The 220,638-nt window shown below is 70.8% G+C and carries 181 protein-coding genes and 2 pseudogenes (1 of these 183 only partly in view); 99 read left to right on the top strand and 84 right to left on the bottom strand.

The genetic code is table 11. The features are described from left to right. A partial coding sequence (locus tag BM393_RS11405; RefSeq protein ID WP_217648420.1) for an RHS repeat domain-containing protein occupies positions 1-1,677 on the top strand: 1,677 nt, incomplete at its 5' end. A gap of 582 nt (positions 1,678-2,259) precedes the next feature. Beyond that, the gene (locus tag BM393_RS11400; RefSeq protein WP_141225299.1) at positions 2,260-2,553 is read left to right on the top strand and encodes a hypothetical protein; all 294 of its coding nucleotides are present in this window, start codon (positions 2,260-2,262) and stop codon (positions 2,551-2,553) included. A 9-nt stretch (positions 2,554-2,562) separates the two neighbouring features. Here BM393_RS11400 and BM393_RS26130 read toward each other — a convergent pair whose 3' ends face one another. Further along, the gene (locus tag BM393_RS26130; protein ID WP_254783348.1) at positions 2,563-3,120 is read right to left on the bottom strand and encodes a hypothetical protein; all 558 of its coding nucleotides are present in this window, start codon (positions 3,118-3,120) and stop codon (positions 2,563-2,565) included. Here BM393_RS26130 and BM393_RS11390 point away from each other — a divergent pair. Continuing rightward, positions 3,119-3,424, top strand: a complete 306-nt coding sequence (locus tag BM393_RS11390) for a YMGG-like glycine zipper-containing protein (protein WP_091724871.1) — start codon at positions 3,119-3,121, stop codon at positions 3,422-3,424. The genes BM393_RS26130 and BM393_RS11390 overlap by 2 nt on opposite strands. Positions 3,425-3,495: 71 nt before the next feature. On the opposite strand, the gene BM393_RS11385 is transcribed toward BM393_RS11390, so the two are convergent. Further along, positions 3,496-4,269 (bottom strand): SDR family oxidoreductase, encoded by a 774-nt coding sequence (locus BM393_RS11385; protein ID WP_091724870.1) that lies wholly within the window; start codon positions 4,267-4,269, stop codon positions 3,496-3,498. Between the two features lie 111 nt (positions 4,270-4,380). Between BM393_RS11385 and BM393_RS11380 the strand changes: the two genes are divergently transcribed. After that, positions 4,381-5,310 carry a LysR family transcriptional regulator gene (locus BM393_RS11380; protein ID WP_091724869.1) on the top strand — a complete coding sequence of 310 codons (930 nt, stop codon included), beginning with the start codon at positions 4,381-4,383 and terminating at the stop codon, positions 5,308-5,310. A gap of 71 nt (positions 5,311-5,381) precedes the next feature. Here the strand turns inward: BM393_RS11380 and BM393_RS11375 are convergent, their stop codons facing one another. Beyond that, positions 5,382-5,711 (bottom strand): DUF4148 domain-containing protein, encoded by a 330-nt coding sequence (locus BM393_RS11375; RefSeq protein ID WP_091724868.1) that lies wholly within the window; start codon positions 5,709-5,711, stop codon positions 5,382-5,384. Positions 5,712-5,961: 250 nt separating this feature from the next. On the opposite strand from BM393_RS11375, the gene BM393_RS11370 reads away from it, so the two are divergent. Further along, a complete protein-coding gene (locus tag BM393_RS11370) occupies positions 5,962-6,762 on the top strand; it encodes a DUF4239 domain-containing protein (RefSeq protein ID WP_091724867.1) in 801 nt (266 codons plus the stop codon). Positions 6,763-6,778: 16 nt separating this feature from the next. Here BM393_RS11370 and BM393_RS11365 read toward each other — a convergent pair whose 3' ends face one another. Beyond that, positions 6,779-7,333: a GNAT family N-acetyltransferase gene (locus BM393_RS11365; protein ID WP_091724866.1), complete on the bottom strand. Its 555-nt coding sequence runs from the start codon at positions 7,331-7,333 to the stop codon at positions 6,779-6,781. 87 nt (positions 7,334-7,420) lie between these two features. Between BM393_RS11365 and bluB the strand changes: the two genes are divergently transcribed. The 3 genes from bluB to BM393_RS11350 all read left to right on the top strand — a co-directional run bounded on the left by bluB (position 7,421) and on the right by BM393_RS11350 (position 9,608). After that, complete coding sequence (gene bluB / locus BM393_RS11360) at positions 7,421-8,146, top strand: 5,6-dimethylbenzimidazole synthase (RefSeq protein WP_091725358.1); 726 nt, start codon at positions 7,421-7,423, stop codon at positions 8,144-8,146. A gap of 123 nt (positions 8,147-8,269) precedes the next feature. After that, complete coding sequence (locus tag BM393_RS11355) at positions 8,270-8,677, top strand: hypothetical protein (RefSeq protein WP_091724865.1); 408 nt, start codon at positions 8,270-8,272, stop codon at positions 8,675-8,677. 142 nt (positions 8,678-8,819) lie between these two features. Next, entirely contained in the window at positions 8,820-9,608 is a 789-nt protein-coding gene (locus BM393_RS11350) for a MipA/OmpV family protein (RefSeq protein WP_217648419.1), read from the top strand. A 108-nt stretch (positions 9,609-9,716) separates the two neighbouring features. Here the strand turns inward: BM393_RS11350 and BM393_RS11345 are convergent, their stop codons facing one another. Further along, complete coding sequence (locus BM393_RS11345; protein ID WP_091724863.1) at positions 9,717-10,748, bottom strand: LysR family transcriptional regulator; 1,032 nt, start codon at positions 10,746-10,748, stop codon at positions 9,717-9,719. A 70-nt stretch (positions 10,749-10,818) separates the two neighbouring features. Between BM393_RS11345 and BM393_RS26125 the strand changes: the two are divergent. Both BM393_RS26125 and BM393_RS11335 read left to right on the top strand, forming a co-directional pair. Then, positions 10,819-12,222, top strand: a pseudogene (locus BM393_RS26125) (acyclic terpene utilization AtuA family protein); the annotation flags it as partial. A 659-nt stretch (positions 12,223-12,881) separates the two neighbouring features. Continuing rightward, entirely contained in the window at positions 12,882-13,889 is a 1,008-nt protein-coding gene (locus BM393_RS11335; protein WP_091724861.1) for a tripartite tricarboxylate transporter substrate binding protein, read from the top strand. Between the two features lie 33 nt (positions 13,890-13,922). Here BM393_RS11335 and BM393_RS11330 read toward each other — a convergent pair whose 3' ends face one another. After that, positions 13,923-14,966, bottom strand: a complete 1,044-nt coding sequence (locus tag BM393_RS11330; protein ID WP_091724860.1) for a GAF domain-containing protein — start codon at positions 14,964-14,966, stop codon at positions 13,923-13,925. 189 nt (positions 14,967-15,155) lie between these two features. Beyond that, positions 15,156-17,399, bottom strand: a complete 2,244-nt coding sequence (locus BM393_RS11325) for a TonB-dependent siderophore receptor (protein ID WP_091724859.1) — start codon at positions 17,397-17,399, stop codon at positions 15,156-15,158. A gap of 266 nt (positions 17,400-17,665) precedes the next feature. Here BM393_RS11325 and BM393_RS11320 point away from each other — a divergent pair, with 266 nt between their 5' ends. Continuing rightward, positions 17,666-18,145: a VOC family protein gene (locus BM393_RS11320; protein ID WP_091724858.1), complete on the top strand. Its 480-nt coding sequence runs from the start codon at positions 17,666-17,668 to the stop codon at positions 18,143-18,145. A 137-nt stretch (positions 18,146-18,282) separates the two neighbouring features. Beyond that, positions 18,283-20,148, top strand: a complete 1,866-nt coding sequence (locus BM393_RS11315) for a GDSL-type esterase/lipase family protein (protein WP_175538291.1) — start codon at positions 18,283-18,285, stop codon at positions 20,146-20,148. Positions 20,149-20,223: 75 nt separating this feature from the next. Here the strand turns inward: BM393_RS11315 and BM393_RS11310 are convergent, their stop codons facing one another. Both BM393_RS11310 and BM393_RS11305 read right to left on the bottom strand, forming a co-directional pair. After that, positions 20,224-20,970: a response regulator gene (locus tag BM393_RS11310; RefSeq protein WP_254783346.1), complete on the bottom strand. Its 747-nt coding sequence runs from the start codon at positions 20,968-20,970 to the stop codon at positions 20,224-20,226. Beyond that, complete coding sequence (locus BM393_RS11305; protein ID WP_091724856.1) at positions 20,963-22,354, bottom strand: ATP-binding protein; 1,392 nt, start codon at positions 22,352-22,354, stop codon at positions 20,963-20,965. The genes BM393_RS11310 and BM393_RS11305 overlap by 8 nt, the downstream gene beginning before the upstream one ends. A 144-nt stretch (positions 22,355-22,498) precedes the next feature. Between BM393_RS11305 and BM393_RS11300 the strand changes: the two genes are divergently transcribed. The 8 genes from BM393_RS11300 to BM393_RS11265 all read left to right on the top strand — a co-directional run bounded on the left by BM393_RS11300 (position 22,499) and on the right by BM393_RS11265 (position 35,930). Further along, the gene (locus BM393_RS11300; RefSeq protein ID WP_175538290.1) at positions 22,499-23,803 is read left to right on the top strand and encodes an efflux RND transporter periplasmic adaptor subunit; all 1,305 of its coding nucleotides are present in this window, start codon (positions 22,499-22,501) and stop codon (positions 23,801-23,803) included. Then, positions 23,803-27,009, top strand: coding sequence for an efflux RND transporter permease subunit (locus tag BM393_RS11295; RefSeq protein ID WP_091724855.1), 3,207 nt, complete (start codon positions 23,803-23,805; stop codon positions 27,007-27,009). Before BM393_RS11300 ends, BM393_RS11295 begins: the two co-directional genes overlap by 1 nt. A gap of 17 nt (positions 27,010-27,026) precedes the next feature. Then, a complete protein-coding gene (locus BM393_RS11290) occupies positions 27,027-28,490 on the top strand; it encodes an efflux transporter outer membrane subunit (RefSeq protein WP_175538289.1) in 1,464 nt (487 codons plus the stop codon). 166 nt (positions 28,491-28,656) lie between these two features. After that, a complete protein-coding gene (locus BM393_RS11285; protein ID WP_175538288.1) occupies positions 28,657-30,732 on the top strand; it encodes a S9 family peptidase in 2,076 nt (691 codons plus the stop codon). 281 nt (positions 30,733-31,013) lie between these two features. Continuing rightward, positions 31,014-32,240 carry an MFS transporter gene (locus BM393_RS11280; protein ID WP_091724852.1) on the top strand — a complete coding sequence of 409 codons (1,227 nt, stop codon included), beginning with the start codon at positions 31,014-31,016 and terminating at the stop codon, positions 32,238-32,240. A 56-nt stretch (positions 32,241-32,296) separates the two neighbouring features. After that, positions 32,297-32,908, top strand: coding sequence for a GNAT family N-acetyltransferase (locus tag BM393_RS11275; RefSeq protein WP_141225298.1), 612 nt, complete (start codon positions 32,297-32,299; stop codon positions 32,906-32,908). 117 nt (positions 32,909-33,025) lie between these two features. Then, a complete protein-coding gene (locus BM393_RS11270) occupies positions 33,026-33,451 on the top strand; it encodes a DUF1828 domain-containing protein (protein WP_091724850.1) in 426 nt (141 codons plus the stop codon). An 85-nt stretch (positions 33,452-33,536) separates the two neighbouring features. Continuing rightward, complete coding sequence (locus BM393_RS11265) at positions 33,537-35,930, top strand: TonB-dependent siderophore receptor (protein ID WP_091724849.1); 2,394 nt, start codon at positions 33,537-33,539, stop codon at positions 35,928-35,930. Positions 35,931-35,973: 43 nt separating this feature from the next. Here the strand turns inward: BM393_RS11265 and BM393_RS11260 are convergent, their stop codons facing one another. Both BM393_RS11260 and BM393_RS11255 read right to left on the bottom strand, forming a co-directional pair. Beyond that, complete coding sequence (locus tag BM393_RS11260; RefSeq protein ID WP_091724848.1) at positions 35,974-36,717, bottom strand: response regulator transcription factor; 744 nt, start codon at positions 36,715-36,717, stop codon at positions 35,974-35,976. Between the two features lie 82 nt (positions 36,718-36,799). Continuing rightward, positions 36,800-37,777: an NADPH:quinone oxidoreductase family protein gene (locus tag BM393_RS11255; protein WP_091724847.1), complete on the bottom strand. Its 978-nt coding sequence runs from the start codon at positions 37,775-37,777 to the stop codon at positions 36,800-36,802. Between the two features lie 107 nt (positions 37,778-37,884). Here BM393_RS11255 and surE point away from each other — a divergent pair, with 107 nt between their 5' ends. The 9 genes from surE to BM393_RS11210 all read left to right on the top strand — a co-directional run bounded on the left by surE (position 37,885) and on the right by BM393_RS11210 (position 50,445). Beyond that, on the top strand, positions 37,885-38,640 hold the full coding sequence (gene surE / locus BM393_RS11250) for a 5'/3'-nucleotidase SurE (protein WP_091724846.1): 756 nt from the start codon (positions 37,885-37,887) through the stop codon (positions 38,638-38,640). Beyond that, positions 38,637-39,482 (top strand): protein-L-isoaspartate(D-aspartate) O-methyltransferase, encoded by an 846-nt coding sequence (locus BM393_RS11245; RefSeq protein ID WP_091724845.1) that lies wholly within the window; start codon positions 38,637-38,639, stop codon positions 39,480-39,482. Before surE ends, BM393_RS11245 begins: the two co-directional genes overlap by 4 nt. Positions 39,483-39,537: 55 nt before the next feature. Further along, on the top strand, positions 39,538-40,419 hold the full coding sequence (locus BM393_RS11240) for a peptidoglycan DD-metalloendopeptidase family protein (RefSeq protein WP_091724844.1): 882 nt from the start codon (positions 39,538-39,540) through the stop codon (positions 40,417-40,419). A gap of 24 nt (positions 40,420-40,443) precedes the next feature. After that, on the top strand, positions 40,444-41,577 hold the full coding sequence (gene rpoS / locus BM393_RS11235) for an RNA polymerase sigma factor RpoS (protein ID WP_091724843.1): 1,134 nt from the start codon (positions 40,444-40,446) through the stop codon (positions 41,575-41,577). Between the two features lie 55 nt (positions 41,578-41,632). Then, a complete protein-coding gene (gene rlmD, locus BM393_RS11230) occupies positions 41,633-43,099 on the top strand; it encodes a 23S rRNA (uracil(1939)-C(5))-methyltransferase RlmD (protein WP_091724842.1) in 1,467 nt (488 codons plus the stop codon). A 101-nt stretch (positions 43,100-43,200) separates the two neighbouring features. Then, positions 43,201-44,310 (top strand): chorismate synthase, encoded by a 1,110-nt coding sequence (gene aroC / locus BM393_RS11225; RefSeq protein WP_091724841.1) that lies wholly within the window; start codon positions 43,201-43,203, stop codon positions 44,308-44,310. A gap of 56 nt (positions 44,311-44,366) precedes the next feature. Further along, entirely contained in the window at positions 44,367-45,596 is a 1,230-nt protein-coding gene (locus tag BM393_RS11220; protein ID WP_091724840.1) for an MFS transporter, read from the top strand. Positions 45,597-45,864: 268 nt separating this feature from the next. Further along, positions 45,865-47,019 (top strand): efflux RND transporter periplasmic adaptor subunit, encoded by a 1,155-nt coding sequence (locus tag BM393_RS11215; RefSeq protein WP_091725350.1) that lies wholly within the window; start codon positions 45,865-45,867, stop codon positions 47,017-47,019. A gap of 153 nt (positions 47,020-47,172) precedes the next feature. Next, on the top strand, positions 47,173-50,445 hold the full coding sequence (locus BM393_RS11210) for an efflux RND transporter permease subunit (protein ID WP_091724839.1): 3,273 nt from the start codon (positions 47,173-47,175) through the stop codon (positions 50,443-50,445). Between the two features lie 88 nt (positions 50,446-50,533). Here the strand turns inward: BM393_RS11210 and BM393_RS11205 are convergent, their stop codons facing one another. Further along, positions 50,534-51,556, bottom strand: a complete 1,023-nt coding sequence (locus tag BM393_RS11205; RefSeq protein ID WP_091724838.1) for a LacI family DNA-binding transcriptional regulator — start codon at positions 51,554-51,556, stop codon at positions 50,534-50,536. Positions 51,557-51,903: 347 nt separating this feature from the next. On the opposite strand from BM393_RS11205, the gene BM393_RS11200 reads away from it, so the two are divergent. The 5 genes from BM393_RS11200 to BM393_RS11180 all read left to right on the top strand — a co-directional run bounded on the left by BM393_RS11200 (position 51,904) and on the right by BM393_RS11180 (position 56,743). Beyond that, positions 51,904-52,398 carry a gluconokinase gene (locus BM393_RS11200; RefSeq protein ID WP_091724837.1) on the top strand — a complete coding sequence of 165 codons (495 nt, stop codon included), beginning with the start codon at positions 51,904-51,906 and terminating at the stop codon, positions 52,396-52,398. After that, positions 52,395-52,934 (top strand): TRAP transporter small permease, encoded by a 540-nt coding sequence (locus tag BM393_RS11195; protein WP_091724836.1) that lies wholly within the window; start codon positions 52,395-52,397, stop codon positions 52,932-52,934. The genes BM393_RS11200 and BM393_RS11195 overlap by 4 nt, the downstream gene beginning before the upstream one ends. A gap of 18 nt (positions 52,935-52,952) precedes the next feature. Further along, on the top strand, positions 52,953-54,245 hold the full coding sequence (locus tag BM393_RS11190) for a TRAP transporter large permease (RefSeq protein ID WP_091724835.1): 1,293 nt from the start codon (positions 52,953-52,955) through the stop codon (positions 54,243-54,245). 53 nt (positions 54,246-54,298) lie between these two features. Continuing rightward, on the top strand, positions 54,299-55,339 hold the full coding sequence (locus BM393_RS11185; RefSeq protein ID WP_091724834.1) for a TRAP transporter substrate-binding protein: 1,041 nt from the start codon (positions 54,299-54,301) through the stop codon (positions 55,337-55,339). 120 nt (positions 55,340-55,459) lie between these two features. Beyond that, the gene (locus BM393_RS11180; RefSeq protein WP_254783342.1) at positions 55,460-56,743 is read left to right on the top strand and encodes a patatin-like phospholipase family protein; all 1,284 of its coding nucleotides are present in this window, start codon (positions 55,460-55,462) and stop codon (positions 56,741-56,743) included. 103 nt (positions 56,744-56,846) lie between these two features. Here the strand turns inward: BM393_RS11180 and BM393_RS11175 are convergent, their stop codons facing one another. Continuing rightward, complete coding sequence (locus tag BM393_RS11175; protein ID WP_141225297.1) at positions 56,847-57,071, bottom strand: hypothetical protein; 225 nt, start codon at positions 57,069-57,071, stop codon at positions 56,847-56,849. Between the two features lie 429 nt (positions 57,072-57,500). Between BM393_RS11175 and BM393_RS11170 the strand changes: the two genes are divergently transcribed. Further along, positions 57,501-59,984 carry a glycosyl hydrolase family 95 catalytic domain-containing protein gene (locus BM393_RS11170; protein WP_217648418.1) on the top strand — a complete coding sequence of 828 codons (2,484 nt, stop codon included), beginning with the start codon at positions 57,501-57,503 and terminating at the stop codon, positions 59,982-59,984. 87 nt (positions 59,985-60,071) lie between these two features. On the opposite strand, the gene BM393_RS11165 is transcribed toward BM393_RS11170, so the two are convergent. The 7 genes from BM393_RS11165 to BM393_RS11135 all read right to left on the bottom strand — a co-directional run bounded on the left by BM393_RS11165 (position 60,072) and on the right by BM393_RS11135 (position 80,235). Beyond that, the gene (locus tag BM393_RS11165) at positions 60,072-61,640 is read right to left on the bottom strand and encodes a methyl-accepting chemotaxis protein (RefSeq protein WP_091724830.1); all 1,569 of its coding nucleotides are present in this window, start codon (positions 61,638-61,640) and stop codon (positions 60,072-60,074) included. Positions 61,641-61,751: 111 nt separating this feature from the next. Beyond that, the gene (locus BM393_RS11160) at positions 61,752-62,759 is read right to left on the bottom strand and encodes a hypothetical protein (protein ID WP_091724829.1); all 1,008 of its coding nucleotides are present in this window, start codon (positions 62,757-62,759) and stop codon (positions 61,752-61,754) included. 61 nt (positions 62,760-62,820) lie between these two features. Beyond that, entirely contained in the window at positions 62,821-63,582 is a 762-nt protein-coding gene (locus BM393_RS11155) for a DUF5672 family protein (RefSeq protein ID WP_091724828.1), read from the bottom strand. Position 63,583: 1 nt separating this feature from the next. Continuing rightward, complete coding sequence (locus BM393_RS11150) at positions 63,584-64,738, bottom strand: glycosyltransferase (protein WP_091724827.1); 1,155 nt, start codon at positions 64,736-64,738, stop codon at positions 63,584-63,586. 79 nt (positions 64,739-64,817) lie between these two features. Then, positions 64,818-69,362 carry a hypothetical protein gene (locus BM393_RS25735; protein ID WP_091724826.1) on the bottom strand — a complete coding sequence of 1,515 codons (4,545 nt, stop codon included), beginning with the start codon at positions 69,360-69,362 and terminating at the stop codon, positions 64,818-64,820. A gap of 125 nt (positions 69,363-69,487) precedes the next feature. Beyond that, entirely contained in the window at positions 69,488-78,943 is a 9,456-nt protein-coding gene (locus tag BM393_RS11140; RefSeq protein WP_091724825.1) for a hypothetical protein, read from the bottom strand. A 614-nt stretch (positions 78,944-79,557) separates the two neighbouring features. Further along, the gene (locus tag BM393_RS11135; RefSeq protein WP_091724824.1) at positions 79,558-80,235 is read right to left on the bottom strand and encodes a GntR family transcriptional regulator; all 678 of its coding nucleotides are present in this window, start codon (positions 80,233-80,235) and stop codon (positions 79,558-79,560) included. Positions 80,236-80,315: 80 nt separating this feature from the next. Between BM393_RS11135 and scpA the strand changes: the two genes are divergently transcribed. Genes scpA through BM393_RS11110 form a run of 5 tightly spaced genes read left to right on the top strand, consistent with a single transcriptional unit; the run spans position 80,316 to position 87,792 of the window. Next, positions 80,316-82,523: a methylmalonyl-CoA mutase gene (gene scpA / locus BM393_RS11130; protein ID WP_091725348.1), complete on the top strand. Its 2,208-nt coding sequence runs from the start codon at positions 80,316-80,318 to the stop codon at positions 82,521-82,523. A gap of 53 nt (positions 82,524-82,576) precedes the next feature. Then, on the top strand, positions 82,577-83,608 hold the full coding sequence (gene meaB, locus BM393_RS11125) for a methylmalonyl Co-A mutase-associated GTPase MeaB (protein WP_256382278.1): 1,032 nt from the start codon (positions 82,577-82,579) through the stop codon (positions 83,606-83,608). Further along, positions 83,601-85,133 (top strand): acyl-CoA carboxylase subunit beta, encoded by a 1,533-nt coding sequence (locus tag BM393_RS11120; RefSeq protein ID WP_091724823.1) that lies wholly within the window; start codon positions 83,601-83,603, stop codon positions 85,131-85,133. Before meaB ends, BM393_RS11120 begins: the two co-directional genes overlap by 8 nt. A gap of 23 nt (positions 85,134-85,156) precedes the next feature. Beyond that, positions 85,157-87,250: an acetyl-CoA carboxylase biotin carboxylase subunit gene (gene accC / locus BM393_RS11115; RefSeq protein ID WP_091724822.1), complete on the top strand. Its 2,094-nt coding sequence runs from the start codon at positions 85,157-85,159 to the stop codon at positions 87,248-87,250. 29 nt (positions 87,251-87,279) lie between these two features. After that, on the top strand, positions 87,280-87,792 hold the full coding sequence (locus BM393_RS11110) for a VOC family protein (protein ID WP_091724821.1): 513 nt from the start codon (positions 87,280-87,282) through the stop codon (positions 87,790-87,792). A gap of 40 nt (positions 87,793-87,832) precedes the next feature. Here the strand turns inward: BM393_RS11110 and BM393_RS11105 are convergent, their stop codons facing one another. After that, positions 87,833-88,267 (bottom strand): response regulator, encoded by a 435-nt coding sequence (locus BM393_RS11105; RefSeq protein ID WP_091724820.1) that lies wholly within the window; start codon positions 88,265-88,267, stop codon positions 87,833-87,835. A gap of 64 nt (positions 88,268-88,331) precedes the next feature. After that, positions 88,332-88,724: a FlxA-like family protein gene (locus tag BM393_RS11100; RefSeq protein WP_175538287.1), complete on the bottom strand. Its 393-nt coding sequence runs from the start codon at positions 88,722-88,724 to the stop codon at positions 88,332-88,334. A gap of 133 nt (positions 88,725-88,857) precedes the next feature. Between BM393_RS11100 and BM393_RS11095 the strand changes: the two genes are divergently transcribed. Next, the gene (locus BM393_RS11095; RefSeq protein WP_091724818.1) at positions 88,858-89,646 is read left to right on the top strand and encodes an inositol monophosphatase; all 789 of its coding nucleotides are present in this window, start codon (positions 88,858-88,860) and stop codon (positions 89,644-89,646) included. A 59-nt stretch (positions 89,647-89,705) separates the two neighbouring features. After that, complete coding sequence (locus tag BM393_RS11090; protein ID WP_091724817.1) at positions 89,706-91,196, top strand: MFS transporter; 1,491 nt, start codon at positions 89,706-89,708, stop codon at positions 91,194-91,196. 13 nt (positions 91,197-91,209) lie between these two features. Here BM393_RS11090 and BM393_RS11085 read toward each other — a convergent pair whose 3' ends face one another. Further along, positions 91,210-92,139: a hypothetical protein gene (locus BM393_RS11085; protein WP_091724816.1), complete on the bottom strand. Its 930-nt coding sequence runs from the start codon at positions 92,137-92,139 to the stop codon at positions 91,210-91,212. Continuing rightward, entirely contained in the window at positions 92,132-93,208 is a 1,077-nt protein-coding gene (locus BM393_RS11080; protein ID WP_091724815.1) for a glycosyltransferase, read from the bottom strand. The genes BM393_RS11085 and BM393_RS11080 overlap by 8 nt, the downstream gene beginning before the upstream one ends. 389 nt (positions 93,209-93,597) lie before the next feature. Here BM393_RS11080 and BM393_RS11075 point away from each other — a divergent pair, with 389 nt between their 5' ends. Further along, a complete protein-coding gene (locus BM393_RS11075) occupies positions 93,598-94,791 on the top strand; it encodes an efflux RND transporter periplasmic adaptor subunit (RefSeq protein ID WP_091724814.1) in 1,194 nt (397 codons plus the stop codon). Positions 94,792-94,821: 30 nt separating this feature from the next. After that, positions 94,822-98,055 carry an efflux RND transporter permease subunit gene (locus tag BM393_RS11070; protein ID WP_091724813.1) on the top strand — a complete coding sequence of 1,078 codons (3,234 nt, stop codon included), beginning with the start codon at positions 94,822-94,824 and terminating at the stop codon, positions 98,053-98,055. 6 nt (positions 98,056-98,061) lie between these two features. Here BM393_RS11070 and BM393_RS11065 read toward each other — a convergent pair whose 3' ends face one another. The 3 genes from BM393_RS11065 to BM393_RS11055 form a co-directional block, all read right to left on the bottom strand. Beyond that, positions 98,062-101,268, bottom strand: a complete 3,207-nt coding sequence (locus BM393_RS11065; protein WP_175538286.1) for a sensor histidine kinase — start codon at positions 101,266-101,268, stop codon at positions 98,062-98,064. 190 nt (positions 101,269-101,458) lie between these two features. After that, a complete protein-coding gene (locus BM393_RS11060; RefSeq protein WP_091724811.1) occupies positions 101,459-102,871 on the bottom strand; it encodes an FAD-binding oxidoreductase in 1,413 nt (470 codons plus the stop codon). Continuing rightward, the gene (locus BM393_RS11055; protein WP_091724810.1) at positions 102,868-103,311 is read right to left on the bottom strand and encodes a DUF2069 domain-containing protein; all 444 of its coding nucleotides are present in this window, start codon (positions 103,309-103,311) and stop codon (positions 102,868-102,870) included. The genes BM393_RS11060 and BM393_RS11055 overlap by 4 nt, the downstream gene beginning before the upstream one ends. 57 nt (positions 103,312-103,368) lie before the next feature. Here BM393_RS11055 and BM393_RS11050 point away from each other — a divergent pair, with 57 nt between their 5' ends. Then, entirely contained in the window at positions 103,369-104,643 is a 1,275-nt protein-coding gene (locus tag BM393_RS11050; protein WP_254783340.1) for a YihY family inner membrane protein, read from the top strand. On the opposite strand, the gene BM393_RS11045 is transcribed toward BM393_RS11050, so the two are convergent. Together BM393_RS11045 and BM393_RS11040 are read right to left on the bottom strand one after the other, a co-directional pair. Next, positions 104,627-104,947: a hypothetical protein gene (locus tag BM393_RS11045; RefSeq protein ID WP_091724808.1), complete on the bottom strand. Its 321-nt coding sequence runs from the start codon at positions 104,945-104,947 to the stop codon at positions 104,627-104,629. The genes BM393_RS11050 and BM393_RS11045 overlap by 17 nt on opposite strands. 110 nt (positions 104,948-105,057) lie before the next feature. Beyond that, on the bottom strand, positions 105,058-105,636 hold the full coding sequence (locus BM393_RS11040) for a helix-turn-helix domain-containing protein (RefSeq protein WP_091724807.1): 579 nt from the start codon (positions 105,634-105,636) through the stop codon (positions 105,058-105,060). 130 nt (positions 105,637-105,766) lie between these two features. On the opposite strand from BM393_RS11040, the gene kbl reads away from it, so the two are divergent. From kbl to BM393_RS11025, 3 genes are read left to right on the top strand one after another with little or no spacing between them, the layout of a single operon-like run. Then, positions 105,767-106,984 (top strand): glycine C-acetyltransferase, encoded by a 1,218-nt coding sequence (gene kbl, locus BM393_RS11035; protein ID WP_091724806.1) that lies wholly within the window; start codon positions 105,767-105,769, stop codon positions 106,982-106,984. 21 nt (positions 106,985-107,005) lie between these two features. Continuing rightward, positions 107,006-107,983, top strand: coding sequence for an NAD-dependent epimerase/dehydratase family protein (locus BM393_RS11030; protein ID WP_091724805.1), 978 nt, complete (start codon positions 107,006-107,008; stop codon positions 107,981-107,983). A gap of 42 nt (positions 107,984-108,025) precedes the next feature. After that, a complete protein-coding gene (locus tag BM393_RS11025; protein WP_091724804.1) occupies positions 108,026-108,760 on the top strand; it encodes a hypothetical protein in 735 nt (244 codons plus the stop codon). 61 nt (positions 108,761-108,821) lie between these two features. Here BM393_RS11025 and BM393_RS11020 read toward each other — a convergent pair whose 3' ends face one another. The 3 genes from BM393_RS11020 to BM393_RS11010 form a co-directional block, all read right to left on the bottom strand. Continuing rightward, positions 108,822-109,181 carry a DUF962 domain-containing protein gene (locus BM393_RS11020; RefSeq protein ID WP_091724803.1) on the bottom strand — a complete coding sequence of 120 codons (360 nt, stop codon included), beginning with the start codon at positions 109,179-109,181 and terminating at the stop codon, positions 108,822-108,824. A 62-nt stretch (positions 109,182-109,243) separates the two neighbouring features. Further along, positions 109,244-110,065 (bottom strand): alpha/beta fold hydrolase, encoded by an 822-nt coding sequence (locus tag BM393_RS11015; RefSeq protein ID WP_091725342.1) that lies wholly within the window; start codon positions 110,063-110,065, stop codon positions 109,244-109,246. 5 nt (positions 110,066-110,070) lie between these two features. Continuing rightward, complete coding sequence (locus BM393_RS11010; protein ID WP_091724802.1) at positions 110,071-111,384, bottom strand: O-acetylhomoserine aminocarboxypropyltransferase; 1,314 nt, start codon at positions 111,382-111,384, stop codon at positions 110,071-110,073. A 100-nt stretch (positions 111,385-111,484) separates the two neighbouring features. Here BM393_RS11010 and BM393_RS11005 point away from each other — a divergent pair, with 100 nt between their 5' ends. Beyond that, entirely contained in the window at positions 111,485-111,940 is a 456-nt protein-coding gene (locus BM393_RS11005) for a CBS domain-containing protein (RefSeq protein WP_091724801.1), read from the top strand. A 270-nt stretch (positions 111,941-112,210) separates the two neighbouring features. On the opposite strand, the gene BM393_RS11000 is transcribed toward BM393_RS11005, so the two are convergent. Beyond that, a complete protein-coding gene (locus BM393_RS11000; RefSeq protein ID WP_091724800.1) occupies positions 112,211-112,552 on the bottom strand; it encodes a PRC-barrel domain-containing protein in 342 nt (113 codons plus the stop codon). A 153-nt stretch (positions 112,553-112,705) separates the two neighbouring features. Between BM393_RS11000 and BM393_RS10995 the strand changes: the two genes are divergently transcribed. The 6 genes from BM393_RS10995 to BM393_RS10970 all read left to right on the top strand — a co-directional run bounded on the left by BM393_RS10995 (position 112,706) and on the right by BM393_RS10970 (position 119,897). Beyond that, positions 112,706-113,620: a YihY/virulence factor BrkB family protein gene (locus BM393_RS10995; protein WP_175538285.1), complete on the top strand. Its 915-nt coding sequence runs from the start codon at positions 112,706-112,708 to the stop codon at positions 113,618-113,620. Positions 113,621-113,820: 200 nt separating this feature from the next. After that, positions 113,821-115,050 carry a hypothetical protein gene (locus BM393_RS10990; RefSeq protein ID WP_091724799.1) on the top strand — a complete coding sequence of 410 codons (1,230 nt, stop codon included), beginning with the start codon at positions 113,821-113,823 and terminating at the stop codon, positions 115,048-115,050. A 142-nt stretch (positions 115,051-115,192) separates the two neighbouring features. Continuing rightward, entirely contained in the window at positions 115,193-116,251 is a 1,059-nt protein-coding gene (locus BM393_RS10985; protein WP_091724798.1) for a glycosyltransferase family 9 protein, read from the top strand. A 260-nt stretch (positions 116,252-116,511) separates the two neighbouring features. After that, on the top strand, positions 116,512-116,859 hold the full coding sequence (locus BM393_RS10980) for a hypothetical protein (RefSeq protein WP_141225295.1): 348 nt from the start codon (positions 116,512-116,514) through the stop codon (positions 116,857-116,859). Positions 116,860-117,121: 262 nt separating this feature from the next. Beyond that, positions 117,122-118,597, top strand: coding sequence for a sigma-54 dependent transcriptional regulator (locus BM393_RS10975; protein WP_091724796.1), 1,476 nt, complete (start codon positions 117,122-117,124; stop codon positions 118,595-118,597). A gap of 79 nt (positions 118,598-118,676) precedes the next feature. Then, positions 118,677-119,897: a DNA topoisomerase IB gene (locus BM393_RS10970; RefSeq protein ID WP_091724795.1), complete on the top strand. Its 1,221-nt coding sequence runs from the start codon at positions 118,677-118,679 to the stop codon at positions 119,895-119,897. 52 nt (positions 119,898-119,949) lie between these two features. Here the strand turns inward: BM393_RS10970 and BM393_RS26120 are convergent. Continuing rightward, positions 119,950-120,435, bottom strand: a pseudogene (locus BM393_RS26120) (D-glycero-alpha-D-manno-heptose-1,7-bisphosphate 7-phosphatase); the annotation flags it as partial. Positions 120,436-120,520: 85 nt separating this feature from the next. Next, a complete protein-coding gene (locus tag BM393_RS10960) occupies positions 120,521-121,051 on the bottom strand; it encodes a response regulator (protein ID WP_091724793.1) in 531 nt (176 codons plus the stop codon). 253 nt (positions 121,052-121,304) lie between these two features. Between BM393_RS10960 and BM393_RS10955 the strand changes: the two genes are divergently transcribed. The 4 genes from BM393_RS10955 to BM393_RS10940 all read left to right on the top strand — a co-directional run bounded on the left by BM393_RS10955 (position 121,305) and on the right by BM393_RS10940 (position 123,454). Then, positions 121,305-121,808: a hypothetical protein gene (locus BM393_RS10955; protein WP_091724792.1), complete on the top strand. Its 504-nt coding sequence runs from the start codon at positions 121,305-121,307 to the stop codon at positions 121,806-121,808. 108 nt (positions 121,809-121,916) lie between these two features. Beyond that, entirely contained in the window at positions 121,917-122,282 is a 366-nt protein-coding gene (locus tag BM393_RS10950) for a YqjD family protein (RefSeq protein ID WP_091724791.1), read from the top strand. Between the two features lie 13 nt (positions 122,283-122,295). Continuing rightward, positions 122,296-122,838, top strand: a complete 543-nt coding sequence (locus BM393_RS10945) for a hypothetical protein (protein WP_091724790.1) — start codon at positions 122,296-122,298, stop codon at positions 122,836-122,838. Further along, on the top strand, positions 122,813-123,454 hold the full coding sequence (locus BM393_RS10940; RefSeq protein WP_091724789.1) for a hypothetical protein: 642 nt from the start codon (positions 122,813-122,815) through the stop codon (positions 123,452-123,454). The genes BM393_RS10945 and BM393_RS10940 overlap by 26 nt, the downstream gene beginning before the upstream one ends. A gap of 51 nt (positions 123,455-123,505) precedes the next feature. Here BM393_RS10940 and BM393_RS10935 read toward each other — a convergent pair whose 3' ends face one another. The 3 genes from BM393_RS10935 to BM393_RS10925 all read right to left on the bottom strand — a co-directional run bounded on the left by BM393_RS10935 (position 123,506) and on the right by BM393_RS10925 (position 127,693). After that, a complete protein-coding gene (locus tag BM393_RS10935) occupies positions 123,506-123,964 on the bottom strand; it encodes a PA2169 family four-helix-bundle protein (protein WP_091724788.1) in 459 nt (152 codons plus the stop codon). Positions 123,965-124,008: 44 nt separating this feature from the next. Then, the gene (locus BM393_RS10930; RefSeq protein WP_091724787.1) at positions 124,009-126,360 is read right to left on the bottom strand and encodes an ATP-binding protein; all 2,352 of its coding nucleotides are present in this window, start codon (positions 126,358-126,360) and stop codon (positions 124,009-124,011) included. Positions 126,361-126,439: 79 nt separating this feature from the next. After that, positions 126,440-127,693, bottom strand: a complete 1,254-nt coding sequence (locus tag BM393_RS10925) for an AI-2E family transporter (protein WP_175538284.1) — start codon at positions 127,691-127,693, stop codon at positions 126,440-126,442. A 537-nt stretch (positions 127,694-128,230) separates the two neighbouring features. Between BM393_RS10925 and rpoN the strand changes: the two genes are divergently transcribed. Next, positions 128,231-129,634: an RNA polymerase factor sigma-54 gene (gene rpoN, locus BM393_RS10920; RefSeq protein WP_233218126.1), complete on the top strand. Its 1,404-nt coding sequence runs from the start codon at positions 128,231-128,233 to the stop codon at positions 129,632-129,634. Between the two features lie 117 nt (positions 129,635-129,751). On the opposite strand, the gene BM393_RS10915 is transcribed toward rpoN, so the two are convergent. Next, positions 129,752-130,108 carry a hypothetical protein gene (locus tag BM393_RS10915; protein WP_091724784.1) on the bottom strand — a complete coding sequence of 119 codons (357 nt, stop codon included), beginning with the start codon at positions 130,106-130,108 and terminating at the stop codon, positions 129,752-129,754. 83 nt (positions 130,109-130,191) lie between these two features. Here BM393_RS10915 and BM393_RS10910 point away from each other — a divergent pair, with 83 nt between their 5' ends. Beyond that, the gene (locus BM393_RS10910) at positions 130,192-131,313 is read left to right on the top strand and encodes a mechanosensitive ion channel family protein (RefSeq protein WP_091724783.1); all 1,122 of its coding nucleotides are present in this window, start codon (positions 130,192-130,194) and stop codon (positions 131,311-131,313) included. A gap of 172 nt (positions 131,314-131,485) precedes the next feature. Here BM393_RS10910 and otsB read toward each other — a convergent pair whose 3' ends face one another. From otsB to BM393_RS25730, 4 genes are all read right to left on the bottom strand, one after another. Beyond that, positions 131,486-132,271, bottom strand: a complete 786-nt coding sequence (otsB, locus tag BM393_RS10905; RefSeq protein ID WP_091724782.1) for a trehalose-phosphatase — start codon at positions 132,269-132,271, stop codon at positions 131,486-131,488. After that, on the bottom strand, positions 132,268-134,559 hold the full coding sequence (locus BM393_RS10900) for a trehalose-6-phosphate synthase (protein WP_091724781.1): 2,292 nt from the start codon (positions 134,557-134,559) through the stop codon (positions 132,268-132,270). Before BM393_RS10900 ends, otsB begins: the two co-directional genes overlap by 4 nt. Next, the gene (locus BM393_RS10895) at positions 134,556-135,122 is read right to left on the bottom strand and encodes a hypothetical protein (RefSeq protein ID WP_141225294.1); all 567 of its coding nucleotides are present in this window, start codon (positions 135,120-135,122) and stop codon (positions 134,556-134,558) included. The genes BM393_RS10900 and BM393_RS10895 overlap by 4 nt, the downstream gene beginning before the upstream one ends. A 126-nt stretch (positions 135,123-135,248) precedes the next feature. Then, positions 135,249-135,461 (bottom strand): hypothetical protein, encoded by a 213-nt coding sequence (locus BM393_RS25730; RefSeq protein ID WP_175538128.1) that lies wholly within the window; start codon positions 135,459-135,461, stop codon positions 135,249-135,251. Positions 135,462-135,599: 138 nt separating this feature from the next. Here BM393_RS25730 and BM393_RS10890 point away from each other — a divergent pair, with 138 nt between their 5' ends. The 3 genes from BM393_RS10890 to BM393_RS10880 all read left to right on the top strand — a co-directional run bounded on the left by BM393_RS10890 (position 135,600) and on the right by BM393_RS10880 (position 138,003). After that, positions 135,600-136,592 carry an SDR family oxidoreductase gene (locus BM393_RS10890; RefSeq protein ID WP_217648416.1) on the top strand — a complete coding sequence of 331 codons (993 nt, stop codon included), beginning with the start codon at positions 135,600-135,602 and terminating at the stop codon, positions 136,590-136,592. Between the two features lie 206 nt (positions 136,593-136,798). Continuing rightward, a complete protein-coding gene (locus BM393_RS10885; RefSeq protein WP_091724778.1) occupies positions 136,799-137,443 on the top strand; it encodes a PAS domain-containing protein in 645 nt (214 codons plus the stop codon). Further along, on the top strand, positions 137,440-138,003 hold the full coding sequence (locus BM393_RS10880; RefSeq protein ID WP_091724777.1) for a hemerythrin domain-containing protein: 564 nt from the start codon (positions 137,440-137,442) through the stop codon (positions 138,001-138,003). The genes BM393_RS10885 and BM393_RS10880 overlap by 4 nt, the downstream gene beginning before the upstream one ends. Positions 138,004-138,016: 13 nt before the next feature. Here the strand turns inward: BM393_RS10880 and BM393_RS10875 are convergent, their stop codons facing one another. The 3 genes from BM393_RS10875 to BM393_RS10865 all read right to left on the bottom strand — a co-directional run bounded on the left by BM393_RS10875 (position 138,017) and on the right by BM393_RS10865 (position 141,409). Next, positions 138,017-139,510, bottom strand: coding sequence for a type II toxin-antitoxin system HipA family toxin (locus tag BM393_RS10875; protein ID WP_091724776.1), 1,494 nt, complete (start codon positions 139,508-139,510; stop codon positions 138,017-138,019). Further along, entirely contained in the window at positions 139,507-139,827 is a 321-nt protein-coding gene (locus BM393_RS10870; protein ID WP_091724775.1) for a helix-turn-helix transcriptional regulator, read from the bottom strand. The genes BM393_RS10875 and BM393_RS10870 overlap by 4 nt, the downstream gene beginning before the upstream one ends. 160 nt (positions 139,828-139,987) lie before the next feature. Further along, positions 139,988-141,409: a sorbosone dehydrogenase family protein gene (locus tag BM393_RS10865; protein ID WP_091724774.1), complete on the bottom strand. Its 1,422-nt coding sequence runs from the start codon at positions 141,407-141,409 to the stop codon at positions 139,988-139,990. A 182-nt stretch (positions 141,410-141,591) separates the two neighbouring features. Between BM393_RS10865 and BM393_RS10860 the strand changes: the two genes are divergently transcribed. Next, entirely contained in the window at positions 141,592-143,724 is a 2,133-nt protein-coding gene (locus BM393_RS10860; RefSeq protein ID WP_091724773.1) for a TonB-dependent receptor domain-containing protein, read from the top strand. A 24-nt stretch (positions 143,725-143,748) separates the two neighbouring features. Here BM393_RS10860 and BM393_RS10855 read toward each other — a convergent pair whose 3' ends face one another. From BM393_RS10855 to BM393_RS10830, 6 genes are all read right to left on the bottom strand, one after another. Further along, positions 143,749-145,743 carry a response regulator gene (locus tag BM393_RS10855; protein WP_091724772.1) on the bottom strand — a complete coding sequence of 665 codons (1,995 nt, stop codon included), beginning with the start codon at positions 145,741-145,743 and terminating at the stop codon, positions 143,749-143,751. Beyond that, positions 145,740-146,681 (bottom strand): sensor histidine kinase KdpD, encoded by a 942-nt coding sequence (locus BM393_RS10850; RefSeq protein WP_091725340.1) that lies wholly within the window; start codon positions 146,679-146,681, stop codon positions 145,740-145,742. The genes BM393_RS10855 and BM393_RS10850 overlap by 4 nt, the downstream gene beginning before the upstream one ends. Positions 146,682-146,753: 72 nt before the next feature. Further along, positions 146,754-147,794, bottom strand: coding sequence for a SpoIIE family protein phosphatase (locus BM393_RS10845; protein WP_091724771.1), 1,041 nt, complete (start codon positions 147,792-147,794; stop codon positions 146,754-146,756). Positions 147,795-147,796: 2 nt separating this feature from the next. Then, entirely contained in the window at positions 147,797-148,243 is a 447-nt protein-coding gene (locus BM393_RS10840) for an anti-sigma regulatory factor (protein ID WP_091724770.1), read from the bottom strand. Beyond that, positions 148,191-148,625 (bottom strand): STAS domain-containing protein, encoded by a 435-nt coding sequence (locus BM393_RS10835; RefSeq protein WP_091724769.1) that lies wholly within the window; start codon positions 148,623-148,625, stop codon positions 148,191-148,193. The genes BM393_RS10840 and BM393_RS10835 overlap by 53 nt, the downstream gene beginning before the upstream one ends. Beyond that, the gene (locus BM393_RS10830) at positions 148,622-149,512 is read right to left on the bottom strand and encodes an STAS domain-containing protein (protein WP_091724768.1); all 891 of its coding nucleotides are present in this window, start codon (positions 149,510-149,512) and stop codon (positions 148,622-148,624) included. The genes BM393_RS10835 and BM393_RS10830 overlap by 4 nt, the downstream gene beginning before the upstream one ends. Positions 149,513-149,718: 206 nt before the next feature. On the opposite strand from BM393_RS10830, the gene BM393_RS10825 reads away from it, so the two are divergent. From BM393_RS10825 to BM393_RS10805, 5 genes are all read left to right on the top strand, one after another. Then, positions 149,719-150,816 (top strand): response regulator, encoded by a 1,098-nt coding sequence (locus BM393_RS10825; protein WP_175538283.1) that lies wholly within the window; start codon positions 149,719-149,721, stop codon positions 150,814-150,816. A gap of 149 nt (positions 150,817-150,965) precedes the next feature. Next, positions 150,966-151,757, top strand: coding sequence for a beta/gamma crystallin-related protein (locus BM393_RS10820; RefSeq protein ID WP_254783339.1), 792 nt, complete (start codon positions 150,966-150,968; stop codon positions 151,755-151,757). 111 nt (positions 151,758-151,868) lie between these two features. Continuing rightward, entirely contained in the window at positions 151,869-155,459 is a 3,591-nt protein-coding gene (locus tag BM393_RS10815) for a response regulator (protein ID WP_091724766.1), read from the top strand. A gap of 13 nt (positions 155,460-155,472) precedes the next feature. Beyond that, on the top strand, positions 155,473-156,303 hold the full coding sequence (locus tag BM393_RS10810) for a protein-glutamate O-methyltransferase CheR (protein WP_091724765.1): 831 nt from the start codon (positions 155,473-155,475) through the stop codon (positions 156,301-156,303). 166 nt (positions 156,304-156,469) lie between these two features. After that, complete coding sequence (locus BM393_RS10805; protein ID WP_091724764.1) at positions 156,470-156,856, top strand: hypothetical protein; 387 nt, start codon at positions 156,470-156,472, stop codon at positions 156,854-156,856. A 281-nt stretch (positions 156,857-157,137) separates the two neighbouring features. On the opposite strand, the gene BM393_RS10800 is transcribed toward BM393_RS10805, so the two are convergent. Continuing rightward, positions 157,138-157,437 (bottom strand): hypothetical protein, encoded by a 300-nt coding sequence (locus BM393_RS10800; RefSeq protein ID WP_091724763.1) that lies wholly within the window; start codon positions 157,435-157,437, stop codon positions 157,138-157,140. Between the two features lie 469 nt (positions 157,438-157,906). On the opposite strand from BM393_RS10800, the gene pepA reads away from it, so the two are divergent. Then, positions 157,907-158,707, top strand: a complete 801-nt coding sequence (gene pepA, locus BM393_RS25725) for a flocculation-associated PEP-CTERM protein PepA (protein WP_175538282.1) — start codon at positions 157,907-157,909, stop codon at positions 158,705-158,707. A 214-nt stretch (positions 158,708-158,921) separates the two neighbouring features. On the opposite strand, the gene BM393_RS10790 is transcribed toward pepA, so the two are convergent. Next, complete coding sequence (locus BM393_RS10790) at positions 158,922-159,713, bottom strand: Crp/Fnr family transcriptional regulator (RefSeq protein WP_091724761.1); 792 nt, start codon at positions 159,711-159,713, stop codon at positions 158,922-158,924. Between the two features lie 269 nt (positions 159,714-159,982). Here BM393_RS10790 and BM393_RS10785 point away from each other — a divergent pair, with 269 nt between their 5' ends. Then, positions 159,983-160,936 (top strand): DUF4886 domain-containing protein, encoded by a 954-nt coding sequence (locus BM393_RS10785; RefSeq protein WP_091724760.1) that lies wholly within the window; start codon positions 159,983-159,985, stop codon positions 160,934-160,936. Here the strand turns inward: BM393_RS10785 and BM393_RS10780 are convergent. After that, positions 160,909-161,601 (bottom strand): heavy metal response regulator transcription factor, encoded by a 693-nt coding sequence (locus tag BM393_RS10780; protein WP_091724759.1) that lies wholly within the window; start codon positions 161,599-161,601, stop codon positions 160,909-160,911. The genes BM393_RS10785 and BM393_RS10780 overlap by 28 nt on opposite strands. A 95-nt stretch (positions 161,602-161,696) precedes the next feature. On the opposite strand from BM393_RS10780, the gene BM393_RS10775 reads away from it, so the two are divergent. Further along, positions 161,697-163,982 carry an ATP-binding protein gene (locus BM393_RS10775; RefSeq protein WP_091724758.1) on the top strand — a complete coding sequence of 762 codons (2,286 nt, stop codon included), beginning with the start codon at positions 161,697-161,699 and terminating at the stop codon, positions 163,980-163,982. Here the strand turns inward: BM393_RS10775 and paoC are convergent. From paoC to BM393_RS10710, 13 genes are all read right to left on the bottom strand, one after another. After that, entirely contained in the window at positions 163,957-166,179 is a 2,223-nt protein-coding gene (gene paoC / locus BM393_RS10770; RefSeq protein WP_091724757.1) for an aldehyde oxidoreductase molybdenum-binding subunit PaoC, read from the bottom strand. The two genes, BM393_RS10775 and paoC, sit on opposite strands and share 26 nt — an antisense overlap. After that, positions 166,176-167,144, bottom strand: a complete 969-nt coding sequence (locus tag BM393_RS10765; protein ID WP_091724756.1) for a xanthine dehydrogenase family protein subunit M — start codon at positions 167,142-167,144, stop codon at positions 166,176-166,178. The genes paoC and BM393_RS10765 overlap by 4 nt, the downstream gene beginning before the upstream one ends. Further along, positions 167,141-167,881, bottom strand: a complete 741-nt coding sequence (gene paoA, locus BM393_RS10760; RefSeq protein ID WP_091724755.1) for an aldehyde dehydrogenase iron-sulfur subunit PaoA — start codon at positions 167,879-167,881, stop codon at positions 167,141-167,143. The genes BM393_RS10765 and paoA overlap by 4 nt, the downstream gene beginning before the upstream one ends. 97 nt (positions 167,882-167,978) lie before the next feature. Further along, positions 167,979-168,161 (bottom strand): DUF3606 domain-containing protein, encoded by a 183-nt coding sequence (locus tag BM393_RS10755; RefSeq protein ID WP_091724754.1) that lies wholly within the window; start codon positions 168,159-168,161, stop codon positions 167,979-167,981. A gap of 87 nt (positions 168,162-168,248) precedes the next feature. Then, positions 168,249-170,375 carry a diguanylate cyclase domain-containing protein gene (locus BM393_RS10750; RefSeq protein WP_091724753.1) on the bottom strand — a complete coding sequence of 709 codons (2,127 nt, stop codon included), beginning with the start codon at positions 170,373-170,375 and terminating at the stop codon, positions 168,249-168,251. 65 nt (positions 170,376-170,440) lie between these two features. Next, on the bottom strand, positions 170,441-171,400 hold the full coding sequence (locus tag BM393_RS10745; protein WP_091724752.1) for a Gfo/Idh/MocA family oxidoreductase: 960 nt from the start codon (positions 171,398-171,400) through the stop codon (positions 170,441-170,443). Between the two features lie 53 nt (positions 171,401-171,453). After that, positions 171,454-172,350: a class III extradiol dioxygenase subunit beta gene (locus BM393_RS10740; RefSeq protein ID WP_091724751.1), complete on the bottom strand. Its 897-nt coding sequence runs from the start codon at positions 172,348-172,350 to the stop codon at positions 171,454-171,456. Continuing rightward, the gene (gene ligA, locus BM393_RS10735) at positions 172,347-172,808 is read right to left on the bottom strand and encodes a protocatechuate 4,5-dioxygenase subunit alpha (protein ID WP_091725334.1); all 462 of its coding nucleotides are present in this window, start codon (positions 172,806-172,808) and stop codon (positions 172,347-172,349) included. The genes BM393_RS10740 and ligA overlap by 4 nt, the downstream gene beginning before the upstream one ends. A 59-nt stretch (positions 172,809-172,867) precedes the next feature. Then, complete coding sequence (locus tag BM393_RS10730) at positions 172,868-173,806, bottom strand: amidohydrolase family protein (protein ID WP_091724750.1); 939 nt, start codon at positions 173,804-173,806, stop codon at positions 172,868-172,870. 68 nt (positions 173,807-173,874) lie between these two features. Then, the gene (locus tag BM393_RS10725; protein WP_091724749.1) at positions 173,875-174,846 is read right to left on the bottom strand and encodes an NAD(P)-dependent oxidoreductase; all 972 of its coding nucleotides are present in this window, start codon (positions 174,844-174,846) and stop codon (positions 173,875-173,877) included. 1 nt (position 174,847) lies between these two features. After that, positions 174,848-175,885, bottom strand: coding sequence for a tripartite tricarboxylate transporter substrate binding protein (locus BM393_RS10720; RefSeq protein WP_091724748.1), 1,038 nt, complete (start codon positions 175,883-175,885; stop codon positions 174,848-174,850). A gap of 188 nt (positions 175,886-176,073) precedes the next feature. Next, positions 176,074-176,757 (bottom strand): 4-carboxy-4-hydroxy-2-oxoadipate aldolase/oxaloacetate decarboxylase, encoded by a 684-nt coding sequence (gene ligK / locus BM393_RS10715; protein ID WP_091724747.1) that lies wholly within the window; start codon positions 176,755-176,757, stop codon positions 176,074-176,076. Positions 176,758-176,807: 50 nt separating this feature from the next. Continuing rightward, positions 176,808-177,503 carry a substrate-binding domain-containing protein gene (locus BM393_RS10710; protein WP_254783337.1) on the bottom strand — a complete coding sequence of 232 codons (696 nt, stop codon included), beginning with the start codon at positions 177,501-177,503 and terminating at the stop codon, positions 176,808-176,810. A 165-nt stretch (positions 177,504-177,668) separates the two neighbouring features. Here BM393_RS10710 and BM393_RS10705 point away from each other — a divergent pair, with 165 nt between their 5' ends. After that, on the top strand, positions 177,669-178,580 hold the full coding sequence (locus BM393_RS10705; RefSeq protein ID WP_091724745.1) for a LysR family transcriptional regulator: 912 nt from the start codon (positions 177,669-177,671) through the stop codon (positions 178,578-178,580). Here BM393_RS10705 and BM393_RS10700 read toward each other — a convergent pair. Together BM393_RS10700 and BM393_RS25720 are read right to left on the bottom strand one after the other, a co-directional pair. Continuing rightward, positions 178,528-179,052 carry a GNAT family N-acetyltransferase gene (locus BM393_RS10700; RefSeq protein ID WP_091724744.1) on the bottom strand — a complete coding sequence of 175 codons (525 nt, stop codon included), beginning with the start codon at positions 179,050-179,052 and terminating at the stop codon, positions 178,528-178,530. The two genes, BM393_RS10705 and BM393_RS10700, sit on opposite strands and share 53 nt — an antisense overlap. Next, positions 179,040-179,390 (bottom strand): DUF1778 domain-containing protein, encoded by a 351-nt coding sequence (locus BM393_RS25720; protein ID WP_217648415.1) that lies wholly within the window; start codon positions 179,388-179,390, stop codon positions 179,040-179,042. The genes BM393_RS10700 and BM393_RS25720 overlap by 13 nt, the downstream gene beginning before the upstream one ends. A 323-nt stretch (positions 179,391-179,713) precedes the next feature. Between BM393_RS25720 and BM393_RS10690 the strand changes: the two genes are divergently transcribed. Then, a complete protein-coding gene (locus BM393_RS10690; RefSeq protein WP_091725332.1) occupies positions 179,714-179,869 on the top strand; it encodes a DUF3309 family protein in 156 nt (51 codons plus the stop codon). An 85-nt stretch (positions 179,870-179,954) separates the two neighbouring features. Here BM393_RS10690 and BM393_RS10685 read toward each other — a convergent pair whose 3' ends face one another. After that, positions 179,955-181,274: a 3-oxoacyl-ACP reductase gene (locus BM393_RS10685; RefSeq protein WP_091724742.1), complete on the bottom strand. Its 1,320-nt coding sequence runs from the start codon at positions 181,272-181,274 to the stop codon at positions 179,955-179,957. After that, positions 181,271-182,176 carry an ATP-binding protein gene (locus BM393_RS10680; RefSeq protein WP_091724741.1) on the bottom strand — a complete coding sequence of 302 codons (906 nt, stop codon included), beginning with the start codon at positions 182,174-182,176 and terminating at the stop codon, positions 181,271-181,273. Before BM393_RS10680 ends, BM393_RS10685 begins: the two co-directional genes overlap by 4 nt. A 137-nt stretch (positions 182,177-182,313) precedes the next feature. Between BM393_RS10680 and BM393_RS25245 the strand changes: the two genes are divergently transcribed. Beyond that, a complete protein-coding gene (locus tag BM393_RS25245) occupies positions 182,314-182,760 on the top strand; it encodes a DUF4148 domain-containing protein (RefSeq protein ID WP_175538280.1) in 447 nt (148 codons plus the stop codon). Positions 182,761-182,950: 190 nt separating this feature from the next. On the opposite strand, the gene BM393_RS10665 is transcribed toward BM393_RS25245, so the two are convergent. Continuing rightward, on the bottom strand, positions 182,951-184,003 hold the full coding sequence (locus BM393_RS10665; RefSeq protein ID WP_091724740.1) for an alpha/beta fold hydrolase: 1,053 nt from the start codon (positions 184,001-184,003) through the stop codon (positions 182,951-182,953). A 256-nt stretch (positions 184,004-184,259) separates the two neighbouring features. Between BM393_RS10665 and BM393_RS10660 the strand changes: the two genes are divergently transcribed. From BM393_RS10660 to BM393_RS10630, 7 genes are all read left to right on the top strand, one after another. Further along, on the top strand, positions 184,260-185,369 hold the full coding sequence (locus BM393_RS10660) for a beta family protein (RefSeq protein ID WP_091724739.1): 1,110 nt from the start codon (positions 184,260-184,262) through the stop codon (positions 185,367-185,369). Beyond that, entirely contained in the window at positions 185,339-185,719 is a 381-nt protein-coding gene (locus tag BM393_RS10655; protein ID WP_091724738.1) for a DUF2946 family protein, read from the top strand. Before BM393_RS10660 ends, BM393_RS10655 begins: the two co-directional genes overlap by 31 nt. A 135-nt stretch (positions 185,720-185,854) precedes the next feature. Then, positions 185,855-187,231, top strand: coding sequence for a TolC family protein (locus tag BM393_RS10650; RefSeq protein WP_091724737.1), 1,377 nt, complete (start codon positions 185,855-185,857; stop codon positions 187,229-187,231). A gap of 8 nt (positions 187,232-187,239) precedes the next feature. Next, positions 187,240-188,526 carry an efflux RND transporter periplasmic adaptor subunit gene (locus BM393_RS10645; RefSeq protein ID WP_091724736.1) on the top strand — a complete coding sequence of 429 codons (1,287 nt, stop codon included), beginning with the start codon at positions 187,240-187,242 and terminating at the stop codon, positions 188,524-188,526. 10 nt (positions 188,527-188,536) lie between these two features. Beyond that, positions 188,537-191,725 carry an efflux RND transporter permease subunit gene (locus tag BM393_RS10640; protein ID WP_091724735.1) on the top strand — a complete coding sequence of 1,063 codons (3,189 nt, stop codon included), beginning with the start codon at positions 188,537-188,539 and terminating at the stop codon, positions 191,723-191,725. A gap of 177 nt (positions 191,726-191,902) precedes the next feature. Beyond that, positions 191,903-192,124, top strand: a complete 222-nt coding sequence (locus BM393_RS10635; protein WP_091724734.1) for an AbrB/MazE/SpoVT family DNA-binding domain-containing protein — start codon at positions 191,903-191,905, stop codon at positions 192,122-192,124. An 83-nt stretch (positions 192,125-192,207) separates the two neighbouring features. Next, positions 192,208-192,435: a hypothetical protein gene (locus tag BM393_RS10630; protein ID WP_141225292.1), complete on the top strand. Its 228-nt coding sequence runs from the start codon at positions 192,208-192,210 to the stop codon at positions 192,433-192,435. Positions 192,436-192,492: 57 nt separating this feature from the next. Here the strand turns inward: BM393_RS10630 and BM393_RS10625 are convergent, their stop codons facing one another. The 3 genes from BM393_RS10625 to BM393_RS10615 are packed head-to-tail and all read right to left on the bottom strand — an operon-like array spanning position 192,493 to position 195,268. Beyond that, a complete protein-coding gene (locus tag BM393_RS10625; protein ID WP_091724732.1) occupies positions 192,493-193,548 on the bottom strand; it encodes an aldose epimerase family protein in 1,056 nt (351 codons plus the stop codon). After that, positions 193,545-194,519 (bottom strand): SMP-30/gluconolactonase/LRE family protein, encoded by a 975-nt coding sequence (locus tag BM393_RS10620; protein WP_091724731.1) that lies wholly within the window; start codon positions 194,517-194,519, stop codon positions 193,545-193,547. The genes BM393_RS10625 and BM393_RS10620 overlap by 4 nt, the downstream gene beginning before the upstream one ends. Continuing rightward, on the bottom strand, positions 194,516-195,268 hold the full coding sequence (locus BM393_RS10615) for an SDR family NAD(P)-dependent oxidoreductase (RefSeq protein WP_091724730.1): 753 nt from the start codon (positions 195,266-195,268) through the stop codon (positions 194,516-194,518). Before BM393_RS10615 ends, BM393_RS10620 begins: the two co-directional genes overlap by 4 nt. Positions 195,269-195,451: 183 nt before the next feature. Between BM393_RS10615 and BM393_RS10610 the strand changes: the two genes are divergently transcribed. From BM393_RS10610 to BM393_RS10560, 11 genes are all read left to right on the top strand, one after another. Beyond that, positions 195,452-196,381 carry a dihydrodipicolinate synthase family protein gene (locus BM393_RS10610; RefSeq protein ID WP_091724729.1) on the top strand — a complete coding sequence of 310 codons (930 nt, stop codon included), beginning with the start codon at positions 195,452-195,454 and terminating at the stop codon, positions 196,379-196,381. 92 nt (positions 196,382-196,473) lie between these two features. Further along, positions 196,474-197,922, top strand: a complete 1,449-nt coding sequence (locus BM393_RS10605) for an aldehyde dehydrogenase family protein (protein ID WP_091724728.1) — start codon at positions 196,474-196,476, stop codon at positions 197,920-197,922. A 107-nt stretch (positions 197,923-198,029) separates the two neighbouring features. Continuing rightward, complete coding sequence (locus BM393_RS10600; RefSeq protein ID WP_175538279.1) at positions 198,030-198,974, top strand: arabinan endo-1,5-alpha-L-arabinosidase; 945 nt, start codon at positions 198,030-198,032, stop codon at positions 198,972-198,974. A gap of 71 nt (positions 198,975-199,045) precedes the next feature. Next, complete coding sequence (locus tag BM393_RS10595) at positions 199,046-200,137, top strand: ABC transporter ATP-binding protein (RefSeq protein ID WP_091724726.1); 1,092 nt, start codon at positions 199,046-199,048, stop codon at positions 200,135-200,137. Continuing rightward, positions 200,134-201,048: a carbohydrate ABC transporter permease gene (locus BM393_RS10590; RefSeq protein WP_091724725.1), complete on the top strand. Its 915-nt coding sequence runs from the start codon at positions 200,134-200,136 to the stop codon at positions 201,046-201,048. Before BM393_RS10595 ends, BM393_RS10590 begins: the two co-directional genes overlap by 4 nt. Beyond that, positions 201,045-201,881, top strand: a complete 837-nt coding sequence (locus tag BM393_RS10585; protein ID WP_091724724.1) for a carbohydrate ABC transporter permease — start codon at positions 201,045-201,047, stop codon at positions 201,879-201,881. Before BM393_RS10590 ends, BM393_RS10585 begins: the two co-directional genes overlap by 4 nt. 194 nt (positions 201,882-202,075) lie before the next feature. After that, positions 202,076-203,389: an extracellular solute-binding protein gene (locus BM393_RS10580; protein WP_175538278.1), complete on the top strand. Its 1,314-nt coding sequence runs from the start codon at positions 202,076-202,078 to the stop codon at positions 203,387-203,389. Position 203,390: 1 nt separating this feature from the next. Continuing rightward, positions 203,391-205,010, top strand: coding sequence for an alpha-N-arabinofuranosidase (locus tag BM393_RS10575; RefSeq protein ID WP_091724722.1), 1,620 nt, complete (start codon positions 203,391-203,393; stop codon positions 205,008-205,010). Between the two features lie 51 nt (positions 205,011-205,061). Further along, positions 205,062-206,015, top strand: a complete 954-nt coding sequence (locus BM393_RS10570) for a family 43 glycosylhydrolase (protein ID WP_091724721.1) — start codon at positions 205,062-205,064, stop codon at positions 206,013-206,015. 132 nt (positions 206,016-206,147) lie between these two features. Then, entirely contained in the window at positions 206,148-206,909 is a 762-nt protein-coding gene (locus tag BM393_RS10565) for a FadR/GntR family transcriptional regulator (RefSeq protein WP_091724720.1), read from the top strand. A gap of 14 nt (positions 206,910-206,923) precedes the next feature. Continuing rightward, positions 206,924-207,874, top strand: a complete 951-nt coding sequence (locus BM393_RS10560) for a LysR family transcriptional regulator (RefSeq protein ID WP_091724719.1) — start codon at positions 206,924-206,926, stop codon at positions 207,872-207,874. 21 nt (positions 207,875-207,895) lie between these two features. Here the strand turns inward: BM393_RS10560 and BM393_RS10555 are convergent, their stop codons facing one another. From BM393_RS10555 to BM393_RS10535, 5 genes are all read right to left on the bottom strand, one after another. After that, a complete protein-coding gene (locus BM393_RS10555) occupies positions 207,896-208,885 on the bottom strand; it encodes a glycoside hydrolase family 43 protein (protein WP_091724718.1) in 990 nt (329 codons plus the stop codon). 37 nt (positions 208,886-208,922) lie between these two features. Further along, positions 208,923-209,906 carry a galactofuranose ABC transporter, permease protein YjfF gene (yjfF, locus tag BM393_RS10550; protein WP_091724717.1) on the bottom strand — a complete coding sequence of 328 codons (984 nt, stop codon included), beginning with the start codon at positions 209,904-209,906 and terminating at the stop codon, positions 208,923-208,925. Continuing rightward, positions 209,903-210,886, bottom strand: coding sequence for an ABC transporter permease (locus BM393_RS10545; RefSeq protein ID WP_091724716.1), 984 nt, complete (start codon positions 210,884-210,886; stop codon positions 209,903-209,905). The genes yjfF and BM393_RS10545 overlap by 4 nt, the downstream gene beginning before the upstream one ends. Before the next feature lie 201 nt (positions 210,887-211,087). Continuing rightward, positions 211,088-212,608 (bottom strand): sugar ABC transporter ATP-binding protein, encoded by a 1,521-nt coding sequence (locus BM393_RS10540; RefSeq protein WP_091724715.1) that lies wholly within the window; start codon positions 212,606-212,608, stop codon positions 211,088-211,090. Then, positions 212,608-213,582 carry an ABC transporter substrate-binding protein gene (locus tag BM393_RS10535; protein ID WP_091724714.1) on the bottom strand — a complete coding sequence of 325 codons (975 nt, stop codon included), beginning with the start codon at positions 213,580-213,582 and terminating at the stop codon, positions 212,608-212,610. Before BM393_RS10535 ends, BM393_RS10540 begins: the two co-directional genes overlap by 1 nt. Before the next feature lie 355 nt (positions 213,583-213,937). On the opposite strand from BM393_RS10535, the gene BM393_RS10530 reads away from it, so the two are divergent. After that, positions 213,938-214,372 (top strand): DUF1801 domain-containing protein, encoded by a 435-nt coding sequence (locus tag BM393_RS10530; RefSeq protein WP_091724713.1) that lies wholly within the window; start codon positions 213,938-213,940, stop codon positions 214,370-214,372. Between the two features lie 23 nt (positions 214,373-214,395). Here the strand turns inward: BM393_RS10530 and BM393_RS10525 are convergent, their stop codons facing one another. Further along, positions 214,396-215,349 (bottom strand): aromatic alcohol reductase, encoded by a 954-nt coding sequence (locus BM393_RS10525; protein WP_091725327.1) that lies wholly within the window; start codon positions 215,347-215,349, stop codon positions 214,396-214,398. 92 nt (positions 215,350-215,441) lie between these two features. On the opposite strand from BM393_RS10525, the gene BM393_RS10520 reads away from it, so the two are divergent. Next, positions 215,442-215,855 (top strand): helix-turn-helix domain-containing protein, encoded by a 414-nt coding sequence (locus tag BM393_RS10520; RefSeq protein WP_091724712.1) that lies wholly within the window; start codon positions 215,442-215,444, stop codon positions 215,853-215,855. Between the two features lie 14 nt (positions 215,856-215,869). Here BM393_RS10520 and BM393_RS10515 read toward each other — a convergent pair whose 3' ends face one another. Next, positions 215,870-216,781, bottom strand: coding sequence for a pyridoxal-phosphate dependent enzyme (locus tag BM393_RS10515; protein WP_091724711.1), 912 nt, complete (start codon positions 216,779-216,781; stop codon positions 215,870-215,872). 60 nt (positions 216,782-216,841) lie between these two features. Between BM393_RS10515 and BM393_RS10510 the strand changes: the two genes are divergently transcribed. Continuing rightward, complete coding sequence (locus BM393_RS10510; RefSeq protein ID WP_091724710.1) at positions 216,842-217,474, top strand: N-methyl-D-aspartate receptor NMDAR2C subunit; 633 nt, start codon at positions 216,842-216,844, stop codon at positions 217,472-217,474. 29 nt (positions 217,475-217,503) lie between these two features. Here BM393_RS10510 and BM393_RS10505 read toward each other — a convergent pair whose 3' ends face one another. Beyond that, the gene (locus BM393_RS10505) at positions 217,504-217,965 is read right to left on the bottom strand and encodes a carboxymuconolactone decarboxylase family protein (RefSeq protein WP_091724709.1); all 462 of its coding nucleotides are present in this window, start codon (positions 217,963-217,965) and stop codon (positions 217,504-217,506) included. Between the two features lie 268 nt (positions 217,966-218,233). On the opposite strand from BM393_RS10505, the gene BM393_RS10500 reads away from it, so the two are divergent. After that, complete coding sequence (locus BM393_RS10500) at positions 218,234-219,685, top strand: PLP-dependent aminotransferase family protein (protein ID WP_091724708.1); 1,452 nt, start codon at positions 218,234-218,236, stop codon at positions 219,683-219,685. 86 nt (positions 219,686-219,771) lie between these two features. Next, positions 219,772-220,638, top strand: partial view of a DUF4126 family protein gene (locus BM393_RS10495; RefSeq protein WP_091724707.1) — the 5' portion only. The gene runs 252 nt beyond the window's last position; 867 of the gene's 1,119 nt are visible here — the first part of the coding sequence; its start codon is at positions 219,772-219,774; the stop codon falls past the right edge of the window.

The raw sequence follows: 220,638 nt of genomic DNA, 5'->3' as shown, positions 1-220,638 counted from the left end.
CTGCCGGTCAGCATGAGCCTGGCCAAGGACGCCTCGAGCGCCGCGCAGCCGCTGATCAGCGGCATCCAGTTCGAGCCCTTCGGCGGCGTGCGCAGCTGGCAGATGCAGATGAACAGCGGCACGAAGCTGCAGGAGCGGGTGTACGACGCCTACGGCCGCCTGGTCCGTTATCCGCTGGGCGCCGTCGTCCGCGACATCACCTACGACGCGGCTGACCGGATCGTCAGCTACACGCACCTGGATGCGAGTACCGGTGAAGCCACCGCCGCCGCGCAGGCGATGAACCAGAGCTTCGGTTATGACGAGCTGGGGCGGCTGACCAGCATCGTCACGCCGGCCAACTCCTGGACCATCGGCTACGACGCCAACGGCAACCGGACCAGCGTCAAGCTCAACGCCACGACGCGGACCTACACGACGGCCAGCACCAGCAACCGGCTCACCAGCGTCGCCAATCCCACGCGCAGCTTCGGCTACGACGCGGCGGGCAACACGCTCAGCGACACGGGCCTGGCGTACACCACGACGATCCGACTGGACAACCGGCTGGGCACGCTCACCAAAAACGGCCTGACGACGACCTACCAGTACGACGCCGGTGGGCAGCGAGTGCACAAGGAGCACAGCGCGGGGCTGAGGGACTTCGCGTACGACCAAGAAGGGCATCTCCTGGGGGAGTACAACGCCTCGGGCGTGGTGCAGGAGTTCGTCTGGCTGGGCGACACGCCCGTGGCGGTGATCGTTGGCTCCGTGGCGTCACCGCTGCCGCTGCTCGCGTACGCGGATCACCTGAACGCACCGCGCGTGCTCATCGACAAGACCGAAGCCGCGCGCTGGCGCTGGATCAGCGAGCCCTTCGGCACGACGCAGCCGGAGCAGGCGCCGGCGGGCCTCTCACCGATCACGTTCAACCTGCGCTTTCCCGGGCAGTACTATGACAGCGAGTCCGGGTTGAACTACAACTACTTCCGGGACTATGACGGGACGACGGGGAGGTATGTTCAAAGTGATCCTATTGGGTTGACGGGAGGTGTCAATACATATGGTTACGCGAATGGAAACCCACTGACTTTTTACGACCCGTATGGCCTGTGGGGCACCGATGGCGTGTACGACGCCATCTACAACATGACTGGTGGCTGGGAGCCGTCGCAGGGGCTGGTTGATTTTGGCGGTGGATTCGGTGACGTTGTGACGTTCGGAATATCGAGACAACTTCGACGCGTTATGGACATCAATAGTGTCAATCGCTGCTCGAAATGGTACGCCGCCGGTGAAGTCTCTGGCGTTGTGGCTTCCATTGCGGTTGGTAATGCTGCTGGTACTCGAGCATTTGCACGCAATATTAGTCCCAATGGAGGAAGTAACTTCTCGCATAGCCTATTCTCCAGAAAGTTTCTCAAGCGAGCGGGTAGTTCGCCGGCAAACTGGATGAACAAGACTGGCAATCGCATGAATGGTGACTACATTCCCACCACGGGGGGGAGACCAGATCTTCATGACCTCATGGATGCCACAGCAGCCGGAATCGGCATGAATGCCGCGCAGCGCGCGAAATATATTCCGTGGCCTGCTTGGCGGAGGCTAATTAATCGTATGCCATACACCCCTGGGGCCGCTATTTATGGAGTGGCATCCATGACATTTAATGAAACGGATTGCACTTGTGAGGAATAGCTCGGAACATCAGTGGCTGGGAAGGCTCAAAAACTTCTTTGGCCTATTTAATTTGACGGAGTTCGAGGCACGGTTGCTTGATTTTTTATGCGAATCCGTGGATGTGGACATGCGAGGTGTCTTGCTTGACCAAATTGCGCGCTTCAATTTTGTTAATCGCGTGCTGGACGCAAATGAGCCGAGACTTGCCTATGGATTCACCGACTTTTATTATAAGAAATTTAATAAACTGCGGCCCTTCCCAAGGTTGTTGCCAGGTCTTGAGGGGATGGAAGAGCATATAATATTTAAGTGTGTTGCGATTGACGAGGGTGGCGTGATAATAAATTGTTCCTTTATTGCTGTTCGGGGGGCCTTGTTCGAGATCCAATATAGGTCTCCCCAAAGGCGCTGGCAGCCAACCGGAATTTACTCACTGAGGGCGGATTGATTGGCATGCCTTTCGCGTTGGGCGCTGTGTCCCGTCGATGTGAACGGCGCCGACCCGCTGATCTGTCGATCCGTCACGCGCCCCCGCCGGCATGACCATTGCCCCTCCAATCTGCCGGCGAAGTTGCCGGCGTGCTCAACATGGAGATCACCATGGCCCAGCAACCCAACACGAAGTCATCGCCGCAACCCCAGGGCGGTTCCAGCCAGCAGAACCAGCATCAGCAGGGGCAGCAAGGGCAGCAGAACCAGCCTGGCGGGCAGCAGGGCGGCGGCTCGCAAGGCCAGCGCCAGCAGTCCCAGCAGAGCCAGTCCGGCGGTCAGCAGGGACAGCTGAACCAGCGTTCGCAGCAGCCGTCCAGCCAGCAGTCGCCCGGCAGCCAGCGCAACCAGGCGTCCCGTGACGACCGCAGTGAGGACAGCGATTCCTCCCGCGAGGACCGCTGACCCTCGTTCTCAATGATGGGCCGCGCGCGCCGCCGCATTGCGCTTGCGGGTCGCCGCGGCCTTCTTCGCGGAGGCTGAGCGCTCCGCCGCCGTGCGGCTCGCCGCGGCCTTGCCGCCCAGGCGCCCGCCCTTGCGCGAGGGCTCGTGGTTCTCGGCCTGGCCGCGGCCCGAGCCCGACTTCTTGCCGCCGCCCGTTTCCTTGTTGACCGTGGCCCAGGCGCGCCGTTCGGCTTCGTCCTTGGGCACGCCGCGATGCTCATAGCCGCTTTCGATGTGCTCGGCCTGACGCTTCTGCTTGTCCGTGTAGGAGGATTTGTCTCCGCGAGGCATGGCGATCTCCTGAAGTGGGATACCCAGGCGCGGCAATCGCCGTACCGCCGCCGCTCGTTGCTTCTCGCTACGCCTTGCCGCCCGTGCCGTTCCGGCTACTGCCGCCGACAGGGCATGCCCCTTGCCGCTCATGGCGTGATGCATCAGTCGCGCGCTGCCCTCCGCCGCGCGATGAGGCGGTGGTCTCGTCGCGCCGGAGGAGGGCGGACGAACATCACCCTTCAGGAGACTTCTCATGAATACCTCCCCCTTCAGCACCGCTGCGCTGGTCATCGCCTGCGCGGCCTTGAGCGTCGGTTGCGCTTCCGACCGGCAGCAGCGTCGTGACGACGCGCGCAATGCGGCCGTGGGCGCGGTGGGCGGCGCCGTCATCGGCGCCGCGACCGGCGGCAACGCCCTCACGGGCGCGGCGGTCGGCGCGGTCGCCGGGGCGCTCATCGGGCGGCTGGTCGTCGACGGCCGCGAGCGCCAGGTCTACTCGGATGGCCAGGGCGGCCGCTACTGGGTCGACGAGGACGGCCGGCGCCATACGGTTCGTTGATCCGTCGGACCGACGGTCCGGCGGTCCGGCGGTCCGTCGACTTGTCGATCTCTTGACTGGCGCCCTCGGCCTCAGGCGGCGAATCCGCCGTCGATCAGCAGGTCGGCGCCGGTGACGAACCCGGCTTCCGGTCCGGCCAGATAGGCCACCATCGCCGCGATCTCGTCCGCCTTGGCGTGACGCGGCACGGCCATCAGGCCATGCAGGCCGGCGCCGAAATCCGTGTCGGCCGGGTTCATGTCGGTGTCGACCGGCCCCGGCGCCACGTTGTTCACCGTGATGCCGCGCGGCCCCAGGTCGCGCGCCATGCCCTTGACCAGGCCGATCAGCGCCGACTTGCTCATCGCATACGCCGCGCCGCCGGCGAAGGGCATGCGCTGCGCGTTGGTGCTGCCGATGTTGATGATCCGGCCGCCTTCGCGCATGTGCCGGGCGGCCGCCTGCGAGGCCACGAAGACAGAGCGCACGTTGACCGCCAGCGTGCGGTCGAAGTCCGCCAGCGAGAAGTCTTCCGTCGGCGCGACGTACAGCACACCGGCGCTGTTGACCAGGATGTCGAGGCGGCCGAAGCGCTCGGCCACGCCGTCGATCGCGGCCGCCAGGGCCGGCGCGTCGGTGGCGTCCGCCTTGATGGCGACCGCCCGGCCGCCCGCGGCCTGGATTTCTTCCGCCAGCGCCTCGGCCGCGATCGCCGAGGACGCATAACCGATCGCGACCGTGGCGCCCTCGCGCGCCAGCCGGCGCGCCGACGCGGCGCCGATGCCGCGCGAACCACCGTGGATGAAAGCGACCTTGCCGGCCAGCGGCGTGGAGGTGGAAGCGGAGGTGGAAGTCGAGGTGCTCATGGCGTCGTCCTTATGAAAAGGGAGTTGGGATGAACGAAGTCTGGTCGCTGCCACCTGATTCCGGTAGTCTCGGAACGGGTCGTTCAGCTTCAACCATTCCTATCGAATCCCATGTCCACCGAACTTCGCAGCCACCTGGACGCCTTCATCGCCGCGGCGGACGACGGCAGCTTCTCCGCAGCCGCGCGCCGCCTGGGACTGACGCCCGCGGCCGTCAGCAAGAGCGTGGCCCAGTTCGAGGCTCGCCTGGGCGTGCGCCTGTTCCAGCGCAGCACGCGACGGCTGGCGCTGACGACCGACGGCGAGCGCTTGTATGGCCAGGTCCGGCTGCCATGGGCGGAGATCGGCGATGCGCTGACCGACCTGCGGCAGGGGGCCGGCAAGCCGGCCGGCACGCTGAAGGTCGCGCTGGCCTACACCGTGGGGCGCGAGTACTTCGTGCCGATGATGGAGAGCTTCGTCCGGCGCTATCCGGACGTGGTGCCCGACCTGCATTTCGACAACCGGCAGGTGGACCTCGTCGCCGAGGGCTTCGACGTCGCGATCGGCGGTGGCATCGAGCTGACCGATGCCTTGATCGCGCGCGAGCTGGCGCGCTTGCGCATCGTGCTGGTGGCCTCGCCGGGCTACCTGGCGGCGCATCCGGCGCCGACGCATCCCTCGGAGCTGGCGCGTCATCGCGGTCTGCTGCGCCGCTCGCTGGGTTCGGGGCGGCTGCTGCCGTGGGCCTTGAAGAGCCGCGCCGGCGAGGAGGTCGTGGCCAGCGTGCGGCCGGTGATGGTGCTGGACGATCCCGAGGCGCTGGCGCGCGCGGCGGCCAGCGGCATGGGCATCGCCATGCTGCCGCGGCCGCATGCCCTGCCGCTGCTGGAGCGGGGCGAGCTGGTGCGCGTGCTGCCCGACTGGTCCGCGGATTCGCGGCCGCTGTCCATCTACTACACCAGCCGCAAGCTGGTGCCGGCCAAGGTGCGGGTGTTCGTCGACCACGTCATCGAGGAATTCCGCACGCGGGGTCACGCCGAGCGCTTCGCCGCCGGCTGAACGCGAGGCGGCGAGGCGGCGAGGCGGCAGGGCACTGGCCTGCCGAGGCCGCGGATCGTCGCGGCCGGGGATCAGCGGGCCGCGACGCCGTCGGTGGCGGCGCCCTTGGCGTCCTTGGCGGCGAAGCGCTGCACGAGCTCGGCGTACTTGGGCGAAGCCTTCAGCGCCGCGTAGCGGGCCTCGGCCTGGGCGCGCTGGCCGGCGTTCAGCGCGAAGTCCTCGGTGCGGTCGACAGCGGCCAGGCCGGACTCGCGATAGATCGCCAGGTCGGCCAGCACTTCGGCGCGGCTCTTCTGACTCGGGGTGATGGGGTCCAGGTGGCTGTAGCTCTGCGCGAAGGCCGGCACGGCGGCGGTCGACAGGGCGATCAGGGCGGAGGCGATCAGGGTCTTGGCATTCATGATGGTGTCCTTCCAGGAGAGCGGTGGATCGGGGTGTCGTCGTTCGGTTCGCTGTTGCGTTTGCCGATGGACGAAGAGTAGGCAGTGCCCCGGATCGCATAAATGGCGGACTCCGGAATGTGCCGTTGTGCATGGCGCAACAATCGCCGCCCTCCGTCATTTGTCCCCGCCGCTTCCGCCGATTGCCGATGGCCGCGAGCGCGCGGCATTCCTACGCTGAAGGCCATCACCATCCTTCGCGAGGGACACCATGCCGCTGTGGCTCTATCACCTGCCGGTCTGGCAGTTCGGATCCTTGCTGCTCGCCGGCTGGATCATCCCGGCGCTCGCCAGCTTCGAGCTGGTGCACCGCCTGTGGAAGCCGCGCTTCGATGACACGGACAAGGGCCTGGCCCTGACGCTGCTGGCGCTGGTGGCCACGCTGAACTCGCTGCTGCTGGCCTTCTGCGCGGTGTCCGTGTGGGAGTCCTTCCGCAGCGCCGACTCCGCGGTCAGCAACGAGGCGGTGACCTTGAGTGCGCTGTCCCGCGACCTGGCCGTGATGGGCACGCCGCCGGCGCTCGAGGCGCGCGAGCGGGTCCGCGCGTACACGCGGTCCATCCTCGACGAGGAGTGGCAGGACATGCAGGGCACGCCCGGCGGCACCGGCACGGCCGGCGGCGGCCTGCACGTCAACCGCATCTTCCGCGCCGTGCAGCGCATCGAGCCGGGCAGCGCGGCCCAGCAGGCACTGCTGCACGAGATCTGGGCCCGCACCAACGACATGCTGAAGTTCCGGCGCGAACGGGTCAGCGCCAGCGAGTCGACCGTGCCGGCATCGCTCTGGTTCGTCGTGATCGCGGGCGGCGTCATGTCGCTGATCCCGCTGCTGGTGCTGCCGGCCACGGCGTTCAACCGGGCCGCGGTGATCTTCCTGTCCTTCTCGACCGGGCTGGTGTTCTTCTTCATCGCCCAGATGGACCGGCCCTTCGTCGGCGACCTGAGCATCAGCCCGCGGCCCTACGAGCGGACGCTGTCGGGCATGGAGAGCTGGGACCAGGGGCCGCGCTGATCGGCCCGGGCCGATGTCAGTCCGCGGCCGGGCGCCGGAACACGAGGTCGCCGTCGTCGTAGGTCAGCAGCGGTGGCGCGGTCGCCGGATCCATCGGCACATAACCGCAGCGCGTCAGCAGGCGGGCGCTGCGCGCGTTCTCCGGCAGCGTGGTCGCCCAGCATGCGACGCCCGGACTGACGCGGGCGATTTCCTCGTGGAGCCACCGCAGGCCTTCGGTCGCGTGGCCGCGGCCCCAGTGCGCGGTCCCCAGCAGGAACGCGACTTCCGCGATGCCGTCGTGGACCGTCGCTTCCAGTCGGCCGATGAGCTCGCCGGTCGCCGCCAGGCGCATCGCGTAGTTGAGCCAGCGCTGGTCGGCATGGTCGTCGGGCGGTCCGGCCAGGGCCCGGCGCAGGCCGAGCGCGACCAGCGCCGGGGAGTCCGGCAATCCGCCGATGTGCTGGTAGACGCGCTCGTCCCACAGCAGCGCGGCCATCGCGTCGAGGTCGGTGTCGATGAGCGGCGACAGGCGCAGCGGGCCGCGCAGGGTCGACGCGGTGGACTCGGGCGATGGCGGTGAAACGGGCATTCGGGAAAAGACGCAAGCCGGGACCGGCAGCGCGGATTTGTCAAAGCGGCCGACAGTATGGCTCGCGCGCCGGCCGACAATCGCGGCATGACTCCGCCGTCCTCCGCCGATTCGCCGCGCCACTCGAGCTCTTCCCCGACTTCATCCGCGACCCCGACCGCCGCGCCGGACCCGCAGCATCGTTTCGACGACGTCGAGCGCGCCGCCGTCTATCGCGCGATCGCCTTGCGTCGCGACATGCGCCACTTCACGCCGTCCGCGCCTTTGCCCGACGAGCAGCTCGAGCGCCTGTTGCAGGCGGCGCATGCCGCGCCGTCGGTCGGGCTGATGCAGCCCTGGCGATTCATGCGGCTGAGCACGACCGCGTGGCGCGAGCGCCTGATGCCCATCGTCGAGGCGGAGCGCCGGCGCACCGCGCAGGCGCTCGGCGAGCGCGGCGCGGAGTTCCTGCGGCTCAAGGTCGAAGGCCTGCGCGACTGCGCCGAGCTGCTGGCCATCGTGCTGGCGCCGGACGACGGCACCGTCTTCGGCCGCCTGAGCCTGCCGCGCGAGATGGCCTGGTGCTCCGCGGCCTGCGCGGTCCAGAACCTGTGGCTCGCAGCGCGGGCGGAGCACCTGGGCCTGGGCTGGGTCTCGATGTTCGACCCCGCGGCGCTGCGCCAGGCGCTGGCCCTGCCCGAGGGCGCGGAGCCGCTGGGCCTGCTGTGCCTCGGCCCAGTCCCCGACTTCTACGAGCAGCCGATGCTCGAGGCCACCGGCTGGCGCCAGGCACGGCCGCTGCGCGAGATGCTGATGGAGCCGCCGGCGCCCTGAGGCGCCGGCCCGAGCCTGCTGCGAAGCCGTCCGCCGAGCGTTCTGCCAAGCGTCTGCCAAAGGGGACAGGCGCCGCGCCGCAAGCCCCTGTAGGCTTGCGCCTTCCCATGACTGGACGGCCCCATGACCACTGATACCTGCCAGCAGCTGCGCCGCGCGCTGCTCGACCTCCACCGCGCGCTGGTCGACCTGGAGCGCGGCGACTTCGAGAAACAGCATGGTCCGCAGAGCGCGGGCGAGTTCCTGCAGGTGATGGCCTTCAGCGAGGACATGCGCTGGCTGGAGCCGCTGAGCCGGCTGATCACCATGCTGGACGAAGCCATCGACGGTGCCGCCGACGCGGCCGCCACGCCGCGCGCGGTGGCGCAGCGTGCGCGCGACCTGCTGGGACTGGATCGCGACAGCGCCGATCCGTTCAAGCAGCGGTATGCGCAGCGCTTCGACCAGTCGCCGCCGCTGGTGCATGCGCATACGGCAGCCATCGCGGCGCTCAAGGCGGTGGGGACGGTCGCGCCGGGCCCGCGCGCGTGATCGTTGGTAAGTGCGCAGTAAGACGTGCCCTTCGAGGATGCGGCCTCCTTTCACCGCCCTCTCGGGAACCCTCATGCTCACGCAGAAACGACTCCTCTCGCTCGCCCGATCGCTTGCAGATCCGCACGTTCGCACGGCGCTGTTGCGCGCCTCCCTGTCCTCCGCCGCGGTGATCTGCGCCGCGGCCCCGTCGGGTGTGCTGGCGGCGGGGCCCGGCGGTCCGGCGGGCCAGGAGGGCGAGTCGTCCTCCTGGGGCCTGGGCGTGGGCGTGGTGAGCACCCAGAAGGCCTACAAGGACATCGACCGCGAGAACAGGGCGCTGCCGATGATCCAGTACGAGAATCGCTGGGTGCGCGTCTTCGGTCCGGGCCTCACGGTGAAGCTGCCGCGCTGGCAGGTCGCGCCGGGCCACCAGGTCGACTTCGGCCTCGTGGCCAAGTGGGACGGCAGCGGCTACGAGGCCGGCGACGCGCCCATCCTGAACGGCATGGCCGAGCGCAAGGGCGGCCTGTGGGCCGGCGCGAAGGCGAGCTGGAAGAGCGACATCGCCGAGCTGGGCGCCGAGTGGACCGCCGATGCCTCCGGCCACAGCAAGGGCCAGCGCCTGGCGCTGACGCTGGAGCGCTCCTGGCGCCTGGGCCAGCACGTCATGCTGACGCCGCGCCTGGGGGCGCAGTGGGTCGACAAGAAATACGTCGACTACTACTACGGCGTCCGCGCGAGCGAGGTCACCGCGGCGCGGGCCGCCTACCAGGGCAAGTCGACCGTCAACGGCGAGCTGGGCCTGCGCGGCACCTACCTGTTCAATCCGAAGAACGCGGTCTTCGTCGACGTCGGCGTGACGAGCCTGGGCAGCGGCATCAAGGACAGCCCGCTGGTGGATGGCTCGACCGAGAATCGCGTCTTCGTCGGCTACCTGTACCGCTTCTGATGCCGCGCCGCGCGCGACCGGGGGCCGGGCGTCAACCCGCATCGATCGCCGAGGCGCATGGCTGGACGCTGTCGGCAGAGCCCGAGGATCCCGGCCTGCGCCTGGTCGTCACCCGCGCCGGCCCGGCGTTGCCGTAGCCGGCCCGACGGTCATGCGGGCGGGCACCGAAGCCGGCGCTGCATGCACCGTGATGCCCGGCTGGCGCGGTCCCTCGCCGGCCCAGCGCCAGAGCGACTGCGCCATCGCCTCGGCCGCCGCCGAGAGCGCGCGGTCGCGGCGGCGGATCAGGTAGATGTGGCGCTGCAATCCGGTCTCGGCGATCGGGCGGGCGACCAGGTCCGCATGGGCGAAGTGGAACAGCGTCAGCGCCGGCACCAGCGTCACGCCCAGTCCGGCGACCACCATGCCGGCCACCGAGCTCAGCTGCTCGAGAGTCAGTACCGGGGTCAGCGGCCGGCCCGGCAGCGCCGCGTCCAGCGCCTGCCGCACGCTGCTGTGCCGCGCCAGGCCGATGAGCGGCTGGCCTTCGAGCTCGGCCAGCGACGGCCTCCGGCGGCGTGCCAGCGGATGGTCGCGCCGGCAGACCAGGAAGAAGACATCCGACAGGAAGGGCTCCACGGACAGCTCCGGCGCGGTGGCGCGCAGCGCGGCGAGCGCCAGATCGGCGCGGCCGGAGCGCACCCGCTCCACGCAGCTTTCCGACAGCACGTCGGCCAGGTCCAGCTCGATGCCGGGATAGGTGCGGCGGAAGGCCGCGAGGTGCGGCGGCAGCCAGCCCGCCGCCAGCGCCGGCAATGCGGCCAGCGCCACCCGGCCGCGGCGCCGCGCGACGTGGTCGCGCAGGTCGTCGGCCGCGAGCCGCATGTCCTGCAGCAGGCGCCGGGCTGGTTCCAGGAAGAGGGCGCCTTCGGCGGTGGGCTCGACCGTGCGCGTGGTCCGGTCGAACAGCCGCGCGCCCAGGCCGTCCTCCAGCGTCCGGATCAGCGCGCTGAAGGCCGGCTGCGACAGATGGCAACGCGCGGCCGCGCGGGTGAAGCTGCGTTCCTCCGCCAGCGCGACAAAGGCCGCGAGCTGTCGGGCTGACAGGTTGGCCAGCGGAAAATCCGGCGCGGAGGGCGAGAGCGGGTCGGGCTGATTCATTGGCAATCTCGATGAATGAATCCAAACAATCGAATTCTCCGATAAGGCCCGCACGACTAGAGTCGCCCACATGGACACCCGCCAGGACACGACCAGCGCCACCGATCCGACACTCTCGACCGTCGCGACCTCCGACGCTGGTGGCTTGCTGGTCGGTTGCGCGGCGGGCTTTTCCGGGGACCGCACCGACGCCGCCCGGCCGGTGGTGGACACCTTGATCCGGCTCGGTGGTCCTGCCGTGCTGATCTTCGAGACGCTGGCCGAGCGCACGCTCGCGCTGGCTCAACTCGCGCGCCAACGGGATCCGGAGGCCGGCTACGAGCCGCTGCTGGATGAGATGCTGCGGCCGGTGCTCGCCGACTGCCTGGCGCATCGCATCCCGATCGTCGGCAACTTCGGCGCGGCGAATCCGCCTGCGGCGGCCCGACGGGTGGCCGCGATCGCGGCCGAGCTCGGCCTGCGCCCGCCGGTCGTGGCGGTGGTGGCCGGTGATGCCTTGGTGTCGCCGGACCAGCGCGCGCGGCTCGCCGCGGCGCTCAAGGAGGACGGCCCGCCGCTGCCCGACGGCGCCATCGCCAGCGCCAATGTCTATCTCGGTGCCGAAGGCATCGCCGAGGCCTTGTGGCGTGGCGCTGACGTCGTGGTCACGGGGCGGGTGGCCGATCCGTCGCTGACCGTGGGGCCGGCGCTCGCGCATTTCGGCTGGGCGCTGGATGACTGGGACCGGCTGGCCGGCGCGACGATGGCCGGTCACCTGCTCGAGTGCGGCGCCCAGGTCTGCGGCGGTTATTACGCCGATCCGGGCTTCAAGGACGTGCCGGACCTCAGCCGCGTCGGATTCCCGATCGCGAGGATCGACGCCGACGGCGCCTGCACGATCTTCAAGGCCGATGGCACGGGTGGTCGCCTCGACACGCACACGGTCAAGGAGCAGCTGCTGTATGAGCTGCACGATCCGGCTGCCTACCTGACGCCGGATGTCGTCGCCGACATCAGCGCCGCGAGCGTGACGCCGGTTGGCCCGGACGCGGTGCGCTTGGCTGGTGTGCGGGGTCATCCGCGCCCGGCGACCTTCAAGGCCAATGTCTTCTTCGCCAACGGCTGGTTGGCGGAGGGTGAGATTTCCTATGCGGGACCCGGTGCCGAGGCGCGCGCGCGGCTCGCCGGCGAGGTGCTGCGGGCGCGATTGGATGCACGCGACCGGCAGGGCCCGTTGCGGATCGACCTGATTGGAGTGACGAGCGTGCTCGGCGACGACGCTGGCGATGCCTTGCGGCGGCGCGCGGCGGGCGACGCCAGCGATGTGCGCCTGCGTGTCGCCGCGAACCATCCCGACCGTGCCGGAGCCGACCGCCTGACCCGCGAGGTCACCGCGCTCTACACCTGTGGTCCTGCGGGCGGCGGCGGCGTCCGCACGAATCTTCGGCCGCGCCTCGGCCTGCGTTCCTGCCTGTTCCCCCGAGAACATGCCCCCGCCACCGTCACGCTGTCTTCCGATGGCAACGAGGGCGCCGTCACGCAGTCTCCCGATGGCCACGAGGGCGTGATCACGCGGTCTTCCGATGGCAGCGAGGGTGTGATCACGCGGTCTTCCGCTGGCAGCGAGGGAGGGTGGGGCCGGAATGGGGCTTGGGGGTCCAGGAGGGATCCCCCATGCCCCGTGGAGAGCCCGCGCTTGGCCTCCCGACCGACGACGGCCTCCGCAACGCCTGCGGCACACACAGCACACCCAGCACCGGAGCCCTCAACCCCCACCCGTCAAGTCGAACTCCGCGCCGCCGCTCACGGCCGCACCGGCGACAAGGGTGACCGTTCCAACATCAGCGTGATCGCCTGGCACCCGGCGCTGTATCCGCTGCTGGTCGATCAACTGACCGAAGATGCTGTCGCGCGCCAGTTTGCGTCCCGCCGCCCGACGCGGGTGACGCGCCACCTGTTGCCGCGCCTGGGCGCGATCAACTTCGTGCTGGATGGCGTGCTCGACGGTGGCGTCAATGATGCGCTGAACCTGGACAGCCACGGCAAGGCCTTGTCCTTCGTCGTGCTGGCGATGCCGCTGATGGTGCCTGAGACACTGGTCCCGTGGCTGCGAGGCCCGGGCATGGATCACAACGAGACGATGGAGACTGCTTGATGACTGTCTTGAAACCGACGACCCGCCGCCGGGCGGTGTTGGTCGCCGCTTGCGCCGCATGCGCCGCGACCCTCGCATGGACCAGCCTCGCGCAGGCGCAGACCGCCGCCGCGGCCTATCCGAGCAAGCCGATCACGCTGCTCGTGCCCTTCGCCGCCGCCAGCGCGACGGACCAGTTGGCGCGGGCGCTGGGCCAGGCGATCACCGAGCAGACGCGGATCGCCGTCGTCGTCGACAACAAGGCCGGCGCCAGCGGCATGATCGCGGCGCAGCAGGTCGCGCGCGCCGCGCCCGACGGCTACACGGTGCTGATCGCCACCAACACCACGCAGGCCGCCAATCCGCATCTCTTCCGCAAGCTGTCCTACGACCCGGTCAAGGACTTCGCGCCGGTCACCGGCCTGGGCAAGGGCGGCCAGGTGATGGTGGTCAAGGCCGACGGCCCGTACCGCAGCGTCGCCGATGTCATCGCGCGCGCCAGGCGCGAGCCGGGCAAGGTCAGCTTCGGCAGCGGCAGCGCCTCCAGCCGCGTCGCCGGCGAGCAGTTCCAGCAGCTGTCCCACACGCAGCTGCTGCACGTGCCCTACAAGAGCAATCCGCCCGCGTTGACCGACCTGATCGGCGGCCAGGTCGATTTCATGATCACCGACACGGCCACCGGCCTGCCGCAGATCAAGGCCGGCAAGGTGCGGGCGCTGGGTTTCTCGATGACGCGCCGCTCGCCGCTGCTGCCCGATGTGCCGACGCTCGACGAGGCCGGCGTCAAGGGCTACGACATGAGCTACTGGTTCGCCGCCTACGTGCCGGCGGGCACGCCCGCGCCGGTCGTCCAGCGCCTGCACGAGCTGCTCGGCGCGGCGCTGCGCAGCGCGCCGGCGAAGGCCTTCTTCGAGAGCGCCGGCGTCGATGCGTGGTCCAGCACGCCGGAAGAGCTGCGCGCCTTCCAGGAAACCGAGACGCGCAAGTGGGGCCAGATCATCAAGGCCGCCGGCATCGAGCCGGAGTGAGGCGAGGCGATGGGCGCGCCGATCGCGGCGCCCTCAGCGCGCTGGCGCCTGCTCCGGCCATCCCGGGCCGGGCAGATGCTGCAGCTCCAGGCTGATGATCAGGCAGCAGGGCCGTCCCATGTACTCGAGCGGCTCCGCGTTGAGCACCGCCGGATGGATGGCGCCGGCGGCGTCGCGCAGCCGCACCACCATGTCGGTCACGCGGCCCTGCGTGCCCAGCACGCGGTAGAAGACATCGCGGTCCTCGGCGATCACGCCGTAGGCATGCGAGGCGGTGGTCGTGCCGGCCACCTCCTGCACCGTCTTGCCGTAGCGCCGGCACAGCGCCTGGTTGGCCTCGACGATGCGGCGGTCCTCCACCGACACGATCGCCATCGGCACTGGCGCGGCGTCGAAGAGGCGCTGGAAGCGGTCCCGCCCGGCCTCGATCTCGCGCAGCGCGGCCTCGCGCGCGCGGCGACTGTCCACGCTGTCAAGCGCGAACGACAGGTCCGCGCCGAGTTCCTCGAGCCGCGCCATCAGCTCGTCATCGAAGAAGTCGGGCACGCGCGCGCACAGCATCAGCGCGCCGGCGACCTCGCCCGCGCGGCGGATCGGGATCCAGGCGATCGCCCGGATGCCCTGGGCGACGGCCTCCTCGCGCCAGCGGCCGGCCTGCGCGTCCAGCACGTAGTTGTTGCTGACGGCGCTGCGGCCGTCGCGCAGCACGCGCGCGGTGTAGGTGCCCTGGACCTCCGGAAGGCGCAGGTCCAGCGGGTCCGGCACGTTGCGCAGCACCTGCGCCGCCGGGCCGGCGAAGGCCACGCGGTGCGCCAGCTCGCCGTCGCGCAGGTAGACGGCGGCCAGGGCGGCGTCACCGGCATCGACGCAGATCTGGCAGGCCTCGTGGAAGAGGGCGCGTTCATCGTCGATGCGCAGCACCAGGCGATTCGCACGCGCCATCGTGAGCAGCACGCGGCCCATGCGTTCGGCCTGAGCCAGCGCCGCACGGTGTGCACGGCGCTGACGCGCGAGCCCCCACAGCAGGCCCGCGATGCAGGCCGCCATCAGCAGGACGAGGAGTGACGCTGCACTCATGGGATTCCTTCGGAAGCGGGCAGGGCGGGCGACCGCCACCGGTGATTCACCGGCTCGCGGTCGCCCGTCGAGTATCCCTGTCCGTTCCCGGTGCGCGGCATCCGCGCGTCACCCGATCCCGGGATGGACGCGCGTGGCGGCCGGGTGGCCTGCCGCCGCGCAGAGGAGGCGCCCGCCGCCGAAGCCGCCTCAGTACGCGAGCCGCAGCGAGACCGAGTAGTTGGCCGGCGCGCCGTAGTAGGTGTTGTCGTACTGGTCCAGCACGAAGTACTTGCGGTCCAGGAGGTTGTTGCCGTTGAGCTGCACCGACACCTTGGGCGAGACCTGGTAGCGCGCCATCAGCGACAGGTTGGTCACGCTGCCCTGGCGCAGCGTCGTGCCGCCGCTGGGCGTGCCGACGGCCGCCGAGCTGGACGACTGCCAGTTGACACCGCCGCCCAGCGTCAGGCCGGGCACCCAGCGGGCCGCGTCCCAGGTCGCGAACAGCCGCACCATCGTGCTCGGGATGAAGGTGCGGATGGTCTGGTCGTCGCCGTCCTTGGTGATGTAGCGCGTCCAGCCCAGCGAGGCCTGCACGCCGTCGACCACCCGGCCCGACAGCTCGAACTCGAAGCCGCGGGTGCGTGTGCCGTCGATGGCCTGCGAGGCGGTGGTGCCGTCCGGCAGCAGCACCGGCGCGCCGGTCACCGGGTCGAGCACCGGCGCGGCGACGTTGTCCTGCTTGGTCTTGAACAGCGTCAGCGAGGTGTTCAGGCGCTTGTTGAAGTGCTCGCCCTTGATGCCGACCTCCACCGAGTTGCCGTCCATCGGGTCGAGGTAATGGCCGTTGACGTCGCGGCTGCTCTGCGGCTTGAAGATGCCGGTGTAGCTGGTGAACACCGAGAGCTCGGGCAGCACGTCCCACACCAGGCCGGCGTAGGGGATGGCCTTGGTGTAGTCGTACTTGGACGTCGTCGGCGAGTCGTAGACGTAGAAGGAATCGATCTTCCAGCGGCCGTAGCGCGACCCGCCGATCAGCTTGAGCGAGTCCGTCAGCGACAGCCGCGCGGCCGCGTAGACCGCGTCCTGGTCGGTCTTGATGTTGTTCAGCGGGGTGGGATCGGCCCAGGCGGGTTCCGGGTAGCTGCCGTTCCATTCGAAGAAGTTGCCCACCGGGGCCAGGTCGCCGGCCACGGCCTGCTCCGTGCCGGTGTTCTTCGCGCGCGAGCCGTTGTAGCCGAGGACCAGCTCGTGCTGGCGGCCCAGCAGCTCGAAGGGGCCGGAGGCGTGGACGTCGAGCGCGGTCTCGGTGATCTTGCCCTTGCTGCGGTAGGCCCAGGGCGCCAGTCCTTCGCCAGTCGTCGGATCCGGCCAGCCCGAGACGTAGAACAGCTTGACGTCCTCCTTGTAGACGCGGCGGCTCAGCGACGACCGCAGCGTCCAGCCGTTGCCGAACTGGTGGCGCAGCTCGCCGAAGACGGTCTGCGTCTTGCGGTCCCAGTAGGACCAGTCCGGCGCCGTGGTCACCGAGGTCGGCCAGTCGGCCTGCGTGCCGTCGGAGAAGAACTTCGGGAACGAACCCCAGGTGTTGCCGCGCGGCTTGTTCTCCAGGTACTCGAAGCCGGCGGACACGCGCGTGGCCGGCGTCAGGTCCGCGTCGACCACGCCGTAGAGCACGTTGCGGCGCTTGTGATAGAGGTCCTGGTAGTTGTCGGTGCTCTCGACCACCGCGACGCCGCGGGCGCGGATGCGGCCGTCGGCGGTCAGCGGGGTGGAGGCGTCGAGTTCCGCGCGGCGGTTGCTCCAGGAGCCGGCGGTCAGCTTCAGCGACGCGGTGGTCGTGCGGCTGTCCGCGTGCTTGCGCACCAGGTTGATCGACGCCGCCGGATTGCCGGGGCCCGTCATCAGGCCGGTGGCGCCGCGCACGACCTCGATGCGGTCGTACAGCGCGGTGTCCAGGGTCTCGTCCACCGACCCGGTGCTGAAGTTGGTGTGGGCGGGCACGCCGTCGTGCATCAGGGTGTCGACGAGGAAGCCGCGTGCGTAGAACAGGACGCGCTCGGTGTCGTAGGCGTTGGAGTAGACGCCGGGCGTCACGTCCAGCACCTGCCGCAGCGAGGTCAGGTTCTGGTCGTCCAGGCGCTGCCGCGTCATGACCGTGATCGACTGCGGCGTCTCGCGCGGCGACAGCGTCAGCTTGGTCGCCGAGGCGGTCTCGGAGGCGGCATATCCTTCGGCGCGCTGTCCGCTGACGGTCACCGGGGCGATGGTGACGGGCTTGTCGGCGTCATCGGCGGGCGCGGCCGAGGCCGTCGAGGCGGCGGCGCCAGCGGCCGACCCTTGGGCGGCGACGGCCGCCGCGAACAGGGACGCCGCCGCGGCGATGCCGGCATGGCGGAAGCTCGAACGCGCAGCAGGACGCCGGACCAGGCGCGGGAGGGATCGGATTCGCATGGCAACAGGAGGCCTCGCCAGCCTTGTCGGCCGGCAGGCGTCAGGAAATGGGGAAGTTGTTGATAGTAGTTCCTATTTGAGAACATTCTCATTTGGAGCGTGCGCAGCGCGTGACGAGGCGTGCGAGCTGTTGTCGAAATGGCACGCGGCCGCTCGTCGTGGGGGAGGAGACGAGGCCTCGCCAGGGGTATGCCGGTTGCCCGACGGGCCGGCGCCGCGGACGATGTCTCGCCGATCCTCGTTGCAATCCCTTGATGGAGATCCCCATGCTTGCGAAGAACACCATTTGTGTCTGGTACGACCGCGACGCCGAGGAGGCCGCGCGCTTCTATGCGAAGACCTTCCCCGACAGCCACGTCGGCCGCGTCACGCGGGCGCCGGGCGACTTCCCGTCGGGGCAGCAGGGCGACGTGCTGGTGGTCGAGTTCACCGTCTGCGGGGTGGCCTGCATCGGCCTGAACGGCGGGCCGCAGTTCAAGCAGACCGAGGCCTTTTCCTTCCAGATCGCGACCGACGATCAGGCCGAGACCGACCGCCTCTGGCATGCGATCGTCGACAACGGCGGCGCGGAGAGCGCCTGCGGCTGGTGCAAGGACAAGTGGGGCGTGAACTGGCAGATCACGCCGCGCGTGCTGACCGACGCGCTGCACGATCCGGACCGCGCCGCGTCCCAGCGCGCCTTCGCCGCCATGATGGAGATGGGGAAGATCGACATCGCGAAGATCGAGGCGGCGCGGCGCGGGTGAGGCACAGCTGCGCCTCCCACGCCTCGGTCGGGTGTTTCCCTAGATAGTTCGTGGGGTGCATGAACTAGGATGCCACCGGGATTTAGCGCTAAATCAACTCCGAAGTGATGGCGCGTTGCGTTGAAAGGTTTCGAGACATGACCGGTCATCGTGGTTCAGTCCGGGCGATCGCGCCCCCGCATTTCCTTCGTCTGGCGCTGATGGGGATGGCGTTCTCCTGCAGCGCTTCCGTCCTGGCCGCCACCGGCAACGGTGACCCCACGGACACCAACATCAACTACGTCGGACGCTGGGACAAGAGCAGCAGCGCCACGTATCGCAGTTACTGGAACGGCTCGTACCTGTCCACCAAGTTCACCGGCACCACGGTGAAGGTGAAGCTGGCCGAGAAGACCGTCTTCATGGCCATCGTGGACGGCGTTCCCACCACCTACTGGGATGCCGTCGGCACCATCAACCTGACGCCCACGCCGCTGGCCAACGGAACGCACTCGCTCAAGATCGTCGCCAAGTACGAGAAGACGGAATTGCCGTTCCAGGGCCTGGTGCTTGACGCCGGCGCCGTCACGGTGCGGCCCGACGCTCTCCCGCTCGTGGAGTTCGTCGGCGACTCCATCACCTCTGGCGTGACGACGACCGACGTCGCGGTTTCGGACTACGCCTGGCTCACCGGCGAGCGGATGGCCGCCGATCACACGCAGGTCTCCTATCCCGGGATCACCCTGTCGGACGGGTATCACTACTCGGACAACACCTTCCCGGGCATGGAGTCGCTGTACTTCAAGCTGTGGCAGGCCAACCGCTGCCCCGATGTCGCGTGCACCGGCAACCCGGCCTGGAACTTCGCCAACTACACGGCCAGGCTGGTCGTCGTGAACCTGGGCAGCAACGACTCGTTCAACTCGGTGCCCACGGCCACGTTCCAGAGCCGCTACACCGGCTTCCTGCAGAACATCCGGGCCAAGTATCCGAACACGGACATCTTCGCGCTGCGCACCTTCGGCGGCTTCTACCAGGCCGAGACGCAGGCGGCGGTGACCGCGCGCGTCAATGCGGGCGATGCCAAGGTGCATTACATCGACACCGCCGGCTGGCTGGATTCGTCCAGCGGGTCCACGGACTTCACCGACGGCCTGCACCCCAGCGACACCGGCCACGTCAAGGTGAGCAACCGTCTGCTGCCGATCCTGCTGCCCTACCTGGGCCGGGTGACGCGCAACGATACGAGCTTCAGCTACGACAACACCGCCAACTGGCCCAGTGGCAGCCAGACCGGCGCCTACCAGAACGACAACCATTGGTCCGGGCTGACCAGCGCCTACTACCAGGTGCCCTTCAACGGCACGCAGGTCAAGCTGTATGGCGGTCAGGCGCCGGCGCACGGCATCGCCGCGGTGTCCATCGACGGCGGCGCGGAAGTCGCCATCGACACCTACTCGGCCGCTCGCAAGGATGACGTGCTGCTGTGGAGCAGCCCCGTGCTGGCGGCGGGTGGCCACACGCTGAAGGTGCGGGCCACCGGCATGAAGAACGCCAGCGCGTCGAACACCTTCGTCACGGCCGACCGCGTGGACGTGATCGACGGTGGCGTGAACCTGCTGAGCAACGCTGGCTTCGAGAACGGGCTGGGCGGCTGGTTCACGGGGTCGCAAGGGGGCGCGGTGTCCACCGCCACGACGCGGCCCAATTCCGGCGCATCCCACCTGGTGCACAGCGGCACGGGGGCGTATTGGGCCTACACCGCCCAGACCCTCACGGGCCTCCCGAACGGGCTGTACACGGTGAAGGCCTGGGTGCGAGGCACGGCCGGACACCAGCTGTACGTGAAGAACTTCGGCGGCAGCCAGGTGGCCGTCGCCACGGTGGCGTCCGATGGCTACACGCAGCTCACTCTCAGCAACATCAACGTGAGCAACGGGAACGCCGAGATCGGGTTCTGGACGAGCGACTCGACGGGCACCGGCTGGCTCAACGTCGATGACGTGACCTTCTACAAGCAGTAAGGCGAGTCGCGAGCGCGGTCCCGAGGGGGCGATCGGCGCGGGGCTCCTGAGGCGACTCGGGGGCCCTTCCACCTTTCATCGCTCGAACCGGTATCCCACCCCATAGATCGACCGGATCCGGTCCGCCCCCGCGCCGGCCTTCTCGAGCTTGCGGCGCAGGTTCTTGATGTGGCTGTCGACCGCGCGCTCGGTGACCTCGCGGCCGTCCACGTGCAGCAGGTCCAGCAGCTGGGTCCGCGCGTAGACCCGGCCCGGCTGCGTCGCCAGGATGTGGAGCAGCCGGAATTCGATCGGCGTGAGGTCCAGCGGCTGGCCGCGCCAGCTCGCCTTCCAGCCGGATTCATCGATGGACAGCGGCTCGCTGCCCGCCGCGAAGGCGGCCACCGCGGCCGCCGTTTCCACTTCGTGCGCGCGGCTTCGGCGCAGCGCCGCCTTCACCCGCGCCATCACCTCGCGCGGGCTGAAGGGGTTCTTCGCGATGTAGTCGTCCGCGCCGGTCTCCAGGCCGGCCAGCCGGTCCGACTCGTCCGCCCGTGCCGTCAGCATCAGGATGGGCACGCTGCTGACCGCGCGCAGTTCGCGGCACAGCGTCAGCCCGTCGATGCCCGGCAGCATCAGGTCCAGCAGGATCAGGTCGTGCCGCCGCGCCGTCCAGGCCGGGATCACCTCGCGCCCGTCGGCCACGCATTCGGGCTCGTGCCCGGCCGCGCGCAGGTAGTCCGCCAGCAGCGCCGCGAGCTTGGGCTCGTCCTCCACCACCAGCACCCGCGAGGGCCCCGGTTCCATCGGCATCGGCGCCAGGCCTGCCGCGCGCTCAGCCATGGACCGGCAGCTCCACCCGCATCCACAGGCCGCCCAGCGGCGAGGGACGCGCCTCGATGCGGCCCTCGTGGGCCTCGGCGATGCGCTGGCAGATCGACAGCCCGAGGCCGGAGCCGCCGCCGCGCCGGCTGCGCGAGGCATCGACGCGGAAGAAGCGCTCGAACAGCCGCGGCAGGTGCTCCGGCCCGACGCCGGGCGAGGTGTCCTGCACGTCGATCACCGCATGCTCGCCGCTGCGCCGGGCGCTGATGCTCAGCGCGCCGCCGGCATCGGTGTAGCGGCAGCTGTTCTCGAAGAGATTGCCCAGCAGCTGCCGCAGGCGGCGCTCGTCGCCGAAGACCCGCAGCGGCTGCTCGGGCAGGTCCAGCCGCAGCGACAGGCCGCTGCCGTGCAGGCGCTCGCCGAAGGCGCCGGCCGTCACGCCGATCAGCTCGCGCAGGTCGACCTCGGACTTGCGGTAGGCCAGCGCGCCCACGTCCGCCATCGACAGCTCGTGCAGGTCGTCGACCAGCTTGTGCAGGATGGCGACCTCGCCCTGCAGCGAGCGCAGCGCCTGCGCGTCGAGCTTGCGCACGCCGTCCTCCAGCGCCTCCAGCTCGCCGTGCAGCACGCCCAGCGGCGTGCGCAGCTCGTGCGAAACGTCGGCGAGGAACTCGCGCCGCATCGCCTCGTTGCGCTGCAGGGTCAGCGCCAGCTGGTTGAAGTCGCGCTGCAGACCGGCGATGTCGTCGTTGCCGCGCGTCTCCCGCACCCGCACGCCGAAGTCGCCAGCCGTCAGGCGGTGCGTCGCGTCCGCCACCCGCCGCACCGGCTGCAGCAGCCGGCGCGAGATCCAGTACGCCACACCGCCCGCCAGCAGCACCGCCGCGCCGCCCACCACCCAGGCCGAGCGCAGCTGCGCGTCGTAGAAATGCTTCTCCGCGCCCGGGCTCACCGATTCGATCGGGGTCAGCGCCAGCCAGCCCACGGTCAGGCCGTCCACGATGATGGGCCGCTCGATCGTCGGCTCGACCGGGCCGGCATAGCCCGCCACCCGCTCGCGGTTCTCGTCGAACAGCGTGAAGCGCCGCGTCGCGCCGGTCAGGTCGGCCGGCCCGTGCTTGACCGCCGGCATCTCCGCCTCCGGCACCAGCGGCCGCAGCAGCCGGCCCCACAGCTCCGGCTTCTGGCGCAGGAAGTCCCAGCTGCGGCCGTTCTCCCGATAACCAGCGGTGACGCTGGTGCGCGCAAGTTCCAGCCGGTTGACCGCCTGCTCGTTGAGGTAGCCGATGAAGTCCCGGTTCAGGTTGATGTGCGAGAACACGCCCATCGCCAGCGCGACCGCCATGGCGGTGCTGAAGACGGCGATGAACAGCCGGGCGGTGAGCGTGAACGGGAGCTTCATCCAGGAGAACGGGGCGGCGAGTGGAGTGGGGCGGGCCGCATGATGACCGGCGCCGCGTGCGGCAGGCAAGCCGTCTGGGCGGAGCCCGCGCGGCGGATGCGATCTTCAAGGTGTCTCCACATTCGTAGGCCAGCATCCGCCGCCATGTCGAAGATTCTGACACCCTGCGCGCGGGCGGCCGGTCCGCGCGCGTCGATGCCGCGTCCCGCCGCGCTGTCCCTGCTGGTCGCCTTTGCGGCCGTCCTCGCGGCTGTCCTGGCCGCCGGCTGCGGCGAGAAGAAGACCGCCGCCGCCGCGCCCGCGCCGCCCGAAGTGGGCGTGGTCATCGTCGCGACGCAGGACGCGCCGCTGGCGCTGGAGCTGCCCGGCCGCCTGTCGGCGAGCCAGGTCGCCGAGATCCGCCCGCAGGTCAGCGGCATCGTCCAGAAGCGGCTCTTCGAGGAAGGCACGACGGTGCGCGCCGGCCAGGCGCTCTACCAGCTCGATGCCGCCAGCTACGAGGCCGAGCGCGCGCGCGCCGCGGCCGCGCTGCAGAAGGCCGAGGCCCAGGTGGCCGTCGCCCGCACCCGCGCCGAGCGCGACGCCGAGCTGCTCAAGGCCGACGCGCTCAGCCGCCAGAGCGCCGACGACAGCGCCAGCGCGCTGCGGCAGGCCCAGGCCGACGTGGCCGTGGCCCGCGCCGCGCTCGACGCCGCGCGCGTGCAGCTGGACCGCACCCGCATCGCGGCGCCGATCTCCGGCCGCATCGAAGTCTCCACCGTCACCGCCGGCGCCTTGGTCACCGCCAACCAGACGCAGGCGCTGACCACGGTGCAGCAGCTCGATCCGATGCATGTGGACATCGTCCAGAGCAGCGCCGAGATCCTGCAGCTGCGCCGCCAGCTCGAGGGCGAGGGCCCGAACGGCCAGGGCAGCCGCCAGATCCGCGTCGTGCTCGAGGACGGCACCGTGTACGCCCGTCCCGGCACCTTGCAGGTCAGCGGCGTGACCGTCGACCGCGGCACCGGCGCGGTGACGCTGCGCGCGGTCGTGCCCAATCCGCAGGGCATGCTGATGCCCGGCATGGTCGTGCGCGCGCAGCTGCTGGCGGGCGTCGACCGCGACGCGATCGTCGTGCCGCAGCAGGGCGTCACCCGGTCGCCGACCGGCGAGGCGACCGCGCTGGTCGTCGGCGAAGGCAACAAGACCGAGCTGCGCCGCCTCGTGCTCAAGCGCGCGATGGGCAACCAGTGGGTCGTCGCCAGCGGTTTGAAGCCGGGTGACAAGCTCGCCGTCGAGGGCCTGCAGCGCGTGCGGCCCAACCAGGTGGTGACGCCGGTGCCGGCCGGCGCCGGCAAGAAGAAGGGCGGCGAGCAGCCGGGCGCCCCGGCCGGCGGTGGTGCCGCCAGCGCGGCGTCCGTCCCGGCGTCCATGGCGGCTTCTGGCCCGGCGTCGGGCGGGAGCCTCTGATGGCCGCCTTCTTCATCGACCGGCCGATCTTCGCCTGGGTGCTGGCCATCGTCGTGATGCTGGCCGGCATCGCCGCGGTGCTCGGCTTGCCGCTGGAGCGCTATCCGGACATCGCGCCGACGCGCATCTCGATCAACACCAGCTACCCCGGCGCCTCGGCCAAGGCGATCGAGGACTCGGTGACGCAGGTCATCGAGCAGAACCTCAAGGGCATCGACGGCCTGTTCTCGATCGAGTCCACCAGCAATGCCTCCGGCGGCGCCAACACGCAGCTGAGCTTCGTCGCCGGCACCGATCCCGACCTGGCGCAGATGCAGGTGCAGAACAAGGTTTCGCAGTCGCTCTCGCGGTTGCCGCAGGCGGTGCAGGCGCAGGGCGTGCGCGTCACCAAGGCGGGCTCCGAGCCGCTGATGGTGGTCATGCTCACCAGCGACGATCCGAATGTCAGCTCCGCCGACCTCGGCGACTACCTGTCCAGCACGCTGCAGGACATCATCAGCCGCATCGAGGGCGTCGGCGACATCAACGTCTTCGGCTCCGGTTATGCGATGCGCATCTGGCTGGACCCGGCGCGGTTGCAGCGCTACGCGCTGGTGCCAGGCGACATCCGCAACGCGCTGCTGGCGCAGAACACCGAGGTCTCGGCCGGCCAGCTCGGTGCGCAGCCGGTGCCCGAGGGCCAGCGGCTCACCGCGATCATCACCGCGCGCGCCAAGCTGCAGACGCCGGAGCAGTTCCGCAACATCGTGCTGCGCGTGCAGCCGGACGGCTCCGCGCTGCGGCTCAAGGACGTGGCCCGGGTGGAGCTCGGCCGCGACAGCTACACCACCAACGTGCGCAGCAGCGGCGTCACCGCCGCCGGCATGGCCATCGTGCCGGCCAGCGGCGCCAACGCGCTCAAGACCGCCGAGCTGGTCAAGGCCAAGTTCAAGGAACTCGAGCCCTTCTTCCCGCACGGCATGAAGGTCACCTTCACCTACGACACGACGCCCTTCATCAGCGTCTCCATCGAGGGCGTGGTCCACACGCTGATCGAGGCGATGGTACTGGTGGTCGTGATCATGTACCTGTTCATGCAGAACCTGCGGGCGACGCTGGTGCCGGCGATCGCGGTGCCGGTGGTGCTGCTGGGCACCTTCGGCGTGCTGGCGCTGGCGGGGTACTCGATCAACACGCTGACCATGTTCGGCCTGGTGCTGGCCATCGGCCTGCTGGTCGACGACGCGATCGTGGTGGTCGAGAACGTCGAGCGCCTGATGCGCGAGGAGGGCCTGAGCCCTCGCGACGCGACCCGCGCCAGCATGAAGGAGATCAGCGGCGCGCTGGTCGGCATCGCGGTGGTGCTGTCGGCGGTGTTCATCCCGATGGCCTTCTTTGGCGGCTCCACCGGCGTGATCTACCGCCAGTTCTCGATCACCGTGGTGAGCGCGATGGTGCTGTCGGTGCTGGTGGCGATGAGCCTGTCGCCAGCGCTGTGCGCGACGCTGCTCAAGCCGGTCCACAAGGGCGAGCATGCCGCGCATGGCGGGCCCTTCGGCAAGCAGCTGGACTGGTTCTTCGGCGGCTTCAATCGCGGCTTCGACCGCTTCACCGAGCGGTATGTGTCGCGCGTGCGCTGGCTGACGGCGCGCGGCGTGCGCAGCTTCATGGTCTACCTGCTGCTGATCGCGGGGCTGGCGGCGCTCTACAAGACGCTTCCGACCTCCTTCCTGCCGGACGAGGACCAGGGTGGCCTGCAGATCCAGGTGCGCATGGCGCCGGGCGCCACGGCGGAGCGGATGGAGGCCGTCGCGCAGAGCATCGAGGCTTACCTGGCCGACCAGAAGGAAGTCCAGTTCTACAACATCGTGCGCGGCGCCGGCGGCGACCAGGGCTCGGGGCAGGGCTTCATCCGCCTGACCGACTGGTCCGAGCGGACCGGCAAGGCGCAGGGCGCCGGCGCGCTGGCCGAGCGCTTCAGCCGCGAGCTCGGCAAGCGCGTGCGCGACGCCAACATCTTCGTCGTGCAGCCGCCGACGGTGCGCGGCCTGGGCGGCAGCGCCGGCATCCAGCTGTTCCTGCAGGACCTGGGCGGCGTCGGCTCGGAGGCGCTCATCGCCGCGCGCGACCGCCTCATCGACCTGGCCAACCAGCGGCCCGAACTCAGCCGCGCCCGCACCAACAGCCTGACCGAGACGCCGCAGCTGCAGATCGACATCGACGACCACAAGGCGGGCACGCTGGGCGTGACGACTTCGACGATCAACGACACGCTGTCGATCGCGCTGGGCAGCAGCTATGTGAACGACTTCCTCGACCGCGGCCGCGTCAAGCGCGTGCTGGTGCAGGGCGAGGGCGCCTACCGCGCCGATCCCGAGGCGCTGCGCTTCTGGTACCTGCGCAACGCCAGCGGCGAGATGGTGTCCTTCAGCGCCTTCGCGAAGGCGGGCTGGACCAACGGTCCGCGCCAGCTGGTCCGCTACAACGGCAGCGCCGCCTATGAGATCCAGGCCGACGTCGCGCCGGGCGTGAGCTCGGGCGCCGCGATGGCCGCGATGGAGCAGGTGCTGCGCGAGATGCCGCCGGGCATCGGCTTCGAGTGGTCCGGCCGCAGCTACCAGGAGCGGCTGTCCGGTGATCAGGCGCCGATGCTGTATGCGGTCTCGGTGCTGTTCATCTTCCTGTGCCTGGCGGCGCTGTACGAGAGCTGGTCGGTGCCCTTCAGCGTGATGCTGGTGGTGCCGCTGGGCATCATCGGCGCGCTCGCGGCCAGCCACCTCGGCGGGCAGATGAACGACGTGTTCTTCCAGGTCGGCCTGCTGACGACGGTCGGCCTGTCGGCGAAGAACGCGATCCTGATCGTCGAGTTCGCCGAGACCCTGCTGGCGCAGGGCATGGGCCTGCTCGACGCCACGCTCAAGGCCTGCCGGCAGCGATTGCGGCCGATCCTGATGACCTCGCTCGCCTTCATGATGGGCGTGCTGCCCCTGGCCTACGCCAGTGGCGCGGGCTCGGGCTCGCAGCGCGCGATCGGCGTGGGCGTGCTCGGCGGCATGGGCAGCGCGACGCTGCTGGGCATCTTCTTCGTGCCGCTGTTCTACCTGTGGGTCAAGCAGCGCTTCAGCCGCATGACAAAGACCGGGACCGCCGGCGATGCCGGGACGAGGCCGACCGACGAGGGCCATCACGCCGCTGGCGATGCGGCCGGGCCGGAGGCGCGGACATGAGGCGCGCGCGTGCATCCATGAGCTTGACGACCCGATGCGCGGCGATCGCGCTGCTGCTGGGCCTGGGCGCCTGCGGCAGCCTGGTGCCGTCGACCGACGCGCCGCGTCCGCCGCTGCGCGAAGACTTCCGTCCAGCCGCTCCGGCATCGGCGGCATCGGACGCCGGCTCAGCCTCGGCCGCGACGCCCACCGCAACCCCGACCGCGAACGCGGCCTCGACCGAGGCATCGACCGCCGCCGCGCACGAGTGGCGCGGCTTCTTCGCCGACGCTCGGCTGGACGAGGTGGTGGCGCTCGCGCTCGACCAGAACCGCAGCCTGCGCGCGAGCGCGGCCGCCGTCGAGCGGGTGCGGGCGCAGTACCGGATCACGGCGGCGGATCGCCTGCCGGAGATCGGCCTGGGCGCCTCCGCGACGCGCCAGCGCACGACCAACGGCGAGGGCGCGACGACCACCTACGGCGTCAACCTGGGCCTGGCGAGCTACGAGATCGACCTGTTCAACCGCTTGGGTAGCCTCGAGGGCGCGGCGTTGTCGCGCTTCCTCGCGGAGCAGGAGACGCAGCGCAGCGCGCGGCTGAGCCTGGCCGCCGAAGTCGCGACCGCGTGGCTGTCGCTGGCGGCGGCGCAGCAGCGACTGGTGCTCAACCAGGCGCTGCGCGACAGCCAGCAGCGCTCCCTCGACCTGGCGGAGCGGCAGTACGCGCTGGGCGCGGCGTCCGGCCTCGACCGCGCGCGGGCGCGAACCGCCTTCGAATCGGCGCGGGGCGATGCGGCGGAAAGCGTCGGCGCGGTCACGCAGGCACGGCTGCAGCTGGAGCTGCTCGTCGGGCAGCCGGTGCCTGATCGCCTGCTGCCGACCCCGCAGCCCGCGTTGCCCACGGTGACCGCGCTGCCGGAGCTGCCCGGCGGCCTGCCCGCCGAGGTGCTGCTGCAGCGCCCCGACCTCCGCGCCGCGGAGCAGCGCCTGCGCGCGGCGGCCTTTGACGTCGGTGCCGCGCGCGCCGCGCGCTTCCCGCGCCTGACCTTGACGGCCAGCGCCGGCACGCGCAGTCCCGACCTGGATGGCCTGTTCAAGAGCGGCAGCGGCGTGTGGAGCCTGGTCCCGCAGATCGACCTGCCGCTGTTCGATGGCGGAGCCCGGCGCGCTCAAGTCGAGGTCAGCGAGGCCAGCCGGCGCGAGGCGCTGGCGAACTACGAGTCGGCGCTGCAGTCCGCGTTCCGCGAGGTCGCGGACGCGCTCGCGGTGCGCGATCAACTGGCCGAGCGGCTCGATGCGCAGCAGGCGCAGGTCGACGCGGCGGCGCAGTCGCTGCGCCTGGCCGAGCGCAGCTACCGGCTCGGCGGCAGCAGCCAGCTGGAGCTGCTGGACGCCCAGCGGCAGCTGACCACCGCCCAGCGCGTGCTGGTCACGCTGCGCCAGACCGAGCAGGTCAATCGCGTCGCGCTGCTGCGCGCGCTCGGCGGCCGGTGGACGCCCTGATGAGGTGACGCGGTGACGCGGTGGTGATGCGGTGGTGACGCGGGCCCGGTCGTGTCGATCACGACCGAGGCTTTTCCCTCATGGATCGACCCGGTGCCGGGCCGGAGCGAACTGGCCAAGAATGCGGGGACACGAACCACACCATTCTTGTTTCAGGGAGCGAGGGATGAATCGAATTCGCGCAGGGCGGCTGACCGCCTGGGCGAGCCTGTGCGCGCTGGCCGCGCTGGGCCTGATGGGAACGGCGCAAGGCGCGCCCGCAGGGCAGGCCACGGCGGCCACGACGGCCGCCTCACCACCGCCGATCGCCGACTTCTTCCGCGACCCGCAGGTGCGTCGCCCCAAGCTGTCGCCGGACGGCCGCGCGGTCGCGATGATCGTCAGCAACTCGGAGAGCGAACGCAGCGCGCTCGCGGTGATCGAGCCGGACCAGGGCAACCGCATCACGGTGGTGGCCAGCTTCACCGACTCCGACATCGCCTTCTTCGACTGGGTGGGCAGCGACCGGCTGGTCTACACCTCCGGCAAGGACGAGGCCGGCAGGCGGCGCGACGGGAACAGCGCCGGCCTGTGGACCGTCAAGCGCGACGGCAGCGAGCGCCGGCAGCTGATCCTGACGCGCTACGCGCAGGAGAGCCGGCTCGAGTCGCGCATCATCACGCGCGCGCTGCCCTTCGAATGGTTCCTCTATGACGTGCCCGATGACGACAGCGGTGAGGTCATCGTCGGCTACGGCCGTTACGACGCGCGCTGGGACCTGAAGTCGGTCCAGCTGGCTCGCCTGAACATCGAGACGCAGCAACGCCGGACGCTGGAGGCCAAGTCGCCGCCCAACGTGGTCCGCTGGGAACTCGACCCCGGCGGCGAGCCCTGGGCGCTGCAGACCCATGACGAGGACCGCGAGGCGCTGTACTTCAAGACGGCCGAGGGCGCCTGGACGCTGGCGCAGTCCGGCGACTGGGTCAACTCGCCCACGGCGGAGCCGCTGGCCTCCGACGGCCGCGGCCTGCGCCTGGTGGTGGCCGGCACGCCGGCGGGCACGCAGGCGCTGTACCGCATCGATCCCAAGACGCTGAAGCAGGAGGACGAGCCGCTGGTCTCGGTGCAGGGCTACGACTTCCAGGGCGAGGCGGTCTTCGACGCCGAGAGCCGGCGCCTGCTGGGCCTGCACTATGAAAACGACGCGCCGTCGACGCACTGGTTCGACCCGACGCTCAAGCGCATGCAGGCCGAGGTCGACGGCGCGCTGCCGGGCCGCATCAACCGGCTGGCCTGCCGGCGCTGCCTCAAGACGGGGCGGGTGATGGTGACCTCGATGTCGGACACGCAGCCGCCGGAGTACTTCCTCTACGACCAGGGGACCCACAAGCTGCTGGCCTTCGGCGCCGCGCGGCCGTGGATCCGCGCCGCGGAGATGGCGCAGGTCGACCTGTCGCGCGTGCGCGCCCGTGACGGGCTCGAATTCCCGGTGATGGTCACCAAGCCCCGCGGTGCCGCGGCCGGCCCGCGTCCGGCCGTCATGCTGGTGCACGGCGGGCCCTTCGTGCGCGGCACCTCCTGGGGCTGGAACGCCTTGCCGCAGTTCCTGGCCTCGCGCGGTTATGTCGTGATCGAACCCGAGTTCCGCGGCAGCAGCGGCTATGGCGACCGGCTCTTCCGCGCCGGCTGGCGGCAATGGGGCGAGGGGATGATCGACGACCTCAGCGATGCGCTGGCCTGGGCCGTCAAGCAGGGTCTGGTCGATCCGAAGCGGGTCTGCATCGCGGGCGCGAGCTACGGCGGCTACGCGTCGATGATGGCGCTCATCAAGGACCCGGGGCAGTACCGCTGCGGCGTGAGCTGGGCCGGCGTGACCGACCTCGACTACCTCTTCACCCTGGACTGGAGCGACGCGAGCGATGCTTCGCGCCGTTTCGGCATGACCGCGATGATCGGCGACCGCGTCAAGGAGGCCGAGCGGCTGCGGCGCACCTCGCCGCTGCGCCGCGCGGCCGACCTGAAGGCGCCGGTCCTGATCGCCCACGGCATCGACGATCGCCGCGTGCCGATCGACCACGCGACCGACTTCCGCCGCGCGCTCGAGCGGGCCGGCCACAAGGACGTCGAGTACGTCACCTACAACGGGGAAGGCCACGGCTGGCGCATGCTGGCCACGGACGTCGACTTCTTCGGGCGGATGGAGCGCTTCCTCGCCAAGCACCTCGCCACGAAGGATCCCGCGACCCCGACCAGCGCGCAGTGAGGCGCCCGGCCTCGCCGGGAGGCGAGGCCGGTGCCCGCGCGGCGCGGCTTACCAGCCGATGGTGTAGGTCACCGTCGTCGGCGCGTTCGTGTGCGGCGAGGGGCTGAAGCTGCCGACGTCGTCGTAGGCGAAGCCATCGGCCAGTCCATGGCCATTGGCGTGGCCCTCGGTGCGCAGGGCTGTGCGATGTCCGGGCGGCCGGCGCGGGACGGGCGAGTGGCGGCATCGGTGCGGACCGACCTCGCTTATCGTCGTCCCGGACCTCGCAGCCTGTCCCCGCCATGCCGCCCACCCCCAGCGCCGATCCCGCCGCAAGCTTCTCGTTCCGACGGATCGCGGTGCCGGCCTTCGGGCCGTCGCTGCTGTTCGGCCTGGGGGAGGGCGCTATCCTGCCGATCGTGCCGCTGATGGCGCGCGAGCTGGGCGCGTCGGTGTCGATGGCGGCCTTCGTGGTGACGCTGATCGGGCTGGGCTCGCTGCTCAACAACATCCCGGCCTCGCTGATCACGATGCGCTGGGGCGAGCGCTGGGCCATCGTGGCGGCCGGCGTGTGGAGCGCGCTCGGCATGGCGCTGTGCGTGCTGCTGCCGGGCGTGGTGCCGCTGGCGATCGGCTGCTTCATGGTGGGCATGTCGCAGGCGGTCTACAACCTGGCGCGCCAGAGCTACCTCACCGAGGCGGTGCCGGCCGTCTATCGCGCGCGGGCGCTGTCGACGCTGGGTGGCGTGATGCGCATCGGCATGTTCATCGGTCCCTTCCTGTCGGCCGCGGCGGTCCATGCCTTCGGGCTGTCTGCGGCCTTTGGCGTGGGCATCGCCGGCGTCCTGGCGGCGGCGGCCATTGGCGCGCGGTTGCCCGACCTGGAGCTGCCGCCGCACCTCGCGGGCGCGAGCGCGCCGGCGCCGGTCACGCTCGTCACCATCCTGGCCGACCACCGCCGCGTGTTCCTGACGCTGGGGCTGGGCGTGCTGCTGGTCAGCGCGGTGCGGGCCTCGCGCCAGGCGGTGATCCCGCTGTGGGCGGACCACCTGCTGCTGGCGCCGGCGGTGACTTCGCTGATCTACGGCATCTCCGGCGGCATCGAGATGCTGCTGTTCTATCCGGCCGGACGCGTGATGGACCTCAAGGGCCGGCGCTGGGTGGCGGTGCCGTCGATGGCCCTCATCGGCCTGGCCCTGCTGGCGATGCCGTTCAGCACCGGTTTCGTCTCGCTGCTGGCCGCCGCGACGGCGATCGGCCTGGGCAACGGCATCGGGTCGGGCTTGATCATGACGCTGGGCGCCGACCACGCCCCGCGCCACGGCCGCGCCTACTTCCTCGCGGTGTGGCGCTTCCTCTCGGACCTGGGCGGCTCCTGCGGCCCGGCCTTGCTCTCGGCGCTGGTGGCGACCGCGTCGCTGGCCGGCGGCATCGCGGTCACCGGCGGGCTGGCGCTGCTGGCGGCGGGGCTGCTGGGCGTGTGGATTCCGGCGCGAAACGCGGCAACGCCGGCAACGCCGCCGCGCTGAGCCTGGGTCGCTGGCTTCGCGGTGAGGACCGCGGTGCGAAGCCCTACAGTCGCGGCATGTCGTCCGAATCCCAGCCCCAAGCCGGATCGCCGCTCAAGCGGCTGCGCACCGCGCGCCTGCTGATGCGCGCCTCGGCGCCCGCGATGGCCGAGGCCATCATCGATTACCAGTCCCGCAATGCCGCGCACTTTGCGCGCTGGGACCCGACGCGGCCGGCCGATCATTGGGACCTGGAGCCCACGCGGGCCCGCCTGGCGCGCGAGGAGGCCGGTTTCGAGGCCGGCACGATCTGGCGCTTCTGGTTGTCGCTGCACGAGGCGCCGGATCGCGTGATCGGCCAGTGCGCGCTCTCCGACGTGGTGCGGGGCGTGTTCCAGAGCGCGATGCTGGGCTACAGCCTGGACCAGGGCTGCGTCGGCGGCGGCCTGATGCAGGAGGCGCTGAAGTGCCTGCTCGACCAGGCCTTCGGGCCGGCGGTGTCGCTGCATCGGGTGCAGGCGTCGGTGAGGCCCGAGAACGCGCGCAGCCGCCGCGTGCTGGAACGCCTGGGCTTCCGGCGCGAGGGTTTCAGCCCGCGCTACCTGTTCATCGACGGCGCGTGGCGCGACCACGAGACCTTCGCGTTGATCAATCCGGGGTGGGGGGAGACGCAGCGGCCGGTGGCGTGAGCGGCAGTCCGGCCGGCGCGCTGTGAAGCGTTGCGTTCATGCCAACTCGCTTGAAATCGACCTGCTAGGGCGTGCCTAGACTGGGCTTCGGTCTCAGGTGAAGCGAGGGCGTGGTCAATGGAACCAGGCGATTTTGAGCAACAGCTGTTCGCGATGTTCTATCGGGAGGTGAACGTCGTCGAGCGAAGGGGGCAGTTTGCGGTGTCCCTGCCTTTCGAAGGGCGGGACGGAGATTGCCCTGTCATCCATGTCGCACGGGAGAACGAAGGCTGGCGATTGAGCGACTCGGCCAACACGCTGATGCGCCTCAGCTACGAGAACGATTTGACGGAGCTTCTCAGCGGCTCATGTGGCGAGCACTTTCAGCGGGTGCTTCGAGAGTGCGGTGTCTCGGATCACGACGGAGAGCTGGTCGTCGCCGTTGGCGTCAATGATCTGGTGCGAGGCTTGTTCCGGTTGGGGCGGTGCATTTGCCGGCTGGAAGATTTAGGACTTAGAAGCCGCGGCCGCGATTTCGCACTGTCGAGTACTCCCTCCGCATGAGCATCTGCGCCGAGCTTCTTTGTCCGGGCATGCCGGCTCACGCAGGCTACGGCACTGTCTTGATCGATGAATCCTTGAAAGCCCCATGGTCCTTCGCTCGCCATTTCCTTCGCCGTACCGCCACGCCATCCCGTTGAGCGTCGTCGCGCTCGCCGCCATCGCCAGCTTCGCGCCGTCGGTGCATGCTCAAAGCTCGTTGCCTTCGGCGGCGGCATCGGCGGATCAGCTCCAGCAGGTCGTCGTCACCGGCACGCGCCGCGTCAATCGCACGGTCGCCGAGTCCGAGTCGCCTGTCGACGTCCTCAGCGCCGCGGACCTGCAGCGCACCGGGACCACCGAGCTTGCGACAGCGCTCGGGCAGTTGCTGCCCTCGCTGAACTTCCCGCGCCCGTCGCTGACCGACGCCTCCGACGCGGTGCGGCCCGCCCAGTTGCGCGGGCTCTCGCCCGACCAGACGCTGGTGCTGATCGACGGCAAGCGCCGCCACACCACCGCGGTGGTCAACATCAACGGCACGCAGGGGCGGGGGGCCGCGCCGGTGGACCTGAACACCATTCCGCTGGCCGCGATCGAGCGCATCGAGGTGCTGCGCGACGGCGCCGCGGCGCAGTACGGGTCCGACGCGATCGCCGGCGTCATCAACATCGTCCTGAAGAAGGGCGCGCGCGGCGGCGGCGTCAATGCCGAGCTCGGCCAGACCGATGCCGGCGACGGCTTGCGGCACACCGAATCCGCCAGCGCCGGATTCGCCCTGGGGCCGGACGGATGGATCCGCTTCGCGCTCGAGAACCGCCATCAGCAGCGCACCAACCGCGCCGGCGTCGACACCCGCGAGGCGGCGAGCGAACCGCGTTTCGGGCAGGTCAACAACCGGCTCGGCGATCCGGACAGCCATCAGCAGGCCGCCGTGCTGAACGCCGAGCTGCCGCTGGCCGGCGCGCTGCAGGCCTATGCCGTCGCCACGCTCAGCCATCGCGACACGGTGTCCGCCGCCTTCTGGCGCACCCGCGCCACCGCGGTGGCCAACGACGTCGCCGACCTGTATCCCGAGGGCTTCCTTCCGCTGCAGCGCAGCACCACGGTCGACGTCGGCCTGATCGCCGGCGTGCGGGGCGAACTCGCCGGCTGGTCCTGGGACGCGAGCCTCAACCATGGCCGCAACCGCTTCGACATCGACGTCACCGACACCGCGAACTACTCGCTGGGCAATGCCAGCCCGACGCGCTTCGACGCGGGCCGGCTGAGCAACCAGCAGACAGTGCTCAACCTGGATCTCTCGCGCGAAATCGACCTCGGCCTGGCCGCGCCCTGGACGCTGGCCCTGGGCGCGGAGGCTCGCCGCGAGCGCTACGAGATCGACGCCGGCGAGCCCGCGTCGTACCAGAGCGGCGGCGCGTCCGGTTTCCCCGGCTTCCAGCCTGGCAATGCCGGCGCGCATGCGCGCCGCGACGTGGCGGCCTATGCCAGCCTGGAAGGCCGGGTGACGCAGGCCTTCAGCGCCTCGGCCGCGCTGCGGGCCGAGCATTACGACGACTTCGGCGGCGCGAGTTCGGCCAAGTTGTCGGGCCGTTATGCCTGGTCGCCGGCCGTGGCGCTGCGCGGCACCGTGTCCACCGGCTTCCGCGCGCCGTCGCTGGCGCAGCGGTTCTTCGCCACCACCTCGACCAATCTGATCAACGGCGCGCTGGTGGAAGCGGGCACCTTCCCGGTCGAGTCCGCTGCCGCCGCGGCCCTGGGCGCGAAGCCGCTGAAGCCGGAGAAGTCCCGCAACCTCAGCCTGGGCCTGCTGCTGCAGCCGCTGGCGCAGTGGCAGACCACAGTGGACGTCTACCAGATCGACATCGACGACCGCATCCTGCTGTCGGCCAACCTCTCGTTGCCGACCGCGCTGCGGGACCAGCTGGCCGCGCAGGGCGTGCTGGTGAGCGCCGGGCGCTACTTCACCAACGCGCTGGATACGCGCACCCGCGGTGTCGATGTCGTGAGCACCTGGCAGCAGGACTGGGGCCGTGCCGGCCGCGGCCAGTACACGCTGGCCTACAACCACAACAGGAATTCGGTGCGCCATGTCGACGACAACCCGGCGCTGCTGAGCGCCAACAACCTGACGCTGATCGATCGTGTGACGCTGGCGCGGGCGACCGTCGGCTCGCCCAAGGACAAGCTGGTGGCGAGCGCGGAACACCGCTGGGGACCGTGGAGCGGCCGCGTGGCCGCCAGCCGCTACGGCAGTTTCGTCATCCGCCAGTCCAGCGCGGCGAACGACCAGACCTTCGGCGCGGCCTGGCTGCTGGACGTGTCGGCGGGATGGGAGCAGGGCGCCTGGCAGGTCAGCGCGGGTGTCGACAACCTCACCGACCGCTATCCGGACCGGGTCATCGCCGCCAATGCCATCGGCGGGATCCTGGCCTACAACCAGTTCTCGCCCTTCGGCTTCAATGGGCGGCAGTACTACGCGAAGGTGGGTTATCGGTGGTGATCCACCTGGCGCGGAACCGGCCGGCGAGCGCCGGCCGCGGGCCTCAGACCAACCCCTGCTTGCTCGCCAGCACGGCCGCCTCGGCGCGGCTGGAGACGTTGAGCTTCTTGTAGATGGACTTGATGTGGTCGTTGACGGTGAACCACTTGATGCCCATCAGGTTCGCGATCTCCTTGATCGTGAAACCCTTGCTGAGGTAGGTCAGCACCTCGTTCTCGCGCGGGGTCAGGCGTTCCCATTCGGGCACCGGATCCAGCGTCACGCCGCGCCCGCTGGGCGTGGCCGTCGAGGTCAGGCTGCCGAAGCCGGAGTTCAGTCCCATCGGCCCCGAATCGCCGGTGGAGCCCGGCCGGAAATGCGACAGCAGCCGCCGCGCGATCGCCGGCGACAGCGGCGGCTGGCCGCGCACGATGCGCTGCAGTTCCTCGACCAGCACCTCGAAACGGTCTTCCTTCAGCAGGTAGCCGTCCGCGCCGCGCTGCAGGGCCGGGAAGAGGTGGTCGTCGTCCGAGTACAGCGTCGTGACGATCTTGACCGCAGGCTTGCCGGACAGCTCGCCCAGGAACTCCATGCCGTTGCCGTCCGGCAGCTCCAGGTCGATCAGGATCAGCTTGTAGCCGTTGCCGGCGCTGCCGTCGCTCTCGACCTTGGCGAGTTGCCGGCGGGCGCCTTCCAGGTCGCCGGCCTCGGTGATCTCCATGCCATCGCTGAAGCTTTCACGCACCACGCGGCACAGGAAGCTGCGGGCGACGGGGTTGTCTTCGACGATGAGAACTTTGACGGCCATGGTGTGGGGAGCAAAAGCTGCCCGCATCCTAGCAGCGGCCCCCCGGCTTGCATGCCCCGTGAAACAGGGTGTCGACGGGCGGTCAGCCGTTGACGACGACCAGCTTGCCCACCACCTGCCGCGAGGCCATGCGCTCGAAGGCCTGCGGCAGCGACGTCATCGGCAGCACCTGGTCGATCACCGGCCGGATCTTGCCGGCGGCATACCACTGCGCCAGGGTCGCCATCATCGCGGCGTTGCGCTTGGGTTCGCGCTTGGCGAACTCTCCCCAGAACACGCCCACCAGTGACGCACCCTTGAGCAGGGCCAGGTTCAGCGGCAGCGCCGGGATGGCGCCCTGGGCGAAACCCACCACCATGTAGCGGCCGCGCCAGGCGATCGAGCGGAAGGCCGCTTCGGCCAGGTCGCCGCCGACCGGGTCGTAGATGACGTCGGGGCCGCGGCCCTCGGTGTGGGCCTTGATCTCGTCGCGCAGCGAGCCCTGGGTGTAGTTGATGGTGGCATCGGCGCCGATCTCCCGGCAACGCGCGCATTTCTCGTCGGACGAGGCCGCCGCGATCACGCGTGCGCCCGCCGCCTTGGCGATCTGGATCGCCGCCGTGCCGACGCCGCCGGCCGCGCCCAGGATCAGCACCGTTTCGCCCGGCTGCAGCGCGGCGCGGTCGATCAGCGCATGGTGGCTGGTCGCATAGGTGCAGATGAAGGCGGCCGCGTCCTCGAAGGGGAAACCCGGCGGCAGCGGCATGGCCAGCGCGGCCGGGACCAGCGCCTCGGTGCCGAAGCCGCCCGTGCCGGTGAACGCCGCCACCGCGTCGCCTGGCTTGAAGCCGCTCACGCCGTCGCCCACCGCCTCGACGATGCCGGCGAACTCGGTGCCCGGCACGAAGGGCAGCGGCGGCTTCATCTGGTACTTGTTCTGGATGATCAGCAGGTCGGGGAAGTTCAGGCTCGCCGCCTTGATCGCCACCTTCAGCTGGCCCGGCCCGGGCGTGGGAGACTGCAGGTCCTTCCATTGCAGCGCCTCGACGCCGACGGGGTTCTCGCACAGCCAAGCCTTCATCTCTCGTCTCCTTGTCCAGGCCTCCGGTGGAGGGTCGGGGCGCATGATAGGCAGCGCGCCGCGCGGCCCGCGTCGCCGGGGTGACGGCCTGCCTACAATGCCGCCCCATGCGCATCCTCATCGCCAACGACGACGGCTACCTGGCCCCCGGTATCGCCGCCCTGGTCCGCGCGTGCGAAGGGCTCGGCACGGTGGAAGTCATCGCCCCCGAGCAGAACGCCAGCGGCACGTCCAACTCGCTCACGCTGCACCGGCCGCTGTCGGTCTACACGGCGTCCAACGGCTATCGCTACGTCAACGGCACGCCGTCCGACTGCGTCCACCTGGCGCTGACCGGCCTGCTCGACTACAAGCCCGACCTGGTGCTCTCGGGCATCAACAACGGCGCCAACATGGGCGACGACACGCTGTATTCCGGCACCGTCGCCGCGGCCACAGAGGGCTACCTGTTCGGCGTGCCCTCGATCGCGTTCTCGCAGGTCGAGAAGGGCTGGGACCACCTCGACGCCGCGACCGCCGTGGTGCGGGCGCTGGTCCAGGACGTGATCGCCGGCGGACTGGACCGGCCCTTCCTGCTGAGCGTGAACATCCCCAACCGCGCCGACGCCGCCGCGCTGCCGCGCCGCATCACGCGCCTGGGCCGCCGCCACGCCAGCGAGGCCACCATCCAGCAGCGCAGCCCGCGCGGCGACATGATCTACTGGATCGGCCCGGCCGGCGCCGAGCGCGAGGCCGGCGAGGGCACCGACTTCCACGCCACCGGCAACGGCGCCGTCTCGATCACGCCGCTGCAGGTCGACCTCACCGAACACGCGACGCTGGACGACTGGCGCCAGCGGCTGCAGACCGCCGGCCGTCCATGACCTCGCTGCCGCCCCGGCCCAAGCGCTTCCCGCTGTCGCTGGACAAGCTCGCCCCGGCGCGCCCGGGCGCGCCGTCCGCGGCCGCGGCCGCCGAGGCCCGCGAGCCGCTCAAGCCGCAGGGCCACTGGCAGCAGGCCGCCGCCATCAAGGCGCGGCAGACGACGCCGATCGGCCTGGGGCTGGACTCCGCCGGCGTGCGCCAGCGCATGGTGGACCGGCTGCGCCGCGAAGGCCTGACGGACGAGCGCGTGCTGCAGGCGCTGGCGACGGTGCACCGGCATGCCTTCGTCGACTCCGCGCTGGCGACGCAGGCCTATGAGGACACCAGCCTGCCGATCGGGCACGGCCAGACCATCTCCAAGCCGTCGGTCGTCGGCCGGATGATGGCGCTGATGCTGGACGCGCCGGGCGCGCGCCAGCGCGGACATCTCGGCAAGGTGCTGGAAATCGGCACCGGCTGCGGCTACCAGGCGGCGCTGCTGATGCAAGTGTCGAAACAGGTCGTGTCGGTCGAGCGGCTGCGGCCGCTGCACGACAAGGCCCGCGCGAACCTGGTCGGCCACCACCAGGTACGGCTGGTCTACGGCGACGGCATGCTGGGCCATCCGCCGTCCGCGCCCTACGACAGCATCATCTCGGCCGCCGGCGGCGACGACATCCCCAAGGCCTGGCTGGACCAGCTCGCGCCGGGCGGCCGGCTGGTCGCGCCGATGACCGCGCCCAGCGGCCGCGGCCAGGTGCTGGTGCTCATCGACCACGTCCGTGACGCGGCGGGCTCGCGCTTCGTGCGCAGCCTGCACGAAGCGGTCCTGTTCGTGCCCCTAAAATCGGGGGTCCTGTAGCGCGGCAGCCTCACGGCTCCCGCGCTTCGGCTTTCGCAACGACAAACACGCGCGCATGCAACATCTCTTCCGTTCTCCGCTGCTTTGGGTCTCCGTGGTGGTGCTGGCGCTCACGGGCTGCCAGAACACACCGCATCGCGCGCCGGTGGAGGACCGCGCCGTCGGCAAGGGCGCGTCCGCGCAGTCCGCGATCCCGGGCACCGCGGTGACGCCCGCGCCGGAATCGAAACCGCTGCCCGGCGCCGAGAACGCCGGCAAGCCCGGCTACTACACCGTCAAGCCCGGCGACACGCTGATCCGCATCGCCATGGACAACGGCCAGGGCTGGAAGGACGTGGCGCGCTGGAACGGCATGGACAACCCCAACCTGATCGAAGTGGGTCAGGTCTTGCGCGTGGCGCCCCCGGGCGTGGATCCGGCCGCGGTGACGACCAAGCCGCTGGCGAGCTCGAAAGTCGAGACCCGGCCGCTGGATGGCAAGTCCCCGGCTCCGGCGACGGGCAGCGCGTCCGCCGCCTCGGCGCCCGCCACCGCCGCCGCGACGCCCGCACCCGCCACCCGCGACGACGACGACATCAGCTGGGGCTGGCCCGCTTCCGGCCCGGTGGCCGCGGGCTTCGACGAAGTCCGCAACAAGGGCCTGGCGTTCTCCGGCAAGCCCGGCGACCCGGTGTTCGCCGCCGCCGATGGCCGCGTGATGTACGCGGGCGCGGGGTTGCGCGGATACGGCAACATGATCATCATCAAGCACAGCACGAACTATCTGACGGCCTACGCGCATAACCAGACGTTGCTGGTGAAGGAAGACCAGGTGGTGCGCAAGGGCCAGAAGATCGCCGAGATGGGCAGCAGCGACGCGGATTCGGTGAAGCTGCACTTCGAGGTGCGCAAGCAGGGCAAGCCGATCGATCCGTCGAAGCTGTTGCCCGCGCGCTGAGGGCGCTCAAGGAGGCGCCGCAACATGACCTTGCAACGCGCCTCTTCGTCAGATGGACTCTCGCCCGACGGCCTGGACCGCCCCGGTCATCCAGGCCGTTTCAGATTGCCGCCCGAGCTGGCGGCCGAGTCCGCCGAGCCGGCTGACGACCATGACGCCGCCGCGCCGGCCGAGGGCGATGCGGCGGACAGTCCCGAGGTCGTGGCCGACGAGGACGATGAAGTCCGCGCGCTGCGCAGCGCCGAGTCCGAGGACGGCAAGAGCAAGTCCAGGAACGGCAAGGGCGACCTGGGTCCCGCCGACGGCGACGCGACCAACGCCCTGCAGGCCTACCTGCGCGACATCCGGCGCACCCCGCTGCTGACGCCTCAGGAGGAGTACGACACCGCCGTCAAGGCGCGCGCCGGCGACTTCGAGGCACGCCAGGCGATGATCGAGCACAACCTGCGGCTGGTCGTCAGCATCGCCAAGAACTACCTGGGCCGCGGCCTGCCGATGAGCGACCTCATCGAGGAAGGCAATCTCGGCCTGATGCACGCGATCGGCAAGTTCGAGCCCGAGCGCGGTTTCCGTTTCTCGACCTACGCCAGCTGGTGGATCCGCCAGGCGGTGGAGCGCGCGCTGATGCATCAGGCGCGGCTGGTGCGGCTGCCGGTGCATATCGTGCGCGAGCTCAATCAGGTGCTGAAGGCGCGCCGCGCGCTGGAGGCGCTCGCGGCGCAGCGCGGCGGCGAAGGTGCGGTGCGCGCCGAGGATGTCGCGCAAGCGCTCGGTCGCCCGGTCGACGAGATCGCCGAGCTGCTCGCCTATGCGGAACTGCCCAGCTCGCTCGATTCGCCGGTGGACCGCAATGGCGACGGCGGCGAATCGATGCTGGACCTGGTCGCCGACGAGCAGGCGGTCGACCCGGCGGGCCACCGGCTCAGCCATGAGCTCGAGGACCTGCTCAAGAGCGGGCTGGCCTCGCTGAGCGACCGCGAGCGCGAGGTGCTCGCCGGCCGCTACGGCCTGGCCGACCGCGAGCCGGAGACGCTGGACATCCTCGCCGTGCGGCTGGGCCTGACCCGCGAGCGCATCCGGCAGATCCAGATCGAGGCGCTGGCCAAGCTCAAGCGCAACATGATGCGGCAGGGCATCAGCCGGGATTCGATCTTCTGATTCGCGGCGCTCGCCGTGACGCCCGCGCCGGACGTCGCTGGGATAATGCGCGCCCATGACTGATGTATCGGAATGGCTGAAGGTCGAGTCGCTGGACCTTGAAGCGCAGGGCGTCGCCCACAACAGCGAAGGCAAGGTCGTGTTCATCGAGGGCGCCTTGCCCGGCGAAGAAGTCCAGGTCGCCGTCGGCCGCAAGAAGAACAACTGGGAGCAGGCCGCGATGGTCGCGATGCGCCGCGAGAGCGCGCAGCGGGTGCGACCGGTCTGCCCGCATTTCGGGCTGCACGCCGGCGCCTGCGGCGGCTGCAAGATGCAGCACCTGCATCCCGGCGCCCAGGTGGCGGTCAAGCAGCGTGTGCTCGAGGACAACCTGTGGCACCTCGGCAAGGTCAAGGCCGAGGCGCTGCTGCGCCCGATCGAGGGACCGGCCACCGGCTACCGCTATCGCGCCCGCCTGTCGGTGCGCTACGTGCCGAAGAAGGGCCACGTGCTGGTCGGCTTCCATGAGCGCAAGAGCCGCTACATCGCCGACATGCAGGTCTGCAAGGTGCTGCCCGAGAAGGTCAGCGCGATGCTGCTGCCGCTGCGCGAGCTGATCGGCGCGATGGACGGCCGTGACCGCCTGCCGCAGATCGAGCTGGCCATCGGCGACAACGGCGGCACGCAGGTGATCGCGCTGGTGCTGCGTCACCTGGAGCCGCTGAGCGCGGGCGACGTTGCCCGGCTGCGCGCCTTCGCCGCCGAGCACGGCGTGCAGTGGTGGCTGCAGCCCAAGGGGCCGGAGACGGTGCACCTGCTCGATACGGACGGACCGGAGCTGGCCTACACGCTGCCGGAGTTCGGCGTCGTGATGCCGTTCAAGCCGACCGACTTCACCCAGGTCAACCACCACATCAACACGGTGCTGGTCGGCCGCGCGCTGCGCCTGCTGGGCGTGCAGGCCGGCGAGCGCGTCATCGACTGGTTCTGCGGCCTGGGCAACTTCACCCTGCCGCTGGCGACGCAGGCGCGCGAGGTCCTCGGCATCGAGGGCAGCGAGGCGCTGGTGCAGCGCTCGCGGGAGAACGCCAAGCGCAATGCGCTCGACCACAAGGCCAGCTTCGTCGCGCGCAACCTGTTCGAGATGACCCCGCAGCTGCTGGTGGCCGACGGCGCCGCCGACCGCTGGCTGATCGATCCGCCGCGCGAAGGCGCCTTCGCGCTGGTCAAGGCGCTGGCGGACCTGGTCCAGGACCCGTCGCTGGCACCCGGCTGGACGCCGCCCGAGCGCATCGTCTACGTGTCCTGCGCGCCGGCCACGCTGGCGCGCGACGCGGGGCTGCTGGTCAACGTCGCCGGCTACCGCTGCGTGCAGGCCGGCGCGGTGAACATGTTCCCGCACACGGCGCACGTGGAATCGATCGCCGTCTTCGAGCGCGATCCGCAGGCGCAGGCGCAAGCGCAAGCGCAGGCCCAGGCCCAGGCCCGGACCGCGGCGCAGGGCGACGCCTCGCCGCCGCCGAGCGCTGGCTTCATCGCTTGATGAGGCTGGCGGTGGGCGGAGCGGGCGCAGGGTGAGTCGTCGGCCCGGGGCGCGCTCGTAGAATCGGCAGCTTCGGTTTCTCGCCTCGGCAGGTTCTCCAGATGTCCGGCAGCACTTTCGGCAGCTTGTTTCGCGTCACCAACTTCGGCGAGAGTCACGGCCCGGCCATCGGCTGCGTGATCGACGGCTGCCCGCCCGGGCTGGCGCTGTCGGTCGAGGACATCCAGCCCGAGCTGGACCGCCGCCGCCCGGGCACCTCGCGCCACGTTACTCAGCGGCAGGAGCCCGACCAGGTCGAGATCCTGTCCGGCGTCTACGAGGGCCTGACCACCGGCACGCCGATCTGCCTGCTGATCCGCAATGTGGACCAGCGCAGCAAGGACTACGGGAACATCCTCGACACCTTCCGCCCCGGCCACGCCGATTACACCTACTGGCGCAAGTACGGCCTGCGCGACCCGCGTGGCGGCGGGCGCTCGTCGGCCCGGCTGACCGCGCCGATGGTGGCCGCCGGCGCCGTCGCCCGCAAATGGCTGAAGCAGGAACTGGGCGTCCGGTTCCGCGGCTGCATGACGGCGCTGGGCGAGATCGACCTGGCCTTCGAGGGCTGGGAGCACGTCGGCCAGAACCCCTTCTTCGCCGCCAACGCCTCGCAGATCCAGGCGCTGGAGGACTACATGGATGCGCTGCGCAAGGACGGCGACTCGGTCGGCGCGAAGCTGATGGTCGAGGCCACCGGCATGCCGGCCGGCCTGGGCCAGCCGCTGTTCGACAAGCTCGATGCCGACATCGCCTACGCGATGATGGGCATCAACGCGGTCAAGGGCGTCGAGATCGGTGCCGGCTTCGACAGCGTGCGCCAGCGCGGCAGCCAGCATGGCGACGAGCTGACGCCGGCGGGCTTCGCCAGCAACAACGCCGGCGGCGTGCTGGGCGGCATCTCCAGCGGCCAGGACCTGCGCGTGTCGATCGCGATCAAGCCCACCAGCTCCATCCGCACGCCCAAGGCATCCATCAACCGCGCCGGCGAGCCCACGACGGTCGAGACCTTCGGCCGCCACGATCCCTGCGTCGGCATCCGCGCGACGCCGATCGCCGAGGCGATGCTGGCGCTGGTCGTCATGGACCACGTGCTGATGGACCGCGCGCAGTGCGGCGACGTCGAGCTGCCCATCCCTGCGATCGCCGCGCATCGCTCTGACGCGGGCTGAAGCCGCGACCGCGCCTGCACGCCGGCGCGGTCCCCGTCCGTCCCCCCGACTGCCTCATGGCCCGATCCATCGCCCCGTCGGCCGTCCCGGCGACGCCGGACGGCGCCCGCGTGCTGCGCGCGAGCGCGCTCCTCGGCTGCGCCTATTACGGCAGCATCGGCCTGTTCAACCCATTCGCGCCACTTTGGTACAAGTCGCTCGGCCTGCCGGTGGTGGCGATCGGGCTGCTGGTGTCGATGCAGAGCTGGACCCGGCTGTTCGCGCCCTACCTGTGGGGCCTGGTGGCCGACCGCAGCGGCCGGCGCGTCGAGCTGATCCGGGCCGCGGCGCTCGCCTGCTGGATCAGCGCCTGCGGCCTGCTGCTGGTGTCGCCGAGCGGCAGCGGCGCGTCGGTGCTCGGGCTGACGCTGGTCGTGTTCCTGATGTACTTCTTCAACGCCTGCGTGACGCCGCTCAACGAGGCGCTGATCGCGCATGAGCTGGCCACCAGCGGCGGCATGGATCCGAAGCGCTACGGCCGGGTGCGGTTGTGGGGTTCGGTCGGCTTCCTGGCGACCGTCGTCGGCGGCGGCTGGTGGTTCGACGCGGCCGGCATGGCGGTGTTCCCGTGGACCATCGTCGCGGGGCTCACGACGCTGGTGATCGCCGCCTGGCGGCTGCCGCGGAGAGCCGCCGTCCAGCACGACGCGGCCGCGCCGGTCTCCATCGCCGCCACGCTGCGCCGACCGGAAGTCGGCTGGTTCTTCCTCGGCATGTTCTTCACCGTGCTGGCGCACACCGCCATCTACGCCTTCTACAGCCTCTACCTGGACCGGCTCGGTTACGGGAAGGGGCAGGTGGGCGCGCTGTGGGCGGTGTCGGTCGCGGCGGAGATCGCCTGGTTCGCCTTCCAGGGCCGCTGGGTCCGGCAGCAGCACCTGCATCACTGGCTCATCGTCGCGGCGCTGCTGGCGGCGTTCCGGCTGGCCGGCACCGCCGGGCTGGGCGCGAGCCTCGTGGCGATGGTCCTGCTCCAGTGCTGCCACGCGGTCACCTTCGCCGCGCAGCACACCGCCTGCATCGGCCTGATCGGGCGCTATTTCCCCGGCCGGCTGCAGGGCCGCGGCCAGGCGCTGTACGCGGTGCTGGGCTACGGGGTCTCGGGCGTGCTGGGCAGCCTGGGCGGCGCCTGGCTCGCCGAAAGTCATGGCTACGCGGCCTGCTTCTGGGCCGCGTCGGCCTTCGCGCTCGTCGGTGCGGTCTGTCATTGGCGCTGCGCGAAGCGCGATCCGCTGCAGCCGGCCTGAGCGCCGCCCGCCTGGTCCGGCGCTATGGCCTCGCCGGTTCTGAAAGCCAAAAGGCAATCGAGCGCCATCGCCTCCTTCTGTGCTTTCGTCGCTCCGACTAGCAATTTGTCGTTGAGACGGCCGATTTCAGTCCCAGAGATAAGCAGGCCATGACGCACAAACAGCAGTTCGTCGCGTCTGTCTCCCGCATCAATTTGGGGATTCCTACACTCCGCCGCATTCAAGGATCATCGAACCGGTGATCCCGTGTCGACGGATGGGGGAGATCATGCGCAAGCAATGGTGGTTGGGTGGCGTGGCGGTGGCCGTCCTGGCGGGCGGCGCCGGCGTGTACGCCACGAGCGGGAGCAGCGCTCCGGCGGCGAAGAAGGACGCGGCCAAGCCGGCCCTGGAGTTCCAGGCGGGCGAGGTCATCAAGCCGACGATGGCGCCGATGCCGGGCCTGATCGAGTTCTCCGGCCCGCTGGTCGCGCCCAATACCGTGATCGTCCGCGCCAAGGCCTCGGGCAGCCTGGACCGCCTGACGGTGGGCGAGGGCAGCCGGGTCAAGGCCGGCCAGTCGCTGGGCCAGCTGGACCTGGAGGAACTGCGCCACAAGGTGGCCGAGCGCAATGCCAGCGTCGAATCGGCCCGCGCCATGTATGAGCAGTCCGAGCGCCAGTACAAGGCCAACCAGGGCCTGGCCTCGCAGAACTTCATCGCGCCGACGGCGCTGGACAACTCCCGCGCGCAGCTCGAGTCCGCGCGCGGCCAAATGCTGTCCGCGCAGGCGCAGCTCGGCACCAGCGAGGTCCTGCTGCGCCAGGCCGCGCTGATCTCGCCGATCGACGGCATCGTCGCCAAGCGGCACACGCTGCCCGGCGAGAAGGTCGCCGCGGAGCAGCAGGTGCTGACCATCGTCGACCTGTCCAAGCTGGAGCTCGCCGGCCTGGTCGGCACGCACGAGGTGGGCAAGCTCTCGCCCGGCATGACGGTGCAGGTCAAGGTGGAGGGCAGCGATGAGCCGGTGACGGCCCGCATCGCCCGCATCGCGCCGGCCGCCGAGCCCGGCACCCGCTCGATCGGCGTGACGCTGACGCTGGACAACACCGGCGAGCGTTTCCGTGCCGGCCAGTACGCCGTCGCCCGCGTCGAGCTGCCCGACGACAAGCCGCGCCTGACGGTGCCGTCCACCGCGGTGGGCGCGGTGTCCGGCCAGGAACATGTCTGGTTGATCGAGAAAGGCATGCTGGTGCGCCGCATCGTGACCACCGGCCGGCGCGATCCGCGCGAAGGGCGCGTGGAGATCCTGGCCGGCGTGACGCCGCAGTCGCAGGTGCTGGGCGCGCGCTTCGACAACCTCAAGGAAGGCGAGCGCGCCGAGATCCGCGCGCCCAAGGCCAGCATGGCCAGCGTCGCCGCGAGCGGCGCGACCACCCAGTAATCGCCGCCCGGGCCCAGCGGCGGCGGCGCTGCCGCGCCCGGGGCCTGGCGGAAAGAACGACAAGAACGGCCGACCGCCCGTGCCGCGCGCGTCTGCCTGGCCCGACCGGCCCGACCGGCCACGACCGAACCGAACCCTCGAAGGGAGCTTCCCATGTGGATGACCCGTGTCTCGATCCGCAACCCCGTCTTCGCCACCATGGTCATGGTCGCGTTGTGCGTGCTGGGGCTGGTCGCCTATTCCAAGCTGGGCGTCGAGCAGTCGCCCGACATCACCTTCCCCGGTGCCCAGATCGACATCCAGTACCCGGGCGCCTCGCCCGAGGCGGTGGAGCGCGAGGTGGCCAAGCCGCTCGAGGAGGCGCTCAACACCATCGCCGGCGTGGAGCGGGTGCAGTCGCGCAGCTTCGAGGGCCGGATGCAGGCCTCGGTCGAGTTCTCGCTGAACGCCGACATGAACCGCGGCATGCAGGAGATCCGCGACCGCGTGGCGCAGGCCCAGGCGCAGTTTCCGCGCGACGTGAAGCCGCCGATGGTGCAGCGTTTCCAGACCGAGAACGCGCAGCCCATCATCGTGGCCGCGCTGATGAGCCCGGACCGCACGCTGCGCGAGCTGTCGATGATGGCCGACCTGACCGTCTCCAAGCGGCTGGGGCGCGTCGAGGGCGTGGCCAAGGTGGACGTCGGCGGCATGGCGGTGCGCGAGGTCCGCATCGACCTGGACCCGACTCGCTTGCGCGCCTTCAACATCACGCCGGCGCAGATCTCGGCGGCGCTCAACGCCGCCAACACCGACGCGCCGGTGGGCCTGATCTCCAACCGCTTCGATGACGCGATGCTGCGCGTCGAGGGCAAGGTCAAGGATCCGAAGGAATTCGCCAATGTCGTTGTCGGCCGCCGCGGCGACCTGCCGCTGACGCTGGGTGACCTCGGCACGCTCAGCGAGCGCGAGCGCGAGCTCGACAGCATCGCCCGCATCAACGGCCAGCCCGCCGTCACCTTCAACATCTTCAAGCAGCAGGACGCCAACATCGTCGCCACCGGCGAGGCGGTCAAGGCGGCGGTCGAGGAGATGCGCAAGACGCTGCCCAAGGACATGGAGCTGCGGCTGGTCTACGTCAACAGCGACTTCGTGAAGCACTCGCTGGACGGCCTGCGCCACACGCTGATCGAGGGCGCGCTGCTGACCATCGCCATCGTGTTCCTGTTCCTGCACAGCTGGCGCTCGACCATCATCACCGGGCTGACGCTGCCGATCTCGGTGATCTCCAGCTTCATCGCGATCTATGCCTTCGGCTTCACGCTGAACTTCATGACGATGATGGCGCTGAGCCTGTGCATCGGCCTGCTGATCGACGACGCCATCGTCGTGCGCGAGAACATCGTGCGCCACGTCGGCATGGGTAAGGACCACCACCGCGCGGCCGAGGACGGCACCAACGAGATCGGCCTGGCGGTGATGGCCACGACCTTCGCGATCTGCGCGGTGTTCGTGCCGGTCGCCTTCATGGGCGGCATCGTCGGCAAGTTCTTCTATCCCTTCGGCATCACCGTCGCGGTGGCGGTGCTGGTGTCGCTGTTCGTCAGCTTCACGCTGGACCCGATGCTGTCCTCGGTCTGGCCCGATCCGCCGAGCACCTACATCAAGAAGGTGCCGGTCATCGGCCACCTGGTGCGCGCGACCGACCGCGGCATGGACCTGCTCCACGACGTCTACGAGAAGACGCTGCGCTGGGTGTTCTCCGGCCGCCGCTACCGGATGCTGGTGCCGCCGCTGCCGGCCTTCGGTCGCCCGTTCGGGCCGGACGGCCAGCGCCTGACGAGCGCGCCGCGCCGCCTGCGGCTGGCCACCATCACGCCGCGCGGCATCGTGACCGGCTCGGGCGTCGGCAGCTTCGTGCTGGCCCTGCTGCTGGTGCCGGCGGTGGGCAGCGAGTTCCAGCCGCAGATCGACCAGGGCTTCACCCACCTGACGCTGCGCATGCCGGTGGCGACCAGCCTGGAGCGCGGCGAGGCCAAGGTGCGCCAGGTCGAGGAGATCCTGGCCACCTTCCCCGAGATCAAGACCGTCGCGACCGTCGTGGGCAGCAGCGGGGAGGGCATGGCCACCGGCCGCAACCAGGCCAACCTGGACATCGCGCTGGTCGACCGCAAGCTGCGCAAGCGCACCCAGATGCAGGTGGAGGACGCGATCCGCGCCGAGATCGCGCGCATCCCCGGCGTCGAGGTCAGCGTCGGTTTCAACCGTCCGGTGTGGGTGACCATCCTCGGTTCCGATCCGGAAGTGCTGACCCAGGTGGCCAAGGACTTCGCCGAGAAGGTCAAGAAGATCAAGGGCGCGGTGGACGTGGACACCACGGTCAAGCCGGGGCTGCCGGCCTACGCGGTCAAGCTCAAGGACTCGGCGGTGCGCGAGCTGGGGCTGAACGCGGTGCAGGTGGCGTCCTCGCTGCGGGCCTACGTCAACGGCGACATCGCGACCTACTGGACCACGCCCGACGGCAACCAGGTCGAGGTGCTGCTGCGCCTGCCCAAGGCGCAGCGCCAGAGCATCGAGCAGATGCGCAACCTGCCGGTGGCCTTCGCCCGCGACGGTTCGCCGATCGCGCTGGAGCAGGTCGCGACCATCGAGCCGGTGTTCAACCCCGAGGTGATCCGTCGCCAGAACCTGCAGCGCCGCGAGGCCGTCTACGCCGGCGTGCAGGGCCGCCCCGGCGGCGACGTCAACGCCGACGTGCAGAAGCTGATCAAGGAGACGCAGCTGCCGCCGGGCATCAGCTTCATGGTCGACGGCGACGGCAAGCAGCAGGCGGAGGCCTTCAACGGCCTGCTGATCGCGATGGGGCTGGCGCTGATCTTCATCTACATCGTGCTGGCCAGCCAGTTCGGCAGCTTCGTGCAGCCGATCGCCATCATGGCCTCGCTGCCGCTGGCGATGATCGGGGTGATGCTGGCGCTGCTGCTGTGGAAGACCACGCTGAACGTGTTCTCGATGATCGGCCTGGTGATGCTGATGGGCCTGGTGACCAAGAACGCGATCCTGCTGGTGGACTTCGCCAACCATGCGCGCAAGGATCAGGGTCTGTCGGTGCCGGAGGCGCTGCTGCAGGCCGGCCTGACGCGGATGCGGCCCATCATCATGACGACCGCGGCGATGGTGTTCGGCATGCTGCCGATGGCGATCGCGCTCAACGAGGGCGGCGAGATCCAGGCGCCGATGGGCCGCGCGATCATCGGCGGCGTGATCACCTCGACGATCCTGACGCTGGTCGTGGTGCCGGTGATCTATTCCTACCTGGTGAAGGGCCGCAAGACCTTCGCGGCGACGTCGACGCCGTCCGATGCGGACCTCGACGCCACGGCGGACGACCGCCCGGCAAGCCCGGCGATCGGCCCAGGCACGCCGACGCCAGGCATCGCCGACTGAGGCCGCACGCGCAACGGGCCAGGCGCCCGTCGTCGGTGGCACGGACGCCGGATCGGCAACGATCCGGCGTTGTCGTTCATGGCGGCGCCTAGCAGCTCTCGCGCAGGACCAGCTCGAAGCCCAGGTCCAGGCAGGGCTCGGGGACCGCTTCGTTGCGCATCAGCGCGACCAGCATGCGCGCGGCCTCCAGGCCGATCTCGCCGCGAGGCGTGCGCACGGTGCTCAGCGGCGGCAGCATCTGGCCGCCGCCGGTGAGGTCGTTGAAGCCGGCGACGGCGACGCGCTCGGGCACCGCGATGCCCAGCCGCAGCGCCTGCAGCAGCGCGCCCTGGGCCAGGTCGTCGTTGTTGAAGAAGATCGCGTCGACATCGGGCACGACCTGCAGGACGCGCTCGAACATCGCCGCGCCGAGCGCGAACGACGACGGCGCCGCGTCCATGAACTCCAGCGCCGGATCGTGCGCGGCGCCCAGCGCTTCCCGATAACCCTGCGTGCGCTGCAGCGTGCGCGGGTCCAGCTGCGCCGCGGCGAAGGCGATGCGGCGATAGCCGCGCCGCATCAGCTCGGCCGTCATCGCGTGACCGGCCGCCTGCTGCGAGAAGCCGACCGAATACAGCCCCGGCTCGCCGCGGTTCTCCATCACGTGGACGCAGGGCACGCCGCTGCCGTGGATCAGCGCCCGGGCCGCGTCGGTGCGGTCGAAGCCGGTGACCAGCAGCCCCGCCGGGCGGTTCATCAGGTAGGTGCGCAGCAGCGCCTCTTCTTCCTCGGGGTGGTAGTGGGTCACGCCGATCAGGCTCTGGTAGCCGGCGGCCAGCAGCGTGCGCTGCGCCGCGTCCAGCAGGTCGACGAACAGCGCGTTCGACAGCAGCGGGATCAGCACCACCACCTGGTTGCTGCGCGAGGATGCCAGCGCCCGGGCCGCCGGATCCGGCACGTAGCCGAGCTGGGCGACGGCCGCGGTGACGCGCTGCACCAGCTCCGCCGCCACGCTGCGCTCGCCGCGCAGCGCGCGCGAGGCGGTGATCGGGCTCACGCCGGCGGCCAGGGCGACGTCTTGCAGCGTGGCCCGGCCGGTGGCGCGGCGGCGTTTGGAGGAGGGCGGGTTCATCGGCGGGAGGATAGCGCTATCCCCCTGCGTCGCCAGCCGGGTCGGACCCGAGGCCTGTGGCCCGGCGAACCGCGGCCGCGCATCGATCGACGCGCCCCGAAACTACGCGTAATCCCTCTCCTGGTGCCTGGATGCACCACCTAAGATAGCGCTATCCCAACCGTCGGACGGCCCACCATGGCGCCTGCCGGACCGGGAAATTTCCTTGCGTGACGAGGACCGACGGCGATACCGGACCACCGCTCGCCGTCTCTTTTCAGCCAGTGGGATAGCGCTATCCAATGACTTCGCCGACCGCCACCGCTGCTTCGATCCCGGGCCCGATCCCGGCCACGGCCCTTGTCGTCATGGGGGTCGCGGGCTGCGGCAAGACCAGCGTCGGCGAGGCGCTGGCCCGCGCGCTGGGCTGGGGCTTCATCGAGGGCGACGCGCACCACGCGCCGGCCTCCATCGCCAAGATGCAGGCCGGCCAGCCGCTGGCCGACGAAGACCGCTGGGGCTGGCTGGACCAGCTCGGGCAGATGCTGCGCACGCAGGCGCCGGTGGTGCTGAGCTGCTCGGCGCTCAAGCGCGCCTACCGTGAGCGGCTGCGCGCCGCCTGCCCAGCGGTGCGCTTCGTCTACATGGACATCGACAAGCCGCTGGCGCTCCAGCGCGTGGCGGCGCGGGCCGACCGCCATTTCTTCTCGGCGACGCTGGTGGACAGCCAGTTCGCCACGCTCGAGCCGCCGACCGGCGAGCCGGGCGTCGTGACCGTGCCGGCGGCGCTGCCGCTGGACGAGCAGGTCGGGCGCGCGCTGGCGCTGCTCGCCGTGCCCCCCTCCCAGGAGACCGACGCATGAGCCTGTCCGACCACGATCCTTCGTCCACTGCCGGCGCGGACGCCGCCGCGCCGCGCTCGCGCCTGCTCCTGGCCGGCGAGGCCGCGATGGCGCTGTGCCTGGGCGTGATGGCGCTGGCGGTGTTCGTCAACGTCGTGCTGCGCTACGGCTTCGGCGGCGGCATCGCGGCCAGCGAGGAGCTGTCGCGCCTGCTCTTCGTCTGGATGGTCTTCATCGGCGCCACCGCCGCCTACCCGCTGGGCGAGCACATGGCCTTCACCAGCCTGCTGCTGCCGCTGCGCGGCAAGCCCGGCGCGCTGCGGGCGGTCACCGGGGTGATCCGCGGCGCGGTCATCGCCGCGGCGGGCCTGGTGGGCTGGGGCGCCTGGCAGCAGGTGGTCGTCGGCATAGACAGCCGCTCGGTGGTGTTGGGTTATCCGACCGCGCTGCTGCCGCTGCCGGCGCTGCTGTCCTGCGCCGCCATCGCGGCGATGGCGGCCTGGGAGCTGGTCCGCGGCAAGCCGCTGGACCTCGAGCACGAGTCGGACGTCGAGTAAGGGCAGGGCAGGTCGATCATGAGCAACGAGGCACTGTCCTTCATCGTCTTCGTCGGCGGCATGGTGCTGCTGATGGGCATTGGCATCCCGATGGCCTTCGCGCTGGTGCTGACCGGCGCCGGCATGGCCTGGGCGCTGGAGTTCTGGGACACCCAGCTGCTGGCGCAGAACCTGGTGGCCGGCATCGACAGCTTCCCGCTGCTGGCCGTGCCCTTCTTCATCCTGGCGGGCGAGCTGATGAACGCCGGCGGCATCAGCCGCCGCATCATCCAGATGGCGCAGGCCTGGGTCGGCCACATCCCCGGCGGGCTGGGCTTCGTGGCGATCGGCGCCTCGGTGCTGATGGCCAGCATGAGCGGCTCGGCGCTGGCCGACACCGCCGCGCTGGCCACCATCCTGCTGCCGATGATGCGACGCCATGGGTATCCGATGGCGACCTCCGCCGGGCTGATCGCCTCGGGCGGCATCATCGCGCCCATCATTCCGCCGTCGATGCCGTTCGTGATCTACGGCGTGACGACCAACACCTCGATCTCGGCGCTGTTCCTCTCGGGCATCGTGCCCGGGCTGGTGATGGGCCTGGGGCTGCTGGTCGCCTGGAAGCTGCAGCTGCGCAGGATCGACCTGCCGCCGAGCACCGCGCTGCCGATGCGCGAGCGGCTCAAGGCCACCGCCCGGGCCTTCTGGGCGCTGCTGATGCCGCTGATCATCATCGGCGGCATGAAGACCGGGGTGTTCACGCCGACCGAGGCCGCGGTGGTGGCCGCGTTCTACGCGCTGGTCATCAGCTTCGTCGTGCACCGCGAGATGGGCCTGCGCGACTTGCACGGCGTGCTGGTGCGGGCGTCCAAGACGACGGCGATCGTGATGTTCCTGTGCGCCGGCGCGCAGGTGGCGAGCTACATGATCACGCTGGCGGACCTGCCGGGCGTGCTCACCGGCTGGCTGGGCGGGCTGATCGAGTCGCCGCGGCTGCTGATGGCGCTGATGATGCTGATCCTCGTGGTGATCGGCACGGCGCTCGACCTGACGCCGACGATCCTGATCTTCGCGCCGGTGATGCTGCCCATCGCGGTCAAGGCGGGCATCGACCCGGTGTACTTCGGGCTGATGTTCGTGCTCAACGGCGCGATCGGCCTGATCACGCCGCCGGTGGGCACGGTCCTCAACGTGGTGGCCGGCGTGGGCCGGCTGTCGATGCACCAAGTCATCAAGGGCGTGAATCCGTTCCTGTTGACCTATGCGCTGATCCTCGTCCTGTTCACCGTGTTCCCCGAGCTGGTCATCGCGCCTGTCAAGTGGATGCGCTGACCGGCCGCGACCCTTCCCTGATCCTCAGCGACCCTCGTACCCAGGAGACAACCATGAGCTTCAAGACCCGCCGCAACACCCTGGCCGCCGCCGTCGCGCTGGCCGCCGTCGCGCTGAGCGCGGCGCTGCCCGTGTCATCGGCGCGGGCCGCCGACATCAAGCCGCGCCTGATCCGCTTCGGCTACGGCCTGGCCGAGAACAGCAACCAGGGCCGCGCGGTGAAGGTCTTCGCCGACGAGGTGGCGCGGCTGTCGGGCGGCAAGATGAAGGTGCGCGCCATCGGCGGCGCCGCGCTCGGCCCGGACACCCAGATGCAGCAGGCGCTGATCGGCGGCGCGCAGGAGATGATGGTCGGCTCGACCGCCACGCTGGTGGGCATCGCCAAGGAGATGGCGCTGTGGGACACGCCCTTCCTGGTCAACAACGTGCGCGAGGCCGACGCGCTGCTGGACGGCCCGGTCGGCGACAAGGTGCGCGGCAAGCTGGCCGACAAGGGCATGGTCGGCCTGGTGTACTGGGAGAACGGCTTCCGCAACCTGACCAACAGCAAGCGCGCGGTCAACCGGCTGGAGGACCTGGACGGCATCAAGCTGCGCGTGATGCAGAACAACGTCTTCCTGGACAGCTTCAAGCAACTGGGCGCCAACGCGGTGCCGCTGCCGTATTCGGAGCTGTTCTCGGCGCTGGAGACCAAGGCGGTCGACGGCCAGGAGAACCCGTACAACACCATCCTTTCGGCCAAGTTCTACGAGGTGCAGAAGTACCTGACGGTGACCAACCACGTCTACAGCCCGTGGATCGTGACCGTGTCGAAGAAGTTCTGGGACGGCCTGTCCAAGGACGAGCAGGCGGTGCTGCAGCAGGCGGCGATCAAGAGCCGCGACTTCGAGCGCAAGGACACCCGCGAGGAGGCCGCCAAGGCGCTGGCCGAGCTCAAGGCCAAGGGCATGGCGGTCAACGAACTGAGCCCGGCGGAGACCGCCCGCATGCGCGACAAGCTGACCCGCGTGAATGCCGGTGTGGCGACGCAGGTCGGCATGGACCTGTGGAACGAGACCCAGGGCCAGTTGGCCAAGCTGCGCGGCGGCAAGTGAGCGCCACGTGGGCAGCGCGTGAGCGGCAGGTGAGCGACAGCTGAGCGCCCAAGGACGGCTCGTCACGGTATAGGCTGCGGGTTCCGACGCGACCGGCGTCGCTTCCCGACCGCTTCATCCATGACGACGTCTTCCCGCCCGCGCCGCCGCGGCTCCCGCGCCTTGCCCGCCGCCGTTCCTGGCGGCAGCGACCCTGCCGGCGGTGCCGGCGCCGAGGGCGTCCTCGAGGTCCCGATGCCCACGCGCGCGCCGGTCCCGGCCCAGGAGGCGCCGCGTTCCATCGACCTCGCGCTGCAGGGCGGCGGCTCGCACGGCGCCTTCACCTGGGGCGTGCTGGACCGGCTGCTCGAGGATGGCCGGTTGCGCATCGACGGCGTGTCGGGCACCAGCGCCGGCGCGATGAACGCCGCGGTCATGGCCACCGGCTTCGCCCACGGCGGGGCGCTCGGCGCGCGCCAGGCGCTGTCGCGCTTCTGGCAGGACGTCTCGGGCGTGCCGGCCTGCTTCGGCGTCGTCGGCGAGACCAAGGGCCCGGAGGAGGCCGCGCGGCGCGAGACGCCGGCGTGGGTCTTCAACCGCAGCGCCTGGCCCGGCATGGCCGCCTGGGACGCCTGGCTGCGGCTGTGGAGCCCCTACCAGCTCAATCCCTTCAACCTCGATCCGCTGCGGGACATCGTGCGACGCCATGTCGATGTCGACGCGCTGCGCGAGGGACCGATCAAGGTCTTCGTCACCGCCACCTCGGTGCGCACCGGCCAGCCGCGGGTGTTCAGCGGGGAGGACCTGGGCATCGAGGCGCTGATGGCCTCGGCCTGCCTGCCGCACAGCGCGCAGACGGTGGTGATCGACGGCGAGCCCTTCTGGGACGGCGGCTTCTCGGGCAACCCGGCGCTGTGGCCGCTGGTCTACGGCACCCACTCCGACGACGTGCTGCTGATCCAGATCAATCCGCGCGAGCACGCGGGCATTCCCCGCACCGCGTCCGAGATCAACGACCGCATCAACGAGATCACCTTCAACGCGAGCCTGGTGGCGGAGCTGCGCGCGATCGCCTTCGTGCAGCGGCTGCTGCGCGACCGGCGTATCGATCCGACGCGCTACAAGCAGATGCGGCTGCACCGCATCGCCGACGAGGACGGCCTGGCGCCCTTCGGCGCGTCGAGCAAGCTCAACACCGACCCGCGGCTCCTGACCACGCTGTTCGTGCTCGGCCGCGAGGCCGCCGACAAATGGCTGACGACCTGCGCGCGGCACGTCGGCCACGACAGCACGCTGGACATCGGCGAGGTGTTCCTGGCCAACCGGGTGCGCAACGCCCGGCCGGCGGTCAAGGCGCCAGTGAAGGCGCCGGAGAAGGCAGTGGCGAAGGCGCCGGGCAAGGCGGGTAAGGGCGGCAAGGCCTGACCCTGGGACGCAGGGTCGACGGTCGACCGGCGGCGGCGGCGGCGGCGGCGGCGGACTTTGCCGTCCGCGGCGCGACACCGCGACCGCCGCGTGGCCTTCGAGATCAGCTCAACCGCCGAAAGCGCAATTCCTCGATCAGCGTGTCGTTCTCCACCGTCTTGACGCGCTGCTCGACCACCTCGACGCGGCCGTCGGCGGCGAGCTGGCGGATCTCGCGCGCGGCGCTGTCGAAGACCAGCGGATGCTCCAGGCCGGAACCGGCGTGCGGCAGGTCGACAAGTTCCCCGGGGGACGAGTCGAGGAACACGGTCATGGCGATCGAACTCATGCTGGACCTCACGAGCTGGACGAACACGGCGCGACTTTATGCGGCATCGCAGCAAGTGCAAGGGCCTGACCCTGGCATTTCATGACTTGGATTCGGTCACCGCACCTGCCGGCATGCTGCGGCCGGTGTTGACTGCCGGTCCTCGTCGAAGCGCATCGCGTTCCAGCCATGGCGGCCCCAGTACCGCCAGTCCTGCACCATCACGTCGACGGGCAGCTTGCGGCGCGGAACTCGCGCAGCGTGTCGACGATCTCTCCGACGAATGGAAGCGTTTACGGCAGTGGATGTAGCCGTAGCTAGATTGGTATTACCAGTCTACGTGGATAAGTTGTCTGGCCTTACCAATACAAACACCTAGAGAGCGCCGAGGGATCCGCGGTCATCCTGCCGGGGCCGATCACTCCGCAACCGCACCCCCTTGAGCACGACATGACCCTCTCACGACGCCCCGTTTTCACCCGCCGCAGCATGCTGGCCGCAGCCGCGGCGCTGCCGCTCGCTGGCGCTTCTGGCCTGACCGCCTCGGCGCCGCGGCGCGCGCAGGAGCGGGCCGACCATCTGCTCTGGTATCGGCGTCCCGCCACGCGCTGGGAGGAAGCGCTGCCGCTGGGCAATGGCCGGCTCGGCGCGATGGTCTTCGGCCGCGTGGGTCAGGAGCGGTTGCAACTCAACGAGGACACGCTGTGGGCAGGGGCCCCGTACACGCCCGACAACCCCGAAGCCCTGGCCGCGCTGCCCGAGGTGCGTCGCCTGCTCGACGAAGGCCGCTACAAGGAGGCCACGGACCTGGCCAGCGCCAGGATGATGGCCCGCCCGCTATGGCAGATGGCCTATGGCTCGCTGGGGGACCTGCTGCTCGACTTCGACGGCGCCGAGGCGCCGCGCACCTACCACCGCGAGCTGGACCTGGACACCGCCATCGCCACCTTGCGCCACGAGAGCGCGAGCGTCTCGATGCGGCGCGAGGCCTTCGTGTCCGCGCCCGATCAGGTCGTGGTGCTGAACCTGCAGGCCGCGCGCGGGCGCATCGCCTTCGAACTCGCCTGCCGCGGGCCGCGCAAGGCGACGTACGCCAGCCCCGATTACCAGGGCTCCGCGACGGTGCTGGTGGCGGACCAGCCGGTCGACTGGATGCAGCGCGAAGAGGCTGGCTTCGAGCAACCCGATCACGTGAAAGTTGCCGACGACCAGGGGGCCTTGCTCGTCACCGGCCGCAACGAGGCCGGCCCCGACACGGCCCCGGGACTGACCTACGCGATGCGCGTGAGGGTCGTCACCGACGGCCGCGTCGAGGTGACACCCGAGGGCCGGCTGCGTGTCAGCGGTGCCCGCAACGCGACGCTGTTGATCGCGGCCGCCACCAGCTACGTCAACTTCCGCGACACCAGCGGCGATCCCGTCGCCAAGGTGCGCCGGCACACCGAGGCCGCGGCCGCCAGGCCCTACGCCGCGCTGCGCCGCGACCACGTGCGCGACCACCAGTCGCTGTACCGCCGCTTCACGCTGGACCTGGGCCGCACGTCGGCCGCAGGGCGGCCCACCGATGAGCGAATCGCCGCCGCGGAGAAGTCCGACGACCCGGCACTGGCCGCGCTGTACCTGCAGTACGGCCGTTATCTGCTGATCGCCTCGTCGCGCCCCGGCACGCAAGCGGCCAACCTGCAGGGGATCTGGAACGAGGGCGTGAATCCGCCCTGGGGCAGCAAGTACACCATCAACATCAATACCGAGATGAATTACTGGCCCGCCGACGCGGCGGCGCTGGGCGACTGCGTGGAGCCGCTGCTGCGCATGGTGGAGGAGCTGGCCGTCACTGGCGCGCAGACCGCCAGGACGATGTACGGCGCGCGTGGCTGGGTGGCGCACCACAACACCGACTTGTGGCGGGCCGCAGCCCCGATCGACGGCCCGCTGTGGGGCCTGTGGCCCTGCGGCGGCGCCTGGCTGAGCAACACCTTGTGGGACCACTGGGATCACCAGCGTGACGCGGCGCTGCTCAAGCGGCTGTACCCGCTGCTGGAGGGCGCTTCGCAGTTCTTCCTGGATACGCTCGTGAAAGACAAGGAGGGCCGCGGCCTCGTCACCTCGCCGTCCATCTCGCCCGAGAACTGGCACCCGCACGGCTCATCGCTGTGCGCCGGCCCGGCGATGGACCGGCAGATCCTGCGCGACCTGTTTGACCGCACCGTGCATGCCGGCCGGCTGCTGGGCGCCAATGCGGGCTTCCTGGACCGCGTGGCTGCCGCGCGCTCCGCGCTGGCACCCGATCGCATCGGCCGGCAGGGGCAACTCCAGGAGTGGCTGGAGGACTGGGATGCCGGCGCGCCGGACCAGCAGCATCGCCACGTCTCGCACCTGTACGCCGTCTATCCGAGCAGCCAGATCAACCCGCGCGACACCCCCGAGCTGCTGAACGCGGCCAAGACCAGCCTGCGACAGCGTGGCGACCTGGCGACCGGCTGGGGCACGGCCTGGCGGCTGTGCCTGTGGGCGCGCATGGGGGAAGGCGACCATGCCCACCAGGTGCTGAAGACGCTGCTCGGGCCGCAGCGCACCTACCCCAACATGTTGGACGCGCATCCGCCATTCCAGATCGACGGCAACTTCGGCGGCACCGCCGGCATGCTCGAAATGCTGGTGCAGTCGTGGGGCGGCGAGGTCCATCTGCTGCCCGCGCTGCCCCAGGCGTGGTCCCAGGGCGCCGTGCGTGGCATGCGCGTGCGCGGCGGCCTGGACCTGGACATCGAATGGCGCGACAGCCGTCCCGTTCGGCTGTCGCTTCGCGGCCCTGCCGGTACGAAGATCCTGCTGCGCCATGAGGGGCGCCGGATGACGGTGATGCTGGATCACCGAGGGAGGGCGACCCTCGACGGCGGGGCGTTCTCCCGCCAGTCGCCACCGGGGATCGGCTAGTCCTGGTGCCCGGCCGCCCAGGTGCAGAGCAGCATGGCGATGCCGGTTCACATCCCGCGGCAGCGGGGTGCGTTGATGCCGCGACGCCTAGGTCGGCGTGGCCACCTTGAACCGGGAGATCGCCTCCGTCAGCGCCAGGGCCTGCTGGCGCAGGCTCTCGGCCGCCGCGGCGCTTTCCTCGACCAGGGCCGCGTTCTGCTGCGTGCCGCGATCGATCGCCGCCACCGCCTCGTTCACCTGCACGATGCCCTGGGTCTGCTGCTCGGTGGAGGCGTTGATCTCGCCCATCAGGTCGGTGACCTTGCGCACCTGCGACAGCACCTCGCCCATGGTGCGGCCGGCCTCCTGCACCAGCTCGCCGCCGGCGTCGACCTTCTCGACGCTGTCCGAGATCAGCGTCTTGATCTCCTTGGCCGCCTGGGCGCTGCGCTGCGCGAGCGCGCGCACCTCGCTGGCGACGACCGCGAAGCCGCGGCCCTGTTCCCCGGCGCGCGCGGCTTCCACCGCGGCGTTCAGGGCCAGGATGTTGGTCTGGAAGGCGATCCCGTCGATCACGCCGGTGATGTCGCCGATGCGCTTGCTGGAGCCGGTGATGGCCGCCATCGTGGTGATGACCCGGTCCACCACCTCGCCGCCCTGGCCGGCGACCTGCGCCGCGGCGTCCGCCAGGCCGGTGGCCTTGCGCGAGGTCTCCGCATTGACCTGCACCGTCTCCGTCATCTGCGCCATCGAGGACGCCGTCTGCTGCAGCGCGCCGGCCTGCGATTCGGTGCGGCTGGACAGGTCCTGGTTGCCGGTGGCGATCTGTGTCGACGCGGTCGCGATGCCGTCGGCGGCCTGGCGCACGTTGGTGACCATCGTCGACAGGTTGCCGCTCATCGCCTTGAGCGCCGTCAGCAGCTGGCTCAGCTCGTCGCGGCCCTCGACCTGGATCTCGTCGCGCAGGTCGCCGTCGGCCACCGACTGCGCGACCTGGATCGCGCGGTTCAGCGGCCGGGTGACCGCGCGGCTGATCAGCCAGCCCAGCAGCCCCGCCACGCCGGCCGACAGCAGCGCGGTCGCGATCAGCAGCATCCGGTCCTGCGCGAACAGCGCGGTCGCGGCCTGGGTCTCGGCGGTCGAGCGCTCGTCCTCGTAGCGGATGAAGTCGCCGGTGGCCGTCAGCAGCGCCGCCAGCAGCGGCCGGCATTCCGCGTTCATCTTGCTGATGGCCTCGTCGCGCTGGCCGTCCTTGGCCAGGCCCACGATCGCCAGCGCGACCCGGCCGTACTGCTGCTCGATCGCATCGACCTTGTCGAAGAGCGCCCGGTCCTGCGCGGTCGCGTCGGCCGCGGCGGCCAGGTGCCGCTTGAGCCGGTCCAGCGACTGCTGCACCGCCTCATGGGAACGAGTGACCGCCTCCAGCTCCAGCGCGCGGTCCTGCGGCGTGCTGACCAGCACCAGGTTGCGCGCCGAGATGGCCCGCGACTTCGCTGCGGATTGCAGCTCGACGACCAGGCGCTCCCGCGCCGCCACGCCCTGCAGGTAGGTCTCGACGCGCGAACTGGACTGGTTCAGCCAGTGCAGCGCCGCGCCGGCCACGGCGGCGACGATCACCGCCATCACGCCGAAGCCCGCCCACAGCTTGGTCTTGACCTTGAGATCTGAAAGGTTCATTGGTGTTCCCCCTGAAAGATGCCCGGGCCGTCATCGCAGCCCGTCTGATCTTCGGCGTTGGGTCGCGACTTCTCAAGAAGCACCCGGCGCAAGGCAGTGTGCGGCGATTGCCTACACGGCGAAGGCGTGGGCCAGCCCGGCCACCTCGCGCTCGAAGACCATGCGCTCGCGCAGCACCGCCTGCCGCGCCGGGCGAGACAGCTCCAGGTAGAGCTCGAAATCACGCATCAGCCCGGCTGCGCCGGCAAACACCTGGTCCACCTGGTCGGGCTTGAAGTAGCACTCGTCGGGCAGCGCGTAGTCGCGCGCGGCGCCCACGTCCAGCGCGAAGACGCAGCAGTCGCGCATCAGCGCCTCGCGCGCCAGCCGGTCCTTGCCCGGGAAGGTGCCCAGGTCGATGAAGAGCTTGCTGCGCCCCAGCGCCTCGTAGACCTGGGCCCGCGTCAGGCCGCGAATCAGGTGGACCTTGCAGCCGTTCTCGCGCTCCAGCCGGGCGGCGATCGCGCCCACGTCGTAGACCACCTTGTGGTTGGCGTTGAGCGCGATGTCGGTCTTGGCGGCGGTCTCGAAGACCGGCTCGCCCGCGGCCGGCACCGGCTTGCCGGGCGTGTAGTCCGACAGCGGCAGCGTGCGGGTGCAGCCCAGCGCCTGGATGACGTCGCGCGCGTAGCCCGACTGGTAGGTGTGCAGGACGCGCTCGCTGCGCAGCAGGTTGAGGTTGATCTTGTTGACCGACAGGTACTCGAAGGCGTTGTCGATGCTCAGCCACCAGACCATCGGCTTGCAGGGCTGGAAGTAGCGCAACCAGTGCACATAGGTCTCGGCCAGGACGACGCAGGTGTCCGGCGTCATCGCGATCTCCTCGGCCAGCCGCACCTGGTACTTCTCGTAGTCGGCGACGGTGTTGGGCCGCGGCTGCAGCTTGAGCACCGTGCCGGCGCCCAGGCCGTTGCGACGGAACAGGTCGTCGACGGCCGGCAGGTCGGTGGGCAGCACGTACCAGACGCGCGCGTCGTGGCCCTGGCGGATCAGCGAATCCGACAGCTGGTGCAAGGCCTCCGGCCCGCCGGTCTGCACGCCGTGGGGAATCAGGATGACGATCTGCTGCTTCGCGTTCATCGGTGGCCTTGTGGGTCTCGTGTCGTTCTTGGAAAGAAGGGGCGGGGCTGGGCGCGGGCGTTCAGGACACCGCGTTCAATGCCGCCAGGCGCTGCTGGAGCTTCTCGGCCGTGGCCGGGGACACCGACTGGAAGCCGGGCAGCAGGAAGCCGCTGCGCGTCTTGACGATGCGGTCGGAGAGGTGGTCCAGCAGGAAGTCCGGCATCTCGCGGTAGACCGTCGGCAGGTGGAAGATGCCGTGGAAGCCGAAGGTCGGGTAGGGCACCGCGGGGAATTCGACCGAGAAGTGCGAGGCGATCGCCTTGGGCGCGAAGCGGCAGCCGGCGCGCTCCAGCGTCTCGCGCATCGTGCGGCAGATGTAGAGGTCCTCGGCCTCGGTCGGGTCCGGGTAGTCCAGCTGGGCGACCGCATGCACCAGCCGCCGGGAGCGCCACGAGAAGCCGCCGTTGCCGACCTCGTTGACCTCGTAGTTGGGCCAGGGCGCGCCGATGTAGTCGTAATGCAGGAAGTGCGGCGAAAACTGATCGGCGTTGAGCACGAAGCCGTCGTACTGGATCACCAGCACATGGTCGGCGCTGAGGTGCTTGGCCAGTTCGCGGGTGATCAGCAGGTTGTACTCGGCGATCGAGCGCAGCGTCGGCACCGGGATCACCGGCAGGCCGGGCCAGAGCTCCGGCTTGTCCGAATAGATCAGCACCTGGCTGAAGGGCAGCCCCTGCAGCTCCATCTGCCGCATGCTGTGCAGCAGCGCCTGGCGCGCCAGGACATGCAGGTCGGTGTCGACGATGGCGACGGCGATGCTGGGCTTGGCGGCGGTGCTCATGTCACATCAGGTCCAGCAACTGCCGGGTGACCGTGCCCCAGGAGAAGCGCTGCGCCAGCCGCTGGCGGGCGGCCTCGCGGCGCGGCGCCGGCGTCAGGCGCTGCTCGACCACCTGCAGCATGGCCTCGCGCAGGTCGTCCAGGTCGGGCACGACGAAGGCGCCGACCGGCTGCGGCGCGTCGGCCGCGGTGCCGGGACGGCTGTGCAGGCGGTGGCAGAGCTCGGGCGGGGTGAAGTCGTCGGTGGCGCCGCCGCCGCTGACGATCACATGCGTGCCGCAGCCCATCGCCTCCAGCACCGGCAGGTTGAAGCCTTCGGCGCGGTAGGGGGAGACATAGGCGTCGGACAGCGCGTACAGCGAGCGCAGCTGCGGCAGGTTCAGGCTGGTCGACAGGATGGAAATGCCGCCGCGCACCTGCGGCGCGTTCAGCGCCGGCGCCCGCGTCGCCAGTTCGGCGAAGAGGCGCTCGACGCCGATGCCGTACAGCCCCTGGTGGTCCTTGAGGATCAGCCGCACCGGCAGGCCCTGCAGGCGCAGCTCGGCGAAGGCCAGCAGCAGCAGGTCGATGCCCTTGTTCCAGGTCGCCACGCCGACGTTGCTGAACACCGTCTCGTGCGGCTGCATGCCCAGCGCCGCGCGGGCGGCCTGGCGCTGCTCGGGCGTCATCGGGAAGAAGGTGTCGGTCTTGTAGCCGTGCGGCACGACCAGGACCTTGTCGGCCTCGAAGCCGTAGTCCACCAGCCGGGCCTTGGACCAGCGGCTCGGCGTGACGACGAAGTCGTCGCCCTGGGTCAGCGCGGCGGGCGGCATCTCGGGCGGGTCGAAGCTTTTGCCGGACAGGCCGAACTCGGTGACGACGAAGGTCGCGTTGCGGCGCGCGGCGGCCGGATCGCCCAGCCGCACCGGCGAGGCGATGCGCAGCCGCACATCCATCACCCGGTCGCCGGGGTCGGGCAGGGCGTCGATGATGGCGCGCTCCTCGGGCGCGAAGCCCGAGTCCAGCTTGCCCTTGTCCCAGTGCGGCATGAAGAAGGGCGCGTCCCGGTGGAACAGCTCGAACCGCGGGTCCTTCACCATCTCCAGGATCTGGTTCTGGTTGACCATCGCGATGGAGTGGTTCACCCCCCGCCAGCCCTCGATGCAGAGTGTCTTCATCCGGCCGATTGTGTCCCCTCGTCCCGGGGGGCATGCGCCGATAAGGGGGATGGCTCCGGCCCAGTCCCGCGCTCAGGGGTCAGAGCAGCGGGACCGCGCCGTCCTCTTCCAGCCGACGGGCGGTGGCCTGCAGCGCCGCCATCGCGGCGTGGTGGACCGTGGCGGCGGTCTCGTCCGGCGCTGTCGCCGCGCCCGGCGCCGCCCCGGCCGCGGCGCCTGGGGCGACCGTCGTCGAGCTGGCCGCAGCGGCCGCTGCGGCCGTGTGCGCGGCGTCGGACAGCAGGGCGGTGGTGGACGCCGAGGGCGCCGCCAGCAGGTCCTCCGCGGCCAGGTGGGCCCGGGCGGCCGAGCCCGTGGCCTCGGTCGCGGCGTCCGCCGTGCCGTCGCTGGCCTTGGCGAACCAGACGTCGCCCATCTGGTGGGTCACGCCGTCCGCGGTCTTGTAGCCCGAGATCAGGCCCACCAGGTTGCCGTGATCGACGGTCGCGCTCGAGCGGGCGGCCAGGTCCAGCTCGACGATGCCCAGCTCCGACAGCGACTTCAACTCGCCCGCGTCGGTCTTGCCGTTGCCATTGGCGTCGGCCCAGATCCGCAGCTGCGAGAAGGCGGCGTCCTGCGCATTGAGGACGTGATCCGCGTTGGCGTCGAGCGCCTGCATCGCCTCGTAGCCGTTGGCCGCGCGATGGCCGTTGGCCAGCACGGTGCCGCTGCCGAAGAGCTCGCCGCCGGAGTCGATCTGGCCGTTGCCGTTCAGGTCGCGGGCCAGCAGCCCGTTGCCCTGCGCCATCCAGCCCCACTGCTGGGCATGGCCGGTGTTGTTCATGTCGAAGCTGACGCCCTGCGCCGCGGACACCGTGCCCAGCCCGTGGCCGTCCAGGTTCAGCAGGATGGGCGTGGCCAGGAACAGCGCGTCGAGCTGCGCGCCGCTCATCGCCTGCAGCGCCTCGGTGCTGAAGGCCAGCACCTGGTCCATGTTCAGCGCGGCCAGGTCGCGGGTCTCGAAGCCGACGATCGCGTCGGTGCCGATCGCATGGATCTGGTCCAGCGTCAGCGCCCGGGCCTGGTCGCGGCTCAGCGCGGCCAGGTCCTCGCTGGACATCGCCGCGAAGCCCTCGGACGAGATCGCCGCCACCTGCTGGGAGCTCAGCGCGGCGACCTGGTGGCTGTCCAGCGCCGCGATCGCGTCGGAGTTCATCGCCGCGAGCGCCTCGGTGTGCAGCCCGCGCAGCGTCTGCGTCGACAGTCCGTGGACCTGGTCCGAACCGAGCGAGGCGAAGACCTCGGTCGACAGCGCATTCAGCGTCGCCGTCCCCAACGCCCGGAAGGCCGACGAGCTCAGCGCCGCGTAGTCCTCGGTGCCGAAGCCGGCCAGCTGCGCCGTCGTCATCTCGGCCAGCTGCAGGCTGGTCATCGCGTGGACCTGATCGGTGGTGAGGCCGGCGAAGTCGCCGGCGTCCATCACCCGGATCGCGCGGCCGGGCAGCAGGGCCACGTCCTGCGCGTCCAGCGCGGCGATCTGGTCGCTGGTCCAGGCCAGCACCTGCACGTTGGTCAGGCCCAGGATCTGGGCGGTGCCCAGGGCCTGGATCTGCTCGGTGGTCATGGCCGCCGCCTGCTGGTAGCTCAGCGCGCCGACCTGGTCGGGCCGCAGCGCCGCCACCTGGTCGACGCTCAGCAGCGCGATCTGGTCGGAGCCCATCGCCTTGAGCGCCGTCGTGTGCAGCACCGCCAGGTCCTGGGTCTCCAGCGCCGCGAGCTGCGTGGCGTTCAGCCCCGCCAGCTGCGACGAGCGCAGCGCCGCGAACTGCAGCGTCGTCAGCGACGCCAGCGCGGTCGGATCCATCGCCGCGATCTGCAGCGAGTTCAGCGCCGCGATCTGCTTGACCGACAGCGCGCCGATCTGGTCCAGGTCGAGCGAGCCGAACTGGTCGCTGCTCATCCCCAGCAGCGCCTGCGAGCCCAGGCTGGCCAGCTGCGCCGTGCCCAGCCGGTCGATCTGGTCGGCCGTCAGCCCCATCAGCTGCTTGGAGTTCAGCGCCGCGAGCTGGGCGTTGCTCAGCGAGGCGATGCTGTCGCCGTTCATCGCGGCGATCTGGGTCGAGCTCAATCCGGCGAGGGCGCGGGTGGTCAGGCCCACCACGTCCTGGAACTCCAGGTTGGCGATCTGGTCGGTGGACAGCGCCGCCAGTTGCCGGGACGAGAAGACCGAGAACTGCGCCGAATCCAGGGCGTTCAGGTCGGCCTGCTCCAGCGCGGCCATCTGCGTGGTGGTGAGCGCGGCGACCTGGTTGGTGCGCAGCGCCGCGAACTGGTCGGGCACCAGGGCGTTCAGCTGCTCGGTCGTGAAGCCCTGCAGGGCCTGGACGCTCAGGCCGCGCACGCCGTCGGTGGACAGCGCGTCGATCTGGGCGGGCGTCAGCGCCGCGACCTGGCCGGTGCCCAGCAGCGCGGTCTGCGCGCTGCCGAAGGCGCCGACCTGCTCGCGGCTCAGCAGATGGATCTGCTCGGTGCTCAGCGCGCTCAGGTAGACCGGCTTGACGGCGGCGAGCAGCGCCGGATCGAGCGCGCCGATCTCGTCGGTCGAGATCGCCGCCAGCTGGAAGGAGGTCAGCGCGGCGAAATGGGTGCCCAGCGCATTGAGGCTGTCATGGTCCAGGGTGCGCACCTGCGCCGTGCTGAGCGCGGCGAGCTGACCGTCGCGCAGCGAGGCCAGGCCGGTCGGGCCGAGCGCGTCGAGCTGGTCGGCGCTCAGGCCACGGATCGCCAGCGTGCTGATGGCCTGCAGCGAGGCCGGGGCCAGCACCTGCAGCTGGGCCGGCGTCAGCGCCGCCACCTGCGCCGCGGTCATCGCGCCGGTCTGCCCGGTGCTGAAGGCGGCCACCAGGGTGACGTCCAGCGCCTGCACCTGCGCGCTGCTGAGCGAGCGGATCACCGTCGCGTTCAGCGCGCCAAAATCCTCGGGCTCCAGCTGCGCCACCTGGTCGGTCGTCAGGCTGCGGAACTGCGCCGAAGTGAGTGTCGCGAACTGCGCGGTGCTCAGCGCGTTCAGGTCCTCCGGGCTCATCGCCGCGAGCTGCGCCGTGCCCAGCGCGCGGATCTGGCTGCTGGTCAGCGCCTGCAGCTGGTCCGAGCTCAGCACGCCGAGCTGGTGGTCGGTCAGCGTCGCGATCACGCGGGTGGACAGCGCCTGGATCGCGCCGGTGCCCAGCGCGGCGAGCTGTTCGTCGCTCAGGTCGCGCAGCTGCGCCGTCGTCAGCGCGCCGGTCTGCGCGCCGCTCAGCACGGCCAACTGCTCGGAGCTCAGCGAGGCCATCTGCGCCGGTGTGAGCCCGCGTAGCGTCGCGCTGCTCAGCGCGGCCAGGTCCTCGGTGCCCAGCGAGTGGAACTGCTCGGTCGTCAGCGACTGCAGCTGCTTGGAGCTCAGCGCGGCCAGCTGCGCGGTCGACAGCGCGGCCAGGTCGTCGGTGTCCAGCGCGGCCAGCTGGCGCGTGGTCAGCATCGCGATCTGCAGCGTCTTGAGCGCGCCGAGCTGCTCGGCGCTCATCGCGCCCAGCACCTCCGGCTTCAGGCCGATCAGCGCGCTGCTGCTGAGCAGGCGCAGCTCGTCGGTGCTGAAGGCGGGCAGCTGCTCGCTGCCCACGCCGATCAGTTGGGTCGAGGTCAGGCTCTGCACCTGGCGCGAGCTGAGCGCGTCGAACTGGTCGGACGACAGCGCGCCGAGCTGCGCCGAGTTCAGCGCGCGCAGGCCCTTGGTGCCGATGGCCGCCAGGTCCTCGCCCTCGAGCGCGGCCACCTGGGCCGTGCTCAGCGACTTGATCTGCAGCGTGTTGAGCGCGCCGGCCTGCTCGGTGGTCAGCGCCGCCAGCGCGTCGGTGCCCAGCGTGCGGAACTGCTGGCTGGTCATCGCGGCGATCTGGCGGCTGTCCAGCGACTGCACCGCGTCCGAGGACAGCTGCGACACCGCGGCCGTGGTCAGCCCGCGGATCGCGCCGGTGCTCAGCGCCTGCAGCGCGTCGGTGCCGAGCGCGCTGAGCTGGTCGCCGCTCAGGCCGCGGGTCTGGTTGCCGCGCAGCGCGCCGATCTGGGCGGTGCTGAAGGCATTGAGCTGGTCGACGCTGAGCGCGCCGATCTGCACCGTGTTGAGCACCTGCATCGAGGCGGTGCTGAACACGGCCACCTCCTCGGTGCTCAGCAGGCCGATCTGCGCGCTGCCCAGGCCGCGCACCTGCACCGAGGACAGCGCCGCGATCTGCGCGCTGTCGAGCGCGCTGAACTGGTCGCTGTCCATGCGGCGCAGCCGGTCCACCGTCAGCGCCGGGATCTGCGCGGTGGTCAGCGCATGGATCTGGTCGGTGGTCAGCGCGGCCAGCGAGGCGGTGGTCAGTGTCCGCAGCGCGCCGGTGTTGAGCGCCTGCACGTCCTGCAGCTCCAGCGCCGCGAGCTGGCCCGAGGCCAGATAGTTGAGCTGCCGCGCGGTCAGCGCATGCACCTGCAGCGTGGTCAGGCCCACCACCTGGGCGGCGCTCAGCATGGCCCACTCCGGCCCGGTCAGCGTGGCGAGCTGCGCGGTGGTGAGGGCTGCGATCTCCTCGGGAGTGAGCGATCCGACGTCGAAGGTGGCCATGGGGGATGGGAGGGTACTGCTGGAACCTGGCGGTCTGTCGTTTGCGGCCCACGCCGGCGGGGCGCGCGGGCGAGGGCCGCAAACGGCAAACCGGGGGCGCGAGGCCCCCGGTTCCGGACTGCCGCTTAGATCAGCGGAACAGCGCCGTTCTGGTCGTCGTCATGCAGCTTCTTGTAGGCCGCGCTGAGCACGTCGTGGTTGACCGCGTCGGTGGACGCCGCGGTGGTGGCCGCCGTGGCCGCCGTCGCGGTGTGCGCCGTCGCGCCGCCGAGCAGGTTGGCTTCCGGCTGGGCGAGCAGGTCGCCCAGCTGCGGCGCGGCTTCCCGCGTCGTGCCATGGACCTGCTGCGTCGCGCCGTCCTTGGTGAACCACACGTCGGACATCTCGCTCGTCGTGCCGTCCGCCTTGGTGTAGCTGGACACCAGGCCGATCAGGTTGCCGTGATCGACGTCCGTGCCCTTGGTCGCGCCCAGGTTCAGGTCGACGATGCCCAGGTCGGTCAGCGACTTGAGTTCACCCGCGTCGGTCTTGCCGTCGTGGTTGGCGTCGACCCAGACCTGCAGGTGGCTGAAGTCCGCGTCCTTGGCGTTGATGTGGCCGTCATGGTTGGCGTCCAGCGAGGCGAGGGCGGCGAAGCCGTCCAGGCCCTTGCGGCCGTTGACCGTGGTGCCCGAGCCGAAGAGCTCGGCGCCGCTGTCGATCGTGCCGTTGCCGTTGCGATCCATCACCAGCAGGCCGTCGTTGCCGCCGACCCAGCCCCACTTGTCGTTGTGACCGGTGGCGTTGAGGTCGAAGTGCACGCCGTCCTTGGCCGCCAGCGTCTGGATGCCGTTGCCGTCCAGGTCCAGCATGATCGGCGTGGCCATGAAGTGGGCATTGATCTGCTCGTCGCTCCAGCCGGCCTTCTGGTCGGAGGTCATCGCCAGCACCTGCTCCATGCTCATGCTGGCCAGGTCCTGCGTGTCCCAGCCGATGAACTGGTCGGAGGTCATCGCCACGATCTGGTCGGTCGACAGGCCCTGGATCTGCACCGAGGTGAGCGCGTGGATGTCGCTCGAGTCCAGCGCCAGGATCTGGTCGGTCGTGAACGCATGCAGCTGCGACGAGGTCATCGTCCCGAAGTGCGTGCTGGTCAGCGCGCCGATGTCGTCCGTGGTGATGGCCGCGATCTGGTCCGTGCCCAGCGCGCGCAGTTGCGCGGTGCTGAATTCATGGACCTGGTCGCTGGTCAGCGCCGCGATCTGGTCGGTGCTGAAGGCGTGGATCGCCGCGGTGCTGAGCGCATGGATGCCGGCGGTGGAGATCGAGGCGATGTCGGCCGTCTCGATGCCCGCCACCTGCGTCGCGCTCACCGCGCTCCACTGCTGCGAGGTCAGCGCGTGGATCTGGTCCGAGCTGAAGGCCTCGAAGTCCGCCGAGCCGAAGGCCACCAGGTTGCCGCTGGCGATCGCCGCTAGGTCCCCGGTGTCGATCGCCTGCACCTGGTCGGTGGTGAAGGCGCTCAGCTGGGCCGAGCTCATCGCCACGATCTGCGTCGAGGTCAGCGCCTGCACGTCGTCGGTGGCCAGCTGGCTCACCTGCAGCGTGCTCAGCGCGGCGACCTGCTGCGTGGTCAGCGCCGCGATCTGGTCGGAGCCCAGCGCTTCCAGTTGAGCGCTGTCCAGCGAGCGGATCGCCAGCGTGCTCAGGCTGCGCAGGTCGGCCGACTCGAAGGCCGCCATCTGGTCGGTGGTCAGGCCGTCGACCTGGGCCGAGCTCAGGGCCGCCGCCTGCGACGAGCTCAGCGCCTGGATCGCGTCGGTGCTCAGGGCGCCGATCTGGGCCGAGCCCAGGGCCTGCAGCTGCGCCGAGCTCAGCGCGGCGACGTCGTCCGTCGTCATCGTCGAGATCTGCGTGGTCGTCAGGGCCTGCAGCTGGCTGTTGCCCAGCGCGCGGATCTGGCCGCTGGTCAGCGCGTTCAGGTCGTCGCTGCTCAGGTTGGCGATCTGCGCGGTCGTCAGCGCGGCGACCTGGACGGTCGTCAGCGCGGCGATCTGGTCGGAGCCCAGCGCCTCGATCTGGTCGGTGCCCAGGGCGCGCAGGGCGACCGTGGACAGCGAGCGCAGGTCACCGGTCTCCAGCGCGGCCATCTGGTCCGTCGTCAGGCCCTTGACCTGGGCCGAGCTCAGCGCGGCCACCTGGACCGAGCTCAGCGCGATCACCGCCTCGGTGCTCAGCGCGCCGATCTGGGCCGAGCTCAGCGCCTGGACCTGTTGCGAGCTCAGGGCCGCGACGTCGGCGCTCTCCATCGTGGCGACCTGCGTGGTCGTCAGCGCGGCGACCTGCTGCGTCGTCAGCGCGCGGACCTGGGCGCTGGTGAGCGCGTTCAGGTCGTCGCTGGCGAGCGTGCTCACCTGGCCGGTGGTCAGCGCGGCGACCTGCGTCGTCGTCAGCGAGGCGACCTGGTCGGAGCCCAGGGCGCCCAGCTGGTCGCTGGTCAGCGCACGCAGCGCCACCGTCGACAGGGCCTTCAGGTCACCCGATTCCAGGGCGGCCATCTGGTCCGTGGTCAGGCCGGCGACCTGCTTGCTGGTCAGCGCGGCGACCTGCGTCGAGCTCAGCGCCACGACCGCTTCGGTGGTCAGCGCGCCGACCTGGTCGGAACTCAGCGCGGCGACCTGGTTGGTGGCCAGCGCGGCCACGTCGGCGGTCTCCATCGTGCCCACCTGCGCGGTGGTCAGCGCGGCCACCTGGGCGGTGCTCAGCGCCTTGACCTGCGCGCTGGTCAGCGCGTTGAGGTCGTCGCTGCTCAGGTTGGCGACCTGGCTGGTCGTCAGGGCGGCGACCTGCTGGGTCGTCAGCGCGGCGACCTGGTCGGAGCCCAGCGCTTCCAGTTCGGCCGAGCCCAGCGCGGCGATCTGGCCGGTGGTCAGGGCGCGCAGCTGGCCGGTCGTCAGCGCGGCGAAGTCGTCCGTCGCCAGCTGGCTGACCTGCGTGGTCGTCAGCGAGGCCACCTGCGCGGTGGTCAGCGCCTGGACCTGGTCGGAGCTCAGCGCTTCCAGCTGGTCGCTGCTGAGCGCGCGCAGGGCGAGCGTCGACAGCGACTTCAGGTCCCCGCTTTCGATCGCGGCCATCTGGTCGGTGGTCAGGCCGGCGACCTGCTTGCTGCTCAGCGCGGCGACCTGGGCGGAGCTCAGGGCGACCACGGCGTCGGTGCTCAGCGCGCCGACCTGGGCCGAGCTCAGCGCGGCGACCTGGTTGGTGGCGAGCGCCTGCACGTCGGCGGACTCCATCGCGGCGACCTGGGTGGTCGTCAGCGCGGCGATCTGCTGCGTGGACAGCGCCTTGATCTGGCCGCTGGTCAGCGCGTTCAGGTCGTCGGAGGACAGGTTGGCGACCTGGGCGGTCGACAGCGCGGCGACCTGCTGGGTCGACAGCGCGGCGATCTGGTCGGAGCCCAGCGCTTCCAGCTGGGCCGAGGTCAGCGCCTGCAGGGCGTTGGTGGACAGGGCCTTCAGGTCGCCCGTTTCCAGGGCGGCCATCTGGTCGGTGGTCAGGCCGGCGACCTGCTTGCTGTTCAGCGCGGCGACCTGGGCGGAGCTCAGGGCCACCACGGCGTCGGTGCTCAGCGCGCCGACCTGGGCCGAGCTCAGCGCGGCGACCTGCGCCGAGTTCAGCGCGGCGACGTCGTCGCTGGTCATCGTCGAGACCTGGGTGGTCGTCAGCGAGGCGACCTGCGCGGTCGACAGCGCCTTGATCTGCGCGCTGGTCAACGCGTTCAGGTCATCGCTGCTCAGGTTGCTGACCTGGGCGGTCGACAGCGCGGCGACCTGCTGGGTCGACAGCGCGGCGATCTGGTCGGAGCCCAGCGCGTCGAGCTGGTCGGTGCCCAGCGAACGCAGCGCGGCGGTCGACAGGGACTTGAGGTCGCCCGTCTCGATCGCGGCCATCTGGTCGGTCGTCAGGCCGGCGACCTGCTTCGTGGTCAGCGCGGCGACCTGCGCCGAGCCCAGCGCGACGATCGCGTCGGTGCTCAGGGCGCCGACCTGGGCCGAGCCCAGGGCCTGCACTTGCGCGGTGGTCAGCGCGGCGACGTCGTCGCTGGTCATGGTCGAGACCTGCGTGGTCGTCAGCGCAGCGACCTGCTGGGTCGTCAGCGCCTTGATCTGGCCGCTGGTCAACGCGTTGAGGTCATCGCTGGACAGGTTGCTGACCTGGCCGGTGGTCAGCGCGGCGACCTGCTGGGTCGACAGCGCGGCGATCTGGTCGGAGCCCAGCGCATCCAGCTGGTCGGTGCCCAGGGCCCGCAGCGCGACGCTGGACAGCGACTTGAGGTCGCCCGTCTCGATCGCGGCCATCTGGTCGGTCGTCAGGCCACCGACCTGCTTCGTGGTCAGCGCGGCGACCTGCGAGGAGGTCAGCGCGACGATGGCCTCGGTGCTCAGCGCGCCGACTTGCGACGAGCTCAGCGCGGCGATCTGGTTGGTGGCCAGCGCGGCCACGTCGGCCGTCTCCATCGTGTTGATCTGGCCGGTCGTCAGCGCGGCGACCTGCTGCGTGGTCAGCGCCTTGATCTGGGCGCTGGTCAATGCGTTCAGGTCATCGCTGGACAGGTTGCTGACCTGGGTCGTGGTCAGCGCGGCGACCTGCTGGGTCGTCAGCGCGGCGACCTGGTCGCTGTTCAGCGCGTCGAGCTGGGCGGTGCCGAGCGCGGCGACCTGGGCGGTGCCCAGGGCGCGCAGCTGGCCGGAGGTCAGGGCGCCCACGTCATCGGTGGCGAGCTGGCTGACCTGCGCGGTCGTCAGCGCGGCGACCTGCTGGGTCGTCAGCGCCTGGACCTGGTCGGAGCTCAGCGCCTCGAGCTGGTCGCTAGTCAGGGCGCGCAGGGCGACCGTGGACAGCGCCCGCAGGTCGGCCGATTCCAGCGCGGCCATCTGGTCGGTGGTCAGGCCCGCGACCTGCTTGCTGCTCAGCGCGGCGACCTGGCCGGAGCTCAGGGCGATGATCGAGTCGGTGCTCAGCGCGCCGACCTGCGACGAGCTCAGCGCGGCGACCTGCTGGGTCGTCAGCGCCGCCACGTCGGCGGACTCCATGGTGTTGACCTGGCCGGTGGTCAGCGCGGCGACCTGCTGGGTCGACAGCGCCTTCACCTGCGCGCTGGTCAGCGCATTGAGGTCGTCCGAGGACAGGTTGCTGACCTGGCCGGTCGTCAGCGCGGCGACCTGCTGGGTCGTCAGCGCGGCGACCTGGTCGGAGTTCAGCGCATCAAGCTGGTCGGTGCCCAGCGCCCGCACGGCGGTCGTGGACAGCGCCTTCAGGTCACCCGTTTCCAGGGCGGCCATCTGGTCGGTGGTCAGGCCCGCGACCTGCTTGCTGCTCAGCGCGGCGACCTGGTTGGAGGTCAGCGCGACCACCGATTCGGTGCTCAGCGCGCCGACCTGGGCCGAGCCCAGCGCGGCGACCTGCTGGGTGGACAGCGCCTGCACGTCGGCGCTTTCCATCGCGTTGACCTGGGCGGTCGTCAGGGCGGCGACCTGCGCGGTGCCCAGCGCCTTGATCTGGGCGCTGCCCAGGGCGTTGAGGTCGTCGCTGGTCAGGCCGGCGACCTGCGCGGTCGTCAGCGCGGCCACCTGGACGGTGCTCAGCGCGGCGACCTGGTCGGAGCCCAGCGCATTGAGCTGGTCGGTCGACAGGGCGCGCAGCGCGGCGCTGTTCAGCGCGCGCAGGTCACCGGTCTCGATGGCGGCCATCTGGTCGGTGGTCAGGCCCGCGACCTGCCTGGTCGTCAGCGCGCCGACCTGGGCGGAGCCCAGCGCGACGATCGCTTCGGTGCTCAGCGCGCCGATCTGGGCCGAGCCCAGCGACTGCAGCTGCGCCGTGGTCAGCGCGGCGACGTCGTCGCTGGTCATGGTCGAGACCTGCGTGGTCGTCAGCGCGGCGACCTGCGCGGTCGACAGCGCCTTGATCTGGCCGCTGGTCAGCGCGTTCAGGTCGTCGGAGGACAGGTTGGCGACCTGGGCGGTCGACAGCGCGGCGACCTGCTGGGTCGACAGCGCGGCGATCTGGTCGGAGCCCAGCGCGTCCAGCTGGTCGGTGCCCAGCGCGCGCAGCGCGGCGGTGGACAGCGCCTTCAGGTCACCCGTTTCCAGGGCGGCCATCTGGTCGGTGGTCAGGCCGGCGACCTGCTTGGTCGTCAGCGCGCCCACCTGGGCGGAGGTCAGGGCGGCGACGTTCTCGGTCGACAGCGCGCCGACCTGGGCCGAGCCCAGCGCGGCGACCTGCTGGGTCGACAGCGCCTGCACGTCGGCCGATTCCATGCCGTTGATCTGGCCGGTGGTCAGCGCGGCGACCTGGGCGGTCGACAGCGCGCGGATCTGGGCCGAGCCCAGCGCGTTCAGGTCGTCGCTGGCCAGCGCCTGCACCTGCGCCGTCGTCAGCGCGGCGACCTGGGCGGTCGTCAGCGCGGCGATCTGGTCCGAGCTCAGCGCGTCGATCTGGCTGGTGGTCAGGGCGCGCAGCGCGTTGGTCGTCAGCGCGCGGACGTCCACCGTCTCGATGGCGCCGACCTGGTCGGTCGTCAGGCCGCCGACCTGCTTGGTCGACAGCGGCGCGACCTGCTGCGAGCTCAGCGCGGCGATGTTCTCGGTGGACAGGGCGCCGACCTGGTCGGAGCTCAGCGCGGCGATCTGCTGCGTGGACAGCGCCTGCACGTCGGCGCTTTCCATCGTGTTGACCTGGGCGGTCGTCAGCGCGGCGACCTGCTGCGTCGACAGGGCCTTGATCTGGCCGCTGGTCAGCGCGTTCAGGTCATCGCTGCTCAGGTTGCTGACCTGGGCGGTCGACAGCGCGGCGACCTGCTGGGTCGACAGCGCGGCCACCTGGTCGGAGCCCAGGGCGCCGAGCTGGTCGGTGGTCAGCGCGCGCACGGCGGCGGTGCCCAGCGCCTTCAGGTCGCCGGTCTCGATGGCGCCCATCTGGTCGGTGGTCAGGCCCGCGACCTGCTTGGTCGACAGCGCGCCGACCTGCGAGGAGGTCAGGGCGACGATGTTCTCGGTCGACAGCGCGCCGATCTGGTCGGAGCTCAGCGCGGCGATCTGGCCGGAGCTCAGCGCCTGCACGTCCTCGCTGGTCATGTTGGCGATCTGGGTGGTCGACAGCGCCGCGATCTGGGCGGTGCCCAGCGCGCGGATCTGCGCCGAGCCCAGCGCGTTCAGGTCGTCGCTGGACATGGCCTGGACCTGGCCGGTGGTCAGCGCGGCGACCTGGCCGGTCGTCAGCGCGGCGACCTGGGCCGAGCCCAGCGCGTCGAACTGGTCGGTGGTCAGCGAGCGGATCGCGGCGGTGGACATGGCGCGCAGGTCCTGCGTCTCGATCGCGCCCATCTGGTCGGTGGTCAGGCCCGCGATCTGGCGGGTCGACAGCGCGGCGACCTGGGTCGAGCTCAGCGCGGCGACGTTGTCGGTCGACAGCGCGCCGACCTGGGCCGAGCCCAGCGCGGCGACCTGCTGCGTGGTCAGCGCCTGCACGTCGGCGCTTTCCATGGTGTTGACCTGGGCGGTCGACAGCGCGGCGACCTGGGCGGTGCCCAGCGCGCGGATCTGGGCCGAGCCCAGCGCGTTCAGGTCATCGCTGGCCATCGCCTGGACCTGGCCGGTGGTCAGCGCGGCGACCTGGCCGGTCGTCAGCGCACCGACCTGGTCGGAGTTCAGCGCGTCGAACTGGTCGGTGGTGAGCGAGCGGATCGCGGCCGTGGACATGGCGCGCAGGTCGCCGGTCTCGATCGCGCCCATCTGGTCGGTCGTCAGGCCCGCGATCTGGCGGGTCGACAGCGCGGCGACCTGCTGCGAGCTCAGCGCCGCGACGTTTTCCGTGGACAGCGCGCCGACCTGGGCCGAGCTCAGCGCCTGCACCTGCTGGGTGCTCAGCGCCTGGACGTCGGCGCTTTCCATGGTGTTGACCTGGGCGGTCGACAGCGCCGCGACCTGGGCGGTGCCCAGCGCGCGGATCTGGGCCGAGCCCAGCGCGTTCAGGTCATCGCTGGCCATCGCCTGGACCTGGCCGGTCGTCAGCGCGGCGACCTGGCCGGTCGTCAGCGCGCCGACCTGGTCGGAGCTCAGCGCGTCGAACTGGTCGGTGGTCAGCGAGCGGATCGCGGTCGAGGACAGCGCGCGCAGGTCGCCGGTCTCGATGGCGGCGATCTGGTCGGTCGAGAGACCGGCCAGCTGGCGGGAGGTGAGGGTGGCGACCTGGGCCGAGCTCAGCGCGACGATGGCGTCGGTGGACAGCGCGGCGATCTGGGCCGAGCTCAGCGCGGCGATCTGGGCGGTGGTGAAGGCCTGGACGTCGGCGGACTCCATGCCCTGGACCTGGTCGGTCGACAGCGCGGCGATCTGGGCGGTGCCCAGCGCGCGGATCTGGCTGCTGCTCAGCGCGTTCAGCTCATCGGTGGACAGCACGGCGACCTGGCCGGTCGTCAGCGCGCCGATCTGGCTGCTGGACATCGCGGCGACCTGGTCCGAGTTCAGCGCCTGGACCTGGTCGGTCGACAGCGCGCGCACGGTGGCGGTGGACAGCGCCTTCATGTCGTCGGAGCTGATCGCGGCCATCTGGTCGGTGGTCAGGCCCTTGACCTGGGTCGAGGTCAGCGCGCCGATCTGGCCGGAGCTCATCGCCTCGATGGAATCGGAGCTCAGCGCGCCGATCTGGGCGGAGCTGAGCGCGCGCACCTGCGCGGTGGACAGCGCCTGCACGTCGGCGCTGTCGACGCCGGCCAGCTGGTCGGTGGTCAGCGCGGCGATCTGCTGCGTGGTGATGGCGCGGATCTGGTTGGTGTCCAGCGCGGCGATTTCATCGCTGGCCAGCTGGCGGATCTGCTGGGTGGACAGCGCGTTGATCTGGGCGGTCGTCAGCGCGGCGACCTGGTCCGAGTTCAGCGCGGCGACCTGGTCGGTGCCCAGCGCCTTGACGGCGGCGGTGCTCAGCGCATGCACGGCGTCGGAGGTCAGCGCGGCGGCCTGGTCGGAATTCAGCGCGGCGGTCTGGGTGCTGGTCAGCGCGGCGGCCTGGCCGGTGCCCAGAGCGGCAACGCCCTCGGTGGCGAGGGCGGCGACTTGCTGGGAGCTCAGGGCCTTGATCTGCTCGGTCTTGAGCGCCTGCAGGTCATCGGAGGCCAGGCTGTTGATCAGGCTGGTGGAGATGGCGGCCACCTGCTGGGTGCTCAGCGCGCGGATCTGGTCCGAGGCCAGCGCATTCAGGTCGTCGGACTCCAGGTTGCGGACCTGCTGGGTGGTCATCGCGCCGACCTGGCGGGTGGTCATCGCGCCGAACTGGTCGGAGCCCAGCGCATTGAGCTGCGCGCTGGTGAAGGTCTGGACCGCGGCCGTCGACAGGGCGCGCAGGTCGTCGGACTCGATGGCGGCGATGTTGGTCGTCGTGAAGAACGACACCGCCCGGGTGCCGAGCGTCGCGAACTGCGAGGTCGTCAGCGCCTGGAACTGTTCGGTGGAAAACGCTGCCCAGTCTTCGCTGGTCAGGCGCGCCAGGGTCGTCGACGTGAGGGCGGCGATCTGGTCGGTCGTCAGGTTGGTAATCAGCGATGCCATCTTTGGAACTCCGTGAACCTATGGGGGCGGATGCGCCCATAGGCGCGAGGTGATTTGGGTCAGCTTTGGCACCCGACTTCCGGATGCCGTCATCCGGTTTTCGGACGCGGAATGACGAACTTGAGCTAGCCCAGAAATGTTATTTGCCCACCGCTTAACGTGAACGGAACAAAAGGGCCGGGAGTCGGCCTCAGTTCACGGTTACAGAAGGCGCGTAAAGCCCGCGAACGCGGGGGAGGGGATGTTTGCCGCGGCAAGGTTTCCGGGGCCGATGAGCGAACGGTCGTTCACTTGTCGCGGCCGGGACATCCAATGGTGATCGGTACTTAGGCGCGACTCTGAAGCACGCGGAGCCCGGGTTTGCCGCGGTGGTGAGGCCGGCGTGAGCCTCTTGGACGGCTGCAACAAGATGTGAGTCGTGTGAACGAACACCGCTGCCGGGTGGGCCCGGGCGGGGGTGCCGAGGACGCGGAAGGTGTCGTCCGTGACAAGTTCACGGGTTTTCCGAGGGCCCGGAAAGGTGGTTTCGGGGGGTATCTCAAATGCACCGGGAATATCGCCGGTGAATTAATGCCGAGGGATTTTCGCGGCGGCCCCGGGGTTCGCGCGCGCGCCTAATCGGCAGCGCGGCCGGTGGCCTTGAGTCCATTGTCGAAGTGACACCGGACCAGCCGCGCCGCCCGCTCCGGGTCGCGGGCGAGCAGGGCATCCAGCATGTCGCGATGCTCCTGCAGCGATTCCTGCAGCCGCCCCTGCTTGAACAGTGAGTGGTGGCGGTTGAGCTTCATCACCCGGCGCAGGTCCGTGATGATCTGCATCCGCCAGCGGTTGCCGTCGATCTCGATGATGCGCAGATGAAAGCGCTCGTTGGCGGCGAAGAAGTGCTCGCGGCCCGCCTCGCCGGCGGCCAGGCTTTCCTCGAGAGCGTGGTGCAGCTGGCGAAGTTCCGCCAGTTCCGGGTCGGTCGCCGTGCGGGCCACGACGGCGGCGGCGTCGCTCTCCAGCAGGGACAGCAGCTGGTAGGCCTCGCGGACGTCGCGCTCGGACATCTCGGTGACGTAGGCGCCGCGGCGCACCCGCATCGTGACCAGCCCTTCGGAGGCCAGCACCTTGAGCGCCTCGCGCATGGGGGTGCGGCTGATGCCGAGCTCGGCGCAGAGCTTGAGCTCGTCGATCCAGCTGCCCGGTTCGAGCTCCTTCGCGAAGATGCGCTGGCGCAGCCGCTCGGCGACCTCCTCATAAAGCGGGGCGCGGGGAGCGAGCGGTGCGGTGAGCGGGCCGTTGAGGGGCATGGCGCGGGAGTGTAGCGAATCCAAAATTCATAATTATGAATTCGCACCACGCTATGATCCGCCGCTTCCAGGAGTCCCCCATGTCGAACGAACACAAGGTCCCCTCCGCCGCGCCGTCCGCCACAAGCGGGACGAACACTCCCCCGGAGTTCGCGCCGGCGACGCTGGAGCAATGGCACAAGGCGGCGGCGAAGTCCGCGCCCGGCGGGGACCCCGCCACCCTGAACTGGCACACCCCCGAAGGGCTGGTGGTCAAGCCGCTGTACACCGCGGCCGATACCCGCGACCTGCCGCACGCGGACACGCTGCCCGGCTTCGAGCCCTTCCTGCGCGGCCCGCAGGCCACGATGTACGCGGTGCGGCCCTGGACCATCCGCCAGTACGCCGGCTTCTCGACGGCCGAGGAGAGCAACGCCTTCTATCGCAAGGCGCTGGCCGCCGGCGGGCAGGGCGTGTCGGTGGCCTTCGACCTGGCCACGCACCGCGGCTATGACTCCGACCATCCGCGCGTGACCGGCGACGTCGGCAAGGCCGGCGTGGCGATCGACTCGGTGGAGGACATGAAGATCCTGTTCGACGGCATCCCGCTGGACAAGGTCTCGGTCTCGATGACGATGAACGGGGCGGTGCTGCCGGTGCTGGCCGGCTACGTCGTCGCGGCGGAGGAGCAGGGCGTCGCGCAGGACCAGCTCAGCGGCACCATCCAGAACGACATCCTCAAGGAGTTCATGGTCCGCAACACCTACATCTACCCGCCCGAGCCGTCGATGCGCATCATCGGCGACATCATCGAGTACACGGCCTCGCACATGCCGAAGTTCAACTCGATCTCGATCAGCGGGTACCACATGCAGGAGGCGGGCGCGAACCAGGCGCTGGAGCTGGCCTTCACGCTGGCCGATGGCAAGGAGTACGTCAAGACCGCGATCGCCAAGGGCATGGACGTGGACGACTTCGCCGGCCGGCTGTCCTTCTTCTGGGCGGTGGGGATGAACTTCTATCTGGAGATCGCCAAGATGCGGGCCGCGCGGCTGCTGTGGTGCCGGATCATGAAGGGCTTCGGCGCGAAGAACCCCAAGAGCCTGATGCTGCGCACGCACAGCCAGACTTCCGGGTGGAGCCTGACCGAGCAGGACCCCTACAACAACGTGGTGCGCACCACCATCGAGGCGATGGCGGCGGTGTTCGGCGGCACGCAGTCGCTGCACACGAACTCGCTGGACGAGGCCATCGCGCTGCCGACCGAGTTCAGCGCCCGCATCGCGCGCAACACGCAGCTGATCATCCAGGAGGAGACCCACATCACGAACGTGATCGACCCCTGGGCCGGCAGCTACATGATGGAGTCGCTGACCCAGGACATGGCCGACAAGGCCTGGGCGATCCTCGAGGAGGTCGACGCCATGGGCGGCATGACCAAGGCGGTGGACTCGGGCTGGGCCAAGCTCAAGATCGAGGCCAGCGCCGCGGAGAAGCAGGCGCGCATCGACAGCGGCAAGGACGTGATCGTCGGCGTCAACAAGTACCGGCTGGCCAAGGAGGATCCGGTCGAGATCCTCGAGGTCGACAACGTCAAGGTGCGCGACAGCCAGATCGCGCGCCTGCGGAAGATCAAGGCCACGCGCGACGGCGCCAAGGTGCAGGCGGCGCTGGCGGCGCTGACCGAGGCGGCCCGCTCGGGCACCGGCAACCTGCTGGACCTGAGCATCCAGGCGATCCGGCTGCGGGCGACGGTGGGCGAGGTCTCGGACGCGCTGGAGGCGGTCTTCGGCCGGCACCGCGCCGACACGCAGAAGGTCACCGGCGTCTACGCGGCGGCCTATGACTCGGCCGAGGGCTGGGCCAAGCTGCAGGACGAGATCGCCGCCTTCGCCGAGGAGCAGGGCCGCCGGCCCCGGGTGATGATCGCCAAGCTCGGCCAGGATGGGCATGACCGCGGCGCGAAGGTTGTCGCCACGGCCTACGCGGACCTGGGCTTCGACGTCGACATGGGGCCGCTGTTCCAGACGCCGGAGGAATGCGCGCGCCAGGCCATCGAGAACGACGTGCACGCCGTCGGCGTGTCGACGCTGGCGGCCGGCCACAAGACGCTGGTGCCGGCCATCATCCAGGCGCTCAAGGAGCAGGGCGGCGATGACATCGTCGTGTTCGTCGGCGGCGTGATCCCGGCGCAGGACTACGACTTCCTCTACGAGGCCGGCGTCAAGGGCATCTACGGGCCCGGCACGCCGATCCCGGCGAGCGCCAAGGACGTGCTCGAGCAGATCCGCAAGACGGTCGCGGCCTGAGCGGAGCGGATCGCGTGAACGCGCCGCTCCCTTCCGACCTCCCCGAGCACCCGCTGGCCGCGGCGCTGCTGGGCGAGCCCGGACCGGCCCAGCGCCGCGCGATGGCCAAGGCCATCACGCTGCTGGAGTCGACCCGCGCCGACCATCGCGTGCAGGCCGATGCGCTGCTCACGGGGCTGCTGCCGCACACGGGGCGCTCGCTGCGGCTGGGCATCTCGGGCGTGCCGGGCGTGGGCAAGAGCACCTTCATCGAGGCGCTCGGCCTGGATCTGATCGCGCGCGGCCATCGCGTCGCGGTGCTGGCGGTGGATCCGTCGAGCACGGTGTCTGGCGGCTCCATCCTGGGCGACAAGACGCGCATGGAGCGGCTCTCGATGGACCCGCGCGCCTACATCCGGCCCAGTCCGTCCAGCGGTACGCTGGGCGGCGTCGCGGAGAAGACGCGCGAGGCGATGCTGGTCTGCGAGGCCGCCGGCCATGACATCGTGATCGTCGAGACGGTCGGCGTCGGCCAGAGCGAGACGGCGGTGGCGGGCATGACCGACATGTACTGCCTGCTGCAGCTGCCCAATGCCGGCGACGACCTTCAGGCGATCAAGAAGGGCGTGATGGAGCTGGCCGACCTGGTCGTGATCAACAAGGCGGACCTGGACGACGCTGCGGCGACGCGGGCGCAGGCGCAGATCACGTCCTCGCTGCGGCTGTACGGGCTGCATGGCCGGCCCGACCACGCCCATCACGACACGGCGATCTGGCATCCGCGGGTGATGCGGATGTCGGCGCTCAAGGGCGAGGGCGTCGACGCCTTCTGGCGCGCGGTGACCGAGTTCCAGGCGCTCCAGCAGGCCAACGGCGCTTTCGAGGAGAAACGCCAGCAGCAGGCGCTGGCGTGGATGTGGGAGCGCATCCAGTCGGGCCTGAAGCAGCAGTTCAAGGCGGCGCCCGCGGTGCGCGGCGCGCTCGAGGACATCACGGCGCGGGTGCTCGGCGGGCAGCTCGCGGCGTCGACGGCGGCGCGGGAGCTGCTGGCGAAGTTTTCCGGAGACAGGAATCCCGAGGATTCAAAGGACCAACGACATGCATGACATCCAACAGATGCTCGAGGACAAGCGCGAGCAGGCGCGCCAGGGCGGCGGCGAGAAGCGCATCGCGGCCCAGCATGCCAAGGGCAAGTTGACCGCGCGCGAACGGCTGGACCTGCTCTTCGACGACGGCACCTTCGAGGAATGGGACATGTTCGTCGAGCACCGCTGCGTCGACTTCGGCATGGCGGACAACAAGATCCCGGGCGACGGCGTCGTCATCGGCTACGGGATGATCAACGGCCGGCTGGCCTTCGCCTTCAGCCAGGACTTCACCGTCTTCGGCGGCGCGCTGTCCGAGGCCCATGCCGAGAAGATCTGCAAGGTGATGGACCAGGCGATGAAGGTCGGCGCGCCGGTGATCGGCCTGAACGACTCCGGCGGCGCGCGCATCCAGGAGGGCGTGGCCTCGCTGGGCGGTTATGCCGAGGTCTTCCAGCGCAACGTGATGGCCTCCGGCGTGATCCCGCAGATCAGCATGATCATGGGCCCCTGCGCCGGCGGCGCGGTGTACTCGCCGGCGATGACCGACTTCATCTTCATGGTCAAGGACAGCAGCTACATGTTCGTCACGGGGCCCGAGGTGGTGAAGACCGTGACGCACGAGGAAGTGACGGCCGAGGAGCTGGGCGGCGCCTCGACGCACACGGCGCGCAGCGGCGTCGCGGATCTGGCCTTCGAGAACGACGTCGAGGCCATCCTGATGCTGCGGCGCTTCTTCAACTACCTGCCGTTGAACAACCGCGAGAAGGCGCCGTGCCGCCCGAGCGGCGATCCCGGCGCGCGGCTGGATCATTCGCTCGACACGCTGGTGCCGGACAACCCGAACAAGCCCTACGACATGAAGGAGCTGATCCTCAAGGTCGTGGACGACGGCGACTTCTTCGAGCTGCAGGCCGAGAACGCGAAGAACATCCTGACCGGCTTCGCCCGCATGGAGGGGCAGACGGTGGGCATCGTTGCCAACCAGCCGCTGGTGTTGGCGGGCTGCCTCGACATCAAGAGCAGCATCAAGGCGGCGCGTTTCGTGCGCTTCTGCGATGCGTTCAACATCCCGGTGATCACCTTCGTCGACGTGCCGGGCTTCATGCCGGGCACTTCGCAGGAGTACGGCGGCATCATCAAGCACGGCGCCAAGCTGCTCTACGCGTATGCGGAGTGCACGGTGCCCAAGGTGACGGTGATCACGCGCAAGGCCTATGGCGGCGCGTATGACGTGATGAGCTCCAAGCACCTGCGCGGCGACGTCAACTTCGCCTGGCCCAATGCCGAGATCGCGGTGATGGGCGCCAAGGGCGCGGTGGAGATCATCTTCCGCGAGGACAAGAACGATCCGGCCAAGCTGGCCGCGCGCGAGGCCGAGTACAAGGCGCGCTTCGCCAATCCGTTCGTGGCCGGCGCGCGCGGCTTCATCGACGACGTCATCCAGCCGCACGAGACGCGCAAGCGCATCTGCCGCTCGCTGGTGATGCTCAAGGACAAGCAACTCGAGAACCCGTGGCGCAAGCACGGGAACATCCCCCTCTGACCGGCGCGCAGGAGACGCAGAACATGTTCAAGAAGATCCTGATCGCCAATCGCGGTGAGATCGCGTGCCGCGTGATCAAGACGGCCAAGAAGATGGGCATCGCCACGGTGGCGGTGTATTCGGAGGCGGACAAGGACGCCCGCCACGTGGAGCTGGCCGACGAGGCCGTGCTGCTGGGCCCGGCGCCCTCGCGCGAGTCCTACCTGGTGGCCGACAAGATCATCGCCGCAGCGAAGCAGACCGGCGCCCAGGCCATCCATCCCGGCTATGGCTTCCTGTCGGAGAACGAGGACTTCGCGCGCCGCGTGGAGGAGGAAGGCCTGGTCTTCATCGGGCCCAAGCACTACTCGATCGCGGCGATGGGCGACAAGATCGCCTCGAAGAAGCTGGCCGGCGAGGCGCAGGTCAACACCATCCCCGGCCACAACCAGCCGATCGAATCGCCCGACGAGGCCGTGGCCATCGCCCATCGCATCGGCTACCCGGTGATGATCAAGGCGAGCGCGGGCGGCGGCGGCAAGGGCCTGCGTGTCGCGTTCAACGACAAGGACTGCCACGACGGCTTCACCAGCTGCCGCAACGAGGCGCGCGCGAGCTTCGGCGACGACCGCGTGTTCATGGAGAAGTTCGTCGAGTCGCCGCGCCACATCGAGATCCAGGTGTTGGGCGATGCCCAGGGCAACGTGGTCTACCTGTGGGAGCGCGAGTGCTCGATCCAGCGCCGCCACCAGAAGGTGATCGAGGAGGCGCCGTCGCCCTTCATCAGCGAGGCCACGCGCCGCGCGATGGGCGAGCAGGCGGTGGCGTTGGCCAAGGCGGTGAAGTACCAGAGCGCGGGCACGGTGGAGTTCGTGGTCGGCAAGGACCAGTCCTTCTACTTCCTGGAGATGAACACGCGGCTGCAGGTCGAGCATCCGGTCACCGAGTGCATCACCGGGCTGGATCTGGTCGAGCTGATGATCCGCGTCGCCGCGGGCGAGCCGCTGCCGTTCAAGCAGGACGAGATCCGGCGCGAGGGCTGGGCGATCGAATGCCGCATCAACGCGGAGGATCCGTTCCGCAACTTCCTGCCGTCGACCGGCCGGCTGGTGAAGTACCAGCCTCCGGAGACCTCGATGGAGGCGGCCGGCGAGGCGCGCTTCGGCGTGCGCGTGGACACCGGCGTCTTCGACGGCGGCGAGATCCCGATGTTCTACGACTCGATGATCGCCAAGCTGATCGTGCACGGCCGCGACCGCGACGACGCGATCGCCAAGATGCGCGAGGCGCTCAACGGCTTCGTGATCCGGGGCATCTCGAGCAACATCCCGTTCCAGTCGGCGCTGCTGGCGCATCCGGACTTCCGCTCGGGCGACTTCAACACCGGCTTCATCGCGCAGCACTACGGCAGCGGCTTCCACGCCGAGGACGTGCCGCACGACGATCCGGACTTCCTGGTGGCGCTGGCCGGCTTCATCCGCCGCAAGGCTCGCGAGCGCGAGGCCGGCATCACCGGCCAGCTGCCAGGGCATGAGGTCCGCATCGAGCATGACTATGTCGCCGTCGTCAGCGAAGGGCAGGGCAGCTTCCGGCGGTATCCGCTCAACATCACCGAGTACGTCGGCGCGCAGGGCGAGGCGCTGATCCACGTCGGCGCCGAGGGCGCGGATGGCGTCGAGGGCCGCGGCCAGGCGCCGGGCGGCGGCAAGTCCTACCGCATCGTCAGCACTTCGCGTCTGAACGACACGCGGCTCTTCGGCACCGTGAACGGGCGGCCCTTCGTCGCCCAGGCCGAGCGCGGCACGCCGAGGGCGCCGCTGGCGTATCGCATCCAGCACAACGGGCGCGCGATCGAGGTGACGGTGCTGTCGCCGCGCGCGGCGGAGCTGCATCGGCTGATGCCCTACAAGGCGCCGCCGGACACCAGCAAGCTGCTGCTGTCGCCGATGCCGGGGCTGCTGGTCCACATCGCCGTGCAGCCGGGACAGCTGGTGCAGGCCGGTGAACGGCTGGCGGTGATCGAGGCGATGAAGATGGAGAACATCCTCACCGCGACGCAGGACGTGAAGGTCGCCGAGGTGCTGGCCAAGGTGGGCGAGAGTCTGGCGGTCGACCAGCCGATCGTGCGTTTCGAATGAAGGGGCAGGCCATGACCGCATCCGCAACGATGACCGCAACGACGATCGCAACGACCACCGCATCCACGACCGCCGCGGTGAAGCCCTACCGCATCCTCGGCATCCAGCAGATCGCGATCGGCGGCCCGGATAAGACGGCGCTGCGCCGGCTGTGGGTGGACGTGCTGGGGCTGCAGGTCACCGGCAACTTCGTCTCGGAGCGCGAGAACGTCGACGAGGACATCTGCGCCATCGGCAGCGGGCCGCACAAGGTCGAGGTCGACCTGATGCAGCCGCTGGATCCGGAGAAGAAACCGGCCGTGCATGCGACGCCGCTGAACCACGTCGGCCTGTGGGTCGACGACCTGCCGAAGGCGGTCGAGTGGATGACGGCCAACGGCGTGCGATTCGCGCCGGGCGGCATCCGCAAGGGCGCGGCCGGCCACGACATCTGCTTCATCCATCCGAAGAGCAATGACGAGTTCCCGATCGGGGGCGAGGGCGTGCTGATCGAGCTGGTGCAGGCGCCGGAGGACGTGGTGAAGGCGCTGGGAGGGGGCTGAGCGCGGCGGACCCGGCCGGCCCGGCGTCAGCCGGAGCGACTCAATCGACCAGGATGTTCCGGTTCTTCAGCGTCAGGTGGATCTTGTCGCCGACCGTGTCCTTGTTGAACGGCTTGACGATGTAGCCGGTCGCGCCGAGCTGCGCGGCGCGGATGATGTCTTCCTTGCGGCCCTCGGCGGTGACGAGCAGCACCGGGATCGTGCGCAGCGCGTCGCCTTCGGGTTTGGTGCGCAGCGCCTCCAGCAGCTGGAAGCCGTTCATCACCGGCATGTTCACGTCGCTGAGCACGAAGTGCACCGGCTCGCCGGACTCGGCCGACAGCTCCAGCTGCCGCAGCGCCGCCTTGCCGTCCTCGGCCTCCAGGATCTTCTTGAAGCCGAGCTCGCGCAGCAGCCCGGAGATGATCCGGCGCATGGTCGAGAAGTCGTCGACCACCAGGAAACAGAATTCTTCGCGCTTGATCGTCGTGACCATCTGACACCTCTTCAGGCGGGGAATCGTAGCGCGGCAGGATCCGCGCCCGAGCGCCCGGCGCGCGTCACGCGACCTCGTCCAGCAGCGCGCCCAGCATCGACGTCGCCGGCGAGCGCCGGCCCACCGGCTCCTCCTCGGCGCGAGCCGTCGTCGGTGCCGTCGGTGCCGTCGGCGGGGCGCTGCGGGCCGCGGCCTTCGCCTGGGCGGCTTCCGCGGCCGCCTTCTGGATCTGCGCGATCTGCTCCATCACCATCTGCATCTGCGTCTGGAGCAGCTTCTGGCGCTTGTCCTTGGCGGACGCGTCCATCGTCGAATCGGTCGCCAGGTCCTTCATCTGCTTCTGCAATTGCTTGAGCTGGGCCTGCAGGCGGGCGATCTGCGCATCGCTGCCCGACCCCGAAGGCGCGGACGTGGACGATCCGGCGGGGGCGGCGGCGGTGGGAACGGCGACATGCATGGAAACTCCTTCGGCAACCCTCGGGATATCGACCGCCGGGGGCAGGTCTTGAGCGTCGCCCGGGCGCATGCCGCGCAGCGTGCCGGCGCGCCTGTCGCCGCGAGGGGCAAGCCCGTGCGGGTAGCATCGCCGGATGAGCGCCACCCGTACCGATCCCGTCGCCGAGCTGTTGCGGCACGCCGCCACCACCTACATCGCACCGCGCTTCCGCCGCCTGGCGGATGGCGACGTGATGCAGAAGGCGCCCGGGGAATGGGTCACGACGGTGGACCGGGAGGTCGAGGCCTTCCTGACCCCCGAGCTGCGCGCGCTGGTGCCGGGCTCGCGCGTGGTCGGGGAAGAGCAGTGCGCGGAGACCCCGGAGCTGCTGGACCAGCTCGATGAGGGTCAGGTGTGGCTGGTCGATCCGCTGGATGGGACCTTCAACTTCATCTCGGGGCGCGAGCCGCTGTCGTCGATGGTGGCGCTGCTCGAGGATGGCGTGGCGGTCGGCGCCTGGATGCTCGATCCGATCGGCGGCGTGCTGCACCACGCGCGGCGCGGGGAGGGCGCCTGGCGCGAGGGCGAGCGGCTGAAGGCGGCGCCGGGACCCGGGCTGCGCCGCGCGGTCGTCAAGACGCGTTTCCTGCCGCAGGAACACCAGGCCCGTGTGGCGACCTGGCAAGGCGTCGAGATCCTGCCGGGCTTGAACTGCGCGGGCGCGGAATACCCCGCGCTCGTCGAGGGCGCCTTCGACGCGACGCTCTACTGGCGCAAGCTGGCCTGGGACCACGCGCCCGGCACGCTCTTCGTCACCGAGGCCGGCGGCGTCGCCGCGCGGCTGGACGGCACGCCGTACCGCGCGGGCGACCGCGAGCCTGGGTTGCTCGTGGCGCGCAGCCCCGAGGTGTGGGACGAAGCCGCGGCGGCCTGGAGGGCCTGACCGAGCCTGCGCCGTCGAACGCCCCGAGCGGGGAACGCCGATTGCCGCATCGCCCGTCGATGACGGCCTCGCTCGCTTCCCTGGACATCGCCCGCCGGCTCGATCGGCTCCCTTGGTCACGCTGGCACTGGCGCGTGGTGCTCGCGCTGGGCGTGGCCTGGGTGCTGGACGGCCTGGAGGTGACGCTGGTCGGCTCCGTCGGCGCCGTGCTGGAGCGACCTGACACGCTGGGGCTGTCCGCGGTGCAGGTCGGCTGGTCCGGCTCGCTCTACCTGGCCGGCGCGATCGTTGGCGCACTGGTCTTCGGGCGCCTGTCCGACCGGCTCGGCCGCAAACGGCTGTTCCTCGCCACGCTGGCCGTCTACGCCGTCGCGACGCTCGCCACCGCCTTCTCGACCGATTTCGCGTTCTTCGCGCTGTGCCGCTTCGTCACCGGCCTGGGCATCGGCGGCGAATACGCCGCCATCAACTCCGCCATCGATGAACTGGTGCCCGCCCGCGTGCGCGGCCGCGTGAACCTCGCGATCAACGGCAGCTTCTGGATCGGTGCCGCGCTCGGCGCCGCGGCCAGCCTGCTGCTGCTGCATCCGGACGTGCTCGGTCCGGTGCGGGGCTGGCGCGTCGGCTTTGCGATGGGGGCGTTGCTGGCGGTGGCCATGGTGCTGGTGCGCCGTCACGTGCCCGAAAGCCCGCGCTGGCTGCTGCGCCACGGCCGCGTCGAGGAGGCGCAGCGCATCCTGGCCGACATCGAGGCGCAGGTCGCCGCCCAGCACGGTCCCTTGCCCGAGGTGCCGCCGGTCGCGCGCCGGGAGCACCGCCGCGCGGTGCCCGACCTGCGCGAGGTGCTGCACGTGCTGCTGCGGCGCTATCGGACGCGCAGCGCCGTCGCGCTGGCGCTGATGCTGGCGCAGGCCTTCTTCTACAACGCGATCTTCTTCAGCTACGCGCTGGTGCTCACCCGCTTCTATGGCGTCGAGGACCACCGCGTGGCGCTCTACATCTTTCCGTTCGCGCTGGGCAACGTGCTGGGACCGCTGCTGCTGGGGCCGCTCTTCGACCGCGTCGGGCGGCGGCGGATGATCGCGCTGACCTACGGACTGGCCGGCGTGGGCCTGGCCGCCACGGGCGTGGCCTTCGTCGCCGATGTGCTGGACGCGCGCTCGCAGGCGCTGTGCTGGTCGGCGGTGTTCTTCTTCGCGTCCGCCGCCGCGAGCTCCGCCTACCTGACGGTGAGCGAGGTCTTCCCGCTCGAGATGCGCGCGATGGCGATCGCGATCTTCTATGCGGTGGGCACCGGGGCCGGCGGCTTCGCGGCGCCGCTGCTGTTCGGCTGGCTGGTCGAGAGCGCCCAGCGCGGCCAGGTGGCGATCGGCTACGGCATCGGCTCGGCGCTGGTGATCGTGGCCGGCCTGCTGGCGCTGCGCTTCGGTGTCGACGCCGAGTGCAAGCCGCTGGAGGACATCGCGCCGTCGATGGACGGTGCGCACGATGGGGGCGACGGGCTCCACGGGCCCGAGGGCGTGTCGCGCGACGCGGTCGCGCGTCGTTGAGGCCCCGGGCGGATCAGCGCTGGCCGAACCAGCGCCGCACGCGGCGCTTCCAATCCAGCCACTGGCGATGGCGCGAGCGGTCGATGCGCTTGACGTCGATCAGCGTGAGGTCCCCGCAAGCCGACATCGTGTGCAGGCCGCTGAGGAACCCGGGATGCGCGAGGTCGCCGGTGAAGGTGGCCGGCAAGGCGCGCACCTCGACGGCCTGCGGCGTGAGCCGGTCGAAGCGCAGCCAGCGCGTCGCGCCGCCATAGCTGGTGCGGCTGTCCTGCACCGGCAGCGTCACCCGGCCGTCGGTGTCGACGAAGGGCGTGCCGGCCGGACGCGCGCCGTCGTGCGCGGACCTCACCGGATTCGCCGGGTGAGGCGTCCAGGGACCCTGCAGCGTGTCGGCCCAGGCGACGTGCAATTCGCGCTGGTCGCGCTTGTCGGGCCCGATGACGGCATAGAACATCCACCAGCGCCCCTCATGCCGCAGCAGCGAGGCATCGACCGCATGCACGCCGGGCAGCAGCGCGCAGACCCGTTCCCAGCGCTCCCAGCGCTCGGCGCCATCCATCGCGCGGTACAGGGCGACCTCGGCGGCCTGGCTGGACTCCGGCACCATCCAGACCTGGCCCTCGTGCTCGAAGACGAAGGGATAGGAGAGGTGGAAGGGCTGGCGCAGCACCGGCTTGGGCGCGCTCCAGGCGCCGTCGGCCAGGTTCAGCGTGAGGCGCTGCAGGTCGGCGCGCTTGGTCCGGTAGTCGAAGTGCTCGACGAAGACATGGAGCGCGTCGCCCTCGCGCAGTGCGAAGGGGTCGGCGTAGTAGCGCCAGTCGCCGGCTTCCGGCATCCAGACGATGCGGTCGCGCAGCTCGCGCAGGCGCTCGGGGCTGAGGCGGTCCAGGCGCTCGGGGACGACGCCGACGGTCCAGAAATCCGACTTCGGCCGCTTAACCACGGGCGTCTTCCACGCTCAGTCCCGCGAGGTCGTGGATCTTGACGCCCTGGCGCGCGAGCGCCTCCTGGTACAGGCCCAGCGTGGCCCGCACCGCGCTGGAGCGGTCGTAGCGGTCCATGTCGTAGTCCACCGGGCGACGGGCATTGCGGGCGCGCTCGGCCAGCGCGGCGGCGATCGCCTGGCCCATCGCCACGGCGTCGTCGACCGGCACGATCGCCGACTGCGCCGGGTCCAGCATCTCGCGCGCGCCCAGCGTGGCCGTCGCCACGATCGGCAATCGCGCGCGCATCGCCTCGAGGATGGCCAGCGGGAACTGCTCCTCGCGCGACGAGGACACGTACAGGTCCATCTCGCCGAGCAGCTCGTCGACGTTCCAGCGGAAGCCCAGCAGGTGGATGCGCCGGTCGTCGCCGCGCAGCGACTCGAGTTCCGCGCGCTGCGGGCCTTCGCCGATCAGCACCAGGTGGGCCTGCGGCGGCGCATGGCGCTGGAAGGCCTCGATCAGCGTGTGCATGCCCTTGGCCGCGTGCAGCCGGCCGACGCAGCCGATGACCGGCGCGGCCGCCGGAATGCCGAGCTCCTGCCGCAGCGAGCCCGAGGGCGCCTTCGCCGCGCAGGACGCGGGACTGCGTTCCGGCGCCCAGTTGTAGATGACGCGATGCATGCCGCCGAAATCCTTCAAGTGACCGACCTGGGCCGAATTGACGCACACCAGCGCGTCCATCCCCGCATGGTGGTGCGCCTTGTAGCCCACATGGAGCGTGCCGACCCGCACCCGGTCCCGGGCCGCCGCCACCGCCTTGCAGGCCGGGCCCAGGTGGCCGTGGACGATGTCCGCGCCCAGCCGGGCCGCCAGGCGCCGCACGCGCGCCCCGCGCAGCACCGGCAGGCGCAGGCCGTGGAAACGCACGCGCTGGTCGAGCGCATGCCGGACGGCCGAGCCGGCCGGGCCGATCACATGGACGGTGTGGCCCAGCGCCGCCTGGGCGTTGGCCAGGTCGACGCAGTGATGCTCGCCACCGGCGATGCGAGACGAGAAGACCACGTGGACGATGGAGAGTGCGCGCATGACGTCGAAACGGCAAAAAAGCTAAGAAACGTTTCGAGTCTATTTCTTAACAATCAGCAATACGGACGGCACTTCCCCTAGTCGTGGGGTGTACGGGTAGCGCATGTGCAGCAGGTGTGCGCAATTCCCGGTGGGGCATTAACGGCCTGTGAACGCCTGACCCTCGGTCGGGCGGCGGACGGGGCGTCGCGATGAAACCTCAGGTAACCGGCGCCGGTGGTTCCCGGGCGCCGGGGATGGCGCGACGAAGCGCTGTTTCCCGGGGATGAACTGCAGGGGGTGACCACCTGCATGCAGGGTCATTGAAGTTAAGCTAGCGCGCCCTTTTTGCGGCTTGCGCACGAAGGACATTTTTTTACGACCTCGTCTTCTCCGCTGGAGCCCGCTTCATGTTGCGTTTGTCGCTGATCGCCGTTGTCGCCGCGTCCCTGCTTGCCGCTTGCGGCAAGCCTTCCCCCGACAAGCAGGCATCGCCCGCCGCCGCCGCGGCCAGCGCGCCCAGTTTGCTGGTGGCGCCGGAGGACGTGCAGACGCTGGGCGTGAGCGAATACGCCAGCGGCCCGGTCATCACCGGCTCGATCCAGCCGGAACGCCGGGCCGACCTGCGCGCCGAACTGCAGGCCGTCGTGCTGCAGGTGTTCAAGGAGAACGGCGAGCGGGTGAAGCGCGGCGACCTGCTGGTCCGCCTGGACGACACCGCGATCCGCGACACGGTGCAGTCCGCCGACGAAGCCGCCCGCGCCGCCTCGCAGAGCTTCGAGCAGGCCGAGCGCCAGTACCAGCGCCTGAAGACGCTGCAGGCCCAGGGCATGAGCTCCATCCAGGCGATGGAGGACGCGGAAATCCGCCGCAACAACGCCCAGAGCGACCTGGTGGCCGCCCGTGCCCGCGTGGCCACGGCGCGCCAGCAGCAGCAGCGCACCGAGGTGCGCGCCCCGTTCGACGGCGTCGTCAGCGACCGCAAGGTCTCGCCGGGCGACTCGGCGCAGATCGGCAAGGAGCTGATCAAGGTGATGGATCCGGCGTCGATGCGCTTCGAGGGCCTGGTCTCCGCCGACCGCATGGCCGAGCTCAAGCTGGGCCAGACGGTCTACTTCCGGGTCAACGGTTATCCGCAGGTCGACTTCCAGGGCAAGGTGCGCCGCATCGCGCAGGCCGCCAACGCGAGCACCCGCCAGGTGGAAGTGCTGGTCGACTTTGCCGGCGCCCAGCAGCCGGGCGTGGCTGGCCTGTACGCCGAGGGCCGGGTGCAGACCAACAGCGTCTCGGCGCTGATGGTGGCCGACGGCGCGCTGGTGCGCGAGGGCGACAAGGCCTTCGTCTGGCGCGTGGACGGCGGCAAGGTCGGCAAGTCCGCGGTCCGCCTGGGCGCGCGCGACGACCGCCAGGGGCTGTACGTCGTCACCACCGGCCTGAAGCAGGGCGACCGCATCCTGCGCCATCCGACCAGCACGCTGATCGACGGCCAGCGCGTCGAGCTGACCAAGGCCGCCGTGCCCATGGCCAGCGGCGCCGGCACCAGGTCCGCCGCGCCCGCCGGCGCGGCGCCGGACTTCGCGGCCTCCGCGGCCTCGGGCATCTGACGACCGGCCGGACTCGAGGAGACTTCCACCATGTTCCTGTCCAATTTCTCGGTCAAGAAGCCGATCTCGATGGTGGTCATCATCATCGGGCTGATGGCGCTGGGCCTGCTGGCGCTGTCCAAGCTGCGCGTCAACCAGATCCCCGACGTCGAGCAGCCGCTGCTGGTCGTGGGCATCACCTACCCGGGCGCCTCGCCCGAGACCGCCGAGCGCGAGATCATCAACCGCATCGAGAAGTCGCTGAACAGCATCTCGGGCGTGACCGAGGTGCGCTCGACCGCGAGCGAGGGCTACGCGCAGCTGCTGCTGATCTTCAACTTCAACAAGAACATGATCGAGGCGGCCGATGAGGTCCGCAACGCGATCGCCGCGGTCCGCCACAAGCTGCCGCTGGAGATGCGCGAGCCGGTGCTGCAGCGCATCGATCCGTCGGCGCAGCCCATCATGCAGCTGGCGTTGTCGTCGAGCTCGCAGACCCACGCGGAGATCTCCCGTCTGGCCGAGGACCAGCTCGCCGACCGCTTCCGCGCCATCTCCGGCGTGGCCACGGTGACCGTCAACGGCTCGCTGAACCGGGAACTGTCGGTGCTGCTGAGCGCGCAGAAGCTGCGCGAGTTCAATGTCTCGGTGACCGAGGTCGTCAACGCGCTGAAGATGCAGAACACCACCGCGCCGGTGGGCAAGGTGCGCGGGCTGATGGAGGACCAGTCGATCCGGCTGCTGGGCCGCATCGAATCGCCGAGCGACTTCAACCAGATCGTGGTCAAGCGCTCCGGCGGCGAGCTGATCCGCCTGGGCCAGGTCGCGACGGTGCAGGACGGCTTCGCCGAGCAGACCGGCTTCTCGGTGCGCAACGGCCATCCCAACGTGGGCCTCTCGGTCACCCGCTCGCGCGACGCATCGACGGTGACGGTGGCCGACGCCACCCGCAAGCTGGTCGAGGAGATCAACGCCACGCTGCCCAAGGGCACCAAGCTGGAGGTGACGCAGGACGGCGGCCGCGACGCGCAGGACAGCCTGAACAACGTGATCCACGCGCTGGTCTTCGGCGCCGGCCTGACGGTGTTCGTGGTCTACGTGTTCCTCAACTCGTGGCGCTCGACGCTGATCACCGCGCTGTCGCTGCCCACCTCGGTGATCGCGGCCTTCATCGCGGTCTGGCTGTGCGGCTTCACGCTGAACTTCATGAGCCTGCTGGGCCTGTCGCTGGCCATCGGCGTGCTGATCGACGATGCGATCGTGGTGCGCGAGAACATCGTGCGCCACATGGAACGCGGCGCCGACCGCCGCACCGCGGCGCTCAAGGGCACCGCCGAAATCGGCATGGCCGTCGCGGCGACGACCTTCTCCATCGTGGCCGTGTTCATCCCGGTGGCCTTCATGCCGGGCGTGTCCGGCGAATGGTTCCGGCCCTTCGGCCTGACCGTGGTGGCCTCGGTGCTGGTGTCGCTGTTCATCTCCTTCACCCTGGACCCGATGCTGTCGGCCTACTGGGGCGACCCGCCCGGTTACCACCATGCGAAGAAGACCGGCGTGTCGCGACTGCTGCAGCGCTTCAATGACTGGTTCGACCACCAGGCCGACCGCTACGGCCTGGTCATCGAGTGGGCGCTGCACCACCGCCGCTGGATGGCCTTCTTCGCGGCGGCGAGCTTCGTGCTGGCGATCGTGCTGCAGTCGACGCTGGGCGGCTCGAGTTTCCTGCCGGCCTCGGACTCCGGCACCATCGCCATCGAGGTCCGCACGCCCGCGAGCTCCAGCCTGGAATACGCGCGGCTGAAGATGGCCGCCGGCTCCGCGCTGGCGCGCCAGCTGCCCGAGACCAAGGCGACCAACGAGTACGTCAACGTCAGCGGCGGTCGCATCTACGTGGACCTGGGCAAGAGCACCGAGCGCAAGCGCAGCGCCGCCGAGATCGCGGCGGACCTGCGCACCCGCGTGGCCCGCCTGGTCGGCGCCGAGTACGTGGTGCTGGACGACCTGAACAACGGCGCGCAGAAGCCGGTGCAGATCCGCTTCCACGGCGCGGAGTCGCGCAAGCTGATGGAGATCACCACCGAGTACATGGCCAAGCTGCGCAATGTGCCGGGCGCGGTCGACGTCGGCCTGTCGGAGCAGGATCCGCAGGACGAGCTGCAGATCGAGATGAACCGCGGACTGGCCAACTCGCTGGGCATCTCCGTCGGCGACGCGGCCAATGCGCTGCGCGTGGCCTTCGCCGGCGTGGAGGTCGGCGACTGGGTTGACCCCAGCGGCGAGACCCGCGACGTGGCGGTGCGCCTGGCGCCGGAGGACCGCGTCGACGCGAGCAACATCGAGCGCCTGCCGATCGCGGTGAGCGGTGCCGGCGTGATGGTGCCGCTAGAGCAGATCGCGACGGTGTCGATGGGCAAGGGCCCGGCCAAGATCCAGCACTCGGACGGCAAGCGGATGATCGCGGTGTCGGCCAACGCGCATGGCCGCTCGCCCGGCGAGGTGACCAAGGACGCGGTCAAGCTGGCGCGCTCGATCAACTTCCCGCAGGGTTACGGCATCGAGCTGGCCGGCGCGTCCAAGGACCAGGAAGAGGTCTTCGGCGCCATGTTCATCGCGCTGTTCTCGGGCATCGGGCTGATGTACCTGATCCTGGTGATGCAGTTCGGCAGCTTCTCGGCGCCGATCGGGGTGATGTATTCACTCAAGCTGTCGCTGATCGGCGTGGTGGTGGCGCTGCTGCTGACCAAGGGCACGCTGAACCTGATGAGCTTCATCGGCATCATCATGCTGGCCGGCCTGGTGGCGAAGAACGCCATCCTGCTGCTGGACGCGGCGCGCCAGGAGGAGGCCGCCGGCGTGCCGCGCGAGGAAGCGCTGATGCATGCGGGCCGCAAGCGCTTCCGGCCCATCCTGATGACCACCTTCGCGCTGGTGGCCGGCATGCTGCCGGTGGCGATCGGCGTGGGCGAGGGCGGCGAGTTCTACCGCCCGATGGCGGTCGCCATCATCGGCGGCACCATCACCTCGACCTTCCTGACGCTGCTGATGGTCCCGTGCTTCTACGACAGCATCCAGCTCTTCTTCGATCGCCTGATCGAGCGCTTCCCGCGCCGCGTCGAGCGCTTCAGCGCCGCTGGTGCCTGGGCGATCAGCATCTTCCAGACGCTGCTGGTCGGGCTGGCCTTCCTCACCTGGGTGCTGTTCGTGTTCTGGGTCCTGGAGTGGCTCTACCGGCGCGTGAAGCCGGCGCCGCGCGCCAACGCGGTGCCGGTGGGCGCTGACGACTGATTCGCGTCAGCCGCGTCGAACGCGGCGCCACCATGGGCCGCGGGAGACCGCCGGCCCGGCGTCGCCGGCGCCTTCGTAGGCGCGGGCGGCCGGCGCGTGGAGCTCGACCTGCGTGCCGATGCCGGCCTGCGAGTCCAGCCGGTAGGCGACGCCCGCCAGTTCCGCGCGCTCGCGCATGCCCGACAGGCCCCAGTGGCCGGGGCGACCGCCGCGGGCCTTCACCTCGTCCGGCACACCGACGCCGTCGTCGCGGACGAACAGCGTGAAGCCGCCGTCGCCATAGCGGAGCGCGACCTCGATGCGCCCGGCCTGCGCATGTTGGAAGGCGTTGAAGATGGCCTCGCGCGCGATCAGGCAGATCGACGCCGCCAGCGCCGGCGCCAGCGGGCGCGGCGTGCCCTCGACGGTCAACACGAACGCCGCGCCGTGGGTGTGGGAGAGCTCGCGCCCCAGCGCCTCCAGCGTCTGCTCCAGCCGGTTGAGGTCGGGCGGCGGCAGGCGCAGGTCGGTGACGCGGTCGCGGCCTTCGATCAGCAGCGCGTCCGCATCGACCAGCACGCGCTCCATCGCGGCGCGTTCGGTGCCGGGCAGCCGGCGCGCGATCGCCTCGAAGCGCAGGATCAGGCCGTAGACGCCCTGCAGCAGCGTGTCGTGCAGGTCGCGCGCGATGCGCTCGCGTTCCTGGATGCGGGCGGCGAGGCGGTCCTGCTCATGCACGCGGCGCTGGCGGGCGCGCAGCGCGGCCAGGCCGGCCAGGAGCGCGATGCCGATGGCGACCGCCGCGACGCGGAAGCCCGCGTGCTGCGTCAGCGTCGGCGCGATTTCGAAGCGCAGCGCGGCCGGCGTGGCGCTCCAGGGACCGCGGTCCTGGGACGCTTCGACCCGGAACTCGTAGGTGCCCGGGCCGAGGTTGGTATAGAACGCGCGGCGCCGCGCGCCCGCGTCCTGCCAGTCGCGGTCCTGGCCGACCAGCCGGTAGCGGAAGCGGGTGCGCTCGGGCTGGGCCAGGCTGATCGCGGTGTAGGCAATCTCCAGGTCGCGGGTGCCGGGGGCCAGGCGCAGCAGGCCGTCCGCGCGGGCCGTGCCGTTCACGCTGGCCGCGACGGGCTCGCCATGCACGGACAGCTGGTGGATGTCCACCGCCGGGGGCGCGGCCTCGCCCTCGGGCAGGCGCCGCGGATCGACGCGCACGACGCCGTTGCTCAGCGAGAACCACAGCAGCCCGTCCGGCGTGCGGGCCGCAGTGCGCAGCGGCCAGGACTGTTCGGCGCGACCGGTCAGGCCGTCGAGCAGGTCGAAGCGGCGGCCCGCCGGGCGCTGCGCCGCCTCGGTGGTGCTGGCCAGCGCGCGGCGCACCTCGTCGGCGCGCAGTCGCGTGATGCCGTTCGCGCCGTTGATCCAGAGCTCGCCCTCCGGTGTCTCGACGAGGCCCGACACGCCCTCGAGCGCGTCCGCATCGGCCAGCCGCAGCCGAGGAAACCCGGGCTCGGAAAGCAGTTGCACGCCGCGTTCGCCGCCGACCCACAGGTGCGCGCCCTGGCGCGCGATGACCTTGATCGCGCCGATCGCCAGGCCGTCGGCCGCGGTGAGGCGGGTGGTCTGGCCGGCCTCGTGACGCAGCAGCGTGCCGTCGGAGTAGCCGATCCAGACCCGGCCCTGCGCGTCGCTGGCGATCGCGTCCGGGCCCTTGCGCGGGAAGACGCCCGAGCCCGACAGGCGCGTGGTCTTGCCCTCGGCGTAACGCATCAGCCCGTAGCGGTGACCGTTGAACCACAGCGCGCCGGTAGCGTCCTCGGTGATCTCGAACACGGCGGCCCGCCAGGGCTCGCCGTCGGGCGTGGGGACAGGCACGAAACGGCCGTTCTCCTGCGTCCACAAGCCGGTGCGACCGCCGGCCCAGAGCCGCTGGCGGCTGTCGACGAAGACCGAAGTGAAGGTGGTCATGCCCGGGTCGGTGGGCACGGTACGGGGCGTGGTCTCGCCGGGCGCGAGGCGCTGGATCGAATCGCCGGCGGCGACCAGCAACCCACCGGACCCATCGACCGCCATCGCGATGCTGGCGCCGCGGTTGGGCAACTCCACGCGATCGACCGCCGCGCCGCGGAAGCGGTCCAGCCCGCCGTTGGTGCCGACCCAGATCGCACCGTCCCGGTCCTGGAAGACACGCATCACCAGCGGGCCGGACAAGCCCTTGTCGGTGCCGAGGAACTGGGGCCCGGCGTCGTCCGCCGGATCGATCCGGTTGAGCCCGTCCTTCGCGCCGTACCACAGCCGGCCAGCGCGATCGAAGGTCGGCACGAAGAAGCTGCGGGGCACCGGCACCGGCGTGGTGGCCGTCCCGATCATGTCGGTGGTCACCACGGCGGCCGAGCCGGCCTTGGCGCCGCCCGCTCCGGTCATGGCGCCGGCGCCTTCACCCGGCAGGGGCAGGCGGAAGAAGCCGCGTACGGCGGGCGAGATGTCGTTGGCCCAGGCGCGGCCATCGGGCCCGATGGTCAGCTGGGTCTGACCCAGCGACGGCACGTCGGAGGCGACGAAGCGGGCGCGGCCCGCGGGCCGGACGAAGACGGTGCGATCGGTGACGCACCAGACGTTGCCGGCCGCGTCGACCGCCACCGACAGCGCGATCGGCGCCTGTCCGCTGCCGTCGTCGAAGCCGGAGCCCGGGTCCATCGCGACCCAGCCGGCGCCCTGGCGCTTGAGCAGCGAGCGGCCGGTGGCGACCCAGAGCGTGCCGTCGCGCTCGGCCGCGAAGGCGCGGGTGGAGGTGACGAAATGGCCGGTCGCCGGCTCGACCTGGACGATGCGCCCCTGGCGCACCAGCGCGAGGCCGCCCTCGAGCAGGCCCACCCACAGGCCGTTGTCGGCGGTCGCGAAGAGCGACAGTACCTGGCGGCTGGGCAACTGCTCGCCGGCGATCGCGTCGAAGCGCTCGAAGCGCAGGCCGTCGAAGCGGAACAGGCCGTTGCCGGTGCCCAGCCAGAGGTAGCCGTCGCTCGTCTGCGCGATCGCCATCACCGGCCCCGGCATGCCATCCTTCAGGCCCCAGCTCGTGTGCTGCAGATGGGCCAGGGGCTGCTCGGAAGGCGTCGAGGACTGCGCATGCGCGGCCGGGCCGGACAGTGTGAGGGCCAGAGCCAGGGCCAGCGCGATGGCGTGTGGCCGGCAGACGCGCGCGGCGGACAGCGAGCCACGCGGGCGCGGCGATGGCATCAAGGGCGGGTTCGGGACGGACATCGAGACGGAGAGACGGGAAGGCACGCGCAAGCGCGAGGATTGTGCCCGCGCGGCCAGCACGATCCGTGCAAGCGCCGGTGACTGGCCTCTCTAAAGGAAAGCGCTCGCCGAAAGCGCCCGGGGGAAAGCGCTCGGGAGAAGCGCCCGGGGGAAGCGCCGCGCGCCTTTAGACCACCCGCCCGGGATTCAGCAGCCCGCGAGGATCCAGCGCCTGCTTGATCTGGCGCATCAGCTGCAGGGCCACCGGGCTCTTGCGCTGCGCGAGCTCCTCGCGTTTGAGCTGGCCGATGCCGTGCTCGGCCGAGATCGAGCCGCCGTGCGCGGCCACCTGGTCGTAGACCAGCGCGTTGACCGCCGCCTCGTGCGTGCGCAGGAAGTCCGCGGGCGCGACGCCCTCCGGCGCCTGGACGTTGTAGTGCAGGTTGCCGTCGCCCAGGTGGCCGAAGTCCACCAGCCGCGAACCGGGGAAGCGCTCGGCCAGCAACCGGTCGCAGCCTTCGACGAAATCGGGGATCCGCGACACCGGCAGCGCGATGTCGTGCTTGATGTTCAGGCCTTCCTCGCTCTGCGCCAGCGGAATGGACTCGCGCAGGTGCCACATCGCATGGCTCTGCGCCAGCGTCTCGGCCACCGCCGCGTCGTCGATGACGCCGCGCTCCAGCGCGTCCTCGAGCAGGGCCTCGAACTGCGCGCGGGCATGGGTCTCGCCCTCGCTGTCCGACAGCTCCAGCAGCACCGTCCACGGCCTCGGGCCCAGCGGCTGCGTCAACTGCGGGAAATGCTTGCCCACCAGGGCCAGCGACAGCGCGTTCATCACCTCGAAGCCGGTCAGCGCCGCGCCGCAGCGCGCCTGCGCCAGGCCCAGCAGCGCGACCGCGTCGCGCAGCGTGTCGCAGGCGGCCAGCGCCGTCATCCGGGCCAGCGGCAACGGATGCAGCTTCAGCGTCGCGGCCGTGATCACGCCCAGCGTGCCTTCCGACCCGATGAAGAGGTCGCGCAGGTCGTAGCCGGTGTTGTCCTTGCGCAGGCCGGACAGCCCGTCCCAGACGGTCCCGTCCGCGGTCACCACTTCCAGGCCCAGGCACAGCTCGCGCGCGTTGCCGTAGCGCAGCACCTGGGTGCCGCCGGCGTTGGTCGCCAGGTTGCCGCCGATGGTGCAGCTGCCTTCGGCGGCCAGGCTCAGCGGGAAGAGCAGGCCGGCGTCCCGCGCCGCCTGCTGCACCTGCTGCAGCACGCAGCCGGCGTCGACGGTCATGGTCAGGTTGGCGGCGTCGATCTGGCGCACGCGGTTGAGCCGCTGCAGGCTCAGCAGCAATTGCGTGCCGGAGTCGTCCGGCACGCCGCCCCCCACCAGGCCGGTGTTGCCGCCTTGCGGGACCAGCGGCACGCCGTGCTCGCGCGCCAGCGACACGATCGCCGCGACCTGCGCGGTGTCGGCCGGCCGCACGACCGCCAGCGCGCGGCCCGCGTAGCGCTTGCGCCAGTCGCGCTCGTAGCCGGAAAGGTCGTGCTCGCCGGGCAGCAGGACATGCGCCTGGCCCAGGCAGGCGCGCAGGGCGTCGATCAGCGCGGCGCTCATGCGGGGTCTCCCGTCGATCCGGCCTCGGCCGCGCGGGCCTGGGCCAGCCGCAGGCGGATCTGCGCCGCGCAGGCGATGAAGATCGTCAGCGACAGGGCGACCTCGATCCACGCCAGCGCCATGCCGGCGCCGCCCTCGGAGGTGCCGCGCACCAGACCCTCGGTCATGTAGAGCCAGATCATCAGGCTGACCCAGCGGTAGGTGTAGAGCCGGTAGCGCCACAGGCCGGGCAGCGGCAGCAGCAGCGGCAGGGCCTTGATCGCGAGCGTGCCGCGGCCGGTCGGCGCGAGCCACAGCTCCCAGGCCAGGCAGATCAGCGCCAGCGCCAGCGTGGCGAGGAACGCGACCTGGCGGCTGCCGCGCTCGCGCGCGGTCGGCTCGGTGCGGGCGGTCGGGGGGCGGGCGGTCGTCGCGGTCGCGGGCGGCGCGGTCGGTGTCATCGCGAGGCGATCCGCGGGGCGGCGGCGAGGGTTGACATGGCTGGCATCATAGCCAGCATGTTGAGGGAACCTAGCAGTGATCAGGCGCCGCCGCAGAGCTGGCGCGAGGGCATCCGCGAGCTCGCGCGCGAGCTGTTGACCTGGCCTTACGCACGCACGCTGCGCCTGTTCGTGCAGCGCTTCCGGGAGGAGCGCCTGGGCCTGACCGCCGGCAGCCTGACCTTCACCACGCTGATCTCGCTCGTGCCCCTGCTGACCGTGGCGCTGGCGCTGTTCACCGCGTTCCCGATGTTCTCCAGCTTCCAGTCGGCGCTGGAGAAATACTTCCTCAAGTCGCTGATCCCCGACAACATCGCGCGCCCGGTGCTGATGTCGCTGACGCAGTTCGCGGCCAAGGCCAACCGGCTGGGCGTGGTCGGCCTGATCGTGCTGGCGGTGACGGCGCTGTCGCTGATGCTGACGATCGACCGCACGCTCAACCAGATCTGGCGCGTGCAGCGGCCGCGTCCGATCGCGCAGCGGGTGCTGGTGTACTGGGCGGCGATGACGCTGGGCCCGCTGCTGCTGGGCGGCAGCCTGACCGTCACCAGCGTGCTGATCACCTACAGCCGGGACCTGGTCGACAACATGCCGCGCGGCCTGGTGGTCCTGCTCAACAGCGTGGACCTGGTGGTGCTGTGGGGCGCGATCGCGGCGCTCTTCCATTACGTGCCCAACACCGACGTGCGCTGGCGCCACGCGCTGACCGGGGCGGCCTTCGTCGCGGTGGCCTTTCACTTGGCCAAGCAGGCGCTGGCCTGGTACGTGAAGCAGGTGCCGACCTATTCGACGCTCTACGGCGCCTTCGCGGCGGTGCCGATCTTCCTGATCTGGATCTACGTCGGCTGGTCGATCGTGCTGCTGGGCGCGATCCTGGCGGCCAATGCGCCGGCGCTGGCCGGCGGCGTCAGCGTGCGCCGCAACCGGCCCGGCATGCAGATGGCGCTGGCGCTGGACGTGGTGCGGGAGCTCGAGGCCGCGCGCGCGGGCGGGGAGTCGGGGCTGTCGATGCTGGCGATGTCGCAGCGCATGAGCGTCGATCCGCTTCAGCTCGAGCCGGTGCTTCAGCAGCTGCAGAAGCTGGACTGGGTTGGTCGCCTTGAGGAGGAGGGCGCCCAGCGCGTGGTGCTGCTGTGCGAGCCGGCCTCGACGAGCGCCGAGCCGCTGGTCCGCGCGCTGCTGGCCGAGCGCCAGCCGGGGTTGGCGGCGCTGTGGGAGCAGGCCGGTTGGGGGCGCGCCACGCTGGGCGCGCTGATCGAGCGGCCGGCGCTGGCGGCTAGCGCCACAGCGTGACGGCCGCGCCGCCGATCACCGCCAGCAGGGCCACGATCGAATAGACCGCCCGCCGGTAGGGCGGCTTGGGCCGCGTGGCGCCGGTGGGCTTCATGCCGTACTTGGGCGTCGCGCCCAGCGGCAGCGCGGCCTTGTCGATCAGCGGTTGCGCGCGGTGCTCGCGGGCGCGCTGCTCGGCCACGCGCAGGCGCGCCGAACCGTCGAGCAGCTGGAGCTGCTTCGCCTGGGTCTCGGTGTCGACGGTGGCCGGCTGGGTCGGGGTGGGGATGTGGGGATGCTTCTCTGAAAACGAGCGTTGCTGCATGTGGACTGCCTTGACTGCAATACGCTCCCTCGCCTCCGCGAATCGGGCGATTGTCTCGACCACGACGCGCGGGTCAAGTAACAGGAGGTGATCCGGGGCGTTCGCCGCGATCAGGCGTGCAGCACCACGAGCAGCGCCGTCGCCGCCTTCTTCGACAGGTTGCGGATCGCGTGTGCGCCGTCCACGGCATAGCGCGCGGTCTCGCCGCTCTTGACGAGCTGGCGGCTGCCGCCGGCCGTGACCTCGAGTTCACCGGCCAGCACGCTCAGGTGCTCGCGGGAGCCGGGCTCGTGCGCGGCGGACTCGAGCGCGCCGCCGGGCTGCACCGTCAGCTCGTACCACTCGAAGTTGCCGGCCAGGTCAATGGGGCCGAGGATGCGCAGCCGGCACAGGCCGTCCGGGCTCGACAGCGCCGGCGTCGCATGCGAGGCGACCACCTCGATCGGCGGGGCGGCGGGCCGCTCGCCGCCCAGCAGCTCCGACAACTCCACCCGCAGCGCATTGGCAAGCCGCCACACCACGGCCACCGTGGGATTGGCCTGGTTGCGCTCGATCTGCGAGAGCATGGACTTGGAGACGCCCGCCCGCCGCGACAGCTCGTCCAGCGACAGGCCCTGGGCTTGCCGCAGCGCCTGCAGCGTCGCGCCCACGCGGGGAGGTTCCAGTTTTTCGGAAGGATTGGCGGACATCTGAGGCGGGCGAGGGCGTTCCGGGGTGGAAGAAGGCGCCTTGACCGGCCTCCGCTCTTCCTTGATACTGCACGGCTGTTCGATATAACGAACGCGTTCGATTTAACGGATTGTGCCGCAGGAGCACCGCATGACCAACATCGCCTCCCCGTCCACCGACGACTTCTATCGCCACCTGCAGAACGAGCTGCAGGGCATCCGCGACGCCGGCCTCTTCAAGAGCGAACGCATCATCACCAGCCCGCAGGGCGCCGTCGTCAAGACGCGAGACGGGCGCGAGGTCCTCAACCTGTGCGCCAACAACTACCTGGGGCTGTCCTCGCATCCGAAGGTGGTGGAGGCCGCCCACGAGGCGCTGCGCACCCATGGCTACGGCCTGTCGTCGGTGCGCTTCATCTGCGGCACGCAGGACATCCACAAGGAACTCGAGCAGCGCCTGGCGCGTTTCCTCGGCACCGAGGACACCATCCTCTACGCCGCCGCCTTCGACGCCAACGGCGGGCTGTTCGAGCCGCTGCTGGGCGAGCAGGACGCGATCATCAGCGACGAGCTGAACCACGCGTCCATCATCGACGGCATCCGCCTGTGCAAGGCCAAGCGCTTCCGCTACAAGCACAACGACATGGCCGACCTGGAGGCGCAGCTGACCGCGGCCCGCGCCGCCGGCGCGCGTCACGTCATGGTCTTCACCGACGGCGTGTTCTCGATGGACGGCACGATCGCGCAACTGGACAAGATGCGCGAGATCACCGACCGCTTCGGCGCGTTGCTGGCGATCGACGAATGCCATGCCAGCGGCTTCATGGGCAAGACCGGCCGCGGCACCCACGAGTACCGCGGCGTGTTCGGCAAGGTCGACATCATCACCGGCACGCTGGGCAAGGCGCTGGGCGGGGCGTCGGGCGGCTTCACGACGGGGCGCAAGGAAGTGATCGAGCTGCTGCGCCAGCGCTCGCGGCCCTACCTCTTCTCCAACACGGTGGCGCCGAGCATCGTCGGCGCGTCCATCGCGGTGCTGGACCTGCTGGAAGGGAGCACCGCGCTGCGCGACAAGCTCGAGGCCAACACCGCCTTCTTCCGCGAGGCCATCCAGCAGGCGGGTTTCCAGATCAAGCCGGGCACGCATCCGATCGTGCCGGTGATGTTGTTCGACGCGGTCAAGGCGCAGCAACTGAGCGCGCGGCTGCTGGAGCTGGGCGTGTACGCGGTCGGCTTCTTCTATCCGGTGGTGCCCAAGGAGCAGGCCCGGGTGCGCGTGCAGATCTCGGCGGTGCACGAGCGCGAGCACTTGGAGCGGGCTGTCGCCGCGTTCGCGCAGGCGGGCCGCGAGCTGGGACTGGTGAAGTAAGGCGCTGAGAAGAAGATCCCCATGACGACCAAGATCCTGTTGATCGGCGCGAACGGCCAGATCGGTTCCGAACTGGCGGTGGAGCTGGCCAAGCGCCATGGCAACGCCAATGTCATCACCAGCGACGTGGCCCCGCAGGGCCGCGTGCCGCAGCTGACCCACGAGATGCTGGACGTCACCGATGCGGCGGCGCTGGCGGCGGTGGTCAAGCGGCACGGCATCACGCAGATCTATCACTTGGCCGCGGCGCTGTCCGCCACGGGCGAGAAGCATCCGATGTGGGCCTGGGACCTGAACATGAAGGGCCTGCTGAACGTGCTGGAGCTGGCGCGCACGGCGAAGCTGGAGCGCGTGTTCTGGCCGAGTTCCATCGCCGCCTTCGGACCGCAGACGCCCAAGCAGGCCACGCCGCAGACGACGGTGATGGACCCGACGACGATCTACGGCATCTCCAAGCTGGCCGGCGAGGGCTGGTGCCGCTGGTACCACGCCAACCACGGCGTCGACGTGCGCAGCCTGCGTTATCCCGGCCTGATCAGCTGGAAGACGCCCCCGGGCGGCGGCACGACCGACTACGCGGTGGAGATCTTCCACGAGGCGCTCAAGCACGGCCGCTACACCTGCTTCCTGAAGGAGGACCAGGCGCTGCCGATGATGTACATGCCGGATGCGCTGCGCGCGACGATCGAGCTGATGGAGGCGCCGGCGGAACGCATCACCGAGTGGGGCAGCTACAACCTGGCGGGCGTGAGCTTCACGCCGGAGCAGATCGCCGCGTCGATCCGCCGTCGCATCGCGGGCTTCACGATCGACTACGCGCCGGACTTCCGCCAGAACATCGCCGCGAGCTGGCCGCAGTCCATCGATGACAGCGTCGCCCAGCGTGACTGGGGCTGGAAGCTGGGCTACGACCTGGACGCGATGGCCGACGACATGCTGGCCTCGCTGAAGGCGCAGGCCGAGCAGGGGGCCGCGGCCGCCCAGACGGCGCAGGCCTGAGGACGTAGAGTCACGGGCTGTCTTCGTTGCCCTGAACACACCGTGTCCCGACTCGCCGCTGAATTCCAACGCCTCTACGCCGCCGGCCCCGATGGTGCCTCGCGCGCGCTCGTGCTCGATGTGGGGCGCCCGTCGGATTGGGAGCTGCTTGCCAACGTGTGGCGTGGCGTGCAGCTCGACCTTGCGCTGCCCGCGCCGGGCATCGCCATCGCTGGCGAGAACAGCTACCAGCTGTGGTTTTCGCTGGAGCGCGGATGCTCGCCGGAGGCGGCCGCCGCCTTCTTCGAAGGCCTGAAGTCCCGATACCTGGCCGGCATCGCGGGCCAGCGCATTCGCTGCCTGACGGAGCCGCCGGTGGTACCGGCCGAAGTCCGGGAAGGGCAATGGTCGGCGTTCGTCGCACCGGATCTCGCGCCGGTGTTCGTCGAGGCGACATGGCTGGACATACCGCCCGGCGCCGAAGGCCAGGCGGATCTGCTGAAGTCCTTGAGGTCGATCGCGCCGCAGGCGTGGGAAGCGGCGCTGGCGGCCCTCGCGCCGCGCGGCCCACAGGACGACGGCGCGCGCTCCGACGGGCGCGTGGACCGCGCATCGACCGGCGAGGCGACGCCGGAAGCGCCGCAGGTGACGTCGGCGCCTGCCGTTCCGTCAGCCATCCCGGCGAACTTCACCGACCCCCGCGCCTTCCTGCTGCACGTCATGAACGACGCGACGCTGCCGATGGCGATGCGGATCGAGGCGGCCAAGGCCTTGCTGCCTGAATCGGGCAAGTCCTGACCGGCTGCTGGCAGCGCCGGTCCGATGTCGGCATCGACCTAATCCCCTCCCACGGGGACGCTCAGAACCGGATCTTCCCGGTCCAGATGTCCTTGTACATGACCCAGTCGCCCATGAAGCTGTAGAGCGGGCGCTTGAACGAGGCGGGCTTGTTCTTCTCGAAGCCGAAGTGCCCCACCCAGGCGAAGGCGTAGCCGCACAGCAGCCCGACCAGGATGAAGCCCCAGCGCTGCGTCGCGAGCGCGTAGGCCAGGAACGCCAGCCCCAGCGTCGAGCCGACGAAGTGCAGTCGGCGGCAGGTGCGGTTGCGGTGCTCGCCGAGGTAAAAGGGATAGAACTCGGCGAAGCTGCGCATCGCCTTCACGCGGTCCGCGCCGGCGTCCGAGTCGCGCGGCGCGTGGGGCAGAGGGCTGGTGCTCATGGGCGTCTCCTGGCGCGGCCCTCGCGGGGCCGTCTGCGGGTGAGGGACTCACCGTACGGCGCTCAGCCGAGCGCCGCCTTCAGCGCATTCAACATCCCTTCCGGCGCCTCGGTCATCAGTGAATGCCCGGCCGGCAGCGTCTGCACCCGCGCGCCCAGCAACTCGGCGAGTTGCTTCGCCGCCTTGGGCGGCGTCATCGCGTCCTTCGCGCCAAGGATCAGCTCGGTCCGCACGCCGGCGGCCGTCAGCGTCGCGGCGGCCTGCGGCGCACCCTGGTAGCGATCGCAGACCAGGAAGTCGTGCTCGAACAGGTTGCCCCGTTCGCCGTAGCCATCCTGCATGCGCTCCATCAGCGCGAGGTTGCCGCCGTGCAGCCACGCGCCCGGTCCCGGGTAGGACGGCTTGCCGGCGGTCGTCGCATGCGAGAACGCGTTGACCATAGCCATCGCCGCGCGCGGCCGCTCGCGCGAGGTGGCCAGCAGCGCGTCCGAGACCTTCATCGGCCAGGCCGTGCCGACCATCGCCAGCCTGGCGATGCGCGCCGGGCGCCGTGCCGCGGCCTCGAGCGCGATCAGCGATCCCATCGAGTGCCCGACCAGCGAGACCGCGCGGTCGGCCGTCACGCCGGCGGTGTCCAGCAGCGCGTTGATCCAGTCGCCGAGCGCCTCGACGTCATCCAGCGCCGGCCCTGCGCTGCGGCCGTGGCCGGGCAGGTCCACCGCCAGCACGCCGCGCCCGTGGTGGGCGAAGTAGCGGGCCAGCAGCGTCCACACGCTGTGGTCGTGCAGCGCGCCGTGGATGAACACGACGACGGGCAGCGTCGCATCGAAGCGCTTGCCGCCGGTGTAGGCGTAGGCCGCGCGGCCCTGGGCGTTCAGCTTCATCGCGCTCATTTGGCGGCCACCTTCAATGCGGACTTGAGATCGGCGATCAGGTCCTCGGGATCCTCCAGGCCGATCGACAGCCGGATCGTTCCTGCGCCGATGCCGGAGGCGGCGAGCGCCGCGTCGTCCATGCGGAAATGCGTCGTCGAGGCCGGATGGATCACCAGCGAGCGCGCATCGCCGACATTGGCCAGGTGCGAGAACAGCCGCAGCGATTCGATGAAGCGGCGGCCGGGCTCGCGGCCGCCCTTCAGGTCGAAGCTGAACACCGCGCCGGCGCCCTTGGGCATCAGGCGCTGCGCCAGCGCGTGGTCGCGGTGCGAGGGCAGGCCGGGGTAGTTGACACGTTCGACGATGTCCTGCGATTCGAGGAACTCGGCGATCCGCTGGGCGTTGCTCACGTGGCGCTGCATGCGCAGCGGCAGCGTCTCGATGCCTTGCAGCATCAGCCAGGCGGTGTGCGGGCTCATGCAGGCGCCGAAGTCGCGCAGGCCTTCGCGGCGCGCGCGCAGCAGGAAGGCGCCCACCGTGCTTTCCTCGCTGAACACCATGCCGTGGAAGCCGTCGTAGGGTTCGCAGAGTTCGGCGTAGCGGCGGCGGTCGCCGCTGGCCGCGTGGGCGCGGTCCCAGTCGAAGCGGCCGCCGTCGACCAGCAGCCCGCCCACCACGGTGCCGTGGCCGCAGAGGAACTTGGTCGCCGAGTGATGGACCAGGTCGGCGCCCAGCGCGATCGGCTGCTGCAGATAGGGGGTCGCGAAGGTCGCATCCACCAGCAGCGGGCGGTGGGCGTCGTGGGCGATCTGGGCGATGGCGGGGATGTCCAGCACGTCCAGTCCCGGGTTGCCCAGGCTTTCGCCGAGCAGCAGCCGGGTTTCGGGCCGGATCGCCGCGCGCCAGGCGTCGAGGTCGCCGGGCCGGACGAAGGTCGTCGAGATGCCGAAGCGCTTGAGCGTGTAGTGCAGCAGATTGTGCGAGCCGCCGTACAGCGCGCTCGAGGCCACGATGTGGTCCCCGGCGCTGGCGATCGTGGCGATGGCCAGGTGCAGTGCGGCCTGGCCGCTGGCGGTGGCGATGGCGCCGACGCCGCCGTCGAGTGCGGCGATGCGTTCCTCCAGCACGGCGGTCGTCGGGTTGGACAGCCGGGAGTAGACGTGTCCGCTGCGCTCCATGTTGAACAGGCCGGCGGCCTGTTCGGCGCTTTCGAACACGAAGGAGGTGGTCAGGTGCAGCGGCACGGCGCGGGCGCCGGTGCTGGGGTCGGGCGCGGCGCCGGCGTGTAGCGCCAAGGTATCAAAGCCCGGGTCGGAAGGACCTGACATGGGTGGTCTCCTGCTTGTCATGCGGTGAGGTGAGGTCTGGCGCCGGGCATTGTGTGCTATGTTGGCGGCCAACTTTTCCTCACGTTTTTCTCAGGCGACCATGAAAGTCTCCGACATCCTGCGCGTCAAGGGCAGCACGCTGTTCACTGTCTCTCCGGACACGCCGCTGGCGCAAGCGGCCGAGACCATGGCTGAGCGCGACATCGGCTCGCTGGTCGTGATGGAGTTTGGCGACCTGGTAGGCATGCTCACCTTTCGCGAGGTCATCCAGGCGGTGGTGGGCAACGGCGGGAGTGTCGGGACGCGGCTGGTGCGCAGCGTGATGGATGATGCGCCGCTGACTTGCACGCCGGAGACCGAGATCGACGAGGTGCGGCGGATGATGCTGGGTCGTCACGCGCGCTACATGCCGGTGCTCAATGGCAAGCAGTTGATGGGCGTGATTTCGTTCTACGACGTGGCCAAGACGGTGGTGGATGCGCAGGATTTCGAGAACCGAATGCTGAAGGCCTACATCCGGGACTGGCCGTCCGAGGACGGCGCCCAGCCCTCCTGACGCCGCGTCCGCAGAAGAGAAAACGCCCCGTTTCCACGGGGCGTTTGTCTTTGTCCGCCGCGCCTGCCGCTGGGGGTAATGTGGCCAAGCGCGGCAGACGTGATGCCCGCCGTGCCCCGGTCAAGGGGCGGTTGTGCCAGGCGAGACAGATGTGATGCCTGCCGCGGTGTCCGGCTGGGATGCGGGGCTAGGCGCAGACCGGAGCCATAGCGGCGCTATGGCGAGGATCTGCAACGCCGCCCCGCGCCCAGCCGGGCGCCGCGGCGGGCGTCACATCCAGGCGACGCCGTAGTAGTCGTAGACCTTGCGGCCGTACTCGTCGGTGTACTCGGGGCGTTCGGTCTGGGCGTAGCGTGGGGCTTTTTCGAGCTGGTCTTCGCGCAGGGGGACGACATAGCCGTCGAGGCTGGTGTCGTACTTGAGCATGTTCCAGGGGATGGGATAGCGGTCGGTGCCGATGCCCATGAAGCCGCCGAACTCAAGGGCTGCATAGCGGACGAGGCCGGAGCGCTTGTCGATCACCAGGTTGTCGATGGTGCCGAGCTTGTCGCCGTTGCCGTTGTAGACCTTGGTGCCTTCGACGCGATCGGAGGCGATGGTGGTGCTGGCCATGAGGGGGATCTCCTAGTCAGTTGCGATAAGGGGAAGGAGGCAAATCGCGTGCCGCGCTCCCCCTTGCCGCCCATTGGCCCGTACGCAACTCGACCGGGAATTTCCCTTGCCTGAACAAGGGAACTCTTCACCGCCGCGCCGCGGCCCTCCCGCATGCCCAAGCTGCCCACCGCCGTCCGTGAAGCCGTCGACATCGTCAGCGAGGCCGCGCAAGGCTGGAGCGACGACAACGCGCCCAGCATGGGCGCGGCGCTGGCCTACTACACGCTGTTCTCGATCGCGCCGCTGCTGCTGATCGTCATCAGCGTGGCCGGGCTGGTGTTCGGCGAGCAGGCCGCGCGCGGCGAGGTGATGGCGCAGCTCTCGGACCTGCTCGGCACGCAGGGCGCGATGGCCGTGGAGGACCTGCTCAAGCGCGTGAACCGGCCCGACGAGGGCGGCTGGGCCGCCGCGATCGGGACCGTCGTGCTGCTGGTGGGCGCGACCTCGGTCTTCGCCGAGCTGCAGAACTCGCTCAACCGCATCTGGAAGGCGCCGCTGGCGAATAGCGGTCCCGTCTGGAAGAGCCTGCTGACGCTGCTGCGCAAGCGGCTGCTGTCCCTCGGGCTGATCCTCGGCCTGGGTTTCCTGTCGATGGTGTCGATGGTCGCCAGCGCCGCGCTGGCGGCGATCAGCAAGTGGTGGACCGGCTGGCTGGGCGCGGAGTTCGTGCTGCTGGCGCAGGTGCTGAACGCCACGCTCGCCTATGCGCTGATCACCGTGATGTTCGCCGTCATCTACAAATGGGTGCCGGACGTGCCGGTGCGCTGGCGCGACGTCTGGGTGGGCGCGCTGATCACCTCGGCGCTGTTCAGCCTGGGCAAGACGCTGATCGGGCTCTACATCGGCCGCAGCGGCGTCAGTTCCGCCTACGGCGCGGCGGCCTCGCTGGTGGTGATGATGCTGTGGGTCTACTACTCGACGCAGGTCTTCCTGATGGGCGCCGAACTCAGCTGGGCCTTCGCCAAGCGCCACAGCCTGCGGGAACAGGCGGCCGCCACCGCGGCGCGGGCGCTCCAGGCTCGCTGAAACCTTTCTCGGCGCGGTGCCGATGCCGCGCCGACGTCCCGCAGCCGTTCCCCTGACGACCCGTGGATGCCCGATGAACACGGGGATCCCGGCCATCAGGTCCGTCGACGCCGGCATGAGGTTTGCCTTGATCCCTTGTGGATTCGGCGGCATGGGCCGCCGGGTTTGTACAACCGGCGAAACGCCTGAAAGGAAGTGCCATGAACCAGTATGGGCAACGAGGCAGACAGGACCAGCGTCAGGACAACCAGTGGGGCCAGGGCGATCGCGATCGTTCGCACTACGGGGCGCAGACGGGCAGCCAGCGCGGCCAGGACCGGTCGCGGGAGGACCAGCAGGCGGCCTACCAGGGCTCGAGCTTCCAGGCCGACCGGGATGACTCGCGCGGCGGCACCTACGGCGGCGGTTACGGCGGCAGCTACGGCCAGGGCCGCGACGAGCGCGACGACTACCGCCAGGACTACCGCAGCCACGGCGACTTCCAGAGCCAGGGCGGCTACCGCGGCGGCTACGAGAACGAAGGTTGGGGCGGTGACCGCGGACGCTCGATGAGCGGCAACTACGGCGGTGGCAGCCAGGGCGACAGCGGCGGCTACAGCGGCTACAGCGGGTCCGGCGACTACGGCAGCCGAAGCTACGGCGCGTCCAGCGGCTACGGGCGTGACAGCACCGGCTCGGGCGGCTATCGCGACCAGGGACCGCGCCATGAAGGCTGGCGCGAGGACGCTGGTCGCCGCGGCGACTATGGCGGCATGGCCGGCTCCAGCTCGAGCAGCAGCTATGGCGCCTCGCTCGGCGAGCATTACGGCGGCAGCCAGGACGCGCAGGGTGGCGGACTCGAAGGTCGCGGTTATCCGGGCAGCCAGCGTGGCGGCTATGGCGGCCAGTCCGGCGGCTACGGCGGGCAGTCTGGCAGCTATGGCGGCCAATCCGGCAGCTATGGCGGTTCGGGTGGTTCGGGTGGTTCGGGCAGCTACGGCGGTTACGGCGAACAGGGCGGCGGCTATGGCGCCCAGTCGCAGCGCCGGCAGCATTACGACCCCGACTACGAGCAGTGGCGCGCCGAGCAGATGCGCAGCCTCGACAACGACTATCACGGCTGGCGCCAGGACCGCTACCAGAAGTTCTCCGAGGACTTCAACAAGTGGCGGTCGGAGCGCTCCTCGCGGCAGGGCTCGTCCAGCGGCACCGGATCCTCGTCGGGGCAGTCGATGAGTTCGCAGGACACCAGCGACTCGACGCGCTTCGGGCAGGGCGGCAACACGCTGGGTAGCGGCGCCGGGACGCACGAGAGCGGCCAGTCCACCACCAGCGGGTCGTCCAGCCTGTCCAGCGCCTCCACCGGCGCCACGCCCGGCGCGTCCAGCAGCGCGACGCCGGGCTCGTCCTCCGGTTCTTCCTCGGGGTCGTCCTCCAGCAAGACCAAGTGAGGCCGCGATGAGCCGCGCGTCGCGGTGACGCGATCAGCGCGGCGGTACAACGGAACGGCAGCCGAACGCGAGCGGGCGATCACGCGGCAGACCGCGTGGATGCTCGCTGTTGGTCCGGCATGCCGCTTGCCGCGCGAGCCTCATGATCGCGACGAGCCTCGAACAGCGCGCCCGCCCGCCCAGTCCTCCGGGACTGGGCGAGGCGGGCGTTCCCGTGCTCGACGGCGCGGCGCCGGTCGACGCGCGCTCGCTGGCCGAGGCGCGCCATCGCCGCTGGTGCAACGTGCGCCGCGTGCTGCTGGTGCGGCTCGACGGCGTCGCCGGCGTGCTGGCTTCGACGGCCGCCTTCGCGGCCCTGCACGAGACGATGCCGTGGACGCAGCGGACGCTGCTCGCCGCGCCGGAGGCCCTCGTCCTGCGACCGCACCTGCAAGCGGTCGACGAACTGCTCACCTTCAACGCGCCCTGGACCGCCGACGGCGCCGCCGCGCTGAACGCAGAACCGTCCACCATGCGCGGCGATGCCGAGATGCACCTGGTGCGCAAGCTGCGCCGCAGCCACTTCGACGCGGCGGTGCTGTTCGCGGCTTCCTCGCAGGCGGCGTTGCCGGCGGCGCTGCTGTGCCGCATGGCCGGCATCCCGCTGACGCTCGCCCAGGTGCGCGAGCCGGCGCACGGGCTGCTCAGCGACGAACTGCTGGGCGACGACACCGCCCAGGACGACACGCGTCGCCAGCTCGATCTCGTCGGCCATGTGGGCATGCGCACGGCGGATGAGCGGCCGCGGCTGCGCCTGCTGCCCAAGGACAGCCACCAGATGCGGAACGCCTTGCAGCAAGCGGGGTTGCGCTTCGGTCAGCGCTACCTGCTGGTGTGCCCCGGCGGCGGCGCGCGGCACTGCCCGGTGGCGGCCTACGCCGCGGCCGTGGACGTGCTGATCGACACCTGGGCCGACGACACCGCGGTGGTCCTGTGCGCGCTGCCCGGCGACGAAGACGCGCTGGCGGAACTGCGCGCGGCCATGCCCGCGCGGGGACAGGTCTTGCCGCCGGTGGCCTCGATCGGCGAACTGGCGGCGCTGGCCGCCGACGCGCGCGTGATGATCGCCGCGGACGACCTGCCGCTGACCGTCGCCGCCGCCGCGCGGGTGCCGGCGGTGCTGCCCGGCCAGGCCTTGCGACGGGAGATGAGCCCGCCCTGATCGCGGCGGCTAGCGGCGCCGCATGCCGCCACGCGCGTCGAACCTGTGCCGTGTTCGCAAGGTCGGCAACGGGCCGTAGCGCCACCCGCCGATGTCCCGAAAAACGGTGCGAAATCGTCACCGAACGTTCCACCGGGCACGACGGTTGCCCTGGTCGCGGGCCGCGCGCGGACGTGCGGCGCCTGCGCGGCCGGACGGATGTCCGCGCCGCGCTCGATCCCCGGATCGACACCCCGTTTTTCCATCACAGGAGGTTTTTCATGCACCTGCGCAAGCTCGCCTGGGCGATGCCGCTGATGCTGGCCGCGACCGCGGTCCAGGCGGACAGCTCCGGCAGTTTCCTGGAGGGTGCCAAGCTCGCGGCGCTGAGCCGACCGGAGGCCGCGGCCCCGGCGCACAGCCCCTCCCACCGCCACCCGGCCGCCGTCAGAACCGCTGCTCCAGCCCAGACGCCGGTCTTGCAGACCGTCCCCGCGCCCGGCCCGTCCTCCGCCATCGACACGGAAGACGAGCCCGCCGACGCCACCTTCGAGATCCGCAACTTCCTCACCCTGGTCGTCGCCTTGGCCTTGGTGGGATGGATCCAGCGTCGCCGCCGGGATGTCTGACCCGACCTTCCCTTGGCCGGCACCGGCGCGGTCCGCGGACCGCTTCCCGGTGCCGTTTTCATGCGCCATTGTTCGAATGTCGTGCGCGCCTGGTCGATGATCGCCAGGTCGTCACCGGAATTTTTTTCAAATGAATTCAGGCAGGGGCTGGCAAGCCGGCTGCTTGCTGCAAGAATGAGTTATCCGGGTTCGACAGACATTCATCACGAATCGTCGAATCCCCACGCCCAGGCGTGTTCCCTCCACACACAAGGATGTACCGGTGACCCATGCGTTGATCGTGGATGACGATGTCGATTCCGTCGCCACCCTGCAGGAACTGATTGCGAGCGAGAAATTCACCGTGTCGGTGGCCCACACCTTGCGCGATGCCCGGAGGCACATCGCGCTGCAGCAGCCCGATGTCGTGCTGCTCGACCTGCAACTGCCCGACGGCAACGGGATGGAGCTGTTCCAGGACCCGCAACTGGTGGCCAATTCCGAGGTGGTGCTGATCACCGGCCACGCCAGCCTGGACACCTCCATCCAGGCGCTGCGCATGGGCGCCGCCGACTACCTGGTCAAGCCCATCAACATCACGCAGCTGCAGGGCGTGCTGTCGCGGGTGATGAAGCCCGCCGCGCTGCAGGCGGAGGTGTCCGAGCTGAACGCCAACCTGGCGCAGAGCGGCCACTTCGGCCTGCTCTGGGGCCGCACCCAGCCGATGCAGCGGATCTACGAGCAGATCTCGCGCGTGGCCGGCACCAGCGTGTCGGTCTTCATCAACGGCGAAAGCGGCACCGGCAAGGAGCTGGTCGCGCAGACGGTGCACGACCTGAGCCGCCGGCGCAAGAAGCCGTTCCTGGCGGTCAACTGCGGCGCGATCTCGCCCAACCTGATCGAGAGCGAGATCTTCGGCCACGAGAAGGGCGCCTTCACCGGCGCGGACAAGCAGCACGAAGGTTTCTTCGAGCGCGCCAGCGGCGGCACGCTGTTCCTGGACGAGCTCACCGAGATGCCGATGGAACTGCAGGTCAAGCTGCTGCGCGTGCTGGAAACCGGGCGCTTCATGCGCGTGGGCTCGACCACCACGCTGGATGCCGACGTGCGGGTGATCGCCGCGTCGAACCGGCCGCTGCTGCAGGCGGTGCAGGCGGGCAAGCTGCGCGAGGACCTGCTGTACCGCCTCAACGTCTTCCCGATCGAGATGCCGCCGCTGCGCGACCGCCTGGACGACGTGCCGCTGCTGGCCGACCACTTCCTGCGCCTGATCGCGGCCAAGGAAGGCAAGAACAAGCGCTTCACCGCCAAGGCGCTGGCGCAGCTGCAGACCTACCACTGGCCCGGCAATGTGCGCGAGCTGCGCAACGCGGTCCAGCGCGCCTACGTGATGGCCGCCGGCGACATCGTCGACGAGCAATGGCTGCCCAAGGGCGAGGGCGCCGAGATCCCGGCCACGGCCGCCTCCGCGGCGGCGGTGACCAGCTTCGGCGCGGCGCCGGGGCAGCCCGCCGCGGCGCCCGCGGTGCCGACGCTGGTCGCGGGCTCGGGCGAGTCGTCCGGTCCGTCGATCACGATGCCGCTGGGCAGCTCGATGGCGCAGGTCGAGAAGGCCTTCATCCTGGCCACGCTGCAGCACTACAAGCATCACAAGGAGCAGACGGCGGCCGTGCTCGGCATCAGCCTGAAGACGCTCTACAACCGGCTCAAGGAATACGCCGCGGAGGACGCGGCGGCGGCCGACAAGGCCGCGCAGTAACGGGCGGTCGCACGCGCGATCGCCGTTCGTCGCGCGGCCCGGCATGCGCCCTGCCTGGGGAAGGCAGGAGGACGAGCCGATGGGACTGCGCTGGGTCTGTGACGATGAACCGGGACTGCGCCGCGTGCGCGCGGCCCGCGGCTTCCGGTATGTCGACGCGGACGGGCGTCCGGTGCGGGACGAGGCCACGCTGCGGCGCATCCGCGCGCTGGCCATCCCGCCGGCCTATGTGGATGTCTGGATCTGTCCCCGCGACGACGGACACATCCAGGCCACGGCGCGCGACGCGCGCGGACGCAAGCAGTACCGCTATCACGCCGACTGGATGGCGCTGCGGGGCGAGAACAAGTTCGGCCTGCTGCTGGACTTCGGCCATCGCCTGCCGCGGCTGCGGCGCCAGGTGCAGCGCCGACTGCGCGACGGCGGCCTCGATCGCGAGCGGGTGCTGGCGGCGCTGGTGCGGCTGCTGGACCGCACCTGGATGCGCATCGGCCATCGCGAGTACGCGCGCAGCAACGGCTCCTACGGCCTGAGCAGCCTGCTGTCGCGCCACGTGAAGGTCAAGGGCGACGCGCTGCTGCTGAGCTTCCCCGGCAAGAGCGGCGTGCGACACCAGCTCGCCGTGCGCGACGACCGCGTGGCCGCGCTGGTGCGGCGCTGCCGCGACCTGCCGGGACAGGAGCTCTTCGGCTACGAGGATGAAGCCGGCATCGCGCATCGCATCGATGCCTCGGACGTGAACGACTGGCTCGCCGAGGCGGGCGGGCCGACCTGCAGCGCCAAGGTGTTCCGCACCTGGCATGCCAGCGTGCTCGCGCTGGACCTGCTGCTGGCGCATGCGCGCGCCGGCACCGCGCCGGTCGACGCGCAGAAGCAGACGGTGAAGGACGTCGCCGCGCGCCTTGGCAATACCGCCGCGGTCTGTCGCAAGTCCTACATCCATCCCGCCGTGCTGGCCTGGGCGCAGTCGGACCAGTTGGCCGCGCTGCCGACGCAGCGCTGGACGCAGTCGCCCCCGGCGCTGGCCGGACTGAGCGTCGCCGAACGCCGGCTGCTGGGGCTGCTGCGGACGCAGCCGCGCGTGGCGATCGCTACGCCGATGCCGGCGCCGTCGGCGCGGGCGCCGCGCCCGCGGGCCTCGACGGCGACATCGGCAGCGACGACAAGCCCTTCGGCGCGCCCGCAGCGGCCGCCGCGCCCGCCGCGTCGAAAGGGTCCAGCGGCGGCTCCTGCGCGTCAACGGTCCACGCGGACGCGTGCGCGCGCAGCAGGTGATCGCACAGCGACGGCCAGTCGCTGAAGACGCCGTCGGGCTCGCGCAGCGGCGAGCGCCGCCAGGTGGTTTCGCCGCCGGTGTCCAGCAGCAGGCCGGACGCGCCGGCGCGATGGCCGGCCTCGACGTCGTCGAGCAGGTCGCCCACCATCGTCGACCGCGCCAGGTCCAGGCCGTGCGCCCGCGCGGCGCGGGTGAGCATCCCCGGCGCGGGCTTGCGGCACAGGCAGCCCGGCCGGCCCTGCGCATCGGGCGCATGCGGGCAGACCGCCACGTCGTCGAGCGTCACGCCGAAGTCGTCCTTCAGGCGCCGCACCAGCGCCGCCTGCAGCCCGGCGAACTGGACCCGCGTGAACGCGCCGCGGGCGATGCCGCTCTCGTTGGTGACCAGCACCAGCGCCAGCCCCGCGGCCTGCAACCGGGCGAGCGCCTCGCCGGCGCCCGGCATCAGGCGCAGCCGCGCCGGATCGGTGATGGCGCCGTCGTCCGGGACCGTCAGCGTGCCGTCCTTGTCGAGGAAGACGGCGGGACGCAGCCGCGCGCGCGCCGGCCTGCCGGCAGGCACGCGGGAGAAGTCGAGGTCGTGGAGGGAGAGGGTGGCGAGGGGGGCGTCGAGCCAGACAGTCACGAGGGCAGCCTCCGCGGCGCGTTCAGCGCATCCAGCCGTAATCGGTCTGGCGCGGGGCCAAGGACTGCTTGTGCCGCGCCATCATGCCGGCCTCGCGGCGCGGGCTGTCGGCGGCAGGGTCGATGACGACACCCGCCTGGGCGGACGGCGCCGTCCGTTCGGCGCCCAGGTGCTGCCCGCCACGCGGCGGCGGCAGCAGCTCGGCCAGGCGGTCCAGCGTCTTGCGCACGTCCAGCGGCTTGGCCCAGAGCTCGAGGAAGCCCGCGCCGAGCGCGTCGAAATCGGAATCGGCGGTCACCGCGATCGCCGGCACCTGCGCCCAGCCGCGTCGCATGCGCAGCAGCTTCAGCAGGTCGGAACCGTGGCAGTCGGGCAGGTTCAGGTCCACCAGCAGCAACGAGGGCTGCAGCCGCGCGCTCAGGCGCCAGGCCGGCATGCCGGCCTCGGCCACATGCAGCCGCAGGTCGCGGCGTTGCTCGAACATCGCCTCCATCACGATGACGTTGAGCGGGCTGTCTTCGATGTACAGCACCGACGTGAGACCGTCGTTCATCGTTTCGCTCCTTCCCTGGTCCTTCAGTTGGTCGCGAAAAAGGGCAATCGCCGTGCCCGGCGGCGTCCCCAATCCTTGGGGATGTCACGCATTCGGCTCCAGCGGTGTAACCGCCCGACGACCGATCCGTCAACGGCCCTGACACGATGTCGGGGGCTTGGGATTTCGCGCTTCGCGATCGGGAAAGGCGAAGCGCGCGATGGGTACGAGGCTTGCCTTGCGGAGGAAGACTCGCCACTCCAAGGAGCCCCTCATGGCCACGAGTACCCGAGCCGGCGCCGCCGGCGGCAGCGACGACGACCGTCCCACCAGCTTCGGCGTCCACAAGCCGGTGGACCACCTGGTGATCAGCTTCCCCGGCGCCGCCGAGGCGGGCCAGGCGCGCGCCGCGCTGGCGGCGCACGGCATCGCCGAGGGCGACCTGCACGCGGTGGACGACCGCGAGATGGTGAAGCTGGTCGAGCGCGACCTGCGCCATGCCAGCCCGCTGGCGGCGATCGGGCAGGAGATCAATCTCCTGCGCAGCCATGGCGAGCTGGCCGAACGCGGCTACCACTTCCTGGTCGTCAAGGCCAAGGACGATGCGCAGGCGCGAGAGATCGCCGAGATCGCGCGTCGCAACCGCGCCGAGCGCGCCCAGTATTACGGGCACTTCATCATCGAGGAGCTGCTCGAGCCCGAAGGCGGCCGGCCGCAGGTGGCCGAGTCGCCGCACCGCGGCCTGGACGCTCATCCGAAGCCGCCGCTGCCGCGCTGAATCGCACCTGTGAATCGCGCCGGCGAATGACGGCACGCGGCTTGCCGTCATCCCGATTACTGTCCCGGCACTCCCGCCGCCCTCGTGCACGACGAAAGGAAATTTCCCATGAGCACCACGCCCAACAACGAGAAGAGCGACAAGTCCGTGCCGTTCACGACGGCCGACGACGCCGCCAAGATCGCCAACGGCAGCGCGCCGTCCAGCACCGCCGCGGTCGACCTGGTGAATCGCGTCGCCGACAAGGCCCACGCCACCATCGACCGCCTGGCGACGACCGCCGCGCCGAAGGCGCAGCAATTGCAGAAAAGCCTGGAAGACACGAACGAGCTGCTGCACGAGCGCGCCGACCGGCTGCGCACCACCGGCAACGAGTGGTGCGACAGCCTGCGCGCGAACGTGCGCGAGCATCCGCTGATGGCCGTGGGCACCGCGCTGGCGGTGGGCCTGCTGATCGCGCGTCTGACGCGCTGAGCCCGGCGCGCCCATGAGCGACGTGCCGCACGGCTCGCCGTCCTTCCCGCCCCCGTTCCCGCCGCCATTTCCGCCGCCGCCGTCGCCGCCCTCCGGGACGCCGCCGGGCAGCGCCGCCGACGCCTCGCCGGGCGCCGCGGCGCCGCCGGGCGGGCAGGGCTGGATGGGCGAGCTCCAGGGCATGGCCCGCGCCGCGCGCGGCATGCTCTCCGGCCGCTTGCTGCTGCTGGCGCTGGAGCTCCGCCGGGCCCGGCACGGGCTGGTCAGCCTGGCGATCCTCGGCGTCGTGGCCGCGATCGCTGGCGCGACCGCCTGGCTCGCGCTGTGGGCGCTGCTGGCGGCGCTGGCGGTGCACCTGGGGCTGAGCTGGCCCTGGGCCTTCGCCGGCATCCTGGCCGTCAACCTGCTGCTGCTGCTGTGGGTGGTGGCCGCGATGAAGGCGCTGGCGCCGATGCTGGCGCTGCCGGCCTCGCGTCGCCAGTTCCACTGGCTGTTCAACGATCCGATGGATCCCGAGGCACCGAGCGCCGATGGCCACACCTCAACCCCGCCCTGATCCCCGCCGCATTCCCGATGTCCCCGATCGCGAGCTCGCGACGGAGACGATCGACGACCTCAACCTGCGCATCGAGATGGCCGAGTTGCGGGTGGTCCGGCGCGACCTGGAGTTCCGCCTGCATTGGGAGGCGCTGCAGCAGCGCGGCAGGGCCGTGATGGTGCCGAGCCGCTGGCTGCTGCCGGCCGTGGGCACCGGCGCGAGCTGGCTGTTCTGGCGGCTGGTGCGGGGCAAGCGTCGCCGTCCTGCGCGGCATGAGCGCGGCGGGCGGCACGACGCGACCGCGCGGGCCTTCCACGCCCATGATCGCGACGCGGCCGCCGGCCCGGCGCACGAGGGCGGCGGCGGCCGGCCGGAACTCGGCATGCTGCAGCTGCTGACGGTGCTGTGGGGCCTGATGCCGACGCGCGTGCGCGGCCGCCTCGGGCCCGAGGTGACGCAGCTGCTGCTGGGCGTGATCGCCGGATTCCTCCAAGGCCGCAAGCAGCAGCGCGAGGAGGCGCGGCAGGCGCAGGGCGCGGCGGCGGCAGGCGCTTCAGACCGCGCTGCGGCCCGGGACGAAGCCGCTGCGCCGTCTCACGATTCGCGCCAAGGCCCTCGCCAGGACCCACGCTGAAACGACGAGGAGCGCGCCAGCGGCGCGCTCCCGTGCGGTCCAGGGGAGGCCTTACACCTTCTCGGCGTTACGCGCCTGATCGCGCAGCAGCTTGATCTGGTCGTGGTTGCGCAGCACGCCGGCCAGTTGGCGCTGCACCACTTCCAGCACGCCGGCCGGCAGGGCCTTCTGCGCGGCCTTGCGGTAGCGGCCCACGGCGGCGTCCTCGCCGCGCTCGCATTCCTCGAGCATGGCCTTGTCGCTGTAGCCGGTCAGGGTCCCCTTGACCGCGACCCAGCCACGGTGCATCGCGCCCGTGGCGCTGCCGTCATCCTCGGGAGTGCCGCCGTGCTGCCGCACCAGTTGCTGCAACTCCGAGCAGGCCTGGCGGCAGTCCGCCGCGCGCTGCGCGAAGACTTCGCGCAGGCTGGTGCTCTTGACGTGCTCGGCGCAGCTGAGGAAGCCGTATTCACCGTCCTTGCAGGTCTCGATCAGGGTGTTCAGCTCGTCGATGACATCCTTGTTGTCCATGGCAGTCCTTCCGTTGGGGAGTGGAGATGCCTGGATTCAGCAAGTCACATACCCGTGGGCAGGCCCATCGCGCGCCGCAGCGCCTCCAGGATCTGCGAGGGCGAGGCCGGCTTGCGCAGCACGATGAAGGAGGACTCGGCGGTGAGCGCCTCGCTGTAGCCGCTGATCAGCACCACCGGCAGGCCCGGCCGGCGCTTGCGCAGCTCGCGCGCCAGCGCCTGGCCGTCCATCGAGCCAGGCATCACCACGTCCGACAGCACGACGTCCACCGCCGCGCCGCTGCCGAAGAGTTGCAGCGCCTCGTCGGCGTCCTTGGCCGTCAGCACCTGGCACGAGAAGCTGCGCAGCAGGCTGGCGGTGACGCGGTTGAGCTCCTCGTTGTCCTCGACCAGCAGCACCCGCGCGCCGGCCAGCGCGTTGGCGCGCGTCTCCGGTTGCGCCACCTCGTCGCGGGCGCCGCCGCCGGCGGACGCGCTGCTGCGCGCCGGCAGCAGCAGGGTCACCGTCGTGCCGGCGCCCAGTTGGCTGGCGATGCGCGCGGTGCCACCGGCCTGCACGCAGAAACCCAGCACCTGGCTCAGGCCCAGGCCGGTCCCCTTGCCGACCGGCTTGGTGGTGAAGAAGGGCTCGAAGACGCGCACCAGCAGGTCCTCGGGAATGCCGGGCCCCCGGTCGGAGACGCTGATGGCGACGTACTCCCCGGGCGCCAGGTCCTGGACGTCGCCCGGCGCGGCGCGGCCGGCCTCCAGCGTGATCTCGCCCATGCCGTTGGTCGCGTCGCGCGCGTTGAGCGCGATGTTGATCAGCGCGAGCTCCAGCTCCGAGGGATCGACGCGCACGCTCGGCAGGTCCGGCGCCATCGTCATCGTCAGCTGCATGCGCTTGCCCAGCACGGTGGCCAGCAGCTCGTTCATCTCGCCGAGCGTGGAGCGCAGGTCCACCACCTGCGGATGCACCGGCTGGCGGCCCGCCACCCGCAGCAGGTGCTGGGTCAGCCGGCTGCCGACGTCGACCGAACGCATGATCGCGCCCAGCGGCATCGCCAGCGATTCCGCATGCGGGCTGCGCTGGATCAGGTGGGCGCTGTTGCTGATGACGCCCAGCAGGTTGTTGAAGTCGTGCGCGACGCCGCCGGTCAGCCGGCCCAGCGCCGCCGTGCGCTGCGAGCGCGAGCTGAGCTGCTCGGCCTCGCGGGTGCGGTCGATGGCCTCGTTGACGCGGTCCTCGAGCTCCGAGCGCCCCTGCCGGATCGCGACGCTGGCGTCCGCCAGCGCCAGCGCGACCTCGTCGCACTCGAGCATGCCGGTCTTGGGCGCGCGCACCGGCTCGCCGGCGCGCAGCTCGCTGGCGATCGCGCTGAGCGCGTGGATCGGGCCGGAGATGCGCCGGCTGATCCACAGCGCGCCGAACATGCCGACCAGCACCAGCAGCAGCGCGCCGATGGCGATCGGCTGCAGCGCGGTGCGGCCGCCCAGCCCGCCCATGCCGCTGTCGCGCGGCACCGCGGTCACCACCGTCCAGCCCTGCGGCGACTTGGTGAAATAACCGACCACCGGTTTGCCGTCCAGGTTGACCGAGTCGAAGCGCGCTTCCTCGCGCGTGGCCATCAGGCGCCGGAGATCGTCGGTGCCGGGGCGGCCGGCGTAGCTGATGCCGCCCGGGTGGCGGGCGACCACCGTGCCGCGGCCGTCCATGATCGTGGCGGTCCAGTCGGGCGGGAGCCGCTGGGCATCGATGATCTGCTGCATCTCCTGCGGCAGGACGCTGATGCTCATGTTGAGCCAGACATGCCCGCCGCGCTCGATCGGCTGGACGATCTGCGCGCGCAACTGGCCGGTCGCGGGGTCCGGCCCGAGGTCGCCGATGACGGCCTGCTCGATCAGCGGGACGGCCTCGCGGACCAGCACCGGGCGCGAGGCGGCCGTCGTGGGCAGCTCGAGGGGCGCTGGCGCTGCGGCGACGGCTGCCGGGCCGGTCACCGCCAGCCCCGGTGCGGACGCGGCGGCCGCCGGCGCGAGCGGCGTGTCGGGCACGCGGCCGCTGGCCAGGCGGGTGCTGAACAGCGTGCGGCCGGGCGCGTTCAGCTCGACCCAGCCCGACAAGCCCTGCATCGCGCGGCGCGACTGCAGCTCCAGCATCGCCAGGTCGTCCTGCGGGACCTGCGGCGCGCTGTCCAAGATCTGCGACAGCGACAGCACCCGCGCGATGCCGGCGCGGCGCGCCAGTTCCTTGTCCACCACCATCGAGAGCGCGCGCGTGCTGTCGCGCATGTGGCGCAGGGTGGCTTCCTGCTCGTCGCTCCAGGTCCGCCAACTGACCCACAGCGCCGCGATGATGCCCGGCAGCATCACGGACAGGACGAGCACGAGCAGGCGGGAACGGATCGGCAAAGGCATGGGCGGTGCGGCGGAGGAACGGTCATGCCGCCGCGGCCAGAGGCCGGCGGCGCGGACGCGGGAGCGTCGCGGCGGCAGATTATGGGCGGTGCTGTTCAAGGGCGTCGGGACGGGCCGCCGGGGCGGCGCCGTCGAGGGAAGTCACGGGCGACGTCGAGGAGGGCGGGACCGCCGAGACGGCGGCCGGCGACAAGGGCGTCGACGACAAGGGCGGCGGGCGCAGCAAGCTGCTCAGCGGCGGGCAGGGCCGGTCGCTGCCGCGCAGGTAGACCGCGACGGGGCGCATGTGGCGGTTGCGCTGGCTGATGCTGCGCAGGCAGATCAGCAGCGGGACCGCGAGCACCGCGCCCGCGACGCCCCAGAGCCAGCCCCAGAACATCACCGACAGCAGCACCGACAGCGGGTTCATCGACAGCCGCTTGCCGATCACCATCGGCGTCACGAAGTTGGATTCGATCCCATGGATGCAGAGGTAGGCCAGCACCGGCGCGCTCATCGCCGCGAAGCCCGCGTCGCCCAGCGCCGAGGCCAGCGAGGCGGCCAGCAGCAGGCCGCACATGATCAGCGGCCCGAGGTAGGGGATGAAGTTGAGCAGCCCGGCCAGCGCGCCCCACAGGCCCGGGTTGGGCAGGTCCACCATCCACATCGTGCCGGCCACCACCAGCCCCATGCCGACGTTGATCGCGGTGACCGAGGCCACGTAGCGCGAGATGTCGCGCTGGGCGGCGCGCAGTCCTCCCAGCACCATCGCGCGCAGCCGCGGGCGGTGAGGCAGGAGTTCGATGCAGCGCGACAGCACCCAGTGCTCGGAGGCCAGCAGGAAGTACAGCAGGATGGTCGTCGCCGCGGCCGACACCAGGAACTTCAGGCCGCCGCCCAGCACCTGCGCCGTCAAGGCGACGCCTTCGCTGGCCAGGCGGTCGCGCACCGGGTCGGCGGGCGGGGCGGGCGCGCGGCCGGCGCTGCGCCGCTCGACCGGCGGGCCGAAACCCGGAATCGACGCGCGCCACCGGTCGACCCGGTTCAGCGCCTGCGTCACCGCCTCGGGCGCGCGCTGCCACCATTGCGCCGCGGGCTCCGCGAGCAGCGCCACGCTCAGCACGCTGCAGCCCACCACGGTCGTCACCAGCATCGCGGCGCTCACCGATTCGGGCATGCCATGGTGCCGCATCGTCCGCACGGCCGGCGCCAGCACGAAGGTCAGGATCAAGGCCACCAGGACCGGCAGCACGATGGCGCTCGCTTCCTTCAACAGGAAGACCAGCGCGATCAAGAGGAGGCCCCGCGTCGCCCAGCGGCGCATCGTGGTCGGGGGCAGGGTGGCGGCTCGCAAGATGTAAGGATGACGGAGGGACGGGGCTGTCGGACGCTCGAAGCAAGCCCCGGGCCAGCCGTCGTGCCGCTCGCGTCCATGACCCGAGGGCGCGCGGGACCCGGGCACGGTACGGGTGGTTACCCGCCCAACGGACTGGAATGGCGCGCCGGCGAGCGGGCACGGCCACGCCGGCCATCGGTAAACGGTGCCGAAAGCCTTGCTCGATCGAGCCGGTGAAAGAGGGCCCGCGACCTTGCGGGACGCCGCGGACCGGCGCGCGAGCGACGAATCCGAGGTCGCCGTCGCGTCCGGCCAATTCGCCGGCAGGCCCCGTGCCCAGTGGGTTTGCGGCTTTCGGGCAGGCACGCCGGATGACGCCGGCTCCGCGATGTGAAACCGTCGCGGCGAGGTGGCATGGTCCTTGCGCAGAAGGACCATCAGGCCGGTTCGCCGGCACTGCCTGCAACCCGTTCCCGTCCTCCGCGGCGGGGACCTCCGGAACCGGTTGCGGGCAGTTTCATCCTCTACCGGACAGGAGTCTCACAAGTGGGAGCAATGGAACTCAGGCACGAGCACAAGCAGTCGCAGACACTGTCGCCTCGCCTCCAGCATGCCGTGCGGCTGCTGCAGATGTCCTCGCTGGATTTCTCCACCATGGTCACCGACATGCTGGGGCGCAATCCCTTCCTCGAAGTCACCGAGGGCTCGGATGAAGCCCTGCCGCTGGACGCCGACGTGCCGGTGGCGCCGTCGCCGGTGATGGCCGAAACCCCGGAGCCGCTGCCGGACGATCGCGAGATCTGGCGCGCGGAGAGCTCCGGCTCGATGCGCCGGGCCGAAGACGGCGAACTCAGCGCGCTCGAGATGACCGCCGCGCAGACCTGCCTGCGCGAGCACCTGCGCAGCCAGCTCAACGTGCTGCGGCTGTCGCCGCGCGACCTGGTGCTGGCCACCATCGTGGCCGAATCGGTCGACGACGACGGCTACCTGCGCAGCTCGCTGGAGGAGCTGGCCGCGGTGGCCCAGATGCAACCGCCGGTGGCGCTGGAAGAGATGCAGATCGCGCTCAAGCGCGTGCAGGCGCTGGACCCGCTCGGCGTGGGCGCGCGCAGCGTCGCGGAATGCCTGCTGCTGCAGCTGCCCAAGATCGAAGACGCCCGCAGCCGCCGGCTGGCCGAGCGCATCATCACCCAGCACCTGAACCTGCTTGCCTCGCGCGACGTGCCGGCGCTGGCACAGCTGCTGGACGTCAGCGTGGCCGAGGCCGAGGCCGTCTGCCTGAAGCTGCGTCGCTTCGACCCGCGGCCGGGCTGGCGCTACGAGACGACGCAGGCCGCCTACATCGTGCCGGACGTGCTGACGACCAAGGTGCGCGGCCAGTGGCGGGTGCAGCTCAATCCGGCGGTCATTCCCAAGGTGCGGATGAACCAGGTCTATGCGGAGCTGTTCCAGCGTCATCGCCAGCAGGGCCATGCCGAGATGGCCAATCACCTGCAGGAGGCGCGCTGGACGATGCGCAACATCGAGCAGCGCTTCTCGACCATCCTGGACGTGGCCAGCGCGATCGTGCGCCGGCAGCGCCACTTCCTCGAGTTCGGCGCGATGGCGATGAAGCCGCTGGGGCTCAAGGAGATCGCCGACGAGGTCGGCATCCATGAATCGACCGTCTCGCGGGTGACCAACAACAAGTACCTGGCGACGCCCACCGGCGTGTACGAGCTCAAGTACTTCTTCTCCCGCGCGATCGTGAGCAGCAACGGCAGCGCGTGCTCCGGCACGGCGATCCGCGGGCTGATCAAGGACATCATCGAGGCCGAGCGGCCCGAGAACCCGCTGTCCGACGCCGAGATCACGCGCCAGCTGGCCCGTCAGGGCCTGGTGGTGGCGCGGCGCACGGTGACCAAGTACCGCCAGATGCTGCGCATCGACGCCGTTGAGCGGCGCCGCCAGCACAGCTGACGACCGACGATCAATCCCGAGGCGCGATGGAGACAAGGACAGGGCCCGAAGAGGCCCTGTTTTCATTGGCGCATGGCGTGGGGGCGCGCGGTGCGCCGTGGAAGCGCGGGGCGGTGGTCAGCCGCCGCCGCGGCGCGTCGGGCCGGCGGGCGCCGGTCCGGGGACCAGCCGGTCGCGGCGCTCGGCATCCAGGCCGGGCGTGGTGCGCAGGTCGGTGTCGACCTGCCCCTGCTTGAGGTCGTCGCCCGCCTGGCCCATGACTTCGCGCTGGCGTTCGCCCGCGGCGCCGGTACCGTGGCTGCCGGTCGAGTCGCCGCGCACGCTCTGGTCGCGTTCGTGCGGCAGCTGCATATCCTCCTGGTGCTGTGGCTGCGCGTCGGGCGCCTGCGTGCCCGGCGCGACCGGCGCCTGGTCCAGCAGGCGCCGCGGTTGCGACGCGTCGCCGGGCGACGGGCGGGTCTTGCTGTCGGCCATGTCGGTCTCCTGATCGTGGAATCACTCCCCGTCCGGCAAGCGGGCGGCCCGGCGTCGGAACGGGACTTGCCGGTCCGGGCCGCATGCAAGCCTGGAAGACCCGATTCAACGTCCTCGATGCCGACCTGCTGTTGTGGGGTCAGTTGTTGCTCGGCGCACTGGCCGTGGTGGCGGGCGCGCTCCTGCTGCACGCGATCCTGCGGCCGATCGCGCTGCGGCTGACCCGCTTCTCGCCGCTGCTGACCGCGGTGGTGAAACGCTGCGACAACCCCGCGCGCTGGGCATTGCCGCTGATCGGCCTGCTGATCGCCGCCCAGGGCGTGCCCGATACCGTCGCCGGCATCGGCGGCGTGCAACACCTGCTGGGCGTGCTGACCATCCTCGCGCTCGCGGCCGTCGGCGCCGGGGCGATCACCGGCGTCGCGCAGGGCGTGGCGCTGATGCATCCGGCCGACGTCGAGGACAACCTCGCGGCACGCCGCATCCAGACCCAGACCAAGGTGCTCGCCCGCGTGGCCAAGGGCGCGGTGATGCTCACCGCGCTGGCCTTCGTGCTGATGACCTTCCCCCGCGCGAAACAGGTCGGCGCCAGCCTGCTGGCCTCGGCCGGCATCGCCGGCCTCGTCTTCGGCCTGGCCGCACGCTCGGTCTTCGGAAACCTGCTCGCCGGCCTGCAGATCGCCATGGCCCAACCCATCCGGCTCGACGACGTGCTCATCATCGAAGGCGAATGGGGACGGGTGGAGGAAATCACCTCCACCTACGTCGTGCTCAAGGTCTGGGATGAACGCCGGCTCGTCATCCCGCTGCAATGGTTCATCGAACACCCGTTCCAGAACTGGACGCGCACCAGCGCCAGCATCCTCGGCACCGTCATGCTGTGGGTCGACTTCACGCTCCCAGTCCAGGATCTGCGGGAGAAGGCCATGGCGATGTGCAAAGCTTCAGCCCACTGGGATGGGCGCGTCTGCGGCGTGCAGGTCGTCGAGACCACCGAGCGCACCATGCAGATCCGCGTGCTGGTCAGCGCGAAAGACTCCGGGAAAGCCTTTGACCTGCGATGCGAGTTGAGGGAAGGGCTCATCGCCTGGCTGCAGAAAACCTATCCGCAGTCGCTGCCCAGGGTGAGGGCGCTTGTGGAAGACGTGCCAGCGCCGGCGGCACCCGTCATCAAACCCTCGTTGCCGCCGTCGCCGGCGCCTTGAAGGGGCTGGTTCTGCGGAGACCGAGCGCCGCTCAGTCCGACCGGGTCCCCTTTTCTCCATCTCCCTCCTTTGGCGGCCGCCCCGGCCGCCAAATTCCCTCCTTAAGTTCCGAAAAGGGGACCCGGTCGGACTGAGCCCGTTGCACCGACGTCCTGCGACGTCACGTGCGGCGTCAGGGGTGCGCGTAGGAGCCGGAGCTGTCGAGGTGCGAGAGCATCAGGCGCAGGACGTCGTCGATCTCCGACTGCTCCTGCAGGTAGTAGCGCGCGTGGCTGTGGTCCAGGCGAGGACCGATGCGCACCGTCACCCAGTCGTCGCCCGCACGCTCGAAGGCAGGCTCGTCGTTGGTGTCGTCGCCGACGTAGAAACCAGCCTCGGCCCCATAGCGGCGGGCCAGGCGCTGCATGGCGTCGCCCTTGTCCGGCGCGTTCTCGACCAGGATGTTGACGACGCGCTTGCCAGGCTCCGCCTCGATGCCCGGCGGCAACTCGCGCATGAGCGTTGCGATCGCCTCGCGCGCCAGCACCGGGTCGGGCGCCAGGCGGTAATGGATGGCGAGCGAGGCACCCTTGTCCTCAATGGTCGCGCCCGCATCGGCCAGCATCGGCGCCAGGCGCCGCGCCCGTTCCCGGAAGGCCTCGAGCGTGGTGACCAGGCGCGGGTCCGGGCCGTCGAACTCGTCCTCCGCGCCGTGGTTGCCGACGATGTGCGTGGGCTTGAAGCCGAGCCGGTGCCGGACGTCCAGGACCTGGCGGCCGCTGACGACCGCGATCGGCACGCGCTCCGCGAGCCGCGCGAGCAGGGCCGCCGTGCGCGCCGGGATGCGCGCCTCGTCCGGATGCATGACGATGGGCGCGAGCGTGCCGTCGAAATCGAAACCAAGCAGCGGTCGGCGGGTCATGAGGCGGGCGAGCGCGGCGCGGCCCTCCGCGTCGAGCAGGTATCGCACCGGCTTCATGGCGTGAGGGCCTCCTCGCCGGACTCGCGCGCACGGCGCTGCACGCGCCGCGTGATGCGCTCGCGCAGCCGCCACTGGCCGGCGTCCGTCAACATGCGGCCGGCCCAGCGGTAGACGTTGAACTCGCGCACCGTCATGCGCAGGCTGGCCATGCGCTCGCGCTGCTCCTGCGGCGGCATGGTGGCGGCGCGGTGCAAGGCATCGGTGGTTTCCTCGACGTGGTACGGGTTGATGACCAGCGCCTCCGGCAGCTCGCGCGCGGCGCCAGCGAAGCGGCTGAGGATGAGCACGCCCTGGTCGTCGTCTCGCGCGGCGATGAATTCCTTGCAGACCAGGTTCATGCCGTCGTGCAGGCTGGTGACGACGCACATGTGGGCCGCGCGGTAGAGCTCCATCAGCGCGGAGTGGTCGTGGTGCTCGGCCAGCAGCAGCACCGGCTTGTAGCCCGCGCCGCCGAAGCGCAGGTTGATGCGCTCGGTGACGCGGTGGATGCGGTCCTGGAACTCGCGGTATTCCTCCAGCGCGCTGCGCGTGGGCGCGGCGACCTGCACGAGGACGAAGCGGCCCTGCCACTGCGGGTACTTCTCGAGCAGGCGCTCGACCGCGTGCAGCCGCTCCAGGATGCCCTTGGTGTAGTCGAAGCGGTCGACGCCGACCGCCATGACGGTGTCAGGCGCCAGTCCCAGCCGCTCGAAGACCGCCGCGCGCGCGTCCGCCGGCGAGGGCCAGCCGGCGCGTTCCTCGTCGGTCGGCCAGGCGATGGAGATGGGGTAGCTCTGCACCAGCGTGGGCTCGCCCTGGTAGCTGATGGTGGAGTGCTCGTGCTCGATGCGGGCCTCCAGGTAGCGGTCCACGGTCTCGGTGAAGTTCTTGCAGTGGAAGCGGGTGTGGAAACCGAGGATGGTGCTGCCCAGCATCCCCTGCAGCAGCTCGCGCCGCCATGGGCAGATGCCGAAGGATTCGGGGTTGGGCCAGGGGATGTGCCAGAAGGTGATGATCGTGGCCTTGGGCAGCTTCTCGCGCACCATCGCCGGCAGCAGCGCGAAGTGGTAGTCCTGCACCAGGACCACGGGGTCGTCGCCGCGCGCCTCGGCGACGACGGCGTCGGCGAAGCGCTGGTTGACCGCGCGGTACTGCGCCCAGTCGGATTCGCGGAAGACCGGTCGCACATGGGCGACGTGGCACAGCGGCCAGAGGCCTTCGTTGGCGAAGCCCTGGTAGTAGCCGCGCTCTTCCTCGTCGCTGAGCCAGATGCGGCGCAGCACGTACTCCTGCGTGTCGGGCGGGACGGCGACGCGGTCGTTGGCGTCGACGACGTCCTGGTCCGCGCTGCCGCTGCCGTGCGCGATCCAGGTGCCGGAGCAGGCGCGCATGACTGGCTCGACCGCGGTGACCAGGCCGCTGGCGGGCCGGCTGACCGAGATGCCGCCCGGGCCGCGCTGGTGGATGTAGGGCTCGCGGTTGGAGACGACGATGACCTGGTCGCCGCGCAGCTGCGTGCGCAGCAGGCCGCGCAGGCGGTCGGGGTCCCAGGGCGTGAGCGGGCCATGCTCGCGGTAGAGGTTGTCCTCGAGCTCGCGGATGTGCTGCCGGATCTCGACCTCCAGCGGCTGCAGCTCCGGCGGCGCGCTCTGCGGGCCACTGCCGTCGGAAGCGGCGCCGCCCAGCAGCGGCCGCACCAGGCCCTCGCCGCGCAGGATCGCGCGCATGCCGGAGACCCAGCCGCGCCAGCTCAACTGCGCCACGACCATCGTGATGCCCGCGACCGCCAGGCCCAGCACCGTGATGAAGATGATCATGTAGCGCCGCGTGTCCAGGCTGCGGCGGTCGGGCAGGCTGAGGTCGTGCAGCAGCACGAGGCGGTCGGAGTCGGCCTGCTGCGGATTGACGGGGAAGACGCCCACGTGCACCGCGCCGCTGGCCAGCTCCAGCCGCGGATCCTTGCGCGCGGCGGTGATCTCGGCCTCCTTGCAGCCCAGCGTGTCGGGGAAGCCCTTGGTGCTGAGCACCTGCGTGCCGTCGGCCGCGCACATGGCGATGCCCACCAGGCGCTCGTCGAGCACGCCGCGCTCGAGCAGGTTGCGCAGGCGGTCGCGCTTGGCGGTGGGATCGATGTCGGCGATGGCGACGGAGAGGGTCTTGGCGACCATCTCGCCGCGGGCGCTCAGGTCGCGCGAGAACCAGCGCAGCGTCATCCGGTCCAGCAGCGGCAGCGCCAGCAGCGCCGCGACGGTCAGCGTGATCAGCAGCGGAACCAGGAAACGGATCTGGAGATGCAGCGACTTCATGCCCGGCTGCCTGCGCGTCGGGGCGCAGGGTCTGCCAGGACGTCGAAGTCCTCGTCGTAGTCGCCGTAGTCGCTGTCGTTCTCAGCGTCCGCGCTGGCGCGGGGATGGTCGCGCAGCGCGTGCATGCCGCCCAGCGCCAGGCCGGCCGCGAAGCCGCCGTAGATCATCAGCAGGCTCATCGCCGAAGGTGGGCGCGTGCCGGCGGCGGTGGCGCGCTTGTCGGCGCCCGGCGTCAGCACGCTGGGCGTGACGACGCGGTCGACGCCGACCGCGACGGCCGTGAGCAGCAGCGCGTCGGTGACGGCGTTGCCGCGGGTGGGGCGGTCACGCAGGGCCCGCAGGCGGTCGTAGAGCGCGCCCCACACCAGGCCGGTGGCGGTGTGTAGCAAAAGGTTGGCGGCGGAGGATTTCAGCGGCGGACGGCCGACGCGGTACTCGGAACGACCGACCAGATGGGCATGGTCGGACCGGCTGCCGCGCAACAGCGCCAGCCCCGAGAACAGGCTGGCCAACACGCCGTCGGCGCATGCCCGGCGCAGCGCCGGGAGCAGCAATGCATTCAAAGGCGACTCCTGTGACAGAGGGAAACAAGCCCCTGTCATTGGCAATCGCCGTGCCGCCCGATGCTGGTGCGCGCCTCTCTCCGAACGCACCGCCCGCGATTCGCCCGCTCGCCCAGCCGCCCGAAGTCAGTTGATGGCGGTGGGCGGCGGCATGTAGGGCGGCTCGCGCACCGGGATCGGGTTTTCGCCGGGGATGGGCGGATCGATGACGTCGGGCGGCTGGTCGTCCGGCTCCGGCGTGGGGCCATGCGGCGGCGGCGGCACGAAAGGCACCTCGTTCGGATGCGGCGGGCTGGGCGGCACCGTGTGGGCGTGGAGCGGCGGAGCGAATGGCGTCATGAGCGGTCCTTGTGTCGCACGGGTGCCTGCAAGCGGCGCGCCCGGTTTCAAGTGGCGGCTTCGCCGCCATGGAGGCGCGCAGCCCGGTCCGGCGCTTGCCGAATCCCGGCATCGACGACCGTTCCCAAGGAGTACCCCATGACGACGAAGACCGCGAAGGACACCGTGGAGAAGCAGCAGCACGTGCAGCATCAGCAGGACGTCAAGGACCAGGAGAAGCAGGCCAAGGAAGCCGGCAGGAAGTCCTCGAAGGACGAGCCGGTGCAGGCCGGCGCGCGCGAGCAGCCCAGCCGCTTCCCCACGCAACACCTGGACAAGCCGGGCGAGGAGGGCGATCTCGACCTCGCGCCGCGTTTCCTGGCGCCCGACTACCGCGGCAGCGGCAAGCTCGAGGGCATGACGGCGATCGTCACCGGCGGGGACTCCGGCATCGGCCGCGCGGTGGCGGTGCTGTTCGCCCGCGAGGGCGCGGACGTGGCCATCGTCTACCTCAGCGAGGACGAGGACGCGCGCAAGACCGCCAGCCATGTGGAGGCCGAGGGCCGCCAGTGCGAGCTGATCAAGGGCGACGTGCAGGACCGGGAGTTCTGTCGGCAAGCAGTGCAGAAGGTCGTGCAGCGCTTCGGACGGCTGGACGTGCTGGTCAACAACGCGGCCTTCCAGGAGCACGCCGAGACGCTGGCCGACCTGACCGAGGAACGGCTGGAGCTGACCTTCCGGACCAACATCTTCGGCTACTTCCACATGGCCCAGGCGGCCCTGCCGCACCTGAAGCAGGGCGCGAGCATCATCAACACCGGCTCGGTGGTGGGCCTGCGCGGCAGCGCGACGCTGCTGGACTACGCCTCGACCAAGGGCGCGATCCATGCCTTCACCAAGTCGCTGGCGCAGAACCTGCTGCCGCAAGGCATCCGCGTCAACGCGGTCGCGCCCGGGCCGGTGTGGACGCCGCTCAACCCGGCCGACTCGCCCGCCAAGAAGGTGTCCGAGTTCGGCGCCACCAGCGACATGAAACGCGCCGCGCAGCCCGAGGAGCTGTCGCCGGCCTACGTCTACCTCGCCTCGCCGGTGTGCTCGGGCTACGTGACTGGCATCGTGCTGCCGGTGACCGGCAGCGTGGGCGCCATTTGAGGATCAGCCCGACGCCGCCTTCCATGCCGCCTTCGACCTTGGCTCCGACGCCGGTTCCCCCAGCGCGCTCCGAGCGGCGCGCCGGGGGGGCGATGCGCGGCCGCTGTCCCCGGATCGGGGACGGCACCGCGATTGCCCGGAGCCTGTCGAAGGCGGTTCCCCGCCCGCGCCACCCGCCCTCCGGAAGTTCCAAGGAGACCCGCCTCATGAACGACAAGGCCTTCGAGACGCCCTGGCACCTGGTGTGGTGCGCCGACGTCGCGAGTCAACGCCTGCTGCATGTCAGCGCCTCGGTGGAAGGGCTGCTCGGCCTGACCCCGCAGTCGCTGCTCGACGACCCGATCCAGTGGAACCACGCGGTGCTGCCGGCCGATGCCGGCGAGCTGCCGCGGCCGTTCTGCGCCGACGATCTGCCGCATGGCGACGGGCATGTGCGCGAGTACCGGATGATCGGCGCCGACCTGCACCTCTACCGCGTGCGCGACCGGCGCTTCCGCCGCCGCGATCCGCTCAGCGGCGAGTTGCGGACCCTGGGCGTGATCGAGGCACTCGGCGAAGCGCCGCTCGATGCGCAGGCGCTCGGGGAGTCGTCCTGGCAGCAGTTGTGGGAGGGGCCGGACGCCGCCTCGCCGCCCGCGCCAGGCCCGACCGAGGCGCCGAAGCGCTCCGAAGAAACCGCGCCCGCGGAGCCGCCCGCGCCCGGCCCAGAGCAGGCGCCCCATGAGCATCCGGACGATCCAGGCGTCCACCCCGACGGCCCCCGGCGCTATCACGACGACCACGCCACGCCGGCCAGGCAACGCCTGGCGCAGCCGCTGGCGGAGTGCCTCGAGCAAGGGGAACCGGCATGAGAGCCCATGTCCTGCCGAGGACCGAGTTCCGCGCCGACCTGATGGCGCGGGATGAGGTCGTGGCCCTCCTGATCGACGACCACCAGCGCGCGCAGCACGCCTTCCACCAGTTCGACCGGCTCTGGGCGCTGGGGGACCACGAGTCCTGCGAGGCGCTGGTGCGCCGCACCTGCGCGCTGCTGACGGTGCATGCGACGCTGGAGGAAGAGCTGTTCTACCCGGCGGTGCGCAAGTGTCCGGAGGTCGGCGCCGTGGAGCGCCGGCTGATCAACGAGGCCGAGATCGAGCACCTGGTCGTGCGCATCCTGATGTCGCAGTTGCGGCGCATGCGCGCGGACGACGCGCAGTTCGCGCCGCTGGTCGGCGTGCTGGGCCGCTACGTCAGCCATCACGCCAAGGACGTGGAGCAGGGCATCCTGCCGCGGCTGACGCATGCCTCGTCGGTGGACTGGTCGTCGCTGTCGACCGCGCTGCGGCGCCGTCGCGACGAGCTGGAACGGCAGTGGCGCGACGAACTCGCCCAGGAGAGCGCGGAGTACGAGCGGCAGCAGGACGCCTGAGCGTCCATGGGCCTCAGCCGGAGGCCGCCTCGCCGCCGGGGCGTTCGGCCATGGGGGCCGTCTGTGCCGAGGGGGATGCCTGTGCCGTCTGGACAGACTGGGCCGTCTGGGCCTTTGCGGCGGTGCGTGCCGCGCGTCGCGCCAGCGATGCCACCAGCTCATGCGCCTGGAAGTGCGCCAGCAGCCGCTGCTTCTGCTGCGCGGTCAGCAGGGACGCCTCGATCATTTCGGGCCAGTGCGCGAAGGCCGCCTTGACGCAGCGCGAGATCGCCTGCTCCGCCGGCTTGACCGGGATGCGCAGCCGGTCGCAGAAGGCCTGCAGCAGCGCCGGCGACATCGACTGCGGCGCCGTCGCCGCGCCTTCGGAAGCCCGCGCGGCCCGCGGCAGGTACTCCGGCGGCAGGATCAGCAGCGCATGGCCGCGCAGGCGGTGGTACACCGCGTAGGCGACCAGGTCGTAGGCCGGCGAGAGCGTCGGCGTGAGGCCGTCGAGGTAGCGCACGCCGAGGTTCTTCAGATGCATGTCGGCATTGCCGACCATCTCGTTGACCACCAGCCGGCGCAGCAGCTCGTGCACCGCCGGCTGCCCCATCGAGGGCTCGGCCATCAGCACCGCGGCGATGTCGAGGTAGGTCACCGGGCGTCCGTCGGGGCCACCGCCGTACTTGTCCTCCGGCATGCGGCCCAGGATCTGGGCGAAGTCCTCGACGTGGATGCGCCCGGCCGGCGAGCGGTCGAAGCGCGTCACCGCGAGGAAGCGGGTCTGCCCGGTCGCATCGCCGAGGTCGTAGCCATGCGGCAGGCCCAGGCGCTCCAGCGGCTCGAGCGCCGCGTCGCAGGTGTCCACGCCGGCCGCGCGCGCCAGGCGCAGCGTCAGGTCCTCGACCTCCGGCAGCAGCGGCTGCCCGACGACCGGCAGCTTGGCGATGATGTGGGTGTCGTGGTCCTTGGTGCGGCCGACGTAGCGGTCGCCATCGCGGATCACGCCGAGCTTGGGCTGCACGCCCGACAGCGACACGCCTTCCTCGAGCGGATCGGCGGTGACCGACATCTCCAGCGCGTCCTGGCCCTGGGTGACGTAGCGGGCGAGCTCGTCCCGCGACAACGCCACCGGCAGCGCGTGGACCTTGCCGGGCAGATCCTTGCCGCAGGCGGCCAGCATCTCGAAGTGGTCGGTCGGGGCGCACTGGCGCAGCGCGGCGACGTGGTCGCGGAACACGCCCTCGGGCAGCAGGTTCTGGAAGAAGGCCGGCAGCAGCCAGCCGTTCTTCGCGGAGTGGCGACCGTTGAAGCTGGCGGACCGGATGTCGCGCCAGACCGCCGCCTGCGCCTGCGGCGTGGCCGCGCGCATCGACAGCGACAGCGTGGGCATGACGGCGCCGGCGCGCGCGACCAGATCCTCGTCGGCGACGAAGCGGTTGGTGACCGCCGCGCCGGGCAGCGCGTACTGGAACAGCACGCCCAGGCGGAGCTCCCCCAGGTGGATGGCCAGCGCCTTGACGTTCATCGCGGCCCCTTGGCAGAGGGACCGGCGGGCGCGTGCAGCGCGTCCAGCGCCTCGGTGACGACGGACCGGACCGGCGGGCCGAGCTCCTCGCCCGCGCCCAGCGCCCGCGCCGCGCCCTTGGGCACCAGCAGCAACTCCAGGCCCAGCCGGTCGGCCAGGGCCATCAGCGTGGTGAGACGGAAGTCCTCTTCGCCGCTCAGCACATGGGTCAGCGTGCGCGGCGACACGCCGGACGATTCCGCCAGGCGCGCCTGCGTCCAGCCGTTGCGCTTGGCCGCGTCGCGCAGGGTGTCGGCGATTTCCGGGAGGGTGAGCATGGTAATGAATTGCTGATCGAAGGATAAACCGTAGTTTATTGCTAGATCGGTGTCAAGAAATCAGCAATATATTGCGCATAAAAATGAAAATGGCACCGAAGTGCCATTCTCAAATGCTGCCGTCGAAAGGGAAGGGCGCGACGGCGCGATGCGCGGCTCCTCAGCGGGAAGCCGGCGTGCTGGCCGCGCCGGCCGCGGCCGGGAAAGCCGCGCGAGGCCCGGCGGCGCCGGCCGCAGTCACGCGCCAGATCGCGTTGCCGACGTCGTCCGCCACCAGCAGCGCGCCCTGGCGATCGATCGCCACGCCCACCGGCCGGCCCATCGCCTGGCCCTTGGCGTCGAGGAAGCCGGTCAGCACGTCGATCGGCATGCCGCTGGGCTTGGCGCCGACGAAGGGCACGAAGACGACCTTGTAGCCCGCGGGCACCTTGCGATTCCAGGAGCCGTGCTGGCCGATGAACATGCCGTGCGCATAGTCCTGCGTCAGCTTGTTGCCGTCCGCCGAGGCCAGCCCCAGCGAGGCCGTGTGCGCGCCGACCGCGTAGTCCGGCACCAGCGCCTGCTCGACCAGCTCCGGCCGCTGCGGCTTGACCCGCTCGTCGACGTGCCGGCCGTACCAGCTGTAGGGCCAGCCGTAGAAGCCGCCGTCGCGCACCGAGGTGATGTAGTCGGGCACGAGGTCGTCGCCGAGCTCGTCGCGCTCGTTCACCGCCACCCACAGCGCCTTGCTGGTGGGCTCCCAGGCCAGGCCCACCGGGTTGCGCAGCCCCGAGGCGAAGACGCGCGAGGCGCCGCTCTGCAGGTCGATCTCCAGGATCGCGGCGCGACGCTGCTCGTTCTCCAGGCCGTTCTCCGCGATGTTGCTGTTGGAACCGATGCCCGCATAGAGCTTGGTGCCCTCGGCATTGGCGATCAGGCTCTTGGTCCAGTGGTGGTTGATCGTGCCGCCCGGCAGGTCCGCCACCTTGACCGGCGCGCCGGCCAACCGGGCCTGCCCGCTCGCGTAGGGGAAACGGACCACCGCGTCGGTGTTGGCGACGTAGAAGTTGTTGCCGATCAGCGCCATGCCGAAGGGCGAGTTCAGGCCCTCGGCGAAGGCGAAGCGCTGGTCGGCGACGCCGTCGCCGTCGGTGTCGCGCAGCAGCGTGATGCGGTTGGCGCTCTTGGGCGTGGCGCCGGCCTTCTTCTGGAACTGTTTGGTGATCCAGGCCTTGGGGCCCTTGCCGTCATCGGGGCGCTCCGGCGCGTTGGTCTCGGCGATGAGCACGTCGCCGTTGGGCAGCACATGCAGCCAGCGCGGGTGGTCCAGCTTGTCGGCGAAGCGCGTGACCGCCAGCCCGGGCGCCGCCTGCGGCTTGCCGCCCGCGGGCCAGCCGACCGCCTTGGCGACCTTGACCGTCGGCACCAGCGTCCTTTGCGGCTCGGGCAGCGTCGGGTTGGGCCCGTAGCCGGGCGGCGTGGCGGTCTGCGCCTCGAGCGCGAGCACGGCCTGATGGCCGAGCGCCGCGACGGCGGCGAGGGCCGTCAGCGCGAGGCCGGCGGCGGCTGGGCGCGCGAGGCGCCGGAAGGTGTTGTCGTTCATGCGGACTCCAGACGGGATCGGTCCGTGCGCGGACCGGGACGCCGCGTCCGGGCGCGGCACCTCGTGCGGTCCAGCAAGCGAGGTGCCCGGACCCGGCGCGCCTCGCCAGCCGCTGGCATCCCGATTGCTCCCTCGGGCGCCGGGCCGCGTATCGTCGCGGTCCGTCATTCACCGGGGACTTCATGCGATCGACGAGGGAATGGATGGGCGCCGCGGCGCTGTGGGGATGGGGACTGGCCGTGGCGCAGGGACAGCCGGCCGCGCTGCCGGCGGTGGTGGTCACCGGCAGCACGTCCGAGCGCGCGCTGCAGGACGCGCCTTACGCGGCGTCGGTGGTCGACGCCGACACGCTGCGCGGCGCCGGCCCCGGCATCCATCTGTCCGAGGCCCTGAATCGCGTGCCCGGCCTCACCGCCAACAACCGGCAGAACTACGCGCAGGACCTGCAACTCTCGTCGCGCGGCTTCGGCGCGCGGGCCCCGTTCGGCGTGCGCGGGCTGCGCCTGTACACCGACGGCATCCCGGCCACGATGCCCGATGGCCAGGGGCAGGTGACGCACTTCGACCTGGCCTCCGCCGCGCGGATCGAGGTGCTGCGCGGGCCCTTCACCGCCCTGTACGGCAACAGCTCGGGCGGGGTGATCGCGCTGGTGAGCGCGCCGGTGCGCGAGCGATTCGCGGAACTGGACCTGGACGCCGGCAGCGCCGGCCTGCGCCAGACGCGGCTCCAGGCCGGCACGCCATTCGGCGACGGCTGGGAGGCGCGACTGGGCGCGTCCCACCTGGAGGTCGACGGCAGCCGGCCGCACAGCGCGGCCAGGCGGACGCTGGCCAACGGGCGCCTGGCCTGGACCGGCGCGCGCGACCAGGTGCTGGTGATGCTCAGCGACATCGACCAGCGCGCGCAGGATCCGCTGGGGCTGACCGCCGCGCAGCTGGCCGCCGATCCGGACCAGACCGCGGCGCCTGCGACGCAGTTCAACACCCGCAAGAACGCCCGGCAGACGCAGCTCGGCCTGCGCTGGCGTCATCAGTTCGAGGCGGCAAGTCCGCTGGCGGAAAGCGTGCTGACGGCCTATGCGGGCCGGCGCGCGGTGACGCAGTGGCAGTCCATTCCGGTCGCCGCGCAGACGCCGCCGGGCAGCGGCGGCGGCGTGGTCGACTTCAGCCGCGACTACGACGGCATCGACGCGCGGGCGCTGTGGCGCGTCGGCGCGGCGACGCTGGTCACCGGCGTGAACACGGAACGCCAGGAGGACGACCGCCAGGGCTACGAGAACTTCGTCGGCAGCGGCGCGGCCCAGCGCCTGGGCGTCACCGGCGCGCTGCGCCGCGACGAGGGCAACGAGGCGATCACCCGTGAGGCCTACGCGCAGCTGGAACTGCCGCTGACGGCGACGCTGGACGCCAGCGCCGGCCTGCGCGCCGGTCGCGTGCGCCTGGCCGCGCGCGACCGCTTCCTGAGCAACGGCGACGACTCGGGCGCGATGCGCTACCGCTACGCGACGCCGGCCGTCGGACTCGGATGGCGGTTGACGCCGGCGCTGCTGCTGCATGCCGCCGTCGGCCGCGGCTTCGAATCGCCGACGCTCAACGAGCTCGCCTACCGGGCGGACGGGCAGGGCGGCTTCAACGCGGGACTGCGGCCGCAGAAGAGCATGCAGCAGGAACTGGGCGCCAAGTGGCGCGCGGGGACGGTCTCGCTGGACGCCGCGGTGTTCCATGTCGCGACGCGCGATGAGATCGGCGTGCTGTCCAACAGCGGCGGGCGGTCGAGCTTCCAGAACGTCGGTCGCACCCGGCGCAGCGGCGTGGAGCTGGCGGGCAGCTGGGACGCGACGCCGCGCTGGCGCGCCCAACTGGCGCTCGGCACGCTGAAGGCGCGCTACCGCGATGGATTCCTGACCTGTGTCGGCACGCCCTGTCCATCCGCGAACGTGGCGGTGCCGTCCGGCAATCGCATCGCCGGCACCCACGGCGGCAGCGCCTACGCCGAGCTGGCCTGGCGGCCCTTCGAGACGGCGCGCGACGGCGAGTGGGCGGTCGAATGGCGCGGCGTCAAGCGCACCGCGGTCAACGACCTCAACAGCGAATGGGCCGCCGGCTACGGCGTGCTCAACCTCCGGGCCCGTCATGGCTGGACCCTCGGTGCGCTGCGCGCCGAGCTGACCGCCCGCATCGACAACCTGGCCGACCGTCGCTACGCCGGCAGCGTGATCGTCAACGACGGCAACGGCCGCTTCTACGAGCCGGCGCCGGGCCGCGCCTTCTGGCTGGGCCTGTCGCTGCGCGCCGCGTCGCCGGGCGGCGGCTGATCCGGCGCCGGGCCGCGGCGCGCCTCAGCCCACGTCCGCGCGGGTGATCTGCGCCACCAGGCGCATCAGCAGCGGCGGCTTGAGCGGCTTGGCCAGGTGGGCGTCGAAGCCGGCCTGCAGCGCCTGCTGCCGGTCCACGTCGCGCGAGAAGGCGGTCAGCGCGATCGCCGGCAGCCGCTCGCCGGGCGGCTCGAGGCCGCGGATGTCCCGCACCAGGTCGTAGCCATCGCGACCCGGCATGCCGATGTCGCTGATCAAGAGGTCGAAGGCGTTGCCGGCCAGGGCCAGCAGCGCCTCGTCCGCGCCGTGGACCACGGTCACCTGCGCGCCGCGCTCGCTCAGGATCAGTTTCAGCATCGCGCCGGCGTCCACGTCGTCGTCCACGACCAGCACCCGCAGGCCCGGCAGCACGATCGCCGGCGCGTCGCCGGTGGCGGCCTCGCCGAGGGCGCCGAAGGCGCTCAGCATGCCGGGGCCGGTGTCCACGTCGGGCGGCGCGTTGTCGGCACCGGGCAGCCAGAAGCGGAAGGCCGCGCCGCGCCCACGCCCTTCGCTGTGGACCTCCACCCAGCCGCCATGCGCCTCCACCAGACTCTTGACGATCGCCAGCCCCAGGCCGAGCCCGCCGTGCTGGCGGCTGCTGGCCGCGTCGCTCTGGGTGAAGCGGTCGAAGACATGGGGCAGGAACTCCGGCGCGATGCCCTGGCCCTCGTCGCGGACCTCCACGCGCGCGCCGCCGTCGGCGGCTCGCAGCGTCAGGGTGATCGTGCTGCCGCGCGGCGAGAACTTGGCGGCGTTGCCCATCAGGTTCCAGATCACCTGCTGCACCCGCCCGCTGTCGGCCAGCAGTGGCGTGGCCTCGTCCCGGAGGTCCAGCGCCAGCCGGTGGCCGCTTTCGTCGAGCGTGTGCTGGACCACCGCCGCCGCCTCGCGCAGCACCGCGCCGGCCTCGACGCGCTCGCGCGCCAGCGGCAGCTTGCCGATGTTGAGCCGGGACATGTCCAGGATGTCGGTGATCATCCGCGCCTGGATCGACACGTTGCGGTCGATCGCCGCCAGCCCCTTGACGAGCAGCTCCGGCGGGCTGTGCCGCTGCAGCACGTGCGTCCAGCCCATGATCGCGTTCAGTGGCGTGCGCAGCTCGTGCGACAGCACCGCGATCAGGTCGTCCTTCATGCGCGAGAGCCGCTCGGCCTCGCCGCGCGCGACGCGCTCGCGGTCGAGCAGTTCCTGGCGCTGCCGCGCCAGCAGCTGGCGCTGCGAGATGTCCGCGGCCATCGCCATGCAGATGCCGGGCTCGATCGGCGGCGAGGCGGTCCATTCGACCGGCACCGCGCGGCCGCCGCTCGAGCGCAGCGGGAACTCCGCGCGCGCGCCCTCGCTGCCGAGCATCGCGATGAAACCGCGCGCGGCGCCCTGGTCCTCGCTGGCGACGAAGTCGGTCAGCGGGCGGCCCGCGACCGCTTCGCCCTGGTCGGCGCCGAGCCCCAGCAGCGCCAGCATCGCGGGATTGGCTTCCAGCAGCGTGCTGTCGCCGGCCCGCAGCAGGCAGATGCCGATCGGCGCCTGCGCGTAGACGGCGCGGAACTTGGCCTCGCTGCGCCGCATCGCCTCCTCGGCCTCGCGGGTGCGCACCAGCGACTGGATGGTCGACACCAGCACCGCCGGCTCGACCGGATGGGTGAGGTAGGCATCGGCGCCGGCGTCCAGGCCGCGGACCTTGTCCTCGTCGGTGAGGTAGGCGGCCGTCAGGTGGATGACCGGCAGACGGAAGGTGCTGGCCTGGGCGCGCAGGCGGCGGCACAGCTCGAAGCCGTCGATGTCGGGCAGGTGGATGTCCAGCACGACGGCGGACGGCCGCTGCTCCGCGGCGCGCAGCGCCTCGGCGCCGGTGGCGGCTTCCAGCGTCGGGAAACCGGCCGCGTTGAGCAGCCGCACCGTGGTGTAGCGGCCCACCGGATCGTCGTTGACGACGAGCAGCCGGTGCCGCGAGCGGTCGATGGCGTGGGGCTCGCTCATGCGTCGGGCACTTCCCTGACTGCGTTGGCCTCCGCGTCGGTGGCCGCTTCGGTCGCGCCGGTCGCGCCCGGCAGCTGCAGCGGCAGCGTCACCGAGAACACCGACCCCACGCCCGGCGTGCTGCTCAGCGCGACGCGGCCGCCGAGCAGCTCCGCCAGCCGCTTGCTGAGCGACAGGCCCAGGCCGGTGCCGCGCAGGCGCTTCTGGATCGGCGAGTCGATCTGGGCGAAGTCCTGGAAGATCGCGCCGTGGAATTCCGGCGCGATGCCGATGCCGGTGTCGCGCACGGAGAAGGTGACCTCGTCCGCGCCGTCCGGACCGTCGCCCACCACCGCGCTGACGCGCACCTCGCCCTGCGCGGTGAACTTCAGCGCGTTGGAGATGAAGTTGCGCAGGATCTGCGAGAGCTTGGCGTTGTCGGTGAAGAGCTGCGAGACGCCTTGCGGCTCCTCGAAGACCAGCTGCACCTCCGGGTTGACCAGCACCGGCTTGAACATGCCGCGCAGCGCCGCGAACAGGTCGACCAGCTCGAACCAGGCCGGCGAGATGTCGATGCGGCCGGCCTCGACCTTGGCCAGGTCGAGCAGGTCGTTGACCATGTCGGCGAATTCCTCCGACGTGGTGCGGATGAAGTTGATCTGCCGTTCCTGCTCCAGCGTCAACGGGCCGTCGATGCGGTCGAGCAGCAGCCGCGTCAGGCTGCGGATCGACGAGATCGGCGTGCGGAACTCATGGCTCATGTAGGCGAGGAAGCGGCTCTTGAGCTCGGTCGCCTGGCGCAGCTGCTGGGCCTGCGTGTCCAGCTCCGCGTACAGCGCCAGCACGCCGCGGTTGGTCTCGTCGAGTTCGCTCTGCAAGGCCTCGACCTGGGCGCGGGCCGCGGCCAGCGCGGCCTGCAGCGCGGCGACATCCGGAGCGATGGTCGTGGTGTCGTTCATGGGCGTCATGCGCGTTCCAACTGTGACAACTGTCCTCACTGTCTCGCTGTCCTCACGGTCCTTCATCGTCCGTCATGGTCCTTCATGGCGGCGCACCACGACGACGGTCGCGTCGTCCCGTCCGCGCAGGTGGTCCCGGGCGATCCATCCGGCGATGACCGCCGGGTCGGCCTGCAGCAGGCCGGGCGTGTCCGCCAGCGACCAGCGGCTGACGATGCCATCGGAGTGCAGCACCAGCACCGCGTGGGGCGGCCAATCGTAGACCACATCCTGCAGGCGTCGCACCTGCAGGCCGAGCGTGCCGTGCTGCGACAGCAGCGAGCGGTCGGCCACGCCGGAGATCAGGCGCCCGATGACGTTGCCGGCGCCGCCGAAGCGCAGCGACGTGCCGCCTTCATCGAGCGCGACCATCGCGGCGGCGCAGCCGCGCGTGCTGCGCAGCGGCTCGTGCGCGCTGTCCAGGAAGGCGGCCGGCGAGGCCCGCAGGCCCGGCGCCGCCTCGCCCAGCAGCGCCATCAGCCGATCCGCCGCCGTGGCCGCGTCGGGCCCGTGCCCGAGGCCGTCGGCCAGCGCCAGCGACCACTGCGTGCCGTCGCGGCGCAGGGCCCAGGCGTCGCCGCTCACCGACTCGCCGGGCGCCGCGAGCGACAGCCCGGCGATGTCGAAGGCCGCAGGGCGCGCGGGCACGGACGTGCGCTCGCCCCGCACCGCGAGGCGGGTGGCGATGACCGTGCCCCGGCCAGGCGCCGAGAACGCGCCGAAGCGGTCGGCCTGGCGCCGGATCGCGCCCAGGCCCGTGCCGGACGAGCCGCCGGTGCTGTAGCCGTCGCGCAGGCAGCGCTCGAGGTCCATGCCGTCGCCCTGGTCCATGGCCAGCACCTGCACGGCGGGCGGGCCCCCATCGCGCGCGACGTCGGGGCCGACCAGCAATTCGGCCTTGCGGCCGGGGCCGACGTGCCGGACCAGGTTGGTGCCGAGCTCGGTCACCACCAGGGCCAGCCGGCCGGCGGCGTCCGCGTCGAAGCCCAGTTCGGTGGCCAGCGCCTGCGCGGCCCGCCGGGCTTCGCCCACCTGACTGACGTCGTCGATGGGGAAGCGACGATGCGGACGCATGGCTACTTCCAGCGCGTGATCGTCACGCGCGTGCCGCGTCCGGGCCCGGACTCGATCTCGAAGTCGTTCACCAGCCGCTTGCTGCCGGACAGGCCCATGCCCATCCCGTTGCCCGAGGTCCATCCATCCTTCATCGCCAGCTCCAGGTCCGGAATGCCCGGCCCCTGGTCGACGAAGGCAAGTTGCAGGCCCGTGCGCACGCCGGCCTGGACGAACTGCCAGGCCATCTCGCCGCCGCCGCCGTAGATCAGCGTGTTGCGCGACAGCTCGCTGGCCGCGGTGATCATCTTGGTCTGGTCGACCAGGGAGAAGCGCAGCTCCTGCGTCAGGCGCCGCACCAGCTGGCGCGCCAGCACGATGTCGGACTCGACGTGGATCGGCAGCGCGCCGGCGGACTCAGCGGCCGGCACCGGGCGGCTCCTCGATGTCGTCGGTCGATGCGGCCTCATCCTCGTCCAGCCCGGCCTGCGCCAGGGCGTCGGCGCGGCGCAGCAGCGCCATGCCCCGCTCGACGTCCAGCGCGGTGCTCACGCCCGGCAACGACAGGCCCAGCTCCACCAGCGTGATGGCCACCGCCGGCTGCATGCCGACGACCACCGAGTTGGCGCCCAGCACCCGGGCGATGCCGGAGATGCCGGCCAGCATGCGGCCGATGAAGGAGTCGACGATCTCCAGCGCGGAGATGTCGATCAGCACGCCGGTCGCGCCGGTCTCCTGGATGCGGTTGGCCAGGTCGTCCTGCAGCGCCATCGCGGTCTGGTCCTGCAGGTCGACCTGGATGGTGACCAGCAGCGTCCTGCCCATGCGCAGGATGGGGATGCGCGTCGTCATGCGGCGCCGCCCGTGCCGGCCGTTCCGCTCATGGCGCCCGGGGCGGCCTTGGCCCTGGAGACGACGAAGCCGGCGCGTCGCATCGCCAGCGCCAGCGCGTCGGCCAGCGTCGCCTTGGTCGTGATGCCTTCCAGGTCGATGCCCAGGTGCACGATGGTCTGCGCGATCTGCGGCCGGATGCCGCTGATGATCGCGTCCGCGCCCATCAGCCGGATGGCGGTGACGGTCTTGAGCAGATGCTGCGCGACCAGCGTGTCGACGGTCGGCACGCCGGTGATGTCGATGATCGCCAGCGCGGAGCCGGTCTCCACGATGCGCTGCAGCAGCGTCTCCATGACCAGCTGGGTGCGGCCGCTGTCGAGCGTGCCGATCATCGGCACCGCCAGCACGCCGTCCCACAGCTTGACGACCGGGGTGGAGAGCTCCAGCAGCTCCTGCTGCTGGCGGGCGATGATGTCCTCGCGGCTGCGCTGGTAGGTGCTGACGGTGTGCTGCGCCATGTGGTCCAGCAGCGAGGACACCTCCCAGGTGGCGTCCACGAGTGCGGCCGGCTGGTCGCTGAAGCGGCGTTGCAGGCCGGCGAACAGCGGCTTCTTGAGCGCCAGCACGAAGCGGCTGGTGTCGGCGGCGGTCGATCCCTGGGCGGCGCGCGAGCGCGACAGGCTCGCCAGCACCTCGCGCAAAGGCGCCCAGGGCGCATCGTCGAAGTTCTCGGTGTTGCCGGTGGCGCGCACGCCGGCGAGGAGGGCGTCCAGCAGTTCGCCGGTCTCGCGGCCTTCGCTGGCCAGCGCGCGGCCGCTGGCGGCGAGTTCGGCCTGCCATTCGGCGAGCACACGGTCGCGTTGGGTGGACAGGAGATCTTCGACGGCGGCGCTGTTCTGTTTCATCGGGTCCTCTTGGGCGCGGTTGACGCCGTGATGCGGGGAGAAGGGTGCGCGGGATGGCGCGGCGGCCGCGATCGTACTCTGCCGACCTCACCCGCTCCGGCGTCACGGGGCGAGGATTGGGGGCGGGTAAGCCCTGGGGCGAAATGGGCATGCCGTTTGCCCAGTGCCCCTGTCAGACATTCAAGACCAACGATTGGGAGAACGACGTGGCCGATGAGATCAGCGTGCTGGTGGTGGACGACAAGCCGCAGAACCTGCTCGCGATGAAGGCGCTGCTGGCCGACTCGGGGCTGCGCGTGTTGACGGCGGAATCCGGTCCCGCCGCGCTCGAACTGCTGCTGGTGCATGACGTGATGCTGGCCCTGCTGGACGTGCAGATGCCGGGCATGGACGGCTTCACCCTGGCCGAGCTGATGCGCGGGGCGGAGCGTACCCGGCACGTGCCGATCATCTTTCTGACCGCCGGCTCCCAGGAGGCGCAGCGCAGCTTCAAGGGCTACGAGGCCGGCGCGGTCGACTTCATCTACAAACCGGTCGACGCGCATGTGCTGCGCAGCAAGGTCGCGGTCTTCGCCGACCTGCACCGCCAGCGCCTGATGCTGGCCGAGCGCATCGTCGAGCAGGAACGCCTGGCGCGGGTGAACGCGCTGATGCTGGGCGCGCTCAGCCACGACATCCGCAGCCCGCTGTCGGTCATGATGCTCAACGCCGAGCTGCTGATCCGTCAGACCGAGTCGCCCTCCCTGCAGAAGGCCGGCCAGCGCGTCAAGGCGGCGGCGACGCTGCTGGGGCGCCAGGTGGACCACCTGGGCAGCCTGGCGCGGCGGCCCTGCGAGCTGCTGCAGGTGCAGCCGGTGCTCGGCGACCTGGCCACGCTGGCGGCACAGCGCCTGGACGTCGAAAGCAACCAGGCGGTGATGTGGGTGCCGCCCGCGTTCGAACGCGTCGGCGACACCACCGGCGACTTCGATCCGGAACTGATGGCCCAGGCCATCGACCGGCTGATCATGCAAGGCGCCACGCATGCCGGCGACTGCGGGATCCGCATCCAGGTCGACGGCGCGGCGCATCGCTCGCTGACGCTGCGCATCAGCTTCGATCGCGTGCTCGAACCCGAGGCCGCCATCCACCTGTTCGGCGGCACCGAACCGGTGTCGGGCATGTCCTCGGCCCTGGTCGGCCCGGGGCTGGAGGAGCCCGAGCGCGTGGCGCGCGCGCATGGCGGCTCGCTGATCGGCGCGTCGCGGGCGCGGCAGGGCACGATGTTCGAGCTGCTGCTGCCGCGGCTGCAGTCGGAACGTTGAGAGGCCCCGATGCGGCGGCGCGGCAGCGGGTGCGCGGGCGCGGCGTCGCGCGGCGTGGCGTCCTACAGCCCGGGCCAGCGCGGCCCGACAGACCCCGGCGCGCCGCTGGACCACAGTGGAGGCATCGCATCAACACGATGGGGATCGTCATGAAGCCTTGCAGCTCCCGCACGATGAAGGCGGCCGTCGCGGCCGCCGCCTGCGTCCTGGCCGGCCAGGCGATGGCCGACATCACCTTCTACGAGGACGAGCAGTTCCGCGGCCGCACCGGCGGCATCGACACGCAGGTGCGTTTCCTCAAGGAGATCGGCTTCAACGACCGCGCGTCCTCGATCGAGGTGCGCGGCGAGCGCTGGGAGGTCTGCGAGGACCCGGACTATCGCGGCCGCTGCCGCGTGCTGCAGCCGGGCAGCTACCCGTCGCTGCGCTCGATGGGCCTCGACAACCGGATCAGCTCGGCGCGGCGCGTGGACGAGCGCGCCGAGGTCGGCCGCGACCGCTACGGCCCCGAGCCGCAGCCCACCTACTACCGCCGCGGCGAGGAGACGCTGTACCAGGCGCAGGTGGTCTCGGTGCGCGCCGTGATGGGCAACGAGCAGCAACGCTGCTGGATCGAGCAGAAGGAAGTGCGGGACCGGCCCAACGTCGGCGGCGCGGTGATCGGCGGCGTGCTGGGCGGCATCCTGGGTCATCAGTTCGGCGGCGGCAGCGGGCAGGCGGTGACGACCGCGGCCGGCGCGATCGGCGGCGCGGTGGTGGGCAGCAACGTGAACCGCAACGACGTGCGCAACGTGCAGCGCTGCGGCGCGGCGCCCAACGGCGGCAACCCGCAGTACTGGGACGTGACCTATCGCTTCAACGGACAGGAGCACTACATGCAGACCCGGCAGCCGCCGGGAGCGACCGTGACGGTCAATGCGCGCGGCGAGCCGCGCGAGTGACCGGCCAGGGTCATCGACAGCCCCCCGAGAGGATCCCGGGGACCGGCCGGGACGAGGGCGCGCTAGCATGCGCCCCCGTCCCGGCCGCCCCGCTTTCTCATTCATGCATTCATGAACACCACGACGACTTCCGGCCCCCTCGCCAGCGCCACCGGCGCCACCAGTGCCAACAGCGCGAACCTTGGCGGCGCGCTCGCCCGCCGCCATGAATGGCTCCCGCTGCCCACGCTGCTCGGCTTCGCGCTGGCGGTGCTCACCATCGTGGTCGTCGCCGCCTTTTCATGGCGCACGCAGCGCACGCAGGCGGAGGCCGCCGACGCGATGGCGCGCACTCTCGCCGTGCAGGAGCAGATCCAGGCGCTGGGCTCGGCGATCAAGGATGCCGAGACCGGCCAGCGCGGTTTCCTGATCACCGGCCTGGACAACTACCTGCTGCCGTTCAACACCGCGCAGGTCACGCTGCCGGCCGCGACCGAGCGCCTGCGCGCGAGCTTCCAGAACTACCGTTCGCAGCTGGCCCGGCTGGAGCTGATCGAGCAGCTCGTCAAGGCCAAGCTGGGCGAGATGGAGGAATCCATCGCGATGCGCCGCAAGGGCGACGGCATCGGCGCGGTGACCGTGGTGCAGGGCGACCGGGGGCGGATCCTGATGGAGCGCATCCGCACGCTGCTGGGCGAGATGGAGCGCGAGGAGCGCGATCGCGCCGCCGAGCGCCGCGCGCTCTGGGACGCCGCCGTCCAGCAGACGGCCGGGATGATGTGGGGCGGCTCGGCGCTGCTGGTGGTGCTGACGGCGGTCGCGGCCGCGCTGAGCGCGCGCGCCCATCGCGCCGCCCGCACCGAGGAGTGGCTCAAGGCCGGCCTGGCCGGCCTGGGCGTGGAGTTGCAGGGCGACCCGCATGTGGAGCGGCTCGCCGACGTCGCGACCAGCTTCCTGGCGCGCTGGACCGACGCCCGGGTGGGGGCCTTCTACGTCACCCAGGACGACGGCAGCTACCTGCGCGTGGGCGGTTATGCGTTGCCGGTCGCGGCGGAGGGCGAGTCCGCGCCCGTGGTGCGCGGCGGGGACACGTTGGTGGGCCAGGCGGCGCGCGATCGCCGGCCGGTGCATGTCACGCGGCTTCCGGCCGACTACCTGCCGGTCAGCTCCGCGCTGGGACGGGCGACGTCGACCGAGCTGCTGATCGCGCCGGTCGGCGTGGACCGGCGCCTGCAGGGCGTGATCGAACTCGGATTCCTGCATCACGTCGGCGAGGCCGAGCGCGAGCTGCTGGCGCGGGTGGCCGAACCGCTGGCGATGGCGCTGCGCGCCGCCAAGGACCGCAGCCGGCTGGAGTCGCTGCTCGAGGAGAGCCGCCGCCAGGCCGAGGAACTGCAGATGCAGCAGGAAGAGCTGCGCGCCAGCAACGAGGAGCTGGAAGAGCAGGGCAACGCGCTGCGCGACTCGCAGCTGCGGCTGGAGAAGCAGCAGACCGAGCTCGAGCAGAGCAACACCCAGCTCGAGGAGCAGGCGCGCCAGCTTGAGCTGCAGCGCTCGGAGCTGACCCAGGCCCAGGCGCAGCTCACCGACCGCGCCGAGGCGCTGGAGCGCTCCAACCAGTACAAGAGCGAGTTCCTGGCCAACATGAGCCACGAGTTGCGCACGCCGCTGAACTCGACCCTGATCCTGGCCAAGCTGCTGGCCGACAACAAGGACGGCAACCTGAGCGACGAACAGGTCCGCTTCGCGCAGACCATCAGCTCGGCCGGCAACGACCTGCTGGCGCTGATCAACGACATCCTGGACCTGTCCAAGATCGAGGCCGGCAAGGTCGACATGCAGATCGACCGCGTGTCGCTGCCGCGCCTGCTGCAGCAGCTGACGCAGGTCTTCGCGCCGATCGCCGCGCAGCGCAACCTGGCCTTCGGCCTGCAGCTGGCGCCCGGCGCGCCCGAATGGATCGAGACCGACGAGGCCCGCCTGGGCCAGATCCTCAAGAACCTGCTGTCCAACGCGCTGAAGTTCACCGAGCGCGGCTCCGTGCGCATGGAGGTGGGCGCCACCGCCGATGGCCGCATCGCCTTCGCGGTCACCGACACCGGCATCGGCATCCCGGCGCACCAGCAGGCGCCGATCTTCGAGGCTTTCCGGCAGGCCGACGGCAGCACCCATCGCAAGTACGGCGGCACCGGGCTGGGCCTGTCGATCTCGCGCGACCTGGCGCGGCTGCTGGGCGGCGACATCCACCTGCACAGCGCGCCCGGCGAGGGCTCGACCTTCAGTCTGGTGCTGCCGCCCACGCACGAGCTGCCGGCCGACGGCCAGGTGCAGCGTCCACTGTCGCCGGCGCAGGCGCCGATCACCGCGCCGCCGGCCATCGCCGCTTTCCAGGCCCGGCTGCCGGCGGACGGCGAGGCGGAGGAAGGGGCCGACGGCCCGGCGGTGTCGCTGCTGCGTGAGCCCGCGCCCGCCGCGCCCGAGCCGCGGCTGCCGCAGCTCGACGACGACCGGCTCTCCTGGGTGCCGGGCGACCGCGCCATCCTGGTCATCGAGGACGACCCGCGCTTCGCGCTCATCCTGCGCGACCTGATCCGCGAGATGGGTTTCGTCTGCCTGATGGCGCACACGGCCGAGAACGGCCTGTCCGTCGCCCAGCGCTACGCGCCCAGCGCGATCCTGCTGGACATGAACCTGCCGGACCACTCCGGGCTGGGCGTGCTGGACCGCCTCAAGCGCGAGCCGCTGACGCGGCACATCCCGGTGCACGTGATCTCGGTGGCCGACTACACCCACGAGGCGCTCGAGCGCGGCGCGGTCGGGTATGCGCTCAAGCCGGTCAAGCGCGACGAGCTGGAGATCGCGCTGCAGCGGCTGGAGGCCAAGTTCTCGCAGCGCCTGCGCACGGTGCTGGTGGTCGAGGACGATGCCCGGCAGCTCGACAGCATCCGCCACCTGCTGGCGGCGGACGAGGTCCGCATCCATGGCGTGTCGACCGCGGCCGAGGCGCTGGAGGCGCTGCGCCAGTCGACCTTCGACTGCATGGTCATGGACCTGAACCTGCCGGACATGAGCGGCTACGACCTGCTCGACCAGATGGCGCGGCAGGACGACGTCGCCTTCCCGCCGGTGATCGTCTACACCGGCCACACGCTGTCGCCGCAGCAGGAGCAGCAGCTGCGGCGCTACTCGCGCTCGATCATCATCAAGGGCGCCCGTTCGCCCGAGCGGCTGCTCGACGAGGTCACGCTGTTCCTGCACCAGGTCGAAGCCCAGCTGCCGCCCGAGCGCCAGCGCATGCTCAAGGAGGTGAGGGCGCGCGACAACATGCTGGAGGGGCGGCGGGTGCTGATCGTCGAGGACGACGTGCGCAACATCTTCGCGCTGTCGGCGGTGCTGGAGCCCAAGGGCGTGAAGGTGGAGATCGCGCGCAACGGACGCGAGGCGCTGGAGCGGCTGGCCGCGCCGCTGCAGGGACCGGGCGCGAAGGCGCCGGTGGACCTGGTGCTGATGGACATCATGATGCCGGAGATGGACGGCTACACCGCGATGCGCGAGATCCGCGCGCGGCCCGAGCTCAAGCGGCTGCCGATCATCGCGCTCACCGCCAAGGCGATGAAGGACGACCAGGAGAAGTGCATGGCCGCGGGCGCCAACGACTACATCGCCAAGCCACTGGACATCGAGAAGCTGCTCTCGCTGGTGCGGGTCTGGATGCCGCGCTGAGGACGACCGGCCGATGGCGCAAGCAGCCCCCGAGCTGGACATCGAGGTCCGCCTGATCCTGGAAGCGATCTACGAGCGCTACCACTACGATTTCCGCGACTACGCCGGCACCTCGCTGCGCCGCCGCCTGAAGGCGGCGATGCAGCGCTTCCACTGCGCCAACCTGTCGCAGCTGCAGGGACGGCTGCTGCGCGAGGCGGAGGTCTTCCGCTCGGTGCTGGCCGACCTGACGGTGCAGGTCAGCGAGATGTTCCGCGACCCCGAGTACTTTCGCGCGCTGCGCGAGCAGGTCGTGCCGGTGCTGCGCACCTTCCCGTCGCTGCGGATCTGGGTGGCGGGCTGCAGCGGCGGCGAGGAGGCCTATTCGATGGCGATCCTCATGAAGGAGGAAGGGCTGCTGGAGCGCACGCTGATCTACGCGACCGACATCAGCCACGAGGCGCTGGCGCAGGCGCAGGCCGGGGTGTACCGGATGGACCAGGTGCCGCTGTTCTCGGAGAACCACCGGGCGTCGGGCGGGAGGGGTTCGCTGTCGGAGTACTACACGGCCGCCTATGACCACGTGCTGATGGACAAGGCGCTCAAGGAGCGCATCGTCTTCAGCGACCACAGCCTGTCCACCGACAGCGTCTTCGCCGAGGTCCAGCTGGTGTCCTGCCGCAACGTGCTGATCTATTTCAACCGCGCGCTGCAGGACCGGGCGCTGGGCCTGTTCAGCGAGGCGCTGTGCCGCAACGGCTTCCTCGGCCTGGGCGCGCGGGAGACGCTGCGCTTCTCCTCGCATGCCGGCGATTTCGTCGAGATCGCGGCGCGTGAGCGGCTCTATCAGAAGCGGGCGCGTTGAAGACCCTCACCCCAACCCTCTCCCGCAAGCGGGCGAGGGGGTCGTGTGGCTTTGTGGTCGTGCGGTCGCGCGGGAGCAGCGATGGGGTTTGCATGTCTGGGCTGCGGGTCCGGCCTTTGCCGAACTGTCTGCATCGACCCCTCGAGGTCTTGCAAGGAGTACCCAGATGGCCACCAGCAGCATCCTTGGCGGCGTGCCCGCCCCGTCGCAGTCCAAGGGACGCGGCACCGACTCGCTCGGCCCGAGCGACAGTTCCGACAGCGGCAGCGACGTGCTCGGCGAACGTCCGCTGGCCACCGGCACGGACGATCCGGACGAACTGGGCGCGACGCCCGCCGATCCTTCCAGCGATACCGACCGCTTCGGCACCGGCGAGCGTGGCTCGGCCACGCCGGGCCGCGCGACGGACGCCGCCGACATCCTGCCGGACCGGGTGAGCCGCTCGCCGGCGATCGAGGACGTGGACGCGTCGATCGACGTCGAGGACCTGGCCAGCGGGGACGATCCGTCCGCGGGGCCGGATCCGGAGCATGAGGACGATCCCTCGGCCTGAAGCGCTGGTGAAGAGAAGCCGCCGGCAGCGCGCAAGCGCCGCCGGCGCCGCTCAGCCGCGGCCGGTGCGGATCCGGCGCGGCGAGGCCCGCCGTGCGCCGCGCCCAGGGGTCGCCGACGCGGCGCGCGTGCGGGCGGGCGCGGTATCGGTGGCAGAGGTGCGGACGTGGCGATCGGTGGGCATCGCGGCTCGAGGGCAAGGAGAGTGCCCGTCCCGCGACGATCGATCGCGAGCGCGATCGCCATCGCGCATGGCGCGCGTGGGGTGCGGAGCGACGACGCTCAGAGCGCGCCGATGACCAGCATCGAGGCGAGCACGCCGCCCGCCAGCGCGATGAGCCACAGGCGCAGCGGCGCAGGCTCCTGGCGCGGGCGGCGCTGCTGGTGGCGGTGCGTCAGGAAGCAGGCCACCGCGGCGCCGCCAGCCAGCAGGAAGACGAGCGCGAAGCCCAGTCCCTCCACCGAGCGGTTGTGATGCAGCGCCAGCGCGAGCACGATCTGGCCCAGCATCAGCCCGGCGACGCCGGAGGCGGCGGTGGAGGTCAGGGCGGCGGAAGCGGCGGAGCGGGCGGGCTGGGACATGGCGGGCGAAGGGGCGTCGGAAGCGATGCGCGATTGTCCGGTGCGGCCGCGCCGATGCGGCCACGGAAAAGCGCCGGGCGAGCGCAGTAATTCGCGCCGAGGCGCATCGACGCATGCAAGCGCAGGCCGCGCATGCCGATGCGGGCCACGCATCCCGATGCAGGCCGTTGCAGGCTGCACATGCCGAAGCACATCGACGCACATCGACGCATGCCGACGCACCTTGACGCGTGGTGCCGCAGCGCGACTTGCCCCCGATGGCATCGGGGATGTGGCCCGTCGCGTACGCGCGGCATCCCGCGAACGCGGGGGCGTTCCAGGCACGCCGGGGGTGGTTCGTCGCACCTTCCGGGTACAGCCCCCGGGAGGGGCCGTTTTTATGTGGGTGGACGTACAGACGCTCTCTGGGGCGCCTGGGGACACTGCGCCGTCCGCGATTGGCGGACATCTTTCTATCGGAGCAACCACCATGACCCTGCCTTTGCTCTCCCGCAAGCCTGTGGCGTTCCAGCGCACCCTGCTGGCCCTCGCCCTGGCCGCCGTCAGCGCCAGCGCTTCCGCGCTGCCGCAATTCACCTGGGACCCGGCCACCGCCGGCCTGAACGGCTCGGCCTTCACCGCCGACAACCTGCTGGTGTCGAACTACTCGACCATCACCTTCGGGGCCGGCAACACGTTCAGCGAATCGGGCTACCTGGCCATCAGCGCCGCCCAGCTCGGCGGCACCACGCTGCCGTCCAACGGCCTGAACTCGGACTACGGCTTCTACATCCAGTTCAGCGGCAACGGCACGCTGACGCAGGCCGGTGACCCGGGCTCGGTGTCCACGGTCGGCACGCTGACCTCGCTGACCTACACCCTGTACGGCTACAACGGCACCTCGTCGTTCGGCTTCGCGGGCAACACCCCGACCGAAAGCGCGGCCGGCGAAGTGGCCCTGGCCAGCGGCTCGCTGGTGCTGGGCACGGTGGCGACCACGCCGCTGGGCGACGGCACCTTCAACCCCTCGGCCAATGCCAAGCTGACGCTGAACTGGCTGGTGCCGGGCTTCCAGACCTCGCTGCCGGTGTATGACCTGGCGCTGACCTCGTTCTCCAACACGACGTCGCAGGTCGAGCCCTTCGCCGGTGGCTTCCGCATCCGCCAGGGCGGCGGCTCGATCAACTTCGCCGCCGCCGTGGTGCCGGAGCCCTCGACCTACGCGATGCTGATCGCCGGTCTGGGTGCCATCGGCTTCGTGGCGCGCCGTCGCGGCCGCACGGAGAAGTGATCGTGCGACCGGTCCCGCCCGGGGCTGGTCAGGTCCAGGGTCCGGATCTCGAGGGCATGCGGGTGCCCGGAAGCTCCGGACCGACACGCGCGACACGGCGACGGTGCGGGCCGGCACCGTGGCGCGCGGCACGGAGCGTTCAACAGGCGCTCGACGACGCCCCGTCCTCGACGGGACGTCCGCTGCGATGCTTTGAAGCGATGCGAAGAAGCCCTCAGGCCTGCACGGCGACGGGCGCGAAGGTGGCAGAGGTGGCCGCGTTCACGCCGTCCGGGTCCTGGGGCAGCAAGCGCTGGAAGTCCTGCTTGAGCAGGGCGTAGCACTCGCAGGCCCGGGCTTCCAGCCCCGGTCGATCCAGCACCGCGATATGTCCGCGGGAGTAACGGATCAGGCCGGCGGCCTGGAGGCGCTGGGCGCTCTCGGTGACGCCTTCCCGGCGCACGCCCAGCAGGTTGGAGATCGACTCCTGGGTGACCGACAGCTCGTTGTGACCATGTTGGCGGTCCAGGCACAGCAGCAGCCAGCGGCACAGCTGCCGCTCCAGCGAGTGATGGCGGTTGCAGACCGCGGTGTGCGCGATCTGCGAGATCAGCGACTGCAGGTAGCGCAGCAGCAGCTGCGTCGACCCGCCGGGCCGCATCAGTTCCTCGCGCACCAGCGACACCCGCATGCGGAAGGCCAGGCCGGCGCGCTGCACGACGGCGCGGCAGGCGGGCGATTCCCCGCCCATCGCGGCCGCCAGGCCGGCGGCGCCCTCGGAGCCGATCATCGCGACCTGCGCCGAGTCGCCGGAATGCGTGGTGTGGATCAGCGACACGATGGCCGTGATCGGGAAGTACACATGCGTGGCGGGAGCGCCGGCCTCGAACAGCACGCGCCCCTTGAGCAGCTCGACGGTCTCGAGCTGTCCGGACCAGCGGGCCTGATCCTCCTCGGGCATCTGCACGAGCAGGAGATTGGCGCGGGGCTGGGACGCGGAAGGAGTTGCGGCAACGGGCAGGGACATCAAAAGCTCCAGGAACTGGACATCGTTCCAACCGGACAAGATGGCAATCACCGTGCCCGCCGCGGTAAACGCGGGTGTCCGTTTGTGCCAACCTGCGTCCTCGCGCGGCCCATGCGCCGTTTGCGTGCGCTGGCGCACCAGTTTCCACATGCCTGCCGCACAGCGAACTAGGGGGAGGTCCTCCCGGACGGTGTCCCGCTTCCTATAAGGGCGAGGCGCCCGCCTGGACGCGGGCGCGCTTCAACGACTCCACACCGAGGACGACATCCATGAATCGATTCTTCTGCCCGCTCGCGGGCGTCGTGCTGGCGCTGTCCGCCGGCGCGGCGCGGGCCGAGAGCATCCTGTTCGTCGGCAACAGCTTCACCTACGCGCAGGGCTCGGCCGTGATGCAGTTCAACCCCGGCTCGGTCACCGACCTGAACGGCACCGGCATCGGCGGCATCCCCGCGCTGTTCAAGGCCTTCACCGTGCAGGCGGGGCTGAACTACGACGTGAGCCTGGAGACCGTCGGCGGCAGCGGCCTGGACCTGCACTACAACACCAAGATGGCGTTGATCGACAAGCCCTGGGACCGCGTGGTGCTGCAGAGCTACAGCACGCTGGACGCGTCCGATCCCGGCAATCCGGCCAAGCTGATCCAGTACTCGGGCCTGCTGGCCGATGCGCTGCATGCCCGCAACGCGGACGTGAAGATCAACCTGATGGCGACCTGGTCGCGCGCCGACCAGACCTATCCGCCCAGCGGCGCCTGGTACGGCGAATCCATCTACCAGATGGCCCGGGACGTCTACGCCGGTTATCAGCAGGCGGACCTGGCGTCGGAGCACATCGACGGCGTGATCCCGGTGGGCCTGGCCTGGAACCGGGCGATGGCGCAGGGCTTCGCGGACGCGAATCCCTATGACGGCATCGACCCGGGCACGGTCAAGCTCTGGGCCGACGACAACTACCACGCGAGCCGCTTCGGCAGCTACCTGGAGGCGCTGACGATCTTCGGCCGCATCACGGGGCTGGACCCGCGCAGCCTGGGCGCGACGGAGACGGCCGCGGCGCAACTCGGCATCTCGCAGGCGCAGGCCACGGCGATGCAGCAGCTGGCCTTCGAGCAGCTGGCGGCGCCGGTGCCCGAGCCGTCGAGCTGGGCGATGCTGGCCGGCGGCCTGGGGCTGCTGGCGTGGTGGCGCCGGCGGCCTCAGGGCTCGCGCGTCTCCAGCACGTAGCCCATCCCGCGCACCGTGTGCAGCAGCGGCGCCTCGAAGGGCCGGTCCAGCTTGGTCCTCAGGCGCCGCACGGCGACCTCGACGACGTTGGTGCCGCTGTCGAAGTTCATGTCCCAGACCTGCTCGGCCAACTCCGTCCGTGACAAGACCTGGCCCTGGCGCCGCAGCAGCAGCGTGAGCAGGCTGAACTCCTTGGCCGTCAGGTCCAGCCGCTGGCCGGCGCGGTGGGCCTTGCGGCGCAGCAGGTCGAGCTCCAGGTCGGCCAGCTTCAGCACGGTGGCCTCGGCCACCGGCGTCGCGCTGGCGCGCCGCAGCAGCGCCTGGATGCGGGCCACCAGTTCCGAGAAGGCGAAGGGCTTGACCAGGTAGTCGTCGGCGCCGGCCTGCAGGCCGCGCACGCGGTCCTCGACCTCGGCCCGCGCCGTCAGCATCAGCACCGGCAGCGTGCGGGTGTGGTCCTGCTGGCGCAGCGCGGCCAGCACGGCCAGGCCGTCGATGCCCGGCAGCACGCCGTCGAGCAGCACCAGGTCGTAGGCGCCTTCGCTGGCCTGGTGCAGGCCGTCGACGCCGTCGCGCACCAGGTCGACGACGAAGCCCTCCTGGGTGAGGCCGCCGCGCAGGTATTCGCCGAGCTTGTCCTCGTCCTCGATGACGAGCAGTTTCATCGCCGCCCTCCCTGGCAGGTCATGGTCGCGTGGCCCCGGATCGGGGGTGTGAGGACACCGTCAAGGGCCCGGGCCCGCGCCTAGAATCGCGCACCATGCCCGACCGGACCCCGACCTCCACCGCGCCGCGCGCCGGGTCCGTCAGCGGCAAGTTGCGCGCCATGGTCTGGCTGATCGTGCTGCCGACGCTGCTGCTGTCGGTGATCGCCGGCATGGCGGTCTTCCACACCGAACGGCGCGCGGCCGTCGCCGCCGCGACCGAGACCGCCGAGGCGCTGAGCCTGGTCACCGACCGGGAGATGGCGGTGCGCACCGCCTTGCTGCAGGCCCTGAGCGTGTCCCCGAGCCTGGCCGAGGGCCGGCTGGCGCAGTTCCATGGCGAGGCCACGCGGCTCGTGGCCGGCACGCCCAGCACCATCGTGCTGACGGCGCCGGACGGCCGGCAACTGCTCAACACCCGGGTCGCCTGGGGGCAGCCGCTGCCGGCGGCTGCGGCTTTCCCGGACGGCATCGACACGCGCCGCCGGCTGATCGTCTCCAACCTCTATCTCGGTCCGGTTGACCGTCGCCCCAGCTTCGCGGTGCGGGTGCCGGTGACCGTGGCCGGCCAGGCGATGTTCCTCGGCCTGGGCAGTCCGGTCAGCGAGATGCAGCAGATCTTCCGCCAGCAGCCGCTGCCCGCCGGTTGGCTGGGCGTGGTGCTGGACGGGCAGGGCGCCGTCATCGCCCGCACGCGCGAGCCGGAACGCCGCGTCGGGCAGCGCGCCACCGGCGACATGCTGGACGCCCTGGCCCGCGCCGACCGCGGCGTGGTGGACCTGCGCACGCTCGACGGCGAGCCGGTCTTCACCGCCTTCAGCCGCGCGCCGGACTCCGGCTGGGTGGTGCTGATCGGTCTGAGCCAGGCGGAGCTGGCCAAGAGCGCCTGGGCCGCGTTCGCGATGATGCTGGCGCTGTCGCTGGTCTTCATCGTGCTGGCGCTGGTGCTGGCACGGCGCATGAGCCGCGCGATCGCCGAGCCGCTGCGCCGCCTGCGCAAGGACGCGATCCGGCTGGGCGGAGGCGGCACGCTCGAGGAGGTGCGCAGCGGCATCGACGAGATCGACATCGTCCAGCGCGCCCTGGCCGTGGCCAGCCGCGAGCGCGCCGGCAGCGAGCAGCGCCTGCGCGAGGAGGTCGACACCGCCGTCGCCCAGACCCGCAACGCGCAGCAGACGGCGCTGCGCAGCCAGAAGCTGGAGGCGCTGGGCCGCTTGACCGGCGGCATCGCGCACGACTTCAACAACCTGCTGCAGACGATGACCACCGGGCTGCAGCTGGCGCGCCGGCTGAGCAGCGATCCGCGCGCCGACAGCGCGCTCGACGCCTGCCAGCGCGCCACCTCCAAGGCCGCGCAGCTGACGCGGCAGCTGCTGGCCTTCGGCCGCCAGCAGGTGGGCCATGAAACCGTCATCGACCTGCGCCGCCAGCTGCCCGAGCTGATGGCGCTGGCCAGCGGCGCGGTGGGCAGCGCGGTCGAGGTCACGCTGGCCATCGACGAGACGCTCTGGCCGGTGCGCACCGATCCGGTCCAGCTCGAGCTGGCGGTGCTCAACCTGGCGCTGAACGCGCGCGATGCGATGCAGGGGCGTGGCACGCTGACGGTGTCGGCCCGCAACCGCGTGCTGGCCGAGGGCGACCCGGTTGGCCTGGCGCCGGAGCTGCAGCCGGGCGAGTACGTCGCGATCGCGGTGCGCGACACCGGCGACGGCATGACGCAGGAACAGATGGAGCGCGCCTTCGAGCCCTTCTTCACCACCAAGCCGGTGGGGCAGGGCACTGGCCTGGGGCTGGCACAGGTGTATGCGCTGGCGCGGTCGGCGGGCGGCACGGCCGGCATCGTCAGCAAGATCGGCCTGGGCACCGAGGTGACGCTGTGGCTACCGCGCTCGCACGGGCGGATGGAGGACGCGGCGTCGCCGGTCCCCGCCGGCCCGGCCACGGAGCGTCGCCATGCGGGCACGGTGCTGCTGGTCGAGGACGAACCCTCGGTGCGCGAGCTCACCGCGCAGGCGCTGGAGGAGCGCGGTTTCACCGTCAAGACGGCGCCCTCGGCCGACCATGCGCTGGACCAGCTGCGGGCCGGCCTGAGCGCCGACGTGGTGCTGACCGACATCGTCATGCCCGGCGCGCGCAGCGGCGTGGACCTGGTGCGGACCTTGAAGGTGCTCAAGCCGACACTGCCGGTGGTGCTGGCCAGCGGCCATCCGGTGCGCATCGAGGAGGCGCCGAACGTGCCGCTGGTGCCCAAGCCCTACGACATCGACAGCCTCGCCGCGGTGCTGGCCGAGGCGATGAATCCGACGCGCGAGGGCCTCACGCCGGCTTCGGCAGGTCCTTGAGCAGCTTGTCGAGCGTGATCGGATAGTCGCGGATCCGGACGCCGGTGGCGTTGTGGATGGCGTTGGCCACCGCCGCCGCGACGCCGCAGATCCCCAGCTCGCCGACGCCCTTGGCCTTGAGCGGCGAGGAGACCGGGTCGGTCTCGTCCAGGAAGATCACTTCCTGGTGCGGGATGTCCGCATGCGCGGGCACCTCGTAGCCGGCCAGGTCGTGGTTGACGAAGAAGCCGCGGCGCTCGTCGACATGCAGCGCCTCCATCAGCGCCGCGCCCACGCCCATGGTCATCGCGCCGATCACCTGGCTGCGCGCCGTCTTCGGATTGAGGATGCGCCCGGCGGCGCAGACCGCCAGCATGCGGCGCACGCGCACCTCGCCGGTGTAGGCGTCGACGGCGACCTCGCAGAAGTGGCCGCCGAAGGTGGACTGCTGGTACTTCTTGTCGAGGTCGCCGAACTCGATGCGGTCCTCGGCGGCGATGCCCTCGGCGCCGGCGATCTCGCCCAGCGGCAGGCTGCGGCCGCCGCCGCGCAGCTGGCCGTCGGCGAAGACGGCGTCCTTGAGGTCGATGCCGGCGCGCCGGGCGACCGCCTCGCGCAGCGCGACGCAGGCGGCGTAGACGCCCGAGGCCGAACTGTTGCCGCCCCATTGCCCGCCCGAGCCGGACGACACCGGCAGCGCCGAGTCGCCCAGGCGCACGACGACCTGGTCCAGCCCCACGCCCATCATCTCGGCCGCGGTCTGCGCCAGGATGGTGTAGCTGCCGGTGCCGATGTCGGTCATGTCGGTCTCGACGGTGACGATGCCGCGGCGGTCCAGCCGCACCCGCGCGGCCGACTTCATCACCAGGTTGTTGCGGAAGGCCGCCGCCACGCCCATCCCGACCAGCCAGCGGCCGCCGGGACCTTCGCGCCGCTGGCCCGGCGGCATGCGCCGGTTCCAGCCGAAGCGCTCGGCCCCGGTGCGCAGGCATTCGCCCAGCCGGCGCTGCGAGAACGGCCGGTCGGGCTGCTCCGGATCGACCTGCGTGTCGTTGAGCAGCCGGAACTGGATCGGGTCCATGCGCAGTTGCTCGGCCATCTCGTCGATCGCGATCTCCAGCGCCATCAGGCCGGGCGCCTCGCCCGGCGCGCGCATCGCGTTGCCCTCGGGCAGGTCCAGCACCGCCAGCTTCATCGCGGTCATGCGGTGCCGGCCCGCGTAGAGCAGCCGCGTCTGCGCCACCGCCGTCTCGGGCGAGCCGCCGGGCAGGTCGCCCGACCAGCTCTCATGGCCGATCGCGGTGATGCGGCCGTCCTGGCCCGCGCCGATGCGGATGCGCTGCAGCGTCGCCGGGCGGTGCGTGGTGTTGTTCATCATCAGCGGCCGCTGCAGCGCCACCTTGACCGGACGGCCGGCCGCCTTCGCGCCGAGCGCGGCCATCAGCACGTCGGCGCGCAGGAAGAGCTTGCCGCCGAAACCGCCGCCGACGAAGGGCGAGATCAGCCGCACCTTGTCGCGCGGCAGGCCCAGGGTGCGCGCCAGGTCGCCGCGGCCCCAGTCGATCATCTGGTTGGAGGTCCAGACGGTGAGGCGATCGCCTTCCCAGACCGCCAGCGTCGCATGCGGCTCCATCATCGCGTGCGACTGGTCGGGGGTCGTGTAGGTGTGATCGATGCGCACCGGCGCGCGGGCGAAGGCGCCGTCGAAGTCGCCGACCCGCGTTTCGGGCGGCGTGCCGCCGGGGCCGTCGTCCTGCTTGGGGGGCTTGGCCTGGTCCTTGGCCTTGGCCAGGCTGAAGGCGCCCGGCTCGGGCGTGTACTCGACGCGGATCAGCGCGGCCGCCGCGCGCGCCTGCTCGAAGCGCTCGGCGACCACGACGGCGATGGCCTGGTGGTAGTGCGCGATCTCCGGTCCGCCCAGCAGCGCGGCGGTGTTCATCCGCCCCTTGCCGAGCTTGCCGGCGTTCTGCGCGGTCACGACGGCGAGCACGCCGGGCGCGGCTTCCGCGGCCTGGACGTCGATCCACGCGATGCGGCCCTTGGCGATGCCTGCGCCGACGACGACGCCGTAGGCCGCGTCCCGGGCGACGTCATGGCGCTCGTAGGCGTAGGGCGCGGTGCCGGTGGTCTTGCGCGGCCCGTCGATGCGGTCGCTGGGCCGGCCGACGATCCGCAGCTGGTCGATCGGATTGGTGGTGGCGGGGGTGTCGAACTTCATGCGGTCCTCCCGGTGAGCCGGGCCTGAGCCAGGACGGCGGCGAGCGTGCGCTCGACCAGCGGCAGCTTGAAGGCGTTCTCCGCGGTCGGCGTCGCGCCGGCCAGCAGCGCCTGCGCGGCGGCGGGCACGCCCTGGCGCAGCGCCGTCTCGGCGCGTTCGACGCGCCAGGGCTTGGGCGCGATGCCGCCGACGGCGAAGCGCGCGGCGCCGCCGTCGCGCGGGATCACCGCGGCCACCGAGACCAGCGCGAAGGCATAGGACGCGCGGTCCCGCACCTTGTGATAGAGCTGCGTGCCGCCGAGCGGCCGCGGCAGGGTGACCGCGGTGATCAGCTCGTTGGCCTCGAGCGTCGTCTCGATGTGCGGTGTGTTGCCCGGCAGGCGGTGGAAGTCGGCGATCGGGATGCGCCGCGCCTGGCCGTCGGGCCGCAGGGTCTCGACGGTCGCGTCCAGCACCCGCATGGCCACCGCCATGTCGCTCGGATGCGAGGCGATGCAGGCGTCGCTGACGCCGATCACCGCCAGCGGCCGGCTCATGCCGGCGATTGCCGGGCAGCCGCTGCCGGGCTGGCGCTTGTTGCAGGGCTGGTCCGTGTCGTAGAAGTAGGGGCAGCGGGTGCGCTGCAGCAGGTTGCCGGCGGTGGTGGCGCGGTTGCGCAACTGGCCGGAAGCGCCGGCCAGCAGCGCGCGCGACAGCACGCCGTAGTCGCGCCGCACGCGGGCGTCCGCCGCCAGGTCGGTGTTGCGCACCAGCGCGCCGATGCGCAGGCCGCCCTCGGGCGTTGGCTCGATCCGGTCCAGGCCCAGGCCGTTCACGTCGACCAGGTGGACGGGCGCCTCGATCTGCAGCTTCATCAGGTCGAGCAGGTTGGTCCCGCCGGCGATGAAGCGCGCGCCGGGCCGCGCCGCCGCCGCGGCGACCGCGGCGGTGGGCGAGGCGGCGCGCTCGTAGGTGAAGGGCTTCATGCGGGCCTCCGCTCGCCGGTGCCCGGCACGGCGACGCCGGCCACCTCGGCCATCGCGTCGATGATGTTGGAGTACGCGCCGCAGCGGCACAGGTTGCCGCTCATGCGCTCGCGCAGTTCGTCGATGGACAGCAGCGGCCGGGCCTGGAGGTCGGGCGTGACGTGGCTGGGCAGGCCGGCCTTGATCTCGTCGAGCACCGCGACCGCCGAGCAGATCTGGCCCGGCGTGCAGTAGCCGCATTGGTAGCCGTCATGCCGCACGAAGGCCGCCTGCATCGGATGCAGCCGCTCCGGCGTGCCCAGGCCCTCGATGGTGACGACCTTCGCGCCCTGGTGCATGACCGCCAGCGTCAGGCAGGCGTTGACGCGCCGGCCGTCGAGGTGGATGGTGCAGGCGCCGCACTGGCCGTGGTCGCAGCCCTTCTTGGTGCCGGTGAGCTGCAGGTGCTCGCGCAGCAGGTCCAGCAGCGAGGTGCGGTTGTCGACGTCCAGCGTGTGGGACTGGCCGTTGACGTCGAGCGTCACGCGGGTGGTGGCCACGAGGTTCTCCTGAGGGCGCGCGCCGGGGCGCGACGGGGTCTGCGCGGTCGCCTCGAGGGGCGCGCCGGCGGCGACCGCGGCCGAGGCGCCCGCGCCGGCGATCAGCAGGCCGCGGCGCGAGATCGCCCCGGGGTCAGCGTCGCACGGGGCGGCGTCCGGGGGAGACAGGGAAGACGCGAGGTCCGGGTCGACATCCATGCTGGGCACTCCTGGCGGGTCGGATCGGGAAACTGCCCAGGCAGCAATCCTTGTTCCCGGCGGTGGGCGGAGCACCCTCGGCCGCTCGGCGCGCCGCTCAACGGTGCGCCTGGAGCCACTCCTCGACGGCCTTGGCGCTGGTGCCGACCGCGTCCACCGCGTGCCGCAGCAGCTCCGGCGAGACGCCGAAGCGCTCGCCCCAGTAACGCAGTTCGTAGTCGTCCTGCACGTTGACCCGATGGCGGTCGCTGGTGTGCGGGCTGGAGGTTTCCTCGGTCATGACGATCGCTCCCTGTCGGTCACGGTATCGCTGTTGCTGCCGCTGTCGCTATCGCTGCCACCGGCCCGCGACCGCGTGGCCGTCGCGCTAGGACCGCCGCGGCGGCACCCGGCTGCTGTCCTCGCCGTCCAGCGTGGCGCCCGGATCTTCCTCCCCGGCGACCGATTCGTCGAACGAATGGTCCGGCACCGCTGGCGGCCCGGGGTCTCTCGGCCGCTGGCCCGCGGGCGCGGCACTGTCGGTCCCGGGTTCGGGCGCGGGGCTGGAGGGCGTGTCGATCGCGTCCACCGGCGTGGGCGCGTCGGGGCCGACGGAGGTCGCCGGCGAGTTCGGTGCGTTCATGGCGTTCCCTGGCATGCTGCTGGCCGACACCACGCGCCGCTTGCCGGCGCGCTTGGCCATCGTCATCGCCGTCTCGGCGAGCCGCATCAGCGCTTCCGCCTGACGGCCATGCAGCGGGGCAAACGCGATGCCGATGCTGGCCGTGACCGCCGCGTGATCGCCGTCGGGCAGGCGGATCGGCTCGGCGATGGACGCCAGCATGCGGCGCAGCGCCGGCTCGGCCTCGTGCTCGGCACGCAGCGCGGTCAGCAGCAGGGCGAATTCGTCGCCGCCCATGCGCGCCACCAGGTCATGGTTGCGCACGCCGGCCTGCAGGCGCTGCGCCACCACCCGCAGCACCACGTCGCCGGCCTCGTGGCCGAACTGGTCGTTCAGCTCCTTGAAGCCGTCCAGGTCGACCCAGCACACGGCCACCAGCCCGACCCGCTCGCCCAGCAGCGTGAGCGCGCCGGCCAGCCGCTCGGTGAAGCGCACCCGGTTGGGCAGGCCGGTCAGCGCGTCGTGCACCGCCAGGTGCCTGGCGGTGGCCTCGCTTTCCTTGAGCGCCGAGACGTCGATCATCATCCACAGCGACTCGTTGCCCGACACCGACGCGCCGCTCAGGTCGATCCACACCGGCGTGCCGTCCTTGCGCCGCATCCGCAGCTGCTGGCGGTAGCGCCGGCCGGACTCGATGGCCGGGTAGGCCGCCTCGCCGACCTCGCGGAAGCTGGCCTCGTCCAGGTAGAGCTGGCGGGTCGGCTGGCCGAGCAGCTCGCCGGGCGCATAACCGAACAGCGACGACAGCGCGCGGTTCTGCCACACGACGCTGCGGCCGCGCAGGCGCATCATGCCGACCATGTCGTTGTCCAGCATCAGCGCCTGTTCCAGCGCCAGCTGCTGCAGGCCGGTGGCGGCACGGTGGTCGCGGCGCTGCTGCAGGAACACCAGCACCGAGCAGCCCAGCACCGTCAGGATGACCACGGCCGCGAGCGCGCCTTGCTGCAGCACCTCGCCGCGCCAGGCGGCGAGGAAGTCGGCGGTGCTGGCGCCGGTGAAGATGGTCAGCGGATAACCGCGCACCTGGCGGTAGCAGGTGATGCGCTCGATGTTGTCGAGCCTGGTCTTGGTCATGTACCAACCCTGCTGCGGGTTGGCCGCCATCTTGCGCATCAGGTCCTCGGACACGATCACGTCGCCGACGCCGCGGATCGAATGCGGCTCCGCGGCCGAGTAGCGCGCGATCAGCCGCTGGCTGCGGGTGCGCAGCGAGATCGCGCCCTCGGCGCCGATGGTCAGGCCCTTGAAGCCCTCGATGAAGTGCTCGGTCGAGAGCGTGGTGTAGACGACGCCGGCGAAGCTGCCGTCCCCGGCCTCGAGCCGGCGGGCGACGACGATGCCCCACTTGCGCAGCACGCGGCCGAACAGCGGCTCGGAGATCACCACGCCGTCGCTGTCGCGGGCGCGCTGGAAGTAGTCGCGATCACCGACGCTGACGCTGCTTTCCTCGGCCGCCAGGCCGTAGATCACCTGGCCATGCGCGTCGGTCATGCGGATCGCGTCGACCTGCGGCAGCAGGCTGCGCTGGTCGGCCAGCGCGCGTTCCATCGCGCGCTTGAGCGCCTCGGGACCGCCGCCGGTGCGGCGGTACTGCAGCGCCAGCGTCTGCAGCGCGTTGTCCACCTGCTTGAGCTCGGCGCCGATCTCGATGCTGAGGCTGGCGGCCAGGTTCTCGGTGGTTTCGCGGGCTCGGGTCAGGTCGGACTCGCGGCCGGCCTGCAGCGCCAGCCAGGTCGCGGCGACGATGGCCGCGGCGATGACGAGGTTGCCCACCGCCAGCCACAGGGCCAGACGGGTCAGCGAGCGGGGAACGTAGGGGGGCAGGCGGTCCATCGGCGGCACGGGGACGAGGCGGCCATCCTAACCGCGCCGACCCCCCGCCGGTGGTCAGCCGAGGATCAGCCGGCCGTCAACTCGCGCTCGAGGTCGTGCAGCACCTGGTAGCAGGGCAGCACCTGCGCGACGCTGGCGACCGGCTCGCGGCCCTCGCGGATCGCGGCGACGAACTCGCGGTCCTGCAGCTCGATGCCGTTCATGGACACATCCACCTGGCTGACGTCGATGATCTCGTCCTTGCCGGTGACCAGGTCGTCGTAGCGGGCGATGTAGGTGCCGGTGTCGCCGATGTAGCGGAAGAAGGTGCCCAGTGGCCCTTCGTTGTTGAAGGACAGCGACAGCGTGCAGATCGCGCCATTGGCCGCCTGCAGCTGCAGGCTCATGTCCATGGCGATGCCCAGCGTGGGGTGGATCGGACCCTGCAGCGCATGGGCCTTGACGATCGGGCTGCCGCACTGCCAGGCGAAGAGGTCCACCGTGTGCGCCGCGTGGTGCCACAGCAGGTGGTCGGTCCAGCTGCGGGCCTGGCCCAGCGCATTCATGTTGGTGCGGCGGAAGAAATAGGTCTGGACGTCCATCTGCTGGATCCGCAGCTGGCCGGCCGCGATGCGGCGATGGAGCCACTGGTGGCTGGGATTGAAGCGGCGGGTGTGGCCGCACATGGCGACCAGGCCGGTCTCGCGCTGGCGCCGCACGACGGCCTCGCCCTCGGCCAGCACGTCGCACAGCGGGATCTCGACCTGCACGTGCTTGCCGGCGTCCAGGCAGGCCAGCGCCTGGCGCGCGTGCAGCTGTGTCGGCGTGCAGAGGATGACGGCGTCGACGTCGTCCCGCGCGAGGGCCTCGTCGAGCTCGGTCGTGGCGTGGTCGATGCCGTACTTGGCGGCGGTCTCGCGGGTCTTGTCGAGGTCGCGGCTGATCAGGGACACGACTTCGACGCCGTCGATGAGTCGCAGCGCGTCGAGGTGCTTCTGGCCGAAGGCGCCGGCGCCGGCCAGCGCGATGCGCAGGGGAGTGGACATGGAAGGCTCCAGTGGGGCGGGGCTCCGATGGGAGCCCCGGGGATCGCGAGGGATCAGGGGTTCTCGAGGATCAGGTGGCCGACCGCCGTGTTGGAGGCGGGCACGTGATAGAAGCGGTGGGCCACGCGCGGTGCGCGTGGCGGGGCGTCGAGCCCGGGAAGGTCCGCGAGGTCGCTCATTGCGCCGCGCGCGATCAGCCACATCACCAGCTCGATGCCCTCGGAGCCGGCCTCGCGGACGTACTCCAGGTGCGGCATCTCGGACAGGCCGCGCGGGTCGGCGATCAGGCGGTCCATCCAGGCCTGGTCCCAGGTCTGGTTGATGAGGCCGGCGCGCGGTCCCTGCAGCTGGTGGCTCATGCCGCCGGTGCCCCAGACCTGCACCTTGAGCGGCGCGTCGAAGCTTTCCACCGCGCGGCGGATCGCCTGTCCCAGCTGCAGGCAGCGCCGGCCCGAGGGCACCGGGTACTGCACCACGTTGACCGCCAGCGGGATCACCGGCACCGGCCAGTGCGGCGCGCCGGCGGGCTGCTCGCCGAACATCAGCGACAGCGGCACGGTCAGCCCGTGGTCGACCGTCATGCGGTTGACCAGCGTCAGGTCGAAGTCCTGCTGGATCACGCTCTGCGCGAGGTGGGCGGCCAGCTCGCCATGACCGAGGACCGGCGGCACCGCGCGCGGCCCCCAGCCTTCGTCGGCGGGCTCGTAACGCTCGGCGGTGCCCAGCGCGAAGGTGGGGATCATGTCCAGGCTGAACGCGTTGGCATGGTCGTTGTAGACCAGCACGATCGCGTCCGGCCGGTGCGCGTCCATCCAGCGGCGCGAGGCCTCGTAGCCCGCGAACAGTGGCTGCCAGTAGGGATCCTGCGTGCGGCCCTGGTCCATGGCCACGCCGATGGCCGGCACATGGGAGGTGTAGACGGAGGCGGTGATGCGCGCATGCGTGCTCATCGGGTATTTCCCTTCGTCGCGCCCCGGGTGTCGCCCGCCGTCGCCTGCTTCGCATCCGCGGAGGCCGCGTCGTCCACCCGCTTGCGCCGCGGCGTGCCATCGGGCTGGCGCCCGCCGGCCAGCATCATGTCGCGGTAGTCGGTCTCGGTCATGCCGGTCATGCCGGCGGCCATCTGCTGGTAGCTGCGGCCGTCGGTGGCGCCGATCTTGGCCAGGAAATAGATGTTGCCGCCCAGCCGGATGCACTGGTTGAGGTCGCGCGCCAGCACGGCCTCCTTCTGCGCCGGCGTCATCGGCCATTCGTCGAGGTAGGCGCGCTCGTCGGCCTTGAAGCGCGCGCGGTTCTCGGCCTTCATCAGCGACATGCAGAACTGGTTGAGCCAGTAGCCCTTGCGGGCCTGGTCGGCATCGAAGATGGTGGTGCCGGGGATGTCCCGGTAGGGTTTGTCGATCGACATCGAGGTCTCCTGGAAACGGTTCGCCATCGGGCGCATCTGGCTCGTCGGGTTCATCGGGCTCATCGGGATGAGACCTCCGGCCAGTACAGCCGCATCGGGTTGTCGACCAGCAGGCGCTGGCGCAGCGCGGCGGTGGGCGCGATGCGCGGGATGAGGTCGACCAGCAGGCCGTCGTCGGGCATGTGGTCCTTGAGGTTGGGGTGCGGCCAGTCGGTGCCCCAGAGCACGCGGTCCGGGAACTCCTCGACGACGTGGCGCGCGAAGGGGATCACGTCGCGGTAGGGCTCGGTCTCGCCATCCAGCGCCGGCGGGCCGCTGGCCGAGAGCCGCTCCGGGCAGGTGACCTTGCTCCAGACGAAGGGATGCTCGCGCAGGAAGCGCAGGAACAGCGCGAACGCGGGGCCGTCCACCGGCTGGGTCACGTCGGGCCGGCCCATGTGGTCGACGACGACGGTGGTGGGCAGCGCGGCGAAGAAGTCCCACAGCTCGGGCAGGTCGGGCGCCTCGAAGTAGAGGACCACGTGCCAGCCCAGCGCCTTCACCCGGTGGGCGATCTCCATCAACTCGTCGCGAGGCGTGGAGTCGACCAGGCGCTTGACGAAGTTGAAGCGCACGCCGCGCACGCCGGCCTCGTGCAGCTCGCGCAGCTGCGCGTCGGTGACGCCGCGGCGCACCGTGGCCACGCCGCGGGCGCGGCCGCCCGAGGCGCGGCAGGCATCGACCATCGCGCGGTTGTCGTCGCCGTGGCAGGTCGCCTGCACGATGACGTTGCGGCTGAAGCCGAGCCGGTCGCGCAGCGCGAAGAGCTGGGCCTTGCCCGCGTCGCAGGGCGTGTATTTGCGCTCGGGCGCGTAGGGGAACTCGGCGCCGGGACCGAAGACGTGGCAGTGCGCGTCGACGGCCCCTTCGGGCAGCTGGAAGCGTGGGGTCGACGGGCTCGAGTGCCAGTCGAGCCAGCCCGGGGTCTTGTCGAAGCCGCCGGTGGTGGGAAGCGTCATCGCGGGGTCCTTGTGCGAGAGCGGGAAATCGGGGAGGGAAGTCGGTGGCCGTCGGCGAGGCGCAGCGCTCAGCCGTGCGGCGGGAGCCGCGGCTTGGCCAGGTGCGCCAGCAGCCGGTCGGCCTCGGTGCGCCAGTCGGGGCTGCGGCCGAAGGCCGGATCGCCGCGCTGGCCGAAGAGGCCGTCCTCGGCCAGGTCGGCCATCCAGGCCTGGCGTTCGGCGGTGCCTTCGGCGCTCCAGGGCGTGAGCCCGGCGTCGCGGACGGTCTCCGCGACCTCGCGCACCTCCTCGCTGCGGCGCCGGCCGTGCTGGATCACGCGCTGGAAGAAATACGCGGCCTGCCTTTCCCACTCGATGCCGGGGAAGGTCTCCTTCAGCGAGGCCAGCACCGCGTCCTCGACGCCGTAATGGCGGGCGGCGGTGAGGCTCTCGATGATCATGGCCTCCAGGCCCTTGATCATGACGCTGCGGCACATCTTGGTCGCGCTGACGATGCCGAGCTCCGCGCTGCCCACGCTGGCGGCGAAGCCCAGCCGCGCCAGCAGCGGCGCGATCGCGCCCGCATGCGGACCGCCCAGCAGCAGCGGGACCTTGATCCGGTAGGGCGGCACGCTGGTCATCACCGCTCCCTCGACATAACGGCCACCGGCCGCCTGCACCGCCTCGGCCGCCTCGCGCTTGGCCTTGGGCGAGGCCGAGTTGAAGTCCAGCACGAAGGTGCCGGGCCGCAGGCCCGCGGCGGCGGCGCGCGCCGCGTCCAGCGTCTGGCTGGCGGTGACGGCGCTCACGACCAGGTCGGCCGGCGTGGCCACCATCGTGGCCGAGGGGCTGAGCCCGACGCCGAACTGCACGGCGTGCTCGCGCATGGTGTCGGCGTCGGCGGACGGTGACTCCAGCTTCAGGTCGTAGGCGTTGACGGCGACGCCGACGGCGCGCAGGTCCTCGGCCAGGATGCGCCCGACCTCGCCGTAACCGACGAGGCCCACGCGCAGCTCGTCCAGCGCCGGCGGCTGGCCGTGATCGGAGGCGGCGGTGCTCATGTCAGTCCAGCGAGAGGTTGAAGCGCTTGATCAGCGCGGCGTACTTGGCCGACTCGGCGGAGATGAAGCCCATGTACTGCTCCTTCGTGGTCGGGAAGACGTCGTAGCCGAAGGTGACATAGCGCTCGCGGATGTCGGGCTCGGCCAGCGCAGCCTCGATGTCGCGCTGGATGCGCTCCTGCACCGCCTTGGGCAGCCCGCGCGGCGCGGCGATGGTGGTCCAGCCGGTGGCCTCGTAGCCGGCGGGGCCGCCGGACTCGGCCACGGTGGGGACGTCGGGGAAGGCCGGGTGGCGCTTCGGGCTGGTGATGGCGATGAAGCGGATCTTGCCGGCGCGCTGCAGCGGCCCGGCCGTCGCCATCGTGCCCAGGGCGAAGTTGAGTTCGCCGTTGGCCACGGCCGTGTAGAGCATCGACGTCTCCTTGTAGACGACGTGCGTCATCTGCGTCTGGGTCATCGCCTCGAGCTGCGCCGCGCCCAGGTGCACCGGGTTGCCGACCGACCAGGAGCCGTAGTTCAGCGCGCCGGGATGGGCCTTGGCATCGGCCACGATGTCGCCGACGGTCTTGTACTTGCTGTTGGCCGACACGCCGACGAAGAAATAGGCCTTGAACAGCGGCGCGATCGGGTCGAAGTCCTTGACCGGGTCGTAGGGCAGCTTCTTGAACAGGTGCGGATAGATGACCAGGTGGGCGTTGTCCAGCTGGATCAGGTCGTGGCCGTCGGTGGCGCCGCGCTTGAAGGTGTCGATCGCGATGAAGCCGTTGGCGCCGGGCTTGTTCTCGACGATCACCGGCTTGCCCCACTTCTTGGACAGCTTCTCGGCGACGACGCGGGCCACGGTTTCCGGACCGGCACCGGCCGGGAAGGGCGTGAGGATGCGCACCGGCCGGGTCGGCCAGTCGGTGGCGGGCGCGCTGGCCTGCGCCGTGGCGAGGCGGGGCAGGGCCGCGGCGAGCAGCGCGGCGGCGGCCAGGGCCAGGACTTGCCCGCTGCGGGCGAGGGCGGTGCGGCGGGCGCGAAGGCGGGGTGCGGTCATCGTCGTTGTCTCCAGGGGCGTCGATCGTCGGCCTCTGCGGGGCGGGCCGTTCGGGGGAGGGGGACTGCGGTGGGGACTGCGGGGGACTTCAGAGGGACTTCAGAGGGACTTCAGAGGGACTTCAGAGGGACTTCAGGGCGACTTCAGGGGAACTGCGGGAACCAGGGACGGCGGGCGGACTGGCCGGATCAGTCGATGTAGCGCAGGCCGGCCTTGGCCAGCGGCTCGCGCATCTTGTACAGGTCCAGTCCGAGCACGCCGGCGGCGAACTGGTCGCGCTTGGCGCCCTCGTTGGCCTCGCGGGCGGCGGCGGCGTCCAGCGTCTTGGACGCCATCGTGGCGGGGACGCAGACGATGCCGTCGTCGTCCGCGACGATCACGTCGCCGGGATGGACCAGCGCGCCGGCGCACACGACCGGGATGTTGACCGAGCCGGGCGTCGCCTTGATCGTGCCCTTGGCCGAGATGCACCGGCTCCAGACCGGGAAGCCCATCTCGTTGAGCGTGCGCACGTCGCGGACGCCGGCGTCGATGACCAGCGCGCGAGCGCCGCGCGCCTTGAAGGAGGTGGCGAGCAGGTCGCCGAAGTAGCCGTCGCTGCACTCGGCGGTGACGGCGGCGACGACGATGTCGCCCTCGCGGATCTGCTCGGCGGCGACATGCAGCATCCAGTTGTCGCCGGGCTGCAGCAGCACGGTGACGGCGGTGCCCGACACCGACACGCCGGTCTGGATCGGCCGCATGTAGGGCTTGAGCAGACCGACCCGGCCGAGCGCCTCATGGACCGTCGCGGCGCCGAAGTGGCCGAGCGCGTCGGCGGCCGTGCGGTCGGCGCGGGTGATGTTGCGGTAGACGACGCCGAGTTCGTACATGGCGGATTCCTGGTGGGCGGTGGACGGTGGGCGGTAGAAGGGGGCTCGCTTCAGGCCGCCGGCGTGGCCAGCCCGAGTCGACGGCGCAGCGCGTCGTGGTGGGCCGAGGCAAAGTCGTCGACGACCCGCTGCGCGGTGGCGGGTTCGCCGCTGTTGGCGGCGACGGCGGCGGTGAAGCGGGTGACGATCTCCAGGCCGGGTGGCATCGGGCCCAGCAGCGTCACGCCCGGATGGCCCAGCAGTTCGCTGAGCTGCTGGAAACCCAGGTCGACATCGCCCTGGGCGACCATCGTCGCGACGGGGACGCCCGCGGGCGACTGGCGCAGGCGCGCGGCCAGCGCCTCCTTCAGCCCCCAGTCCGCCAGCAGGGCCAGCAGGGCCTGGCCGCTGGGGCCGGTCGAGTAACCGATAGCGCGCGCATCCAGCAGCGCCTGGCGCAGCGCGTCGGCGCTGTCGACGGCGGGCCGTGCCTGACCCTCGGGTGCGGCGACGTACATCGGCGAATCCGCGATCGGCCGCAGCGAGCCGGCCCGCAGGCGGCCGGCGGCCGCCAGGCGGGCCATCGCGTCGGCGGCCAGGACGACGAGGTCGACCGCCTCGCCGGCCTCGACGCGACGGGCGGCATCGACGCCGCCGATCGACTCGAAGCGGATCTCCAGGCCGTGCGCGGCGGTGTAGGCGGCGGACAGCTCGGCCAGCAGCACGCGGGTGGCCATCGAGGAAATGCCGGAGAGGGGGGCGATCACGAGCGGGGTTCCGTTGGAGGTCGAGGTCGGAGGGGCGGGGGAGGGATTGCGGCGGATTCTGGTCCGGTCGGGCCAGACGATCCAGTTCTAGCTTCCACTAGCTGATATTCCGATCGGGCATGGACCGGATGGTCTGGCCATGCCGGATCGTGAGAGCATCGCCGCATGAACCTGACCCAGCTGGAAACCTTCGTCCATGTCGCCGAACACGGCAGCTTCAGCAAGGCCGCGATGGTGCTTGGCGTGGCGCAGCCGGCCCTGAGCCGGCAGGTGCGGGCGCTGGAGACGGAGCTGCACGAGACCCTGCTGCTGCGCAACGGGCGCGGCGTGGCGCTGACCGAGGCGGGGCGGCGGCTGCTGCAGCACGGGCAGGACATCCTCAACCTGGTGAGCCACGCGAAGGACGACCTGCGCTCGCGCCGCAGCGAGCCGGTGGGGCAGATCACGATCGCGATGCCGCCGACGCTGGCGCGCTTGCACACGCTGGCGCTGATCCGGGCGTTCCAGGCGGAGATGCCGCAGGCGCGGCTGACGATCATGGAGGGTTTCTCGGTGCACCTGACCGAGTGGCTGCTGACCGGGCGCACCGACCTGGCGCTGGTCTACAACCCGGAGCCGCTGCCGGCGCTGGAGATCCTGCCGCTGCGCCGCGAGCGGCTGTGCCTGGTGAGCCCCAAGGACCAGGCGCCGGCGCGGCCGCCGACGCTGTCGCAGTTGTCCCGCTATCCGCTGGTGATGCCGCAGCGGGGGCACATCTTCCGCGCGCTGATGGAGCAGGCGGCGGCGATGGCGGGCGTGCAGCTGGACGTGCGCTGGGAGGTGGCGAGCGTGCCGGCGATCCTGGACTGCGTCGCGGCGGGCATCGGCCACGCGGCGCTGGGCGAGGACGCGCTGCAGATCTACGAGCGGCCGGAGCGTCTGGTCACGACGCCGTTCGCGCGGGCGGACATCCAGAGCACGCTCTGCCTGGTCACCCCGACCAGCAAGCGCGCGACGCCGCTGATGCAGCGCACGGCGGCGGTGCTCATGCGCATGGTGGGGGACGGCGCGGGGCCGTTGGGGAAAGAGCGAGCATGAGCATCAGAGGCTCCATGGGTGACGACGCGAATCCCTGCCGGATGTAGAACGCCTTGGCACGATGATCGATCGCGTGGCAGAGCAGGCCCTTGCCGCCGGCGATCCGTGAAGCCTCTTCGGCGCGGGATCGTGCGTCCTGCAGCAAGGCGGCGCCGATGCCCCGGCCGTTCCATGACGCGTCCACGGCCAGGCGCCCCAGCAGGTACATCGGGATGGGCGTTGGCGCGTTGCGACGCAGCGCGCCCTTGGCGAAGCGCGCCTCGAGCGCCGTTGGCGCGATCGAGTAGTAACCGATCACGATGCCGCGCGCCGTGGCGACGACATAGGTCCTGGATGCACCGCTGGCCTGGTTGGATTCCGCCCGCTGCTGGAGCCACGCGTCGAGGACGACGTGTCCGCAGGAGAACGCGCCGCGGACATGCGCGGTCGTCAGCAGCTGAGGCGGGTGGAGTGCATCCGTCAGGTCGCCCATGGCGCTTTCCTGGCCATGAGCCGCTGGAAGCCGGGGTTCTCGTCCAGCGGGCGGTCGAGCAGCGCCTGACAGGCGCTCAGTTGCGCCTCGTCGAGGCCGAACGTGGCCCGGTGCAGCAGCGTCGCTTCGGAAGCATCCAGGATGGCATCCATCAGAAAGGCCTCGCGTGATTTCTCCGCCGCGGCGGCGGCGCGGTCGATCAGTTCGCAGACTTCCGCGGGCAGGCGCAGGCCGATCGTGTCTTCGGCAGGTCGGGGGCCTCCCGACTGTCCAAGCGAGGGCGGGAGTTTTGCGAGCGCCGGAGCGCTCGATCGGGCATCGAAGGGGAGGGTGGTCATGATCAAGTGGCAAGTCAAAGGGCGAGGGGTCGACATGCTGGTGCGCGGAAGGCGGATCGGCAAGTCGGCCCGGCAGGGTCGCGACGTGATTGCTGCACTCGATTGATCTGCCTCAATGCACGACGCGACGGAGGCCATGCTCGCGGAAAGCAGGTGCGCTTGACCATCGCTCTGAATGGGCGGGAAGAGAGGGCCCGCCAATGGGGGATCGCGCGGGGGAGCTCGATGGGCGGCGCAGGCACAGCGGTTGCCACGCAAAGGCATCTGCCGGCGGCGCTCCTGGGCGCCGGCCGGGATCGATTCACAAGATGCCGGAGATCCGCATGATCAGCACCATCCTGCTTGTCGTCCTCATCCTGCTCCTGATCGGCGCGCTGCCCGCCTGGCCGCACAGCCGCGGATGGGGCTACTACCCCAGCGGCGGCCTGGGCCTGGTGGTGCTCATCCTCGTCATCCTGCTGCTGATGGGCTACATCTGACCAGTCGGTCAGCGGCCACCGGGGCGCGCTCGCCCCGTCAGCTGGCCGGGGCGCTCAGGCGCCCGTCCATGATGGCCCGGAGCGCTCACGCGCCCAGCAGCGACTGGCCGCACACGCGCAGCACCTGGCCGGTCAGCGGATGCGCGGCGGGCGAGGCCAGGAAAGCGATCGCTTCGGCCACGTCCGCCGGCGTGCCGCCTTGCTTGAGCGCATTCAGGCGGCGCCCCGCTTCCCTCACCATCAGCGGCATGCGCCGTGTCATCGCGGTCTCGATGAATCCCGGCGCCACGGCGTTGATCGTGCCGGCGCGTTCGGCCAGAGGCGCGGCGCGTGCCGCGACGTAACCGATCAACGCGGCCTTCGACGCGCTGTAGTTGGTCTGCCCGGCGTTGCCGGCGATGCCGCTGATCGACGACAGGCAGACCTCGCGGACGCCCGCGTTCAGCAGGCCCGCTTCGTCCAGGCGCGCATCGATCGCCAGGATCGCCGCGAGGTTCACCGCCATCACGGCATCCCATTCCGCCGTCGACATCCGCGCCAGCGTGCGGTCGCGGGTGATGCCGGCGTTGTGTACCAGCACGTCGACGCCACCGACCCGGTGCACGGCATCGACCAATTCGTCGACCGTGCCCGCCGCGGTCAGGTCCGCGGCCAGCAGCGGGCCGTCGAGCTCGCGCGCCAAGGCCTCCAGCGGCTGGCGCGCCGCCGGCACGTCGACACACAGCACCCGCAGCCCGTCACGCGCCAGCCGACGCGCGGTGGCGGCGCCGATCCCGCCCGCGGCGCCGGTCACCAGCGCCACCGGCTGCGGCCGGTCAGGCGCGGGCGCCGCCTCCTTGCGCCAGGCGAGCACCTGTCCGGACACGTAGGCCGAGCGGTCCGTCGCGAAGAAGCGCAGCGCGCCCGCCAGCGATTCGGCCGACGCCGCGCCTTCGCCCAGCACCAGCGCATTCGCGGTCGCGCCGCGGCGGCCGATCTCCTTGGCCAGCGCGCGGATGAAACCGGACACGGCCTGCAGGCAGGCGGCTTCGGCCGCACTTGCCGCGCCGGAAGAACTCAGCGCGAGCACCCGGCCACCGGGCGCCAGCCGCGAGACGCCGAACTGCGCCTGCATGAACAGCGCCTGCAGCGCGGCGACATCGCGGCAGCCGGTGGCGTCGATGACCAACGCGCTCGCCGGCGCATCGCCCGCCGCCGTGCCGCCTTGCGCGGCGATGGCCGCCAGCAGCGAGGGCATTGGCGCCATGCTCCCCGGCGCGATCACGCTCAGGAGACGTCCCGCCAGTTCCTGGTCCTCCCAGGCATCGTGGCGCCGCAGGAGGGGCACCGGCTGCGGCAGGCCGAGCGCGCGGGCGACGCGGCGACCCAGGGGATGTTGGACGAAGGAGAGCAGGCGATCGGTCATCGGGGCGAGGCGGGCGGGGAACTCGTCGAGGCGGACGGCGTCGACGCACGCGCGCCGGAGGGGGCCGCCTCGGGCCGGCGCGCAGTGTAGGCGGGCGCGCGCCGGCCGCCGGTCAAGGTGAACCCGATGCGCGTCTCCCCGTCGCCGGACCGCGCGAACGGCGCGCCGCCATGCATGCGCGCGATCGCGTCGACGATGGACAGCCCCAGCCCCAGATGCTCCCCGGATGGCCCGGCGCCGACCGCCTGCGACTCGCGCGAGGACTCCGCCCGATAGAAGCGATCGAAGAGCCGCGGCAGGCGGGCCGCCGGAATCACCGGCCCGAGGTTGGCGACCCACAGCCGGATGACACCGCCTCGAACCGGCTCGATGCCCACGCGCAGCGCGCTGCCCGGCGTCGCATAGCGGGTCGCGTTGTCGATCAGGTTGGACAGCGCGCGCTTGAGCAGCGCCGCATCGACCTCGGCCGCGCCGTCGCCTTCGATGCGCAGGGACAACCCGGCTTCGTCGAGGGCGGCATCGTGGTAGTCCGCCACCTCGCGCGCCAGCGCCGCCAGGCTGTCGACGGCTTGACGCCGCGCGCGCTGGCCGCCGTAAGCGCGGGACAGGAACAGCATGTCGCCCACGATGTCCTGCATGCGATGCAGTTCATCGAGATGACCGCCCAGGCGATCCGCGACGGTCGGCGGCAAGCCGCCCTCGCGCAGGGTCAGCTCGGTGCCGGCGATCAGCGTCGCCAGCGGCGTGCGCAGTTCATGCGCGACGTTCGCGCTGAAGGCCTCGCGCTGCGCGCAGGAACGCCGCTGCCGCTCGAGCATCGCGGTCAACTGGTCCACGCGTTGCCGCAGGGCGCGCAGCAATCCGCCCGCGCTGCGCAACGATGACAAAACGGTCATCCGCATGTCCGCCTCGTGTCAGCGCGGACTGCGTAGAGTCGATCCCAAGGCGTTTGAAAAGCGCGCCGACGCAGCGGGATCCGCTCCGCGGCAACGCGATGGATCACGCGTGCTGGACCACTTTCAACCGAAGGAGTTTCACCATGCATCACTTCAAGAAGCTGTCGATTCCCCTGGGCGCCGCGGCCCTGGCCGCCGCACTGGCCGTGCCCGCCTTCGCCCAGGTGGAGGAAGAGATCGTGTCCGGGCCCAAGTCCCGCGACCAAGTGATCGCGGAGCTGGAGCAGGCCCGCGCGGACGGCACCCTGGCCCAGTTGCAGGGGGAGCACAGCTATGCGCCGGACTTCGATGAAGCCCGCGGCATGGACGTGCAGTATTCGAATCACCAGGCCGATGCCGATGTGACGGTGGGCATGTCGTCGGACACCAGCAGCGAAGTGCGCTTCTCCGCACCTGCTGCGGGCGGCAAGACACGTGCCCAGGTCATGGATGAGCTGGAACAGGCTCGCGCCGACGGGACGCTGGAGCGTCTGTGGAGCGAGCAGGGGTATGCGCCGGAGTTCGAGGCGGCGCGTTCGTCCACTCGCTGATCGCTCCCTCAGATCCCGCACCGGCCGTGACGATCCGCTCGTCGGGTCCGACCGGAACCGTGCTGGCCTGATGGACCGCAGGATGGACTTCGGATGACCCGACCCGTACCGAACGGTCATCGCACTTCGAGCAACGGGGTTCCCGCATGGGAACCCCGCTTTCGTTTCCGCACCGGAAATTCTGAGGCGCTCAGAACCGCCTGACGTCGAGGATGGCTTGCGCGAACGCCTTCGGCGCTTCCTGCGGCAGGTTGTGGCCGATGCCGCCGCGCAGGTCGCGGTGCTCGTAACGCCCGCTGAACTTGGGCCGATAGGCGGCGGGCGACGGATGAGGCGCGCCGTTGGCATCGCCCTCCAGCGTGATCGTCGGAATGCCGATCACCGGCGCCGCGCCGATGCGGGCCTCGATCGCATCGAAGCGCGGCTCGCCCTCGGCCAGCCCGAGGCGCCAGCGGTAGTTGTGCACGACGATGTCGACATGGTCCGGGTTGGAGAACGCGGCCGCGCTGCGAGCGAAGGTCGCGTCGTCGAAGCGCCATTGCGGCGAGGCCAGCTGCCAGATCAGCCGCGCGAAGGCCTCGCGGTGTTGCTGGTAGCCCAGGCGGCCGCGCTCGGTCGCGAAGTAGTACTGGTACCACCATTGCAGCTCGGCCGCCGGCGGCAGCGGCTGCTGGTTGACCTGTCGGCTGACCAACAGGTAGCCGCTGACGGACACCAGCGCCTCGCAGCGCTCCGGCCATAACGCGGCCAGGATGCCCGCCGTGCGCGCGCCCCAGTCGCAGCCGGCGACCAGCGCCTTCGGAATGCGCAGCGCGTCCAGCAAGGCGATGGCATCGCTGGCCAGCGCGCCCTGCTGGCCGTTGCGAGGCGTGCCCGCCGACAGGAAGCGCGTCGTGCCGTAACCCCGCGCGTAGGGAACGATCACGCGATGTCCGGCCGCGGCCAGCAGGGGCGCGACCGCCTCGTAGGTATGGACGTCATACGGCCAGCCATGCAGCAGCAGCACCGGCGGGCCGTCGGCGGGGCCCGCTTCGACGTAGCCCACGCGCAGGTCGCCGGCGTCGATCTCCTTCAGGACGCCGAAGGCCGGCGAAACGGCGATCGGCGATCCGCTGGCGCCGGGTGCGTCACCCGCAGGGGCGGCGGTGGCGGCCCGGCTCAGGCCGGTCGGGAGGGCAACGGCGGTGGCCGCGGAAGCGGCGCCGATCAGGAAGCGGCGGCGGGGCAGCGAGGCCTCGGTCATGTCGGTCTCCAGGGTGTGGTGGCGAAGGCCCCAGTGGACCGGGCGGATGTATCGCCGGCTTGTCGACTTGCGGGCCGGGATGCATGCCGGTGTCGCCCGGGCGCCAGCAGATACAGCGGCATACAAACGCGTCGTCCGCTGCGATTCCTGACATCGATCAATCCCGCCGCTGGCATACGAGGCCCCGCGTTCCTAGCCTGCGCGGACCGGGCGCGCGGGGCGTCCGCGACCGGGGCAGGGCCCCAAGGAGGAGTCGATGAAGGACGTGTCGCTGGACGAGATCGTCTACTTTCCCTCGCTGCGGACGCAGCCGGCGGAACTGCTGGGGCTGCGCGAGCTCGATCGGGCGCGCAAGCGCCGCATGCTGCCCCTGCTCACGCTGACGCCGACGCCGCGGATGCCCGCCCTGGTGGATTTCCGCCATGCCGCCCGGCAGGCGGAAGAGGTGATGCGCTCGCTGCCCTACCTGGTGGACCTCGGCCGTGCGCCGTCCGAGCATGCCGCGGCCTGGCGGCAGCTGGTCGATCCGGCGCAGGGGTTCCGGCTCTGGCGCGAGTTCGTCCAGGACCATCCGGGTGCGCTGCCCGTGGTCCAGGCGCCCGACGGTGCCAACCCGCGCGCCGTCGCGCAGCAGGCGGTGGACATCGAGCGCGAGTTCGGCCTGGTCGTCTTCCGCCTGCGCGGCGCGGTGCCCTTGACGACCGGCGTCGAACTGGCGCTGGACCAGCTCGACGCACCCGGGCGGGCGCTGGTCGTCCTGGACTTCGGGACCGAACGGGACTGGCTGCTGGGCTGCGCGGGCAACGCGCGTGACCTGGTGCTGCGCTGGCGAGCCAGATGGCGAGACCTGCGCGTCGTGGTGATGGGCAACAGCTTTCCGTCCGCGGCGCAGGCGCTGGGCCGCGCGCCGACCGGCGAGTTCCCGCGTTCGGGGCGCCTGGCCCTGCTCGAGCGGGAGTTGCACCGACGGGTGGGCGCCTCGGCGCGGGTCGCTTATGGCGACCACGGGTCGGTCCACGCGCCCAGCGAGCCTGGCGCCGAGTGGCCGCCGGGCCTGGTGCGGATCGATTACACGCGGCAGGGCGAATGGCGCTTCGAGCGACGACTGCGATCGACCGTCGACGAGGCCAGCCAGGAGGCGGCGTCGGCGATCGTCTCGGGCGCGCCGGGCTTCGGGGAACGCGGCCTCTGGGGTGAGCACGCGATCCAGGAGGCCGCGAACGGCCGGGCCTTCGCGCGCGGCCGGGAGGAGTGGACCGCCGTGCGTGTCAACCTGCATCTGGCGACGCAGGTCGACGAGATGATCGAGGAAGCGGCCGCCTATACTCGCGCTCCATGCGCCGCTGGTTCGCCGTCTTCCTGCTGATCCTGGTGCCGCTCCAGCTGAGCTGGGCGGTGGCGGCGACCTATTGCGGGCATGAGGAAGATCCCGCCGCCCGTCATGTCGGGCATCACGAGCATCGTCATGAGGGCGAGCATCGGTCCGGCTCCTCGCCGGAGGCCCCATCCGCCGACGCCGCCAAGGCCACCCATCCGCCGACGCCCTGCGTCGACGACGATTGCGGCTTCTGCCATCTGGGGCACACCCAGCCGGTGGCGAGCACGCCGCTGGAGCTGCCGGCCGTGAACGGGCCGATCGCTCGCGCCGCCGCGCCCGAGTCCTGGTCCTCGCGCGGCCCCGACCGCCGCGAACGCCCCAATTGGCGCACCGCCTGAGCGGCGGGCGCCTCCTCATTCCCTGATCCTCGACCGCCTCGGCCTGGCCGAGGCCTCAGGCGCTCGCCGATTCCCCGTTGATCCCTTTCCTGCCCGCCGCTCCACGCGGCGGCGGGCGCAACGCCGGAGTCTCCGATGCGCAAGTTCCTGGTGCCGCTGTGCAGCGCGGCACTGCTGTCCCTTCTTCCCCTGGCGAGCCGGGCCTCGTCCGGTCCGGCCACCGCCGGGCCCTCGTCCGATGCGGGGTCTTCGCCCGTCGCCGGGCGCTCATTCGATGCGGGATCCTCGTCCGGCGCCGGACGCTCGTCCGATGCCGGAGCTCCGCCCCCAGTCGCCTCGCCGCGGCCCGACACGCCGCAGCCGCTCTCGCTGGAGGCCGCCGTCGAGCGCGCCCTGGGCGCGCACCCGCGGCTGCGCGCGGCCGCCTTCGACGTCGAGGCCGCCGACGGCGCGGTGCGGCAGGCGGCCTTGCCGCCCAATCCCACGCTGAGCCTCGAGCAGGAGGACACCCGGCGCGAGACCCGCACCGTCACCGTCCTGCTGAGCCAGCCGCTGGAGATCGGCGGCCAGCGCGCTGCCCGGACCGAATGGGCCCGGCGCGGTCGCGACCTGGCCCAGGCGGAACTCGACGCCGTGCGCGCCGAGCTGCGCGCCGAGGTGGTCCAGGCCTTCTTCGTCGCCTTGCTGGCCCAGGAGCGCCTGCAGAGCGCCGAGGAGTCGCTGCGCATCGCCGGCGACGGCGCCGGTGCGACCGCGCGCCGCGTGGCGGCCGGCAAGCTGTCGCCGATCGACGAGACCCGCGCCCGGGTCGCGGTGTCGACGGCGCGGATCGAATGGCGCCAGGCGCAGGCCGAGCAGCTCGCTTCGCGGCATGCGTTGGCGGCCGCCATCGGCGTGGAGGAATCCACGATCGGCGCGCTCGACGGTCGCGCGGACGCGCTGCCGCCGTTGCCCGACGCGGCCGAGGTTGGTCGGCGGCTGGCCGATGCGCCGGCGCTGCGCCGGGCTCGGCTGGACGTCGAGCAGGCCCAGGCTGCCTATGACCTGGCGCGCACCCAGCGCATCCCCGACCTGACGGTGAGCCTGGGCGCGAAGCGCTCGCAGGAGATCGGCCGCAGCCAGGCCGTCATCGGCGTGTCGCTGCCGCTGCCGCTGTTCGATCGCAACCAGGGCGCGCAACGCGAGGCCCTCAAGCGCCGGCAGGCGGCCGAGCAGCGCGCCGAGGCCGAATCGCAGCGCCTGCGGGCCGAGGTGCTGGCCGCCGCCGACGAACTGCGGGCCCGGGCCGACGAGGTCCAGGCGCTGCGCCGCGAGGTGCTGCCCGGCGCGCGCGAGGCCTACACCGCCGCGAGCCGCGGCTTCGAGCTCGGCAAGTTCGGCTTCCTGGACGTGCTCGACGCGCAGCGCACCTGGCTGCAGGCGCGGACGCAGCTCCTGGACGCGCTGGCCAAGGCCTACCGCGCCCAGGCTGAACTCGACCGGCGCCTCGGCGCCCCCGCCCAGCAACCGTGAGAACGACGATGAATTTCAACAAGCAAGACGACAAGACCGCCTCGGGCCACGCGCTGCCGAAGCGGCAACGGATCGCGATCGCGGTGCTGCTGGCCATCGGCCTGAGCGGCGGCGCCGCGATCCTGGCCTCGGGGCCCGCTTCCTCGCCCAAGGGCCAAGGCGAGCACGCCGAGGACGGACACGATGACCACGGCCATGACGAGGCGCCGGGTGCGCGGCCGGCTGCGGCGAAGGATGAGCACGGGCATGCGGGCTCGGCCGCAGCGCCCGAGACCGTCGCCATGACCGAGGCGCAGGTCCAGGCCGCGGCGATCACGCTCGAGGCCGTCGGACCGGCGACCCTGCGCGCGACCACCCGCCTGCCGGGCGAGATCGGCTTCAACGAGGACCGCACCGCGCATGTGGTGCCGCGCGTAGCCGGGGTCGTCGAGGCGGTGCCGGCGGCGCTCGGCCAGGCGGTGCGCAAGGGCGAGCTGCTGGCGGTCATCGCCAGCGCGCAGGTGTCGGACCAGCGCAGCGAGTGGCTCGCCGCGCAGAAACGGCTGCAGCTGGCGCGCACGACCTTCGAGCGCGAACGCCAGCTGTGGGAGGAGAAGATCTCGCCCCGCCAGGACGTCGACGTGGCCGAACAGGCCCTGCGGGAGGCGGAGATCGCGGTCGCCAACGCGCGCCAGAAGCTGCAGGCCGTGGGCGCGTCGCCGACCGGCGGCGCGCTCAACCGCTTCGAATTGCGCGCGCCTTTCGATGGCGTCGTCGTCGAGAAGCACCTCGCGCTGGGCGAGCAGGTCAAGGAGGACGCCAGCGCCTTCGTGCTGTCGGACCTGCGCACCGTCTGGGCGCGGATCGACGTGCCCGCCGCCGACCTGGCCAAGGTGCGCGTGGGCGCGCGCGCGGTGGTGCGCGCCACCGCCTTCGAGCAGTCGGCGCCGGGCACGGTCACCTACGTCGGCGCGCTGATCGGCGGGCAGACCCGCACGGCGCAGGCGCGGATCGCCTTGTCGAACCCGGACGGCGCCTGGCGACCCGGCTTGTTCGTCGACGTGGAGCTGGTGACCGGCGAGACGTCGGCGCCGGTGACCGTGCCGGCGGAGGCGGTGCAGATCGTCGAGGACCGGCCGGTCGTCTTCGTGCGGGTGGCCGAGGGCTTCGCCGCGCAGCCGGTGAAGACCGGTCGCACCGATGGGCAGCGCACCGAGGTCCTCGAGGGCCTGAAGCCCGGCACACGGGTCGCGACGCGCAATGCCTTCGTCATCAAGTCCGAGGCCGGCAAGGGCTCGGCGACCCATTCGCACTGACGGAGGCGGCATGTTCGAACGCATCATCCGATTCGCCATCGAGCACCGCTGGCTGGTGCTGCTGGCCGTGCTGGGCATGGCGGCGCTGGGGGTCTTCAGCTACCAGAAGCTGCCGATCGACGCCGTGCCCGACATCACCAACGTCCAGGTGCAGATCAACACCGGCGCACCGGGCTATTCGCCGCTGGAGACCGAGCAGCGCGTGACCTTCCCGGTGGAGACCGCGATGGCGGGGCTGCCGGGGCTGAAGCAGACCCGCTCGCTGTCCCGCTACGGGCTGTCGCAGGTCACGGTGATCTTCCGCGACGGCACCGACATCCATTTCGCGCGGCAGCTGGTCAACGAGCGGCTGCAGGCCGCGCGCGAGCAGCTGCCCGACGGGCTGGCGCCGGCGATGGGGCCGGTGTCCACCGGCCTGGGCGAGATCTACCAGTGGACCCTCGAGGCCGAGGAGGGCGCGCGCAAGGCCGATGGCACGCCCTACACGCCGACCGACCTGCGCGAGCTGCAGGACTGGGTCGTCAAGCCGCAGCTGCGCACGGTGCCGGGCGTGACCGAGGTCAACACGATCGGCGGCTTCGCGAAGGAGTTCGAGATCGCGCCCGATCCCGGCCGGCTGTCCTCGCACGGGCTGACGCTGGCGGACGTGGTCGCGGCGCTGGAGCGCAACAACGCCAATGTCGGCGCGGGCTACATCGAGCGGCGCGGCGAGCAGTACCTGATCCGCGCGCCCGGCCAGTTGCGCGGCCTGGCCGACATCGGCCAGGTCGTGCTGCGCAGCGAGGGCGGCGTGCCGGTGCGGGTGCGCGACGTGGCGCAGGTGGGCATCGGCAAGGAGTTGCGCGGCGGCGCCGCGACCGACAACGGCCGCGAGGTGGTGCTGGGCACCGTGTTCATGCTGAGCGGCGAGAACAGCCGCAGCGTCGCGCAGGCGGTGGACCGCAAGATGAAGGCGGTCGCCACCACGCTGCCCAAGGGCGTGCAGGTGGTCACCGTCTACGACCGCACGGTGCTGGTGGACAAGGCCATCGCCACGGTGAGGAAGAACCTGGTCGAAGGCGCGGTGCTGGTGATCGCGGTGCTGTTCCTGTTCCTGGGCAACCTGCGCGCGGCGGTGCTGACGGCGATGGTCATCCCGCTGTCGATGCTGTTCACCTTCAGCGGCATGGTCAGCCAGAAGGTCAGCGCCAACCTGATGAGCCTGGGCGCCCTGGACTTCGGGATCATCGTGGACGGGGCGGTCGTGATCGTCGAGAACTGCGTGCGGCGGCTGGCGCATGCCCAGGCGCGGCTGGGCCGGCCGCTGACGCGCGGCGAGCGCTTCCATGAAGTCTTCGCCGCGGCGCAGGAGGCGCGCCGGCCGCTGCTGTTCGGGCAGCTGATCATCATGGTGGTGTACCTGCCGATCTTCGCGCTCACCGGCGTGGAGGGCCGCATGTTCCATCCGATGGCGGTGACGGTGGTGCTGGCGCTGCTGGGCGCGATGATCCTGTCGATCACCTTCGTGCCGGCGGCGGTGGCGCTGTTCATCGGCGACAAGGTCCAGGAGAAGGAGAGCCGCCTGATGGCCTGGGCGCATCGCGCCTACGAGCCGCTGCTGGGCCGCGCGATGGCGGCGCGGCCGGTGGTCATCACCGGCGCGGTCGTGGCCGTGGTGCTGTCCGCGCTGCTGGCCACGCGGCTGGGCAGCGAGTTCGTGCCCAGCCTGGACGAGGGCGACTTCGCCGTGCAGGCGCTGCGGCTGCCGGGCACCAGCCTGACGCAATCGGTGGCGATGCAGCGGCAGCTGGAGGCGCGGCTCAAGCAGAAGTTCCCGGAGATCGAGCGGGTGTTCTCGCGCACCGGCACGGCCGAGATCGCGGCGGACCCGATGCCGCCCAACATCTCCGATGCCTACGTGATGCTCAAGCCGCGCGACCAGTGGCCCGAGCCCCGGCGCACGCGCGAGGCGCTGATCGAAGCCGTGCAGGCGGAGCTGGCCACGCTGCCGGGGCAGAACTACGAGTTCTCGCAACCGATCCAGCTGCGTTTCAACGAGCTGATCTCGGGCGTGCGCTCGGACGTGGCGGTGAAGGTCTTCGGCGACGACATGGCGCAGCTGGACGCGGCAGCGGCGCGCATCGCCGCGGTGCTGGGCGGGATCGAGGGCGCGACGCAGGTCAACGTCGAGCAGACGACCGGCCTGCCGATGCTCACGGTGGACATCGACCGCGAGCAGGTTGCACGGCACGGCCTGAACCTGCTGGACGTGCAGGAGCTGGTGGCCACGGCCACCGGCGGCGCGACCGCGGGGACGCTGTTCGAGGGCGACCGGCGCTTCCCGGTCGTGGTGCGCCTGCCCGAGGCGCTGCGCACTGACCTGTCGGCGATCGAGCGGCTGCCGGTGCCGCTGCCCAAGGGCGCGGACGGCGCGGTGCGTTTCCTGCCGCTGTCGGCGCTGGCGAAGTTGTCGCTGGCGCCGGGGCCGAACCAGGTCAGCCGCGAGGACGGCAAGCGCCGCGTGGTGGTCAGCGCCAATGTGCGTGGCCGCGACCTCGGTTCCTTCGTCGTGCAGGCGCAGCGGGCGGTGAGCGAGCAGGTGGTGCTGCCGTCCGGCTACTGGCTCGGCTGGGGCGGGCAGTTCGAGAACCTGCAGTCCGCCAGCGAGCGCCTGCGCGTGGTGGTGCCGGTGGCGCTGGGGCTGGTCTTCGCCTTGCTGTTCGCGATGTTCGGCAACGCGCGCGACGGCCTGCTGGTGTTCTCGGGCATTCCCTTCGCGCTGACCGGGGGCGTGCTGGCGCTGTGGTTGCGGGGGATCCCGCTGTCGATCTCGGCGGCGGTGGGCTTCATCGCGCTCAGCGGCGTGGCGGTGCTCAACGGGCTGGTGATGATCGCCTTCATCCGGCAGTTGCGGGAGCAGGGCCGGTCGCTGGACGTGGCCATCCACGAGGGCGCGTTGACGCGCCTGCGGCCGGTGCTGATGACGGCGCTGGTGGCCTCGCTGGGCTTCGTGCCGATGGCGCTGGCCACGGGCACCGGGGCGGAGGTGCAGCGGCCGCTGGCGACGGTGGTGATCGGCGGCATCCTGTCGTCGACGGCGCTGACCCTGCTGGTGCTGCCGGTGCTGTACCGGTGGGCCTACCGGCGCGATGAGCCGGTGTTGATGCAGGCGTCTGCGCTGCCTGATCAGGGTCCGACGCGGGACCCGGTGGCTTCCTGAGGCGGGCGCTCCGACCCGGGCGTCGGGAGACGACCCGGGTGGCGGCGCGCTGCCCCGCATCGGAGGCAGTGCGCTGCCTTGTCGAAGTCGGCTTGGGGCGATCTCGACACATGAGGGCCATGGAGTTGCACGGGCCGTCTTCTTAGAGTGGGCAGCTCACTTAGCAAGGAGAGGGCCATGCCCATTTCGACGATGTCCGCGAACGGACGCCTGACGGTCCCCCGGGAGATTCGTCAGGCGGTGAATGCCAAGCCGGGAACCGAGTTCCTCTGGGTCCTGATGAGGGACGGGACCATCCAGGTGGTTGCCAGGACGGTGACGTTCGAAGAGCTCGCCGGCATGCTGAAGCCCGCACCCGGCATCAGCGTGTCCGTGGAAGACATGAACCCGTTCCGATGATGTGTGCGGTCGACACGAACATTCTGATCCGGCTGATGCTGGCCGGCGCTGAACTCATGCGCTGAGGCCGCCAGGAGACTCAGGTGCCGATGACCCGCATGGAGATGAATGGCCGGATCCTCGTTCCTAAGGAGATCCGCAAGGCGACGGGTGCGAAGCTGGACACGCGGTTCTTCTGGGAGCTGCAGGAAGACGGGAGCGTGCGCGTGACCGTCAAAGCCGCTCCCGCAGCCGTGGTCGTGGAGCCATGGCCCAGGCGCGATGAGTCGTCCCACGACGAAAGAGACGACAACGCGCCCGCCGCGCTGTGATCTGTGGGGTCATCGACGACCGCATCGCGTGCGGTCGTCGGTTTGACGAGCCTCGGCTCAGGCAGCGGCGAAGCGATGCAGCGTCACGCTGCGATAGACCTCGCCGGGTCGCAGGATCGTGGACGGCCAGTCGGGGCTTGCCGGTCGGTTCGGCGAGTCCGGGTGGTGCTGCGTCTCCAGGCAGAGGCCATCTCCCTGCCGATAGAAGGCGCCTTCGCTGCCCAGCAGGCTGCCGTCCAGGAAGTTGCCGGAGTAGAACTGCATCGCCGGCTCGGTGGTCAGGACCTCCATGCTTCGGCCCGAGACGGGATCGCGCAGCCGCGCCGCCAGGTGCAGTCGACCATCGAAGGGCGCGTCCAGCACCCAGTTGTGGTCGTAGCCCTTGCCGCGCTGCAGCTGCGGGTGCGCCTGGCGCAGCCGCGACTCGATCACCCTCGGTTCACGGAAGTCGAAGGGCGTGCCGGCCACCGTCGTGATCGCGGTCGGAATCAGCGCTTCGTCCACCTCGCAATAGCGGCTGCCGAAGATCTGCAACTCGTGCCCCAGCACCGACCCGCGACCCGCCAGATTGAAGTAGTCGTGATGCGTCAGGTTGACCACCGTCGGCGCATCGGTCGTGGCTTCGTACTCGATGGCCCAGCCCATCTCGTCATCAAGCCGGTACCGCACCACCGCCCGCAGCCGGCCCGGGAAGCCCTGGTCGCCCGCCGGGCTGTCGAGTTCCAGTCGCAGGCAGCTGTCGCTTTCGACTTCCGCCCGCCACAGCAGGTGGCCGAATCCGCGCGGGCCGCCGTGCAGGCAGTTGCCGCCGTCGTTGGCCACCAGCGTGTGGCGTTCACCGTCCAGCCGGAACGTGGCGCCCGCGATGCGGTTGCCATACCGGCCGACGATCACGCCGAAATGCGGATTGCGCAGCACGTAGTCCTCGAGCGTCGGCAGGCCCAGCACGACGTTGGCCGATTCGCCCCGCGCATCCGGCACCTCCAGCCGCGTGACGATGCCCCCATGGGTGATCGCCGACAGCCGCAGGCCGCGCCCGTTGTCCATCGTGAACTCATGCACCGGCCGGCCGTCGGGCAGGTGGCCGTAGACCCGTTGTTGAAGCGCTGTCATCGTGTGTTGAACCGGTGAGGAACCTGGCCGCGATGGCCGTGTGGATCGAGCTCGAACAGCGCGCCGGCCAGCGGCTCATGTTCGCATTGCCGGCGCGCGGTCGTGACGAAGAGCCGGTCCAGCGCCGGCCCGCCGAAGACCGGACATGTCGGCTGCGAGGCCGGCACGGACAGGCGCAGTGTCTCGCGGCCCTGCGCGTCGAAACGGATCACCACGCCATCGCCCCAGATGGCCGACCACAGGCCGCCGTCGGCATCGACCGCCGCGCCGTCCGGCTCCCCGCCGTCCATCGGCAGCTGCGCGAAGACGCGGCGCTCCCCGAGCCGCCCGTCGGCGTGGTAGTCCATCGCCCAGATCGTGCGGGTGGGGGAGTCGGTGTAGTACAGCGTGCCGCCGTCGGGACTGAAGTTCAGCGAGTTGCCGACGATCCCCGGCGGCAGCGGCAAGCGCTCGATGGCCAGACCGCGGCCGATGCCCACGCCCGCCACGGCCGCGCGGTAATAACCGCCCACCGCCGCGCCGTGCGGGTTGAACATGCCGAACACGAAACGCCCCTGCGGATCGCAGCGGCCGTCGTTGATGCGGGTGCGCGGTTCATCGGCCTCGACCGGCGTCAACGGCCCGATTTCGCCGGTGGCCAGGTCGAACATCGCCACGCCCGAGGCCAGCCCCAGCAGCAGCTGCCCCGGCTGGTCGCACAGCGCGAAGCTGCCCAGCGGCTCCGGCATCGGCCATTCGGTGATCTCGCCGGCCAGCGCCGGTCCGCCGGCCTCGCGGGTGGGCGAGGCCTCGGCCCGCCAGCGGAAGAGCCGCTGGTTGTCGATGTCGGTCCAGTACAGCGCCTGCTCGCGCTCGCACCACAGCGCGCATTCGCCGAGCCGGTCCCGCCCGTCCACATGCACGCGGGCAGCTTCCGCCGCTCCGGCCGCGCCGCGCGGGGCGGCGGCCGGCGATGCCAGCCCGGCGCTCATGCCCAGCCCCCGTCGACGATGTAGTCCTGCGCGCTGCACATCGCGCTGTCGTCCGCCGCCAGGAACAGCGCCATGGCCGCGACATGGTCCGGCATCAGCGGCTGCTTCAGGCACTGGTTGGCGTCGATCTCCTTCTTGGTCTCGTCGTTGACCCAGAGCTTGAGCTGCTTCTCGGTCATCACCCATCCCGGCACCAGCGTGTTGACGCGGATGTTGAAGGGCCCGAGGTCGCGCGCCAGCGAGCGCGTCAGCCCCTGCACGCCGGCCTTGGAGGTCGTGTACGCCGCCATCCCGCCCTGCATCAGCATCCAGCTGAAGGAACCGAAGTTGATGATCGAGCCGCCGCCCAGTGCCTTCATGTCCGGCGCCACCGCCTGCGCGGCGAAGAACTGGTGCTTGATGTTGACGGCCATCGCCTGGTCCCAGAACTCGGGCGTGACCTCCTCCAGCGGATGGCGCTTGTCGTTGGCGGCGTTGTTCAGCAGCACCTTGAACGGGCCACCGAGCTGCTCGCGCAGCGTCGCGATCGCGGCGCGCAACTGCGCGATGTCGGTCAGGTCGGCCGCGACGAAGGCGCAACCCGGCAGCCGCTCCGCGAGCTCGCGCCCGGCGTCCGCGGCGATGTCGATGAATCCCACCCGCGCGCCCTGGGCGGCGAAGCGCTCGACCAGCGTCGCGCCGATGCCGGTCGCGCCGCCGGTGATGAGCACGCGCTGCTCGCGCAGGCTGGGATAGAGGGCGCTGGTCATGGTGTCTCCGTCGTTGTCGGACGCGAGTGTCGCGCCCTTGTGGGTGTGTCGTGGTGCTGATTCTATAAGTCTGACTATTTGAGAAGTGAAGAAGCCATGAATGAGGGTTTGCACCGATACGTGAATCAATAAAGTAATACTTTAATTCGATCCAACAAGAATCACCGATCCTCTGGAGACAAGATGAGCCTGAGCTTCCCCCGGCCCTACAAGGGCGTGTTCCCGGTCGTGCCCACGACCTTCAACGCCCAGGGCGGCCTCGACCTGGAAAGCCAGAAGCGCTGCATCGACTTCATGATCGATGCCGGCTCCACCGGCCTGTGCATCCTGGCGAATTTCTCCGAGCAGTTCGTGCTGGGCGACGACGAGCGCGCGGTGCTGACGCGCACGATCCTGGAGCATGTCGCCGGTCGCGTGCCGGTCATCGTGACCACCACCCACTACAGCACGCAGATCTGCGCGGAGCGCAGCCGCCTGGCGCAGGACCTGGGCGCGGCGATGGTGATGGTGATGCCGCCGTACCACGGCGCGACGCTGCGGGTGGGCGAGGCCGGCATCTTCGAGTTCTACGCGCGCCTGTCCGATGCGATCGACATCCCCGTCATGATCCAGGACGCGCCGATGTCGGGCACGCCGCTGCCGGCGCCGTTCCTGGCCCGCATGGCCAAGGAGATCGAGCAGGTCCGCTACTTCAAGATCGAGACCGCCGGCGCCGCCAGCAAGCTGCGCGAGCTGATCGCGCTGGGCGGCGAGGCGATCGAGGGTCCCTGGGACGGCGAGGAGGCGATCACGCTGCTGGCCGACCTGGATGCCGGCGCCACCGGCGCGATGACCGGCGGTGCCTATCCGGACGGCATCCGTCGCATCGTCGATGCCTACGCCGCCGGTGACCGCGAGACCGCCGTGGCCGAATACGGTCGCTGGCTGCCGCTGATCAACTACGAGAACCGCCAGGGCGGCATCCTGACCGCCAAGGCGCTGATGAAGGAGGGCGGCGTGATCGCGTGCGACGCGCCGCGCCATCCGTTCCCGACGATGAACCCGCAGGTGCGGGCCGGCCTGCTCGACGCGGCAAGGCGGCTCGATCCGCTGGTGCTGCGCTGGGGCCGCTGAGTCCCGCCTTCCTCCCCCTCACTTCCAGACCCGACCCGAGCCACTCAGAGCCGCGTAAGGCCGTGAGCGACGCCGAGTCAGCAAGGACCGTCATGAGCGCCATCCCCGAATTCAAGAACTACATCGCCGGCGAATGGGTCGCCGGCGTGGACCAGCGACCCAACATCAATCCGTCCGACACCAGCGACGTGATCGGGCTGTACGCGCAAGCCGACGCCGCGCAGACCGAGGCCGCCATCGCCGCGGCGCAGGCCGCGTTCCCCGCGTGGGCGGCGAGCACGCCGCAGCAGCGCTTCGACGTGCTGGACGCGGTCGGCAACGAGCTGCTGGCGCGCCGCGAGGAGATCGGCCGGCTGCTGTCGCGCGAGGAAGGCAAGACGCTGCCCGAGGGCATGGGTGAGACGCACCGCGCCGCGATGATCTTCAAGTTCTTCGCCGCCGAGGCGCTGCGCTGCGGCGGCGAGACGGTGGCCTCGGTGCGTCCCGGCGTGTCGGTGGACGTGCTGCGCCAGCCGGTGGGCGTCGTCGGCCTGATCGCGCCGTGGAACTTCCCGATCGCGATCCCCGCGTGGAAGATCGCGCCGGCGCTGGCCTACGGCAACACGGTGGTCTTCAAGCCGGCGGAGCTGGTGCCGGGCTGCGGCTGGACGCTGGCGGACATCCTGTCGCGCACCGCGCTGCCCAAGGGCGTCTTCAACCTGGTGATGGGCGCGGGCTCGCAGGTCGGGCAGACGCTGGTCGACTCGCCGCGCGTCAAGGCCATCAGCTTCACCGGCTCGGTGGGCACCGGCCGTCGCATCATCGCCGCCTGCGCCGCGCGCCAGGCCAAGGTGCAGGCCGAGATGGGCGGCAAGAATCCGCTGGTCGTGCTCGACGACGCCGACCTGGACGTGGCCGTGAACTCGGCCGTGCAGAGCGCCTTCTTCTCGACCGGCCAGCGCTGCACCGCGTCGAGCCGCATCCTCGTCACCGAGGGCATCCACGACCGCTTCGTCGAGGCCGTCGTCGCCAAGCTGGGCACGCTGAAGATCGACCACGCGCTCAAGGCCGGCACCGACATCGGCCCGGTGGTCGACCAGCGCCAGCTCGAGCAGAACCTGCGCTACGTCGACATCGCGCAGCGGGAGGGCGGCATGCTCGCCTTCGGCGGCGATGTGGTCGAGCGCGAGACGAAGGGCTTCTACCAGCGCCCGGCGCTGATCACCGGCACGACCAACGCGATGACGATCAGTCGCGAGGAGGTCTTCGGCCCGGTGGCCAACGTCGTGCGGGTGCGCGACTACGACGAGGCGCTGGCGCTGGCCAACGACACCGAGTTCGGCCTGTCCGCCGGCATCTGCACCCGGTCGCTGAAGCATGCGAGCCACTTCAAGCTGCATGCGCAGGCCGGGATGGTGATGGTCAACCTGCCGACCGCCGGCGTCGATTACCACGTGCCTTTCGGCGGCACGAAGGGCTCGAGCTATGGGCCGCGCGAGCAGGGCACCCATGCCCGCGAGTTCTACACGACGGTGAAGACCGCCTACACCTTCGCCGGCTGACCATGCAAGGCGCGCAGCCCCGTCATCGCCCGCATCGACCTGCGCGTCGGGCCTCGCTCGCGCGGGCGGCCAGCGTCGCACTGACGGCCTCGCTCGCAGCGGCGTTGATGGCGGGCTGCGCGGCCATCGCGCCGTCCGGCGCGTCGCCGGGGGGCGACGGTCCCGCGGCGGAGCTCGCCCCCGGCGCGCATGACCCGACGCTGATCGAGCGCGACGGCGTGCTGCACGTCTTCACCACGGGCAACGGCATCCAGCACCTGCGCTCGGAGGATGGCCGCCGCTGGTCGCGCCTGGCGCCGGCGCTCCAGCAGGCGCCGGCCTGGTGGGCCGAGGCCGTGCCCGCGCATCGCGGGCTGGACGTCTGGGCGCCCAAGGTCTTCGCGCTGCAGGGGCGCTACTGGCTGCTGTACTCGATCTCGACCTTCGGCAAGAACCGCTCGGCGATCGGGCTGACGAGCAGCGCGTCGCTGGACGGGCCGTGGCGCGACGAGGGCCTGGTCGTGAAGAGCGTCGAGGGCGACGACTTCAACGCGATCGATCCCGACCTGTTCATCGATGACCGCGCGGCGGGCGGCGATGGCCGGCTGTGGCTGAGCTACGGCTCCTTCTGGGGCGGACTCCGCCTGGTGGAGTTCGACCCCGCCACGATGCGGCCGACCGGGCCGACGCGCTTCATCGCGCGCGGCCGCGGCAAGGACGGCGTGGGCAGCGGCGACGCGATCGAGGCGCCGACCATCGTGCGGCATGGCGAGTGGATCTACCTGTTCGCCTCGCACGACTTCTGCTGCCGCGGCACGGCCAGCACCTACAACATCCGCGTCGGCCGCGCGCGGTCGGCGATGGGCCCCTTCCTCGACCGCGACGGCCGGGCGATGCTGGACGGCGGCGGCACGGTGGTGGAGCAGGGCGCCGGGCGCTGGATCGGTCCGGGCCACCAGGACGTGGCCGGCCGCTGGATCGTGCGTCACGCCTATGACGCCGAGGACGGCGGCAAACCCAAGCTGCGCATCGACGCGCTGCGCTGGACCGAGGACGGCTGGCCCCAGCTGTAGGCGAATTTCATGCGGCCGGAGAAGATCGACACGATCCCCGGCCTTCCCACCAGGATTCAGGAGACATTCCGTTGGCAGCCCTCAAGCTGGAGCAGATCGGCAAGCGCTATGGCGCGGTGCAGGTCATCCCCGACCTGTCGCTCGACGTGGCGCCGGGCGAGTTCATCGTGTTCCTCGGCCCGTCGGGCTGCGGCAAGACCAGCCTGCTGCGCATGATCGCCGGGCTGGAGGAAGTGACGGCCGGACGCATCCTGATCGGCGGGCAGGACGTCACCCATGCGGCGCCGGGCCTGCGGCAGCTGGCCATGGTGTTCCAGCACTACGCGCTGTATCCGCACATGACGGTGCGCGACAACCTGGCCTTCGGCCTGCGCAACATCAAGCTGACCGAGGCCGAGATCGACCGCCGCATCCAGGAGGCGGCGCGGATGCTGGAGCTCGACGCGCTGCTGGTGCGCAAGCCGGGGCAGCTGTCCGGCGGTCAGCGGCAGCGCGTGGCGATCGGCCGCGCGGTGGTGAAGGAGCCGGCGATCTTCCTTTTCGACGAGCCGCTGTCCAACCTGGATGCGGCGCTGCGCGGCCGCACGCGGCTGGAGCTGGCGCAGCTGCACCGGCGCCTGGGCGCGACCATGGTCTTCGTCACCCACGACCAGATCGAGGCCATGACGCTGGCCACCCGCATCGTGGTGATGAATGCCGGCCGCATCGAGCAGGTCGCGCCGCCGGCGGAGCTTTACCGCCGGCCGGCCACGCGCTTCGTGGCTGGATTCATCGGCACGCCGGGGATGAACTTCATCCCGGTGCGGCGGCTGGCCGATCGGCAGGGACGGGCGGCGGTCGAGCTGCCGGGGGGGCAGGAGATCGGGACGCTGGTCGAGGCGGCGGTGCCGGGCAGCGAGCTCACGCTCGGCATCCGTCCCGAGCACCTCGTCACCGCGGCGCGCGGTCCGCTGCCGGCGCAGGTGGAGATGGTCGAGTTCCTGGGTGAGCGGACCCTGGCGCATGTGCGGTTGGTCGACGGCACCCGCGCGATCGCCACGGTCGCGGGCGTGTCGCCGACGGCTGGAGAGACGGTGCAGCTGGAACTCGCGATGGACGAGGCGCACCTCTTCGACAAGCAGGGACTGGCGCATCACGCGTCGGCGCAGGGAGCGGTGGCATGAGTCCAGAGGTCCCTGCGCGGTCCTCCGTCGGCTTGCGCGCCTCGCGCCCGGCGAATGCGCTGTTCGTGCTGCCCTTCGTCGCGGTCTACGCGCTGCTGTTGCTCTGGCCGCTGGCCAAAGGCTGGTTCATCAGCTTCCACGACCACGACCTGCTGTCCAACGACAGCTTCTTCATCGGCTGGCAGAACTACCGCGAGCTGCTCGCCGACGACGTCTTCCACCAGGTTGTCTGGAACACGATCCGCTTCGTGCTGCTGAGCGTGCCGGTCTTCGTCGGCCTGTCGCTGATGCTCGCGCTGGCGCTGAACCGACCGGGCAAGCTGGCCGCCTTCCTGCGCGCCGTCTTCTTCTGCGCCAGCGTCTTCTCCGTCACGCTGATCACGCTGGTGTGGCAACTCGCCCTGATGCCCGAGCGCGGCCTGATCGCGCAGGGCAGCGCCGCGCTCGGCCTGCCGCAACTGCCCTGGCTCACCAGCGACCTGCTGGCCCTGCCCACGCTCGCGCTGGTGACGGTGTGGTGGATCATCGGCCTGCCGATGATGCTGTTCCTCTCGGCGCTGCAGCAGATCCCGTCCGACGTCTACGAGGCCGCCGCGCTGGACAACGCCAGCCGCTGGCGCACCTTGACGCATGTCACCTTGCCGGCGCTCAAGCGCACGGTCGCGCTGGTGGCCGTCATCGAGGTGATCCGCCAGTTCCAGGTCTTCCCGCAGATCATGCTCATGACCAACGGCGGTCCCAACAACACCACCCGGCCGATCGTGCAGTTCATCTACGAGCAGGCCTTCATGCAGCTCTCGCTGGGCTACGCCACGGCCGCCTCGCAGGTCCTGCTGGCGGTGATGCTGGTCGGCGTCAGCGTGCAGATGTGGCTGGAGCGGCGCGAAGCCGCGCAAGGAGCGCGTCGATGACCCCGATGTTGCGCAAGGGCTGGTTCGACCGCGCGGTGATGGCCGCGCTGGTGCTGCTGGCCGCGTTGTGGATGCTGCCGCTGCTGTGGGTGCTGGCGCTCTCGTTCAAGCCCAACGAGTTGCTGATGGTCCGCACCGACGTCTTCCTGGCGCCGCCCTACACCCTGGCCAACTACGCTGACATCCTGCAGACCTCGGCGGTGTTCCGCTGGCTGGGCAACAGCGCGCTGGTGGCGGCGCTGCAGACGCTGGGCGTGCTGGTGCTGTCCTCGCTGGCGGGTTACGGCTTCGCGCGCTGCGAGTTCCCGGGCCGGCGCTGGCTGTTCCCGCTGGTGCTCTTCGGCCTGGCCGTGCCCTCGCAGAGCGTCTTCATCCCGCTGCACCGGCTGTTCTCCGACTGGGGCCTGCAGAACACCTACGCCGGGCTGGCGCTGCCGGGACTGGCCGCGCCGTTCGGGGTCTTCCTGATGACGCAGTACTTCAAGGCCGTCCCGATCGACCTGGAGGAGGCGGCGATGCTGGACAACGCCTCGCGCTTCAAGACCTTCTTCAAGGTGGTGCTGCCGCTGACGCTGCCGGCGCAGGCGACGCTGGGCATCTTCACCTTCCTGGCGTGCTGGAACGATTACCTCTGGCCGTTGGTCATCGCGACCAAGCCGGAGATGTACACCTTGACGCGGGGCCTGGCCTCCACGCAGACCAACTTCGCCCAGTCGGAGGGATTGGGCTTCCTGATGGCGCAGGCGGTCTTCGCCGGCGCCCCGGTGCTGATGATTTATCTCTTCTTCCAGAAGCATCTGGTGACCGCCGTCGCCGGGACGGGCCGCTCATGACCGCGCAGCCCACCGCGCACGCCGCGCACGCCGCGCATGCTCAGGCCCGCCGTCAACGAGCGCTGCTGGGGCCGGAATGGGGCTTGGGGGTCCAGGAGGGATCCCCCATGCCCCGTGGAGAGCCCGCGCCAGGCGTTGCGAAGTCCTTCGCGAGAAGGGCGGCCGCCTTCGCCATGGCCACCATCGCGGCCTTGATGTCGACCACGTTCCTGACCAGCTGCGGCGACAACCACGCCGAGCCCGCGCCCAAGACCGAGATCACGCTGATGCGTTTCTTCGGCAGCTGCGACGCCAAGTTCGGCGCGGTGAACGACGCGAGCCAGGGCGTCGGCGAATGCGGCATCGTGACTGCGATGGTCAACGAGTTCAACGCCACCAACACCGACGGCATCCGCGTGAAGACGCAGACGGCCGAGTGGGCGCCGTACTACGACCAGCTGACCGCGCGGCTGGTGGCCAAGGACATCCCGACGGTGGCGGTGATGCACGAATCGGCGCTCGGCGACTACGTTCGCCGCCGCCTGATCGAGCCGCTGGATGCGTCGCTGCCGGCGCTGGGCATCGACGTGAACGACTTCACCGACCATGCCCGCCGCGGCGTGACGCTGAACGGCCAGATCTACGCGCTCCCCTTCGACACCTGGGCCTGGCTGTGGCACATCAACACCACGCTGATGGGCCAGGCCGGCCTGATGGGCGCGGATGGCAAGCCGCGCCTGCCGCATTCTCCGGACGAGTTGCTCGCGATGGCGCGCCAATTCAAGCAGCGGACCGGCAAGCCGCTGTTTGCCTGGGCGATCGTGAAGGAGACGGCGGCGACCAACCGCACCTTCCAGACGCTGATCGCGCAGCAGGACACGAAGCTGTTCAGCGACGATGGCCGCCGTATCGACATGCACCAGCCGCAGGTGGTCAATGCGCTGTCGCTGATGCAGCGGCTCTATGCCGAGGGGCATGTGAAGCCCAACCTCGACTACGGCGCGGCCAACCAGGCCTTCCTCAACGGCGAGGCCGGTGTCGTCGTGGTCGGCACCTGGACGATCGACCAGTTCCTGCGCGAGGCCCGCAAGCCCGAGTCGCCGCTCAAGGGCGGCTACACCGTCGTGCCGTTCCCGCAGCTGTACCAGCGGCCGGCGGTCTTCGCCGACGGTCACAGCTGGGCGCTGTTCAAGGGTGGCGCCGCCACGCCGGAGCAGCATGCGGCGGCGCTGAAGCTGCTGCAGTTCATCTGGCAGCGCAGCGCCGAATGGGCGCGCACCGGCCATCTGCCGGTACGGCGCTCGGTGGCGCAGAGCGCGGCCTTCCGCGCGCTGCCGTTCCGCGAGAACCTGGCCGAGATCACCCGCACCGGCGCGTCCATGCCCAGCAGCGTGCCGACGCAGCGGGCGGTCGAGCTGCTGATCGGCGAGGACGTGAGCAACCTGCTGGTGTCCGGCAAGCCCATCGCCGAGGTGCAGGACGACGTCGAGAAGCAGGTCAACAAGGCCTTGAAGAAGGTGAGGCGCTGAGATGACGTTCCCGAATGCCGCTGCTGCCGGCGCCCGCGCCGGCATCGCATCGCCCGGCGCCGTGGGCGAGGGCTTCCCGGCCACGCTGACGGTGCATCGCGACTTCGCCATCGGCGCGCTCGATCGTCGCCTCTTCGGCGCCTTCGTCGAGCACCTGGGCCGCTGCGTCTACACCGGGATCTTCGAGCCGGGTCATCCAACCGCCGATGAACAGGGCTTCCGCGGCGACGTGAAGGCGCTGGTGAAGGAGCTCGGCGTCACGCTGGTCCGTTATCCGGGCGGCAACTTCATGTCGGGCTACGACTGGGAGGACGGCGTCGGGCCGCGGGACCAGCGGCCGCGCCGGCTGGACCTGGCGTGGTACTCGACCGAGACCAACCAGGTCGGCACCAACGAGTTCATGGCGTGGTGCGAGGAGCTTGGCCTGAGCCCGATGTTCGGCGTCAACCTCGGCACGCGCGGCATGGACGATGCGCGCCGCTACCTCGAGTACTGCTGCCATCCCGGCGGGACGGAGCTGTCGGACCGGCGCCGCGCGCACGGCGTCGAGCCGCCGCATCGGATCCCGCTCTGGTGCCTGGGCAACGAGATGGACGGCCCCTGGCAGATCGGCCGCAAGACGCCGGACGAGTACGGCCGCCTCGCGCAGGAGACCGCCAAACTGATGCGCATGCTGCAGCCCGGCATCGAGCTGGCGGCCTGCGGCTCGTCGGCCTTCGACATGGCGACCTATGGCGAGTGGGAGGACCGCGTGCTGTCGCATTGCCATGACGAGGTCGACTTCGTCTCGCTGCACAGCTACTTCGTGAAGCCCTTCGCGCCGGACGGCGTGCTGCCGCCCGGTGCGGACACCAGCACCGAGAGCTTCTTCGCCCAGATCGAGACCAACGCGCGCTACATCGAGGCGACCGTCGCGATCGCCGATGCGGTCGCCGCGCGGCGGCGCTCGAAGAAGCGGCTGATGCTCAGCTTCGACGAGTGGAACGTCTGGTACCGCGCGCGGCACGGCCATCACCTGAAGCAGGACGGCTGGCCCGAGGCGCCGCGCTTGCTCGAGGAGGTCTACACCGTCGAGGATGCGCTGCTGGTCGGCGGCATGCTGTGCATGCTGATGAACCACGCGGACCGGGTGAAGGTGGCCTGCCTGGCACAGCTGGTCAACGTGATCGCGCCCATCATGACCGAGCCGGGCGGCCCGGCCTGGCGGCAGACCATCTTCTGGCCCTTCGCGCTGGCCTCGCGCTTCGGGCGCGGCACCGTGCTGCGGCCGTCGATCGCGTCGCCGACCTATCCTCATGTCAAGGAAGGCGAGCTGCCCTACCTGGTGGCCAGCGTCGTCTGGAATGAGGACGACGGCACGCTCGCGGTCTTCGCGCTGAACCGTCACTTGGCCGCGCCCATGGACCTCGCGGTCGCGCTGCAGGGCCTGGGCGGCGACGCCGGCCTGGCGCTCGGCGAAGCCTGGGAGCTCCACGACCTGGACCTCCACGCCACCAACACCGTCGACCTGCCGGACCGCTTCCAGCCGCGCGCGCTGGGCGGCATTTGCGTCGATGGCGACACGCTGCGCGCGACCCTCCGGCCCGCGTCCTGGAACGTGATCGTCCTTCGTCCCCGCTGATCACCGGCTGCCTGGCCTTCGTCGATCCTCCTCCTTCCTCCTGTCGCTCCCATGTCGCTGAACTGGTCCCATCCGCTGATTCCCCAACGCGCCGATCCCCACCTGTCGCTGCACGACGGGCGCTACTGGTTCACCGCCTCGGTGCCGGGCTTCGACGCAATCGAGCTGCGCAGTGCCGCACGCATCGAGGATCTGCCCGCAGCAGCGCCGCGGATCGTCTGGACCCGCCATGCGCAGGGGCCGGCGAGCTGGCACATCTGGGCGCCCGAGCTCCATCGCGTCGACGGCCGCTGGCTGATCTACTTCGCCGGCGGCGAGCGCGACGACATCTGGAAGATTCGCATGCATGTGCTGGAGAACGCACATGCCGATCCCACGCAGGGCGAATGGATCGAACGCGGCCAGATCCACACGCCGCTGGACGACTTCGCGCTGGATGCGACGACCTTCCGCCATGGCGGCGAGCAGTACCTGTGCTGGGCGGAAGCGGATCGCGCGCGGCAGGGCAAGACCAATCTCTACCTGGCCACGCTGGCCAATGCCTGGACGCTCAAGAGCGCGCCGACCCTGATCAGCGAGGCCGTGTTGCCGTGGGAGCGCGTGGGCTTCGCCGTCAACGAGGGGCCGGCGGTGCTGCAGCGTTTCGGCCGCGTGCTGGTCGCCTACTCGGCCGCGGCGACCGACGCGAACTATTGCATGGGGCTGGTGTGGGCCGATGCCCAGGCGGATCTGCTCGATCCGTCGGTCTGGCACAAGTCGCCGACGCCGGTCTTCGCCAGCGCCAACGGCCAGTACGGTCCGGGCCACAACAGCTTCACGACCACGCTGGACGGCCGCACCGACCTGCTGGTCTACCACGCGCGCGGCTATCGCGACATCGTCGGCGACCCCTTGCACGATCCCAACCGCCATGCGCGCGTGCAGCCCTTCGGCTGGCGCGCGGACGGGTTGCCGGACTTCGGCCAACCGCAGCCCGACGGGCCGGTGCAGGCGGTGGACGCATGACGACGGGTCGACGCGCGAGGCGGCGGCCGGCGCTGCGCCAGGTCGGCTGCCTGCAACGCCTCGCGCCGCCCGCCAAGGGAGGATTTGTCGCGAGTCTCCCGGCCGGCCGCCCGTGATAGCCTGCCGCCCGATATGAAGACCCGCGCCGACCATTCGACCTACAGCCCCCGCGCCCGCCGCGCCGAGGGCAAGAGCCAGCACGGCCGCATCGTCAGCGAGCTGGGCCTGGCGATCGTCTCGGGCGAGCTCGGCCCCGGCGACCGCCTGCCGCCTGAGCAGCAGCTGCTGGACCGTTACGAAATCAGCCGGCCGGTGCTGCGCGAGGCCATCCGGGTGCTGGTGGCCAAGGGCCTGGTGGTATCGCGCCAGCGCGCCGGCGCGATCGTGCGCCCGCGCAACGAGTGGCATCTGCTCGACCCGGACGTGCTGTACTGGCTGATCCAGTCCAAGCCGCAGACGGAGTTCCTGAACACGCTGATGGAGGTGAGGCGGGTGTTCGAGCCGGCCGCCGCCGCGCTGGCCGCCAAGGCCGCGACGCCGGACCAGCTCCATCGCATCGAGGAAGCCTTCGACGGCATGGCCGCGGCCACCGACACCGAGGAACTGCTCGAGCCCGACCTGGCCTTCCACCGCCACATCGCCGAGGCCACCAACAACGACCTGATGGCCTACATCGGCAACATGCTGTCGCTGGCGCTGCGTGAATCCATCCTGCTGAGCAGCCAGCTGCCCAACACCCACGAGCTCTCGCTGCCGCGCCACCAGGCCATCCTGACGGCGATCCGCAATCGCGACCCGCTGGGCGCGCGCCAGGCCACGCTGGTGCAGCTGCAGGAAACCGGCGACGACCTGAGCAACGTGCTCTCCGCCAAGGGCATCGTGGACCTGGCCTGACCGACCCCGACGCGATGGACGACGCTCCCAATCCCAACTGGTTCCTCCGCGCGCGGCTGAAGACGCGGCAGCTGCTGCTGCTCATCGCGCTGGACGACCACCGCAACATCCACCGCGCCTCGGAGGCGCTGTGCATGACCCAGCCCGCCGCGTCCAAGCAGCTCAAGGACCTGGAGGACATGCTGGAGGTCAAGCTCTTCGAGCGCCTGCCGCGCGGCATGGAGCCGACGCTGTTCGGCGAGACCATGATCCGGCATGCGCGCATGGCGCTGACCAGCCTGGCGGCGGCGCACGACGACATCGTCGCGCTCAAGAAGGGCCTGACCGGGCAGGTCGAGGTCGGCGTGATCATGACGCCGGGCATGTCGCTGCTGCCGCGCGCGATCGCGCGGGTCAAGGCGCAGGCGCCGCTGCTGCGCATCGGCGTGCAGATGGAGACCAGCAAGGTGCTGCTGGACCAGCTGCAGCGCGGCGTGCTCGACTTCATGATCGGCCGCATCCTCGAGGAGGACAGCGTCTCGGGCCTGCAGTACGAGGAACTCAGCGGCGAGCCGGCCTGCGCCGTCGCCCGGATCGGGCATCCGCTGCTGCTGCGCGACGACCTGTCGCTGGCCGACCTGGCCACCCAGGCCTGGATCCTGCCGCCGCCCGGCAGCGTGCTGCGGCATCGCTGGGAGCAGATGTTCCGCCGCGCCGCGATCGAGCCGCCGGCCGATGCCGTCGACACGACGGCGCTGCTGGTGATCACGGCGCTGCTGCAGCAGACGGACGCGCTGCATGTGATGCCCATCGAGGTGGCCCGCTACTACGCCTCGCTGAAGGCGCTGGCGATCCTGCCGATCGAGCTGCCCTGCAGCATGGACGCGTTCGGCATCATCACGCGCGAGGGGCACCTGCTGTCGCCCGGGGCGCGGACGCTGCTGCAGGAGGTGCGCGGCGTCGCCAGGGAGCTCTACGCGCGCTGAGAGGCTGAGGGGCCGAGAGGCTCAGCCCCGGCAACCCGGCGAGGGATTCGCGGCGGGGCCGGCATCGGTCTGCGGGATGAAGCGGATCGTGCCGTCCGGGTTGTAGTGCAGTTCCTCGATGGCGACGGAGCGGCGGAACTCGCCACCACCGGGCAGCTTGGCGTTGTGGTAGGCGATGTAGCTCTTGCCGTTGAACTCGAAGATCGCCTGATGGATCGTCGGCGTCCCCGCGTTCTTCGCCATGATCACGCCGCGCGGCGTCCACGGGCCGGTGGCGGACGGGCCGGTCATGTAGGCCGTCTCCTCGGGAAAATGCTGCGAGTAGGACAGGTAGTAGGTCGCGCCGTGCTTGTGCAGGTAGGACGCCTCGGTGAAGTCCTTGACCGGCACGACGTCGATGGGGCCGGCCAACGCCGTCATCGACGGCGCCAGCTTCGCGACCTTCAGCACCGTGTTGCCGAAGTAGAGGTAGGCCTGGCCGTCGTCGTCGACAAACACAGCCGGGTCGATGTCGTCCCAGGCGATGTCGGTCTGGGTGGTCATGTCGTTGGTGACCAGGGCGGAGCCGCGCGCGTCCTTGAACGGGCCGGTGGGGCTGTCCGAACTCGCGACGCCGATGGCGAAGCCGGGGACCGTCGCATGCTCGACGGTCGTGTAGAAGAAGTAGGTCGGCTTGCCGTCGACGACCCGGCGGGTGATGTCCGAGGCCCAGGCGCGGCCCTTGGCCCACTTGAAGTCCAGCGCCTTCATCGGCGAGCCGTGGTCGGTCCAGCGCACCAGGTCGCAGCTGGAATAGACCCGCCACTCGTTCATCACGAAGTCCTTGCCATCGGGCTTGGCTTCGTCATGGCCGACGTAGAGGTAGACGCGGCCCTGGTCGACCAGCACCGCGGGATCGGCGGTGTAGAGCTGGGGGAAGAGCGGGTTGGCGGCGCGTGCCGGCGCGGCGGTGATCGCGAGGGCGGTGACCAGCGCGGCGGCGAGGCAGGACCTGAACGCGGAGGGATTCATGCGGGAAGCAATCGAAGGGTTGAAGTCGGACGCCCGCTCAAGCCTGGCCCGCGGGCCGCGCCAGCAGGCGCTGCACGACGCAGAACACGAACAGCAGCGCGCCGATGACGATCTTGGTCCACCAGGAGCTGAGCGTGCCGTCGAAGGCGATCAGCGTCTGGATCACTCCCAGCACCAGCACGCCCGACAGCGCACCGGCGACGTAGCCATAGCCGCCGCTGAGCATCGTGCCGCCGATGACCACCGCGGCGATCGCGTCCAGCTCCGCGCCCTGCGCATGCAGGCCGTAGCCGCTGAGCATGTAGAACGCGAAGAGCAGGCCGGCGAGGGCGGCGCACAGGCCGCTCAGGCCGTACACCATCAGCTTGGTGCGCCCGACCGGCAGGCCCATCATCAGCGCCGACTGCTCGTTGCCGCCCAGCGCGTAGACGGCGCGCCCGAAGGCGCTGCGGTGCGCCAGCCAGATCCCCGCCACCAGCACCGCCACCGCGATCGCGGCGCTGGGCGAGATGAAGCCGCCGGGCACCGCCCATTGCGTCTGGGATACCAGCACGAAGGTGGGATCGTCGATGGTGATCGAATCGACGCTGATCAGATAGCACAGGCCGCGCGCGAGGAACATGCCGGCCAGCGTCACGATGAAGGGCTGCAGCCGGAACGCATGGATGAGCGCGCCCTGCAGCACGCCGAAGGCCGCGCCGCCGCCGAGCACGAGCGCGATGACGGCCCAGGCCGGCCAGTGGGCGTGATGCAGCAGCCAGGCGGCGACGGTCGTGGCCAGCGCCAGCACCGCGCCGACCGACAGGTCGATGCCGCCCGACAGGATCACCAGGCTCATGCCGACGGCCAGCACCAGCAGATAGGCGTTGTCGATGATGAGGTTGAGCATCACCTGCGGCGCGGCGAAGCCGGTGTAGTGGGCGCCGCCGGCGGCGATCAGCGCGAGCAGCAGCACGACGGTGACCTGCGCGCTGAAGGCGGGTTGGCGGAGCCAGCGCTGGAAGAGGACGAGGGGAGTCATCGGGCGCCTCCGCGCGGGGCGAGCCGGCGCAGCATTGGCTGCAGCTCGCTCGATTGCAGGATGCAGAGCAGGAACACGACGATGGCCTTGACCACCATGTTCACCTCGGGCGGCACGCCCAGCGAGTAGATCGTCGTCGTCAAGGTCTGGATGATCAGGGCGCCGATGAGCGCGCCGGCCAGGTGGTAGCGGCCGCCGGCCAGCGAGGCGCCACCCAGCGTCACGGCCAGGATGGCGTCGAGCTCCAGCAGCAGGCCGGCGTTGTTGGCGTCGGCGCTCTTGATGTTGGACGCGATCATCAGGCCGGCCAGGCCCGCGCAGCCGGCGGCGAAGACATAGGTGCCGAAGATCAGCGTCGCGGTGCGCAGGCCCGCCAGGCGCGATGCGACCGGGTTGAGGCCCACGGCCTGGATGAACAGGCCCAGCGCGGTCTTGCGCAGCAGCGCGATGGTGGCAAGCGAGAGGGCCGCCACCACCCACAGCGACACCGGCAGTCCCAGCAGGTAGCCGCCGCCCAGCACGAAGAAATCGTCGCGGTAGACGGTCAGGATCTGGCCGTCCGACAGCAGCTGCGCCAAGCCGCGGCCCGCCACCATCAGGATCAGGGTCGCGATGATCGGCTGCAGCTTCAGGCCGGCCACCAGCACGCCGTTCCAGACCCCGCACAGCAGTGCGGCGCCGAGCGCGCCGGCATAGGCCAGCACCAGGGGCTGGTCACCGTTGACCAGCATCGCCGCCACCGTCGCGGCGATCGCCACGACGGCGCCGATCGACACGTCAATCCCGCGCGTCGCGATCACCAGGCTCATGCCCAAAGCCGCCAGCATCAAGGGCGCAGCGCGGTTCAGGATGTCGATCAGCGGGCCGTACAGGTGGCCGTCCTTGATCTCGAGGTGCCAGAAACCCGGCAGCAGGATCACGTCGATCAGCAGCAGGATGAATAGCGCGGCAATCGGGCGGAGCAAAGGGTGCTCGGCCATGAGGGCGAAAACGCGTCGACGCTTCGGCGTCGGGAGAGCGCTCAGGGGGAGGGCGTCTGTCACAGAAGTCTTTCGATTCATGCGCTCTGGCATTCACTGCCGCGGTCCGGGCGTTGGCCGCCAGTGCATGGGGCCTTGGCGGCAAGCGCCAAAACCCCACGCACTGCCGTCCCCAACCACCACCTTCCTTCAACGGTTTTGCTACCGAGGACCATCGGCGGCGATCACTTCGAGGACCGAGCGTTCGTCGAGCTGGCCCCGTTCGTAGGTGCCGATCGCGCGGCGGTCGCGCAGGACGACGACACGATCGCTGCAGCGCAGGACCTCGGGGAGCTCGGACGAAATGAACAGGACGGCCATGCGGCGGTCCTCGTCGTTGCCCTCGGCGCACAGGCGACGGACCTCGTCCATGATCTCCTCCTTCGCGCGAACGTCGATGCCGCGCGTCGGCTCGTCCAGGATCAACAGCCGCGGCTGCGTCAGCAGCCAGCGGGCCAGCAAAGCCTTCTGTTGATTGCCGCCGGAGAGCAGGCCGATCGGCGTCTCGATGTCCGCCGTCTTGATGCCCAGGCGCTGGACGTAGTCGGCAGCAATCGCCTGCTGGCGCTTGAGCGGGATCGCTCGCCACCAACCCTGCCGCGCCTGCAGCGCAAGCACGATGTTCTCCCGCACCGAGAGCGCCAGCACCGCGCCCTCGAGCTTGCGGTCCTCGGAGCAGAAGGCCAGGCCGTTCGCGATGGCCTGTCGGGGGGACGCGAAGCGTTGGCGCTGGCCGGCGATCTCGATGTCGCCGGCATCGGCGGTGTCCGCGCCGAAGAGCAGCCGCGCTGCCTCGGTGCGGCCCGATCCCAGCAGGCCGCACAGGCCCAGCACCTCGCCCTCGCGGATTTCCAGGTCCAGCGGCTGCAAGGCGCCGCGGCGGGCGAGGCCATGGGTGGTCAGGGCCGGCGTGGTGGTCTGGGCGCAGGACGCGGGTGGTGCCGTCGAGGCGGCGTGCGGGCCCACCATCTTCTGGATCAGTTCCAGCCGGCCGAGGTCGCGGGCGAGGTACTCGCCCTCGGTGCGGCCGTTGCGCATGACGGTGATGCGGTCGGAGACGGCGTAGACCTGGTCCAGGAAGTGGGTGACGAAGAGCAGGGCCATGCCCTGCTCGCGCAGCCGGCGCATGACGCGGAACAGGTGCTGGACCGCGGCCTCGTCGAGGCTGGAGGTGGGCTCGTCGAGGATGAGGACGCGCGCCGAGATGTTGAGCGCGCGCGCGATGGCCACCATCTGCTGGATGGACAGCGAGTAACGCGCCAGCGGCGCGTCCACGTCGATGTCGAGCTCCAGTTCCGCCAGCAGCTGGCGCGAGCGCTCGCGCATGCGGCGCCAGTCGATCTGGCCCCAGCGCCGCGGATAGCGGCCGATGAAGAGGTTCTCCGCCACCGAGAGGTTGGGGACGAGGTTGACCTCCTGGTAGACGGTGCTGATGCCCAGCGCCTGCGCGTCGGCGGTGGAGCGCGGCGCGATGGGCGCGCCGCCGAGCTCGATGCGGCCGGCATCCGGCGCGTAGAGGCCGGTGAGGACCTTGATCAGCGTGGACTTGCCGGCGCCGTTCTGGCCCATCAGCGCGTGGATTTCGCCGGCGAAGAGCCGCAGCCCGACGCCGGACAGGGCCTGCACGCCGGGGAAGCCCTTGTCGATGCCGGCGAGCGAGAGCAGCGGAGCCGGGGCGTCCATCAGTACTTGCGGTTGGGGAGTTCCTTGGCCGCGACGTCGGCGGTGAAGACGCCTTCCTCGGTCGTGATGCGCTTGGCCACCGGCTTGCCGGCGACGACATCCTTGGCCAGCTGCATCAGCTGCGGGCCGAGCATCGGGTTGCACTCGACGGTGACGTTGAGCTTGCCCGCGGCCATGGCCTGGAAGGCGCCGCGCACGCCGTCGATGGAGACGATGGCGATGTCCTTGGCGGGCTTGAGGCCCGCTTCCTCGATGGCCTGGATGGCGCCGATGGCCATGTCGTCGTTGTGAGCGAAGAGGACGTGGATCTTCTTGTCCTTGGCCTTGAGGAAGGCCTCCATGACTTCCTTGCCCTTGGCGCGGGTGAAGTCGCCGGACTGGGAGCGCACGATCTTCAGGCGCGGCTCGGCCTGGATGATTTCCTCGAAGCCGCGCTTGCGGTCGAGCGCCGGTGCCGAGCCGACGGTGCCCTGGAGCTCGACGATGTTGACCTCGCCAGTGGGCGCGTTCTTCTTGGCCCAGTCGACGAGCCAGCGGCCGGCCTTGCGGCCTTCCTCGACGAAGTCGGAGCCAATGAAGGTCACGTACAGCGAGGGGTCGCTGACCTTGACGGCGCGGTCGGTGAGGATGACGGGGATCTTGGCGTTCTTGGCTTCGCGCAGGACGGTGTCCCAGCCGGATTCGACGACGGGGGAGAAGGCGATGACGTCGACCTTCTGGGCGATGAAGGAGCGGATGGCCTTGACCTGGTTTTCCTGCTTCTGCTGGGCGTCGGCGAACTTGAGGGTGATGCCGGCCTGCTTGGCGGCGTCCTTGATGGAGTTGCTGTTGGCGGTGCGCCATTCGCTCTCGGCGCCGACCTGGGAGAAGCCCAGGACGAGCGGCTTGTCGGCGGCGAAGGCGCTGGAAGCGGTGCCGGCCAGCGACAGGCCGAGCGCGGCCATGGCCAGCAGATGACGACGCGTCGTCTTCATGGTCGTTGTCTCCTCGTTGATGTTGCTGTGGAGGTCACGCCGATGGCCGGCGCGCCTCGTGAGGTGACAGCGATCGTAGGGAGGCCAGAGATGCCGGACCAATCACATTTCTAGTGCCGGCGATGTCCTGATCGATATCACTCCGTGAGATCCCCGCCCAGATTCACTCCCTCTCCCTGAGGGACGAGAGTGGAGCGAGTGGAGAGCAATAGGGAGAGCAAGGGGGCGATCCAGGATTCACCCCCTCTCCCCCGAGGGGGAGAGGGAAGGGGTGAGGGGGCTCGACGCAGTCAGCGGGCGTCAACGTGAAGGCGGTGTTAAGGTCCGCCGATCTCCTCGACAGACGGACGCGCGCATGACGAAGCAGAAGACGGCGAGCCCGGCCGCCACGGGCGTGCTGCTCGCCGGCGGCAATCCTCAGATCCCGAAGGGCCACGGCGACGCGCCGGTGCAGGCCTACATCGCGGCCCTCACGGGCTGGAAGCAGATCGTGGTCCGGCGCCTGGACGCGCTGGTCACCGACGCGGTGCCCGAGGTCCGCAAGGCGGTGAAGTACAACTCCCCGCTCTACGGCATGGACGGCGAGACCTGGTTCCTCGGCATCCACGTGATGACGCGCTACGTGAAGGTGGCGTTCTTCAACGGCAGGTCGCTGGACCCGATGCCGCCGGTCGAGTCGAAGACCGCGCATGCGCGCTATCTTCACGTGAGCGAACAGGACCCGCTCGACGAAGCCGTCTTCATCGCCTGGGCGAAGGCCGCGAGCGAGTTGCCCGGCGAGAAGATGTAGGGGGATGCGCCCGGCAAGCCGAACTAGTCGCGACGACTCGAAGCGAGATTGGCATTGATCCAGGACGCCACGTCAGTAACAGGAATGGCGCGGTGCTGATTGAATGTGCCGCTCTTCTCCCATGCCACACCCCGTCCTTGGGCAAAAGCCGCGCGGTACTTTCGCATCATGTTGTTCGGGTCGCGCGCCAGCTCGTCCAACAGGTACTGCTCTGTCCACTCGTGGCGGCTGAAGGGGCGGCCCAGGCCCGATTGCAGCTTGTCGGCCACCTCCGCATAGGTGACAGTGTCGCCTGCGAGGTAAACGATCTCGTCGCGGATTCGAGGCTTGGAGAAGACGACCTCGGCCGTCAGTGCGCCGATGTCGTCCGGTGTCGTCAGCGTCACCGCGGTGTCGAGGCTGCCCAGGGCATGGACGGCATTCGCTTGGAGATCCACCACGCCGAACTCGGGCTCGAACAGGTAGCTCATGAACATGCCGGTCGAGATGATGACCCACTCCGTCTCTTGCTGGCCGCGCAGCAACTCGCGCACATCCAGCTGAGCATCGAAGATGTCCTGTGGACTGCCTCGGCCGATCACGTCGAAATCGACGCCGAACTGCCAGGGGAAATACCTTGGGATGCGGGCCTGCAGGGCGGCTCGCGCCAGCTTCATCGGCGTGTCGATTCCCGCGGCGTAGCCTGCGCAACCGATGACCGTGTCATAGCGCGCGAAGACCGTGGCGAGTTCATCGATGGAGCTCTTCACGAGGTCGCCCACGACGATCTCGATGCCCAGGTGTCGAATCTCCCCGATATCCCGCTGCTTGCCCGGATCGTTGGATTCAACAGCGCTCGCGCGCAGCAGCACGCTGATCCTGGCACCCTTCACGTCTTTCGCCCGGCGAGCGAGATGGCGCAGCACAGGCAGGCCGAGCTCTCCGGCACCGAGGACGAGGATGTTCTGAGACGTAGCGTTAGGATCGGATCGGTTCATCGTGTAGGCCACTGCAAGGAAGTGGCGCCAGTCTAGTCACGCAGGAGCGCGGACGTAAGAAGGCACACGCGTGATACCGAGGGCTGAACACTGTGAACAGAGACGAAATCCTTCAGTATTCGCAGACCGTGTGTGACGGTCTGCGAGATGACGACGACGGCGTGCGGCGCGAGGTGCTCGCGCATGCCGGAAGTCGTTGGTCACTCGGCGTGGTGCACACCCTCGGTGTGTATGGCAGGCTTCGCCACGCCGAGATCGGCAGGCGCATGCACGGGGTGACTCAGCGCATGTTGACGCTCACCCTGAGACAACTCGAACGCGACGGCTTGGTGCTTCGTCACGACTTTGAAGAGGTGCCTCCCAGAGTCGAGTACGAGCTCACCGACATGGGCATGGAGCTGCTGGTTCGCATGGTCCCGCTGTGGACTTGGATCGTCGGGAACGCGGACCGCTTCCGAGAAGCGAGGCAAGACTTCGACAGCCGGCACCGTCACACCGGCGCCTAGCCGGCTTCATCGCCTCACCCCGCCCACACCTGCAGATCCTCATACGTCGCACAAGCCCCGCCGCACAGGATCACCAGCACGTTCCGGGCGCCCTGCAACACGGGCACCGAGCGCTTCAGCGCGGCGGCGACCGCCGCGCCGCACGCCGGTTCGACGATCAGTCGATGCTCTTTCGCCACGGTGAGGCAAGCTTGCACCGCCTCCGCGTCGCTCACCGTGGTCGCCGTGACCGCATGCCGCTTCGTCCACGCGAAGGCCTGCTCGCTGACGCGGCGTGCGCCCAGCGAGGTCGCGATGCTCGTGATTGCATCGAGCGTCACCAGCCCGCCCGCGGCGATGGCCGCATGCAACGAGTCCGCGCCGACGGTTTCGGCCGCGACAAGCGGCACGTCGCTCCATCCGACGGCATGCATCCCCTGCAGCACGCCGCTCATCAGCCCGCCACCACCGACCGACAGCACGACCGCGTCCGGCTTGGGCATCTGCGTGGCGGCCTCCTCGATCATCGTGGCGTGACCCTCCCACAGCAGTGGATCGTCGAACGGATGGATGAACGCGTCCGTCGGCTGGCGCATCGCCATCAGGAAGTCATTGGCCTCCATCCAGCTCTTGCCGTGGACGATGACCTCCGCGCCCTGGCGCCGGATCAGCGTCTTCGGCCACTCTCGCGTGGTCTCGGGAACGACCACCACCACCGGCAGCCCGAGCCGCCTGCCCGCATGCGCGACCGCCATGCCAGCATTGCCGCCCGATGACGACAGCAATCGCTGCGCGCCGCGCGCCGCATGGACCTCGCAGGCATGGCCGACGCCGCGCAGCTTGAACGAGCCGCAAGGCTGCAGGGCTTCGAGCTTGAGCCAGACGCGTTGATCGGCGATGCTGAAGGCGTCGGAGTCGACGGTCGGGGTGGTGATGTGGATGGCCATGGGGCCGCATCGTAGGGCAGTGGCCGATCGAGCCCCGGGAGTCGCTACCATCGCGCCCACATGAACGCTCTCTTCGAACGCTCCTGGCGGCGCGCTTGGTCCGCCCTGGTCGGACCTGGCGCCGGAACCAGCGGCCCGGACGGCATCGCGCTGCGCGACGAGCTGCTCGCCGGCTATGCCGAACCGCAACGCCACTACCACACGCAACAGCACCTCGAGGAATGCCTGGCGCTGCTCGAGCAGGTCCGCGATCTGGCGGAGCACCCCGAGGAGGTCGAGATGGCGCTGTGGTTCCACGACGCCATCTATGACGTCAAGGGATCCGGCAACGAGGAACGAAGCGCCGAATGGGCGCACCGCGCATTGACCAGCGCCGGCGCGGCGGCCGCGGCGGCCGAGCGGGTACGGCAGCTGGTGCTCGTCACGCGGCACGACGGCGTGCCGGGCAATGTCGACGAGCAGGTGCTCGTGGACATCGACCTGGCCATCCTCGGCGCCGAGCGCCCGCGCTTCGACGAGTACGAACGTCAGATCCGCGATGAATACGCGTTCGTGCCCGGCTTCCTGTTCCGCCGCAAGCGTCGACAGATCCTGCGCACCTTCCTCGACCGGCCGGTGCTGTACAGCACAGCGATGCTGCGCGAGCGCCTCGAGGCACGCGCCCGCGAGAACCTGCGCCGGGCAATCGGCTGAACGCCCCGACGCGGCGCCATGGCTGGCGCTCAGCGTGCCGCCATCGCGACCGCCTGCGGCGTGTTGCGGAAGCTGATCGCGAGGCGGTTGTAGGTGTTCATGAGGCCGATCGCGATCGTCAGGTCGACCAGTTCCTTCTCGCTGAACACCGCATGCGCCGCGGCGAAGTCGGCATCCGGGACGCCGGTGCTCGCCACGCGCGTCACCGATTCGGCCCAGGCGAGCGCCGCGCGCTCCCGGGCATCGAACAGCGCGCCGCCTTCCTCCCAGGCCTGCACCAGGGCGAGCTTCTCGATCGGCACGCCCTTCTTCAATAGGTCGCGGGTGTGCATGTCCAGGCAGTAGGCGCAGTTGTTGATCTGCGAGATCCGCAGGAAGACCAGTTCCACCAGCGCGGCGGGCAGGCCGCTCTGCGTTACATAGCCGTAGACGCCGCCGAGCGCCTTGACGCCGGCGGGCGAGACCTGGGTGTAATCGAGACGTTGGGTCATGAGGGACTCCTGAAGGGGTAGGGCGGCATCGCCCGAGGCGGGGACGGTGACGCTGCCAACGGACCGCGTCATCGATGAGCGCCATTCTTCGCCGCCAGTGGTGCAATGCGAAGGCCCAAGATTCGCAAGAATCGCTGTACTACGAGCCAATACCTTTTCGTCTCGCCGTCTCGCCGTCTCGCCGTCTCGCCATTTCGCGGTTTCGCGGTTTCGCGGTTTCGCCACTGCCGTCCCGTTCCGTGCCATCCCCTTGCCCCGCAGGCCTCCGATGACCTCCTCGCCGCACCCGCCACTGCCGCTCACGCTCGACAAGTCCGCGGCCATGCCGCTCACCGACCAGATCCATCGCGGCATCTCGGCCGCGATCGAGCGGTCGGTGCTGACGCCCGGCATGCGGCTGCCGTCGTGGATCGACCTCGCGGCCCAACTGGGCGTGTCGCGCGGCACGGTGCGCGTCGCCTACGAGAAGCTTGCGGCGGACCAGCTGATCGAGGCCTCGCGCGCTGCCGGCACCCGTGTCGCCGAGCGGCCGTCGCGGGCGCGTGGCAGCGACGAAGCGCTGGACCCGGGCGCCTTCGTGTCGATGTATCGCGAGCTGACCGCCGGTCCCGGGCTGTTCCAGCCGGGCATTCCCTCGCGCGACAGCCTGCCGGCCAAGCTGATGGCCCGGCTCCGGACGCGCGCGCTGGCGGCGGAGACCAGCGGCGCGGCGCTCTATCCCGACCCTCGCGGCGAACTGGCGCTGCGGCGCGAGATCGCCGGCTACCTCGCGGTGGCGCGCGGGCTGGTGTGTTCTCCCGACCAGGTGCTGGTCACCGGCGGCTACGCGGCGGGACTAGGCCTCGCCTTGCGCGCGCTCGGTCTCGAGGGGCGGCGCGCCTGGATGGAGGAGCCCGGCTTCTTCTTCACGCGCCACGCGCTCGAGCTCGGGCGGCTGACACCCGTTCCGGTACTCGTGGACGAGGAAGGCCTGGATGTCGACGCCGGCTGGCGCGACGCGCCCGATGCGGCGCTCGCGGTGGTCACGCCCGGGCAGCAGGCGCCGCTGGGCGTGACGATGTCCCTGCGACGCCGGCTGCGGCTGATGGACTGGGCCGCCAGCACCGGCGGCTGGATCGTCGAGGACGACTACCTGAGCGAGCTGCAGCTGCAGGGGCGCGCCGCCCCGGCGCTGGCATCGTTGGATCGCCACGGCCGCGTCCTCCACATCGGCTCCTTCAGCAAGACGATCGATCCGCGGCTGCGACTGGGCTTTGTCGTGGCGCCGGCGTCGCTGGCGGCGCGCCTGGGTGAGGTGGCCGCCTGCCTGGCGCCGCCCCCCGGACCGGCGGCGCAGCTGGCGGTCGCCGCGTTCATGCGCGACGGGCACTACCTGCGCCATCTGCGCAGGACCAAGCGGCTGTACCTGGCGCAGCGCGAGGGGCTGCTGCGGGCGCTGCGCGATCGCGGCCTGGGCGACAGCCACCCGGCGGCGCTGGCGGTCCTGGTCCGCACGCCCGACGGTGTGTCCGACCTGGCGGTCGCCCGCGCGCTGTTCGCCTTCGGCATCGCGCCGGCACCGCTGTCGGTCTGGTTCGCCCGGCCGGAGCAGGCCCGGTCCGGATTGATGCTCAGCGTGGCCACGGCGTCCGCGACGCAGGTCGAGCGCGCCTGCGACCGCGTGGTCGAGACGCTGGCGCGATTCGCCCCGGCCGGGACGGCGCGGCGGCCGGACGCGTGAGCCCTGCATCGCGCTGGTCGGCGACCGGTCGACCCGCAAGGCACGGGCCTTGCCGCAGTGCGGGCTTCGTCAGCCAAGGAGTCCCCATGAACACGTCACCTCCCTGTCGTTCCGACCTTCCGCTGGGCGCCGCGGCCGGCCTGGCCGGCGGACTGATCGGCGCCGCGGCGATGACGGCGTTCCAGGACCTGCTCGCGCGCGTGGGCATCACCTCCGGCGTGCGCGGCTGGCCCTCCACCGAGCGGGCCGCCGATCGGCTCGCCCGCCTGGGCGGCCGCCGGCTGCCGTCACGCCATCGGCCGGCGGCGGGCGAGGCGGTGCACTACGCGGTGGGATCGCTGGTCGGCGGCCTCTACGGCGCCGTGGCGGAACGCCGGCCGCTGGCCGCCTGGGGGCGGGGCGCTGCCTTCGGCATCGCCACCGCGACGCTGCTGGACGAGGGCCTGGTGCCCGCCATGCGCTTTGGCGATCCGGTCACGCGGGCGCCGGTCCAGTCGCATCCCTATTCGTATGTCTCGCACCTCGTCTACGGCGCGTTCACCGAGTCCGCCCGCCGCTGCTTCCGCCGGCTCTTCGGCGATGCGCGAGCCGGCGCGGCGGCGATCCGCCAGGCGAAGGCGCGACGTGTCGCGATCGTCACCCGCCCGGTGGCGGACTCGCGCCGGACGCTGGCCATGGCCTTCCTGCTCGGTGCGACCGCGGGGCCGCGCACCAGCGCGCCGCTGGTGACCGCGAGCTGGGCGGCCAGGCTCGGTTGGATCGACCTGAAGGACTCCCCGCTGGCGATGCTCGGCACGACGCCCGCGGTGGCGCTGACCACGCCGATGGCCCTCGGCGAGCTGATCGTCGACAAGCTGCCGTCGACGCCCGATCGCACCGATCCGCCCGGCCTCGCCGCGCGCGCGATCAGCGGCGCGATCTCCGGTGCCGCGCTGGCGGGTGGGCGTTCATGG

This window comes from Mitsuaria sp. PDC51 (assembly GCF_900113225.1).
In the GTDB taxonomy this organism is placed as follows: domain Bacteria; phylum Pseudomonadota; class Gammaproteobacteria; order Burkholderiales; family Burkholderiaceae_C; genus Roseateles.
This window is presented reverse-complemented; position numbering and strand designations above follow the sequence as displayed.

Excerpts from the sequence above, each read along its gene's own strand:
- BM393_RS11400 (WP_141225299.1), top strand. The coding sequence starts at position 2,260 with ATGGCCCAGCAACCCAACACGAAGTCATCGCCGCAACCCCAGGGCGGT.
- BM393_RS11390 (WP_091724871.1), top strand. The coding sequence starts at position 3,119 with ATGAATACCTCCCCCTTCAGCACCGCTGCGCTGGTCATCGCCTGCGCG.
- BM393_RS26130 (WP_254783348.1), bottom strand. The coding sequence starts at position 3,120 with ATGAGAAGTCTCCTGAAGGGTGATGTTCGTCCGCCCTCCTCCGGCGCG.
- BM393_RS11385 (WP_091724870.1), bottom strand. The coding sequence starts at position 4,269 with ATGAGCACCTCGACTTCCACCTCCGCTTCCACCTCCACGCCGCTGGCC.
- BM393_RS11380 (WP_091724869.1), top strand. The coding sequence starts at position 4,381 with ATGTCCACCGAACTTCGCAGCCACCTGGACGCCTTCATCGCCGCGGCG.
- BM393_RS11375 (WP_091724868.1), bottom strand. The coding sequence starts at position 5,711 with ATGAATGCCAAGACCCTGATCGCCTCCGCCCTGATCGCCCTGTCGACC.
- BM393_RS11370 (WP_091724867.1), top strand. The coding sequence starts at position 5,962 with ATGCCGCTGTGGCTCTATCACCTGCCGGTCTGGCAGTTCGGATCCTTG.
- BM393_RS11365 (WP_091724866.1), bottom strand. The coding sequence starts at position 7,333 with ATGCCCGTTTCACCGCCATCGCCCGAGTCCACCGCGTCGACCCTGCGC.
- bluB (WP_091725358.1), top strand. The coding sequence starts at position 7,421 with ATGACTCCGCCGTCCTCCGCCGATTCGCCGCGCCACTCGAGCTCTTCC.
- BM393_RS11355 (WP_091724865.1), top strand. The coding sequence starts at position 8,270 with ATGACCACTGATACCTGCCAGCAGCTGCGCCGCGCGCTGCTCGACCTC.
- BM393_RS11345 (WP_091724863.1), bottom strand. The coding sequence starts at position 10,748 with ATGAATCAGCCCGACCCGCTCTCGCCCTCCGCGCCGGATTTTCCGCTG.
- BM393_RS11335 (WP_091724861.1), top strand. The coding sequence starts at position 12,882 with ATGACTGTCTTGAAACCGACGACCCGCCGCCGGGCGGTGTTGGTCGCC.
- BM393_RS11330 (WP_091724860.1), bottom strand. The coding sequence starts at position 14,966 with ATGAGTGCAGCGTCACTCCTCGTCCTGCTGATGGCGGCCTGCATCGCG.
- BM393_RS11325 (WP_091724859.1), bottom strand. The coding sequence starts at position 17,399 with ATGCGAATCCGATCCCTCCCGCGCCTGGTCCGGCGTCCTGCTGCGCGT.
- BM393_RS11320 (WP_091724858.1), top strand. The coding sequence starts at position 17,666 with ATGCTTGCGAAGAACACCATTTGTGTCTGGTACGACCGCGACGCCGAG.
- BM393_RS11315 (WP_175538291.1), top strand. The coding sequence starts at position 18,283 with ATGACCGGTCATCGTGGTTCAGTCCGGGCGATCGCGCCCCCGCATTTC.
- BM393_RS11310 (WP_254783346.1), bottom strand. The coding sequence starts at position 20,970 with ATGGCTGAGCGCGCGGCAGGCCTGGCGCCGATGCCGATGGAACCGGGG.
- BM393_RS11305 (WP_091724856.1), bottom strand. The coding sequence starts at position 22,354 with ATGAAGCTCCCGTTCACGCTCACCGCCCGGCTGTTCATCGCCGTCTTC.
- BM393_RS11300 (WP_175538290.1), top strand. The coding sequence starts at position 22,499 with ATGTCGAAGATTCTGACACCCTGCGCGCGGGCGGCCGGTCCGCGCGCG.
- BM393_RS11295 (WP_091724855.1), top strand. The coding sequence starts at position 23,803 with ATGGCCGCCTTCTTCATCGACCGGCCGATCTTCGCCTGGGTGCTGGCC.
- BM393_RS11290 (WP_175538289.1), top strand. The coding sequence starts at position 27,027 with ATGAGCTTGACGACCCGATGCGCGGCGATCGCGCTGCTGCTGGGCCTG.
- BM393_RS11285 (WP_175538288.1), top strand. The coding sequence starts at position 28,657 with ATGAATCGAATTCGCGCAGGGCGGCTGACCGCCTGGGCGAGCCTGTGC.
- BM393_RS11280 (WP_091724852.1), top strand. The coding sequence starts at position 31,014 with ATGCCGCCCACCCCCAGCGCCGATCCCGCCGCAAGCTTCTCGTTCCGA.
- BM393_RS11275 (WP_141225298.1), top strand. The coding sequence starts at position 32,297 with ATGTCGTCCGAATCCCAGCCCCAAGCCGGATCGCCGCTCAAGCGGCTG.
- BM393_RS11270 (WP_091724850.1), top strand. The coding sequence starts at position 33,026 with ATGGAACCAGGCGATTTTGAGCAACAGCTGTTCGCGATGTTCTATCGG.
- BM393_RS11265 (WP_091724849.1), top strand. The coding sequence starts at position 33,537 with ATGGTCCTTCGCTCGCCATTTCCTTCGCCGTACCGCCACGCCATCCCG.
- BM393_RS11260 (WP_091724848.1), bottom strand. The coding sequence starts at position 36,717 with ATGGCCGTCAAAGTTCTCATCGTCGAAGACAACCCCGTCGCCCGCAGC.
- BM393_RS11255 (WP_091724847.1), bottom strand. The coding sequence starts at position 37,777 with ATGAAGGCTTGGCTGTGCGAGAACCCCGTCGGCGTCGAGGCGCTGCAA.
- surE (WP_091724846.1), top strand. The coding sequence starts at position 37,885 with ATGCGCATCCTCATCGCCAACGACGACGGCTACCTGGCCCCCGGTATC.
- BM393_RS11245 (WP_091724845.1), top strand. The coding sequence starts at position 38,637 with ATGACCTCGCTGCCGCCCCGGCCCAAGCGCTTCCCGCTGTCGCTGGAC.
- BM393_RS11240 (WP_091724844.1), top strand. The coding sequence starts at position 39,538 with ATGCAACATCTCTTCCGTTCTCCGCTGCTTTGGGTCTCCGTGGTGGTG.
- rpoS (WP_091724843.1), top strand. The coding sequence starts at position 40,444 with ATGACCTTGCAACGCGCCTCTTCGTCAGATGGACTCTCGCCCGACGGC.
- rlmD (WP_091724842.1), top strand. The coding sequence starts at position 41,633 with ATGACTGATGTATCGGAATGGCTGAAGGTCGAGTCGCTGGACCTTGAA.
- aroC (WP_091724841.1), top strand. The coding sequence starts at position 43,201 with ATGTCCGGCAGCACTTTCGGCAGCTTGTTTCGCGTCACCAACTTCGGC.
- BM393_RS11220 (WP_091724840.1), top strand. The coding sequence starts at position 44,367 with ATGGCCCGATCCATCGCCCCGTCGGCCGTCCCGGCGACGCCGGACGGC.
- BM393_RS11215 (WP_091725350.1), top strand. The coding sequence starts at position 45,865 with ATGCGCAAGCAATGGTGGTTGGGTGGCGTGGCGGTGGCCGTCCTGGCG.
- BM393_RS11210 (WP_091724839.1), top strand. The coding sequence starts at position 47,173 with ATGTGGATGACCCGTGTCTCGATCCGCAACCCCGTCTTCGCCACCATG.
- BM393_RS11205 (WP_091724838.1), bottom strand. The coding sequence starts at position 51,556 with ATGAACCCGCCCTCCTCCAAACGCCGCCGCGCCACCGGCCGGGCCACG.
- BM393_RS11200 (WP_091724837.1), top strand. The coding sequence starts at position 51,904 with ATGGGGGTCGCGGGCTGCGGCAAGACCAGCGTCGGCGAGGCGCTGGCC.
- BM393_RS11195 (WP_091724836.1), top strand. The coding sequence starts at position 52,395 with ATGAGCCTGTCCGACCACGATCCTTCGTCCACTGCCGGCGCGGACGCC.
- BM393_RS11190 (WP_091724835.1), top strand. The coding sequence starts at position 52,953 with ATGAGCAACGAGGCACTGTCCTTCATCGTCTTCGTCGGCGGCATGGTG.
- BM393_RS11185 (WP_091724834.1), top strand. The coding sequence starts at position 54,299 with ATGAGCTTCAAGACCCGCCGCAACACCCTGGCCGCCGCCGTCGCGCTG.
- BM393_RS11180 (WP_254783342.1), top strand. The coding sequence starts at position 55,460 with ATGACGACGTCTTCCCGCCCGCGCCGCCGCGGCTCCCGCGCCTTGCCC.
- BM393_RS11175 (WP_141225297.1), bottom strand. The coding sequence starts at position 57,071 with ATGAGTTCGATCGCCATGACCGTGTTCCTCGACTCGTCCCCCGGGGAA.
- BM393_RS11170 (WP_217648418.1), top strand. The coding sequence starts at position 57,501 with ATGACCCTCTCACGACGCCCCGTTTTCACCCGCCGCAGCATGCTGGCC.
- BM393_RS11165 (WP_091724830.1), bottom strand. The coding sequence starts at position 61,640 with ATGAACCTTTCAGATCTCAAGGTCAAGACCAAGCTGTGGGCGGGCTTC.
- BM393_RS11160 (WP_091724829.1), bottom strand. The coding sequence starts at position 62,759 with ATGAACGCGAAGCAGCAGATCGTCATCCTGATTCCCCACGGCGTGCAG.
- BM393_RS11155 (WP_091724828.1), bottom strand. The coding sequence starts at position 63,582 with ATGAGCACCGCCGCCAAGCCCAGCATCGCCGTCGCCATCGTCGACACC.
- BM393_RS11150 (WP_091724827.1), bottom strand. The coding sequence starts at position 64,738 with ATGAAGACACTCTGCATCGAGGGCTGGCGGGGGGTGAACCACTCCATC.
- BM393_RS25735 (WP_091724826.1), bottom strand. The coding sequence starts at position 69,362 with ATGGCCACCTTCGACGTCGGATCGCTCACTCCCGAGGAGATCGCAGCC.
- BM393_RS11140 (WP_091724825.1), bottom strand. The coding sequence starts at position 78,943 with ATGGCATCGCTGATTACCAACCTGACGACCGACCAGATCGCCGCCCTC.
- BM393_RS11135 (WP_091724824.1), bottom strand. The coding sequence starts at position 80,235 with ATGCCCCTCAACGGCCCGCTCACCGCACCGCTCGCTCCCCGCGCCCCG.
- scpA (WP_091725348.1), top strand. The coding sequence starts at position 80,316 with ATGTCGAACGAACACAAGGTCCCCTCCGCCGCGCCGTCCGCCACAAGC.
- BM393_RS11120 (WP_091724823.1), top strand. The coding sequence starts at position 83,601 with ATGCATGACATCCAACAGATGCTCGAGGACAAGCGCGAGCAGGCGCGC.
- accC (WP_091724822.1), top strand. The coding sequence starts at position 85,157 with ATGTTCAAGAAGATCCTGATCGCCAATCGCGGTGAGATCGCGTGCCGC.
- BM393_RS11110 (WP_091724821.1), top strand. The coding sequence starts at position 87,280 with ATGACCGCAACGACGATCGCAACGACCACCGCATCCACGACCGCCGCG.
- BM393_RS11105 (WP_091724820.1), bottom strand. The coding sequence starts at position 88,267 with ATGGTCACGACGATCAAGCGCGAAGAATTCTGTTTCCTGGTGGTCGAC.
- BM393_RS11100 (WP_175538287.1), bottom strand. The coding sequence starts at position 88,724 with ATGCATGTCGCCGTTCCCACCGCCGCCGCCCCCGCCGGATCGTCCACG.
- BM393_RS11095 (WP_091724818.1), top strand. The coding sequence starts at position 88,858 with ATGAGCGCCACCCGTACCGATCCCGTCGCCGAGCTGTTGCGGCACGCC.
- BM393_RS11090 (WP_091724817.1), top strand. The coding sequence starts at position 89,706 with ATGACGGCCTCGCTCGCTTCCCTGGACATCGCCCGCCGGCTCGATCGG.
- BM393_RS11080 (WP_091724815.1), bottom strand. The coding sequence starts at position 93,208 with ATGCGCGCACTCTCCATCGTCCACGTGGTCTTCTCGTCTCGCATCGCC.
- BM393_RS11075 (WP_091724814.1), top strand. The coding sequence starts at position 93,598 with ATGTTGCGTTTGTCGCTGATCGCCGTTGTCGCCGCGTCCCTGCTTGCC.
- BM393_RS11070 (WP_091724813.1), top strand. The coding sequence starts at position 94,822 with ATGTTCCTGTCCAATTTCTCGGTCAAGAAGCCGATCTCGATGGTGGTC.
- BM393_RS11065 (WP_175538286.1), bottom strand. The coding sequence starts at position 101,268 with ATGCCATCGCCGCGCCCGCGTGGCTCGCTGTCCGCCGCGCGCGTCTGC.
- BM393_RS11060 (WP_091724811.1), bottom strand. The coding sequence starts at position 102,871 with ATGAGCGCCGCGCTGATCGACGCCCTGCGCGCCTGCCTGGGCCAGGCG.
- BM393_RS11055 (WP_091724810.1), bottom strand. The coding sequence starts at position 103,311 with ATGACACCGACCGCGCCGCCCGCGACCGCGACGACCGCCCGCCCCCCG.
- BM393_RS11050 (WP_254783340.1), top strand. The coding sequence starts at position 103,369 with ATGTTGAGGGAACCTAGCAGTGATCAGGCGCCGCCGCAGAGCTGGCGC.
- BM393_RS11045 (WP_091724808.1), bottom strand. The coding sequence starts at position 104,947 with ATGCAGCAACGCTCGTTTTCAGAGAAGCATCCCCACATCCCCACCCCG.
- BM393_RS11040 (WP_091724807.1), bottom strand. The coding sequence starts at position 105,636 with ATGTCCGCCAATCCTTCCGAAAAACTGGAACCTCCCCGCGTGGGCGCG.
- kbl (WP_091724806.1), top strand. The coding sequence starts at position 105,767 with ATGACCAACATCGCCTCCCCGTCCACCGACGACTTCTATCGCCACCTG.
- BM393_RS11030 (WP_091724805.1), top strand. The coding sequence starts at position 107,006 with ATGACGACCAAGATCCTGTTGATCGGCGCGAACGGCCAGATCGGTTCC.
- BM393_RS11020 (WP_091724803.1), bottom strand. The coding sequence starts at position 109,181 with ATGAGCACCAGCCCTCTGCCCCACGCGCCGCGCGACTCGGACGCCGGC.
- BM393_RS11015 (WP_091725342.1), bottom strand. The coding sequence starts at position 110,065 with ATGAAGCTGAACGCCCAGGGCCGCGCGGCCTACGCCTACACCGGCGGC.
- BM393_RS11010 (WP_091724802.1), bottom strand. The coding sequence starts at position 111,384 with ATGTCAGGTCCTTCCGACCCGGGCTTTGATACCTTGGCGCTACACGCC.
- BM393_RS11005 (WP_091724801.1), top strand. The coding sequence starts at position 111,485 with ATGAAAGTCTCCGACATCCTGCGCGTCAAGGGCAGCACGCTGTTCACT.
- BM393_RS11000 (WP_091724800.1), bottom strand. The coding sequence starts at position 112,552 with ATGGCCAGCACCACCATCGCCTCCGATCGCGTCGAAGGCACCAAGGTC.
- BM393_RS10995 (WP_175538285.1), top strand. The coding sequence starts at position 112,706 with ATGCCCAAGCTGCCCACCGCCGTCCGTGAAGCCGTCGACATCGTCAGC.
- BM393_RS10990 (WP_091724799.1), top strand. The coding sequence starts at position 113,821 with ATGAACCAGTATGGGCAACGAGGCAGACAGGACCAGCGTCAGGACAAC.
- BM393_RS10985 (WP_091724798.1), top strand. The coding sequence starts at position 115,193 with ATGATCGCGACGAGCCTCGAACAGCGCGCCCGCCCGCCCAGTCCTCCG.
- BM393_RS10980 (WP_141225295.1), top strand. The coding sequence starts at position 116,512 with ATGCACCTGCGCAAGCTCGCCTGGGCGATGCCGCTGATGCTGGCCGCG.
- BM393_RS10970 (WP_091724795.1), top strand. The coding sequence starts at position 118,677 with ATGGGACTGCGCTGGGTCTGTGACGATGAACCGGGACTGCGCCGCGTG.
- BM393_RS10960 (WP_091724793.1), bottom strand. The coding sequence starts at position 121,051 with ATGAACGACGGTCTCACGTCGGTGCTGTACATCGAAGACAGCCCGCTC.
- BM393_RS10955 (WP_091724792.1), top strand. The coding sequence starts at position 121,305 with ATGGCCACGAGTACCCGAGCCGGCGCCGCCGGCGGCAGCGACGACGAC.
- BM393_RS10950 (WP_091724791.1), top strand. The coding sequence starts at position 121,917 with ATGAGCACCACGCCCAACAACGAGAAGAGCGACAAGTCCGTGCCGTTC.
- BM393_RS10945 (WP_091724790.1), top strand. The coding sequence starts at position 122,296 with ATGAGCGACGTGCCGCACGGCTCGCCGTCCTTCCCGCCCCCGTTCCCG.
- BM393_RS10940 (WP_091724789.1), top strand. The coding sequence starts at position 122,813 with ATGGCCACACCTCAACCCCGCCCTGATCCCCGCCGCATTCCCGATGTC.
- BM393_RS10935 (WP_091724788.1), bottom strand. The coding sequence starts at position 123,964 with ATGGACAACAAGGATGTCATCGACGAGCTGAACACCCTGATCGAGACC.
- BM393_RS10930 (WP_091724787.1), bottom strand. The coding sequence starts at position 126,360 with ATGCCTTTGCCGATCCGTTCCCGCCTGCTCGTGCTCGTCCTGTCCGTG.
- rpoN (WP_233218126.1), top strand. The coding sequence starts at position 128,231 with ATGGAACTCAGGCACGAGCACAAGCAGTCGCAGACACTGTCGCCTCGC.
- BM393_RS10915 (WP_091724784.1), bottom strand. The coding sequence starts at position 130,108 with ATGGCCGACAGCAAGACCCGCCCGTCGCCCGGCGACGCGTCGCAACCG.
- BM393_RS10910 (WP_091724783.1), top strand. The coding sequence starts at position 130,192 with ATGCAAGCCTGGAAGACCCGATTCAACGTCCTCGATGCCGACCTGCTG.
- otsB (WP_091724782.1), bottom strand. The coding sequence starts at position 132,271 with ATGAAGCCGGTGCGATACCTGCTCGACGCGGAGGGCCGCGCCGCGCTC.
- BM393_RS10900 (WP_091724781.1), bottom strand. The coding sequence starts at position 134,559 with ATGAAGTCGCTGCATCTCCAGATCCGTTTCCTGGTTCCGCTGCTGATC.
- BM393_RS25730 (WP_175538128.1), bottom strand. The coding sequence starts at position 135,461 with ATGACGCCATTCGCTCCGCCGCTCCACGCCCACACGGTGCCGCCCAGC.
- BM393_RS10890 (WP_217648416.1), top strand. The coding sequence starts at position 135,600 with ATGACGACGAAGACCGCGAAGGACACCGTGGAGAAGCAGCAGCACGTG.
- BM393_RS10885 (WP_091724778.1), top strand. The coding sequence starts at position 136,799 with ATGAACGACAAGGCCTTCGAGACGCCCTGGCACCTGGTGTGGTGCGCC.
- BM393_RS10880 (WP_091724777.1), top strand. The coding sequence starts at position 137,440 with ATGAGAGCCCATGTCCTGCCGAGGACCGAGTTCCGCGCCGACCTGATG.
- BM393_RS10875 (WP_091724776.1), bottom strand. The coding sequence starts at position 139,510 with ATGAACGTCAAGGCGCTGGCCATCCACCTGGGGGAGCTCCGCCTGGGC.
- BM393_RS10870 (WP_091724775.1), bottom strand. The coding sequence starts at position 139,827 with ATGCTCACCCTCCCGGAAATCGCCGACACCCTGCGCGACGCGGCCAAG.
- BM393_RS10865 (WP_091724774.1), bottom strand. The coding sequence starts at position 141,409 with ATGAACGACAACACCTTCCGGCGCCTCGCGCGCCCAGCCGCCGCCGGC.
- BM393_RS10860 (WP_091724773.1), top strand. The coding sequence starts at position 141,592 with ATGCGATCGACGAGGGAATGGATGGGCGCCGCGGCGCTGTGGGGATGG.
- BM393_RS10855 (WP_091724772.1), bottom strand. The coding sequence starts at position 145,743 with ATGAGCGAGCCCCACGCCATCGACCGCTCGCGGCACCGGCTGCTCGTC.
- BM393_RS10850 (WP_091725340.1), bottom strand. The coding sequence starts at position 146,681 with ATGAACGACACCACGACCATCGCTCCGGATGTCGCCGCGCTGCAGGCC.
- BM393_RS10845 (WP_091724771.1), bottom strand. The coding sequence starts at position 147,794 with ATGCGTCCGCATCGTCGCTTCCCCATCGACGACGTCAGTCAGGTGGGC.
- BM393_RS10840 (WP_091724770.1), bottom strand. The coding sequence starts at position 148,243 with ATGAGGCCGCATCGACCGACGACATCGAGGAGCCGCCCGGTGCCGGCC.
- BM393_RS10835 (WP_091724769.1), bottom strand. The coding sequence starts at position 148,625 with ATGACGACGCGCATCCCCATCCTGCGCATGGGCAGGACGCTGCTGGTC.
- BM393_RS10830 (WP_091724768.1), bottom strand. The coding sequence starts at position 149,512 with ATGAAACAGAACAGCGCCGCCGTCGAAGATCTCCTGTCCACCCAACGC.
- BM393_RS10820 (WP_254783339.1), top strand. The coding sequence starts at position 150,966 with ATGAAGCCTTGCAGCTCCCGCACGATGAAGGCGGCCGTCGCGGCCGCC.
- BM393_RS10815 (WP_091724766.1), top strand. The coding sequence starts at position 151,869 with ATGAACACCACGACGACTTCCGGCCCCCTCGCCAGCGCCACCGGCGCC.
- BM393_RS10810 (WP_091724765.1), top strand. The coding sequence starts at position 155,473 with ATGGCGCAAGCAGCCCCCGAGCTGGACATCGAGGTCCGCCTGATCCTG.
- BM393_RS10805 (WP_091724764.1), top strand. The coding sequence starts at position 156,470 with ATGGCCACCAGCAGCATCCTTGGCGGCGTGCCCGCCCCGTCGCAGTCC.
- BM393_RS10800 (WP_091724763.1), bottom strand. The coding sequence starts at position 157,437 with ATGTCCCAGCCCGCCCGCTCCGCCGCTTCCGCCGCCCTGACCTCCACC.
- pepA (WP_175538282.1), top strand. The coding sequence starts at position 157,907 with ATGACCCTGCCTTTGCTCTCCCGCAAGCCTGTGGCGTTCCAGCGCACC.
- BM393_RS10790 (WP_091724761.1), bottom strand. The coding sequence starts at position 159,713 with ATGTCCCTGCCCGTTGCCGCAACTCCTTCCGCGTCCCAGCCCCGCGCC.
- BM393_RS10785 (WP_091724760.1), top strand. The coding sequence starts at position 159,983 with ATGAATCGATTCTTCTGCCCGCTCGCGGGCGTCGTGCTGGCGCTGTCC.
- BM393_RS10780 (WP_091724759.1), bottom strand. The coding sequence starts at position 161,601 with ATGAAACTGCTCGTCATCGAGGACGAGGACAAGCTCGGCGAATACCTG.
- BM393_RS10775 (WP_091724758.1), top strand. The coding sequence starts at position 161,697 with ATGCCCGACCGGACCCCGACCTCCACCGCGCCGCGCGCCGGGTCCGTC.
- paoC (WP_091724757.1), bottom strand. The coding sequence starts at position 166,179 with ATGAAGTTCGACACCCCCGCCACCACCAATCCGATCGACCAGCTGCGG.
- BM393_RS10765 (WP_091724756.1), bottom strand. The coding sequence starts at position 167,144 with ATGAAGCCCTTCACCTACGAGCGCGCCGCCTCGCCCACCGCCGCGGTC.
- paoA (WP_091724755.1), bottom strand. The coding sequence starts at position 167,881 with ATGGATGTCGACCCGGACCTCGCGTCTTCCCTGTCTCCCCCGGACGCC.
- BM393_RS10755 (WP_091724754.1), bottom strand. The coding sequence starts at position 168,161 with ATGACCGAGGAAACCTCCAGCCCGCACACCAGCGACCGCCATCGGGTC.
- BM393_RS10750 (WP_091724753.1), bottom strand. The coding sequence starts at position 170,375 with ATGGACCGCCTGCCCCCCTACGTTCCCCGCTCGCTGACCCGTCTGGCC.
- BM393_RS10745 (WP_091724752.1), bottom strand. The coding sequence starts at position 171,400 with ATGTCCACTCCCCTGCGCATCGCGCTGGCCGGCGCCGGCGCCTTCGGC.
- BM393_RS10740 (WP_091724751.1), bottom strand. The coding sequence starts at position 172,350 with ATGAGCACGCATGCGCGCATCACCGCCTCCGTCTACACCTCCCATGTG.
- ligA (WP_091725334.1), bottom strand. The coding sequence starts at position 172,808 with ATGTCGATCGACAAACCCTACCGGGACATCCCCGGCACCACCATCTTC.
- BM393_RS10730 (WP_091724750.1), bottom strand. The coding sequence starts at position 173,806 with ATGACGCTTCCCACCACCGGCGGCTTCGACAAGACCCCGGGCTGGCTC.
- BM393_RS10725 (WP_091724749.1), bottom strand. The coding sequence starts at position 174,846 with ATGAGCACCGCCGCCTCCGATCACGGCCAGCCGCCGGCGCTGGACGAG.
- BM393_RS10720 (WP_091724748.1), bottom strand. The coding sequence starts at position 175,885 with ATGACCGCACCCCGCCTTCGCGCCCGCCGCACCGCCCTCGCCCGCAGC.
- ligK (WP_091724747.1), bottom strand. The coding sequence starts at position 176,757 with ATGTACGAACTCGGCGTCGTCTACCGCAACATCACCCGCGCCGACCGC.
- BM393_RS10705 (WP_091724745.1), top strand. The coding sequence starts at position 177,669 with ATGAACCTGACCCAGCTGGAAACCTTCGTCCATGTCGCCGAACACGGC.
- BM393_RS10700 (WP_091724744.1), bottom strand. The coding sequence starts at position 179,052 with ATGGGCGACCTGACGGATGCACTCCACCCGCCTCAGCTGCTGACGACC.
- BM393_RS25720 (WP_217648415.1), bottom strand. The coding sequence starts at position 179,390 with ATGACCACCCTCCCCTTCGATGCCCGATCGAGCGCTCCGGCGCTCGCA.
- BM393_RS10690 (WP_091725332.1), top strand. The coding sequence starts at position 179,714 with ATGATCAGCACCATCCTGCTTGTCGTCCTCATCCTGCTCCTGATCGGC.
- BM393_RS10685 (WP_091724742.1), bottom strand. The coding sequence starts at position 181,274 with ATGACCGATCGCCTGCTCTCCTTCGTCCAACATCCCCTGGGTCGCCGC.
- BM393_RS10680 (WP_091724741.1), bottom strand. The coding sequence starts at position 182,176 with ATGCGGATGACCGTTTTGTCATCGTTGCGCAGCGCGGGCGGATTGCTG.
- BM393_RS25245 (WP_175538280.1), top strand. The coding sequence starts at position 182,314 with ATGCATCACTTCAAGAAGCTGTCGATTCCCCTGGGCGCCGCGGCCCTG.
- BM393_RS10665 (WP_091724740.1), bottom strand. The coding sequence starts at position 184,003 with ATGACCGAGGCCTCGCTGCCCCGCCGCCGCTTCCTGATCGGCGCCGCT.
- BM393_RS10660 (WP_091724739.1), top strand. The coding sequence starts at position 184,260 with ATGAAGGACGTGTCGCTGGACGAGATCGTCTACTTTCCCTCGCTGCGG.
- BM393_RS10655 (WP_091724738.1), top strand. The coding sequence starts at position 185,339 with ATGCGCCGCTGGTTCGCCGTCTTCCTGCTGATCCTGGTGCCGCTCCAG.
- BM393_RS10650 (WP_091724737.1), top strand. The coding sequence starts at position 185,855 with ATGCGCAAGTTCCTGGTGCCGCTGTGCAGCGCGGCACTGCTGTCCCTT.
- BM393_RS10645 (WP_091724736.1), top strand. The coding sequence starts at position 187,240 with ATGAATTTCAACAAGCAAGACGACAAGACCGCCTCGGGCCACGCGCTG.
- BM393_RS10640 (WP_091724735.1), top strand. The coding sequence starts at position 188,537 with ATGTTCGAACGCATCATCCGATTCGCCATCGAGCACCGCTGGCTGGTG.
- BM393_RS10635 (WP_091724734.1), top strand. The coding sequence starts at position 191,903 with ATGCCCATTTCGACGATGTCCGCGAACGGACGCCTGACGGTCCCCCGG.
- BM393_RS10625 (WP_091724732.1), bottom strand. The coding sequence starts at position 193,548 with ATGACAGCGCTTCAACAACGGGTCTACGGCCACCTGCCCGACGGCCGG.
- BM393_RS10620 (WP_091724731.1), bottom strand. The coding sequence starts at position 194,519 with ATGAGCGCCGGGCTGGCATCGCCGGCCGCCGCCCCGCGCGGCGCGGCC.
- BM393_RS10615 (WP_091724730.1), bottom strand. The coding sequence starts at position 195,268 with ATGACCAGCGCCCTCTATCCCAGCCTGCGCGAGCAGCGCGTGCTCATC.
- BM393_RS10610 (WP_091724729.1), top strand. The coding sequence starts at position 195,452 with ATGAGCCTGAGCTTCCCCCGGCCCTACAAGGGCGTGTTCCCGGTCGTG.
- BM393_RS10605 (WP_091724728.1), top strand. The coding sequence starts at position 196,474 with ATGAGCGCCATCCCCGAATTCAAGAACTACATCGCCGGCGAATGGGTC.
- BM393_RS10600 (WP_175538279.1), top strand. The coding sequence starts at position 198,030 with ATGGCGGGCTGCGCGGCCATCGCGCCGTCCGGCGCGTCGCCGGGGGGC.
- BM393_RS10590 (WP_091724725.1), top strand. The coding sequence starts at position 200,134 with ATGAGTCCAGAGGTCCCTGCGCGGTCCTCCGTCGGCTTGCGCGCCTCG.
- BM393_RS10585 (WP_091724724.1), top strand. The coding sequence starts at position 201,045 with ATGACCCCGATGTTGCGCAAGGGCTGGTTCGACCGCGCGGTGATGGCC.
- BM393_RS10580 (WP_175538278.1), top strand. The coding sequence starts at position 202,076 with ATGTCGACCACGTTCCTGACCAGCTGCGGCGACAACCACGCCGAGCCC.
- BM393_RS10575 (WP_091724722.1), top strand. The coding sequence starts at position 203,391 with ATGACGTTCCCGAATGCCGCTGCTGCCGGCGCCCGCGCCGGCATCGCA.
- BM393_RS10570 (WP_091724721.1), top strand. The coding sequence starts at position 205,062 with ATGTCGCTGAACTGGTCCCATCCGCTGATTCCCCAACGCGCCGATCCC.
- BM393_RS10565 (WP_091724720.1), top strand. The coding sequence starts at position 206,148 with ATGAAGACCCGCGCCGACCATTCGACCTACAGCCCCCGCGCCCGCCGC.
- BM393_RS10560 (WP_091724719.1), top strand. The coding sequence starts at position 206,924 with ATGGACGACGCTCCCAATCCCAACTGGTTCCTCCGCGCGCGGCTGAAG.
- BM393_RS10555 (WP_091724718.1), bottom strand. The coding sequence starts at position 208,885 with ATGAATCCCTCCGCGTTCAGGTCCTGCCTCGCCGCCGCGCTGGTCACC.
- yjfF (WP_091724717.1), bottom strand. The coding sequence starts at position 209,906 with ATGACTCCCCTCGTCCTCTTCCAGCGCTGGCTCCGCCAACCCGCCTTC.
- BM393_RS10545 (WP_091724716.1), bottom strand. The coding sequence starts at position 210,886 with ATGGCCGAGCACCCTTTGCTCCGCCCGATTGCCGCGCTATTCATCCTG.
- BM393_RS10540 (WP_091724715.1), bottom strand. The coding sequence starts at position 212,608 with ATGGACGCCCCGGCTCCGCTGCTCTCGCTCGCCGGCATCGACAAGGGC.
- BM393_RS10535 (WP_091724714.1), bottom strand. The coding sequence starts at position 213,582 with ATGAAGACGACGCGTCGTCATCTGCTGGCCATGGCCGCGCTCGGCCTG.
- BM393_RS10530 (WP_091724713.1), top strand. The coding sequence starts at position 213,938 with ATGACGAAGCAGAAGACGGCGAGCCCGGCCGCCACGGGCGTGCTGCTC.
- BM393_RS10525 (WP_091725327.1), bottom strand. The coding sequence starts at position 215,349 with ATGAACCGATCCGATCCTAACGCTACGTCTCAGAACATCCTCGTCCTC.
- BM393_RS10515 (WP_091724711.1), bottom strand. The coding sequence starts at position 216,781 with ATGGCCATCCACATCACCACCCCGACCGTCGACTCCGACGCCTTCAGC.
- BM393_RS10510 (WP_091724710.1), top strand. The coding sequence starts at position 216,842 with ATGAACGCTCTCTTCGAACGCTCCTGGCGGCGCGCTTGGTCCGCCCTG.
- BM393_RS10505 (WP_091724709.1), bottom strand. The coding sequence starts at position 217,965 with ATGACCCAACGTCTCGATTACACCCAGGTCTCGCCCGCCGGCGTCAAG.
- BM393_RS10500 (WP_091724708.1), top strand. The coding sequence starts at position 218,234 with ATGACCTCCTCGCCGCACCCGCCACTGCCGCTCACGCTCGACAAGTCC.